The organism is Leifsonia poae (genome assembly GCF_027921845.1).
Lineage (GTDB): Bacteria > Actinomycetota > Actinomycetes > Actinomycetales > Microbacteriaceae > Leifsonia > Leifsonia poae.
Genome location: NZ_BSEN01000005.1, coordinates 1 through 198,979 on the forward strand (window position 1 = coordinate 1; position 198,979 = coordinate 198,979).

192 protein-coding genes, 1 other RNA gene and 1 pseudogene are annotated in these 198,979 nt (G+C 69.1%); 59 read left to right on the top strand and 135 right to left on the bottom strand.

The genetic code is table 11. The features are described 5' to 3' along the window. Nucleotides 1-316: 316 nt before the first annotated feature. Both PKE84_RS05970 and glnA read right to left on the bottom strand, forming a co-directional pair. Nucleotides 317-3,343, bottom strand: a complete 3,027-nt coding sequence (locus PKE84_RS05970; protein WP_271176312.1) for a bifunctional [glutamine synthetase] adenylyltransferase/[glutamine synthetase]-adenylyl-L-tyrosine phosphorylase — start codon at nucleotides 3,341-3,343, stop codon at nucleotides 317-319. A gap of 5 nt (nucleotides 3,344-3,348) precedes the next feature. Continuing rightward, complete coding sequence (gene glnA / locus PKE84_RS05975; RefSeq protein ID WP_271176313.1) at nucleotides 3,349-4,686, bottom strand: type I glutamate--ammonia ligase; 1,338 nt, start codon at nucleotides 4,684-4,686, stop codon at nucleotides 3,349-3,351. A gap of 90 nt (nucleotides 4,687-4,776) precedes the next feature. On the opposite strand from glnA, the gene panB reads away from it, so the two are divergent. Then, nucleotides 4,777-5,628, top strand: coding sequence for a 3-methyl-2-oxobutanoate hydroxymethyltransferase (gene panB / locus PKE84_RS05980; protein ID WP_271176314.1), 852 nt, complete (start codon nucleotides 4,777-4,779; stop codon nucleotides 5,626-5,628). Here the strand turns inward: panB and PKE84_RS05985 are convergent. Beyond that, nucleotides 5,625-5,837: an SPOR domain-containing protein gene (locus PKE84_RS05985; RefSeq protein WP_271176315.1), complete on the bottom strand. Its 213-nt coding sequence runs from the start codon at nucleotides 5,835-5,837 to the stop codon at nucleotides 5,625-5,627. The genes panB and PKE84_RS05985 overlap by 4 nt on opposite strands. Nucleotides 5,838-5,849: 12 nt before the next feature. On the opposite strand from PKE84_RS05985, the gene map reads away from it, so the two are divergent. The 4 genes from map (at nucleotide 5,850) to PKE84_RS06005 (ending at nucleotide 10,816) form a co-directional block, all read left to right on the top strand. Then, nucleotides 5,850-6,716, top strand: a complete 867-nt coding sequence (gene map / locus PKE84_RS05990; RefSeq protein WP_271176316.1) for a type I methionyl aminopeptidase — start codon at nucleotides 5,850-5,852, stop codon at nucleotides 6,714-6,716. Nucleotides 6,717-6,745: 29 nt separating this feature from the next. Next, entirely contained in the window at nucleotides 6,746-7,507 is a 762-nt protein-coding gene (gene ppgK, locus PKE84_RS05995; protein ID WP_271176317.1) for a polyphosphate--glucose phosphotransferase, read from the top strand. Nucleotides 7,508-7,625: 118 nt separating this feature from the next. Then, nucleotides 7,626-10,130, top strand: coding sequence for a DUF4118 domain-containing protein (locus PKE84_RS06000; RefSeq protein ID WP_271176318.1), 2,505 nt, complete (start codon nucleotides 7,626-7,628; stop codon nucleotides 10,128-10,130). Beyond that, nucleotides 10,127-10,816, top strand: coding sequence for a response regulator (locus PKE84_RS06005; RefSeq protein WP_271176319.1), 690 nt, complete (start codon nucleotides 10,127-10,129; stop codon nucleotides 10,814-10,816). The genes PKE84_RS06000 and PKE84_RS06005 overlap by 4 nt, the downstream gene beginning before the upstream one ends. Before the next feature lie 6 nt (nucleotides 10,817-10,822). On the opposite strand, the gene PKE84_RS06010 is transcribed toward PKE84_RS06005, so the two are convergent. The 5 genes from PKE84_RS06010 to PKE84_RS06030 all read right to left on the bottom strand — a co-directional run bounded on the left by PKE84_RS06010 (nucleotide 10,823) and on the right by PKE84_RS06030 (nucleotide 15,882). Beyond that, nucleotides 10,823-11,200: a hypothetical protein gene (locus PKE84_RS06010; RefSeq protein ID WP_271176320.1), complete on the bottom strand. Its 378-nt coding sequence runs from the start codon at nucleotides 11,198-11,200 to the stop codon at nucleotides 10,823-10,825. An 18-nt stretch (nucleotides 11,201-11,218) separates the two neighbouring features. After that, an RNA gene (rnpB, locus tag PKE84_RS06015) (RNase P RNA component class A) lies at nucleotides 11,219-11,602 on the bottom strand. Between the two features lie 56 nt (nucleotides 11,603-11,658). After that, nucleotides 11,659-12,393, bottom strand: a complete 735-nt coding sequence (locus PKE84_RS06020; RefSeq protein WP_271176321.1) for a zinc ribbon domain-containing protein — start codon at nucleotides 12,391-12,393, stop codon at nucleotides 11,659-11,661. A 53-nt stretch (nucleotides 12,394-12,446) separates the two neighbouring features. Continuing rightward, nucleotides 12,447-13,265 carry a Nif3-like dinuclear metal center hexameric protein gene (locus tag PKE84_RS06025; protein WP_271176322.1) on the bottom strand — a complete coding sequence of 273 codons (819 nt, stop codon included), beginning with the start codon at nucleotides 13,263-13,265 and terminating at the stop codon, nucleotides 12,447-12,449. Between the two features lie 40 nt (nucleotides 13,266-13,305). Then, the gene (locus PKE84_RS06030; RefSeq protein WP_271176323.1) at nucleotides 13,306-15,882 is read right to left on the bottom strand and encodes a cytosine permease; all 2,577 of its coding nucleotides are present in this window, start codon (nucleotides 15,880-15,882) and stop codon (nucleotides 13,306-13,308) included. Nucleotides 15,883-15,994: 112 nt separating this feature from the next. Here PKE84_RS06030 and PKE84_RS06035 point away from each other — a divergent pair, with 112 nt between their 5' ends. Together PKE84_RS06035 and PKE84_RS06040 are read left to right on the top strand one after the other, a co-directional pair. Then, the gene (locus tag PKE84_RS06035) at nucleotides 15,995-16,804 is read left to right on the top strand and encodes a thymidylate synthase (RefSeq protein ID WP_271176324.1); all 810 of its coding nucleotides are present in this window, start codon (nucleotides 15,995-15,997) and stop codon (nucleotides 16,802-16,804) included. Further along, the gene (locus PKE84_RS06040; RefSeq protein ID WP_271176325.1) at nucleotides 16,801-17,301 is read left to right on the top strand and encodes a dihydrofolate reductase; all 501 of its coding nucleotides are present in this window, start codon (nucleotides 16,801-16,803) and stop codon (nucleotides 17,299-17,301) included. The genes PKE84_RS06035 and PKE84_RS06040 overlap by 4 nt, the downstream gene beginning before the upstream one ends. 12 nt (nucleotides 17,302-17,313) lie before the next feature. On the opposite strand, the gene PKE84_RS06045 is transcribed toward PKE84_RS06040, so the two are convergent. After that, a complete protein-coding gene (locus PKE84_RS06045; RefSeq protein WP_271176326.1) occupies nucleotides 17,314-17,961 on the bottom strand; it encodes a DUF1345 domain-containing protein in 648 nt (215 codons plus the stop codon). A 67-nt stretch (nucleotides 17,962-18,028) separates the two neighbouring features. Here PKE84_RS06045 and PKE84_RS06050 point away from each other — a divergent pair, with 67 nt between their 5' ends. Further along, entirely contained in the window at nucleotides 18,029-19,342 is a 1,314-nt protein-coding gene (locus tag PKE84_RS06050) for an aspartate aminotransferase type Ic (RefSeq protein ID WP_271176327.1), read from the top strand. Further along, a complete protein-coding gene (locus PKE84_RS06055; protein WP_271176328.1) occupies nucleotides 19,339-19,842 on the top strand; it encodes a GNAT family N-acetyltransferase in 504 nt (167 codons plus the stop codon). Before PKE84_RS06050 ends, PKE84_RS06055 begins: the two co-directional genes overlap by 4 nt. A 107-nt stretch (nucleotides 19,843-19,949) precedes the next feature. Here PKE84_RS06055 and PKE84_RS06060 read toward each other — a convergent pair whose 3' ends face one another. The 7 genes from PKE84_RS06060 to trpD all read right to left on the bottom strand — a co-directional run bounded on the left by PKE84_RS06060 (nucleotide 19,950) and on the right by trpD (nucleotide 27,264). Further along, nucleotides 19,950-21,464: a leucyl aminopeptidase gene (locus PKE84_RS06060; RefSeq protein WP_271176329.1), complete on the bottom strand. Its 1,515-nt coding sequence runs from the start codon at nucleotides 21,462-21,464 to the stop codon at nucleotides 19,950-19,952. A gap of 3 nt (nucleotides 21,465-21,467) precedes the next feature. After that, nucleotides 21,468-23,186, bottom strand: coding sequence for an MFS transporter (locus PKE84_RS06065; RefSeq protein ID WP_271176330.1), 1,719 nt, complete (start codon nucleotides 23,184-23,186; stop codon nucleotides 21,468-21,470). Nucleotides 23,187-23,314: 128 nt separating this feature from the next. Next, nucleotides 23,315-23,749, bottom strand: a complete 435-nt coding sequence (locus PKE84_RS06070; protein WP_271176331.1) for a YdeI/OmpD-associated family protein — start codon at nucleotides 23,747-23,749, stop codon at nucleotides 23,315-23,317. Nucleotides 23,750-23,751: 2 nt separating this feature from the next. Next, complete coding sequence (gene dhaM, locus PKE84_RS06075; RefSeq protein ID WP_271176332.1) at nucleotides 23,752-24,501, bottom strand: dihydroxyacetone kinase phosphoryl donor subunit DhaM; 750 nt, start codon at nucleotides 24,499-24,501, stop codon at nucleotides 23,752-23,754. Then, complete coding sequence (dhaL, locus tag PKE84_RS06080; RefSeq protein WP_271176333.1) at nucleotides 24,494-25,138, bottom strand: dihydroxyacetone kinase subunit DhaL; 645 nt, start codon at nucleotides 25,136-25,138, stop codon at nucleotides 24,494-24,496. Before dhaL ends, dhaM begins: the two co-directional genes overlap by 8 nt. Nucleotides 25,139-25,189: 51 nt before the next feature. Further along, complete coding sequence (gene dhaK / locus PKE84_RS06085) at nucleotides 25,190-26,191, bottom strand: dihydroxyacetone kinase subunit DhaK (protein ID WP_271176334.1); 1,002 nt, start codon at nucleotides 26,189-26,191, stop codon at nucleotides 25,190-25,192. A gap of 23 nt (nucleotides 26,192-26,214) precedes the next feature. Continuing rightward, nucleotides 26,215-27,264, bottom strand: coding sequence for an anthranilate phosphoribosyltransferase (gene trpD / locus PKE84_RS06090; protein ID WP_271176335.1), 1,050 nt, complete (start codon nucleotides 27,262-27,264; stop codon nucleotides 26,215-26,217). 131 nt (nucleotides 27,265-27,395) lie between these two features. Between trpD and ctaE the strand changes: the two genes are divergently transcribed. The 5 genes from ctaE to PKE84_RS06115 all read left to right on the top strand — a co-directional run bounded on the left by ctaE (nucleotide 27,396) and on the right by PKE84_RS06115 (nucleotide 32,516). After that, a complete protein-coding gene (gene ctaE / locus PKE84_RS06095; protein ID WP_271176336.1) occupies nucleotides 27,396-28,034 on the top strand; it encodes an aa3-type cytochrome oxidase subunit III in 639 nt (212 codons plus the stop codon). A gap of 24 nt (nucleotides 28,035-28,058) precedes the next feature. Further along, on the top strand, nucleotides 28,059-28,877 hold the full coding sequence (gene qcrC, locus PKE84_RS06100) for a cytochrome bc1 complex diheme cytochrome c subunit (RefSeq protein ID WP_271176337.1): 819 nt from the start codon (nucleotides 28,059-28,061) through the stop codon (nucleotides 28,875-28,877). Between the two features lie 37 nt (nucleotides 28,878-28,914). Further along, nucleotides 28,915-29,988: a cytochrome bc1 complex Rieske iron-sulfur subunit gene (gene qcrA / locus PKE84_RS06105; RefSeq protein WP_271176338.1), complete on the top strand. Its 1,074-nt coding sequence runs from the start codon at nucleotides 28,915-28,917 to the stop codon at nucleotides 29,986-29,988. Next, nucleotides 29,985-31,604: a cytochrome bc1 complex cytochrome b subunit gene (gene qcrB, locus PKE84_RS06110; protein ID WP_271176339.1), complete on the top strand. Its 1,620-nt coding sequence runs from the start codon at nucleotides 29,985-29,987 to the stop codon at nucleotides 31,602-31,604. Before qcrA ends, qcrB begins: the two co-directional genes overlap by 4 nt. A 99-nt stretch (nucleotides 31,605-31,703) precedes the next feature. After that, a complete protein-coding gene (locus PKE84_RS06115; protein WP_271176340.1) occupies nucleotides 31,704-32,516 on the top strand; it encodes a methyltransferase domain-containing protein in 813 nt (270 codons plus the stop codon). Between the two features lie 158 nt (nucleotides 32,517-32,674). Here PKE84_RS06115 and PKE84_RS06120 read toward each other — a convergent pair whose 3' ends face one another. From PKE84_RS06120 to PKE84_RS06140, 5 genes are all read right to left on the bottom strand, one after another. Further along, nucleotides 32,675-33,097, bottom strand: a complete 423-nt coding sequence (locus tag PKE84_RS06120; RefSeq protein WP_271176341.1) for a cytochrome c oxidase subunit 4 — start codon at nucleotides 33,095-33,097, stop codon at nucleotides 32,675-32,677. A gap of 3 nt (nucleotides 33,098-33,100) precedes the next feature. Beyond that, nucleotides 33,101-34,852 (bottom strand): aa3-type cytochrome oxidase subunit I, encoded by a 1,752-nt coding sequence (gene ctaD, locus PKE84_RS06125; RefSeq protein ID WP_271176342.1) that lies wholly within the window; start codon nucleotides 34,850-34,852, stop codon nucleotides 33,101-33,103. A gap of 11 nt (nucleotides 34,853-34,863) precedes the next feature. Continuing rightward, on the bottom strand, nucleotides 34,864-35,751 hold the full coding sequence (gene ctaC / locus PKE84_RS06130; RefSeq protein ID WP_271176343.1) for an aa3-type cytochrome oxidase subunit II: 888 nt from the start codon (nucleotides 35,749-35,751) through the stop codon (nucleotides 34,864-34,866). A 155-nt stretch (nucleotides 35,752-35,906) separates the two neighbouring features. Next, complete coding sequence (gene erpA, locus PKE84_RS06135; protein ID WP_271176344.1) at nucleotides 35,907-36,263, bottom strand: iron-sulfur cluster insertion protein ErpA; 357 nt, start codon at nucleotides 36,261-36,263, stop codon at nucleotides 35,907-35,909. A gap of 82 nt (nucleotides 36,264-36,345) precedes the next feature. Then, on the bottom strand, nucleotides 36,346-37,770 hold the full coding sequence (locus PKE84_RS06140; RefSeq protein WP_271176345.1) for a dipeptidase: 1,425 nt from the start codon (nucleotides 37,768-37,770) through the stop codon (nucleotides 36,346-36,348). 41 nt (nucleotides 37,771-37,811) lie between these two features. Between PKE84_RS06140 and PKE84_RS06145 the strand changes: the two genes are divergently transcribed. Continuing rightward, nucleotides 37,812-38,408: a DUF3043 domain-containing protein gene (locus PKE84_RS06145; protein ID WP_271176346.1), complete on the top strand. Its 597-nt coding sequence runs from the start codon at nucleotides 37,812-37,814 to the stop codon at nucleotides 38,406-38,408. A gap of 2 nt (nucleotides 38,409-38,410) precedes the next feature. Further along, nucleotides 38,411-39,358, top strand: a complete 948-nt coding sequence (locus PKE84_RS06150) for a ribonuclease HI family protein (RefSeq protein ID WP_271176347.1) — start codon at nucleotides 38,411-38,413, stop codon at nucleotides 39,356-39,358. Nucleotides 39,359-39,417: 59 nt separating this feature from the next. Here PKE84_RS06150 and PKE84_RS06155 read toward each other — a convergent pair whose 3' ends face one another. Genes PKE84_RS06155 through hisD form a run of 3 tightly spaced genes read right to left on the bottom strand, consistent with a single transcriptional unit; the run spans nucleotide 39,418 to nucleotide 42,325 of the window. Next, on the bottom strand, nucleotides 39,418-40,443 hold the full coding sequence (locus tag PKE84_RS06155) for a quinone-dependent dihydroorotate dehydrogenase (RefSeq protein WP_271176348.1): 1,026 nt from the start codon (nucleotides 40,441-40,443) through the stop codon (nucleotides 39,418-39,420). Nucleotides 40,444-40,495: 52 nt separating this feature from the next. Continuing rightward, a complete protein-coding gene (gene nrdR, locus PKE84_RS06160) occupies nucleotides 40,496-40,969 on the bottom strand; it encodes a transcriptional regulator NrdR (protein ID WP_271176349.1) in 474 nt (157 codons plus the stop codon). A gap of 48 nt (nucleotides 40,970-41,017) precedes the next feature. Further along, nucleotides 41,018-42,325 (bottom strand): histidinol dehydrogenase, encoded by a 1,308-nt coding sequence (hisD, locus tag PKE84_RS06165; RefSeq protein WP_271176350.1) that lies wholly within the window; start codon nucleotides 42,323-42,325, stop codon nucleotides 41,018-41,020. 63 nt (nucleotides 42,326-42,388) lie between these two features. Between hisD and PKE84_RS06170 the strand changes: the two genes are divergently transcribed. Further along, nucleotides 42,389-42,931 carry a flavin reductase family protein gene (locus PKE84_RS06170; RefSeq protein ID WP_271176351.1) on the top strand — a complete coding sequence of 181 codons (543 nt, stop codon included), beginning with the start codon at nucleotides 42,389-42,391 and terminating at the stop codon, nucleotides 42,929-42,931. A 36-nt stretch (nucleotides 42,932-42,967) separates the two neighbouring features. Here the strand turns inward: PKE84_RS06170 and dnaE are convergent, their stop codons facing one another. From dnaE to PKE84_RS06275, 21 genes are all read right to left on the bottom strand, one after another. Beyond that, a complete protein-coding gene (gene dnaE / locus PKE84_RS06175; protein ID WP_373877121.1) occupies nucleotides 42,968-46,438 on the bottom strand; it encodes a DNA polymerase III subunit alpha in 3,471 nt (1,156 codons plus the stop codon). Between the two features lie 99 nt (nucleotides 46,439-46,537). Next, nucleotides 46,538-47,458, bottom strand: coding sequence for an RluA family pseudouridine synthase (locus tag PKE84_RS06180; RefSeq protein WP_271176353.1), 921 nt, complete (start codon nucleotides 47,456-47,458; stop codon nucleotides 46,538-46,540). A 2-nt stretch (nucleotides 47,459-47,460) separates the two neighbouring features. Further along, nucleotides 47,461-48,147: a signal peptidase II gene (lspA, locus tag PKE84_RS06185; protein WP_271176354.1), complete on the bottom strand. Its 687-nt coding sequence runs from the start codon at nucleotides 48,145-48,147 to the stop codon at nucleotides 47,461-47,463. Continuing rightward, nucleotides 48,137-48,937 (bottom strand): DivIVA domain-containing protein, encoded by an 801-nt coding sequence (locus tag PKE84_RS06190; RefSeq protein WP_271176355.1) that lies wholly within the window; start codon nucleotides 48,935-48,937, stop codon nucleotides 48,137-48,139. Before PKE84_RS06190 ends, lspA begins: the two co-directional genes overlap by 11 nt. Nucleotides 48,938-49,089: 152 nt before the next feature. Continuing rightward, on the bottom strand, nucleotides 49,090-49,383 hold the full coding sequence (locus PKE84_RS06195) for a YggT family protein (RefSeq protein WP_271176356.1): 294 nt from the start codon (nucleotides 49,381-49,383) through the stop codon (nucleotides 49,090-49,092). A 69-nt stretch (nucleotides 49,384-49,452) separates the two neighbouring features. Then, nucleotides 49,453-49,965, bottom strand: a complete 513-nt coding sequence (locus tag PKE84_RS06200) for a cell division protein SepF (RefSeq protein ID WP_271176357.1) — start codon at nucleotides 49,963-49,965, stop codon at nucleotides 49,453-49,455. A 64-nt stretch (nucleotides 49,966-50,029) separates the two neighbouring features. Continuing rightward, a complete protein-coding gene (locus tag PKE84_RS06205) occupies nucleotides 50,030-50,731 on the bottom strand; it encodes a YggS family pyridoxal phosphate-dependent enzyme (protein ID WP_271176358.1) in 702 nt (233 codons plus the stop codon). After that, nucleotides 50,697-51,872: a cell division protein FtsZ gene (ftsZ, locus tag PKE84_RS06210; protein WP_271176359.1), complete on the bottom strand. Its 1,176-nt coding sequence runs from the start codon at nucleotides 51,870-51,872 to the stop codon at nucleotides 50,697-50,699. Before ftsZ ends, PKE84_RS06205 begins: the two co-directional genes overlap by 35 nt. Nucleotides 51,873-52,026: 154 nt before the next feature. Beyond that, a complete protein-coding gene (locus PKE84_RS06215; protein WP_271176360.1) occupies nucleotides 52,027-53,043 on the bottom strand; it encodes an FtsQ-type POTRA domain-containing protein in 1,017 nt (338 codons plus the stop codon). 13 nt (nucleotides 53,044-53,056) lie between these two features. Next, a complete protein-coding gene (gene murC, locus PKE84_RS06220; protein ID WP_271176361.1) occupies nucleotides 53,057-54,466 on the bottom strand; it encodes a UDP-N-acetylmuramate--L-alanine ligase in 1,410 nt (469 codons plus the stop codon). 55 nt (nucleotides 54,467-54,521) lie between these two features. Further along, nucleotides 54,522-55,589: a UDP-N-acetylglucosamine--N-acetylmuramyl-(pentapeptide) pyrophosphoryl-undecaprenol N-acetylglucosamine transferase gene (locus PKE84_RS06225; RefSeq protein ID WP_271176362.1), complete on the bottom strand. Its 1,068-nt coding sequence runs from the start codon at nucleotides 55,587-55,589 to the stop codon at nucleotides 54,522-54,524. Beyond that, a complete protein-coding gene (gene ftsW, locus PKE84_RS06230) occupies nucleotides 55,586-56,848 on the bottom strand; it encodes a putative lipid II flippase FtsW (RefSeq protein WP_271176363.1) in 1,263 nt (420 codons plus the stop codon). The genes PKE84_RS06225 and ftsW overlap by 4 nt, the downstream gene beginning before the upstream one ends. After that, on the bottom strand, nucleotides 56,814-58,343 hold the full coding sequence (gene murD / locus PKE84_RS06235) for a UDP-N-acetylmuramoyl-L-alanine--D-glutamate ligase (protein WP_271176364.1): 1,530 nt from the start codon (nucleotides 58,341-58,343) through the stop codon (nucleotides 56,814-56,816). The genes ftsW and murD overlap by 35 nt, the downstream gene beginning before the upstream one ends. Next, on the bottom strand, nucleotides 58,340-59,452 hold the full coding sequence (gene mraY, locus PKE84_RS06240; RefSeq protein ID WP_271176365.1) for a phospho-N-acetylmuramoyl-pentapeptide-transferase: 1,113 nt from the start codon (nucleotides 59,450-59,452) through the stop codon (nucleotides 58,340-58,342). The genes murD and mraY overlap by 4 nt, the downstream gene beginning before the upstream one ends. Then, nucleotides 59,449-60,861: a UDP-N-acetylmuramoyl-tripeptide--D-alanyl-D-alanine ligase gene (locus PKE84_RS06245; protein WP_271176494.1), complete on the bottom strand. Its 1,413-nt coding sequence runs from the start codon at nucleotides 60,859-60,861 to the stop codon at nucleotides 59,449-59,451. The genes mraY and PKE84_RS06245 overlap by 4 nt, the downstream gene beginning before the upstream one ends. Next, nucleotides 60,861-62,405, bottom strand: a complete 1,545-nt coding sequence (locus PKE84_RS06250; protein WP_271176366.1) for a Mur ligase family protein — start codon at nucleotides 62,403-62,405, stop codon at nucleotides 60,861-60,863. The genes PKE84_RS06245 and PKE84_RS06250 overlap by 1 nt, the downstream gene beginning before the upstream one ends. Before the next feature lie 11 nt (nucleotides 62,406-62,416). Next, nucleotides 62,417-64,159 carry a peptidoglycan D,D-transpeptidase FtsI family protein gene (locus PKE84_RS06255; protein WP_271176367.1) on the bottom strand — a complete coding sequence of 581 codons (1,743 nt, stop codon included), beginning with the start codon at nucleotides 64,157-64,159 and terminating at the stop codon, nucleotides 62,417-62,419. 19 nt (nucleotides 64,160-64,178) lie between these two features. Beyond that, nucleotides 64,179-64,850: a cell division protein FtsL gene (gene ftsL / locus PKE84_RS06260; RefSeq protein ID WP_271176368.1), complete on the bottom strand. Its 672-nt coding sequence runs from the start codon at nucleotides 64,848-64,850 to the stop codon at nucleotides 64,179-64,181. After that, entirely contained in the window at nucleotides 64,847-65,800 is a 954-nt protein-coding gene (gene rsmH, locus PKE84_RS06265; protein WP_271176495.1) for a 16S rRNA (cytosine(1402)-N(4))-methyltransferase RsmH, read from the bottom strand. Before rsmH ends, ftsL begins: the two co-directional genes overlap by 4 nt. A 102-nt stretch (nucleotides 65,801-65,902) precedes the next feature. Then, nucleotides 65,903-66,334: a division/cell wall cluster transcriptional repressor MraZ gene (gene mraZ / locus PKE84_RS06270; protein WP_271176369.1), complete on the bottom strand. Its 432-nt coding sequence runs from the start codon at nucleotides 66,332-66,334 to the stop codon at nucleotides 65,903-65,905. Between the two features lie 240 nt (nucleotides 66,335-66,574). Then, nucleotides 66,575-66,961 (bottom strand): SCO2097 family morphological protein, encoded by a 387-nt coding sequence (locus PKE84_RS06275; RefSeq protein ID WP_271176370.1) that lies wholly within the window; start codon nucleotides 66,959-66,961, stop codon nucleotides 66,575-66,577. A 76-nt stretch (nucleotides 66,962-67,037) separates the two neighbouring features. On the opposite strand from PKE84_RS06275, the gene PKE84_RS06280 reads away from it, so the two are divergent. Then, nucleotides 67,038-68,156, top strand: a complete 1,119-nt coding sequence (locus PKE84_RS06280) for a polyprenyl synthetase family protein (protein ID WP_271176371.1) — start codon at nucleotides 67,038-67,040, stop codon at nucleotides 68,154-68,156. 41 nt (nucleotides 68,157-68,197) lie between these two features. On the opposite strand, the gene PKE84_RS06285 is transcribed toward PKE84_RS06280, so the two are convergent. After that, nucleotides 68,198-68,539: an Rv2175c family DNA-binding protein gene (locus PKE84_RS06285; protein ID WP_271176372.1), complete on the bottom strand. Its 342-nt coding sequence runs from the start codon at nucleotides 68,537-68,539 to the stop codon at nucleotides 68,198-68,200. A gap of 233 nt (nucleotides 68,540-68,772) precedes the next feature. Between PKE84_RS06285 and PKE84_RS06290 the strand changes: the two genes are divergently transcribed. Both PKE84_RS06290 and pknB read left to right on the top strand, forming a co-directional pair. Continuing rightward, a complete protein-coding gene (locus PKE84_RS06290) occupies nucleotides 68,773-69,801 on the top strand; it encodes a LysM peptidoglycan-binding domain-containing protein (RefSeq protein WP_425559995.1) in 1,029 nt (342 codons plus the stop codon). Between the two features lie 93 nt (nucleotides 69,802-69,894). After that, a complete protein-coding gene (pknB, locus tag PKE84_RS06295) occupies nucleotides 69,895-71,805 on the top strand; it encodes a Stk1 family PASTA domain-containing Ser/Thr kinase (RefSeq protein ID WP_271176374.1) in 1,911 nt (636 codons plus the stop codon). A 96-nt stretch (nucleotides 71,806-71,901) separates the two neighbouring features. Here the strand turns inward: pknB and PKE84_RS06300 are convergent, their stop codons facing one another. The 3 genes from PKE84_RS06300 to PKE84_RS06310 form a co-directional block, all read right to left on the bottom strand. Next, the gene (locus PKE84_RS06300) at nucleotides 71,902-73,233 is read right to left on the bottom strand and encodes a class II 3-deoxy-7-phosphoheptulonate synthase (RefSeq protein WP_271176375.1); all 1,332 of its coding nucleotides are present in this window, start codon (nucleotides 73,231-73,233) and stop codon (nucleotides 71,902-71,904) included. A gap of 129 nt (nucleotides 73,234-73,362) precedes the next feature. Further along, nucleotides 73,363-74,052, bottom strand: coding sequence for a lysophospholipid acyltransferase family protein (locus tag PKE84_RS06305; RefSeq protein WP_271176376.1), 690 nt, complete (start codon nucleotides 74,050-74,052; stop codon nucleotides 73,363-73,365). Between the two features lie 9 nt (nucleotides 74,053-74,061). Then, nucleotides 74,062-75,012, bottom strand: a complete 951-nt coding sequence (locus PKE84_RS06310; RefSeq protein ID WP_271176377.1) for an ROK family glucokinase — start codon at nucleotides 75,010-75,012, stop codon at nucleotides 74,062-74,064. Nucleotides 75,013-75,165: 153 nt separating this feature from the next. Between PKE84_RS06310 and PKE84_RS06315 the strand changes: the two genes are divergently transcribed. Then, nucleotides 75,166-76,995, top strand: coding sequence for an AMP-dependent synthetase/ligase (locus PKE84_RS06315; protein WP_271176378.1), 1,830 nt, complete (start codon nucleotides 75,166-75,168; stop codon nucleotides 76,993-76,995). Between the two features lie 7 nt (nucleotides 76,996-77,002). Here PKE84_RS06315 and PKE84_RS06320 read toward each other — a convergent pair whose 3' ends face one another. The 5 genes from PKE84_RS06320 to PKE84_RS06340 all read right to left on the bottom strand — a co-directional run bounded on the left by PKE84_RS06320 (nucleotide 77,003) and on the right by PKE84_RS06340 (nucleotide 84,360). Then, nucleotides 77,003-77,869 carry an endonuclease domain-containing protein gene (locus tag PKE84_RS06320; RefSeq protein ID WP_271176379.1) on the bottom strand — a complete coding sequence of 289 codons (867 nt, stop codon included), beginning with the start codon at nucleotides 77,867-77,869 and terminating at the stop codon, nucleotides 77,003-77,005. A 250-nt stretch (nucleotides 77,870-78,119) separates the two neighbouring features. Next, complete coding sequence (locus PKE84_RS06325; protein WP_271176380.1) at nucleotides 78,120-78,965, bottom strand: NAD-dependent epimerase/dehydratase family protein; 846 nt, start codon at nucleotides 78,963-78,965, stop codon at nucleotides 78,120-78,122. Nucleotides 78,966-78,994: 29 nt separating this feature from the next. Beyond that, nucleotides 78,995-79,486 (bottom strand): peptide deformylase, encoded by a 492-nt coding sequence (gene def / locus PKE84_RS06330; protein ID WP_271176381.1) that lies wholly within the window; start codon nucleotides 79,484-79,486, stop codon nucleotides 78,995-78,997. A 37-nt stretch (nucleotides 79,487-79,523) separates the two neighbouring features. Beyond that, entirely contained in the window at nucleotides 79,524-80,879 is a 1,356-nt protein-coding gene (locus PKE84_RS06335) for a MinD/ParA family ATP-binding protein (RefSeq protein ID WP_373877117.1), read from the bottom strand. Nucleotides 80,880-80,952: 73 nt separating this feature from the next. Beyond that, complete coding sequence (locus PKE84_RS06340) at nucleotides 80,953-84,360, bottom strand: pyruvate carboxylase (RefSeq protein ID WP_271176382.1); 3,408 nt, start codon at nucleotides 84,358-84,360, stop codon at nucleotides 80,953-80,955. An 80-nt stretch (nucleotides 84,361-84,440) separates the two neighbouring features. On the opposite strand from PKE84_RS06340, the gene PKE84_RS06345 reads away from it, so the two are divergent. Then, complete coding sequence (locus PKE84_RS06345; RefSeq protein ID WP_271176497.1) at nucleotides 84,441-85,247, top strand: ParA family protein; 807 nt, start codon at nucleotides 84,441-84,443, stop codon at nucleotides 85,245-85,247. Nucleotides 85,248-85,295: 48 nt separating this feature from the next. Here the strand turns inward: PKE84_RS06345 and PKE84_RS06350 are convergent, their stop codons facing one another. The 4 genes from PKE84_RS06350 to PKE84_RS06365 all read right to left on the bottom strand — a co-directional run bounded on the left by PKE84_RS06350 (nucleotide 85,296) and on the right by PKE84_RS06365 (nucleotide 87,806). Next, nucleotides 85,296-85,844 carry a MerR family transcriptional regulator gene (locus PKE84_RS06350; RefSeq protein WP_271176383.1) on the bottom strand — a complete coding sequence of 183 codons (549 nt, stop codon included), beginning with the start codon at nucleotides 85,842-85,844 and terminating at the stop codon, nucleotides 85,296-85,298. A 129-nt stretch (nucleotides 85,845-85,973) separates the two neighbouring features. After that, a complete protein-coding gene (gene ftsR / locus PKE84_RS06355; protein WP_271176384.1) occupies nucleotides 85,974-86,672 on the bottom strand; it encodes a transcriptional regulator FtsR in 699 nt (232 codons plus the stop codon). Next, nucleotides 86,672-87,178 carry an FHA domain-containing protein gene (locus PKE84_RS06360; RefSeq protein ID WP_271176385.1) on the bottom strand — a complete coding sequence of 169 codons (507 nt, stop codon included), beginning with the start codon at nucleotides 87,176-87,178 and terminating at the stop codon, nucleotides 86,672-86,674. Before PKE84_RS06360 ends, ftsR begins: the two co-directional genes overlap by 1 nt. After that, on the bottom strand, nucleotides 87,171-87,806 hold the full coding sequence (locus PKE84_RS06365; RefSeq protein ID WP_271176386.1) for a CDP-alcohol phosphatidyltransferase family protein: 636 nt from the start codon (nucleotides 87,804-87,806) through the stop codon (nucleotides 87,171-87,173). Before PKE84_RS06365 ends, PKE84_RS06360 begins: the two co-directional genes overlap by 8 nt. 44 nt (nucleotides 87,807-87,850) lie before the next feature. On the opposite strand from PKE84_RS06365, the gene PKE84_RS06370 reads away from it, so the two are divergent. Then, a complete protein-coding gene (locus tag PKE84_RS06370) occupies nucleotides 87,851-88,675 on the top strand; it encodes a DUF1295 domain-containing protein (RefSeq protein WP_271176387.1) in 825 nt (274 codons plus the stop codon). Here PKE84_RS06370 and PKE84_RS06375 read toward each other — a convergent pair. After that, complete coding sequence (locus PKE84_RS06375) at nucleotides 88,662-89,177, bottom strand: hypothetical protein (RefSeq protein WP_271176388.1); 516 nt, start codon at nucleotides 89,175-89,177, stop codon at nucleotides 88,662-88,664. The genes PKE84_RS06370 and PKE84_RS06375 overlap by 14 nt on opposite strands. Nucleotides 89,178-89,250: 73 nt before the next feature. On the opposite strand from PKE84_RS06375, the gene PKE84_RS06380 reads away from it, so the two are divergent. The 3 genes from PKE84_RS06380 to PKE84_RS06390 are packed head-to-tail and all read left to right on the top strand — an operon-like array spanning nucleotide 89,251 to nucleotide 90,894. Then, nucleotides 89,251-89,697 carry a hypothetical protein gene (locus PKE84_RS06380; RefSeq protein WP_271176389.1) on the top strand — a complete coding sequence of 149 codons (447 nt, stop codon included), beginning with the start codon at nucleotides 89,251-89,253 and terminating at the stop codon, nucleotides 89,695-89,697. Nucleotide 89,698: 1 nt separating this feature from the next. Then, nucleotides 89,699-90,070, top strand: a complete 372-nt coding sequence (locus tag PKE84_RS06385) for an RNA-binding S4 domain-containing protein (RefSeq protein ID WP_271176390.1) — start codon at nucleotides 89,699-89,701, stop codon at nucleotides 90,068-90,070. Continuing rightward, nucleotides 90,070-90,894, top strand: coding sequence for a DUF72 domain-containing protein (locus tag PKE84_RS06390; RefSeq protein WP_271176391.1), 825 nt, complete (start codon nucleotides 90,070-90,072; stop codon nucleotides 90,892-90,894). The genes PKE84_RS06385 and PKE84_RS06390 overlap by 1 nt, the downstream gene beginning before the upstream one ends. On the opposite strand, the gene PKE84_RS06395 is transcribed toward PKE84_RS06390, so the two are convergent. Continuing rightward, nucleotides 90,891-91,280: a VOC family protein gene (locus tag PKE84_RS06395; RefSeq protein WP_271176392.1), complete on the bottom strand. Its 390-nt coding sequence runs from the start codon at nucleotides 91,278-91,280 to the stop codon at nucleotides 90,891-90,893. The genes PKE84_RS06390 and PKE84_RS06395 overlap by 4 nt on opposite strands. Nucleotides 91,281-91,334: 54 nt before the next feature. Next, complete coding sequence (locus tag PKE84_RS06400) at nucleotides 91,335-92,285, bottom strand: J domain-containing protein (protein ID WP_271176393.1); 951 nt, start codon at nucleotides 92,283-92,285, stop codon at nucleotides 91,335-91,337. A 216-nt stretch (nucleotides 92,286-92,501) separates the two neighbouring features. Here PKE84_RS06400 and PKE84_RS06405 point away from each other — a divergent pair, with 216 nt between their 5' ends. From PKE84_RS06405 to PKE84_RS06420, 4 genes are all read left to right on the top strand, one after another. Next, the gene (locus tag PKE84_RS06405) at nucleotides 92,502-92,882 is read left to right on the top strand and encodes a glyoxalase superfamily protein (protein WP_271176394.1); all 381 of its coding nucleotides are present in this window, start codon (nucleotides 92,502-92,504) and stop codon (nucleotides 92,880-92,882) included. Between the two features lie 96 nt (nucleotides 92,883-92,978). After that, entirely contained in the window at nucleotides 92,979-93,347 is a 369-nt protein-coding gene (locus PKE84_RS06410) for an ArsR/SmtB family transcription factor (RefSeq protein WP_271176395.1), read from the top strand. Next, nucleotides 93,344-93,829: an SRPBCC family protein gene (locus tag PKE84_RS06415; protein WP_271176396.1), complete on the top strand. Its 486-nt coding sequence runs from the start codon at nucleotides 93,344-93,346 to the stop codon at nucleotides 93,827-93,829. Before PKE84_RS06410 ends, PKE84_RS06415 begins: the two co-directional genes overlap by 4 nt. A gap of 1 nt (nucleotide 93,830) precedes the next feature. After that, complete coding sequence (locus PKE84_RS06420; protein WP_271176397.1) at nucleotides 93,831-94,676, top strand: alpha/beta fold hydrolase; 846 nt, start codon at nucleotides 93,831-93,833, stop codon at nucleotides 94,674-94,676. Here the strand turns inward: PKE84_RS06420 and PKE84_RS06425 are convergent. From PKE84_RS06425 to PKE84_RS06450, 6 genes are read right to left on the bottom strand one after another with little or no spacing between them, the layout of a single operon-like run. Continuing rightward, nucleotides 94,666-95,550, bottom strand: coding sequence for a prenyltransferase (locus tag PKE84_RS06425; RefSeq protein ID WP_271176398.1), 885 nt, complete (start codon nucleotides 95,548-95,550; stop codon nucleotides 94,666-94,668). The two genes, PKE84_RS06420 and PKE84_RS06425, sit on opposite strands and share 11 nt — an antisense overlap. Further along, the gene (locus tag PKE84_RS06430; protein ID WP_271176399.1) at nucleotides 95,547-95,864 is read right to left on the bottom strand and encodes a lycopene cyclase domain-containing protein; all 318 of its coding nucleotides are present in this window, start codon (nucleotides 95,862-95,864) and stop codon (nucleotides 95,547-95,549) included. The genes PKE84_RS06425 and PKE84_RS06430 overlap by 4 nt, the downstream gene beginning before the upstream one ends. Continuing rightward, nucleotides 95,861-96,199 carry a lycopene cyclase domain-containing protein gene (locus PKE84_RS06435; RefSeq protein WP_271176400.1) on the bottom strand — a complete coding sequence of 113 codons (339 nt, stop codon included), beginning with the start codon at nucleotides 96,197-96,199 and terminating at the stop codon, nucleotides 95,861-95,863. Before PKE84_RS06435 ends, PKE84_RS06430 begins: the two co-directional genes overlap by 4 nt. Next, the gene (crtI, locus tag PKE84_RS06440; RefSeq protein WP_271176401.1) at nucleotides 96,196-97,797 is read right to left on the bottom strand and encodes a phytoene desaturase family protein; all 1,602 of its coding nucleotides are present in this window, start codon (nucleotides 97,795-97,797) and stop codon (nucleotides 96,196-96,198) included. The genes PKE84_RS06435 and crtI overlap by 4 nt, the downstream gene beginning before the upstream one ends. Next, entirely contained in the window at nucleotides 97,794-98,711 is a 918-nt protein-coding gene (locus tag PKE84_RS06445; RefSeq protein WP_271176402.1) for a phytoene/squalene synthase family protein, read from the bottom strand. Before PKE84_RS06445 ends, crtI begins: the two co-directional genes overlap by 4 nt. After that, complete coding sequence (locus PKE84_RS06450) at nucleotides 98,708-99,784, bottom strand: polyprenyl synthetase family protein (RefSeq protein WP_271176403.1); 1,077 nt, start codon at nucleotides 99,782-99,784, stop codon at nucleotides 98,708-98,710. Before PKE84_RS06450 ends, PKE84_RS06445 begins: the two co-directional genes overlap by 4 nt. A gap of 73 nt (nucleotides 99,785-99,857) precedes the next feature. Here PKE84_RS06450 and PKE84_RS06455 point away from each other — a divergent pair, with 73 nt between their 5' ends. Continuing rightward, on the top strand, nucleotides 99,858-100,412 hold the full coding sequence (locus PKE84_RS06455) for a MarR family winged helix-turn-helix transcriptional regulator (protein WP_271176404.1): 555 nt from the start codon (nucleotides 99,858-99,860) through the stop codon (nucleotides 100,410-100,412). A gap of 21 nt (nucleotides 100,413-100,433) precedes the next feature. Here PKE84_RS06455 and PKE84_RS06460 read toward each other — a convergent pair whose 3' ends face one another. Continuing rightward, entirely contained in the window at nucleotides 100,434-101,915 is a 1,482-nt protein-coding gene (locus PKE84_RS06460) for an SDR family oxidoreductase (RefSeq protein WP_271176405.1), read from the bottom strand. A 72-nt stretch (nucleotides 101,916-101,987) separates the two neighbouring features. Continuing rightward, nucleotides 101,988-102,236 (bottom strand): hypothetical protein, encoded by a 249-nt coding sequence (locus PKE84_RS06465; protein WP_271176406.1) that lies wholly within the window; start codon nucleotides 102,234-102,236, stop codon nucleotides 101,988-101,990. 132 nt (nucleotides 102,237-102,368) lie between these two features. On the opposite strand from PKE84_RS06465, the gene PKE84_RS06470 reads away from it, so the two are divergent. Together PKE84_RS06470 and PKE84_RS06475 are read left to right on the top strand one after the other, a co-directional pair. Next, a complete protein-coding gene (locus tag PKE84_RS06470) occupies nucleotides 102,369-102,710 on the top strand; it encodes a DUF7882 family protein (protein WP_271176407.1) in 342 nt (113 codons plus the stop codon). 116 nt (nucleotides 102,711-102,826) lie between these two features. Beyond that, on the top strand, nucleotides 102,827-103,012 hold the full coding sequence (locus PKE84_RS06475; RefSeq protein WP_271176408.1) for a hypothetical protein: 186 nt from the start codon (nucleotides 102,827-102,829) through the stop codon (nucleotides 103,010-103,012). A 29-nt stretch (nucleotides 103,013-103,041) separates the two neighbouring features. Here the strand turns inward: PKE84_RS06475 and PKE84_RS06480 are convergent, their stop codons facing one another. Then, entirely contained in the window at nucleotides 103,042-103,953 is a 912-nt protein-coding gene (locus PKE84_RS06480; protein ID WP_271176409.1) for a sigma-70 family RNA polymerase sigma factor, read from the bottom strand. 286 nt (nucleotides 103,954-104,239) lie between these two features. On the opposite strand from PKE84_RS06480, the gene PKE84_RS06485 reads away from it, so the two are divergent. The 3 genes from PKE84_RS06485 (at nucleotide 104,240) to PKE84_RS06495 (ending at nucleotide 108,170) form a co-directional block, all read left to right on the top strand. Next, nucleotides 104,240-105,646: an MFS transporter gene (locus tag PKE84_RS06485; protein WP_271176498.1), complete on the top strand. Its 1,407-nt coding sequence runs from the start codon at nucleotides 104,240-104,242 to the stop codon at nucleotides 105,644-105,646. A 200-nt stretch (nucleotides 105,647-105,846) separates the two neighbouring features. Further along, nucleotides 105,847-107,649, top strand: a complete 1,803-nt coding sequence (locus tag PKE84_RS06490; RefSeq protein ID WP_271176410.1) for an alpha/beta hydrolase — start codon at nucleotides 105,847-105,849, stop codon at nucleotides 107,647-107,649. A gap of 155 nt (nucleotides 107,650-107,804) precedes the next feature. Next, nucleotides 107,805-108,170 (top strand): hypothetical protein, encoded by a 366-nt coding sequence (locus tag PKE84_RS06495; RefSeq protein ID WP_271176411.1) that lies wholly within the window; start codon nucleotides 107,805-107,807, stop codon nucleotides 108,168-108,170. A gap of 11 nt (nucleotides 108,171-108,181) precedes the next feature. On the opposite strand, the gene PKE84_RS06500 is transcribed toward PKE84_RS06495, so the two are convergent. Continuing rightward, nucleotides 108,182-109,147, bottom strand: coding sequence for a DNA topoisomerase IB (locus PKE84_RS06500; RefSeq protein ID WP_271176412.1), 966 nt, complete (start codon nucleotides 109,145-109,147; stop codon nucleotides 108,182-108,184). Beyond that, entirely contained in the window at nucleotides 109,144-110,085 is a 942-nt protein-coding gene (gene ku / locus PKE84_RS06505) for a non-homologous end joining protein Ku (protein WP_271176413.1), read from the bottom strand. The genes PKE84_RS06500 and ku overlap by 4 nt, the downstream gene beginning before the upstream one ends. Nucleotides 110,086-110,161: 76 nt before the next feature. On the opposite strand from ku, the gene PKE84_RS06510 reads away from it, so the two are divergent. Continuing rightward, on the top strand, nucleotides 110,162-112,681 hold the full coding sequence (locus PKE84_RS06510) for an ATP-dependent DNA ligase (protein ID WP_271176414.1): 2,520 nt from the start codon (nucleotides 110,162-110,164) through the stop codon (nucleotides 112,679-112,681). Here PKE84_RS06510 and PKE84_RS06515 read toward each other — a convergent pair. Together PKE84_RS06515 and PKE84_RS06520 are read right to left on the bottom strand one after the other, a co-directional pair. Next, the gene (locus PKE84_RS06515) at nucleotides 112,668-113,051 is read right to left on the bottom strand and encodes a nuclear transport factor 2 family protein (RefSeq protein WP_271176415.1); all 384 of its coding nucleotides are present in this window, start codon (nucleotides 113,049-113,051) and stop codon (nucleotides 112,668-112,670) included. The genes PKE84_RS06510 and PKE84_RS06515 overlap by 14 nt on opposite strands. Further along, nucleotides 113,048-114,634, bottom strand: a complete 1,587-nt coding sequence (locus PKE84_RS06520) for a bifunctional phosphatase PAP2/diacylglycerol kinase family protein (RefSeq protein ID WP_271176416.1) — start codon at nucleotides 114,632-114,634, stop codon at nucleotides 113,048-113,050. The genes PKE84_RS06515 and PKE84_RS06520 overlap by 4 nt, the downstream gene beginning before the upstream one ends. 62 nt (nucleotides 114,635-114,696) lie before the next feature. Between PKE84_RS06520 and PKE84_RS06525 the strand changes: the two genes are divergently transcribed. Both PKE84_RS06525 and PKE84_RS06530 read left to right on the top strand, forming a co-directional pair. Then, nucleotides 114,697-115,128, top strand: a complete 432-nt coding sequence (locus PKE84_RS06525; protein WP_271176417.1) for a hypothetical protein — start codon at nucleotides 114,697-114,699, stop codon at nucleotides 115,126-115,128. Continuing rightward, entirely contained in the window at nucleotides 115,125-116,468 is a 1,344-nt protein-coding gene (locus PKE84_RS06530) for an MFS transporter (RefSeq protein WP_373877122.1), read from the top strand. Before PKE84_RS06525 ends, PKE84_RS06530 begins: the two co-directional genes overlap by 4 nt. Before the next feature lie 29 nt (nucleotides 116,469-116,497). Here the strand turns inward: PKE84_RS06530 and PKE84_RS06535 are convergent, their stop codons facing one another. The 3 genes from PKE84_RS06535 to PKE84_RS06545 form a co-directional block, all read right to left on the bottom strand. Continuing rightward, the gene (locus PKE84_RS06535; RefSeq protein WP_271176418.1) at nucleotides 116,498-117,127 is read right to left on the bottom strand and encodes a putative glycolipid-binding domain-containing protein; all 630 of its coding nucleotides are present in this window, start codon (nucleotides 117,125-117,127) and stop codon (nucleotides 116,498-116,500) included. Between the two features lie 17 nt (nucleotides 117,128-117,144). After that, nucleotides 117,145-117,657 (bottom strand): mycothiol transferase, encoded by a 513-nt coding sequence (locus PKE84_RS06540; protein WP_271176419.1) that lies wholly within the window; start codon nucleotides 117,655-117,657, stop codon nucleotides 117,145-117,147. A 142-nt stretch (nucleotides 117,658-117,799) separates the two neighbouring features. Then, the gene (locus tag PKE84_RS06545; RefSeq protein ID WP_271176420.1) at nucleotides 117,800-118,975 is read right to left on the bottom strand and encodes a citrate synthase; all 1,176 of its coding nucleotides are present in this window, start codon (nucleotides 118,973-118,975) and stop codon (nucleotides 117,800-117,802) included. A 61-nt stretch (nucleotides 118,976-119,036) separates the two neighbouring features. On the opposite strand from PKE84_RS06545, the gene PKE84_RS06550 reads away from it, so the two are divergent. Continuing rightward, nucleotides 119,037-120,293: a citrate/2-methylcitrate synthase gene (locus PKE84_RS06550; RefSeq protein ID WP_271176421.1), complete on the top strand. Its 1,257-nt coding sequence runs from the start codon at nucleotides 119,037-119,039 to the stop codon at nucleotides 120,291-120,293. Between the two features lie 10 nt (nucleotides 120,294-120,303). On the opposite strand, the gene PKE84_RS06555 is transcribed toward PKE84_RS06550, so the two are convergent. The 4 genes from PKE84_RS06555 to PKE84_RS06570 are packed head-to-tail and all read right to left on the bottom strand — an operon-like array spanning nucleotide 120,304 to nucleotide 123,456. Then, nucleotides 120,304-120,795 (bottom strand): MarR family winged helix-turn-helix transcriptional regulator, encoded by a 492-nt coding sequence (locus PKE84_RS06555; protein ID WP_271176422.1) that lies wholly within the window; start codon nucleotides 120,793-120,795, stop codon nucleotides 120,304-120,306. Nucleotides 120,796-120,824: 29 nt separating this feature from the next. Continuing rightward, entirely contained in the window at nucleotides 120,825-121,484 is a 660-nt protein-coding gene (locus PKE84_RS06560; protein WP_271176423.1) for a methionine ABC transporter permease, read from the bottom strand. Next, the gene (locus PKE84_RS06565; protein WP_271176424.1) at nucleotides 121,481-122,503 is read right to left on the bottom strand and encodes a methionine ABC transporter ATP-binding protein; all 1,023 of its coding nucleotides are present in this window, start codon (nucleotides 122,501-122,503) and stop codon (nucleotides 121,481-121,483) included. Before PKE84_RS06565 ends, PKE84_RS06560 begins: the two co-directional genes overlap by 4 nt. 5 nt (nucleotides 122,504-122,508) lie before the next feature. Continuing rightward, nucleotides 122,509-123,456 (bottom strand): MetQ/NlpA family ABC transporter substrate-binding protein, encoded by a 948-nt coding sequence (locus tag PKE84_RS06570; protein ID WP_271176425.1) that lies wholly within the window; start codon nucleotides 123,454-123,456, stop codon nucleotides 122,509-122,511. A 111-nt stretch (nucleotides 123,457-123,567) separates the two neighbouring features. Between PKE84_RS06570 and PKE84_RS06575 the strand changes: the two genes are divergently transcribed. The 3 genes from PKE84_RS06575 to PKE84_RS06585 are packed head-to-tail and all read left to right on the top strand — an operon-like array spanning nucleotide 123,568 to nucleotide 126,057. Further along, nucleotides 123,568-123,900: a BatC protein gene (locus PKE84_RS06575; protein WP_271176426.1), complete on the top strand. Its 333-nt coding sequence runs from the start codon at nucleotides 123,568-123,570 to the stop codon at nucleotides 123,898-123,900. Further along, entirely contained in the window at nucleotides 123,900-125,162 is a 1,263-nt protein-coding gene (locus PKE84_RS06580) for a cupin domain-containing protein (RefSeq protein WP_271176427.1), read from the top strand. The genes PKE84_RS06575 and PKE84_RS06580 overlap by 1 nt, the downstream gene beginning before the upstream one ends. Then, entirely contained in the window at nucleotides 125,155-126,057 is a 903-nt protein-coding gene (locus PKE84_RS06585) for a ferredoxin family protein (protein WP_271176428.1), read from the top strand. Before PKE84_RS06580 ends, PKE84_RS06585 begins: the two co-directional genes overlap by 8 nt. A gap of 36 nt (nucleotides 126,058-126,093) precedes the next feature. Here PKE84_RS06585 and PKE84_RS06590 read toward each other — a convergent pair whose 3' ends face one another. The 5 genes from PKE84_RS06590 to PKE84_RS06610 all read right to left on the bottom strand — a co-directional run bounded on the left by PKE84_RS06590 (nucleotide 126,094) and on the right by PKE84_RS06610 (nucleotide 132,052). Then, on the bottom strand, nucleotides 126,094-127,044 hold the full coding sequence (locus PKE84_RS06590; protein ID WP_271176429.1) for an endonuclease/exonuclease/phosphatase family protein: 951 nt from the start codon (nucleotides 127,042-127,044) through the stop codon (nucleotides 126,094-126,096). 154 nt (nucleotides 127,045-127,198) lie between these two features. Beyond that, nucleotides 127,199-127,621, bottom strand: a complete 423-nt coding sequence (locus PKE84_RS06595; RefSeq protein WP_271176430.1) for a VOC family protein — start codon at nucleotides 127,619-127,621, stop codon at nucleotides 127,199-127,201. A gap of 9 nt (nucleotides 127,622-127,630) precedes the next feature. Further along, the gene (locus tag PKE84_RS06600; protein WP_271176431.1) at nucleotides 127,631-128,101 is read right to left on the bottom strand and encodes a helix-turn-helix transcriptional regulator; all 471 of its coding nucleotides are present in this window, start codon (nucleotides 128,099-128,101) and stop codon (nucleotides 127,631-127,633) included. A 37-nt stretch (nucleotides 128,102-128,138) separates the two neighbouring features. Next, nucleotides 128,139-131,582: a TM0106 family RecB-like putative nuclease gene (locus PKE84_RS06605; protein WP_271176500.1), complete on the bottom strand. Its 3,444-nt coding sequence runs from the start codon at nucleotides 131,580-131,582 to the stop codon at nucleotides 128,139-128,141. A 137-nt stretch (nucleotides 131,583-131,719) separates the two neighbouring features. Continuing rightward, complete coding sequence (locus PKE84_RS06610) at nucleotides 131,720-132,052, bottom strand: nuclear transport factor 2 family protein (protein WP_271176432.1); 333 nt, start codon at nucleotides 132,050-132,052, stop codon at nucleotides 131,720-131,722. An 86-nt stretch (nucleotides 132,053-132,138) separates the two neighbouring features. Between PKE84_RS06610 and PKE84_RS06615 the strand changes: the two genes are divergently transcribed. After that, nucleotides 132,139-132,789, top strand: coding sequence for a hypothetical protein (locus PKE84_RS06615; RefSeq protein WP_271176433.1), 651 nt, complete (start codon nucleotides 132,139-132,141; stop codon nucleotides 132,787-132,789). A 30-nt stretch (nucleotides 132,790-132,819) separates the two neighbouring features. Here PKE84_RS06615 and PKE84_RS06620 read toward each other — a convergent pair whose 3' ends face one another. Genes PKE84_RS06620 through PKE84_RS06630 form a run of 3 tightly spaced genes read right to left on the bottom strand, consistent with a single transcriptional unit; the run spans nucleotide 132,820 to nucleotide 134,568 of the window. Then, a complete protein-coding gene (locus PKE84_RS06620) occupies nucleotides 132,820-133,389 on the bottom strand; it encodes an HhH-GPD-type base excision DNA repair protein (protein WP_271176434.1) in 570 nt (189 codons plus the stop codon). Between the two features lie 21 nt (nucleotides 133,390-133,410). Beyond that, the gene (locus tag PKE84_RS06625; RefSeq protein WP_271176435.1) at nucleotides 133,411-133,626 is read right to left on the bottom strand and encodes an SCO4848 family membrane protein; all 216 of its coding nucleotides are present in this window, start codon (nucleotides 133,624-133,626) and stop codon (nucleotides 133,411-133,413) included. Nucleotides 133,627-133,680: 54 nt separating this feature from the next. Then, nucleotides 133,681-134,568 (bottom strand): LysR family transcriptional regulator, encoded by an 888-nt coding sequence (locus PKE84_RS06630; protein WP_271176436.1) that lies wholly within the window; start codon nucleotides 134,566-134,568, stop codon nucleotides 133,681-133,683. A gap of 78 nt (nucleotides 134,569-134,646) precedes the next feature. On the opposite strand from PKE84_RS06630, the gene PKE84_RS06635 reads away from it, so the two are divergent. Further along, on the top strand, nucleotides 134,647-135,936 hold the full coding sequence (locus PKE84_RS06635; protein WP_271176437.1) for an MFS transporter: 1,290 nt from the start codon (nucleotides 134,647-134,649) through the stop codon (nucleotides 135,934-135,936). Between the two features lie 17 nt (nucleotides 135,937-135,953). Here PKE84_RS06635 and PKE84_RS06640 read toward each other — a convergent pair whose 3' ends face one another. The 6 genes from PKE84_RS06640 to PKE84_RS06665 all read right to left on the bottom strand — a co-directional run bounded on the left by PKE84_RS06640 (nucleotide 135,954) and on the right by PKE84_RS06665 (nucleotide 140,481). After that, the gene (locus PKE84_RS06640; protein ID WP_271176438.1) at nucleotides 135,954-136,841 is read right to left on the bottom strand and encodes an SseB family protein; all 888 of its coding nucleotides are present in this window, start codon (nucleotides 136,839-136,841) and stop codon (nucleotides 135,954-135,956) included. Beyond that, a complete protein-coding gene (gene priA, locus PKE84_RS06645) occupies nucleotides 136,825-137,571 on the bottom strand; it encodes a bifunctional 1-(5-phosphoribosyl)-5-((5-phosphoribosylamino)methylideneamino)imidazole-4-carboxamide isomerase/phosphoribosylanthranilate isomerase PriA (protein ID WP_271176439.1) in 747 nt (248 codons plus the stop codon). The genes PKE84_RS06640 and priA overlap by 17 nt, the downstream gene beginning before the upstream one ends. A gap of 69 nt (nucleotides 137,572-137,640) precedes the next feature. Next, nucleotides 137,641-138,273 carry an imidazole glycerol phosphate synthase subunit HisH gene (hisH, locus tag PKE84_RS06650; protein ID WP_271176440.1) on the bottom strand — a complete coding sequence of 211 codons (633 nt, stop codon included), beginning with the start codon at nucleotides 138,271-138,273 and terminating at the stop codon, nucleotides 137,641-137,643. Then, complete coding sequence (gene hisB / locus PKE84_RS06655) at nucleotides 138,270-138,872, bottom strand: imidazoleglycerol-phosphate dehydratase HisB (protein WP_271176441.1); 603 nt, start codon at nucleotides 138,870-138,872, stop codon at nucleotides 138,270-138,272. Before hisB ends, hisH begins: the two co-directional genes overlap by 4 nt. Further along, nucleotides 138,869-139,993 (bottom strand): histidinol-phosphate transaminase, encoded by a 1,125-nt coding sequence (locus PKE84_RS06660; RefSeq protein WP_271176442.1) that lies wholly within the window; start codon nucleotides 139,991-139,993, stop codon nucleotides 138,869-138,871. Before PKE84_RS06660 ends, hisB begins: the two co-directional genes overlap by 4 nt. Nucleotides 139,994-140,112: 119 nt before the next feature. Further along, nucleotides 140,113-140,481, bottom strand: a complete 369-nt coding sequence (locus PKE84_RS06665; protein ID WP_373877118.1) for a LysM peptidoglycan-binding domain-containing protein — start codon at nucleotides 140,479-140,481, stop codon at nucleotides 140,113-140,115. 239 nt (nucleotides 140,482-140,720) lie between these two features. Here PKE84_RS06665 and lexA point away from each other — a divergent pair, with 239 nt between their 5' ends. Beyond that, on the top strand, nucleotides 140,721-141,434 hold the full coding sequence (gene lexA, locus PKE84_RS06670) for a transcriptional repressor LexA (RefSeq protein WP_373877119.1): 714 nt from the start codon (nucleotides 140,721-140,723) through the stop codon (nucleotides 141,432-141,434). A gap of 94 nt (nucleotides 141,435-141,528) precedes the next feature. On the opposite strand, the gene PKE84_RS06675 is transcribed toward lexA, so the two are convergent. The 4 genes from PKE84_RS06675 to hflX form a co-directional block, all read right to left on the bottom strand. Beyond that, nucleotides 141,529-141,879 carry a metallopeptidase family protein gene (locus PKE84_RS06675; protein WP_271176444.1) on the bottom strand — a complete coding sequence of 117 codons (351 nt, stop codon included), beginning with the start codon at nucleotides 141,877-141,879 and terminating at the stop codon, nucleotides 141,529-141,531. A gap of 204 nt (nucleotides 141,880-142,083) precedes the next feature. Then, the gene (metE, locus tag PKE84_RS06680) at nucleotides 142,084-144,435 is read right to left on the bottom strand and encodes a 5-methyltetrahydropteroyltriglutamate--homocysteine S-methyltransferase (protein WP_271176445.1); all 2,352 of its coding nucleotides are present in this window, start codon (nucleotides 144,433-144,435) and stop codon (nucleotides 142,084-142,086) included. 13 nt (nucleotides 144,436-144,448) lie between these two features. After that, a complete protein-coding gene (locus PKE84_RS06685) occupies nucleotides 144,449-145,414 on the bottom strand; it encodes a methylenetetrahydrofolate reductase (RefSeq protein ID WP_271176446.1) in 966 nt (321 codons plus the stop codon). 263 nt (nucleotides 145,415-145,677) lie between these two features. Next, nucleotides 145,678-147,207 (bottom strand): GTPase HflX, encoded by a 1,530-nt coding sequence (hflX, locus tag PKE84_RS06690; protein ID WP_271176447.1) that lies wholly within the window; start codon nucleotides 147,205-147,207, stop codon nucleotides 145,678-145,680. A gap of 57 nt (nucleotides 147,208-147,264) precedes the next feature. Between hflX and PKE84_RS06695 the strand changes: the two genes are divergently transcribed. Continuing rightward, a complete protein-coding gene (locus PKE84_RS06695; RefSeq protein WP_271176448.1) occupies nucleotides 147,265-147,939 on the top strand; it encodes a class I SAM-dependent methyltransferase in 675 nt (224 codons plus the stop codon). Here PKE84_RS06695 and dapF read toward each other — a convergent pair. From dapF to dapA, 13 genes are all read right to left on the bottom strand, one after another. Further along, on the bottom strand, nucleotides 147,936-148,817 hold the full coding sequence (gene dapF, locus PKE84_RS06700; protein WP_271176449.1) for a diaminopimelate epimerase: 882 nt from the start codon (nucleotides 148,815-148,817) through the stop codon (nucleotides 147,936-147,938). The genes PKE84_RS06695 and dapF overlap by 4 nt on opposite strands. A gap of 2 nt (nucleotides 148,818-148,819) precedes the next feature. Further along, a complete protein-coding gene (gene miaA, locus PKE84_RS06705) occupies nucleotides 148,820-149,812 on the bottom strand; it encodes a tRNA (adenosine(37)-N6)-dimethylallyltransferase MiaA (RefSeq protein ID WP_271176502.1) in 993 nt (330 codons plus the stop codon). Continuing rightward, nucleotides 149,809-151,413 carry a tRNA (N6-isopentenyl adenosine(37)-C2)-methylthiotransferase MiaB gene (gene miaB / locus PKE84_RS06710; protein ID WP_271176450.1) on the bottom strand — a complete coding sequence of 535 codons (1,605 nt, stop codon included), beginning with the start codon at nucleotides 151,411-151,413 and terminating at the stop codon, nucleotides 149,809-149,811. The genes miaA and miaB overlap by 4 nt, the downstream gene beginning before the upstream one ends. 58 nt (nucleotides 151,414-151,471) lie before the next feature. Continuing rightward, the gene (locus PKE84_RS06715; protein WP_271176451.1) at nucleotides 151,472-152,329 is read right to left on the bottom strand and encodes a regulatory protein RecX; all 858 of its coding nucleotides are present in this window, start codon (nucleotides 152,327-152,329) and stop codon (nucleotides 151,472-151,474) included. A 40-nt stretch (nucleotides 152,330-152,369) separates the two neighbouring features. After that, on the bottom strand, nucleotides 152,370-153,455 hold the full coding sequence (recA, locus tag PKE84_RS06720) for a recombinase RecA (protein ID WP_271176452.1): 1,086 nt from the start codon (nucleotides 153,453-153,455) through the stop codon (nucleotides 152,370-152,372). A gap of 205 nt (nucleotides 153,456-153,660) precedes the next feature. Then, nucleotides 153,661-153,885: a DUF3046 domain-containing protein gene (locus tag PKE84_RS06725; RefSeq protein ID WP_271176453.1), complete on the bottom strand. Its 225-nt coding sequence runs from the start codon at nucleotides 153,883-153,885 to the stop codon at nucleotides 153,661-153,663. A 234-nt stretch (nucleotides 153,886-154,119) separates the two neighbouring features. Further along, nucleotides 154,120-154,431: a helix-turn-helix domain-containing protein gene (locus tag PKE84_RS06730; protein WP_271176454.1), complete on the bottom strand. Its 312-nt coding sequence runs from the start codon at nucleotides 154,429-154,431 to the stop codon at nucleotides 154,120-154,122. Between the two features lie 156 nt (nucleotides 154,432-154,587). Next, complete coding sequence (locus tag PKE84_RS06735; protein WP_271176455.1) at nucleotides 154,588-155,088, bottom strand: CinA family protein; 501 nt, start codon at nucleotides 155,086-155,088, stop codon at nucleotides 154,588-154,590. Next, on the bottom strand, nucleotides 155,075-155,701 hold the full coding sequence (gene pgsA / locus PKE84_RS06740) for a CDP-diacylglycerol--glycerol-3-phosphate 3-phosphatidyltransferase (protein WP_271176456.1): 627 nt from the start codon (nucleotides 155,699-155,701) through the stop codon (nucleotides 155,075-155,077). The genes PKE84_RS06735 and pgsA overlap by 14 nt, the downstream gene beginning before the upstream one ends. A 4-nt stretch (nucleotides 155,702-155,705) precedes the next feature. Beyond that, nucleotides 155,706-158,510: an FtsK/SpoIIIE family DNA translocase gene (locus tag PKE84_RS06745; RefSeq protein WP_271176457.1), complete on the bottom strand. Its 2,805-nt coding sequence runs from the start codon at nucleotides 158,508-158,510 to the stop codon at nucleotides 155,706-155,708. A 103-nt stretch (nucleotides 158,511-158,613) separates the two neighbouring features. After that, nucleotides 158,614-159,105, bottom strand: a complete 492-nt coding sequence (locus PKE84_RS06750; RefSeq protein WP_271176458.1) for a GNAT family N-acetyltransferase — start codon at nucleotides 159,103-159,105, stop codon at nucleotides 158,614-158,616. Between the two features lie 46 nt (nucleotides 159,106-159,151). Beyond that, nucleotides 159,152-160,828, bottom strand: a complete 1,677-nt coding sequence (locus tag PKE84_RS06755) for a ribonuclease J (RefSeq protein ID WP_271176459.1) — start codon at nucleotides 160,826-160,828, stop codon at nucleotides 159,152-159,154. A 69-nt stretch (nucleotides 160,829-160,897) separates the two neighbouring features. After that, a complete protein-coding gene (gene dapA, locus PKE84_RS06760; protein ID WP_271176460.1) occupies nucleotides 160,898-161,875 on the bottom strand; it encodes a 4-hydroxy-tetrahydrodipicolinate synthase in 978 nt (325 codons plus the stop codon). A gap of 93 nt (nucleotides 161,876-161,968) precedes the next feature. Between dapA and PKE84_RS06765 the strand changes: the two genes are divergently transcribed. The 4 genes from PKE84_RS06765 (at nucleotide 161,969) to PKE84_RS06780 (ending at nucleotide 164,344) form a co-directional block, all read left to right on the top strand. After that, nucleotides 161,969-162,412: a TlpA family protein disulfide reductase gene (locus PKE84_RS06765; RefSeq protein ID WP_271176461.1), complete on the top strand. Its 444-nt coding sequence runs from the start codon at nucleotides 161,969-161,971 to the stop codon at nucleotides 162,410-162,412. Continuing rightward, nucleotides 162,396-162,872: a DUF4395 domain-containing protein gene (locus tag PKE84_RS06770; protein ID WP_271176462.1), complete on the top strand. Its 477-nt coding sequence runs from the start codon at nucleotides 162,396-162,398 to the stop codon at nucleotides 162,870-162,872. Before PKE84_RS06765 ends, PKE84_RS06770 begins: the two co-directional genes overlap by 17 nt. Nucleotides 162,873-163,011: 139 nt before the next feature. Continuing rightward, on the top strand, nucleotides 163,012-163,437 hold the full coding sequence (locus tag PKE84_RS06775; protein ID WP_271176463.1) for an OsmC family peroxiredoxin: 426 nt from the start codon (nucleotides 163,012-163,014) through the stop codon (nucleotides 163,435-163,437). Nucleotides 163,438-163,441: 4 nt separating this feature from the next. Further along, a complete protein-coding gene (locus PKE84_RS06780; protein ID WP_271176464.1) occupies nucleotides 163,442-164,344 on the top strand; it encodes a TIGR01777 family oxidoreductase in 903 nt (300 codons plus the stop codon). Nucleotides 164,345-164,356: 12 nt separating this feature from the next. Here PKE84_RS06780 and PKE84_RS06785 read toward each other — a convergent pair whose 3' ends face one another. Together PKE84_RS06785 and dapB are read right to left on the bottom strand one after the other, a co-directional pair. After that, nucleotides 164,357-164,812: a hypothetical protein gene (locus tag PKE84_RS06785; protein WP_373877120.1), complete on the bottom strand. Its 456-nt coding sequence runs from the start codon at nucleotides 164,810-164,812 to the stop codon at nucleotides 164,357-164,359. After that, complete coding sequence (dapB, locus tag PKE84_RS06790) at nucleotides 164,809-165,591, bottom strand: 4-hydroxy-tetrahydrodipicolinate reductase (protein ID WP_271176465.1); 783 nt, start codon at nucleotides 165,589-165,591, stop codon at nucleotides 164,809-164,811. The genes PKE84_RS06785 and dapB overlap by 4 nt, the downstream gene beginning before the upstream one ends. A gap of 67 nt (nucleotides 165,592-165,658) precedes the next feature. Between dapB and PKE84_RS06795 the strand changes: the two genes are divergently transcribed. After that, nucleotides 165,659-166,156, top strand: coding sequence for a GNAT family N-acetyltransferase (locus PKE84_RS06795; protein ID WP_271176466.1), 498 nt, complete (start codon nucleotides 165,659-165,661; stop codon nucleotides 166,154-166,156). 12 nt (nucleotides 166,157-166,168) lie between these two features. Here the strand turns inward: PKE84_RS06795 and PKE84_RS06800 are convergent, their stop codons facing one another. Together PKE84_RS06800 and PKE84_RS06805 are read right to left on the bottom strand one after the other, a co-directional pair. Beyond that, nucleotides 166,169-166,771 (bottom strand): histidine phosphatase family protein, encoded by a 603-nt coding sequence (locus tag PKE84_RS06800; protein ID WP_271176467.1) that lies wholly within the window; start codon nucleotides 166,769-166,771, stop codon nucleotides 166,169-166,171. 38 nt (nucleotides 166,772-166,809) lie between these two features. Continuing rightward, the gene (locus PKE84_RS06805; protein WP_271176468.1) at nucleotides 166,810-168,186 is read right to left on the bottom strand and encodes a M16 family metallopeptidase; all 1,377 of its coding nucleotides are present in this window, start codon (nucleotides 168,184-168,186) and stop codon (nucleotides 166,810-166,812) included. A gap of 122 nt (nucleotides 168,187-168,308) precedes the next feature. Between PKE84_RS06805 and PKE84_RS06810 the strand changes: the two genes are divergently transcribed. Beyond that, nucleotides 168,309-168,950, top strand: coding sequence for a TetR/AcrR family transcriptional regulator (locus PKE84_RS06810; protein WP_271176469.1), 642 nt, complete (start codon nucleotides 168,309-168,311; stop codon nucleotides 168,948-168,950). A gap of 636 nt (nucleotides 168,951-169,586) precedes the next feature. Here the strand turns inward: PKE84_RS06810 and PKE84_RS06815 are convergent. From PKE84_RS06815 to PKE84_RS06850, 8 genes are all read right to left on the bottom strand, one after another. Next, complete coding sequence (locus PKE84_RS06815; protein WP_271176470.1) at nucleotides 169,587-170,768, bottom strand: aldo/keto reductase; 1,182 nt, start codon at nucleotides 170,766-170,768, stop codon at nucleotides 169,587-169,589. Between the two features lie 167 nt (nucleotides 170,769-170,935). After that, nucleotides 170,936-171,763 carry an HpcH/HpaI aldolase/citrate lyase family protein gene (locus PKE84_RS06820; protein WP_271176471.1) on the bottom strand — a complete coding sequence of 276 codons (828 nt, stop codon included), beginning with the start codon at nucleotides 171,761-171,763 and terminating at the stop codon, nucleotides 170,936-170,938. Next, a complete protein-coding gene (locus tag PKE84_RS06825; protein WP_271176472.1) occupies nucleotides 171,760-172,248 on the bottom strand; it encodes a MaoC family dehydratase in 489 nt (162 codons plus the stop codon). Before PKE84_RS06825 ends, PKE84_RS06820 begins: the two co-directional genes overlap by 4 nt. After that, nucleotides 172,245-172,913, bottom strand: coding sequence for a 3-oxoacid CoA-transferase subunit B (locus tag PKE84_RS06830; protein WP_271176473.1), 669 nt, complete (start codon nucleotides 172,911-172,913; stop codon nucleotides 172,245-172,247). Before PKE84_RS06830 ends, PKE84_RS06825 begins: the two co-directional genes overlap by 4 nt. Then, nucleotides 172,910-173,677, bottom strand: a complete 768-nt coding sequence (locus PKE84_RS06835; protein ID WP_271176474.1) for a CoA transferase subunit A — start codon at nucleotides 173,675-173,677, stop codon at nucleotides 172,910-172,912. The genes PKE84_RS06830 and PKE84_RS06835 overlap by 4 nt, the downstream gene beginning before the upstream one ends. 22 nt (nucleotides 173,678-173,699) lie before the next feature. Continuing rightward, nucleotides 173,700-174,911, bottom strand: coding sequence for an acyl-CoA dehydrogenase family protein (locus PKE84_RS06840; RefSeq protein WP_271176475.1), 1,212 nt, complete (start codon nucleotides 174,909-174,911; stop codon nucleotides 173,700-173,702). Continuing rightward, on the bottom strand, nucleotides 174,908-177,028 hold the full coding sequence (locus PKE84_RS06845) for an ATP-binding protein (RefSeq protein ID WP_271176476.1): 2,121 nt from the start codon (nucleotides 177,026-177,028) through the stop codon (nucleotides 174,908-174,910). Before PKE84_RS06845 ends, PKE84_RS06840 begins: the two co-directional genes overlap by 4 nt. 5 nt (nucleotides 177,029-177,033) lie before the next feature. Next, complete coding sequence (locus PKE84_RS06850) at nucleotides 177,034-178,641, bottom strand: carboxyl transferase domain-containing protein (RefSeq protein WP_271176477.1); 1,608 nt, start codon at nucleotides 178,639-178,641, stop codon at nucleotides 177,034-177,036. An 89-nt stretch (nucleotides 178,642-178,730) separates the two neighbouring features. On the opposite strand from PKE84_RS06850, the gene PKE84_RS06855 reads away from it, so the two are divergent. Both PKE84_RS06855 and PKE84_RS06860 read left to right on the top strand, forming a co-directional pair. Further along, nucleotides 178,731-179,357 (top strand): SACE_7040 family transcriptional regulator, encoded by a 627-nt coding sequence (locus PKE84_RS06855; RefSeq protein WP_271176478.1) that lies wholly within the window; start codon nucleotides 178,731-178,733, stop codon nucleotides 179,355-179,357. Nucleotides 179,358-179,435: 78 nt separating this feature from the next. Next, nucleotides 179,436-182,042, top strand: a complete 2,607-nt coding sequence (locus PKE84_RS06860; RefSeq protein WP_271176479.1) for a penicillin acylase family protein — start codon at nucleotides 179,436-179,438, stop codon at nucleotides 182,040-182,042. A 30-nt stretch (nucleotides 182,043-182,072) separates the two neighbouring features. Here the strand turns inward: PKE84_RS06860 and PKE84_RS06865 are convergent, their stop codons facing one another. From PKE84_RS06865 to PKE84_RS06885, 5 genes are all read right to left on the bottom strand, one after another. Continuing rightward, nucleotides 182,073-182,363, bottom strand: a complete 291-nt coding sequence (locus tag PKE84_RS06865) for a hypothetical protein (RefSeq protein WP_271176480.1) — start codon at nucleotides 182,361-182,363, stop codon at nucleotides 182,073-182,075. Between the two features lie 17 nt (nucleotides 182,364-182,380). Next, on the bottom strand, nucleotides 182,381-183,760 hold the full coding sequence (locus PKE84_RS06870; protein WP_271176481.1) for a citrate synthase: 1,380 nt from the start codon (nucleotides 183,758-183,760) through the stop codon (nucleotides 182,381-182,383). A gap of 125 nt (nucleotides 183,761-183,885) precedes the next feature. Further along, a complete protein-coding gene (gene dapC / locus PKE84_RS06875; RefSeq protein WP_271176482.1) occupies nucleotides 183,886-185,004 on the bottom strand; it encodes a succinyldiaminopimelate transaminase in 1,119 nt (372 codons plus the stop codon). A gap of 4 nt (nucleotides 185,005-185,008) precedes the next feature. After that, a complete protein-coding gene (fdxA, locus tag PKE84_RS06880; protein ID WP_271176483.1) occupies nucleotides 185,009-185,329 on the bottom strand; it encodes a ferredoxin in 321 nt (106 codons plus the stop codon). Between the two features lie 38 nt (nucleotides 185,330-185,367). Next, on the bottom strand, nucleotides 185,368-185,751 hold the full coding sequence (locus PKE84_RS06885) for a DUF6113 family protein (RefSeq protein WP_271176484.1): 384 nt from the start codon (nucleotides 185,749-185,751) through the stop codon (nucleotides 185,368-185,370). A gap of 107 nt (nucleotides 185,752-185,858) precedes the next feature. Here PKE84_RS06885 and efeU point away from each other — a divergent pair, with 107 nt between their 5' ends. The 3 genes from efeU to efeB are packed head-to-tail and all read left to right on the top strand — an operon-like array spanning nucleotide 185,859 to nucleotide 189,263. Beyond that, nucleotides 185,859-186,722, top strand: a complete 864-nt coding sequence (gene efeU / locus PKE84_RS06890; RefSeq protein ID WP_271176485.1) for an iron uptake transporter permease EfeU — start codon at nucleotides 185,859-185,861, stop codon at nucleotides 186,720-186,722. A gap of 59 nt (nucleotides 186,723-186,781) precedes the next feature. Next, on the top strand, nucleotides 186,782-187,963 hold the full coding sequence (gene efeO, locus PKE84_RS06895; RefSeq protein WP_271176486.1) for an iron uptake system protein EfeO: 1,182 nt from the start codon (nucleotides 186,782-186,784) through the stop codon (nucleotides 187,961-187,963). 4 nt (nucleotides 187,964-187,967) lie between these two features. Continuing rightward, a complete protein-coding gene (gene efeB, locus PKE84_RS06900) occupies nucleotides 187,968-189,263 on the top strand; it encodes an iron uptake transporter deferrochelatase/peroxidase subunit (RefSeq protein WP_373877123.1) in 1,296 nt (431 codons plus the stop codon). A 151-nt stretch (nucleotides 189,264-189,414) separates the two neighbouring features. Here efeB and typA read toward each other — a convergent pair whose 3' ends face one another. The 3 genes from typA to PKE84_RS06915 form a co-directional block, all read right to left on the bottom strand. Next, on the bottom strand, nucleotides 189,415-191,337 hold the full coding sequence (gene typA / locus PKE84_RS06905) for a translational GTPase TypA (protein WP_271176488.1): 1,923 nt from the start codon (nucleotides 191,335-191,337) through the stop codon (nucleotides 189,415-189,417). A gap of 196 nt (nucleotides 191,338-191,533) precedes the next feature. Continuing rightward, on the bottom strand, nucleotides 191,534-192,919 hold the full coding sequence (locus PKE84_RS06910) for an HNH endonuclease signature motif containing protein (protein ID WP_271176489.1): 1,386 nt from the start codon (nucleotides 192,917-192,919) through the stop codon (nucleotides 191,534-191,536). 278 nt (nucleotides 192,920-193,197) lie between these two features. Continuing rightward, on the bottom strand, nucleotides 193,198-195,057 hold the full coding sequence (locus tag PKE84_RS06915) for a dipeptide ABC transporter ATP-binding protein (RefSeq protein ID WP_271176490.1): 1,860 nt from the start codon (nucleotides 195,055-195,057) through the stop codon (nucleotides 193,198-193,200). Between the two features lie 86 nt (nucleotides 195,058-195,143). Between PKE84_RS06915 and PKE84_RS06920 the strand changes: the two genes are divergently transcribed. After that, entirely contained in the window at nucleotides 195,144-195,770 is a 627-nt protein-coding gene (locus PKE84_RS06920; RefSeq protein ID WP_271176491.1) for a PH domain-containing protein, read from the top strand. Nucleotides 195,771-195,799: 29 nt separating this feature from the next. On the opposite strand, the gene PKE84_RS06925 is transcribed toward PKE84_RS06920, so the two are convergent. The 3 genes and pseudogenes from PKE84_RS06925 to PKE84_RS06935 all read right to left on the bottom strand — a co-directional run. Continuing rightward, nucleotides 195,800-196,813 carry an ABC transporter permease gene (locus PKE84_RS06925; protein ID WP_271176492.1) on the bottom strand — a complete coding sequence of 338 codons (1,014 nt, stop codon included), beginning with the start codon at nucleotides 196,811-196,813 and terminating at the stop codon, nucleotides 195,800-195,802. Continuing rightward, entirely contained in the window at nucleotides 196,813-198,345 is a 1,533-nt protein-coding gene (locus tag PKE84_RS06930; RefSeq protein WP_271176493.1) for an ABC transporter permease, read from the bottom strand. The genes PKE84_RS06925 and PKE84_RS06930 overlap by 1 nt, the downstream gene beginning before the upstream one ends. A gap of 194 nt (nucleotides 198,346-198,539) precedes the next feature. Then, a pseudogene (locus PKE84_RS06935) lies at nucleotides 198,540-198,979 on the bottom strand (ABC transporter family substrate-binding protein); the annotation flags it as partial.

Here is a 198,979-nt window from a genome sequence, read left to right on the forward strand (position 1 = left end):
AATCACCCAGATCAACGCCGAATACACCGCAAACAGATAAAACTCCGGATGGCCGGCCGCCATATGGCGCAGCTGAAGAATGAAGATGAACACGGCCGGACCTGCTTCCGCAGAGGGGTGTTGGCATCCACGACGTTGAGGACCTGAGAGGGTGGGATTCCCCGGTGAACGGGGACCGGAAACGCCTGTGAGGTTGTGGTGCCCCATTCTGGGGGTGTTCTCAGAGGTCGATCAAGCCATGTGGGCAGTGATCACGCAGTGTTTACAAACCCGACACATGCTCAGGACCTCAGGCCCTATTGCGGGCGGCCACCGCTCAGGCGGTGCTGGGAGCCGGCCGCTCGGGCTGGCCGTAGAACGACCGCTCGAACACGGCGCGCGCACGACGGGTGACGGCGAGATAGTCCTGCTCGAGCTGGCTGGCCGATCCCGGCGGGTACTCGAGCAGGCGCGCGACGCCGTCCAGCTGCACGCGGTCGGACGGCAGCACGTCCGCGGTCTTGTTGCTCCAGAGCGTCATCGCCGAACGCGCGCGCGAGGCGAAGACCCACGCATCCCGCAGTTTGCCGGCATCGTCGTCGCTCACCAGGCCGTTCTCGGCGGCCACCGACAGCGCCCCCAGCGTCGACGTCGTGCGTAGCGCCGGAAGCTCGGCGGCGTGCTGCAGTTGGATGAGCTGCACGAACCATTCGACGTCGCTCAGCGATCCGCGGCCGAGCTTCAGGTGCCGAGTGGGGTCGGCTCCCTGCGGCAGCCGCTCGTTCTCCACCCTCGCCTTGATGCGCTTGACCTCGCGCACCGCCTGGTCGGTGATCGCAGGGGGGTAGCGCACCTCGTCGGCGACCAGCTCGAAGTCGGAGAGCAGTGCGGCGTCACCGGCGACCCCCCGGGCCCGCAGCAGGGCCTGTGCCTCCCAGGTGAGCGACCAGCGCTGGTAGTACGCACGATACGACTCGAGGGAGCGCACCGGTGTGCCGTTCTTGCCCTCGGGACGCAGGCCGATGTCGAGGTCGAGAGGCAGTTGGTTGTCCTCGGTCAGCCGGTTCAGGTCCGACACGATGCCGAGCGCGGCGGTATGCGCCGCTCCTTGATCGTCCCCCAGCGCGCGGAAGACGTACATCACGTCGGCGTCCGACCCGAAGCCGAGCTCTCGCCCGCCGAACCGTCCCATGCCGATGACGGCGAACTCCAGGAGGTCGCGATCGCCGCGAGCGGCACGTACCGCCTCGAGGACGCCGGCGATCACATTCTCGGTGACGGCCGACAGTCCTTCGGCGAGCTCCTCGACGGTGCAGAATCCGAGGATCGCCGAGAAGGCGAGCCGCAGCACCTCGCGCCGCCGGGCCGCGCGGAGCGCCGCCGCCGCCGTCACGGCCGAATCGTGCCGCGCGAGGATGGCGCGGGTCTCCTCCTGCAGCTGCTCCGCCGACCGCGGACGCAGCTCGTCCTCCGACTCGAGCCACGCGACCGATTCCGGGATGCGGCCGAGCAGCTCACCGGCGTAACGCGACCCCGACAGCACCCGGGTGAGACGTTCGGCCGCGCCGCTCGAATCGCGCAGCATCCGGAGATACCAGTGCGTCGAGCCGAGGTCCTCGCTCAGCCGCCGGAAGGTGAGGAGTCCGTAATCCGGGTCGGCGCCGTCGGCGAACCACTGCAGCATGACCGGCAGCAGGTGCCGCTGGATGGTCGCGCGCCGCGAGACCCCGCCGGTGAGGGCGGCGATGTGGGCGAGCGCACCGCGCGGGTCGCGGAAGCCGATCGCCGCGAGCCGCGCCTCGGCCTGGGCGCTGGTCAGTCCCGGCCCGTCGGTCAGCCGGGCGTCCTCCGTCGCCGTCGCCGCCACTGCGCTCAGCAGCGGCCGGTAGAAGAGCCGCTCGTGCAGGCCGCGCACCGCGTGCTTGATGCCGGTCCACACCTCGAGCAGCTGCGTCGCGCCCGGCGCCAGCCCGGATGCCCGTGCCAGCACCCGCACGTCGCCTTCGTCGCGCGGCATGAGGTGCGTACGCCGGAGGTGCCGCAGCTGCAGCCGGTGCTCGAGGAGGCGCAGGGTGCGGTAATCCCGCGAGAACTCCGCCGACTCCTCTCGCCCGATGTAGCCCTGGGCGGCGAGAGCCGCGAGCGCGGGCAGCGTCGCCCGCTGATGCACCTGGTCGTCGGTCTGGCCGTGGACGAGCTGCAGCAGCTGCACCGTGAACTCGACGTCGCGGAGCCCGCCCGGTCCGAGCTTGAGCTGGTATTCGACCTCGTCGTCGGGGATGTGGTCGGTGACGCGCTCGCGCATCCGCTGCACCGACTCGACGAAGTTCTCGCGGGAGGCGCTGCTCCACACCTTGGGCGAGAGGGCGGTGACGTACCGCTCCCCCAGCTCCAGGTCGCCGGCCAGTGGGCGCGCCTTGAGCAGCGCCTGGAACTCCCAGCCCTTCGCCCAGCGGTCGTAGTAGGCGAGGTGCGACTCCAGCGTGCGCACGAGCGCGCCATCCTTGCCCTCAGGTCGCAGGTTGGGGTCGACCTCCCACAGGCCGGGCTCGATGGCGGGCGCATCGATGCCGCGCATCATCAGCACCGCGAGGCGTGTGGCGATGTCGACGGCGCGGCCGGACGACAGCCCGGCCTCCTCGTCGCCCTCCGCCACGAAGATCACGTCGACGTCGCTCACATAGTTGAGCTCGCGGGCGCCGGCCTTGCCCATCCCGATCACCGAGAACCGCGTGGCCCGCACCTCGTCTTCGGGGAAGCGCCCAGGGCCGGTTCCGCTCGCCTGGCGCCGGGCGACGGCGAGCGACGCCTCGAGTGCCGCAGCGGCGACATCCGCGAGGGCGGCTGCCACGGCGTCCAGCCCGTCGACCGGGTCGGACTGCTCGAGATCGAAGCTCGCGATCTGCGCGAGCCGCCGCCGGTACCGGATGCGCAGGGCCGTCCACGCCTCTTCCTCGATGACCGCCGCGAAGCCGTCGACGGCCCCGACCGACGCGAGCAGGTCGTCGCGCAGTTCGGCGGCGGTCGGCAGGCGCGTGATCGGCTCGGCGAGCGCATCGAGCTGGGCCGGCTGACGGAGGAAGAATTCGGCGAGCCCCTCGGATGCGCCGATCACCCGCAGCGCGCGCTCGGCCGGCTGACGCCTGATCAGGTACCGTGCGGCCTCATCGGGCGCACGACGCAGCAGGGTGATCGCGCATGCGAGAGCCGTGTCCGGATCCGCGGCGACTCGGAAGACCGGCAGCGACTCCTCGACCGGGAGCCCCGTGAGCGCGGCCAGCTCGTCGAGCTGCGCGCGCACGGAGCTGAGCCCCACGAAACCGGCTCGCGCCAGAGTGGTCAGGGAGAGCTGGTCGCGCGCCACGGCGCCTAGAGGATCTCGAGGTTGGTCTGCAGCTCGTACGGGGTGACCTGCGCGCGGTACGCATGCCATTCCTGCCGCTTGTTCAGCAGCACGTAGTTGAACACCTGCTCGCCGAGCGTCTCGGCGACCAGCTCCGAATCCTCCATCAGCGAGATGGCGTGGTCGAGGCTGGCCGGAAGCTGGCTGTAGCCGAGCGCGCGACGCTCGGCGTCGCTGAGCGCCCACACGTTGTTCTCCGCCTCGGGCGGCAGCTCGTACTGCTCCTCGATGCCCTTGAGGCCGGCGGCCAGCATGAGCGAGAAGGCGAGGTACGGGTTGGCCGCCGAGTCGATCGCGCGGTACTCGACGCGCGAGCTCTGGCCCTTGTTGGGCTTGTAGAGCGGAACGCGCACGAGCGCCGAGCGGTTGTTGTGACCCCAGCAGACGAAGCTGGGCGCCTCGTCGCCGCCCCACAGCCGCTTGTACGAGTTGACGAACTGGTTGGTCACCGCGGTGATCTCGGGCGCATGGCGCAGGAGGCCGGCGATGAAGTGGCGGCCGATCTTGGAGAGCTGGTACTCGGCGCCCGGCTCGAAGAACGCGTTCGTGTCGCCCTCGAAGAGCGACATGTGGGTGTGCATCCCGGACCCCGGATGCCCGGAGAGCGGCTTGGGCATGAAGGTGGCGTAGACGCCCTGCTCGATGGCCACCTCCTTGATCACCGTGCGGAACGTCATGATGTTGTCGGCCGTCGTGAGCGCGTCGGCGTAGCGCAGATCGATCTCGTTCTGGCCGGGGCCCGCCTCGTGGTGGCTGAACTCGACCGAGATGCCGAGGTCTTCGAGCATCCGGACCGATCGGCGGCGGAAGTCGTGGGCGGTGCCGCCCGGCACGTTGTCGAAGTAGCCGGCGGAGTCGACGGGCTCGGGGCCCTCCGGACCGTACTGCGACGACTTGAGCAGGTAGAACTCGATCTCCGGATGCGTGTAGAAGGTGAAGCCGCGGTCGGCCGCCTTCTCGAGCGTGCGCTTGAGCACATTGCGCGGGTCGGACACCGACGGCTGGCCGTCGGGCGTCGTGATGTCGCAGAACATGCGGGCGGTCGGGTCGATCTCGCCGCGCCACGGCAGGATCTGGAACGTCGTGGGGTCCGGATGCGCGAGCAGGTCGGACTCGTAGGCGCGGGTCAGGCCCTCGATCGCCGAACCGTCGAAGCCGAGGCCCTCCGCGAACGCGCCCTCGACCTCGGCCGGGGCGATCGCGACGGACTTGAGGGTGCCGACGACATCGGTGAACCACAGCCTCACGAACTTGATGCCACGTTCCTCGATCGTGCGAAGAACGAAGTCGCGCTGCTTGTCCATCCTGCCCCTTTCGTCAGCCTTCTTAGGCTACTGGTTCCACAGGCCCGGCGCGGCCATCTAGGCCTGTCTGCCGCTCACTAGACTGAGCCCATGTCTGAGCAGTCTCCGATGCCGTCCGTCTCCTCCTCGATCCCGACGATGCAGTCGCTCAAGCGGGTGCGAACCCGGCACTTCCAGACCGCGAAGGAGCAGGGCTCCAAGTTCACCGGGCTCACCAGCTACGACCAGCTCACCGCGCAGATCTTCGACGCGGCCGGCATCGACTTCCTGCTCGTCGGCGATTCGGCGGGCAACAACGTGCTCGGCTACGAGACGACGCTGCCGGTGACGGTGGACGAGCTCATCCCGTTGACCCGCGCGGTCGCCGGGGCCGTCAAGCGCGCCTTCGTCGTCGCCGACATGCCGTTCGGCTCGTATGAGACCGGAGCGCTCGAGGCCCTCCACACCGCCGTGCGCTTCATGAAGGAGACCGGCGCCCACGCCGTCAAGCTCGAGGGCGGTGTGCGCAGCGCCGATCAGATCCGCCGCATCGTCGACGCCGGAATCCCGGTCATGGCCCACATCGGCTTCACGCCGCAGAGCGAGCACGGCCTGGGTGGGCACATCATCCAGGGTCGCGGTGAAGGGGCCGAGCAGCTGCTCGCCGACGCGCACGCGGTCGAAGACGCCGGAGCGTTCGCCGTCGTGATGGAGATGGTGCCGGCCGACATCGCCAAGCGCGTGACGGCCGAGCTGCGCATCCCGACCATCGGTGTCGGCGCCGGCCCCGATGTGGACGGCCAGCTGCTGGTCTGGACCGACTGGGCAGGACTCACCACCGGGCGCATCCCGCGCTTCGTCAAGCAGTACGCGGACCTGCGCGGCATCCTGACCGATGCGGCCACGGCCTTCAAGGCCGACGTGCAGGGCGGCGCCTTCCCGACCGAGGAGCAGAGCTTCTAGCGATCGTCGCGCGCGTCTTCCTCAGCCCACTTGGCGCTGTTCTCGCGGAGCTTCTCGAGCGCGTGCTCGGCCTCTTCGTGCGTCTCGAACGGTCCGACCCGGTCGGGCGCAGGAGACAGGAAGCCCTGCTCGACCTGGCCGGTCTTCATGTTGTACCAGAAGCGGTGCTCCGCGTCCTGCGTGATCCCATAGTCGTTCTCGCCGGTCATAAGCTTGATCCTATGCCCAAGGATTCCGCCGGTCACCTGGTTCCCGGACGCGTCTCGCCGATGCGCCCCGTCCCCTCCAGCATCCCCCGCCCGGAATACGTCGGCAAGAAAGGCCCGTCCCCCTACAGCGGCGGCGACGTCTACACGCCCGACGAGATCGCTCTCATCCGCGAGTCCGGCCGCATCGCGGCGCAGGCGATCGAGCTGGTCGGCGAGGCCGTCCGTCCCGGCATCACCACGGAAGAGCTCGACACCATCGGGCACGAGTTCCTGCTGGCCAATGACGCCTATCCGTCCACCCTCGGGTACCGCGGCTACCCCAAGTCGATCTGCAGCTCGGTGAACGAGGTGATCTGCCACGGCATCCCCGACGACACCGTGCTCGACGACGGCGACATCGTCAACATCGACATCACTGCGTACAAGAACGGCTTCCACGGCGACAGCAACCAGACCTTCATCGCCGGCACGGCGAGCGAGGAGGTCACGCTGCTCGTCGACCGCACTCGCGAGGCCCTCAACCGCGGCATCAAGGCCGTCGCACCCGGCCGCCAGGTGAACGTGATCGGCCGCGCGGTCGAGTCGTACGCCAAGCGGTTCGGCTACGGAGTCGTGCGCGACTTCACCGGCCACGGCGTCGGAGCGGCGTTCCACTCCGGCCTGATCATCCCGCACTACGACTCCGCGCCGCTGTACGACGACGTGATGGAGGTCGGCATGGTGTTCACCATCGAGCCGATGCTCACGCTGGGCACGCACGAGTGGGACATGTGGGCCGACGACTGGACCGTCGTGACGCGCGACAAGAGCATCACTGCGCAGTTCGAGCACACACTCGTCGTCACCGAACGCGGAGCCGAGGTCCTGACGCTTCCATGATCCGTGGCGCGGCGGGGTAGATTCGTGCCATGAGTTCGAAGAACACCGCAATCGGGATCGACGTCGGGGGTACGGGTATCAAAGGGGGTCTCGTCGATCTCGACTCCGGCGAACTCGTCAGCGACCGCGTGAAGCTGCCGACTCCGGAGGGCGGCAAGCCCGACGACATCGTCCAGACCACGAAGAAGATCGTCGACCAGCTGGCCGCGGAAGACCCGGACGCCCCGGTCGGCGTGTGCTTCCCCGCCATCGTCAGCCACGGGGTCACCCTCTCGGCGGCGAACGTGTCGAAGAAGTGGATCGATCTGCACGCGGAGGACCTCTTCGAGAAGGCCCTCGGTCGCGACATCCACTTCGTGAACGACGCGGATGCGGCGGGCTACGCCGAGTCCCGCTTCGGAGCCGCGAAGGACAAGAGCGGCCTCGTCATCATGACCACCCTCGGCACGGGCATCGGCTCCGCGCTGATCTACGACGGCGTGCTCATCCCGAACGCCGAGCTCGGCCACCTCGAGATCGACGGCGCCGACGCCGAGTCGAAGGCCGCGTACTCGGCCAAAGAACGCGAGGACCTCTCGTGGGAGAAGTGGGCGAAGCGACTGCAGAAGTACTACTCGACCCTCGAGTTCCTGTTCACCCCCGACCTGTTCATCGTCGGGGGCGGCGTCTCCAAGAACTACAAGGACTTCCTCCCCCTCCTCGACCTGAAGACCGAGATCGTGCCCGCGGTGCACCGCAACAATGCGGGCATCCTGGGTGCGGCCGCGCTGGCGGTGCGCGGGGACCGCTAGGGTTCGGCCCGGGCTCGTCGAGTCTAAGATTCAGGGACGGGACCTCGGCTCTCCCGGGGACCCGACGGTGAATGCACTCCAGCTGAACATCGCGCTGGCGGAGATGGACGAGTAGACGATGCCACGAGGCCACCTGCGGGTGATGCTCGGCGCTGCGCCTGGCGTCGGCAAGACGTACGCCATGCTCGAAGAGGGCAGGCGCCTGCAGGCCCTCGGCAGAGACGTGGTCGTCGCGGTCGTGGACACCCACGGCCGCGCCGCCACGGCGTCGATGCTCGACGGGCTCGAGGTGATCCCCCGGCGCACGATCGAGCACCGCGGCATCGAGCTCACCGAACTCGATCTGGATGCGGTGCTGGCGCGCGCGCCGCAGCTCGCCCTGGTCGACGAGCTCGCCCATACGAACGCCCCCGGCTCCGAGCACGCCAAGCGCTGGGAGGACGTGGAGGACATGCTCGCCGCCGGCATCGACGTGATGTCGACGGTGAACATCCAGCACATCGAGTCGCTGAACGACGTGGTCGAGCAGATCACCGGGGCGCATCAGCGCGAGACCATCCCCGACTCCGTGCTGCGCAGCGCCGACCAGATCGAGGTGGTCGACCTCGCACCGCAGGCCCTGCGCGATCGCCTGACCGACGGCGACGTGTATCCCGCCGCCCGCATCGACGCTGCGCTCGCCAACTACTTCCGTCTCGGCAACCTCACCGCCCTGCGCGAGCTCGCGCTGCTCTGGCTGGCGGACGAGGTCGACAGCTCCCTGCTGCGGTACCGCGCCGAGCACGGCATCGCCGGCACGTGGGAGGCGCGGGAGCGCGTCGTCGTGGCCCTCACGGGCGGCCAGGAGGGAGAGACCCTGCTGCGCCGCGGAGCGCGGATCGCTGCGCGGTCGGCCGGCGGCGAACTCCTCGCCGTGCATGTCACCAGCCAGGACGGCCTGCGCGAGGCCAACCCCCGCGCGCTCGCCGCCCAGCGGGCCCTCGTCGAACAGCTCGGCGGAACGTATCACCAGGTCGTCGGCAGCGACATCCCGCGCGCCCTGGTCGACTTCGCCCGCGGCTCCAACGCGACGCAGCTCGTCATCGGCGTCAGCCGCCGCAGCCGGCTCGCAGCCCTGCTCACCGGCCCCGGCATCGGATCCACCGTCATCCGCGAATCCGGTGACATCGACGTGCACATCGTCTCGCACTCGCGGGCGGGGGGACGGTTCTCGCTCCCCCGGCGCACCGGCGGGCTGACGGCGCGCCGCAGGGTTCTCGGATTCCTGCTGGCCCTGGTCGGCGGCCCCCTGCTCACCTGGCTGCTCGTGTCGATGCGCACCGCGGACTCGATGACCAGTGACGTGCTGAGCTATCAGTTGCTCGTGGTGCTGGTCGCCCTGGTCGGCGGCATCTGGCCGGCGCTGTTCGCAGCACTGCTGTCCGGGATCACGCTCGACTTCTTCTTCGTCGAGCCGCTCTACACGATCACGATCAGCGAGCCATTGCACTTGCTGGCGCTCGTGCTCTTCCTGGTGATCGCCACGCTCGTGAGCCTCGTGGTCGATCAGGCCGCGCGCCGAAGCCGCGCGGCGATCCGCGCCGCGGCGGAAGCCGAGCTCCTCGCGACCGTCGCCGGCGGCATCATCCGCGGCGAGAACGCCCTGCAGGCGCTCGTCACCCGCACCCGCGAGGCGTTCGGCCTCACGGGCGTGCGACTGCTCGACGGCACCGAGGTCGTCGCCACCGACGGCGAGCCGTCGGATGCGGAGCACACCCGCACGACGCCGGTCGGCACCCGCGGCACGCTCGAACTCTCCGGCCGTGACCTGGAGGCCGCCGACCGCCGACTCCTCGCCGTCATCGTCACGCAGCTCGACGCGGCCCTGGAACATCGCGAGCTCACCGCGACCGCGAGCGAGCTCGCGCCGCTGGCCGAGACTGACCGCGTGCGCAGCGCCCTCCTCGCGGCCGTCGGACACGATCTGCGACGACCGCTCGCCGCCGCGACCGCCGCCGTCACGACACTCCGGCAGTCCGATCTGCGTCTCAGCACGGACGACCGCGAGACCCTCCTCGAGACGGCGGAGGAGAGCCTCGACAACCTCGCCCGCCTTGTCACCAACCTCCTCGACGTCAGCCGCGTGCAGGCCGGCGTGCTCGCCGTGTCCCTGGCGCCCACCGACCTCGACGATGTCGTGCCCTCCGTGCTCGACGAGCTGTCGCTCGGGCCGGCCGAGGTCGAACTCGACCTTCCCGCCTCCCTTCCCGCCGTGCTGACCGACGGGATTCTCCTGCAGCGCGTGCTGGTCAACCTGCTGAGCAATGCGCTGCGGTTCTCCCCCGTCGACTCCCGCCCGGTCATCGCCGCCAGCGAGTTCGCCGGCACGGTGCAGGTGCGCGTGATCGACCACGGCCCCGGCATCCCCGGCGAGCGCCGGGAGAGCGTGTTCGTGCCGTTCCAGCGGCTCGGCGACACGGACAACACCACCGGTGTCGGTCTCGGCCTCGCGCTCTCCAAGGGGTTCGTCGAGGGCATGGGCGGCACCCTCGAGGCCGAGGACACCCCCGGAGGCGGGCTCACCATGGTCGTCTCCCTTCCGGTCGCGCCGTCGGCCGCACACCGCGAGGAGGCACAGTCGTGAAGATCCTGATCGCCGACGACGACCAGCAGATCCTTCGGGCGCTGCGCATCCTGCTCACTGCCCGCGGCTACGACGTGTCGGTGGCCAGAACGGGGGCGGAGGCGCTCAGCCTCGCGGTGGACCAGCATCCGGACCTGGTGGTGCTCGATCTCGGCATGCCCGAACTGAACGGGATCGAGGTCATCGAGGGACTGCGCGGCTGGAGCCAGGTGCCGATCCTCGTCGTGTCGGGTCGCACCGACTCCGGCGACAAGGTCGACGCGCTCGACGCCGGCGCGGACGACTACGTGACCAAGCCATTCGCGGCGGACGAACTGCTCGCGCGCATCCGGGCGCTCACCCGCCGCCAGCCGGCCGCCACCGACGAGCCCGTGGTGCGGTTCGGCGACATCGCGGTCGACCTGGCCGCGCGCCAGGTGACGCGCACGACGCCCGACGGCACGCAGGCGGTGCGTCTGACGCCGACCGAATGGGCGATCCTCGACGTGCTCGTGCGCAACCCGCGTCGCCTCGTGACGCGGCAGTCGCTGCTCACCCAGGTCTGGGGACCGCAGTACACCAGCGACACCGGCTACCTCCGCCTGTACCTCGCACAGCTGCGCAAGAAGCTCGAACCGGTGCCGTCGCGCCCGCGCTACCTGCTGACCGAGCCGGGGATGGGCTACCGGTTCACACCCGACGACTGAGGCGTCTCACGGGCCCGCCCGGCCCGCGATGCGAGCGATCGTCACCGCCGGATCCGCCTCATCGACCCGCGGAACGATCAGCGACGCCGACGAGCACTCCCAGAGCCGCTCCAGCGTGCGGACGCCCAGCACCGTGATGGCCACGACCACGCCGAGCGCGACCGTGAACGCGCCCACCCAGTAGACGAGCGCGACGACGCCGACGCGGAACACCTCGTCGTAGTGGCCGGGAGTCACGGCGTCGCCCGGCGCCGGCACGAACGACGGGGCCGCGGCGAACAACCAGACGGCGAACCAGTAACCGAGCACGACCAGGGCGATCACCACACCGGACAGCACGCCGGCGATCACGGAGATCCTCCGCGCCCGCTCGTCGCCCACCATGACTCCCCCGTCGATCGAGGAATGGGCCGGCTGTTACGCCGGGTTCTGTCCGGGTGCCGAAGCACCGTGGACGGCCATCTATCTCGGGACGACGTTGCCGCCGCCCTCCAGCGGTCTACCCGGGAACTCGGCGAGCAGCCTCAACGTTCCCTGTCTGACCTTGCTCCGGGCGAGGTTTACCGAGCCGGCCGGGTCACCCCGGTCGCTGGTGGTCTCTTACACCACCGTTTCACCCTTACCGCCCGCCGCGACCTCTCGGCCGCGCCGGGAGGCGGTCTGTTCTCTGTGGCACTGTCTCGCGGGTTACCCCGGGTGGGTGTTACCCACCGCCCTGCTCTGTGGAGCCCGGACGTTCCTCGGCGGCTCACCGAGGTGAGCCGACGCGACCGTCTTGCCGGCCCATTCGTGAATCAGCCTACAGGCCGAAACTGGGCGTTCAGCCGAGTCTCGGCAGAGGTTCAGAGACCGGATTCCTCGTTGCGGATCAGGATGGCGCCGCTGTCGGGGCAGAGCACCACGTCGTCGGCCGCCGCCCGGCGGATGACGGCCAGGTCGGACTCGGTCAGCTTCACATTGCTGCCCAGCGAGACCCCGTGCAGGAGGGCGGCGGCGCCGATCCCGTAGCGGGCGCGCTGCTTCTCGTAGAGCTCGATCAGGTCGGTGGGGATCGTCGCGGCGATGGTCTCGCGATCCTTCGCCAGGGAGGCGCGCTGGGCGTCGATCTTCGCCAGTTCCTCCCCGCGCGCGGCCTCCAGGGCGTGCACGCGGGCGCCCAGTTCGGCCCGCTCACCCTCGACGGCGGCGAGCGATGCTTCGAACTCCTCGACCCGCTCCATGACCGTGAGTTCGATCTCCTCGAGATCGTCCCGCCGCTTCCGGAGTGCGGCCAGCTCGTTCTCGAGAGCCTGCACGTCCTTCATCGACGAGGTCTGCTGCGCGCGAGCCGTGTCGCGCGCCATCCGTGCTTCGACGACCTCCACGTCGGATTCGACCCGCTTGAGCTCGGTGCGGGCGTCTTCGAGCTCACCGGTGCGGGCGATCCAGCGGGCGCGCAGCGCGTCCACCTCCGGCTGCAGGCTCTGCAGCTCCTTGGTCTGGGGCAGGTTCTTGGCCGTGTGCTCGAGCTGGGTGAGACGCGTGTCGGCGCTCTGCAGTCGCAGCAGCTCGTTCTGATCAGTGGGGCTGGCTTTCACGGTTCACGTCTCTCTTCGGTTCAGGATGGTCGTCACGGGTGTCGCCTCCGCGGTCACTGCAGGATGGCGAAGTCCCAGGGGTCGGTGCGCAGCTCGCTCACCTCGACGGAGACACCGGGCAGCGCGGCGCGCAGCTGGGCGGCGGCGGTGTCGAGCCAGAGCCACTCGCTCGCCCAGTGCGACACGTCGAGCAGGGCCGGTCCGCCGGACAGCAGTGCCTGCTCCCGGGCCTCCGACGCCGGGTGGTGGCGGAGATCGGCCGTGATGTAGACGTCGGCCGAGCGCACGGCCTCGGCGGAGAGCAGCGAGTCGCCCGCTCCCCCGCAGACGGCGACGCGCGAGACGGGCTGGTGGTAGTCGCCCGACGCGCGCACGCCGCCGGCGGTGGGCGGAAGCAGGTCGGCGACCCGGCGGGCGAGCGCACCGAGCGTCGTCGGCTCGGAGAGCGTTCCGACCCGGCCGATGCCGGTCTCGCCGTCGCCGGACGGGTCGATCGGGGTCGGGTCGACGAGACCGAGGCGGGCGGCCAGCACGGCCGAGGTCCCATCGGCGACCACGTCGGCGTTGGTGTGCGCGGCGATCAGCGCGCAGTCCGCCCGGATGAGTCGAGCCAGCAACGCGCCTTTGTAGCGGTCCTCCGCGACGCTCGTCACGCCGCGCATCAGCAGCGGGTGGTGCACCAGCAGCAGATCCGCTTCGCGTTCGATCGCCTCGTCGACCGTGTCCGCCACGGCGTCGACGGCGAGCAGGATGCGTTCGACCCCGGCGGCAGGATCCCCAGACAGCAGGCCGGGCGCATCCCAGCTCTCCGCGCCCGCCAGCGGCCAGAGCGCCTCGACGGCGGCGTGGACGGAAGACAGTGTGTGTGGCACGGCAACGAGCCTACGGGATTCGCCCATCAGCATCAGCAGGTCAGCCGATCGCCCGCTCCTGCCGGCGCACGGCCGGTATCCCCGCCACGAGCGGCGTGAGCGCGCCGATGGCCAGTGCCACGATGACCCCGAGCTCGCTCAGCGCCAGCGGGCTCGCCGGGTCGACGCCGAACGCGCGCCACAGGTACCCCTCCCACTCCAGCCACGGCACATTCGACCGGATGAGCCCGAGGCCGACGATCGTGGCGACGACGAGCATCGCCAGGTTGCCCCAGCGCCAATCCGGATAGATGCCGCCGCGCGTCACCAGCGACGGCTGGTGGAGACGGCGGACGCGCACCATCATCTCCGCCGCGAAGAGCCCGGCCCACGCCGCGACGGGGACCGCGAGGGTGATGGGCACGCTCTGCACGATGCTCGACAGGTCGAGGGCCGTGAGGGTGAGCAGCACCCCGGCGACGGTGATGCCGGCCGTGATCACGATGGTGTTCGTCGCGCGGGGAAGCCGCAGGCCGATCGCCAGCAGGGTGAACCCGCCCGAGTAGATGTTCAGTACGAGAGCCGACAGCAGGCTGAGGGTGACCGACAGCAGCAGCGGGATCGGGTACCACCACGGCAGCCCGAGCTCGGAGAACGCCACGATCGGGTTGACGGCGAGCTGCTGCGCGAAGGCGCTGTCCGACGCCGCGAGCATGCCGCCGTAGGAGATGAGGACCAGCGGAGGGAGCGCCGCACCGAAGGTCGCCCACAGCATGCCGCCACCACCGGACGATCCCGGCCGCTGATAGCGGGCCACTTCCGCGCTGCTGTTCGCCCAGGCGAGACCGATGAAGCTGAACACGATCACCGCGCCCGTCACGACGCGCAGCCAGGCCGCATCCGGAACCGCGAGCGTCGCCGTGAGGTCCACCGAGCGGGCGGTGATCGCGATCATCGTGACGATCAGCACGGCCGAGGCGATCGTGAGCACCAGTTGCACCCGCGCGACGAGCGAATAGCCGAAGTACGCGACGGCGAGCGCGATCAGGACGGCCACGACGAGAGCGATGGTCGTCGGGACGACGGCGTTCGACGACCAGCCCTGGGCGACGGCCAGCGAGCCGGCCGCGTCTCCGATCAGCCACAGCAGCACCGCGCCCCAGAACAGCCGAGTGAGCACGGCGAGCGCGGCCGGCACGACGTTGCCGCGGAGACCGAAGGTCGCACGGGAGACCACCATCGTAGGCTGGCCGCTCCACTTGCCGGCGAGCGTGCCGAGGCCGAGCGGCAGGAACGACAGCGCGACGCCCACCAGGGTCGCGACGAGGATCTGACGCAGGCTCAGGCCCAGCTCGAACAATGTCGCGCCGACGCCGACGCTGATCAGCGACGACGTGGCGGCGAACCAGAGCCAGAACAAACGAGAGGCGTGCCCGACCCGGCGATCGACGGGGGTCGGCTCCACGCCGGACTCCTCCACGACGAACAGGGGTGCCGCCTCGGGCTCCGCATCGAACAGCAGGCGCTCATCCGTTGACACCCGCGGGCTGGCCAGGGGCGCCGACAGCGATCCCGTCGGAAGCCGCACGTCGTCGGCGTCGTCCTCGAGATCGTCGTCGATCTCGTCGCGCGCCAACCCGGCGGCGACCGCGTGCCCGGCCAGTTGGTCGGCCTCGACGATGGGGAGCGGCACGGAGTCGACGCTGGGAGCATCCGGATGATCGACGGGCAGCGGCTCGAGGGGCACGAAGGGCACGGGCTGCGAGTCGGCGGGCGCGGTCTCCGGTGGCACGTAGCCCAGCGGCTCGACGCGCTGCCGGGGTTCCGGTGTCGAGGTGTCGACGGCAGGGATGTCGGCGGGGGTCGGGATGTCGGCGGCCGGGGGCGGTGGCGGCTCCGGCGGTGACTCCGCGGCGGCCGCGGGAGCGATCCAGGCGCTGAACGTCGGCTCCGGTCCGTCGTCGCGGCGCCGGAGGTCGAGGTCGTCGAAGCTGATCAGCTCGGTCGGTGTTCCGTCGGCCCAGGCGGCGTCATCGTCCTCCTCGCCGTGGGGCGCGGCGTCGGGCTCCGGCTCGGGCTCGGGCTCCGGCTCGGACTCGGGCTCGGGCTCCGGCTCGGGTGCAGCGTCGGCTACCGCCTCGGGAGCGGCGGCGACCTCGGCGGGCGGCGGCGCCGGGCTCTGAATAGGGATCGCCGTCGTCGCGCGTGCGGCCAGCACGTTCTCGAGGTGGGTGATCGCCGCGAGTGTGTCGTGCGCGTTGAGGTCTTCGTCGACGAGCGCCGCCACCTGGTCGTCGGTGAGGAGGGCGGCATCCGCGATGCCGTCGGTGCCGACGACGGTCGGGCCGGCGATGATCGGCACGGCCGAGGTCATGCGCGAGACCTGCTCCTCCAGGGCACGCGCCAGCTCGTCGTCGTCGTGGATCGCCTGGGGCGCTGACGCGGCGACGGGCTCGAGCTCAGTAGCCGACTCAGCGACGGATTCCGGCTCGGCGGCAGATTCTGCGTCTTCGCTCACGGGCTCGGGGTCGGGATCGCTCCCGGGCGCGCGGCGACGCACGGGCGGCGTATACGTCGCCCTCCGTCGCCCCGGGACAGACACGACGGACGGGTCGTTCGCGACCTCATCGCTGTCCATGACGAAAGCCTACCGACGCAGCCGGTGGCGGAACCGGTGCGCGGCCTGCGATTTCACCCCCGCTCCGAGGGTCGGTCGCGCGCGGTTCCCGCGGCGACGTACCATCGACTCGATGACCACGACCATTGCGACTCCGTACGAAGACCTGCTGCGCGACGTCCTCGCGAACGGCAGCCGAAAATCCGACCGCACGGGCACCGGGACACGCAGCGTGTTCGGCCGCCAGCTGCGATTCGACCTCGCCGAGGGATTCCCCCTCATCACGACCAAGCGCGTGCACTTCAAGTCGATCGCGTACGAGCTGCTCTGGTTCCTCCGCGGCGACAGCAACGTCGGCTGGCTGCGTGAGAACGGTGTGACCATCTGGGACGAGTGGGCGGACGCCGATGGCGAGCTCGGTCCGGTCTACGGCGTGCAGTGGCGCTCCTGGCCCGCGCCCGACGGCTCGCACATCGACCAGATCAGCCAGGTCATCGACCAGCTGCGCACGAACCCGGATTCCCGTCGCATCATCGTCTCCGCGTGGAACGTCGCCGACATCCCGCAGATGGCGCTCGCGCCGTGCCACGCGTTCTTCCAGTTCTACGTCGCCGACGGTCGGCTCTCCTGCCAGCTCTACCAGCGCAGCGCCGACATGTTCCTCGGCGTCCCGTTCAACATCGCCAGCTACGCGCTGCTCACCATGATGGTCGCGCAGCAGGTGGGTCTGGAGCCCGGAGAATTCGTCTGGACCGGCGGTGACACCCACATCTACGACAACCACCTCGACCAGGTCGCCGAGCAGCTGAGCCGCGACCCGTATCCTGGTCCGAAGCTGCGGTTCGCGCGCACGCCCGCGAGCATCTTCGACTACACGTTCGAGGACTTCATCGTGGAGGACTACCAGCACCACCCGGCCATCCGCGCAGTGGTGGCGGTGTGAGCCTCGCCCTGATCTGGGCGCAGGCGAACGACCGGGTCATCGGCGCCGGCGGCCGGATGCCCTGGCACCTTCCCGAGGACCTCGCGCATTTCCGCGCCCTCACCGGCTCCGGCGCGGTCATCATGGGACGCAAGACCTGGGACTCGCTGCCTGCACGCTTCCGGCCGCTCCCCGGTCGGGCGAACATCGTGGTCACCCGGCAGTCCGGGTACGAGGCCACCGGGGCAACCGTGGTCGACTCGATCGAAGCCGCCGTCGCCGCGGCTGGACCCAGCACGTCGTCGACCACCTGGGTGATCGGGGGCGCCGAGCTCTACGGCCTCTCGCTGCCTGCGGCCGACCGCGTCGAGGTGACCGAGATCGACCTCGACGTCGACGGAGACACCTGGGCTCCGCCGCTCGGCGACGAGTGGAGCGTCTCGGCGATCGATCCCGCCGACGGCTGGCACACCGCCGAGGGCGGCCTGCGGTACCGCTTCCTCACCTACGTGCGCTGAGCGCCGACGCGGTCAGGTGAGGCCGGCGATGAGGTTCACGGTCGTCGCCAGGATCACGGAGCCGAACAGGTACGACAGCAGGGTGTGCCGCAGCACCGTGTTCCGGATGGCCGTGTTGCCGATGTTCGTGTCGGAGACCTGGTACGTCATCCCGAGGGTGAACGACAGGTAGGCGAAGTCGCTGTACTGCGGCGCTTCCTTCTGGTTGAAGTCGATGCCGCCCTCGGTGCCGCGGTAGTAGAGCCGCGCGTAGCGCAGGGTGAACAGTGTGTGCACGAGGGCCCAGGAGAGGGCGACGCTGGCCACCGCGAGCACGGCGAGCCCGAGCTTCTCGATGCCGGCCGAGTGCCGGGCGGCGACCAGGATGATCACGATGGCCACGACGCTGGCGATGCTGGCGATCAGCAGCAGCAGCTCCGAGATGCGGTGCCCCGGGTCCTCCTTGATGGCGTGCGCCTTCGTCTGGGTGGGGCCGAACCGCCAGATGACCGCCCAGACCCAGACCACGTACACGACGCAGGCCGCCGCCCACCCGGTCGCCCCGGCGTACGCCCAGCCTCCCGGCAGTCCCGTCACGATCGCGACGACGACTCCGACCGCGAACGCGACGATCATCCGCAGCCTCGAACGGCCGTGCCGCACCTTCAATTCATTGCTCACAGGGGGATGTTCGCACAGCCCGTGTCATCCGTCCCTGCGCCACAGCGGTCGCGGCTACGATCGTCTCGTGACCACCGCTCCCGTTTCGCCCGCCGTCCCGCTCACCGACCTCGACACGGACTCCCTGCGCGCCGCCAACGCCCGGTTCCAGGCCGCGTACGACGCCCTCGCGGCGCAGGGGCTGAAGCTCGATCTGACCCGCGGCAAGCCGTCGGCCGACCAGCTCGACCTGTCGAACGAGCTGCTGCGTCTCCCGGGCGACGAGTACCGGGATGCGGCGGGCACCGACCTGCGCAACTACGGCGGCGCCCTCGGCCTGCCCGAACTGCGCGCGATCTTCGCCGACGCTCTGCTCGTGCCGCCGGCCCAGCTGTTGGCGCTCGGCAACGCCAGTCTCACGGTGATGCACGACGTGATCGTGCAGGCCATCCTCCACGGCGTCCCCGGCGGCGAGCGCCCGTGGGGCGCGCGCACCGTGAGCTTCCTCGCGCCGGTCCCCGGGTACGACCGCCACTTCTCGATCTGCGAGCGGTACGGCATCCGGCTGATCCCCGTCCCGCTGAACGACGACGGACCCGACATCCCGACGGTGCGCGCCCTGCTCGAGGCTGACGACAGCATCGTCGGCATGTGGTGCGTGCCCGTCTACTCGAACCCCAGCGGCGCGGTGTACAGCAAAGAGGTCGTCCGCGAGCTGGTCTCGCTGCCGGCGGCGCCGGACTTCCGCCTGTTCTGGGACAACGCCTACGTGGTGCACCACCTCACCGACGAGCGGCCGACCCCGATCGACGTGCTGGGACTCGCCGCCGAGGCAGGCAACCCCGACCGTCCCCTGGTCTTCGCCTCGACCTCGAAGGTCACGTTCCCGGGCGCCGGCGTCGCGTTCGTCGGCGGCTCGCAGGCGAACATCGACTGGCTGGTGCGCAACATGGCCGTGCAGAGCATCGGACCCGACAAGATCAACCAGCTGCGTCACGTGAGGCTGCTGCAGGATGCCGACGGCCTCGCCGCGCACATGGAGAAGCACCGGGCCATCCTCGAGCCCAAGTTCCAGGCGGTCTCCGAGATCTTCGAGAACCGGCTCGCCCCGCACGGAGGCGGCCGCTGGACAGCACCCCTCGGCGGCTATTTCGTGAGTCTCGACGTGCTCGACGGAGCGGCCGAGCGTGCCGTCCAGCTCGCCGCCGCGGCCGGCATCGCGGTCACACCCGCCGGCGCGACCTTCCCGTACGGCGACGACCCGCGCGACGCGAACATCCGGATCGCGCCCACCTTCCCGCGGCTCGATGAGCTGCGCACGGCGCTGGATGGGCTGTGCACGGCGATCCTGCTCGCCGAGAGCGAGACACTGCTGGCCCAGCGGGGCGACAGCGAGGGATGAGCGGCTGGCGGGTCCGTCCGAGCACCGAGGAGGATTGGCGCGCGTACCGCGCCATCCGGCTCGAGATGCTCGCGGACACCCCGATCGCATTCCTGGAGACCCTGGAGCGCGCGCAGCGGCATCCGGATGAGCACTGGCAGAACCGTGCGGCCAACAGCTCGACGTCGAGCCGGCTCTTCGCCGCGGTCGACGATGACGGCACGTGGCTCGGCACCATGGGCGGCTTCCTCGCCACCGGGGCGCGCGACCCGCACCTGGTGGGTGTCTACATCACGCCGCGGTTCCGCGGTCGCGCCCACGGCGTGGCCGACGCCCTGCTCGACGCCGTGATCGCCTGGGCGGCCGAGCGCAGCGGCCGCCTGCTGCTGCAGGTGCACGAGCGCAACGAGACGGCCATCCGGTTCTATCGACGGCGCGGGTTCGAGCTGACCGGGGCCACCGAGCCGTACCCGCTCGATCGCACCGCACTCGAGCTCGAGATGGCCCTCCCGCTCACCTGACCGCGGCCCGCCCGGCCGGCCGGCTGGCCGGCCGGCCTTTTTCGTTGAGGGGCGGCAAACGCAGCCAAAACCGCGGTTTTGGCTGCGTTTGCCGCCCCTCAACGAGATCAGGGCACGGGCTCGAAGCCGAGCGCGAGCTCGATGAGGAGGCGGGCGCCGAAGCCCGTCGCGCCCTTCGAACGCCACGCGTCGTCCGCATCCGACTGCATCGTGCCCGCGATGTCGAAGTGAGCCCACGGCAGACCGCCGACGAACTCGTTCAGGAACAGGGCGGCCGTCGTCGCCCCGGCGTACGGACCGCCCAGGTTCGAGATGTCCGCGATGTCGGAGTCGAGCGCCTTGCGGTACTTCTTCTCGAGCGGCAGCTGCCACACCTGCTCGTCGGTGACCTGCGAGGCCCGCTTGGCCTGATCGACGAGCGCCTGATCGTTGCCGAACAGGGCCGCCGTCGCCGGGCCGAGCGCCATGAGGGCCGCCCCGGTGAGGGTCGCGATGTCGACGATCGCGTCAGGCTGCTCCTCGGTGGCGAGCACCAGGCCGTCCGCCATCACGAGCCGGCCTTCCGCATCCGTGTTCTTCACCTCGACGGTCGTACCACCGCGGATCGTCAGCACGTCGCCGAGTTTGTACGCCGAGCCGCTCGGCATGTTGTCCGTGCACATCAGGAACGCCGTGACCGTCGTACTGCTGTTCAGGTCCCGCAGCGCGGTGAGGGCCCCGAAGACCGCCGCCGCTCCCCCCATGTCCATCTTCATCAGCAGGTGCATCGGATCGGACGGCTTGAGGCTGATGCCGCCCGAGTCGTACATGACGCCCTTGCCGATCATCGCGAGATGACCGGTCGAGTCGCCGTTCGGCGTGTAGGTCACCTTGATCAGCCGGGGCTCCTCCGCGCTGCCGGCGTTGACCCCCAGCAGTCCCCCGCAGCCCAGCTCGATGAGCCGCTGCTTGTCGAACACCTCGACCTGGAGGCCGAAGGTGTCTGCGACGGAGACGGCGAAATCGGCGAAGTCGGTTGCGGTGAGATATCCGGGAGGCGTGTTCGTCAGATCGCGGGCGAGGTTCGCCGACCGGGCCGTGATCACGCCGCGCGGGATGCCGGCCGTCACGCCGGACACGGACGACGCGTCGACGAGCACCTCCACCGCCGCCAGCGCCGTGGTCTTCGGATCCGACTTCAACTCGGTGAAGCGGTAGCGGCCGAGCAGCACGCCCTCGGCGACGACCTGCCCGATGGTCTCGGGGTCGATGCCGTCGACATCCGGCAGTTGCAGGCCGATCCGCGCGGCCGAGGCGGCCGCGCGTGCAGCCGTCGCGGCCGCGTCGCGCAGAGCGTCGGCGGTGAGCTCGGCCGCGGCCCCGGCGCCGACAGCGATTCGCAGTCCCGCCCCGGGCAGCAGGAGCGTCTGACCCGGCTTGCCGTCGAAACCGGCGGCCGCGAGCGCATCCCGATCGGCTCCGAGGTCGACGGGCAGCTCTCCGTCGCTGGTCACGACGACGCCGATCGCACCGAGGTCGCTGGAGAACTCCGTGACCGCGTCGAAGTCGACGACGCGCTCCGGGAGCAGGGACGGCGCCGGCGTGAAGTCGCCGGCGATCAATTTATACGCGCTGGGTGCCATTATTCAGTCCTTGGTTGTGGTGGCGACGGTGTACACGGTGTCGCCCTCTTCCGGTTGCGGATCGTCGGGGTCGAGCACGTCCTCCGGATCGGACGGCTCGAGCCGCTCGGGCAGGTCGCCCTTCTGACGTCCTGGCATGCGACCCGCCGGCACGATCGCCAGCAGCGAGATGCCGGCGAGTGCGAGCAGCGAGATCTTCAGGGCGGTGAGCCGCGCATCCGAGTTCACGATGACCGCGGCGTCGATCTGCGCGTCCGTCGCGTCGGTCTTCGCGGCGAGCGTGTCCTTCAGTTGCGAGTTGGTGATGAAGTTGGTGTTGTCGAGGTTCACCTGCGACACGAGCGACGGCGGGATGTCCGGGTGATCGGCGACGGCCGAAGCGACCAGGCCGCCGAGCACACCCACCGCGAAGACGCTCGCCACCGCGATCCCGACGCTGCCGGAGAGGTTGTGCACGAGCCCACGCCACGCTCCCACATCTCCGGCGAGCTTCTTCGGCGCCGCCGACAGCAGCGTATTGAACACCAGGGCGACGATCGAGCCCTGGCCGAGGCCGAGCACGATGAGCCCGATGATCACCACGATCTGCTCCCACTCGTTGTGAACGGCGAACGCGAGGATGGTCAGCCCGAGTGCGACGACGACGAAACCGGACCGCGCCAGCACGCGCGGTGGGAACCGCTGGTACAGGCTCGCCACGAACGTGCTCGCCACGAAGATCGACAACGTGTACGGGATGACCGCGATCGAGGTCTCGAAGCTCGTGCGCCCCTGCACCACCTGGATGTAGAGCGGGATCAGGAAGTTCGCCGCCGTTCCGACGAAGAGCATCGTGCCCATGCAGATGGTCACCGCGCGTTCCGACCCGGTCGCGAGCACGCGCAGGTCGAAGATCCGCGGCTTGCGTCCGGCCTGGCGCCTCCGCAGCCAGACGAAGAAGATCTGGCCGGCGATCAACCCGAGGATGACCAGCACGGGTGCCGGGGACAACCCCAGGATGTTGAACGGGGCCCCGTCGGTCGCCAGCACCAGGCCCCAGGGCTCCAGACCGCTGAACCCGAAGCTCAACAGAATGATCGCGACGGCGGCGATCACCGCTCCCGTCCAGTCGATGACGAGATCACGCTGTGCGGCGATCGGCGCGAAGCGGAAGCTGAGGAGCAGGTTGACCACGGCCAGGGCGACGATCAGCCAGAACGACCAGCGCCAGCCGATGGTCGAGGCGAAGGTGCCGGCGATGAGCAGAGCGAGCACACCGGCAGCCGGGATCGCCGCGGCGAGCAGGCCGATCGCCTGCGCCTGCTGCCGGCCGTGGTAGTTGGTCGCGATGAAGACGGTGAGCGCCGGCGCGATCAAGGCGATTACGGCACCGGAGGCGGCCTGGGCCACGAAGAGCATCACCGGTGAGACGCTGAGCGCCACAGCGGCCATCGCGATGCCGTGGATCACGATCGCGATCTGGAACACGCGCCTGGTGCCGAACCGGGCGCCGAGCTTGGCGCCGAGCAGGATGAAGGCCGCCATCGCGAAGGTGCTGGCGGTGATGGCGGTGCCCACCGACGTCGCCGGCGTATCGAGATCGGAGGTGATCCCGGCCATCGACACCGTGAGCGAGTTCACGGCGAACGAGGTCTGGATCTGGCTGAGCACCACGACGATGAGCGGGAGCCAGGATGTTCGTGCGATCGTCTGCTGAGGAACGGATGCTGCTGGGGAACTCATGGGCCGGCCTCCCTCTTCCGGTGACCGCTTCGCGTCCCCCGGACTGTTCTGTTGTCCCCCGCGCGGAGGTGATTCTCATTGTGGCGTGGAGGGGCCGGTCTTGTCACGGCAACATCCGGATGCCAGCGCTAATGCAAGTCGGCGACCGTCTTCGCGACCCGGCGCTGCCGCGTCTCGTCCGTCTTCGCGGCGTCGATCGCCATCACCAGCCGGCGCTTGTTGCTGTAGGAGAGGGCGTCGAACGCGGAGCGGGCATCCGGGGCCGCGTTCAGCGCCTCGGCGAGATCCGCCGGCACCTCCACCTCGCGGGGAGCGTCATCGAGCTCGAGGTCCACGTCGAGCTCGTCGCCCGCGGCCACGCCGGCTCCCGCCCGCACCTCGGCGCTCAATCCGAGGAGGTACCGCCCGCCCATCCAGGCGATGCTGCTGCGGTACTGGTAGCCGTTGACCGTCACCAGCACTGGGGGTCGCCGACCCGCGCCCAGTTCGTCGACCACCGTTCCGGGGATCTCGATCCCCGTCGCGGTCTTGCCGTGCTGCTCGAGGGTCGCGTGCACGCGCATCGTCACTCCTCCCCGAAACCGCTCTCGACCAGGGTCGCGAGCGCATCCACCGCTGCGACTCCCTGGGCGTCATCCGTCGCGATCTCCGCGGTCTTGCCCGCGGTCAGCCCCAGCGACATGATGCCCAGCAGGCTCTTCGCGTCCTTGCCGTTGACGGTGACCTTGGTGTCGAAGGTGTTCGCCAGCTTGACGAACTCGGCGGCGGGCCGGGCGTGGAGGCCGTCGCGGTTGCGGAGGACGACCTCGCGCACGTACCGGCCGGATGCCGCGGATCCGTCGGCGGGAGTCGCCGGATCCGACGGAGCTGTCGGAGCCTCTGGGGCCTCCGCCGCCGGTTCGGGGGCGGCGCTGCCGGCCTGCTCCCATGACGTGCGAGCGTCCTCCGCGGCGCGGACCACCGTGCCGAGGTCTCCCCCGCTCTCGGCGGCCACGGCTGCCGCGATGCCGCCCTCGATGAAGGGGACGTCGACCACCGCGACCAGCGCCTTGCGCTCGTCCGGGAGCATGTCGAGTGCCGTCTCGGCGGTCAGCAGGGCCGATCCGAGGTCGCTGATCACGACCACGCCGGCACCCTGGTCAGCGGACTCGATGCCGTCGTTCACCTTGACGAAGCTCGTGCCGATCCCGTCGTCGTCGGTGCCGCCCGCAGCGACCAGCCGCACCGACGGCGCCATCTGCCCGGCGAGGGAGACGACACCGTCGGCGATCCGGCTGCTGTGGGAGACGAAGACGATCCCGACCCGCTCACTCACCGGCGGCCTCCGCGGTGTCCGCTGCTGCTCGCAGGAGCAGCGCGGTCGACTGAGCGCCGGGATCGCGATGACCGATCGCGCGGTCACCGAGATAGCTCGCCCGGCCCTTGTGCGCGACGAGCGGCTCCGTGGCGACGGCGCCCGCCTCGGCCGCGTCGGCCGCCTCGCGCAGGATGTCGGCGGGTGAAGCGCCGTCCTCCTGCGCGGCAGCGGCCGCATCGACCGCCGGCGTCCACGCGTCGATCATGGTCTTGTCGCCGGTCGCAGCCTTGCCGCGCGAGACGATCCCGTCACGCGCGGCGGTGAGCATCGCGACGAGAGCCGTCGCGTCGATCTCCGACGCATCGCCGAGGGGTTCGGCCGCCTTCAGGAACGCCGTCCCGTACAACGGGCCCGACGCTCCCCCGACCGTCGAGATCAGCGTCATCGCGATCGACCGGAGCGCCGCGTTCGGCGTCGCCCCATCGGGCAGAGACCCGAGAGCAGTGACGACGGCGCGCAGGCCGCGGTCCATGTTCTCGCCGTGATCGCCGTCGCCGATCTCGCGGTCGAGGGTGTTGAGGTCGTGCTTGTTCTCATCGATGACGGCGGCTGCCGCCGTCATCCAAGCCGTGACCCACGTCGTGTCCAGCGTCATCCGCCGTCCTTTCTTCCGATCTTCTCGATCTGTTCGGTTCGAACCGAGCGCTCAGACGCCCCAGCGGAGCGCCGCGGTGTTGACGGGCGCATCCCAGAGGTCCGTCAGTTCGTCGTCGAGCTTGAGCACCGAGATGGATGCCCCCTGCATCTCGAGCGACGTCACCAGGCTCCCCACCAGCGAGCGGCTGAGGGTGATCCCCCGGTCGTCGAGGATCTGGGCGGCGCGGCGGAACACGATGTAGAGCTCCGAAAGCGGAGTGCCGCCCATGCCGTTGACGAAGAGCAGCACCGAATCGCCGGAGGAGAACGGCAGGTCGTCGAGCACGGCGGCCATCATCCGGTCGGTCAGGGCATCGGCCGGTTCCAGCTTGATGCGCTCGCGCCCGGGCTCGCCGTGGATGCCGACACCGAACTCGACCTCGTCATCGGCCAGGTCGAAGCCGGGCTCCCCGGCGTGCGGAACGGTGCCCGCTGCAAGGGCGACTCCGATCGAGCGCACGTTCGCGTTCACCTTCTCGGCGATGGCGGTGACGCCGTCGAGGTCGTCTCCGCGTTCAGCGGCCGCCCCGGCGATCTTCTCGACGAGCACGGTGCCCGCGACGCCGCGACGGCCGGCGGTGTAGAGCGAGTCCTGCACGGCGACATCGTCGTTCGTCACGACGGCCCTCACCGTGATCCCCTCCGCACCGACCAGGTCGGCCGCCGTCTCGAAGTTGAGCACGTCGCCGGTGTAGTTCTTCACGATGTGCAGAACGCCGGCTCCGCCGTCGACGGCCTTGGTGGCCTCGACGATCGGCATCGGCGTCGGTGAGGTGAACACCTCGCCGGGGACCGCTGCATCGAGCATCCCCCTGCCGACGAATCCGGCGTGGAGCGGCTCGTGGCCGCTGCCGCCGCCGCTGACCAGACCGACCTTGCCCTGCACGGGGGCATCAGCCCTCGCGACGAAGCGCGGGTCGTGGGACACCGTGATGATGTCACCGTGAGCTCGGGCGAATCCGTCGAGGGACTCGTCCACGACGTCGGGTACGCCGTTGATGAGCTTCTTCATCGAAACCCTTCCTTCCACTGCTGTCAGTGCGTCGCCGCAATCCAGTGGTCGAGCTTCGCGGCCGCAGCCCCGGAGTCGATCGCTTCGGCTGCGATCGCCATTTGCGAACGGAACCGGTCCAGGATGCTCTCCTGAACCCTCGACGGGTCGGACGCGAGCTCGTATGCTACGAGCCCTGCCGCCGCGTTGAGCAACACGATGTCGCGCACGGGGCCCTCTTCGCCCGCGAGCACGGCACGTACGACGCTCGCATTGTATGCGGCGTCCTTTCCGAGCAGGTCCGCCATCTTCGCGCGCGGGATCCCCAGATCGCGCGGGTCGATGTCGTGCTCGGTCACCAGGCCGCGCGACACCTCCCAGACATGGCTGTGACCGGTGGTCGAGAGTTCGTCGAGCCCGTCGTCGCCGCGGAAGACCAGCGCCGTCGCACCGCGCGTCTGGAACACGCCGACGAACAGGGGGACGCGGTCGAGTGTCGCGACGCCGACCGCCGACGCCTCGGGGCGTGCGGGGTTGCAGAGCGGGCCGAGGTAGTTGAAGACCGTCGGCACGCCGAGCTGGGCGCGTACCGGCCCGGCGTTGGCGAATCCGGGATGGAAAGCGGACGCGAACGCGAAGGTGATCCCCGCCGTGGTCAGCACTTCGGCGACCTTCTCCGGGGGAAGCGTGAGATCGATGCCGAGAGCGGCCAGCACATCCGAGGAACCGGATGACGAGCTCGCCGCCCGGTTGCCGTGCTTGATGACCGGGACGCCGGCCGCCGCCGCGACGATGGCGGCCGTGGTCGAGACGTTCACCGTGCCGAAGCGGTCGCCGCCCGTGCCGACGATGTCGAGCGCCATCGGGTCGACCGGCAGAGGCACGGCGTGGTCGAGGATCGCGTCACGGAAGCCGACGATCTCGTCGACGGTCTCGCCTTTGGCGCGCAGTGCGATGAGGAATGCGGCGAGCTGCGCCTCCGTGGCGTCACCCGACATCACCTGGTCCATGGCCCACGCAGCGTCGGCGACGCTCAGATCTTCGCCGGCGAGCAACGCGGTGAGCACGGACGACCAGGACTGCAATTCCGTCATAAGGCGATCCTAGTGACCGCGCGACCAGCTGTGGCGAGCGGAGTGTACCGCCGAACTTAGGTGACCCTTACCAGAAAACGGGCACATTCCGGCCTGTCGGATGAGAAAACCACGGCTTCTTTTCAGCCATAATGGAAAGCGTGACGAGCACCTCAATATCTCCTACGGCGAGTGCGCCCTCAATCAACCGGCCCAACGTGGTGGCCGTCGGCACCATTGTCTGGCTGGGCAGTGAGGTCATGTTCTTCGCGGGTCTCTTCGCGATCTACTTCACCCTCCGCTCCACCTCGCCCGATCTCTGGGCCGCCGAGACAGCGCACCTCAACGTCCCCTACTCCCTGACGAACACGATCATCCTGGTGTCGAGTTCGTTCACCTGCCAGTTCGGCGTCTTCGCCGCCGAACGGCTGCAGCCGCGTGCGACCGGCTGGAGCCCTGCCAAATGGGGAATGGTCGAGTGGTTCACGCTCACCTACGCGCTGGGCGCCATCTTCGTCGCCGGCCAGATCCTCGAGTACGCGACGCTCGTCTCCGAGGGGATCGCCCTGGACTCGAACGCCTACGGTTCGGCGTTCTACCTCACCACCGGGTTCCACGGCCTCCACGTCACCGGCGGCCTCATCGCCTTTCTTCTCGTCATCGGCCGCGCCTTCGCGGTCAAGACCTTCGGCCACAAAGAGGCGACGAGCGCGATCGTCGTCTCGTACTACTGGCACTTCGTCGACGTCGTCTGGATCGGGCTCTTCCTGGTCATCTACGTTCTCAAATAGGAATCAGGAGCAGACCTCTACACCATGCGCGCGAATAACCGCACCTCGACGAAGACCGCCCGGAAGGGCGGCCGGCGTCACCCCCTCGCCACGGTCGCCCTGATCGCGATCGGCCTCGGCCTCACCGGCGGAGCCTACGCGGCGTTCAACACCTCGACGGCATCCGCCGAGCCGCAGGCGGCCGCCGCCTCGCAGCAGTCGGTCGACGAGGGCAAGAAGCTGTTCCAGTCGAACTGCGCCACCTGCCACGGGCTCAACGCCCAGGGGACGACCAACGCTCCGAGCCTCATCGGCGTCGGCGCGGCTGCTGTCGACTTCCAGGTCGGCACCGGCCGCATGCCCATGCAGATGCAGGGACCGCAAGCCCCCGAGAAGCCGGTGCAGTTCACCGACGAGCAGGTCAAGGCGCTGTCCGCCTATGTGGCGTCGCTCGCCCCCGGGCCGTCGGTCCCTGAGCAGAAGTACCTCGACGGAAAGGGCGACGCCGCCAACGGCGCCGAGCTCTTCCGCGTCAACTGCGCGATGTGCCACAACGTGGCCGGCGCCGGTGGTGCTCTGACCGAGGGCAAGTACGCTCCGCCGCTGACCAATGTCACCGCCGCGCACATCTACGAGGCCATGGTCACCGGCCCGCAGAACATGCCGGTCTTCAACGACCTGAACATCACGCCTCAGGGCAAGGCCGACATCATCACGTACCTCAAGTACATCCAGAACAACCCGTCCCCCGGCGGATTCGAGCTCGGCTCGCTCGGCCCGGTGGCCGAGGGTCTCTTCCTCTGGATCTTCGGTCTCGGTGCCATCGTCGCGCTGACCGTGTGGATCACGGCGAAGTCGAACTAGGTGCTTGCGGAAATGTCACAGCGTATGAAGGAGAACAATGGCACAGGACGATAACAGCGGTCACGAGCTGACCACTGCCAGCTCGTCAGCCGTCGACGTCCACCGGACGGGCGATCCCGGAACGGCGGTGATCATCCGCGACGAGGTCGAGAACCCCGGGTTCCCGCCGCACCGTCCGCGCGTCACCGATCTCGACCCGAAGAAGGAACGCCGGGCCGAGCGCACGGTCTACACGCTGTTCTACCTCTCGATCGTCGGCAGCGTCTGGGCGGTCGCCGCCTACATGGCCTTCCCGATCAACGACAACGACCCCGGCTCCGTGCGTCTGAACAACCTGTTCATCGGCATCGGGATCGCGCTCGCGCTGCTGGCCATCGGCATCGGCGCCGTGCACTGGGGCAAGTCCCTCATGCACGAGAAGGAAGGCGTCGACCTCCGCCACCCCGTCCGCGGCCGCGAAGCGACCACGGAACGTGCGGTGGAGATCTTCCGCCAGGCCGACGAGGAGTCCGGCTTCAACCGCCGCACCCTGGTGCGCAACAGCCTGATCGGCGCGCTCATCGCGTTCCCGCTCCCCGCCGTCGTGCTGTTCCGCGGACTCGCGCCGCAGAACCAGGACCCGGTCGAGCTGCTCTCCCAGACCATGTGGGCCAAGGGCGTCCGTCTCACGAAGGACCCGTCCGGAGTCCCCATCAAAGCGTCCGATGTGACGCTCGGTTCCGCCTTCCACGTGATCCCCGAGGGGCTCAACGAGAAGGAGGACCGACTCGAGCAGAAGGCCAAGGCGGCCGTCCTGCTCATGCGCCTCAAGCCCGAAGATCTCCATATCTCCAAGGGCCGTGAGAGCTGGAGTTACGACGGCATCGTCGCGTACTCCAAGATCTGCACGCACGTCGGCTGCCCCGTGGCGCTGTACGAGCAGCAGACTCACCACCTGCTGTGCCCCTGCCACCAGTCGCAGTTCGACATCACGCACGAGGCCGAGGTCATCTTCGGCCCGGCCAAGCGCCCGTTGCCGCAGCTGCCCATCATGGTGGATGCCGATGGTTACCTGGTCGCACGCAGCGACTTCACCGAGCCTGTCGGCCCGAGCTTCTGGGAGCGTCATTGAGTACCACCACCGCCGCACCTGCCGCGGCAACGACCGAGGTCGCGAAGGGCGGATTCACCGCCGCCGCCGCGAACTACCTCGAAGACCGCACCAGCATCTCGGGCGCCGTCAAGGAGTTCGGGCGCAAGATCTTCCCCGACCACTGGTCGTTCCTGCTCGGTGAGGTCGCCCTCTACAGCTTCGTCGTCATCCTGCTGTCGGGAACGTTCCTGACGTTCTTCTTCCAGGCCTCGATGGCCGAAGTCGTCTACCACGGCTCGTACGTGCCCCTGAAGGGCGTCGAGATGTCGGCCGCGATGTCGAGCACGCTCAACATCTCGTTCGAGATCCGCGGCGGCCTCCTGATGCGCCAGATCCACCACTGGGCGGCTCTGCTGTTCGTGGCCGCGATCGGCCTGCACATGCTCCGCATCTTCTTCACGGGTGCGTTCCGCAAGCCGCGTGAGCTCAACTGGGTGATCGGCTTCGTGCTGTTCATCCTGGCGATGGCCGAGGGCTTCACGGGATACTCGCTTCCCGACGACCTGCTCTCGGGCAACGGCCTGCGCATCATCGACGGTCTGATCAAGGGTCTTCCCGTGGTCGGCACCTGGATCTCGTTCCTGCTCTTCGGCGGCGAGTTCCCCGGTACGGCGATCGTCGGACGCCTCTACACGTTGCACATCCTGCTCCTGCCGGCGTTGGTGGTCGCATTCATCGCGCTGCACCTGATGTTCGTGGTCATCCACAAGCACACCCAGTACGCGGCCCCGGGCCGGACGCAGGGCAACGTCGTCGGCTACCCGGTCCTCCCCGTGTATGCGGCGAAGGCCGGCGGGTTCTTCTTCATCGTGTTCGGTGTCATCGCGCTCATGGCGTCGTTCTTCACCATCAACCCGATCTGGAACTACGGTCCGTACGACCCATCACCGGTCTCGGCAGGAACGCAGCCGGACTGGTACATCGGCTTCGCCGACGGCGCGTTGCGTCTCGTGCCACCGGGCTGGGAGTTCGTCTGGCTGGACCGCACCTGGTCGTTCAACATCATCGTCCCGGTCGTGATCCTCGGACTGTTCATCGTCACCGTGATGATCTATCCGTTCGTCGAAGCCTGGGTCACCGGTGACAAGCGCGAGCACCACATCCTGGACCGTCCCCGCAACGCGTCGACGCGGACCGCGATCGGTGCAGCCGGTGTCACGTTCTACGCGGTCTTCTGGGCCGCTGCGAGCTCCGACATCATCGCGACGCACTTCAAGCTGACGATGGAAGGCGTGATCCACGCGCTCCAGGCTCTGCTGTTCGTCGGCCCGATCATCGCCTACGTCGTCACGAAGCGCGTATGCCTGGCGCTGCAGAAGAAGGACCGCAGCATCGCGCTCCACGGCTACGAGTCCGGTCGTATCGTCAAGCTGCCCGGTGGCGAGTTCATCGAGGTGCACGAGCCGCTCGACGAGTACGAGCGCTGGCGCCTGATCAGCTTCGAGACCTACCAGCCGCTCATGATCCGCCCGAACAGCCGCGGCAAGATCACGGCGGGCAACCGTTTCCGAGCCGGGATGTCGCGCTGGTTCTTCGAGGACCGCATCATCCCCCCGAGCAAGGGCGAACTCGAGTCCGGCCACGGCCACCACTGATCGAGTCCACCACGGTGAAAGCGCCGGCTGCGAGTTCTCGCGCCGGCGCTTTCGCGTATCCGCCGACTCGTCGGCGCTCCCCCGCCTGAAGGGCCCTGGATGAACATCGAATCGCTCGCGTCCTGGCTCCGCTGCCCCGCCTGTCTCAGACTCCTCGAGCCGATCGACGCGCTCACCCTCGGCTGCGACACCGGCCATCGGTACGACGTCAACAAGCGTGGCTTCGTGAACCTCGTCTCCGGCGGCACGAAGTTGATCGGCGACAGCGCCGCCATGCTGGATGCCCGCGACCGTGTGCTCGAGAGCGGCCTCTACTCCCCCATCACCGACGCTGTGCGCTCCGCCACTGCGGAGATCGGGGGCACGAGCATCCTCGACGCCGGCGCGGGCACCGGTCACTATCTCCGCGCCGCGCTGGAATCGTCCGCGGACGCGCGCGGGCTCGCCATGGACCTCTCCGCCCAGGCGGTGTCACGCGCCGTCCGCTCGTCGCCCCGCATCGACGGGCTGGTCGCCGACACCTGGCGCCCTCTGCCCGTCCGAGACGCCGTCTGCGAGGTCATCCTGGACGTCTTCGCCCCACGCAACCTGCCCGAGTTCCACCGCGCTCTCGCGCCCGGTGGGAGCCTCCTGGTGGTCGTTCCGCTGCCGGAGCATCTGGCCGAGCTTCAGGGCGACGCAGGGATGCTCGCGGTGCCCGCCGACAAGAGCGCGGAGATCGCCGACGCGGCGCGGCCGCTGTTCGAGCTGCGCAGCCGGCGCGCCATCCACGCGACGATCGCTCTCACGCAGGCCGTGGCGGAGTCACTCGTCGGAATGGGCCCGTCGGCGCACCACACGCGTTCCCACGGCGTGACTCTCCCGTCGGAGGCGACCCTGGCCGTCGAGCTGCTCCACTTCTCACGCGCCTGACGCTCCCCCGCAATCGAGTCCGAACTCGTTTCGTCGACACGCCGAGCGAAGAACGCAAGAACCTCGGACTCGATTGCGGGCGGGGTACGGCGAGCACACGAGAAAGCGCCGCATCCCGGAGGATGCGGCGCTTTCGTCGAGAGTCGTGCGTGGTGGGCCTAGCGGGCGAAGTACCCGCGGTAGTACTCGTAGGTCCAGCCGACGAGGCAGATCAGCGTGAAGGCCACGCCGATGTAGCAGATCCAGAAGCCGACGGCGAGGCCGAGCATCACCAGGCCGGCGCCGAACGCCAGCGCGACCGGCCACCAGCTCCACGGGCTGAAGTGCCCGAGCTCCGGGTCGCCGTCGTCGACGTTGGCGTCGAGGCGGTCCTCCGGCAGCTCACCGCCCTGCGATGCGTGGGAACGACCGACGTAGAAGGCGATGAACGCCGCCAGGATGAAGCTGAGCAGCAGCCCGACGGTGCCGACCCACTCGACCTTCTGGTGCATCGGGTCGAGGAGGCTCCACAGCGTGTAGACGATCGCCGACAGCAGGAAGAAGATCGAGAGGATCCAGAAGAGGATTGCATTGGCTCTCATGGGTTACTTGACCTCGCTCGTCTCGGCGTCGACTGTGGGCGCATCCGGGGCGTCTTTGGCCGGGCCGATCCCGATCGGGATGCCCGCCTCGGGGTGGTTCAGGTCGAAGGCCGGGGACTCGCTGCGGATACGCGGGATCGACGTGAAGTTGTGGCGCGGCGGCGGGCAGCTCGTGGCCCACTCGAGCGAGCGGCCGTAGCCCCACGGGTCGTTGACCGTGACCTTGGGCGCATTGCGCGCCGTGAGGTACACGTTCACGAAGAACGGGATCATCGAGATCGCCAGGATGCCGGCACCGATCGACGACAGCTGGTTCATCCAGGTGAAGCCGTCAGTCGGCAGATAGGTCGCGTACCGTCGCGGCATGCCGATGACGCCGAGCCAGTGCTGCACCAGGAAGGTGGTGTGGAAGCCGATGAACAGCAGCCAGAAGTGCCACTTGCCGAGGCGGTCGTTCAGCATCTTGCCCGTCCACTTGGGCCACCAGAAGTAGAAGCCGGCGAACATCGCGAACACGACGGTGCCGAACACGACGTAGTGGAAGTGGGCGACGACGAAGTACGTGTCGGACACGTGGAAGTCGAGCGGCGGCGACGCCAGGATGACACCGGTCAGACCACCGAAGGTGAAGGTGATCAGGAAGCCGATCGACCAGAGCATCGGGGACTCGAACGAGAGCGAGCCTCGCCACATCGTTCCGATCCAGTTGAAGATCTTCACACCGGTCGGTACCGCGATGAGCATCGTCATGAGCGAGAACCAGGGCAGCAGCACCGAGCCGGTGACGTACATGTGGTGAGCCCACACGGTCACGGACAGGGCGGCGATCGCGATCGTCGCGTAGATCAGCGTCTTGTATCCGAAGATCGGCTTGCGGCTGAACACCGGGAAGATCTCGGACACGATGCCGAAGAACGGCAGCGCGATGATGTACACCTCCGGATGCCCGAAGAACCAGAACAGGTGCTGCCAGAGCAGCGCTCCACCGTTCGCGGGATCGTAGATGTGGGCGTCGAACACGCGGTCGGCGGCGAGGGCGAACAGCGCGGCGGCGAGCACCGGGAAGGCCATCAGCACGAGGATCGAGGTGACGAGAGCGTTCCAGGTGAAGATCGGCATCCGGAACATGGTCATGCCGGGAGCGCGCATCGTGATGATGGTCGTGATGAAGTTGACGGCACCGAGGATCGTTCCGAAACCGGAGAGGCCGAGGCCGACGACCCAGAGGTTGCCTCCGATCCCTGGCGAGAACGTCGTACTCGAGAGCGGCGCGTACGCGAACCAGCCGAACGAGGCGGCACCCTGCGGGGTGAGGAAGCCGGCGACCGCGATCAGCGAGCCGAAGGAGTAGAACCAGTAGGCCAGCGCGTTCAGTCGCGGGAACGCGACGTCAGGCGCACCGATCTGCAACGGCATGAGCACGTTCACGAACCCGGCGAACAGCGGCGTCGCGAACATCAGCAGCATGATCGTGCCGTGCATCGTGAACAGCTGGTTGTACTGCTCCTTGGTCTGCACCACCTGCAGTCCCGGCTCGAAGAGCTGGGCGCGGATGATGAGTGCCATCACACCGCCGATGAGGAAGTAGATGAACGACGAGATCAGGTACATGTACCCGATGGTCTTGTGGTCCGTCGACGTGATGTAGTTGACGAGGATGTTGCCCTTGCGCTCGATCGAGCTACCGCCGAGAGGCGCTGGCGCCTTCGGAGCGGAAGCGGTCGTCGACGTCGGGGCCGGTGCTGTAGTCGTCATTCGTGGCTGCCCTACTCGTTACCCTTGGGTGCGCCCGTACCGGGCAGATTCTGATTGCGGTCGTACTCGGAACCGAGTTGACCCTCGAATCCCTGGTCGCGCAGGCTCTGGATGTGGTCGTCGTACGCCGACTGGGACACGATCTTCACGTTGAAGAGCATCGCAGAGTGGTACTCGCCGCAGAGCTCGGCGCACTTTCCGACGAACGTGCCGGTGCGGCCCGTCGTGGAGAAGTACATGTAGTTGGTCTTGCCCGGGATGATGTCTTTCTTGTAGAGCATCGCGGGGACCCAGAAGGAGTGGATCACGTCGCGCGAGTCGAGCTGGATCGTGATCGTCTTGTTCTCCGGCAGGTACAGGGTGGGGATCTCGCCCTCCTGCACGGATCCGGGGGTGGCGCTCGCGTCGTCGGGCTGCGCCTGGATTCCCGGGTCGTAGACGTTGTCGGTGACGTAGTTGAAGTCCCACGCCCACTGCTTGGCGTAGACCTGGATCTTGAGGTCGGGGTCGGCGTACGGCTTCTCGATGGCGTTCTGGTCACGCGCCGTGAAGGCGAAGAAACCGAGCACCAGGATGAGCGGCACGATCGTGTAGAAGATCTCGATCGGCATGTTGTAGCGCAGCTGCACCGGGAGGCCGGTCTGGCCCGTGCGGCGGCGGTAGACGATGACCGCCCAGATGATGAGGCCCCAGACGATGACACCGACGACCAGCAGAACGATCCAGCTGGTGACCCACAGGCCGGAGATGCGCTCGGTGTGGTTCGTGACGGGCTGCTCGCCCGCGACGAAGCCGGGCAGGAATCCGTTCAGCTGCGCCTGCGTGCACCCCGCAAGGACGATTGCGAGTGTCGCTGCGATCGGAATAGCAGCCCATCGGAGACGGCGATTGTGACGCACCGGTGACCTTTCGAATGACTCATGGACAGTTCACATTCAACTGTATTTGACCGTTACCACCCTACTCCGCCACACGCGCCGGAATGAACAGAAAGGACCGCCCGAGTGGGCGGTCCTTTCTGGTTTTTTGTGCTATATGACGCGGCGGAACCGGCTCAGTGGAAGGAGTCTCCGCAGGCGCAGCTGCCCGTCGCGTTGGGGTTGTCGATGGTGAAACCCTGCTTCTGGATCGTGTCCTCGAAGTCGATGGTGGCGCCGTCGAGGTACGGCACGCTCATCTTGTCGACGATGACCTCGACGCCCTCGAAGTCGACCGTCGCGTCGCCGTCGAGCATGCGCTCGTCGAAGTACAGCTGGTAGATCAGGCCGGAGCAGCCACCGGGCTGGACGGCGACGCGCAGACGCAGGTCGTCACGGCCCTCCTGCTCGAGCAGGCTCCTGACTTTGCCGGCTGCGGTGTCGGTCAGTCCGACCCCGTGGGCCTTGGTCGCGGTCAGCGTTGTGTCGGTCATGGCACTCCTCACACGGATGCGGTAGGGACTTCGGTGGAAATCTGGGACGATTCTACGTCGGAAAACTTCGAACGCAGTGTGATCATTCCGATCGTGCGTCGAGTCGCGCGAGCAGGAGGGCCTCAGCGAGGATCGCCCGCTTGAACACTCCGAGGTGCAGCGACTCGTTCGGGCTGTGCGCACGCGTGTCCGGGTCCTCGACGCCGGTCACCAGGATCTGCGCCTCCGGGAACTCCCGCACGAGGTCGGCGATGAACGGGATCGAGCCGCCGATGCCGGTCTCGACCGCCTGCTTGCCCCAGGCATCCGTCATGGCCCTCTTCGCCTCGGTGGCGGCCCACCCGGTGGTGTCGACGAGGAAGGGGTCGCCGGTGTCGACGTCGTCGATCGCGATGTGCGCGCCGAAGGGCGCGTTCGCCCGCAGGTGGCGCTCGAGCGCGGCGTACGCGTCGGTCGCGCGCTGGCCAGGGGCGATCCGCGCGCTGATGCGCACCGCGACGCTGGGCAGCAGGGTGTTCGACGCATTGGCGACGCTCGGGGCGTCGATGCCGGTGACGGTGATGGTCGGCTTCGACCACATCCGCGCCAGGATGGGGCCCGTGCCGATCGGCGTCACCCCGTCGAGCAGGGCGGCCTCCTCGCGGAACTGCTCCTCCGACAGAGCGGGCGGCTCGGTCGCGTCGTCGCGCTCGGTCAGACCGTCGACGGCCACCGACCCGTTCTCGTCGTGCAGGGTGGCGAGCAGCCGGACCATGGCGAGCATCGCATCCGGAGCCGCTCCTCCGTACATACCGGAGTGCGAAGCATGGGCGAGCGTGGAGACGGTCAGCCGGAAGGTCACGTTTCCGCGCAGCGAGACGGTGAGGGCCGGCGTCTCGGTGTCGACGTTGTCGGAGTCGGCCACGATGATGACGTCGGCCGCGAGCGCCTCCTTGTTCTGCTTGAGGAAGTTCGCGAAGGAGCGGGAGCCGAACTCCTCCTCCCCCTCGATGAAGACGGCGAGACCGAGATCGAAGTCCTCGCCGAGCCCGTCGACGAGGGCGCGAACGCTCGCCACGTGCGCCATCACGCCCGCCTTGTCGTCTGCGGCGCCGCGGCCGTACAGGCGGTCTCCGCGCACGGTCGGCTCGAACGGAGGCGTGTCCCAGTTCGCGTCGTCACCCTGAGGCTGCACGTCGTGGTGCGCGTAGAGGAGGACCGTCGGGCGGCCGTTCTTCGCGGCGCGGGTGGCGAGCACGGCCGGCTGGCCCAGCTCGCCCCCATCGGCGATCGGCGCCTGCCGGATCGCGACGCTGTCGAACGCCCCTGTCGCCTCCAGGAGACCGGCGACGGCGGTGGCGCTGGCGGCGACATGCTTCGGATCGAAGGCCGACCACGAGACCGACGGGATGCGCACCAGCGTGGCGAGGTCGGCGATGGTCGACGGCATCCCCTGCTCGACGACGGAGCGCACGCGCTCCTCTGCTGCTGTGGGTTCGGTGGAGGGCGTCTGCTGATCGTTCGTCATGACGGTAATCTTAAGTGGACCCCACAATCGAAGGCTGACCGTTGGCAAAACGACAGAACGACCACGTGACCGAGGCTGCACAGCCCATCGCGGAGACCCCAGAAGAGACGGCAGAGCGCCTGCGCCAGGGCAAGGGCGCCCCGACGCCGACCCGCCGCGAGCAGGAGGCGGCCCGCAAGCGCCCCCTCGTGCCGGAGGACCGCAAGGAAGCGGCCAGGATGGCCCGCGCCAAGACCTCCGAGGCCCGCGAGAAGGCCCGCGTCGGCATGGCCGCCGGTGACGACCGCTACCTCACGGCGCGCGACCGCGGACCGCAGCGGCGTTTCGTGCGCGACTACGTCGACGCGCGCTTCAACATCGGCGAGTTCCTCATCCCCGTGATGCTGCTCGTGATCGTGCTCTCGTTCCTGCCCGGATACTTCCAGGTCTACGGCCTGCTCGCGCTCTGGGCGTTCTTCGCCATCGCGGTGATCGACTGCATCGTGCTCGGCTTCGTCGTGCGCCGTCGCCTCACCGCCAAGTTCGGCGAGTCCAAGGTCGAGAAGGGTGTGCGGTGGTACGCCGCCATGCGCGCCCTGCAGCTCCGCGTCATCCGCCTGCCCAAGCCGCAGGTCAAGCGCGGCCAGTTCCCCAGCTGACCGTGACGATCGTCGCAGCGGCCGACGGCTCCGCTCTGGGCAATCCCGGCCCCGCCGGATGGGCGTGGTACGTCGACGATGAGCGCTGGGCGGCCGGAGGCTGGCCGCACGGCACCAACAACCAGGGCGAGCTGATGGCTGTCGTCGACCTGCTCGAGTCGACGGCGCACCTCGACGAAGACCTCCGCATCCTCTGCGACAGCCAGTACGTGATCAACGCGGTCACCAAGTGGATGCCCGGCTGGAAGCGCAAGGGCTGGCGCAAGGCCGACGGTGCCCCCGTGCTCAACCGGGAGCTCCTCGAGCGCCTCGATCGCGCGACTCAGGGGCGTCGCTACACCTTCGAATGGGTCAAGGGCCACGCCGGTCACGAGCTCAACGAGGCCGCCGACGTGCGTGCGCGGGGCGTCGCCACTGCCTATCAGAACGGCGACCCCATCCCGATCGGACCGGGGTGGCCCGACGGCCGCACCCGTGCCGACGGACTGACCGGCGAGGTCCTCGAGCCTGCCGTGGTCCCGGCATCCGGATCGGACGCCGGCACGGCAGCGGTCGCACAGACCGTCGAACTCGATCTCTTCGGCGACGATCTCGTCACCGACGAGTCCGATACCGACGTGGTCGCGCGGCTCGAGCGCGAACTGCTCGACCCGGCCGTGCGCGCCGACTCGTCGCGGGTCGCCGCCCTGTTGCATCCGGACTTCGAGGAGATCGGCCGCTCCGGGCGCCTCTGGGGACGCGATGCGACGGTGCAGGCTCTGGCGGCCGAGGACTCGGAGGCCGTCGACTTCTTCGAGCTCCTCGGCACCGAACGCCTCACCTCCGAGACGATCCTGCTGACCGCGCGCACCGCCGACTCGCGGGGAAGCACGCTGCGCAGCTCGCTCTGGATGCGTGCCAACAGCCGGTGGCGCCTGCGCTTCCACCAGGGGACGCCGGAAGCCGAATAGCGAGCCGCCGCGGCAGCGCCGCGACAGCGCCCAGGGTCGTGGCAGCGCCCAGCGTCGCGTCAGCGCGCCGAGACGAGCCCGCGGTTGATCTGGCGCGCCCAGAGCGGGCCGCGGTAGAGGAACGCCGTGTAGCCCTGCACCAGGGTGGCTCCCGCATCCAGCCGCGCCTGCACGTCGGCGGCGGTCTCGACCCCGCCGACGGAGATCACGCAGAGGTCGGCCGGCACCTGCGACCGGATGAGCCGCAGAACCTCCAGCGACCGGGCCGCGAGCGGGGCGCCGGAGAGACCGCCGGCGCCGGCCGCAGCGACGACGGCCTGATCGGTGCTCAATCCCTCGCGCGAGATCGTCGTGTTGGTCGCGATGATGCCGGCGAGGTCGAGTTCGACGACGAGCTCGGCGATCTTCTGCACCTGGTCGTCGGTGAGATCGGGCGCGATCTTCACCAGCAGCGGAACCGGCCCGGCGACCCCCTTCACCGCGGTGAGCAGCGGGGCGAGCAGGTCGAGCTCCTGAAGGCCGCGGAGACCCGGCGTGTTCGGCGAGCTCACGTTGACGACCAGGTAGTCGGCGAACGGCGCGAGCACGCGCGCGCTCGCCAGGTAGTCGTCGGTCGCGTCGTCGACGGCCACCACGCGGCTCTTGCCGATGTTGACGCCGAGCACGGGGCGATGGGTCTTCGCCGACACGCGAGCGAGCCGGCCGGCCGCCAGACGCGCGCCGTGGTTGTTGAAGCCCATCCGGTTGATGACGGCACGATCCGGGATCAGGCGGAACAGTCGCGGCTTGTCGTTGCCCGGCTGAGCGATCGCGGTGAGGGTTCCGACCTCCACATGGCCGAATCCGAGCTGGCCGAGGCCGATCACCGCTTCGCCGTCTTTGTCGAAACCGGCCGCGACGCCGAACGGCGAATCGAAGCGCAGGCCGAGCGCGTCGACCGCGAGCGACGGGTCAGGACGCGTGAAACGTCGGACGAGCCGCCCCAATCCGAGGATCGGGAGCGCCTTGATCACGACGAACGCGAGATGGTGCGCGCGCTCCGGGTCGAGCTTCGACAGGACGAGGGTGAAGAGTGTGCGATACATGCCGGTGCAACATTACCGGCACGGCCGGGCCGATGACGGCCTCAGGCAGGTCTCATGCCTGCGCGTCGACCGGTTCTCCGTGGTGCTCGACCCGCAACTGCTGGATGGCCTCTTCGAAGTCATCGAGCGAGTCGAAGCCCTGGTAGACGCTCGCGAAGCGGAGGAAGGCCACTTCGTCGAGGTCGCGCAACGGAGGCAGGATCGCCAGGCCGATGTCGTTCGCCTCGATCTGCGATGCACCCGTCGACCGGATGGTCTCCTCCACCTTCTGCGCCAGCACGGCGAGGTCGGAGTCCGTCACCGGACGGCCCTGGCAGGCCTTGCGCACGCCCAGCACGATCTTCTCGCGGCTGAACGGCTCCGCCACGCCGCTGCGCTTGATCACGCTGAGGCTGGCGGTCTCGGTGGTGCTGAAGCGGCGACCGCACTCGGGGCACTGGCGCCGACGCCGGATCGAGAGTCCGTCGTCGCTCGTGCGCGAGTCGATGACACGGGAATCCGGGTGGCGGCAGAAGGGGCAGAACATGGTGCGTTCATTCTATCGGGTTCGCGCGCCCCGTCCGGGGGAGGCGGTTCAGTGCGGGAAGCGCGCCGTCACGGCCTCACCGTGCGCCGGCAGGTCTTCCGCCGTCGACAGGGCGACGATCCGCTCAGCGACCTCGCCGAGCGCCGCCCGGTCGTAGCGGATGACCTGCTGGGGGCGCAGGAATGAGTACGCGCCGAGGCCGGGCGAGAAACGCGCCTGACCGCCCGTCGGCAGCACGTGGTTCGAGCCCGCGAGATAGTCGCCGAGACTCACGGGAGAGTGCGGGCCGATAAAGATGGCGCCGGCGTTCTGGATGTGCGCCAGCACGGCATCCGGATCGGCGGTCTGCAGTTCGAGGTGCTCGGGACCGTAGGCGTTGCTGAACGCGGCGGCCGCAGGGAGGTCGTCGACCAGCACGATCGCGGACTGCTGGCCCGCCAGCGCCGTGCGCACCCGCTCGGCGTGCTTGGTGGCTCCGGCGAGCCGATCCAGCTCTGCGGTGACGCGCGCCGCGAGCTCGGGGCTGTCGGTGACGAGCAGGGAGGCGGCGGCCTCATCGTGTTCCGCCTGGCTCACCAGGTCGGCGGCGACGTATCCCGCGTCCGCCGCGGCGTCGGCGATGACCAGGATCTCCGTGGTACCGGCCTCCGAGTCGATCCCGGCCTGACCACGCACGACGCGCTTCGCGGCGGCGACGTAGATGTTGCCCGGCCCGGTGATCACCTGCACCGGCTCGAGGCCGATGTCATCGACGCCCCAGGCGAGCGCGCCGATCGCGCCGGCACCGCCCATGGCGTAGACCTCGTCGATCCCGAGCAGCCCTGCGGCGCCCAGGATGACGGGGTGCACCGCTCCCCCGAACGCGCGCTGCGGCGGGCTCGCGAGGGCGACGGATGCGACCCCTGCCACCTGCGCCGGCACCGCGTTCATCACGACGCTCGAGGGGTACACGGCCTTGCCGCCCGGCACGTACAGGCCGGCCCGCTCGACCGGCTGCCAGCGCTGCACGATCGTCGCTCCGGGACCGATGCGGGTCTCGGCGGCGGGAGGCACCTGCGCAGCGGTCGCCTCACGGACGCGGACGATGGCTTCTTCTAGGGCCGCGCGCACCTCGGCGGGAAGGTTCTCGACGGCGGCCGCGATCTCGGCCGCCGGCACCCGCACGCTCGCCGGAGCGCCGCCGTCGAATTGTTCGGCCTGCTCGGCCAGCGCCTGCGCGCCCCGTTCCCGCACATCGTCGATCAGCCGACGGGCGACGGTCACGGCCGCCTCGACGTCCACGACGGGTCGCGGCACCAGACGGGCGAAGGCGGCGCGGGTAGGCTGGATTCCGCGGAGATCAATGGTCTGCATCATGGCCCGACCAGCCTAACCGCAACCAGGAATACCCAGGAGCCAGCATTTGCTTGATGCATACGTATGAATAGCGCACCTCTCCCCCAGAGACCTCGCCCGTCCGACCGCGTCGAACCCGACGTGACGGCCGACCTGGCGGCCTTCCGCCAATCGTTCCGGCGGCACGCGGCGGGAGTCGCGATCATCACGGCTCAACTGCCCGACGGCACGCCCGTCGGCTTCACCGCGACCTCGCTGGCCTCCCTCGCCGCCGTCCCGCCGCTGGCGACCTTCAACATCGCCCGGTCGGCGTCGAGCTGGCCGGCGATCGCCGAGACGGACCGCGTGGTCATCCACATGCTGGGAGTGCGCAATCGCGAGGTGGCCGAGAAGCTCGCCGGCGACAACGCGAGCCGGTTCGACGGAGACCACTGGTACCGCGGACCGCACGGGCTGCCGGTGATCAAGGACGTGACGAGCTGGATGGTCGGACGCATCGTCGAGCGCGTGCACGTGCACAACAACGCAGTGGTCGTGGTGCAGATCGAGGAGGGCGGACTCGGCGACGACGACGAGGCCCTGCTCTACCACGAGCGCCGGTACCTGACCCCGGGCGAGACCGCCTAACCGTCCCGGCCCGCCGGGGCCCCCGCGGCCGCCGGCCTACGCCAGGCAGTTCGGGCCGAGAAGGCCCTTGAGCTCGCCGAACAGGTCCGCGCTAACCGTGACCGGCTTCGGCACCTCGAACACACGGGCGACCTGGCCCTTCACCAACCGCAGGCGCACCTCGTTCTCGCCGGTGTGCCGCGCCAGCACCTCGCTCAGCGCGGTCACCGTGTCGGTGGTCGCGCGCTGATCGGGCATCGTGATCACGAGCGGGCCGGTTCCGAAGCTCTGCCCGAGATCGGGCGCCATGAGGCTGAACGCATGGATGTTCATCCCGTCGTCGCGCATGCTCACGCGGCCGCGCACGACGACGATGGCGTCGCCCTGGAGCATCGACGAGAACTCCTGGTACGCCTTGCCCATGAACATCACAGTGATCTCGCCGCCGAAGTCCTCGACCGTGATCATGCCGTACTGGTTGCCGGACGCCTTGGCGACCCGGTGCTGCACGCTCGTCACGAGGCCCGCGATCGTCACGGTCTCGCCGTCCTGGATGCTCTCCGACACGACGAGATCGGCGATCGACGTGCTCGCGAGTTTGGCCAGCTGGAGCTCCAGACCGGCCAGCGGATGATCGGAGACGTAGAGGCCGAGCATCTCCCGCTCGAACGCGAGCTTGTCGCGCTTCGCCCACTCGGGACGCTCGGGTACGTGATGCTGGGAGGCGTTGGGCTCGTCGTCGCCCCAGAGGCTGTCGAAGTCGAAGCCGACATCGCCGTTCGCCTCGTTGCGCTTGATCTTGACGGCCGACTCCACCGCGTCCTCGTGCACCTCGACCAGCGAGCGGCGCGTGGCGCCGAGCGAGTCGAAAGCGCCGGCCTTGATCATCGACTCGACCGTGCGCTTGTTCGCGGCGTGGATCGGCACCTTCGTGAGGTAGTCGTGGAACGACTCGAAGCGCCCCTTGCTCTCGCGGGCCGCCCGGATGCCGTCGACGACGTTGCTCCCGACGTTGCGCACGGCTCCCAGGCCGAAGCGGATGTCGGTGCCGACGGCGGCGAAGAAGCCGATCGACTCGTTCACGTCGGGCGGCAGCACCTTGATGCCCATGCGGCGGCACTCGTTGAGATAGAGCGCCATCTTGTCTTTGGAGTCGCCGACACTAGTGAGGAGGGCGGCCATGTACTCGGCGGGATAGTGCGCCTTGAGGTAGGCGGTCCAGTAGGAGATGACTCCGTACGCCGCCGAGTGGGCTTTGTTGAAGGCGTAGTCCGAGAACGGGAGGAGGATCTCCCAGAGCTTGTTGACGGCCTCCATCGAGAACCCGTTCGCCTGCATACCGCCGGCGAAGCCCTCGAACTGCTTGTCCAGCTCCGACTTCTTCTTCTTGCCCATCGCGCGACGCAGGATGTCTGCCTGGCCGAGCGAGAAGCCGGCCACCTTCTGCGCGATCGCCATCACCTGCTCCTGATAGATGATCAGGCCGTAGCTGGTGGAGAGGATCTCGGCGAGCGGCTCGGCGAGCTCGGGGTGGATCGGCGTGATCTCCTGGAGCCCGTTCTTGCGCAGCGCGTAGTTGGTGTGCGAGTTGGCGCCCATGGGGCCGGGGCGGTACAGCGCGATGAGGGCCGAGATGTCCTCGAAGTTGTCCGGCTTCATCAGACGCAGCAGCGAACGCATCGGGCCGCCGTCGAGCTGGAACACGCCCAGCGTGTCGCCCCGCGAGAGCAGGTCGTACGCCCCGCGGTCGTCCAGCTCGAGGTCTTCGAGCACGAGCTTCTCGCCGCGGTTGGCCTCGATGTTGTCGAGGGCGTCGTTGATGATCGTGAGGTTGCGGAGCCCCAGGAAGTCCATCTTGATCAGGCCGAGCGACTCGCACGCGGGGTAGTCGAACTGCGTGACGATCTGGCCGTCCTGCTCGCGCTTCATGATCGGGATGATGTCGATCAGCGGATCCGACGACATGATCACGCCGGCCGCGTGCACACCCCACTGGCGCTTGAGGTTCTCGAGACCGAGCGCCGTGTCGAAGACGGTCTTGGCCTCCGGGTCGCTCTCGACGACGGCCCGGATGTCGACGGCCTCTTTGTAGCGCGGGTGCGCCTTGTCGAAGATGCCGGTGAGCGGGATGTCCTTGCCCATCACGGGCGGCGGCATCGCCTTCGTGAGCTTGTCGCCCATGCCGAACGGGAAACCGAGCACGCGCGAGGAGTCCTTGAGCGCCTGCTTCGCCTTGATGGTGCCGTACGTGACGATCTGCGCCACGCGCTCCTCGCCGTACTTCTCCGTGACGTACTTGATGACCTCACCACGGCGGCGGTCGTCGAAGTCGACGTCGAAGTCGGGCATCGAGACGCGGTCGGGGTTGAGGAATCGCTCGAAGATGAGGCCGTGGCGCAGCGGGTCGAGGTCGGTGATGCGCATCGCGTAGGCCGCCATCGACCCCGCACCCGACCCGCGGCCGGGACCGACCCTGATGCCGTTGCGCTTCGACCAGTTGATGAAGTCGGCGACGACGAGGAAGTACCCGGGGAAGCCCATCTGCGAGATCACGCCGATCTCGTAGTCGGCCTGCTTGCGCACCTCGTCGGTGATGCCGCCGGGGTAGCGCTCGTGCAGCCCCTTCTCGACCTCCTTGACGAACCAGGTCTGCTCGTTCTCCCCCTCGGGCACCGGGAAGCGCGGCATGTAGTTGGCCTGCGTGTTGAACTGCACGTCGCACCGCTCGGCGATGGCGAGCGTGTTGTCGCAGGCCTCCGGATGATCGCGGAACAGCTGGCGCATCTCGGCCGCCGACTTGAGGTAGAACTCGTCGGCGTCGAACTTGAACCTGTTGGGATCGTCGAGCGTCGACCCGGACTGCACGCAGAGCAGCGCGGCATGGCTCTTGGCGTCGGCGGCGTGCGTGTAGTGGAGGTCGTTGGTGGCGACGAGCGGGAGATCGAGCTCCTTCGCCAGCCGGAGGAGGTCGCCCATGATGCGGCGCTCGATACCGAGGCCGTGGTCCATGATCTCGGCGAAGAAGTTCTCTTTGCCGAAGATGTCGCGGAACTCGGCGGCGGCCTTCTTGGCCTCGTCGTACTGGCCGAGTCGCAGTCGCGTCTGCACCTCGCCGGACGGGCATCCGGTGGTCGCGATGATGCCCGACGAGTATGTGTTCAGCAGTTCGCGGTCCATGCGGGGCTTGAAGTAGTAGCCCTCAGTCGAGGCCTTCGACGACATGCGGAACAGGTTGTGCATGCCCTCCGTGCTCGCCGCGAACATCGTCATGTGCGTGTACGCGCCCGAACCGGAGACATCGTCTCCCCCGCCGTCGCCCCAGCGCACCCGCGTGCGGTCCGTGCGGTGCGTGCGCGGCGTGAGGTAGGCCTCGGTGCCGATGATCGGCTTGATGCCCGCGTCGGTGGCGGTGCGCCAGAAGTCGAAGGCGCCGAACATGTTGCCGTGGTCGGTGACAGCGACCGCCGGCATGCCCTGCTCGACGGCCGCCTCGACGAGCGGCTTGATGCGCGCTGCGCCGTCCAGCATCGAGTACTCGCTGTGGACGTGGAGGTGGACGAACGAGTCGCTAGAGGACAAGCTACTTCTCCTGTGGGGCCGTGGTGAGGGTTAAAGACTACGTCGGGCCTACGACGCTCGGAGCACATCCAATGCGTGTTGCAGGTCGGCCGGATACCCGGTCGTGAAGGTCACCCATTCGCCGGTGCCCGGATGCTCGAAGGCGAGCTGCACGGCGTGCAGCCACTGCCGCTCGAGGCCGAGCCGGGCGGAGAGCGTCGGGTCGGCGCCGTACATCGAGTCGCCGACGCACGGGTGGCGCTGGGCTGCCATGTGCACCCGGATCTGGTGCGTGCGACCGGTCTCGAGGTGGATCTCCAGCAGGCTCGCCGACGGGAACGCCTCGATCGTCTCGTAGTGGGTCACCGATGGCTTGCCGCCGGCCACGACGGCGAACTTCCAGTCGGAGCGCGGATGGCGGCCGATGGGGGCGTCGATCGTCCCGACGAGCGGATCGGGATGGCCCTGAACGACGGCGTGGTAGATCTTCTCGACCGTGCGGTCGTGGAAGGCGCGCTTGAGCGCGGTGTAGGCGCGTTCGGACTTGGCGACCACCATCAGGCCGCTCGTCCCGGCGTCGAGGCGGTGCACGATGCCGGCACGTTCGGCGGCTCCGGAGGTCGAGATGCGGAAGCCGGCGGCCGACAGGGCGCCGAGCACGGTCGGGCCCTCCCAGCTCACGGCCGGATGCGCGGCGACCCCGACCGGCTTGTCGATGACGACGATGTCGTCGTCATCGTGGACGATCGTGAGGTCGGGCACGGCGATCGGGACGATCTGCACCTCGGCCTTGGGCTGCCAGCTCACCTCGAGCCAGCCGCCGGCCTGCAGCCGGTCGGACTTGCCGGCCTCGCGGCCGTCCACCGTGACCCCACCGGCCTCGACGATCTCTGCGGCGAAGCTGCGCGAGAAACCGAGGAGTTTGGCCAGACCGGCGTCGACCCGGACGCCCTCGAGGCCGTCCGGAATCGGAAAGCTGCGGGACTCCATCCCTAGTCGGTCGGCTTCTCGCGCGGCGCCGGCTCGATGGTCTCGGGCACGGCCGGCCCGGCGGCCGAGCCGGTGTCCTCCGATGCGGGGATGGGCGCCTGCTGCGAGCCGTCTGCGACGACGTCGTCTCCGCCGGCCTCAGCGGCGATCGCCTCGGACGCCGCCTCCTCCTCGTCGTCGGTGCGCTTGCCGTCGAGCCCGATGCCGCGGATGGTGAGGATCAGGAAGAGCACCATGCTCGACACGATTGCCACGTCGGCGAGGTTGAAGATGGCCGGCAGCAGTGGGATCTGCAGGAAGTCGACCACGTGGCCGACCCCGAAGCCCGGCTCCCGGAAGAGCCTGTCTGTCAGGTTGCCCAGCAGGCCGCCGAGGAGGAGGCCGAAGAGCACGGCCCAGGCCATCGAGCGGATGCGGGGGGCGTACCAGATGACGAAGCCGAGAACACCGACGCCCACGATCGAGAAGATCCAGGTGGACCCGCTGCCGATCGAGAACGCGGCGCCGGGGTTCTTGACGAAGTGGAACTGCAGGAGCTGTCCGAGGACCTGGACCTGCTGACCCTCGAAGAGGTTCTGCACCACCAGGAGTTTGGCGATCTGGTCGACCAGGTACACGCAGAGCGCGACGATGGCGAGAACGACCAGGGCCCGGACGCTGACCTTGGCCCTGGAGGGGCTAGCCTCCAAAGCCCTGGAACGTCGGAGGCTGCTCCTGGCCCGACGCGGAGTCGCCGCCCGAGGCGGAGACCGGGGCGGGAACGGGTGCGTTCTGCGAGCCGGTGTCGGTCGACGACGCGGCCGGGGCAGCGTAGCTCCCGGTGCCGGCTGCCGACGAGCTGTCCAGGTCGCGGAGCTGGCCCTCGATGTAGCTCTTGAGCTTCTGGCGGTAGTCCCGCTCGAAGCTGCGCAGCTCGTCGATGCGGTGCTCGAGGAGCGCGCGCTCCTGGTCGAGCGAGCTGATCTGCGCGCGCTGCTTCGACTCGGCCTCGGCGACGATGCGGGCGGCGGTGGCGTGGCCTTCCGCGATCAGCGCGTCGCGCTTCTCGACACCTTCGCGCACGTGCTCCTCGTGCAGGCGGCGCGCCAGCTGGAGGAGGTTGTTCGTGCTGTTCGGGTCGACGGCGCTCGTGTCGACCGGCGCCGCGTACGCGGCTGCTGCCGGAGCTGCAGCTGCTGCCGGAGCCGCGGCGAGGCGCTGCTTGAGCTCCTCGTTCTCGGCGCGCAGGGCCTCGAGCTCGGCGGAGTTGTCGGGGGCGGCGGCGGCCGCGGGGGCCTGGCCTCCGCTGCGCTGCAGCTCGGCGATGCGGGACTCGCTCGCGACGAGGCGCTGCTTGAGCTCCTCGTTCTCCTGGTTGAGTCGACGCAGTTCGACGACGACCTCGTCGAGGAAGTCGTCGACCTCGTCCTGGTCGTAGCCCTCACGGAACTTCGTCGGTTGGAACCGCTTGTTGACTACATCTTCCGGAGTCAGCGCCATGGCAAGCCACCTTAGATCTTGAGATACGAACAAAGAGTGCGTTCAGCCAACGCTAGCAAAGTGCGCGGGGGAAGCGCACGCTGCCGCACTCACGTGCGTCGGCTCGTCAACCATACATCCCGAGCGCGTCTGCGAATGCGCGCGACTCTCGGCTACAACGCGGCCGTGACGTACAGAAGGATGATCACCAGGAGCATGGTGAGGCTCCAGCCGAAGTCGATGGCGATCGGGCCCATCGACAGCGGAGGGATGAGCCGGCGGAAGAACTTGATCGGCGGGTCGGTCACCACGTACGCGCTCTCCGCGAGGACCAGGCCGACCCCGCGCGGGCGCCACTGCCGGCTGAACGTGCGCACCAGATCGAGGATGAACCGTGCCCAGAGCACGAAGAAGTAGATGAGCAGCACGTAGTAGAGGATGCTGGCGACGAGGGAGACGACGAACACGAGGTTAAGTATGCGTGAAAGCGCACCGTCCCCGGACAGGGGCGGTGCGCGATCCGGTAGCTGGCGGCGTCAGGCCTGCGCGAAGAACGACGCGTCGACCTCGGCGTCCTGCCCGCCGTGCTCGCCTGAGACGACCACATGCGACGGGGAGAGCAGGAAGACCTTGGGCGTGACGCGCTCGATCTTGCCGTAGAGACCCTGCGAGAGCCCGCTGGCGAAGTCGATCAGGCGACGGGCGTCGCCTTCGCTCATCTGCGAGAGGTTGATGATGACGGGGATTCCCTCACGGAACGACTCGGCGATCGCCTGGGCGTCGCGGTACTGGCGAGGGTGGACCGTGAGAATCTCGTTCATTTCCTGGACCGAAACATTCCGTGCGGTGGATGACTTGCGCAGCGGGGTCACCGGGGCGCGGCCGGTCACGGGTGCGACCGGGGTGGGGTGAGGAACCGGGGCGACGGGAGCCTGGTGCTGCTGCTGCGGCTGACGCTGCTGCGGCTGCTCCTGGGGCTGCTCGTCGTACTCGAGTTCTTCGTCGGCGAGGCCGAGGTAGACCATCGTCTTCTTCAGCGGGTTGGACATTCGATCCTCCGTGTAGACCTGTGCGCCGACGCTTTCGCACGCACTACGAACCTTCTCTTCGAGATTAACCGGCGACCGGCCGATTCCCGGTAATGGCGGTGCCAATGCGAAGGTGTGTCGCTCCTTCGGCGATGGCGGCCGGGTAATCCTGACTCATCCCTGCTGAGATCCGATCGGCGTCGGGAGAGAGTGCCCGGACACGTTCGCTCGCGGCACGCACACGGGCGAACGCCCGCTGCGGCTCTTCGCCGAGCGGCGCGACGGCCATGACTCCGAGCAGTCGCAGGCCCGGGGTTTCGAGCACGCGGTCGACGAGTGGTTCGAGATCGCGATCGGCGACCCCGCCGCGAGCCGGATCGTCCGTCAGGTTGAGCTGCACGAAGCAGTCGATGTCGCGTTCGTCCGAGCGGAGCGCATCGACGAGCGATGCCCTGTCGATTGAGTGGATCACATCCGCGTAGGCGCGCACCTGGCGCGCCTTCTTGCTCTGCAGCTGACCGACGAAGTGCCACCGCAGCGGCAGGTCGGCGAGGTCCGCCGCCTTGGCCTGCGCCTCCTGGTGGCGGTTCTCCCCCACATCGGTGACGCCGAGCTCCGCGAGCTCGCGCACCAGCGCCGCAGGGTGGAACTTCGTCACCACGATGGTGGTGAGCTCGTCCGGCGAGCGTCCCGCCGTCCGGGCGGCATCGGCGATGCCGGCCCGGACGAGCTGGAGACGCTCGGCGAGCGGGCTACTTGAGGAAGTCGGGGATGTCGAGGTCGTCATTCTCGTCGTCGAACGCCGGGTCCTTGGGTGCGGTCTCCGTGACGGGGCTCTCGGCCGCCGCCCAGGTGTCGGTCGACGGAGCCGGGATGTCCTCGGCGTCGAGGGCGGCCGTGCTCGCGAGAGCCGCGCCATCGTCGGCGCCCGCCTCGACGAAGCTCGCACGCCGGTTGTCGACGGCCTGGGCACTGTTCGGCTCGCCACCGTCGAAGCCGGCGGCGATGACCGTCACCCGCACCTCGTCGCCGAGCGTGTCGTCGATCACGGCACCGAAGATGATGTTCGCCTCCGGGTGCACAGCCTCCTGCACCAGTCGCGCGGCGTCGTTGATCTCGAAGATGCCGAGGTTCGAACCGCCCTGGATCGACAGGAGCACGCCGTGCGCGCCGTCGATGCTCGCCTCGAGCAGCGGAGATGCCACCGCGAGCTCGGCCGCCTTGATCGCGCGGTCCGCCCCCCGGGAGGAGCCGATGCCCATCAGCGCGCTTCCCGCGCCCTGCATGACCGACTTGACGTCGGCGAAGTCGAGGTTGATGAGGCCCGGCGTGGTGATGAGGTCGGTGATGCCCTGCACACCGGCGAGGAGCACCTGGTCGGCGGTCGAGAACGCCTCGAGCATGCTGATGCCGCGGTCGCTGATCTCGAGCAGGCGGTCGTTGGGCACGACGATGAGGGTGTCGACCTCTTCCTTCAGGCGCTGCACACCCGCCTCCGCCTGCTCCGAGCGGCGCTTGCCCTCGAATCCGAACGGCTTGGTGACGACACCGATGGTCAGCGCGCCGATCGACTTGGCGATGCGAGCCACGACAGGCGCGCCGCCCGTGCCGGTTCCACCGCCTTCACCGGCGGTGACGAAGACCATGTCGGCGCCCGCGAGGGCCTCCTCGATCTCCTCCGCGTGGTCCTCTGCAGCACGGCGGCCGACCTCGGGGTCCGCTCCGGCGCCGAGGCCGCGGGTGATCTCACGACCGACATCGAGCTTGACGTCGGCGTCGCTCATGAGGAGCGCCTGGGCGTCGGTGTTGATGGCGATGAACTCGACGCCGCGAAGGCCGAGTTCGATCATCCGGTTGACGGCATTGACGCCGCCACCGCCGATGCCGACGACCTTGATCACGGCGAGGTAGTTCTGGTTTGATGTCACGTCCGGCCTCCGCTGGGAACCTTCAACCTCAAGTCGAGGCTTAAAGTTATGCTCAGTATGCAATTCCTGATTCGACGTTAGGTGCGCATGGCCCGCGGCCCCGTAGCGCGCCAGGCGTGTCGGAAAAGATCGCCATCAGCGACCCCTTCGGGCCTCACCCCGTCGTCACGCTGTGCGGCGACGACACGTTGTACAGGCGCGCGCCGCCGGCGCTCTTGAGGAGAGCGGTGAGGGCGGCGGCCTTCAGGTCGGAGTCGTCTGCGCTCCCCCACACAACCTTCGCACCACTCGAGCGCAGTGTGAAGCTCACGTCATCTGCGGTCGTGGCCGACACCGTGTCGACGCGCGCGAGCAGGGCGGCGGGGAGCGATGCGAGCACGTCGGAGGCCGCGGCGAATCCGGATTTGGCGTCCGACTCGGCCGGCTCCCCCGTCGCGGTGATCAGCGGGTAGCCGCCCGGGCGCCCCGCACTCGTCGCGATGGTGACCTTGGCGGCGTCGACGAGGGCGAACGAGCGGCCGACGGCGACGACCCCGATCGGCTGCCGTTCGACGATGCGCACGACGATCGAGTTGGGCGGGTGACTCTCGACGCTGTAGCTGCGGATGAGCGGGAAGGCGGCGAGGTCGCCACGGATGGCGGCCTGGTCGACCAGCGGAAGCGGACGGCCGATCTGATCGGCGAGCGCCTTGGTGACCGTCGCGGCGGCGATGCGGGAGGTGCCGGTGACCGTGATCGTCTTCAGCGCCATGAGCGGAGAGAAGGCAGTGAGCCCGACGCCGATGATCAGCGCGGCGAGCGTGCCGAGGCTCGCCAGCCACACCATCCGGCGGCGGCGCGAGCGCTTGGTGAAGCGCCGCACCTCGCCGCGTTCGAGGCGTGCCCGCTCCTTGCGGGCCTCACGCAGCGACCGGCTGATCTCGCGGTTCGAGGGGATGCGTTCGATCGGCTCCCGCGCGGGCTCCTGCCGTGCCTTCTCCCGAGCCCTGTCCCGGGACTTGTCCCGGGCACCGTCCTGAGCCCTCTCCTGTTGACCGTCCACCGGCATCGACCGCTCCGGCAGCAGCCGCTGCACCGGGATCGGGTCCGTCGCCGGCTCGGCCTCCGACTGCGGCGCCGACGGAGGAGCCTGCGGCTCCGGCGGCCGGTCGAACCCCTGGGGACGCTTCATACCGACGGTTCCGCTAGCCGCGGGCGCGCTGGAGCGACTCGAGGAGCTGCGGGACGATGCGATACACATCGCCGCAGCCGAGCGTGATCACGAAGTCGCCGTCGCGCGCGATCTCGGCGGTGTGATCGGCCGCCGCCTGCCAGTCGGCGATGAAGGCGACGTGCTCTGGGTGCTCGAACCGGTCGGCCACCAGAGCGCCGGTCACACCGGGTTCCGGATCTTCGCGCGCGCCGTACACGTCGAGCACGACTGTCTCGTCGGCGTAGGTCTCGAGCGTGTCGGCGAACTCCTGGGCGAACAGGCGCGTGCGGCTGTAGAGGTGCGGCTGGTGCACCGCGATGATGCGACCGGAGCCGACGACGGTGCGGGCGGCCGACAGCGCAGCCGCGACCTCCGTCGGGTGGTGCGCGTAGTCGTCGTAGACGCTCACGCCGCCGACGGTGCCGTGCAGCTCGAACCGGCGCTCGGTGCCGCCGAACTGCGCGATCGCCGCGAGCGAGGCCGCGGGTTCGAAGCCGAGCCCGGTGAGTACCGCGAACGCGCCCGCGGCGTTGATGGCGTTGTGGCGCCCCGGGATGCGCAGCTGCGCGGAGTAGTCGGCGCCCGCGTGGCGCACGGAGAACGCGACGGGGCCGTCGGTGACGATCGAGTGCACGCGCACGTCGGCGTCCTCGGCCTCGCCGAACGTGATGACCTTCTTGCCGGCATCCTGGGCTCGGAGCTTCTCGGTGACGGCCACGGCGCCGGCATCGTCGGAGGAGACGACGACGAACTCCCCGGCCTCGCGGGCGAACGTCACGAAGGCGTCCTGGAAGGCCTCGAGCGACCCGTAGTGGTCGAGGTGGTCGGGGTCGACGTTGGTGATCAGGGCGACCGCGGTGTCGTAGAGCAGGAACGATCCGTCCGATTCGTCCGCCTCGACCACGAACAGCTCGCCGGTGCCGGTCTGCGAGCTCTTGCCCAGCGACTCGATCACACCGCCGTTGACGAAGCTCGGGTCCTCCCCGAGGCCGAGCAGGCCGGTGATGATCATTCCGGTCGAGGTGGTCTTGCCGTGCGCGCCTGCGACGGAGACGAGGCGCTTCTTGCTGATCAGCCAGGCGAGCGCCTGCGAGCGGTGCAGCACGGGCAGACCCTTCTGCAGGGCCAGCTGGTACTCGGGGTTGTCCTGCCAGAGAGCGCCCGTGACGACGAGCGTGTCGGCGTCGCCGACGTTGGCGGCGTCGTGCCCGATCGCGATGGTGGCGCCCAGGTCCCGGAGTGCGAGCACATTCGACGACTCGCGCACGTCGGAACCGGTCACCGTGTACCCCGCCTCGAGGAACAGGCGCGCGATCCCGCTCATCCCCGAGCCTCCGATGCCCACGAAGTGCAGGGCGCCGAGGTCGTCGGGGAGGGTCATGGTGAGGTCGGGCTTGATCACGAGTACTGCTTTCCTTTGCGGGTGAAGGGCACCATCAAGTATGACGGTACGCGCTCTAGAGCGAGCTTCGGATGAGCGACACCATGCGGTCCGAACCGTCGCGCACACCGGCGGTCGCGGCGCGCTCGCCCATGCGGGTGACGCGCTCGCGGTCGGCGAGCAGCGGGAGGAGCTCGGTGTCGACCCACCCGGGGAGGAACGCTGCGTCGTCCACCAGGATTCCCCCGCCGGCGGCGACGACACCGGCGGCGTTGAAGCGCTGCTCGCCGTTGCCGACCGGGTAGGGGACGTAGACGGCAGGGATGCCGAGAGCTGCGAACTCGCTCACCGTGGCCGCGCCGGAACGGGCGACGGCCAGGTCGGTGATGGCGAACGCCAGGTCCATCCGGTCGCAGTAGTCGACGAGGCGGTAGCCGTCGATGCCGGGGTCGGTGAGCTCGCCGCGGCCGCCCTGGATGTGCAGCACCTGGTAGCCGGCGCCGGTGAGCGCCGCGGCGCGGTCGGCGATCGTGGAGTTCAGCCGGCGCGCGCCGAGCGACCCTCCGGTCACGAGGATGGTGGGGCGGCCGGCGTCGAGCCCGAAGAAGGCGGCTGCCTCCGGACGGGTCGCCGCGCGGTCGAGCTCCTCGACCTCGACCCGGAGCGGCATCCCGACGAAGGTCGCATGGGGAAGCGCGGTGCCCTCGAAGGCGACGCCGACGAACGGCGTGTACCGGGCGCCGAGACGATTCGCGAGGCCCGGCTTGGCGTTCGCCTCGTGCAGCACCAGCGGGATGCCCGCCTTGCGCGCGGCGGAGTAGGCCGGGGCGGCCGCGTAGCCGCCGAAGCCAACCACGGCGTCGATGGCGCGCTGCTCGATGAGAGAGCGCACCGTGCCGATGGTGCGCCGGTACTCCGCGGGGAACCGCAGGGCCGCTGCGTTCGGGCGCCGCGGGAACGGCAGCTTCGGGATGGTCGCCAGTTCGTAGCCGCGCTCCGGGACCAGCCGCGCCTCGAGCCCCTCAGCGGTGCCGAGCACCAGGATCTCCGCGGCGGGGTCGTCACGGCGCAGCCGGTCGGCGACGGCGAGCAACGGGTTCACATGGCCGGCGGTTCCACCGCCGGCGAGGAGGTACCGCGTCACGCGTCGGCGCCGATCGAGGAGCGGGCGCCCTGGCGCCGGTCGGCGGCGGGCCGGCCGTCCTGCCGACGGGCCGCCTTCCCGGTCTCACGGGCGAAGGACAGGACGATGCCGATTGCGATCATGGAACTGATCATCGCAGTTCCTCCTGCAGAGATCAGTGGGAGCGGAACTCCGAGCACCGGTATGACGCCGAGCACCACCGCGATGTTCACGAACGCCTGGCCGATCAGCCACACCATGATCGCCGCCGTCGTGACGCGTGCGAACGGGTCGTTCGACGCGTGGATGATGCGCAGGAACACGACGGTGAGGAGCACGAACAGGATCAGCACCACGATCGCGCCGATGAGGCCGAGCTCCTCGCCGATGATGGCGAAGATGAAGTCGGTGTCGGCCGCCGGGAGCCACGACCACTTCGAGTGCGAATTGCCCAGCCCGACACCGAAGACGCCGCCGGACGCGAGCGCGTAGAAGCCGTTGTCGATCTGCCAGTTGACGTCGGGGTTGGCGGTGCTCGCACCACCGAAGAGCGCGGCGATCCGGCCGAGCCGGCTCTTGCTCGACACGGCGACGAGCACCGCGACGATCGCGACCGCCACCGTTCCGAAGGCGAGATGGCGCAGCTTGACCCCGGCGAAGAACAGCGCGCCCAGCACGATCGCGGCCATGATGACCGTCGTTCCGAGGTCACCGCCGAGGATCACGAGCAGGATCGCGCCGCCGCCGATCGGCACGACCGGCACGACGACGTGCTTCCACTGCCCGAGCAGGTCCTTCTTGCGGGCCAGCACCACGCCGAGCCAGACGACGAGCGCCACCTTGATGGCCTCCGACGGCTGCAGTGTCTGGGAGCCGATCCGGAGCCAGTTGCGGTTGCCGCCGATCTCCACGCCGAGCGGGGTGACCAGCACGAGGAGCTGCAGGAAGCACGCGGCGCCGAGAAGGATCCAGATGGACTTCTTCCAGAACCGGCTCGGCAGCCGGGAGACCAGGAACATCAGCGGCAAGCCGATGAGCGTGTACGCCCCCTGCGACCAGAAGCGTGAGAAGAAGTTGTCGGTGTCGTTGTGCGACTCCACCGATGACGACGAGAGCACCATCACCAGCCCGAACACCACCATGAACAGCGTGATGCCGAGCAGCAGGAAGTAGTTGGCGGACTCGGCCTGCATCGCCCGGCCCAGGGAGATCCTGGCCGTGAGGGCTCCGATGCGGGAGGAGGTCCTACTCTCCTCCTGGGTGCGAGGCGGAGTGCTCATCCGCCTCACCTCCAAAGAACTCGTTGACGGCCGCCTGGAAACGGCGACCGCGCTCTGCGTAGTCGGCGAACTGGTCCATCGAGGCCGCAGCCGGCGCCAGGAGAACGGTGTCTCCGGACTGTGCGACCCCGCCGGCCAACTTCACCGCCGTCGGCATGACCTCATCAGTTTCGTCGGCGTCGACCTCGTACACGGGCAGGCCGGGCGCGTGTCGTGCGAATGCGGAGCGGAGGGCCTCACGGTCGACTCCGATGATCACGGCGGCACGCAGCCGGGCGGCGTGGCGCTTCACCAGATCGTCGATGTCGACACCCTTGAGCAGGCCGCCCGCGACCCAGACGACCGACTCGTACGCCCGCAGGGAGGCATCCGCCGCGTGCGGGTTCGTCGCCTTGGAGTCGTCCACCCAGCTCACGCCGCTCTCGATGCGCACGAGTTCGATGCGGTGGGCGTCCAGGCGGAACGCCGTCAGCACATCCCGGATGACCCCCGGGGCGATCCCGTAGGAGCGTGCCAGCGCACTTGCTGCCAGGATGTTCGCCACCACGTGCGGCGCGGCGAGACCGGCGTCCCGCAGTTCGTCGATGGTGGTGAGCTCGATCGCGCTGGTGAAGCGGTCGTCGAGGAACGCGCGGTCGCAGAGGATGCCGTCGACGATGCCGAAGTCGCTCGGTCCGGGAACGTCCAGGCCGAAGCTGATGGCGCGTGCGCCCTCGATCACTTCGGCATCGCGGACCATCTGCTCGGTGGCGGGGTCGGCGCGGTTGTACACGCACGCCACCTGGGTGTTGTCGTAGACCTTGGCCTTCGCCGCGCGGTAGGCGTCCGCCGAGCCGTGCCAGTCGAGGTGGTCGTCGGCGATGTTCAGGCAGGCCGACGAATACGGCGACAGCTCGCCGCCGCGATTGCGGTTGACCCAGTGCAGCTGGTAGCTGGAGAGTTCGACGACGAGCACATCGAACCCCTGCGGGTCGCGAATGGCGTCGAGCACCGGGATGCCGATGTTGCCGCAGGGAGCCGCGCGGTAGCCGCCGGCGACGAGCATGGTCGCGGTGAGCTGCACCGTGGTGGTCTTGCCGTTGGTGCCGGTGACCGCGATCCAGTCGGCCGGGCTGCCGACCTTGTCGCGCAGGCGCCAGGCGAGCTCGATGTCGCCCCAGACGGCCGTTCCGCGCTGGTCCGCCCAATCGAGCAGCGGATGGTCGTGGTGGAAGCCGGGCGACACCACGATGAGCTCGGGATCGAACGCCGTCAGCCGTGCCGGCGGAGCGGCGAGGTCGGCCTCTTCGAGGAGTTCGGCGCCGATCACCTCGAGGAGCATCGCGCGCTCGGGATCGGCCTTCGCGGTGACGACGAGCACCTCGGCGCCGAGCTCGACGAGGGTGTCGGCGACCGAGAATCCGGTGACGCCGAGACCGTAGACGGCCACCCGGAGCCCCCGCCAGTCCGACCGCCAGCTGGTCAGACCGGCCAGCCGTTCGTCGATTTCGGTCACGTTGCGAGCCATTCGAGATAGAAGCTGCCGACGCCGGCGGCGACGAGCAGTCCGCCGATGATCCAGAACCGCACGACCACGGTGACCTCCGCCCATCCCTTCAGTTCGAAGTGATGGTGGATCGGGCTCATCAGGAAGATACGTTTACCTCTGGTGAGCTTGAAGTACGCGCGCTGCACGATGACCGAGCCGGCCTCGATGACGAACAGTCCGCCGATGAGCACCAGGAGGAGCTCGGTGCGGCTGAGGATCGCCAGGGCGGCGACCGCCCCGCCGAGGGCCAGCGAACCGGTGTCACCGAGGAAGATCTGCGCGGGCGACGTGTTCCACCAGAGGAAGCCGACGACGGCTCCGACGATCGCCGTGGCGACGATCGCGAGGTCGAACGGATCGCGCACGTCGTAGCATTTCTCGACGTTCGCCGGATCGAGCTTGAGGTTGGAGCACGACTGGATCGACTGCCAGAACCCGATGATGATGTAGGCGCCGATGGCGAGGATGGACGCGCCGGAGGCGAGACCGTCGAGGCCGTCCGTCACGTTCACGCCGTTCGACGTCGCGGCGACGATGAAGTTGATCCAGATCAGGTAGAGCCCGTAGCCGACGATGACGCCGATCGCACCGAACTTCGTGATCGACATGAAGTCGATCGGCAGATCGCGGATCAGCGAGACGCTCATCGTCGCCGGCGTGTAGCCGTTGCCGTTCGGGAACATGATCGCCAGGAACGCCCAGACCGTGGCGACGATCACCTGGCCGGCGACCTTGGCCCAGCCGGTGAGACCGAGGCTGCGTTCACGGCGGGTCTTGAGGAAGTCGTCGATGAATCCGACGATCCCGAGCCCCACCATGAGGAAGAGGACGAGCAGCGCAGAGACCGAGGTCTCGTCGCCGGTCAGCAGCAACGCCACGAAGTAGCCGAACAGCGTACCGAGGATGACGACGATGCCGCCCATCGTGGCGGTGCCGCGCTTGGCGTGGTGGCTCTGGGGTCCGTCGTCGCGGATGAACTGCCCCCACTGCAGCCTGCGGAAGAGCCGGATGAAGACCGGGGTGAGGAACAGCGTGAACGCCATCGACAGTGCACCGGACGTCAGCAGAGCTCTCACGAGAACAATTCTCCCAGTCGATCACCCAGAAACCGCAGGCCGGCCGAGTTCGAAGATTTCACGAGCACCGTATCCCCCGCGACCAGGGCGGTCTCAAGGTGTTCGAAGGCGTCGTCCGGCGTGTCGAAGTAGAGCGACTCGCCGTCCCACGACCCCTCGTTGATGGTCGAGATGTGCATCCGGCGGGCGGCGGGGCCCACCACGATGAGCTGGTCGATGCCGAGACGGACGGCGAGCAGGCCGATCCGGTCGTGCTCCTTCCCCGAGAACTCGCCGAGCTCGCTCATCTCGCCCAGCACGGCCACCGTGCGACCGCCCGGCTCGGCGATCTGCGCGAGCGTCTTCAACGCCGCGGCCATCGAGTCGGGGCTGGCGTTGTAGGCGTCGTTGATGACGGTGACGCCACGGGCTCCGCCCAGCACCTCCATGCGCCAGCGCTCGGCGCGCTGCACGGTCTGCAGGGCCGCCACGATGTCGTCGATGCCGACGTCGAGTGTGTGGGCGGCCGCCGCGGCCGCGAGGGCGTTCATGACGTGATGCTCGCCCAGAACACGGAAGCGCACGGCGCGCTTCTCGCCGTTCGGGAGGTGGAGGGTGAAGCTCGTGCCCGCCGCGCTCGAGACCACGTCGGTGGCACGCACCTCGGCCCGCTCGTCGAGGCCGAACCAGAGCACCCGGGCGACCGTCTTGTCGGCCATCGAGGCGACCCGGGGATCGTCGAGGTTGAGCACGGCCACGTCGGTGTCGAGCAGGTCGCTGACCATCTCGGTCTTCGCTGCAAGCGTCGCCTCGATGCCGCCGAACTCGCCGGCGTGGGCGAGGCCCACCTTGAGCACCACACCGATGTCGGGCCGGGCCATGCGCACAAGGCGCGCGATCTCGCCGATGCCGCTCGCGCCCATCTCGGCGACGAGGAACTGGGTGTCGTCGGTCACCTCGAGCATCGTCACAGGGGCGCCGACCTCATTGTTGAACGAGGCGCGCGCGGCGATGGTCGGACCGACCTGCTCCAGGATGGCGCGCAGCAGGTTCTTGGTCGTCGTCTTGCCGTTCGATCCGGTCACGCCGACGATGCGCAGGGTGCCGGCCGCGCGCACGCGCGCGATCACCTCGGTCGCAAGATCGCCCAAGGCAGCGACGGTGTCGTCGACGAGCAACTGCGGAGCCGCGACGTCCAGCACATGGTCGACGACGATGAGGGCGGCGCCGGCCTCCACGGCCTGGGGCACGAACAGGTGGCCGTCGGTGACCTCACCCGGCTTGGCGAAGAAGAGCGTGCCCGGCACGACCTCGCGTGAATCCGTGGTCGAGAGCCCGTCGACGATGGTCTCGGGGGTGACGCCGGTGCCGTCGAGCACCAGACGACCCCGCGTGGCCGCGGCGATGTCGGCCAGGGTCATCGCGATCATCAGAGCCACCCGGCCTCTCGCAGAGCGAGCTTGGCGTCGTCGCGTGCCGAATACGGGATGCGCTGACCGGCAACTTCTTGGTAATCCTCGTGGCCGGGACCGGCGTAGAGCACGATGTCGCCCTCGTCGGCCAGAGACAGCGCCTTGCGGAACGCCGCGCGGGGGTCGGCGACCTCGTAGAGCTCGAGCTCGGGCACGGCCCCGCGGGCGCCGGCGAGCAGCGTCGCACGGATGGCCGCCGGGTCCTCCCAGCGCGGGTGGAAGTCGGTGATCACCACAGCATCCGAGCCACGCGCGGCGATGGCGCCCATGTCGTTGCGCTTGGTGGTGTCCCGGTCGCCGTCGGCGCCGAAGACCATCACGATCTTGCCGTCGGTGACCTTGCGCAGCGCGCCGAGGGTCGAGAGGAAGGCGTCGGGGCTGTGGCCGTAGTCGATGAACACGACGGGACCGCGGTCGCCCGAGATGCGCTCCGCGCGGCCGGGGATGAAGGCGTCGATGCCGCCGTCGCGTTCCAGAGCCGCGCCGATGGCGTCGAGATCGTAGCCGGACTCCACCAGCATGACGATCGCCAGCGCGGCGTTCGCGGCCATGTACGAGCCGAGCAGCGGGACCTGCGTCTGCAGCATCCGGCCGTCGGGGCCCTCGAGGACGAAGGCCGTGTGGTCGACCGTCTCCTCGGTCACCGACATCGTCCACTCGGCGTCGCCGCCGGCCGAGGTCGAGAGCGTGGTGACCGGGATGCGCGACTGCTCGACGAGCGAGCGCCCCCAGTCGGAGTCGACGGTGACGACGCCGCGCCGGGCACGGTCGGGCTGGAACAGCTCGAGCTTCGCCTCGAAGTAGTCGCTCATCGACTCGTAGTCGTCGAGGTGGTCGTGGCTCAGGTTGGTGAAGCCGACGACGTCGAACACGATGCCGTCGACCCGGTGGCGGCTGAGCGCCTGCGCCGAGACCTCGATGGCGACGGCCCGCACGGCGGCCTCGCGCATCCGGGCGAGCAGGGCGTGCAGCTCGCTGGCCTCGGGGGTGGTGAGCTTGCTGGTGATGGCGGTCTCGCCGATCCGCCGCTCGGCCGTCGAGCTGAGGCCGGAGACCACGCCGAGCTGCCCGAGGATGGCATTGAGCAGGTAGACGACGCTGGTCTTGCCGTTCGTGCCTGTGACGCCGAACAGGGTGGCCGAGTTCTCGTCGGTCCGGAAGATCCAGGCGGCGACCGCGCCGAGGGCCGCGCGGGCGTCCGAGGTCACGATCACCGGGAGTCCCGACGCGGCGGCGAGCTCTGCGCCCTCCTCGTCGGTGAGTACTGCCACCGCTCCGGCCTCGGCGGCCGCGGTCGCGAAGCTCGCGCCGTGCGCGTTGCGGCCGGGCACCCCCACGTAGAGGTCGCCGGGTTCGACGGCCGAGGTCGCGAGCGCGACACCGGTCACCTCCACGGCGTCGAGGTCGCCTCGATAGTCCAGCCCGAACTCCGCCACCAACTGTGCGAGCGGTCGGGCGACGGGATGCTCGGGGCGCAGAGAAGAGGGCGCCGGTCCTGTCACGGGGCTCACTTTCAGTAGTACGGCGGGTAGTCAGCCGGGCTGGTCGTCGAAGGCTTCACCCGGAAGGTCTTCAGCACTTGACTCATGATCGTGTGGAACAGCGGAGCGGCGGCTGCCGACGAAGTAATGGTAGTCGGGTATCCGAGGTTGACCGAAACGACGTACTGCGGATCGTCCACCGGAGCGACACCCATGACGGAGACGTAGTACGACGGCAGGTACCCGCCGTGGCCGTCCGGCTGCTGGGCCGTTCCGGTCTTCGCCGCTACCCGGTAGCCCGGGATCTGCAGCTTGCTCGCGAGCTCGCCGGACGTGACGACGCTCTCCATCATCCCGAGGGTCGTGTTGGCCGCCGTCGGCGAGACGACCTTGACCGGCGTCGGCTTCGGAACGTCGGTGACGGTGCCGTCGGGATGCGTGCATCCCTCGACCATCGTGAGCGGGATGCGCGTGCCGTTGTTGGCGAGCGCCTGGTACGCGCCGACCATCTGCATCTGGGTCGCCGAGACGCCCTGGCCGAACATGGTCGCGTACTTGGTCTGGTCGTCCCAGTCGCTGGCCGGGTGCAGGATGCCGGACGACTGTCCCGGATACGGCATGCCCGTGTCGCTGCCGATGCCGAACTTCTTGAGGTAGTCGTACCGGGTCTGATCGGTGAGCCTGCTGCCGAGGATCGACATGCCCGTGTTCGACGAGTTCATCAGCACGCCCGTGAGCGTCAGACGCTCGTCGTCGTGGTAGCCGGAGTCGTGCAGGTCCGCGCCCTGGCCCGACTGGAACCGGTACGGCGCGAGCACCTCGCTCGTGGGATTGGCCTTGCCCTGGTCGAGCAGCATGCTGGCGGTGAGGGCCTTGAACGTCGAGCCCGGCTCGTACGGGGTGCTGAACGGCAGCAGACCCCAGTACCCCGGGGATGTCGCGTCGATGTTGTTGGGGTCGAGTGCGGGCCACTGCGCGACCGCCTTCACCTTGCCGGTCTTCGCCTCGACCACGGTGACGAAGCCGAACTTAGCGCCGACCGCGCCGACCTGCTGGGCCAGCGTCTGCTCGGCGAACCACTGCAGGTCGCTGTCGACGGTCAGCTTCAGGGTGCCGCCGTCCTTGGCGGCCTTCTGCACGACCGTGCTGCCCGGGATGGCGACGCCGTCGGCGCCGCGTTGATAGGTCTCCGTGCCGTTCTCGCCGGCGAGACAGGAGTTCTCGCTGTACTCGAGGCCGCCGTTGCCATTGCTCGAGACGTAGCCGAGCAGGTTGCCGGCGACCGCGCCGTTCGGGTACGTGCGGGAGGCGACCTTCGTGAAGGTGAGCCAGGGGTATGGGAGCTTGTCCAGCTTGTCGAAGGTGGCGACATCCATGCCCGTCTTCACGAGCGCGTACTTCGACTTGGGGTCGTCTTTGAGCGCCTTGTCGATCAGGGCGACGACCTTCGCTCCGCCCTGCCCGGTGATGGTGCCGATCTTCCCGGCCGCCGTGACCATCTGGGCGCGTCCGCCGGCGATCGCGTCGGACGGCGACAGCTGGGCGGTGTAGCGGTAGACCGTCGTGGCCATCACGGTGCCGCTCGCGTCGAGGATGCTCCCCCGCGCGCCCGTCAACGTCTGCTCGACCTCTTTGGCCGTCACCGACTTCTTCTGCAGTGCGTCGGCCTGCACGACCTGGATGTCCACCAGCTTCGCGCCGAGGATCCCGACGGTCGCGGCCACGGCCAGCATCGTGAACGCCGTGCGCCTGCGCATCGTCTTTCGCGTGATCACGATCGAGCTCGTCCCGTCGTCAATGCGTCACCGGTGTCGGCAGCGCTCCGTCCAACGGTACGGTCGGCGCCGCCGGGGTCTTCTTCGGCACGCTCGGGCTTGTCGAACTCCCAGCTTTTCCGTTCGCAGCGGCGGCCGCCTTCGCCGCGGCCGCGGCTTTGGCTGCGTTCACGGCCTTGGCGGCTTTGGTCTGGACCGCGAGCGGCACACCGTTGAGCAGAGAGTTCGGCACCAGGTTGCCCGTGCTGCCGGTGACCGTCCCCGCGACGCTGCTGGCCGCGATCGGCGCACCCAGCACCGCGCCGTCGGAGAGCCGCAGGTAGGCCGGGTTGCTGTTGCTGACCATGCCGAGCGCGTTCGCGTTCGCCGCCAGGTTCTGCGGCGAGGCGACACGGTTCAGATCTTCGGAGGCGGCCTGGTACGAGCGCTGCAGCCGGGTCTGCGTGTCCTGCAGCGAGCTGAGCTGGTACGCACCCTGCGAGATGCCGATGCTGAGCAGCAGCTGAGCCACGACGATCCCGAACAGGGTCGCGATGGCGACGATCGCGTAGGCGGCCCGTGGACGCGCCCGTCGCTGCGAGCGGGTCGACACGACCTCGAGATGGTTCGGGCGCTCCTCGACGTGCGGCCGGGGCTCTGTGCGACCGATCCAGCCGACCGACGGCCGCCTTTCGGCCAGGTTCGTGCTCATGAGCCCCTCCTCACGCGTTCCGCGGCGCGCAAGCGCACCGGCGTCGCCCGCGGATTCGCGGCCTTCTCGTCGTCGTCCGCGAGCTCGGCGCCGCGGATGAGCAGTTTCAGTTCCGGGCGGTGCTCGGGGAGCTCGACCGGCAGTCCGGCGGGGGCACTCGACGTCGACCGCGTCTGCAGCTCCCGCTTGACGATGCGATCCTCGAGCGACTGGTAGGCCTCGACGACGATCCTGCCGCCGACGGCGAGCGCGTCGATCGCCGCGGGGATCGCCCGCTCCAGTACAGCGAGCTCCTGGTTCACCTCGATACGCAGTGCCTGGAAGACCCTCTTGGCCGGATGCCCCTGACGCTGCACGGCGACGGGCGTCGCCTTGGTGATGACGTCGACCAGCTCGGCGGACCGCACGAACGGCTTGTCCGCCCGCGCCTCGACGATCTTCTGCGCGTAGCGGGCGGCGAGCTTCTCTTCCCCATAGTCGCGGAAGATGCGGCGCAGGTCCGCCTCGCTGTATTCGGCGAGGATCACGGCGGCCGTGAGTTCGCTCGTGCCGTCCATGCGCATGTCGAGCGGGGCATCCTTCGAGTACGAGAATCCACGTTCCACGCGGTCGAGCTGCAGCGACGAGACGCCGAGATCGAAGAGCACGCCCTGGATCTCGTCGATGCCCAGGTCGTCCAGGGCGTCGAGGATGCCGTCGTAGACCGTGTGCACGAGGTGGACGCGGTCGCCGAACCGCGCGAGCCGCTCACCGGCGATCGCGAGCGCATCCGGATCGCGGTCGAGGCCCACCAGGGTGACCTCGGGGAAGCGCTCCAGGATGCCGGCCGAGTGGCCGCCCATGCCGAGCGTGGCATCCACGAGCACGGCGCCGGGCTCGCGCAAGGAGGGCTCGAGCAGCTCGATGACGCGCTCGAGGAGCACCGGGGTGTGGATCTGGTCGTCGGTCATGATGACGGGGTCGAGCTCCTGGATCCTGATCCCCATCCATTCCGACCTGGCACCGGGGAAGTGTGTCAGGGCGGCGAATGGCTGGGAGTCGGGCGCCAGGTGCTAGAAGAGTCCCGGGATCACCTCCTCGGTGGTGTTGGCGAATGTTGCTTCCTGCTCGGCCAGGTAGGTCTCCCAGGCCTGGGCGTCCCAGATCTCTGCTCGGCTGCCGGCGCCGATCACGACGAGGTCGCGATCGAGTCCTGCGTACGAGCGCAGCGTGGTCGGCACCGTCACGCGGTGCTGCTTGTCGGGGACCTCCGCGCTCGCTCCGGAGAGGAACACGCGCAGGTAGTCCCTCGCCTGCTTGCTGGTCACCGGCGCCTGGCGGATCTTCTCGTGCAGCGACTCGAACTCACGCTGGCTGAAGACGTACACGCAGTGCTCCTGGCCGCGGGTGAGGACGATGCCGGACGCGAGCTCATCCCGGAATTTGGCCGGCAGGATGATGCGCCCTTTTTCGTCGAGTTTGGGGGCGTAGGTACCGAGGAACATCGGGTACTCCCCCCACTCTTCCGGCCAAGGTTGCGGTGTGGCTCCACTTTACTCCACAACCATCCACAAAGTCAGCACCCGGCGCTGAATCGACCCGAAATGGGGGCACAAAGACCCGGAATATCAAGGATGTACGGGGTGGAGGAAAATGGATGGCCCGGGAGCGTCGAGGACGCAAAAAAAGGGCCGATCCGAAGATCGACCCTGGTGGTACCGCTCGCGTGGAGCGGAAGGGAGGGGCTAGCTCTGCCCGTCCTGCCGCTTGTCCCACCGATCGTTGAGCTTGTTCATGAACCCGGCCTGCGCCGGCTTGCCCTGCTTGCCCGCGGCGTTGGGGCCATCGATGCCCTCCGGTGCGGCTGCGGGCCGCTTGCCCGGTGCGATCGCCAGCAGCACGCCGGCGAACATCACGATGAAACCGACGATGCCGACGATGGGCACCTGGATGAAGACTCCGGTGATGAGGACGCCGATGCCGACGACGGCGACGAGGATGCCGAGGACGATCGAGCGGTAAGCGGGTCTCCCGCGTCGCGCTCCGACTGTGGCGACGAAATCTGCGTCGTTCTGATAGAGGCTGCGCTCCATCTCTTCGAGGAGGCGCTGCTCGTGTTCCGAAAGCGGCATCCGTTTCCCCCTCTTTCCCGGGTTCGAGGCGTTGTGAAGCTGATTCTAGCTCTGGCGTGGTCGCTAGGCTAGGCGTGTGTCAGAAAGCATTCGGTTCGTCGACCTGATCCAGTCCAGAATCGATGGGTTCCTCGATGCGCGCGCCTCTATTCTCGTCTCCATCGCAGACGAACTCTCCCCGGTCGAGGCGTTCTCCCGGGATTTTCTCAGCGGCGGCAAGCGGTTCCGCGCGCTGTTCTGCTTCTGGGGATGGCAGGCCGTCCGGTCCTCCGATCCCGGAGCCGATGATCGTGCCGTTCAGGCGGGTGGCGCGCTCGAGGGCGTCGTGTCCGTCGCGAGCGCACTGGAGATGTTCCACGCAGCCGCCCTGGTGCACGACGACATCATCGACAACTCCGACACCCGACGCGGGGCGGCGTCAGCCCATCGTCGATTCGAACAACTCCACGCCGAGAACGGCTGGGAGGGATCGGCCACCGCTTTCGGCACGGGAGCAGCCACGCTGCTCGGCGACCTGCTGCTGATCCTCAGCGACGAGCTGTTCGACGAGGGCCTCTCCGAGGTGGCCAGCACGGCTGCCCGGCGAGCCGCGCGCGCCGAGTTCAACCGGATGCGCGTCGAAGTGACCGCCGGCCAGTACCTCGACATCTTCGAGGAGATCGGCTGGAACACCCAGACAGAGGACGACCAGCTCTCCCGCGCCGAGCGCGTGATCGTCTACAAGTCCGCCAAGTACAGCATCGAGGCGCCGCTGGTGATCGGCGCGTCACTCGCGGGAGCGACCATCGGCCAGCTCGAGGCGCTGCGGTCGTTCGGGCTGCCCCTCGGGATCGCGTACCAGTTGCGCGACGATATGCTCGGGGTGTTCGGCGACGCGAGCGTCACCGGCAAGCCGAGCGGCGACGACCTGCGCGAGGGCAAGCGCACCGTGCTGATCGCGCTGGCCAGGGAGGCGCTGCCCGCCGGCGCGCGGGCCACCCTCGACGAACTCCTCGGCGACCGCAGCCTCACCGCGCAGCAGATCGAGACCCTGCAGATGACGCTCCGGGCATCCGGTGCCGTCGACAAGGTCGAGGAGCTCATCGCCGCCAACGTCGCGCGCGCCATCGCTGCGATCGAGGCGGCTCCGTTGGGAGATCAGGCGAAGCAGCAGCTCCGCGAACTCGCCGTGACGGTCACCCGCCGCGCGTATTAGGCCCGGCGATCCCGCTAAACCCGGCGATCCCGGGCGCCGGACTAGCCGAGGGCCTGGGCGACCCTGCGCACCTCGGCCTTGCGACCGGATCGCAGCGCGTCGATCGGGGCGGTACCGAGGATCTCGTCGTCCTCGATCAGCCAGTCGACGGCCTCGTCGTTGTCGAATCCGGCGTCCCCCAGCACGATCAGGGTGCCGCGCAGCTCGGTGAGCGGCTCACCGTCTCTCAGGAAGTCCGCCGGCACCTTCAGCACGCCGTCGATGCGCTTGGCGGCGAGGTGCTTGTCCTCGATGAGGCGGCGCACACGGCTCACCCCGAGTCCGAGGGCATCGACGAGGTCGGGGATGGTCAGCCACTCGCGGGCTGGGGCTTGCTCAGTCACCCCTTAACACTGCCATGACGCGGGCGATCGCGGGAGCGATCCCGATTGTTACGATCGTGTTAACTCAATTCACACGCGTCACGCTAATTGACTCCTTATTCATTGTGTGTCAGCGTGGGAGTTCGCAACGAGAACGAAGGTGAGTTCGCATGCGCCTGCTCGAAACCGATGTCACGCCGGATGGACCCTCGGCGCGCCCCTCGCGGCGCGCGGCCCGTTCCGTCTTCGCCACGATGCCCATTGCGATCGCGAGCTCGGTGGCGGTGACCCTCAACCTGATCACGCCCGCGAACGCGGCTGTACCCGAGACCGGTGAGTCGGAACGCGCGAAGGAGAAGGCTCCGGACACGAACGGCACGACGACCGTCGATCTCCGCGACTCGGCGGGGACATCCGCCGCCGAGACCTCGATCGCCGCCGCCCCGGCACGATACCGGGTGCAGAACGGCGACACCGTCTCCGGCATCGCCGGCCGTTTCGGGCTCTCGACGGCCAGCGTCCTCGCCCTCAACGGCCTCAGCTGGAAGAGCCTGATCTTTCCCGGCCAGGTACTCGCACTCACCGGAGCGACGGGCGTGTCGCACCATCGCCCGGCACCGACCGCGCCCGTGCCGTCGACGACGAAGTACCGCGTGGTCTCCGGCGACACGATCAGCGGCATCGCCGGTCGCTTCGGCGTCTCCACCGCCGCCGTGCTCAGCGCGAACGGACTCGGCCGTGGCAGCCTGATCTTCCCCGGGCAGCTGGTGACGATCCCCGGGCTCGCGACCGCGGCGGTCGAGAAGCCCCACGCGGTCTCCGCCCCCGTGGCACCTGCTGCGCGGGCCGTCGTTCCGCACGGCACCGCGATCGTCCCCCTCACGGAGGAGATGCGCGCGAACGCCCGCATCATCATCGAGGTCGGACGACAGAAGGGCGTCGACGACTACGGGCTGGTGATCGCGCTTGCGGCCGCCGCTCAGGAATCGGGCCTGCGCAATGTGCGCTACGGCGACCGCGACTCGCTCGGGCTGTTCCAGCAGCGGCCGAGCACCGGCTGGGGAACGCCCGCCCAGGTGCTCGACGCGCACTACGCCGCTCGCGCGTTCTTCGGCGGACCGGGCAACCCGACGGCCGGACGCACCCGTGGCCTGCTCGACATCCGGGGCTGGCATTCGATGAGTGTCACCGCCGCCGCGCAGGCCGTGCAGATCTCCGCCTACCCCACCGCCTACGCCAAATGGGAGCGGTCCGCCCGCGCCTGGCTGACCCAGCTCGGCTGACGAGCCGGCCGAGATGATCACAAGGCGGTCACAGCCAGCGGCTCCACGGTGTTTTGCAGGGTTCGAGCAGGTCCCGTTCTCTAAACTCGACACGTGACCACGAGCCAAACCGACCCCATGATCGGCCGTCTCATCGACGGCCGTTATCAGGTGCGCTCGCGGATCGCCCGTGGCGGCATGGCGACGGTCTACCTCGCCACCGACCTGCGGCTCGAACGCCGTGTCGCCATCAAGGTGATGCACGGCCATCTCGCCGACGACAGCACCTTCAAGAGCCGCTTCGTGCAGGAGGCCCGCTCGGCCGCCCGGCTCGCGCACCCGAACGTCGTCAACGTGTTCGACCAGGGCCAGGACTCCGATATGGCCTACCTCGTCATGGAGTACCTGCCGGGCATCACGCTGCGCGACCTGCTCAAGGACTACGGCAAGCTCACCCCCGAGCAGACCATCGACATCATGGAGGCCGTTCTCAGCGGTCTCGCCGCGGCGCACAAGGCCGGCATCGTCCACCGGGACCTCAAGCCGGAGAACGTGCTGCTCGCCGACGACGGCCGCATCAAGATCGGCGACTTCGGCCTCGCGCGCGCCGCAAGCGCGAACACCGCGACCGGCCAGGCGCTGCTCGGAACCATCGCCTACCTCTCCCCCGAGCTGGTCACCCGAGGCGTGGCCGACGCCCGCAGCGACATCTACGCGCTCGGCATCATGATGTACGAGATGCTCACCGGCGAGCAGCCGTTCAAGGGCGAGCAGCCGATGCAGATCGCCTACCAGCACGCGAACGACGCCGTACCGACTCCGAGCAGCAAGAACCCCGCCGTCCCGCCGGAGCTCGACGACCTCGTGCTCTGGGCCACGGCGAAAAACCCGGACCAGCGCCCGCGTGACGCCAAGGAGATGCTCGAGCGCCTCATGGAGGCCGAGAAGGCGATCCGTGGCGAATCCGGCGGTCTCCAGCCCACGATGGTGCTGCCGCCCGCGTTCGGGCTCGGCGCCGACAACGGCGACACCCAGATCATCAACCCGGCCATCCGGCAGCAGGTCGCCGCCAGCACCCCCGACAGCGCCGCCGTCCTCACCACGGCCGCCAAGCGCCGCCGGGGCAAGGGCTGGTGGCTGTTCGCCCTCGTCATCGTCCTGGCCGGGCTGGCCGGCGGCACCGGCTGGTACTTCGGCGCCGGTCCGGGTTCGACGGTGCCCATCCCGAACCTCGCCGGCAAGACGCCGGCCGCCGCCGCGACCGCCCTCAAGGAGCTCGGTCTCGAGTCGACCCAGGGCACCGAGTACAGCACGACGGTCGGCAAGGGACTGGTGTCGAGCACCGATCCGAAGTCCGGGGCCTCCGCCCATCGCGGCAGCGTCGTGACGCTCAAGGTCTCCCAGGGGCCGAAGCCCATCACGCTCCCACCGCTCGCCGGAAAGACCGTGGATCAGGCGAAGGCCGCGATCACGGGCGCCGGTGCGGTCGTCGGAACGATCGCGCAGCAGTTCGATCCGAAGGTGCCCGCCAACGTCGTCATCTCCGCCTCGAAGCCCGACGGCAACAACATCTCGGCCGGCGGCGCCTATTTCGAGGGCGCCACGGTCAACCTGCTCGCGTCGGTCGGCGCGGTGCCGGATGTCGCCGGGATGTCGGTCGACGACGCGACGTCGGCCCTCAAGAACGTGCACCTCCTCGTCACCGGCGGCCCGCAGTCGTACAGCGACACGGTCGAGAAGGGCGACGTGATCACCGCCCAGACCCAGAAGGACGGACCGGTCAAGCCCGGCGACACCCTCGCGCTCGAGACCTCCAAGGGGCCGGAACCCGTACCCGTCCCCGACGTCGTCGGCAAGACGTGGGATGTCGCCAAGAAGACGCTGAAGGACGCCGGCTTCGACCTCAAGTACAGCGCCATCGCTGATGTGGCACCTGCGGCGTTCGTCGTCTCGAAGATCAGCCCCGGTGCGAACACCGAGGTCGCCAAGGGGTCGACCGTCACCATCAACTTCGCCGGCTTCTGACCCGGTCAGCCGCCCGCGGCACCACCTATATGGAGAAGGCCCGCCGGATGATCCGGCGGGCCTTCTTCGTATGACAGGTTCGTATCACGGGCGGACTCAGCGCACCGCGGCCAGCTCCTCCGCCACCAGGAACGCGAGCTCCAGCGACTGCATGTGGTTGAGGCGCGGGTCGCAGAGGGACTCGTAGCGCGTCGCCAGCGTCTCCTCGTCGATCTGCTCGGAGCCGCCGAGGCACTCGGTGACATCGTCGCCGGTGAGCTCGACGTGGATGCCGCCCGGGTGCGTTCCGGCAGCCCGGTGCGCCTCGAAGAAGCCCTTGACCTCATCGACGACGTCGTCGAACCGACGGGTCTTGTAGCCGGTGGGCGTGGTGAGGCCGTTGCCGTGCATCGGGTCGGTGACCCACAGCGGCTTGGCGTCGCTCGCCTTGATCGCCTCGAGGAGCGGAGGCAGGGCATCCCGGATCTTGCCGGCGCCCATGCGGGTGATGAAGGTCAGCCGGCCGGGCTCGCGCTCGGGGTCGAGCTTGTCGATCAGCTTGAGCATGGTGTCCGGCGTCGTGCTCGGGCCGAGCTTGACGCCGATCGGGTTGCGCACGCGCGACAGGAAATCGACGTGCGCGCCGTCGAGGTCGCGGGTGCGCTCGCCGATCCAGACGAAGTGCGCCGAGGTGTTGTACGGCGTTCCGGTGCGCGAGTCGATACGCGTCATCGGGCGCTCGTAGTCCATCAGCAGGCCCTCGTGGCTCGAGTAGAACTCCACTCGCGTCAGCTCATCGAAGTCGGCTCCCGCCGCCTCCATGAACTTGATCGCACGGTCGATCTCCTTGGCCAGGCCCTCGTACCGCTGATTGGCCGGGTTCGCCGCGAAGCCGCGGTTCCAGCTGTGCACCTGACGGAGGTCTGCGAATCCACCCTGGGTGAAGGCGCGGATGAGGTTCAGCGTCGAGGCGGCCGTGTGGTAGCCCTTGACGAGACGGCGGGGGTCGGCTGCGCGCGACTCGGGCGTGAAGTCGTAGCCGTTGACGATGTCGCCGCGGTAGGCGGGAAGCGTGACGCCGCCGCGCGTCTCGGTGTCGCTCGAGCGCGGCTTGGCGAACTGGCCCGCCATGCGCCCCATCTTGATGACGGGCATCGAGGCGCCGTAGGTGAGCACGACGGCCATCTGCAGCACCGTCTTGACGCGGTTGCGGATCTGGTCGGCGGTGGCACCCGCGAACGTCTCGGCGCAGTCGCCTCCCTGCAGCAGGAACGCTTTGCCGTCGGCGGCGCGCGCCAGCCGGTTGCGCAGCTGGTCCACCTCACCGGCGAACACCAGCGGGGGAAGCGTGGCGATCTCGGCCGATGCCTCGGCGGCGGCCTCCGGGTCGGGCCACGCCGGCTGCTGCTTGATCTCGAGCGTGCGCCAATAGTCCAGGCCCGCAATCACAGACTCGTCAGCCAACACGACGGGATCAGTGGTGTCTTGCACAGGACTTCCGCTCAGATCAGGGCGTGCCCGGACTCGCGCACGCACCGGTGGGTAGGTGACGCGCGGACGCGCGCCGGATATCTGAGCCTACCGTGAAAGGGCGGCGCGCTTTTCTTTGACGCTGCTCGCGTACATGTCGACGTATTCCTGCTCGCCGAGGGCGTGCAGAGCATACATGATCTCGTCGGTGACGGACCGCAGGATGAAGCGGTCGCCCTCCATGCCCTCGAAGCGCGAGAAGTCGATCGCCGGCCCGATGACGATGCCGATCCGGCCGATCTTGGGGAGCCTGGTGCCGATCGGCATGATCTTTTCGGTGTCGACCATGGCGACCGGGACGACGGGCACGTCACCCTCGAGGATCATGCGGGCCACACCGGTGCGACCGCGGTAGAGCTTGCCGTCGGGGCTGCGGGTGCCTTCGGGATAGATGCCGAGGATCTCTCCGCGTGCGAGCACCGCGAGGCCCGTGTTGAGGGAGTCCTCCGAGGCCTTGCCCCCCGAGCGGTCGATCGGGATCTGACCCGTCGCCGTCATGAAGGTCTTCGTCATCCAGCCCTTGAAGCCCTTGCGCGTGAAGTAGTCGCTCTTGGCCAGGAACGAGACGTGCCGGTCGACGACGAGCGGCAGGAAGATCGAGTCGATGAACGACAGGTGGTTGCTGGCGAGGATGACGGCGCCGTCGGCCGGCACGTTCTCGAGCCCGATGACCCACGGACGGAAGATGCCCTTGAGCAGAGGACCTGCGACCAGGTGCTTCATCAGCCAGTAGAACATCGGCTCAGCCTAACGCCCCGTGGCGTGCAACCGGGCGAGATCCGCGGCGCCGACAACGCCCGCGTCGTTGACGAGTTCGGCGATCCTGAACTCGGGTTCCGGGTGGTAGCCCCGTGCAGGCAGGTTCTCGAGGTAGGCCTGACGGATCGGGTCGAGCAGCAGCTCCCCCGCCTGGGCGACGCCGCCGCCGAAGACGAAGAGCTGCGGATCGAGCACCGCGCCGAGACTGGCACAGGCCTGGCCGAGCCAGTCGCCGAGCTCGCGGAGGGCGACGAGCGCGCCCGGATCCCCCGCGACGATCAGGTCGCTGATGTCGTGGCCGCTGAGTGTGCCCTTGCGTGCGCGCACGTCGGCGAGCGCCTGGCCGATGCCGCCCGCGTCGGCGAGCACGTTGGCCATCCGCTGCAGCGCACGGCCGGAGCCGTACTGCTCGATGCAGCCGTGGGCGCCGCAGCCGCAGGGCAGACCTCCGGGGACGACGCGCATGTGGCCGATCTCGGCGCCGGCTCCGAAGCCACCGCGGAAAAGGCGGTCGTTGCTGACGATCGCGCCGCCGACGCCGGTTCCGATGGTCAGGATGACCATGTCGCTGACCAGCCGGCCGGCCCCGTAGCGGAACTCCGCCCATCCTGCGGCGTTCGCGTCGTTCTCGATGAGGATCGGCAGATCGAGGCGGCGCTCGAGCTTCTCGCGGAACGGCTCGTGCCGCCAGTTGATGTTCGGGGCGTAATAGACGGTCGACTGCGCGGCGTCGATGAATCCGGCCGCGGCGACGCCGGCGCCGGCGATCTGCTCCTGGCCGTCCGAGAGGCGTTCGATCATCTCGACGACGGCGTTCTCGATCTCGTCGGGCGACGCTGCATCGGTCGGCACCCGGTCTTCGCGAACGATCACCCCGAGCTCGTCGACGACGGCGCCCGCGATCTTCGTTCCGCCGATGTCGATCCCGATCGCGTGCACAGGCAGCAGCCTTTCTCAAAGACGGTGATGGTGGTGCGGCGGATCGGCTACGGCCGGAAGACTCACATCCGCACCATCTAGAGTGTAGTTAACCAGCATGGCCGAGGCCATTCCGGCCGCTACCCGCCCCTACCCGGTACCAAGGGAGTTACCGTGAAACAGTTCGATACCCCAGCACTCGTCCCCGCCGACCCGGAGGCCAACGCCACCGATCTCCTGGTGGCCCGTGTGGCCGCGACGCCGGATGCTCCCCTCTTCTCGATCCCCGAGGGCGACGGCTGGCGCGACGTGACCAGTGCCGAGTTCCTCCGTCAGGTCGTCGCCCTCGCCAAGGGCCTCGTGGCCGCCGGCATCGAGCCGGGCGACAAGATCGGCCTGATGTGCAAGACCCGCTACGAGTGGACGCTCATCGACTTCGCCACCTGGTTCGCGGGTGCCGTGCTCGTTCCCATCTACGAGACGTCGTCTCCGCACCAGGTGCAGTGGAACATGAGCGACTCCGGCGCGATCGCGGTGATCCTCGAGACGGCGGAGATGTTCGCACGCTTCGACGAGGTGCACCCGGAGCTTCCCGACGTCGAGAAGGTGTGGCAGCTTCACCTGGGCGACCTCGACAAGCTCGTCGCCGCGGGCACCGACGTCTCCGACGAGGAGATCGAGCGTCGTCGCAACCTGGCCAAGGGCGACGACATCGGCACCCTGATCTACACGTCCGGATCGACCGGACGCCCCAAGGGCTGTGTCCTCACCCACTCCAACTTCGTCGAGCTCTCCCGCAACTCGGCCGAGGCGCTCAAGGAGGTCGTGATGCAGCCGGGCGGCGCGTCCACCCTCCTCTTCATCACCACCGCTCACGTGTTCGCCCGTTTCATCGCGGTGCTCTGCGTGCACTCCGGCGTGAAGGTCGGTCACCAGGCCGACACCAAGCAGCTGCTTCCTGCCCTGGCCAGCTTCAAGCCCACCTTCCTGCTCGCGGTCCCCCGCGTGTTCGAGAAGGTCTACAACTCGGCGGAGCAGAAGGCCGAGGCCGGTGGCAAGGGCAAGATCTTCCGCAAGGCGGCAGAGACGGCCGTCGAGTACTCGAAGGCCGTCGAGAAGGGTTCGGTGCCGTTCGGGCTGCGTGTCCGCTTCGCGATGTTCGACCGCCTCGTGTTCTCCAAGCTGCGAGCGGCGATGGGCGGTCGCATCAAGTACGCCGTCTCCGGATCCGCTCCGCTCGGCTCGCACCTCGGTCACTTCTTCCACAGCCTCGGCATCAAGATCCTCGAGGGCTACGGCCTCACGGAGACGACGGCGCCCGCGACGGTGAACCGGCCCGACACGTTCAAGATCGGCACCGTCGGCCCCGTTCTCCCCGGCGTCTCGATCCGGCTGGCCGACGACGGCGAGATCCAGGTCAAGGGCGTCGACGTCTTCAAGGAGTACTGGAAGAACCCGGAGGCGACTGCCGCGGCATTCGACGACGGCTGGTTCCGCACGGGAGACCTCGGCTCGTTCGACGACGACGGCTTCCTCACGATCACCGGTCGCAAGAAGGAGATCATCGTCACCGCCGGCGGCAAGAACGTGTCGCCCGCGGCCCTCGAAGATCCCATCCGCGCCAATCCGCTGGTGAGCCAGGTCATCGTGGTCGGCGACCAGAAGCCGTTCATCGCAGCCCTGGTGACGCTCGACACCGAGATGCTCCCGACCTGGCTGGCGAACAACGGCGAGGACAAGGAGATGACGCTGGCGGAGGCTTCGCTGAACCCTGCGGTCAACGCCGAGATCCAGCGTGCCGTCGACGTGGCCAACGGGCATGTCTCGCGCGCGGAGTCCATCCGCAAGTTCGTCGTGCTCTCGACGGAGCTCACCGAGGCCAGCGGCCACTTGACGCCGAAGCTCAGCATCAAGCGCAACGTGATCCTCGAGGACTTCGCCGACGTGATCGACGGCATCTATAGCGGCGCCCCGGCAACGCAGGGCATCTCGCTCGCGCACTGAGTCCACGTCAATCGTGCGGTAAGGCACCACAGGCTCCGGCGGGGTCGCCGAACCGCACGATTCGGCGCGCGGCAGACGCGACCCGATCGAGAAGCACGGTGGGATTCTCGAACAAGTCGGCCGACGTCACCCGCACCACGCGCCATCCCGCGGACTCGAGGAGGTCGACTCGCGCGATGTCGCTCTGCCATTGACGGCGGCCCGTGCGATGCCCGTCCCCCTCGTATTCGAGGAGGACGCGTTGGTCGGGGAGCATCAGGTCGGGATGCAGCACGAGACGATCGTTCCCCACTTCGACGGGCTGGTTGACGAGCACGTTCGTGTATCCCCGCTTCTGCAGGAGAAGGCGCAGCAGTGATTCCGGCCGGGAATCGGCGCCGAACCGGATGCGCGGGAGCGCCCAGGCGCGCTTCGGCGCCCCCGCCCGCCCACGCAGCGCCATGCTCGCCGCCGACAGCTCCTCGACGCTGCTGAGCGCTGCCCGGCTTCGAGCACCGACGAGGAAGTCTCCGGCGACGACGAGCTCGTCGCGATCGAGGATCGTGCTGAGCTGGCACCACACCTGGGCGGGCCCGCACACGGGCATCCCGTCGATGATCTCTGCCTGGAGGTCGCGCACGCTGTGACCGATGACCTGCCGCGTTCTCGGTGGCGTGCGCGGATACGCGACAACGACATGGAGCGCTTTTGCCCTCGCGGACGGAGGGAGCGGTATGCCGTACAGAGCGGCGGCGGTCAGATGGCTGAACCACTGATCCGGGATGCCGCGCGCGACATATGCCTCACAGAGCGCGCGCACGTCGTCAAGTGGAGCAGTGGCGTTGACCCCGTGGAACGGATGGTCGATGTCACTCGCGCGGAGTCGCGCCGGCATCACGCCATGGTCGCGCGCCGTACGCGTGGAGAAAACGGCGGTGTGCAGGAGCGTCGGCAGGGAGCAGGAAGCAGGCATGCCCCCAGCGTCCCAGCCGACAGCCGAGGACATCCCTGCCCCGAGCAAAAGTGTGCACGCCCGCCCCGCGACGCCTCCTGTGGAGTCCCGTCACCGCGGGGCAGTCAGTCGTGCGATAGCGCGACGCCAGCTACGCCGATCGTGCGAAAGCGCACGATCGGCGGCTCCCGCGCTAGACCTCGTCGCGCCAGGAGTGCTGCGGCGCGTAGCCGAGCACGCGGCGCGCCTTCGCGATCGAGAGCAGCGTGTCGTTCACCCCGAGCTCGCCCTTCAGCGGAACGCCGGGGAAGACCTCCTCGACCAGCTCGGCGTTCGGCCGCGTCATCACGGTGTCCGCCGCCGCGATGATGAACCGGTCGAACCCGGTCGTGTCCCATTCGAGAGCGCGCTGGATCGCCTGGGCGCCGTCGCGAGCGTCGATGTAGCCCCAGAGGTTCCACTTGCGCCCTCGGGCGTCCGCGTCGAACGACGGGAACTCGGCGTAGTCCGCCGGCACCATCACGTTCGAGAAACGCAGCGCGACGATCTTCAGCGACGGATCCCACCGCACCAGCTCGATGGCCATCTGCTCCTCGAGGTGCTTCACCAGCGAGTACGTGCTCTCGGGACGGGCCGGATAGTCCTCGTCGACCGGGATGTAGGGCGGCGGCACGTCGAAGGGCAGGCCGAGCACCGTCTCGCTCGACGCGTACACGATGTTCCGGATGCCCGCCCGCTGCGCCGCGTGGAACACGTTGTACGTGACGCGGATGTTGTTGTGGAACGTGGCGACATCGCTCAGGATGCCCGGAGCCGGGATGGCGGCGAGATGCACGATCGCGTCGAAGCCGTCGTGCTTGTCCTGGACGCCGAGGATCGCATCGAGCGTCTCGCCGAAGTCGGTGAGATCCACCTTGACGAATCCGGGGCCCCGCTCCCCCACGGCATCCAGATTGATGACCTCGTTGCCCGCCGAAGCGAGTTCGCGCACGACCGTGCGCCCGAGCTTTCCTGATCCTCCAGTGACTGCGATACGCATGTCGCCAGTCTAGGAGCCGTCAGCCGATGCTAGAACCAGTCGCTCTCTCTGACCTGCTTCATCGCCTCGCGTCGGCTCTCCTTGTCGAGCCGGTCGAGGTAGAGCTTGCCGTCGAGGTGGTCGGTCTCGTGCTGCAGCGCCTGGGCGAGCACGCCCGTTCCCGAGATCTCGATCTCGTTGCCGTCGAGGTCGGTCCCCGTCACCCGGGCGAACGGGTACCGCGCGGTCTTGAACCACAGGCCGGGAACCGACAGACAGCCCTCGTCGACGAGCTCCGGCTCACCGGACACCTCCGCCAGCACCGGGTTCAGGATGTAGCCGATATCGCCGTCGACGTTGTAGCTGAAGGCCCGCAGGTTCACACCGATCTGTGGTGCGGCCACGCCGGCGCGGCCGGGGGGAATCACGCTGTCGATCAGGTCCTCGACCAGCCCTCGCACACCGGCGTCGACCTCCGCGATCGGTTCGGACACCGTCTTCAGCACGGGGTCGCCGAACAGGCGGATCTGGCGTTCGGTCACAACTATCTCCTTGAAACGGTGCGAGAGGATTCGCGGCTCAGCCGCGGTTCGTCGGCAGGCCCTCGACCACGAGAGCGGCGAGGGTGCGAGCCGACTGCTTGGTCAGCGGCTTGAGGTCTTTGTACGACACGACCGACCCGGCAGCGAGCTGCGGGTCGTACGGGATGCGCACGACCTCGCGGACGCGCGAGCGGAAGTGCGACTCGATCTCGTCGAGCTTCACCAGATTCGTGCCCTGCGTCGCCATGTTGAGCGCGACGATGGCGTTGCGCACGAGGTCGCCGTAGCCGTTCGCCTCGAGCCAGGTCAGCGTCTCCGAGGCAAGTCGAGCCTCGTCGACGCTTCCCCCCGACACGATGACGACGGAATCCGCTCGCTGCAGCGTCGCCCGCATCACGGAGTGCACGATGCCGGTTCCGCAGTCGGTGAGCACGATCGAGTAGAACCGGGCGGTGAGGTCGGCGACCACGTTGTAGTCGTTCTCGTCGAACGCCTCCGACAGCAGCGGGTCCGTGTCGGACGCCAGGATGTCGAGGCGGGTCTCGTCACGCGACACGAGCGCCGAGAAATCGGTGAAGCCGCCGATGCTGGCCGCCTTCTGCACGACGTCGCGCACGGTGGCCCTGGTCTGCTTGGTCACACGTTCGGAGAGCGTTCCGCGGTCGGGGTTGGCGTCGATGGCGACGATGCGGTCTTCGCGCGCATCGGCCAGCGCCATGCCGAGGAGCGTCGTGACGGTCGTCTTGCCGACGCCGCCCTTGCGGGTGAGCACGGGCACGAACCGGGTGCCGCCCTCGAACTGCTTCTGGATGCGGTGGTCGAGCTCCTTGCGCGCACGCACCTTGGCCGAGTCGCCGAGGTTGACCGTGTGGAACGTGATGGCGTACAGGAAGCGGTGCCAGCCGCCCTCGGGCCCTGGCCGGGTCTTGCGGTTCACCTCGAGCAGCCGGTCGGCGGTCAGCATCGCGGCCGGTTCCGGCTGCTGCGAGTGCTCGCCGCGCAACCGGTCGCGCCGCGACTGGCTGAACGCATCCGTGCCGGGGAGCGGCGGGATGTCGCGCTGGTCGTCGTCGTGCGCCGCGGTCGGCGTCGGCCCGGTGGCCAGGCGCGACGCGACGATCGCGACCGACGTGGTGGTCGGCTCGGTCGGCGACGCCACGAATCCCGGGTTGACCGGGACCTCGTCGATCGCCACGGCGACCTCGTCCTCCGGCGCCTCAGGCGCAGGAGCGGGCGGCAGGTCGACGACGATGCTGAGGTTCTCGGGGACCGAGATCGTCAGATCGTCGGTCGAGGACGAACGCGATGCGACCGCGTCCGACGTGGACTCGCTCGATGCGAGTTCGCCGTCGGCCAGTTCGCCCGTTCGGCCCTGATCCGGCTTGTCTGCCACGGATACCGTCTCTTTCTGTCACTGGTGAGAGCGACTGGGACAGTTTACCGGTCGCCGACGACCGACCACCTGCTCAGCCGGCGGGTGCGACCACCACGAGGAGGTCCCCCGCGTCGACCTGCTGCGTCTTCGGGATGGCGAGCCGCTCGATCGTGCCCGCGATGGGAGCGGTGATCGCCGCCTCCATCTTCATCGCCTCGATGGACGCGACCGACTGCCCGGCTGCCACCGTGTCGCCGACGGCGACCTGCAGCGTGACGACGCCCGAGAAGGGAGCGGCCACCTGACCCGGCTTGGCGGAGTCGGCCTTCTCGGCCGCCTTGCTCTCCACGACGATGCCGCGATCGCGCACGAACACCGGACGGAGCTGCCCGTTGAGCGTGGTCATGACGGTACGCATGCCCTTGTCGTCCGCCTCGCCGATCGCCTCGAGCCCGATGTACAGGCGCACACCGCGGTCGATCTCGATCACGTGCTCCGTGCCCTGCTTGAGGCCGTAGAGGTAGTCGAGCGAGTCGACGACGGAGAGGTCGCCGAACAGTTCCCGGATCTGCTCGAAGATGCGCGTCGAAGCCGGGAAGAGCAGCCGGTTGAGCGTCGAACGCCGCTCGGCGCTCGAGCCGTCCAGCGCGGCCGCGTCATCGGCGGAGAGGTCCTCGACCCCGACCTTGACGGTCTTTCCGGCCAGCACCTTGGTGCGGAACGGCTCGGGCCAGCCGCCGGGCAGCTCGCCGAGCTCGCCCGCCATGAAGCCGACAACCGAGTCCGGGATGTCGTAGTTCTGCGGGTTCTCGGCGAAGTCCGCCGGGTCGGCGTGCACGGCGGCCAGGTGCAGAGCGAGGTCGCCCACCACCTTGGACGACGGGGTCACCTTGGGGATGCGGCCCAGGATCTGGTTGGCCGCGGCGTACATGTCCTCGACCAGCTCGAAGTCCTCGGCGAGGCCGAGCGCCTTGGCCTGCTGACGCAGGTTGGAGAGCTGACCGCCCGGGATCTCGTGCTTGTAGACCCGGCCGGTGGGGCCGGGCAGCCCCGACTCGAAGGGACGGTAGACCTGGCGCACGGCCTCCCAGTAGGGCTCGAGGGCGTTCACGGCCGACAGCGAGATGCCGGTGTCGCGCTCGGTGTGGGCGAGGGCGGCGACGAGCGCCGAGGCCGACGGCTGGCTTGTGGTGCCCGCCATCGGTGCGCTCGCGACGTCGACGGCGTCTGCTCCGGCGCGGCTCGCGGCCAGGAGCGTCGCGAGCTGACCGCCGGGGGTGTCGTGCGTGTGCACGTGCACCGGCAGGTCGAACCGCTCGCGGAACGCGGCGACGAGCTTCTCCGCGGCGCTCGGCCGCAGGAGGCCGGCCATGTCCTTGATGGCCAGGATGTGCGCGCCGGACTCCACGATCTGCTCCGCGAGGCGCAGGTAGTAGTCGAGCGTGTACAGGTCCTCCGCCGGGTCGAGCAGGTCTCCCGTGTAGCAGACGGCGACCTCGGCGACGGCGGAACCCGTGGCCAGCACGGATTCGATCGCCGGGCGCATCTGCGAGACGTCGTTGAGGGCGTCGAAGATGCGGAAGATGTCGACACCGGTGGACGCGGCTTCGCGCACGAAGGCGTCGGTCACCTTGGTCGGGTACGGCGTGTAGCCGACGGTGTTGCGGCCGCGCAGCAGCATCTGGATGTTGATGTTCGGCAGGGCCTCGCGCAGCGCGGCCAGGCGGTCCCACGGGTCTTCGCCGAGGAAGCGGAGCGCCACATCGTAGGTGGCGCCTCCCCAGGCCTCGACCGACAGCAGCTCCGGGGTCATCCGGGCGACGTACGGAGCGACGGCCAGCAGGTCGCGGGTGCGCACCCGGGTGGCGAGCAGCGACTGGTGGGCATCGCGGAAGGTGGTCTCGGTGACGGCGAGCGCGGTCTGGGCGCGCAGGGCCTCGGCGAAACCGGCCGGGCCGAGCTCGAGGAGCTTCTGGCGCGATCCGGCGGGCGCCGGAGCAGAGAGGTCGATCGCCGGCAGCTTGTCGACGGGAGCGTGTGTCTCGGGGCGCGCGCCGTTCGGCTGGTTGACCGTGACGTCGGCGAGCCAGTTGAGCACCTTGGTGCCGCGGTCCTTCGAGGCGCGGCCCTTGAACAGGCCGGGACGCTCCTCGATGAAGGAGGTGCTGACGTTTCCGGCGATGAAGTCGGGGTCGTCGAGCACGGCCTGCAGGAAGGGGATGTTCGTGGACACACCGCGGATGCGGAACTCCGCCAGCGCGCGCCGGGCACGGCTCACGGCCGCCGGGAAGTCGCGGCCGCGGCAGGTGAGCTTGGCCAGCATCGAGTCGAAGTGCGGACTGATCTGCGCACCCGGGTTGATCGTTCCGCCGTCGAGGCGGATGCCGCCGCCGCCGGGCGAGCGGTAGGTCGTGATCTTGCCGGTGTCGGGACGGAAGCCGGCGGTCGGGTCCTCCGTGGTGATGCGGCACTGCAGAGCGGCTCCACGGATGTGCACCGAGTCCTGGCTGAGGCCGAGGTCGGCGAGGGTCTCCCCCGCCGCGATGCGCATCTGGGACTGCACCAGGTCGACGTCGGTGATCTCCTCGGTGACCGTGTGCTCCACCTGGATGCGCGGGTTCATCTCGATGAACACGTGCTTGCCCGCACGGTCGCCGGCGGTGTCGAGCAGGAACTCGACCGTTCCGGCGTTCTCGTAGCCGATCGACTTCGCGAAGGCCACGGCGTCGCGGTAGAGCGCCTGGCGGGTCTCCTCGTCGAGGTTCGGCGCCGGAGCGATCTCGATGACCTTCTGGTGGCGGCGTTGCACCGAGCAGTCGCGCTCGAACAGGTGCATCGTGTTGCCCGCGGCGTCGGCGAGGATCTGCACCTCGATGTGACGGGGGCGCAGCACGGCCTGCTCGAGGAACATCGTGGGGTCGCCGAACGCGCTGTCGGCCTCGCGCATGGCCTCTTCGAGGGCGCCGCGCAGGTCGGCCTTGGTGTTGACCCGGCGCATGCCGCGTCCGCCGCCGCCCGCGACGGCCTTCGCGAAGATCGGGAAGCCGACCTCGTCGGCCTGCGAGATGAGCAGGTCGATGTCTTTCGACGGCGGCGTCGACTTGAGCACGGGGACGCCCGCGGCGATCGCGTGCTCCTTCGCGGTCACCTTGTTGCCCGCCATCTCGAGCACGCGCGGGGGCGGACCGATGAACGTGATGCCGGCCTCGCGGGCCGCTTCGGCCAGCTCCGGGTTCTCCGAGAGGAAGCCGTAGCCGGGGTAGATGGCGTCGGCGCCGCACTCCTTGGCGACGCGGATGATCTCCGCGACGTCGAGGTATGCACGCACCGGATGCCCCGGCTCGCCGATCTGGTAGGCCTCGTCCGCCTTCAGGCGGTGCATCGAGTTGCGGTCTTCGTAGGGGAAGACGGCGACCGTCTGCGCACCCAATTCGTAGGCGGCCCGGAAGGCACGAATGGCGATTTCACCGCGATTGGCAACGAGGATCTTACGGAACATTGGGACCTTTCGAGCAGGGGGGCAGCCCACACAGCAAACGGTTAGGTTCTCTAAGACTAGTGAAGGTAACGTAGTTGCTTGTGCACGTACTCAGCGTTAGTTCCCTCAAAGGTGGTGTCGGTAAGACCACGGTGACGCTGGGGCTGGCTTCCGCAGCGTTCGCCAAAGGCCTCCGCACCCTCGTCGTCGACCTGGACCCGCAGTCCGATGTCTCGACGGGCATGGACATCCAGGTCGCAGGCCACCTCAACGTCGCCGATGTGCTCGCGTCGCCGAAGGAGAAGATCGTCCGCGCGGCGATCGCCCCGAGCGGCTGGACCAAGGGCCGCCAGGGCAAGATCGACGTCATGATCGGCAGCCCGTCGGCCATCAACTTCGACGGACCGCACCCGAGCATCCGTGACATCTGGAAGCTCGAAGAGGCCCTCGCCAACGTCGAGCACGACTACGAGCTGGTGCTCATCGACTGCGCGCCGTCGCTCAACGCGCTCACGCGCACCGCCTGGGCCGCCAGCGACCGCGTCGCCGTCGTGACCGAGCCCGGCCTGTTCTCCGTCGCCGCGGCCGACCGCGCGCTGCGCGCCATCGAGGAGATCCGTCGCGGACTCTCCCCGCGCCTCCAGCCGCTCGGCATCATCGTCAACCGTGCACGAGTGCAGTCGCTGGAGCACCAGTTCCGCATCAAAGAGCTGCGCGACATGTTCGGGCCGCTGGTGCTCAGCCCGCAACTGCCGGAGCGCACCTCGCTTCAGCAGGCGCAGGGCGCTGCCAAGCCGCTGCACGTCTGGCCGGGCGAGAGCGCCCAGGAGATGGCGCACAATTTCGACATGCTGCTCGAGCGCGTCCTGCGCACGGCCCGCATCGGCGAATACGCCGTCGCGCCGTAGGGCGCGACACAGCGCCGGCTTCCGCCGGGAACAGCAGACCGGTAGAGGCTAGGAGGCCCTGACCGCGCGACGAGCAGCGAGCTCGTCCATCGGGTCGATCGTCTGCGTGTCGAGCTCGACCAGGCTGGACTCCACTTCGCGGAGCACCTTGCCGACGGCGATGCCGAATACGCCCTGACCGCGGCTGACCAGGTCGATGACCTCGTCGTTCGACGTGCAGAGGTAGACACTGGCGCCATCGCTCATCAGCGTGGTCTGCGCCAGGTCGTTCACCCCGGCTTCGCGCAGCTGGTTCACCGCGGTGCGGATCTGCTGCAGCGAGATGCCGGTGTCGAGCAGGCGCTTGACGAGCTTCAGAACCAGGATGTCGCGGAAGCCGTAGAGGCGCTGCGAACCGGAGCCGGCCGCACCGCGAACCGTGGGCTCGACCAGACCCGTGCGGGCCCAGTAGTCGAGCTGACGGTAGCTGATGCCCGCCGCGCGGGCCGCGACGGCGCCGCGGTAACCGCTGGCGTCGTCCATCTCGGGCAGGCCGTCGGTGAACAGCAGGCCCAGATCGTATCGGGGGGCGTCGTTGCCACGACTCAGTTCACTCATGCGTTTGCCTCTCGCCCCGATAGTGGATCGCGCCGTACAACGGCGCTTCATCAACGGTACCCATGCGGGAGGCCCCGGGCAACGACATTCGACGTTTCCTGTTCGGCGTGTCGAGCGTGCGGCGACCGATCACGACTGCAGCCGGGAGAGCGACGACCGGATGATGCTGCCGCGCACCACATCGAGCTGTCCCGCGATCTCCCGCGCCAGCTCGGCGGACTTGGCCCGGCTCGACACCTCGTTGCGGCGGGCGATGGGCACCAGGGCGGTCTCGATGAGGCCGATCTCGCGTTCTGCCGCCGCCCGGAAACCGCGCAGATGTCGCGGCTCGATGCCGTTGCGGCCGAGTTCGACGAGCGCCTTGAGAACGGTCAGCGATTCTTCGCCGTAGACGTCGGCCGGCGTGATGATGGAGGCGGCCACGGCGTCGTCGAGGAGCTCGGCGGTCGCCCCTGCCTCGCGCAGCAGGTCGGCGCGCTTGAAGCGGCGTCCGGTCGGCAGCATGGAGGGACCGCCGGCGCCACTGCCGGGCATCGGCGGGTTGAGACCGGCATCGAGGTCGGCGAGGTACGCCTTGATGACCTTGAGAGGCAGATAGTGGTCCCGCTGCATGCCGAGCACGACCCGGAGCCGCTCGAGGTCGTCCGGTGAGAACTTGCGATAACCGGACTGGGTGCGCGCGGGCGCGATCAGCCCGCGCTCTTCGAGGAATCGCAGCTTGGACGACGAGAGATCGGGGAACTCAGGCGTGAGCCGGGCCAGCACCTGACCGATGCTGAGCAGAGAGGGCGATGCCGCGGACGGTGCCCTCGCCGCTTGCCGCGCCACTAGCCCTGCGCCGGAGCGGCGAGGTCGTACCGGGAGGCGTAGAAGGTGAGGCGGAACTTGCCGATCTGGACTTCGGCGCTGTCGGCGAGCAGGGCGCTCTCGATGCGGACGCCGTCGTAGTACGTTCCGTTGAGCGACCCGAGGTCGCGCACCTCGAACGCGGTGCCACGGCGAGTGAACTCGGCATGGCGACGCGAGACCGTGACGTCGTCGAGGAAGATGTCGGCGTTCGGATGCCGGCCGGCGCTTGTCACGTCGGCATCGAGCAGGAATCGTGCCCCTGTATTGGGGCCACGCCGCACGATCAGCAGGGCGGATCCGGAGGGCAGGGCGGCGATGGCCTCCTGCTCCTCGGCTGAGATCTCGCCGTCGACCGGGTACATCTTCGACACGAACTCCTCGCCGAAGCGAGCGGTCGTGTCCTCATTCCCCGCCGCGGAATTACGCAGGGGGTTGCTCGCGGCGTCGTCGTCCGCAGGACCCTTGGGGTTCGTCTCGTCAGGCACCGTCAACCTCCTTCTGATCCAGCGTATCGGATCGACCGGGTCCGTCGTCCCCCTCCCGGCGTATTACCCGGGAGGTCTCACCGATATAGACGAACCCCGCCCACCAGTAGAGGAAGGCTCCCCAGAGCGCGAACGCCCAGCCGAGCGGCAGTGAGACGGGCGCGAGCGCCGTGAATGCCTCGCCGAGCATCAGCAGGGGCAGAGCCCAGAACAGGCAGAAGGTGGCCACCTTCCCGAGGTGGTGCACGGGCAGCGGGCCGTACCCGTGGTTCGCGAGGATGACGCCGAGGATCGCGAGCATGATGTCGCGGGCGACGATCACGGCGACCAGCCACCACGGGATGACCTCGCGCCAGGCCAGTCCGATCAGCGCCGCGAAGATGTACAGGCGGTCCGCAGCCGGATCGAGGAGCTGGCCGAGCCGGGACACCTGGTCGAGCCGTCTGGCCAGATAGCCGTCGAGGAAGTCGGTGATGCTGGAGACGACGAGCACGAGCAGCGCGAGCGCATCCTGGGCCAGAATGACGAAGACCAGGAAGACCGGCACGAGGGCGAGCCGGAAGAAGCTGAGGAGGTTCGGGATCGTCAGGACCCGCGAACTGACCTCGCGCCCACCGGTTCCATCCACGGGAATCGAGTCTAGTGACCCGCCCGTGTCCCTAGGATGAGCACGTGGAGCCTTTCATCGTCTGTCTCTGGATCCTTGCCGCGGTCTGCGTGGTCACCTGGGTCCTGTCCCTGATCACCGGCGAGCACTCGTGGGTCGACCGCATCTGGTCGATCGTGCCGGTCGCGTACGTGTGGGTCTTCGCGGGCTCCGCCGGCTTGCAGGATGCGCGCCTGAACCTGATCGCGGCGCTGGTCACCCTGTGGGGCATCCGGCTGACGTTCAATTTCGCGCGCAAGGGCGGGTACGAACCGGGCGGCGAAGACTACCGCTGGTCGGTGCTGCGTGCCCGGATGCCGGGGTGGCAGTTCCAGCTCTTCAACCTGTTCTTCATCGTGATCTACCAGAACGTGCTCCTCCTGCTGATCACGCTCCCCGCCTGGACGGCCCTTCAGCACCCGACGCCGCTCAACGGGCTCGACATCCTCTGCGCCGTCGTCTTCCTCGCGTTCCTCGTCGGAGAGACCGTGGCCGACCAGCAGCAATGGAACTTCCACCAGTGGAAGAAGGCCGAGACGGCGGCCGGCCGCGCGCCGCGCCCGCGTTTCCTTCAGGCCGGGCTCTTCCGGTTCTCCCGACACCCGAACTTCTTCTTCGAGCAGGCGCAGTGGTGGGTCGTCTTCCTCTTCGGCGCGGTCGCCGCCGGCTCCATCCTGCAGTGGACCGTGATCGGCCCGCTCCTGCTCACCGGCCTCTTCATCGGGTCGACCGTCTTCACCGAGAGCATCACGCTCTCCCGCTACCCCGAATACGCCGACTACCAGCGGCGAACGTCGCCCATCGTCCCGTGGTTCCCGCGTGGCGAGAAGGGCACCGTCACCGCGCCGTGAGCGGGTGCTGCTCCCCCGAGGGCGGGTCGACGGGCTTCGGGAACGCCGCGCGCATGTGGTCGGAGTCGAGGTAGTCCGCGACGCCGATCAGGATGAGGCTGAACAGGATCTGCTCGGTCACCATCCACAGGGGGTACAGCCCGGGGATCGCGGCGATCACCAGCGTGACGACCGGGAAGATCTTGGAGAACAGGCGCAGCCTCGAGTACGCCCAGTAGAAGCCCTTCTGGGCGCGCCAGGCGAAGTAGAACAGCGTGAGCGTCATCCCGAGCACGATGACCGAGCGCATCCAGACCGCCCACGGGATACTCTGTCCGTTCGCCTGCAGGACCGCGGCGACGACCACGGCGCCCACCCCCAGCACGAGCTCCGCGACCAGCAGCCAGGTGATCACCACGAACGCGCGCCGGGTGCGGGGATGACGCAGGTTGTCCTCGGGGATCGTGTAGCCGGCGTGCCGTCCGCCGGCGACCCGGTCGAGCATCCGCAGCAGTGACTCCATGCATTTACGGTAACCCGGCCCGACGCGCGACGTGTTCCTCCTCTCGGTCGGCGGGAGCGCGTACCGTTGGAGCATGTCGTGCATCCGGTTCAACACCCCCGCCCAGCGTCAGGCGATGCGAGAGCACCGCCCGGCCATGCTGACCGCCGAGGAAGCCGCCGCCCTGCATCCGTCGCCGCCGGTGACCGAGAGCAAGATCGCGCGGCTCCGCCTGCTCGCCGAGCATGAGAATCCCAAGATCCGCGAGAGCGTGGCGAGCAGCTACAACACCCCCGACGACCTCTTCCTCACCCTCGCGCACGACCCGGATGCCGGCGTGCGCGGCTGCGTCGCCAAGAACGAGGCGACCCCGTGCGACATCCTGCGGATGCTCGCCGACGACCGGTCGGAGACCGTGCGCGGCTGGGTGGCGGTGAACTACTTCGTGCCGGCCGACGTGATGGAGAAGCTCGCCGGCGACTCGAGCAAGACCGTGCGCAGCCTCGTGAAGTGGAAGTCGCAACTGGTCGAGACAGCCTGACGTGGCCGAGCCATCGACCGTGCGGGTCGACTCGTGGTCGTGGGCCGTGCGGCTCTACAAGACGCGCTCGGCCGCGTCGGCCGCGTGCAAGGCCGGCCACATCCGCGTCAACGGGGACCGCGCGAAGCCCGCGCAGCCGGTGCACATCGGCGATGAGGTGCGGGCGCGCGTCGGCGACGTGGACCGCATCCTGATCGCACGGCGGCTCATCGTGAAGCGCGTCGGTGCCTCCGTCGCCGCCGAGTGCTTCGAGGACCTGACTCCCCCGCCGCCGCCGAAGACCGAGGCGCCGTCGGCCGTCGTACGCGAGCGCGGCGCCGGCCGCCCGACCAAGCGCGACCGCCGCATCCTGGATCAGCTCCGCGGCCGCTGATGGCGTCGACCTGGGTCGGGATCTCCGGATGGACGTACGCGCCCTGGCGCGGCACGTTCTACCCGAAGGGAGTGCCGCACCGCTCCGAACTCGCCTACGCGGCGGAACGTCTCGACTCGATCGAGATCAACGGCTCCTTCTATTCGCTGCAGCGGCCGTCGAGCTACGCGCGCTGGGCGGAGGAGACCGCCGACGACTTCGTGTTCGCGGTGAAGGGCGGCCGGTACATCACCCACATCCTGCGCCTGAAGAACGCACGCGGCGCTCTGGCGAACTTCTTCGCATCCGGCGTGCTCGCTCTCGGGCCCAAGCTCGGTCCGATCCTCTGGCAGCTCCCCCCGACCCTGCAGTACGACGAGCCCGCGGTGCGCGAGTTCCTCCGGATGCTCCCCCGCAGCACCCGGGCCGCGGCCGCGCTCGCGACGGAGGCGACGCTGGACGAGGACAGGATGTTCCTGCGCACCGACGCCGACCGACCGCTCCGTCACGCCGTCGAGGTGCGCCACACGAGCTTCGACGTGCCGTCGTTCACCGAGCTCGCCCGCGCAGAGCACGTCGCGATCGTCGTCGCCGACACCGCAGGCAGGTACCCCGTCATCCGAGCCGCCACGAGCGACTTCATGTATGTGCGGCTGCACGGCGACGAGGAGTTGTACACGAGCGGCTACACCCCCGAATCGCTCGATCGCTGGGCGGCCGAGATCCGGGGATGGGTCGGCGCCGGCCTCGACGTCTTCGCCTACTTCGACAACGACGTCAAGGTCCGCTCCCCCTACGACGCGATGGCACTCCGGGAACGACTCGCCTCGTCCTCCCGTCCCTAGTCCTGGAGGACGGAGAGAACGTTGCCGGCGGGATCGCGGAACCACGCGATGTCCGGCCCCATGTTCGCCTGCTTGCCGCGCAGCACACCCTTGTCGTCGGTGGGGAGATCGGGCGAGTCGTAGATGTTCGTCTCGACGCCCGCGGCGTTGAGGTCCGCCACGGCGGCGTCGATGTCGTCGACGACCAGGTTCAGGATGGTGAAGGTGGCCGGCTCGTGATCGGGCTTCGGGTAGATGAACACGTGGCTTCCGCCGGGGAGCGCGAGGTCGAGGTTGCCCATCGGGCCCTCCGTGACGGCGAGACCGAGGGTGTCGCCGTAGAACGCCTTGGCCGCCGCGATGTCGGTGACACTGAAACCGCTGAAGATGTCGAGTGGTGTGAACATGGCTCCACTGTGCTCTCCGCAGCGCCGCGCGTCTAGGCGAGCCGGCACGTGCGCCTAGACGAAGCGGATGCTCTCCTGCAGCCGGCTGCGCAGCTCGAACGCGCGATCGACGCTCTCCCGCCCGGCCGCGTTGGCGCCGTTGCGCAGCACCAGCGGCAGCAGCGATCGCCGAACGAGGAGCGAGCCCGCCAGCCTGCCCCGCTCGATCCGGTCGTACGGGACGGCCAGCGCATCGTCGGGCACCACGATGATCAGCCCGGTGAACTTCACTCCGACCTGGCGCGAGAATGTCTTCGCGTCCCGCAGCAGCGCGTGGAACGGCTCCTCCTCGCGGTCGATCCCCGCGCCGACCACGTCGCCTTTGGCGAGCTTGACCTCGCCGCCCCAATCGGCCGAGCGGATTGCGAACAGACCGGCCGGTCCGAGGACCACGTGGTCGAGCTTGGCCTCCGAACGCGGATGCACGGCGACGTCGCTCCAGATCGTGAAGCCCATGCCGAGCGACGTGACGGCGCGCGCCGTCGCCTCCTCGGCCAGGGCCTCTGCGAGCAACTGCCGGATCTCCCGCGGGGCCGACCGCACGAGCGACGGCTCGTACGGGTCGTCGAGCTCGGTGCCGCGTCCGACCCATTCGCGCATCAGCGCCAGGTAGCGCTCCCGCGCCCGACCGCCCGGATGCCCGTAGCTGCGTGCCCGCACCGACGAGCCCCGCGCCTGCGAGCGCGTCGGGTGGAAGGTCGCGCTGAATCCGGTCGAGCCGTCTCCGCCGTCGGCGACATCGGCGTCGTAGCCCGACTCTCCGCGGTCGTACCGCGCGCGGTCCTCCGGGTCTCCGATGAGCTCCCAGGCGCGCTGCACCTCTTGGAAGCGGGCGGCCGAGCCGCCGGTGTCCGGGTGAGTCGCCCGGAGCAGCCGCCGATAGGCGCGACGCAACTCCTCGTGGGGAACGGTCGCACTCACGCCGAGCACCTCGTACGGGCTCGGCGAAAGGGGGCTGTCGCTCATCGGCGTCTGTCGTCTCTTCCGGTCTGCTGGCGCGTCCACAGGGACCGCCTTTCGACGATACCGTGACGCGGCTGTAAGCCCGCTCGCCGCGGGCCGAGAGCTGGATGAATGTTCTGGCGTCGATTCTCCTATTGCGGCCTGAAACTGACCGCAATCGCGCTTAGCGTGGAGACATAACCAACGACAAACGACCAGGACACAAGAAAGGGACCGATCATGGCGATCACCGACTGGAGAATCGAACTCATCACCATCCCCGTCACCGACGTCGACCGCGCGAAGGCGTTCTACGTGGACCAGGTCGGCTTCGTGGCCGACTACGACCAGCGCGTCTCGGACACGCTGCGTTTCATCCAGCTCACCCCTCCCGGCTCGGCCTGCTCGATCGCCTTCGGCGAGGGGCTCACCGACATGGAGCCCGGCACCCAGCGCGGGCTCCAGATCGTCGTGCCGAACGCCGACGACGCGCTCGCCCACCTGCGCGAGCACGGCGTCGAGGCCGAGGGCGTCGCCGAACTCGACTGGGGCCGCTTCGTCACCTTCTCCGATCCGGACGGCAACGTCTGGGCGCTGCAGGAGCTGCCCAAGCGCGACTGACGACTCGCCCGATGCAGCCGGATGCGCGGCGCCTCTTGACAGGCGCCGCGCATCCGCTATATTTGCATCAAGTTATAGAACCGATTGGTTATGTATATGTCGACAGACCAGCTGAGCGCGGTGTTCGCCGCCCTCGCCGACCCCACCCGGCGCGAGATCCTGCGCCGCCTGACGGACGGCGACGCGAACGTCTCCGAGCTCGCGGCTCCGTTCGACCTCAGCCAACCGGCGATCTCCAAACACCTCAAGGTGCTCGAATCCGCAGGGCTCGTTTCGCGGTCGCGCGTGGCGACCTCGCGGCTGAGCCATCTCGAAGCCGAGCCGCTGCGGGAGGCCACGATGTGGATGGAGCGCTACAAGCACTTCTGGAACAGCAGCTTCGACAAGCTCGACGTCGCCCTCGCCGCCTATCAGGCGGCGGACGACGGCGGCAGCACCGACGACGACAAGGGAAACCGGCCATGACCGATACCAGGCCTGATGACATCGCGGACACCGACGTCTACATCACCCGTGCGTTCGACGCACCGCGGCCCGTGGTCTGGCGGTTCTTCATCGAGCCGGAGCACCTGGCCGTCTGGTTCGCCCCGAACGGCATCACAACCCCGGCCGGGTCGATCGCGATCGACCCGCGCGTCGGAGGGCGCTGGGAGCTGATCATGGTCGACGACACCAGCGGGGACCAGTTCCCGATGCGCGGCACCATCGTCGAACTCGTCGAACCCGAACTCCTCGTCCTCCGTCTCGACGCGAGCACGGGCGGCAGCCCGGAAGCAATGATGCTGCGCATCCAGTTCCACGATCACGGCGAGAGAACCCGCATCACTCTGCACCAGGGACCCTTCACCCCCGACCGCCGGCACGACACCGAGACCGGCTGGCTCGAATCGTTCGTCAAACTCGACAGGCGGCTGTCGGCCGACCGATCGTCCACGAAGGAGAACTGAGATGGCTGCGAAGACGGAGACCGCGCCGGCGACGATGGGAACCGTCGCTTCGGCAGACGGCACGACGATCGCCTACGAGAAGGTCGGTTCAGGGCCGGCACTGGTGCTGGTCGACGGCGCGCTCTGCGACCGCGGGTTCGGCCCCTGCCGGCCGCTCGCCGCGGAGCTGGCGGACCGCTTCACCGTTTACCTGTACGACCGGCGCGGCCGTGGCGACAGCGGCGACACCGCAGCGAGCGCGCCGACGACCACACCCGAACGCGAAGTCGAAGACCTTCGAGCGGTGCTCGATCGGGCGAGCGAGGAGAACGGAGGAGGTCCGGTCGCGGTCTACGGTTCGTCGTCGGGGGCCGGCCTCGCCCTCGAGGCCGCGGCGGCGGGTGTTCCCATGCGTGCCCTCGTGACCTACGAGGCGCCGTACGTCGCCGCCGGATGGAAGAACCCGGACGTCGACCACCTCGCCGTCGTCGACGGGCTGCTCACCGAGGGCAAGAACGGCTCCGCGGTCGGATACTTCCTGGTGACGATGGTCGGCGCCCCTGCTTTCGTGCCGTTCATGATGCGTCTCATGCCCTCGGTCTGGAAGCACATGAGGGCCGTGGCGCCGACGCTGCCCAACGACATCCGGATCATGTCGGGCTTCCGGGTACCGGCCGACCGGCTCTCCCGGATCGCCGTGAAGACGCTGGTGCTCGTCGGGGGCAAGGCCGCAGAGCCGATGCGCGACGCCCAGACTGCCGTCGCCGCCGCCGTGCCCGGGGCGCGCTCCGGCGTGCTGGACGGCCAGACCCATCAGGTCTCCGCGAAGGCCATCGCTCCGCAGATCGCCGCCTTCGTCAGCGCGTGAGCGCGGCGAACCAGATCAGCAGCATGGTGACCACGAAGCCGCACGCGTAGTTGATCCAGAGGAACCGCCGCCAGCCGCGGTTGGCACGCGCCGAATCGTCGTCGGGGATGGACCAGTACGGAGCAGCCACCGCGATGTACGGGAGCGCGAGCACCGCCGCGAGCGGTCCGGGCCACGGAGTGAGGAGCATCGCGATCCCGGCGAGCGCCCACGCGGCGATGGCGATGCGGGTGGTCCAGCGGGCACCGAGCACCGTCGCGATCGACGCGATTCCCCCGGCGCGGTCGGGCACGACATCCTGCACCGCCCCGAAGGCGTGGCTGCCGATCCCCCAGAGGAAGAACGCCAGCAGCACCGCCCAGAGAGCGGGCGTGAAGGTCGCGCCGGCGAGCACCAGGCCGTAGACCGCCGGGCTCACGAAGTGCGTGCTCGAGGTGATCGAGTCGAGGAACGGCACCTCTTTGAACCGCAGACCGGGCACCGAGTACGCCAGGACCGCGAACACGCTGATCGCGAGCACCAGCCACGACAGCGGCGGACCCACCACCACGAGGAAGATCAGGAACGGCACGTTCACGGCCGCGGCGGCGAGCAGCGTGCGCCGGTGCATCGTGCGGTCGAGCAGCGCGCCCTCCGCACCCCCCTTGCGCGGATTCCGCAGATCGGACTCGTAGTCGAAGACGTCGTTGATGCCGTACATCGCGAGGTTGTACGGGATGAGGAAGTACACCGTGCCGATGATCAGCGTCAGGTCCACGTGCCGAGTGGTCAGCAGCACGGCCGCCGCGAAGGGGAACGCGGTGTTGATCCAGCTGAGCGGGCGCGACGCGAGCAGGAGCTGCCGCAGTGGAGCCGGCGCCGTCGTCGCCGTCATCGGGCGCGCCTCCTGGTCAGCAGCCACACCGCGGGAAGCAGGAGGATGCCGGCGATCGGGTACGCGAAGTCCTCGACGGGCACGAGACCGAGGTGCACCCCGGCGAGCTGCCCCTCACCGTACGTCATCAGCCCGGCCCCGATCATCACGTTGTCGAACACAGCCGTCAGCACGAGCACGATCACGCCGCCGATCAGCACCGGCCCCCACCACCGTCGCACGACGACGGCGCGATCCGGCGTCACCGCCAGGGCGATCGCGAGCACCACGACCGCGACGGCGAGGAACGCCAGGCTGAGCAGCACGTAGGTCATGCCCGCTCCCCGCGTCGTGCCGTCCTGCGGGCGAGCATCCGGCCGGCGCCGGAGATGAGGATCATCGTGACGTAGCAGAGGAAGGCCAAGAAGAAGACCTCCTCGAGCGGAAGCTCGGGAGCCAGCACGATGCCGGTCATGAGGGGGCTTCCGCCTCTGGCGAAGACGTGGAGTGCGATGCCGAACAGATCCCAGGCGAGGAAGAACAGCACGCCGGCGACCAGCACGATCGCAGCGCGACGGGCGTCGCGCCAGAAGAACAGGGCGAAGCGGCGATCGAGCAGCAGCATGCAGCCGATGGCCACCAGCAGCACGGCCAGATACAGGATGCTCACGCCCGGCGCTCCTCCTGCACCGGCACACCGAGCGGCTCGGCCAGAGGCCCCGTCGACGTGTCGCCGCGGAGACGCTTGACCACGAGCTCGGCACTGATCAGGCACATCGGCAGGCCGATGCCCGGGATGGTCGAGCCGCCCGCGTACAGCAGGCCGTCGACTCGGCTCGATACGTTGCGGCCGCGGAAGAAGGCACTCTGCCGCAGGGTGTGCGCCGGGCCGAGGGCGCCTCCGCGCCAGGCGTTGAGATCGGCGGCGAAGTCGCCGGGCCCGACCGTGCGGCGCAGCACGATCCGCTCCGCGAGGTCGGGGATGTCCGCCCACTCCGCGACCTGCGCGATCGCCGCATCGGCGGCGCGCTCGACACGCTCGTCGCCGCCGCCGTCGAGGCCGCCTGCGCCGATGGTCACGTCAGCCGGAACCGGAACGAGCACGAACAGATTCTCGCACCCGGGCGGCGCGACATCCGGATCTGTCGCACTCGGGCGGCAGACGTACAGCGACGCCGGATCCGGAATCGAGGGATGCGCGCCGTAGATCCGGTCGAAGTTGTCGGCCCAGTCCGCGGTGAAGAACAGGGTGTGGTGCGCCAGCTCCGGGAGGTGTCCGCGGACGCCCAGCATCACCAGCACCGCTCCCGGACCGGGATCGCGGCGCTTCCACCAGCGCTCGGGGTACGTCTGCTCCCCCGTCGCGAGCAGCTCGGTCTCGGTGTGGTGCAGGTCGGCCGCCGACACCACGAGGCCGGCGTCGAGCCGCCGCACGGCTCCGTCGGCGTCGATGTAGTCGACGCCGGCGACCTGCGGCTTCGCCTCACCGTCTCGCGTGCGGATGCGCGTCACCCGCGCGCCGGTCTCGATCGTCACACCTTCGCGCTGGGCGAGCGCGGCGATCCGATCGATCACGGCGCTGAAGCCGCCGAGCGGGTACCGCACCCCGTCGTCGAGATCGAGGTGACTCATCAGGTGGTACATGCTGGGCGCCCGCGATGGCGAGGTGCCCAGGAACACGGCCGGGTAGCCGAGGATCTGCCGCAGCCGCTCGTCGCGCACGTACCCGGCGGCGAACCGGTCGAGCGGCTGCAGCAGAAGGCGGCCGAGACGGGCGAGGCGGCGCAGGAGGTCGCGACGGAAGAACGGGCGGAACGACGCGAAGGTGCCGTAGAGGAAGCGGTCGACGGCCATCCGGTAGGTCTCGGCCGCGCTTGCGAGGTAGCGGTCGAGCGCGGCGCCCGAGCCGCGCTCGACCCGCTCGAAGACGCGCCGGTTGGCGGCGGGGTCGGCCTCGATGTCGATGCTCCGGGTGCGTCCCTCGAAGAACACCCGGTAGCCGGGATCCAGCGTGACGAGGGACAGCTGATCGTCGGTGGTGGTGCCCAGCAGTCGGAAGAAGTGGTCGAACACCTCGGGCATCAGGTACCAGCTCGGCCCGGTGTCGAAGCGGAACCCGTCCGCCTCCCACGATCCGGCGCGGCCGCCGACGGTCGTGTGCTGCTCAAGCACCGTCACGGCGTGTCCGTCGCGAGCGAGGAGCGCCGCCGTGGCGAGACCGGCGATGCCTCCGCCGATCACGACGATGTCCCTGGGTGCCGCACTCATCGGTGCACCCCGGCGCCGCTGCGCGCGGTCGCCCGCAACAGGATCGCCAGCTTGGTGCGGGCGGGCACACTCACGCGGGTGCTGAGCAGTTCGCGCGCCGGCGTGGCCCGGATGCGGTCGCTCAGCTCGGCGAACAGCCCGTGCGCGGCCAGGATGGCGCGCCGGCAGTTGTCGGGGAGTTCGGGGATCGCGTCCGCGGCCGCTCCGAGGTCGCAGTCGATGTCGACCACGAGGGCGAGCTTCTGCCGATCGGTGAGCCGGGACGGATCGATGCCGGGGAAATAGCTGCGGCCGAGCTCCGTCCAGTCGACCGCGAGGTCGCGGAGGAAGTTGATCTTCTGAAACGCCGAGCCCAGCCGGCGCGCACCGGTCTCGAGACGCCGGCGCCGCTCCTCCGTCACCGGTTCGCTCGCCAGGAAGACCTTCAGGCACATCAGCCCGATCACCTCGGCCGATCCGTAGATGTAGGCGCTCAGCTCGTCGGCGGCGAAGTCGACGGGGCTGAGGTCGCGACGCATCGAGGCGAAGAACGGGGCGGTCAGGTCGGGTCCGATCCCGACCGAACGGGCGGTGGTGGCGAAGGCGTGCACGACGAGGTTGGCGCTGTAGCCCGTGCGCATCGCACGTTCAGTGTCCGCCTCGAGGGCGTCGAGCATCGCCCGCTGGTCGTCCAGACTCAGCCCGGCCTCTTCGGCGGCGCCGTCGACGATCTCGTCGGCGATCCGCACCAGGGCGTACACGTCCTCGACCCGCGGCCGCACGGCCGGTGCAAGGAGGCGGGTCGCCATGCCGAACGAGGTGGAGTACTCGTGGATGACCGTCGCGGAGCTGATGTGAGCAGCACGGGTGTACAGCGCGAGATCGGTGGGGTGCTCGAGCTCGGACGGTGGGCCGACTGCGGCTTCGCGGGTCATGAGATCCTCCCGACGCACGAGCGCGCGACCCGTGCGAGTTCGTCGCCGAGGGCGGCAGGGAGTCCGGAGGTCTCGACGAGCGCGATCGCCCGGCCGGCGTAGTCGTCGACGAGGTTCTCGACGAACGACCGGGCTCCGCACACCTCGAGCGCGTCGGCGAGCGAGCGGCCCTCCGTGTCCGTCAGGTCGCGCCGGCCGAACAATGCACCGATCTCCGGCCACCAGGCGGTCGCCCGCGCGTAGGCGATCAGCGACGTCTCCTTGCCCTCGCGGAGGTCGCTCACCACGCTCTTGCCGGTGACATCCTCCGCGCCGAAGACGCCGAGCAGGTCGTCGCCGAGCTGGAACGCGACGCCGAGCAGGCGCCCGTACTCGGCCAGCACCGCGAGCGCGTCGCCGTCGGCACCGGCGAGGATGGCGCCCGCGGACAGCGGACCGGCGAACGAGTACGTCGCCGTCTTCCGCTCGGTCATGGCGAGGATGTCGGGGAGCCGTGCTTCGGTCATCCCGATGCTGAACGACACATCGGCGAGCTCGCCCGCCGCCGTCACCAGGATGCTGTGGTCGAGGACGTCGAGCAGGGCGCCGCGCACGTCGGCGGCGAGATCGAGCCGCGCCACGAACGATTGAGACGAGTGGATGAGGAGGTCACCCGCGAGGATGGCGGCCGCTTCGCCCCACAGACGTGCCCGGTCGCCGGAGACGCCGGCCGCGACCGCATCGGAGGCGAAGGACCCGCTGAGGTTGAGTCGGCCCCGGCGCACGGTGTCACGGTCGATCACGTCGTCGTGCAGCAGGAAGGCGGTGTGCAGCAGCTCGAACGCGACCGCGACATCGACGGCCGCTGCGGCGTCGGCGTCGGATCCGCCGAACGCCTCGAAGGCGCTGAGCACGAAACGGGGCCGGATGCGCTTGCCTCCGTCACTCGCGGCCGCAGCCTGAGCCCACAGCCGTTCGTAGTCGCTGCCGTACTGGGCCGAGACGGCGATGCGCTCGGCGAAGAAGGTATTCAGGCGGGCGTCGATCTCGGCCGATAGTCCGACATTGCGCTCTCCGACGGGGACGGTAGTCATCCTGCGCTCCCTTAGCTAGCCAAGTTAGTAAATAACTTAGCACGCATCTTGCCCGCTGGAATAGGATGAACTCATGACCTCGGACAAGGACGACGCGCGGCGCATCTCCAGCTCGCTGCTCGATCCCCGCGTCATCGATCCTCGTCAGGAACTCGTGCGCCACGACGACGTCAGCGAAGAGGAGCTCCTCCAGATCATCCGCGTCCTCACGGCCATCCGGACCTGGCGCGAGGCGGAGCAGAAGCTCAGCTTCGAGTCGCGCAGCCACATGAAGCTCAACGACACCGACATGAAGGCGCTGCGGTACATCATCGCGTCGATGAACGCCGATGTGGCCGTCACGGCCGGCGCACTGTCGGAGCACCTGCACATCTCGACGGCGTCGACCACCAAGCTGCTCGACCGGCTCGAGCGCGCTGGACACGTCGAGCGCCACGCGCACCCCAGCGACCGCCGGGCCGTCGTCATCTCGATCACCGAGGAGACGCACCGGGAGGTGCGCCGAACCATGGGTGTGCAACACGCCCGCCGCTTCGAAGTGGCGCGGAACCTCCCGCCGGAGGAGCGCGAGGTCGTCATCCGGTTCCTCAACGGCCTGGCGGAGTCGATCGCCGCGCCGATCGACTGACGGTCCCGGCCCTCCGGCGACTCAGGCGGGCGTGGCGACGCCCGTTCCGCTCTCGGCCTCGAAGACGATGCGGTTGGCCATCCCGTTGAAGATCACGCCGTGGAACGGCAGGATCGCGAACCAGTACAGGCGCCCGGCGAGCCCGGCAGGGAAGAAGACCGCACGCTGCCGGTAGACCGAGCCGCGCTCCCCCGGCTCCACCGACATCTCGAGCCAGGCGCGCCCCGGCACGCGCATCTCGGCACGCAGTCGCAGTTCGTGTCCCCGCTGGATCCGCTCGACCCTCCACCAGTCGAGTGCATCGCCCGTCTGCAGCCGGTCGGCGTCGCGCCGTCCCCGCCTGAGGCCGACGCCGCCCACCAGCTTGTCCGCCCAGCCGCGCACCGCCCAGGCCAGCGGGAAGGAGTACCAGCCGCGCTCCCCTCCGATCCCCTCGATGACCCGCCACACGCTGTCGCGTGACGCCTCGGTCGACCGCTCGCGCACATCCGTGTAGACCGTGTGCCCGGACCAGTCGGGGTCGCTGGGCAGGGGGTCGCTGGGAGCGCCATCGACCGACGAGTTGCGCCAGCTCGTCTCGACGTCTCCCGCGCGCACCTTGGCGAGCGCGAGCCGCACCGCCGTGCGGTATCCGGTGAGGCCGCCCTCTGGCCGTGGGATGACGTCGTCGATGTCGCGCTCCTGCACCACGCAGTCGTACTGCAGCGATTCGATGATCGGCACCGCGAGGCTCCGCGGGATCGGCGTGACGAGGTTCACCCACTGCGAGGCGAGCCAGGGCGTGAACACCGGGAGCGCAGCGATCGGGCGCTGCCGCAGACCGGCCTCGACCGCGAACCCGTTCATCATCTGGCCGTAGCGCAGGATGTCGGGACCTCCGATGTCGAAGGCGCGATCGACGTCCGGCGGCAGATCGGCGGCGGCGCGGAGGTAGAAGAGCACATCGCGGATCGCGATCGGCTGGATGCGGTTGCGCACCCAGCGCGGCGCGGGCATGTACGGCAGCACCTCCGTCAGGTGCCTGATCATCTCGAACGAGGCCGAGCCCGATCCGATCACCACGCCCGCCTGCAGCACGACGGTCGGCACGGCCGAGTCGAGCAGGATGCGGCCGACGGCGACGCGCGAGCGCAGGTGCCGCGACAGCTCGACGCCGGTGGGATGCAGGGCGCCGAGGTAGACGATGCGCGACACCCCTGCCCGCTCCGCAGCATCGGCGACCGTGCGGGCGGCGCCCGCCTCCTCCTCGTCGAAATCACCGGATGCCCGCATCGAGTGCACGAGGTAGTACACGACGTCCACGTCGGCCATGGCGGCGGCGACGGACCCGGCGTCGTGCAGGTCGCCCGTGGCCACCTCGACATCGCCGGCCCACGGCACATCCGTCAGCTTCTGCGGCGAGCGCACGAGCACCCGCACGTCGAATCCGTCAGCGAGGAGGCGGGGCACCAGCCGCCCGCCGATATAGCCGGTCGCTCCGGTCACCAGGGCTCGTCGTGTCATGACGAGACCATACGCTCGACCCCGGAGAGGACTCTCAGCCGACCGTGGAGGTCGCTCCGGCGCGGCCGTATGTCAGTGCAGCACGTGGCGTGCGTGCCCGATTTCATCGACCGCCGCTGCGTGCCGGCGGGCGACCGTGAACGATGACTCGTCGGTCACGAGCACCAGCTCGACGCCCTTGCTGTGCCGAAGCACCACGAGGGTCGGCTCGCCTGTGCGAACGGCCTGCTCGGCCTGCGACAGGAAGATCCGCGCCATTTCATCCGAGGTGATGTACTCGCGTCCCCCGTGACGCACGATCCACGCTTCCCCGCGCTCCATCGCTGTCTCCCGTCGTTCCCCATCCAACGCTAGATCGCAGGGCCTGAGCGGCCAAGGGATTGACAACGCGCCGCCTCGATGCGTGCCGGGCGGTGCGCGCGCAGGCGCGTTTCGTCATGTACGGTTCATCGCATGGGCAAGCTCATCTACGCCGGCACGACCGAGATCGGATTCGACGACCGCGTCCTCGCGCACCTCCAGATCGTCGTCGGCTTGAAGCTGCGCCGCAAGGAAGGTTTCTTCTTCTCCTGGCGCGATGAGCAGAGCGTGGGAGACGGGCGCAGCGCGATTTGGATCGACCCGGCCATCCCGTTGCTGTTCCGCTACAGCGGGGGTCGCCAGCCCAAGATCAACAAGACCTGGCTCGAAGCACTCACCCTGTCGTCGAACAGCGCTCAGGGGCTGCAGCTCACCGAGGAGATCGGCGCGCTCGGAGCCGACGAGGTCAACGCGGACACGCCCCCAGGACGCTGATCACGGGGTCGACGCTCGGTTGCGACGGCGTGCCGAGGGCGGACACCTGCCCTTGCCTCACGACGGGCGTGCGCCTACCGTTGATCGGAGAATCATGGCAGGAAGGCAGGCACGCCATGACAGACACGACCTCATCCGGCACGACGTCCGACGGCACAGCGCCCGACGCGCAGCCCGGCGACGCCAGTGCGGGGCAGCAGGACACGACCGAGCCCGAGACCGGGTCGGAGTCGACCGACCGTCCGGGCGACATCCCGTTCGAGCAGGCGGCGGCAGAACACGAGAACCCCGCGCTCGAATGAGCACGGGGTCCCGGTCGCGCTAGGTGCGGCTAGCGCAGGTATTCGAGCAACTCGGGGCTGCGCAGGCGCTTGAGGCTGCGCGTCTCGAGCTGGCGCACCCGCTCGCGCGTGATGCCGTAGATCTCGCCGACCTCGTCCAGGGTCATCGGCTTCTGACCGTCGAGCCCGAAGCGCATCCTGACGACCTTGGCGTCGCGCGGAGGGAGCTCGCGAAGGCGGTCCTCGAGGTCACGGTGGCGGAAGCCGACCTCGACCGCCTCGGGCGGTCCGGGGAAGTCGTCGTCCTCGATCAGGTCGCCGAGCTCGGCGCCCTCGTTCTCGCCGACCGGCACCGCGAGCGACACCGTCTCTGAGTCGCTCATCTGCAGCTTCCGCACCTCGGCGGGCTCGAGGTTCGAGGCCTCTGCCATCTCCTCCAGTGTGGGGGTGCGCCCCAACTCGCCGCCGAGATCGCGCCGGATGCGGTCCAGCTTGTCGATCTTCTCCACCGTGTGCACGGGGATCCGGATGAGGCGGGCGGTGTCGGCGATGCCGCGCAGGATGGACTGGCGGATCCACCAGGTGGCGTAGGTCGAGAACTTGTTGCCGGTGCGGTAGTCGAACTTCTCGACCGCGCGCACGAGTCCGAGGTTGCCCTCCTGGATGAGATCCATCACGGGCAGGCCGCGGCCGGCGTAGCGCTTGGCGATACTCACCACCAACCGGAGGTTCGCTTCGATGAACCGTTCGAACGCGCGCTTGCCGTCGTCGGCGAGCCACTGCAGTTCACGGCGTTCGCGCGGGGTCAACGCTGGTCGCGTGGCGATCCGCTCCCCTGCGAGAACTCCGACTTCGATGCGCTTCGCGAGGGCTACCTCTTCTTCGGCGGTCAGCAGTCGCGTGCGGCCGATCGAGTTGAGGTAGTCGCGCACCGGATCATTGGTCACTTCGAGCACTGTCATTTGTTCATCCCGTCGGCTCGTATGGTCTGCTTGCTTCTGGTGCGTGGGGCGTCCACCGGAGCGAACGCCACGAGCAAGGGTAAACATGTGCGAGAGACCCCCAACAAGGGGTTGACACTGTGAGCTGACCTACGCTAGGCGGCGGTTGCTTTTACCAGCGCATCCGATTGTGTCAAGCCCCTGCTGGGAACGGGCGGATGCTCGTAGGGTGCCGTCTGTGAGCGCGCATACATCGAATTCTCAGGCAACGACGCTGAAGACGATCGAGACCACCATTCCCGCGCGGATGGACCGGCTCCCCTGGTCCCATTGGCACTGGCTGGTCGTCGTGGGACTCGGCACGGTGTGGATCCTCGACGGCCTCGAGGTCACCATCGTCGGAGCCATCGGCAGCCGGCTAACCGAGCCCGAGAGCGGCCTCGGACTGACCACCGCGCAGGTCGGCCTCGCCGCCGCCATCTACGTAGCGGGTGCCTGCTGCGGCTCTCTGGTCTTCGGCTATCTGACCGATCGTTTCGGCCGCAAGAAGCTGTTCATCATCACCCTGGGCCTCTATCTGCTGGCGACCGTTCTCACGGCGTTCTCCTTCACGCCGCTGATGTTCTTCGTGTTCCGGTTCTTCACCGGGGCGGGCATCGGGGGCGAGTACGCGGCGATCAACTCGGCCATCGACGAGCTCATTCCGGCGCGACGCCGCGGGCTGGTCGACCTGGCCATCAACGGCTCGTACTGGCTGGGCACAGCGTTCGGCGCCGTGCTCACGGTCTTCCTGCTCAACACCGACATCTTCGCCGCCGATCTCGGCTGGCGCCTCGCCTTCGGTCTCGGCGCGGTGCTGGGCCTGGTCATCCTGCTCGTGCGTCGCAACGTCCCCGAATCCCCGCGCTGGATGTTCATCCACGGCTACGACGAAGGGGCGGAGAAGCTCGTCGCCGAGATCGAGGCCGACGTCGCGAAAGACACCGGAACCGAGCTGGAAGCCGTCCCCGACGACAAGGCGATCCGCATCAAGCAGCGCAGGACGACGGGCTTCGGCGAGATCGTGCAGGTCGCCCTCTCGAAGTACCCCAAGCGCTTCGTGCTGGGCCTGTCGCTGTTCATCGGCCAGGCGTTCCTGTACAACGCGGTGTTCTTCACCTACTCGCTGGTGCTGACCAAGCTCTTGCATGTGCCGGATGACGTGGCGCCCTGGGCGTTGGTGCCGATCGCGATCGGCAACTTCCTCGGCCCGCTGCTGCTCGGGCACCTGTTCGACTCCGTCGGTCGCCGCTTCATGATCACTCTCTCCTACGTGGGAAGCGGTGTGCTCCTCGTCGGCACCGCCATCCTGTTCGACATGGGGGTGCTCGACGCGTTCTGGCTCACCGCCTGCTGGATGGTCGTCTTCTTCTTCGCGTCGGCGGGCGCCAGCAGCGCCTACCTCACGGTGAGCGAGGTGTTCCCGATGGAGACACGAGCCATGGCCATCGCGTTCTTCTACGCGGTCGGCACCGCCATCGGTGGCATCACGGGACCGATCCTGTTCGGACAGCTCATCGAAGCCGGATCGCACGCCGTCGCCATCGGGTACTTCATCGGCGCGGGACTCATGATCGCTGCCGGCCTGGTCGAACTCTTCCTCGGCGTCGACGCGGAAGGGAAGTCCCTGGAGGACATCGCTGAGCCGCTCTCGGCACAGAAGTCGCAGGACTGAGCATCCGCCGCGACCCTCTCCGGCGGGCGCCGAGGCATGCCCGCATATCACTGATCCAAGCATTCTCACGGGCGCCCTGACTTCCTAGGCTCTGATCGGCACCTCGACATCGCCGGTGCCGATCAGGTCGACTTGGGGAGGAAGCCGCCGGTGAACGACGTTCGTGCTGCGCTGAACAGACACTCGAAGGGCCAGCGCTCATGGGGGTGACGGTCGAGGACCCCGGCGCCGGCGAACCGGCCGGGATCCTGGCTCTCGCCCGCGGACGGTCCGCGAAGGCCGACGAGATCGCCGACGCGCGAAGCGAGGCCATCCGCGCACGCAACACCGTCTGCGGGTCCACCTGGACGGGGAAGGCCCGCGACGCCTTCGTGGCGGCGATCGATGCCGTCACGCCCGAACTCGCCCTGCTGGAGCGGGGGCTTCGCGGCCAATCCGACGCCTTGCGAACCTACGCCGGCCGACTCGGTCCGCTCAAAGACGCCCAGGCCGCCCTCGAGGCGCAGCGCCGGTCCGCTCGGGAGGCGCTGACCGCCGCCCAGTGGCAGGTTTCTTTGATTCCTTCAATCGGCGCGGATGCAGGGCTCTCGCTCGACGACGACGCCCGCCGCCGGGCGGTCCTCACCGAGACGGTCGAGACGGAGTCGTCGCGCCTACGCCGGCTCGACGCCGAATGGGAGCAGCTGGTCACCCGGCGGCGGCAGATCGACGCCGCCTGCGTCGCCGCGCTCAGCGGCGACGGCGTGCTGGGCCGGATGACGCGCTTCACCGCCGCCGCGGTCGTCAGCACCGACACCACGGCCCTGCTGGCGATGCTCCGCGGGCTGTCGGCGACCGACCTCGCGGTGCTCCTGGAGCAGCGACCGGTCATCGCGCGTCGGATCGCCGAGCTCTCGCCGGAGGCGGCGGCGACCTGGTGGAAGAGTATGAACGGCGACGAGCAGGGCGTGCCATCGGCGAGCCAGCTCCTGATCATCACGTCCATCCCCGGCGCCATCGGCAACCTCGACGGGGTCGCGTTCTGGGCGCGCGACCAGGCCAACCGGCGCGAACTCGAGAGCATCCTGGAACGTTCGCGACGCGACACTCGGGTGTCTCGCGAGACGGTCCGTGTGCTGAAGGCGGTGCTCACGGCTCTAGGCGACGACGGTGGCTCGCCGCCGCGCCAGCTCATCTCGCTTGTGCTGGACCGGTTCCCGAAGGCGTCCGTTTCGGTCGGCGATCTCGACACTGCGACCACTGCGACGTTCCTGGTCCCCGGCATGAACACGACGGTGGAGGGAGACATCGAAAAACTGACGAAGGCGAGCACCGAGTTCAGGTCGACCCAGGGAAAGATTGACCCCAAGATGGCCGCATCATCTGCCGTGGTCGCATGGATCGGCTACGAGCCGCCACTGGGCATCGACGTTCCCGCCGTGCTCGCGAACGATAGGGCTCACGCAGGAGGTGCGCGCCTTGCTCAGCTGATCAATGGGCACGCATTCGTGAAGCCTTCTGACGCCGAGGTATCGCTGGTGGCCCATTCGTACGGCACGGCCGTTGCATGCGCTGCGCTGAGCTCCGCGCACGCCGACCACGTCGTGCTCCTTGGATCGGCCGGCATTCCCGGCGAGATACACACGGCAAGGGACCTCAACGTTCCACCCGGTGAGGTCTACGCCTCGCAGGGCAGCCACGATGGTTGGGCGGCGGCTGGTCAGCTCGGGAGCCGTCGGGTCGACCCCACAGATCCGTCCTTCGGCGCGACAGCGTTCAGTTCGGAAGCGGCAACCGACGACAACGGCCATCGCCTGTGCCCCGTGACGAATCACGGCCCGATCGGCGGCGGCGGGCCCGCCACCTACAGCTATCTCGATCGGGGAACGGCCTCGATGTACGATTCGGCGAAAGTCACCTTGGGCAGGGGCGACGAGGTCCACTACGGCGGACTACCAGTGGAGAGAATTCTTCAGCAGCTACACGAGAAGAGCGACGATATCGCTCGATTGAGCCTTCGTTGATGAGCCGATGGATTCGCACCGTCGCAGCAACGGCTGTGGTCCAGTTCGTGCTGCTTTCGACGGCATCTTGCTCTGGTCCGGCATGGCCCTTCGAGGGAGACCGGAAGATGACGCCGGATCAAGCACGAAATGAGGTCATGAGCTTGTATGAGTCGATGAGCAAGCTCGTCGGAGGCGAGTGGACAGTGGACACGCGCTCCTGGTTCTGGTGCGCACTCCCAAATGGATCCGATGGCGCGCAATTCATGTTCTTGGCCACACGTTCAGGCGTCCCATTGCAGGACAGCCCGCAGCACCTAGCCGAGCAAGCCCAGAAGCTTTGGGCGCAACGCGGCATCGAGGCTGGCATCGATCTCGACGAGCAACTTGACCCGTCGCGCCGCATTCTGTCTTCACCGGCCTGGCTGACCGGCACCGATCGGGACGGGCGTTTGCTGCACTTCATCGTCGGTGACAATTACGCCATCTTCGGCGGCGATAGCCGCTGTGTCGAGGGCGAGCCGAACGATCAGATGCTGTAGGCCAGCGCCACTCAGCTCAGGAGTTCGAGCAGCGCGGGCTCCGGGGCACGGCCGTTCGAGAGGTCGATGACGGTGCCGGCGCGGTAGCGGTCGAAGATGCGGGGGTCGATGTAGCTGTTGCGGGCGATCGTCGGGGTGTTGCCGAGGGCGTCGGCCGCCTCGACGACGGCGGCGGTCATCCGCTTCGCCTTCTCGCGGTCGGTGCCGCCCGTGCCCAGGTGCGCGAGCGCGGCAGCGGCGGTGATCGTGCCGTGCAGCGTGCGGAAATCCTTCGCCGTGAACTCGCCTCGGGTCTGCCGCCGGATGTACTCGTTCAACGACGCGGGACGGATCGTGTGCCACGTGCCGTCCTTCCACGACAGCACCCGCGACCGCTCGCCCCTGGCATCCAGGACCTCGCCGAGCAGGGTGGCCACGTCCTCGTCGACGATCGTGCTCGTCCACTTCTGCGCGCTCTTCGCCGGAAAGGTGAGCGTCACCGCGTCGCCGTCGACCTTCACGTGGCGGCAGAGCAGCGTCGTGAGACCGCGGCTGCCGTTGGCGTGCAGGTACTCCTCACTCCCGATCCGCAACGACCCCAGGTCGATGATGCGCAAGGCCGCAGCCAGGATGCGGTCGCGGCCGAACCCCGGCTCACGCAGGTCGAGCGTGACCCGCCGCCGCGCTGACGGCAGCGTCTCCGCCAGCTGCAGCGCCCTGTCGAACTTCACCCGATCCTGATGCAGGCGCCACGACTCGTGGTACAGATACTGGCGACGGCCCGCCTGGTCGATGCCGACCGCCTGGATGTGGCCGCGGGCATCCGGTGAGATCCAGACGTCCTGCCAGGCCGGCGGGATCACCAGCGACTGGATGCGCTCCAGTTCGCGCTCGTCCACGATGGTGTTGCCGGCCTCATCCTGATACGACGGCCCCTTCTTCGAGGAGACACGCCGATATCCCGGACCCGACGGGTCGCTGCGGCGCAGCCGCGTCACGCGGGCTTCTTCTTCGCTGCCGTCTTCTTCTCAGCGGGCTTCGCCGCCGGCTTTCGGGCGGTTCCGCTCTTCGAGGCCGAGGCCTTCGTGCCCGTGCTCTTCGACGCCGAGCCCTTCGACGACTTCCCGGAGCCACCGGAGCCGGACCCCGAGCGGCTGCGCTCGACGCTGCGCTGCAGCGCCTCCATCAGGTCGATGACCTCGCCGCCGCCCGCGCGCTTCTCCTCCTCCTCGCCGAACGTCTCGGCCGTGTCGATCGCATCGCCCTGCTCGAGCTTGGCGTCGATCAGCTTGCGCAGCTCGTCCTGATACTCGTCGGTGAACTTCTCCGGCTCGAAGTCGCCGGCGAAGCTCTCCATGAGCGCGTTCGACAGGTCGAGCTCGCGCTGCGTCACCCGTGGCGTCTCGTCCAGTCCCGAGAAGCTGGCCTCGCGAATCTCGTCGTTCCAGAGCAGGGTCTGCAGCGTGAGCACGTTCCCGCGCACGCGCAGGGCGCCCAGCCGCGTCTTCTGCCGCAGTGCGAAGTTCACGATCGCGGTGCGCTCGGAATCCTCCAGTGTCCGGCGCAGCAGCGTGTAGGCCTTGAGCGACTTGGAGTCGGGCTCGAGGTAGTAGCTGCGGTCGAACATGATCGGGTCGAGCTGCTCGTTCGGCACGAACTCGACCACGTCGATCTCCCGGCTGCGCTCGGCCGGCAACGACGCGAGATCCTCCGGCGTCAGCACCACGGTGCGTTCCCCGTCGTCGTACGCCTTGGCGATGTGCTCGTACGGGATGATCTTCCCGTCGATCTCGCACCGTCGCTGATAGCGGATCCTGCCGCCGTCGGCGTCGTGCACCTGATGCAGTGCGACATCATGGTCCTCGGTGGCGCTGTACACCTTCACCGGCACGTTGACCAACCCGAAAGTGATCGCACCCGTCCAAATGGCCCTCATTGCACCATCGTCACCGTAGACCGGGGCTTTTTCAACCAGTGATTGAACTTCGGACCTCCGGGCGTAGCGTTCTGTCATGCCGACATCCGACAGTGAGATGGTCGAAATCGACGGACACCGTCTCAAGCTGACCAATCTCGACAAGGTCCTGTACCCCGAGACCGGAACCACCAAAGCCGACGTGATCGGCTACTACAACGCGATCGCCGACGTGATGATCCCCCACGTGCGCGATCGGGCGGCCACCCGCAAGCGCTGGGTTCACGGCGTCGGCACCGCCGACCATCCGGGTGAGGTCTTCTTCCAGAAGAACCTCGACGAGGGCACACCGAGCTGGGTGAAGCGCCGCACGATCAAGCACAAGACCAGCAGCAACGACTATCCGCTGGTCAACGACCGATCCACCCTCATCTGGCTGGCGCAGATCGCGTCGCTCGAGGTGCACGTTCCGCAATGGCGGATCTCGCGCAACGGCACGCCGAAGAACCCGGACCGCCTCGTGCTCGACCTGGATCCCGGGGAGGGCGTGACCCTCGTCGACTGCGCCGAGGTGGCGCAGCTCGCGCGCGACATCCTCGTCGACATGGGGCTCGATCCGATGCCCGTCACGAGCGGCTCGAAAGGAATCCATCTGTACGCCGCGCTCGACGGCAGTCAGACCAGCGACCAGATCTCGGCGGTCGCTCACGAGCTCGCGCGGGCGCTCGAGGCCGACCATCCCGATCTGGTGGTCAGCGACATGAAGCGCGCGATCCGTGCCGGCAAGGTGTTCGTCGACTGGAGCCAGAACAGCGCGGCAAAGACCACGATCGCACCGTACTCGCTGCGCGGCCGCCTGCACCCCACGGTCGCCGCCCCGCGCACCTGGCGCGAACTGGCCTCCAAGAAGCTCGCCCACCTCGACTACACCGAGGTGCTGGCCCGCGTGAAGCGACGCGGCGACCCGCTGGCCGACCTCTCGGCCGGTCACCTCGACGAGGAGGTGCACGGCGCCGCCGAAGACCGCCTGACGACGTACCGCAGCAAGCGCGATGCCGCGAAGACGCCCGAGCCCGTCCCCGAGGACACGCCGCACTCCACGAGCGGTCGCACGTTCGTCATCCAGGAGCATCACGCGCGTCGGCTGCACTGGGACTTCCGGCTGGAGCACGACGGCGTGCTCGTCAGCTGGGCACTGCCGAAGGGACCGCCGACCGACCCCGGGCAGAACCATCTCGCGGTCCACGTCGAGGACCACCCGCTCGAGTACGGCGCCTTCGAGGGCGACATACCGCATGGGGAATACGGCGCCGGGCACGTGACGATCTGGGATGCCGGTGACTACGACGTCGAGAAGTGGCGCGACGACAAGGAGGTCATCGTCACGCTGCACGGAACGCCCGGTGGCGGCCTCGGCGGCGACCGGAAGTTCGCGCTGATCCACACCGGCGGCGAGGGCAAGGCCGCGCAGAACTGGCTGATCCACCTGATGAAGCAGGATGACGCCACGGGCACAACGAAGAGCACGGCGAAGAGCGCCAAGGGCACCACGAAGAGCACCGCGAAAAGCACCGCCAATAGCACGAAGAGCACCACGAAGAAGGCGCCCACGACCGCGTCGGCCCGCACCACCGCGTCCGACACGACGATCACCGGCGCGCCGATCTCCCCCATGCTGGCCACCCTCGGCTCCGTCGCGGACGTGCACGACGAGGAGGACTGGGCCTTCGAGATGAAATGGGACGGCATCCGGGCGATCGCTGAGGTGCGCGGCGGCGCGCTCCGCCTCAGCACCCGCAACGGCAACGACGTCACGCGCAGTTACCCCGAGCTGAGCACGCTGGTCGATGTGGTCGGCGACCACGATGCGGTGCTCGACGGCGAGATCGTGACGCTCGACCCGCGCGGCCGACCCGACTTCGGCATCCTGCAGACCCGGATGGGCCTCACCAAGGCGGCCGAGGTCGAGGCCGCCATGAAGCGCGCTCCCGTGCACTACATGGTGTTCGATCTGCTCGAACTCGACGGCGAATCCCTGCGCTCACGCACCTACGACGAACGCCGTGCAGCGCTCGCGAAGAACGTGACGCCGCCCCGCGGGCACGCGGTGCAGGTTCCGCCGGCATTCGACGGCGACCTCGAGCACGCCGTCGACAGCAGCCGGGAGCTCGGGCTCGAGGGCGTGATGGCCAAGCGCCGCGACGGCACCTACGCCACCGGGCGCCGGTCGCGCACCTGGATCAAGATCAAGCACCACCGGATGGCCGAAGTCGTGATCGCCGGCTGGCGACCCGGCAACGGCCGTCGGGCGAATGCGGTCGGGGCGCTTCTGCTGGGCATCCCGGACGGCGACGAGCTGCGCTACGTGGGAAAGGTGGGCACCGGCTTCACCGATGCGATGCTCGACGATCTCAAGACCAGGCTCTCCGCGCATCCGAGGAAGACGAGCCCGCTCACCGACGTGCCGTCGCTCGACGCCCGCGACGCGCACTGGGTGCGTCCCGAGCTGGTCGGCGAGGTGGAGTTCGCCGAGTGGACGCCGACGAACCGGCTCCGTCAGCCGAGCTGGCGGGGGCTCCGCCTCGACAAGTCGATCGCGGACATCAATCCCGAGTAGCGCCGGCGAGGTTGTCGCCGGACTCACGGTACGTTCCGTGACCGGCGACGACCAGGTCGCCGTCGAACTGCAGCACCTCGCAGACCAGGCCGCCGCGCTGGTTGCGGTAGTTGATCACGACCGTGTCGAGTCCCGCGTAGACATCGACGATCTCGAAACGGAGGTCGGGGATGCGTCGCAGCCCCTCCTCCCAGTACTCCCGGATCGCGGCCTTTCCGCGCAGCACTCCATCGCTCCCGTCCAGCAGCTGGCGGGCGACAGGGGACGTGAACACCGCGTCGTCGCTGAAGTGTGCCAAGACGGCGTCGAGGTCGTGCGCGTTCCAGCCGGCGAGCCAGTCGTCGGCGAATGCCCGGGCGTCACTGATCATCCGTGGTTCTCCTTCTTGACAGGGGCGTACAGGCGCAGACCTGCGGGGACGACGCGGATCGACAGGGGATGCGAACCGTCGGCGGCACGCGGAGTCTCCTTCGATGCCTCGCCGTCGTGCGCGTAGCCGGGGTCACCACTCGCGTTGTCGTACGTCACGACGCGGAGCTCGACGTCGGTGGACGCGTCGACCGCCGGCGGCCCCTGCAGGAACGGCATGCGGGCGGCGATCGTGTCGCCCCTGCCACCGAGGGCGAGCGCGAGCGCGCCCCGCGTCCGCGGCCTGCGATCGGCGCGCAGGATGCGGATGTCGAGCAGCCGGTCGTCGAGACGGCGTCGTTCGATCGGCGCGACCGTCACCGGGTAGTACCGGTCGACGCCGACGAAGATCGACCAGACCTTCTGTCGGCGACCGTCGAGCTCGACGTCGATCGGGTCGGCCATCCGCAGGATGCGCACCGCGGCGAGCGCCGCCGCGAGCGGCTTGCCGAGTCGCCTCTCGTGCTTCTCCCGCTCGGCCACGAACGCCGGGTAGATGCCGACGGATGCCGTGTTGAGCACCGTGATCGGCTCGCCGTCGGCGACGGTCAGCTCGGCCACGTCGACCGGACGGCCCGATCCGGCGATCAGCGCATCGATGGCGCTGTCGACCGATTCGAGCAGCGCCGCCTTGGCGAAGTGATTGAACGTTCCACCGGGCATCACCATGAGCGGCAGGTCGACCCGCCGGGCGGTGCCGGCCATCGCTGCGACCGATCCGTCGCCGCCGTAGATGCCGAGCACACGCGGCGGTGTCGGCGACGCGAGTGCGGCATCCACCAGCTCGGCGATGTCGTCGCCCTTCTTCAACTCGTGGACGACGGCTCGGGGCAGCCGGTGGCGCAGCCGCGGGATCGGGCTGGGTCGGCCCGCATCGTGTCCGGAGTTCGGGTTGACGACGATGAACGCCCCCTCGCCGTCGGGCAGGCTCGGCAGGTCCAGCGTGGCGGCCGTCGGCGCCTCGCGCAGCCGGGCTAGCGGGACGGGCTTCGAGGGGACGATGGCCTTGCCGATCAGCGCGGCCGTCATCCCGATGATCGCTCCACCCGCGACATCAGACGCCCAGTGCGCGCCGGTGTGCAACCGGGAGTATCCGACGGCGGCGGCCAGGGGCGCGAGCGCAGCGCCCGTCTGGGGAGACTCGAGCGCCGCGCCCGTGGCGAACGCGACGGCACTGGCCGTGTGGCCGGACGGGAACGACGGCGACGTGGGCGTGCGGTCGAGACGGCGGGAGATCGGGATGGAGGTGAGGGCCGGCCGCTCGCCGCCGACCAGCTGCTTGCCGATCAGGTTGGCGAGCGCGCTCGCGATGCCGAGCGATGCCAGTCCGCGCGCCGCGGCGCGCGGCTTGCCCAGCGCCATGAGCACACCGGCTGCCGCGAACCAGAGCACACCGTGGTTCGCCGCGGTCGAGAGATCACGCCAGAACGCGTCGGCGCCACGGATCGTGCGACGCGCGTTGATCCGGCGGGCGATGCGCTCGTCGGCGCGTTCGATGCGCTTCGGCAGGTCGAAGGATGTGCGGCGACGGCGGTGCGGGGACATGCCCCCACCATACCCAGCGGCGTTTTCGTTGCCAGGGCGCGCTCGGCGCTAGGATTTCCTTCGTGAGCACAACACACGTACACGAGAGCACGACCGCCGACATCGACGACGAGCACGGCACGCTCGTCCGCAGCCTGAGCGCCGTTCTGCCCGGCCCCCTCGGCTCGATCATCGCCACGGTCGTCGTGCTGGTCTCGCTCGTGTTCCTGGTGATCAGCGTCGTCACGACCTGGACCGGCAATGCCGACAACTTCCTGCCGCTGTTCCAGGTGTTCGTGGCCGGCACGGTCGTCTCGCTCAACGCGATCTACGCTCGCAAGACCTTCAGCTACGTGATCACGCTCATCGGCGCCATCCTGTGGCTCTGGGTCTCCGTCACGCCGTTCCTGCCGTTCTGGCAGGTCGTCCTCCAGGCCGTCACGGTGACGATCATGGCGGCCGGCCTCGTCTTCTCGCTCGCGGCCGTCGCGCAGAGCAAGAAGCCCCGCTTCTGACCCGCGAGCCCGTCACGAAGGAGCCCGACGATACGACGCTGACGCGTCGTCGTCATTTCGTCGACCTCTCCCCGCTGCGCGAGAGCCCGGCGTTCGCACGCCTCTGGTTCGGCGGCGCGATCTCCGGCATCGGCAGCCAGATGACCATCGTCGCTGTCGGGCTGCACATCTACGATCTCACGGGCTCGACCCTCGCGGTCGCGCTCGTCGCCCTGTTCGCCCTCGTGCCGATGATCGTCTTCGGGCTCTACGGCGGCGTGCTCGCCGACGCCTTCGACCGCCGGATCGTGGCCCTGGTCACGGCGATCGTCGCCTGGACGTCGACGGCCGGCATCGCCGTCTTCGCCTGGCTCGACGTGCAGGTCGTCTGGCCGCTCTACGTGCTGACCACGATCAACGCGGTCGCGTCCGTCGTCATCGGAGCCACCCGGCAGGCGATCACGCCGCGACTGCTCCCCACCCGGCTGCTCCCCGCGGCGAGCGCGCTCGGCGGCATCAGCATGGGCGTGATGGTCACCGTCGGCCCCGCGCTCGCCGGCCTGCTGGTCGCCACCGTCGGCATCAGCTGGACGTACACGATCGACGTGGTCCTGTTCACCGCGGCCTTCCTCGGTATCTTCACGCTGCCGCGCATCGTGCCGGAGGGAGAGCGGCAGAGCGCCGGGCTGGAGTCGGTGCTCTTCGGACTCCGCTTCCTGAAGACGGCGCCGAATCTGCGCATGACGTTCGTGCTCGACATCATCGCGATGACCTTCGGACAGCCGCGCGCCCTGTTCCCCGCTGTCGGCGCGCTGCTGATCGGCGGCGGCCCCGTCACAGTCGGCATCCTCACCGCGGCCGGCGCAGTCGGCACGCTGCTCTCCAGCGTCTTCTCGGGACGCCTCGGCCACGTGCGCTGGCAGGGCCGCGCGGTCGGGCGAGCGATCATGGTCTACGGTGCGTGCATCCTGGGCTTCGGCATCGTGCTCGCCGTCGTCGCCTTCGGAGGCTTCACCGGCACCGGGCAGAACATCGCCGACGCCAATCTGCCGGCATTGATCGCCGCCGCGGTGCTGCTGGCGGGTTCCGGCGCGGCCGACAACGTCAGCTCGATCTTCCGGGTGACCATCCTGCAGGCCTCGGCGCCGGACGTGATGCGCGGTCGACTGCAGGGGATCTTCACGGTGGTCGTCACCGGCGGACCGCGCCTCGGCGACCTCTACATCGGAGTGCTCGCCCTGACCGGCGCGCTCTGGTTCCCTCCGCTCCTCGGTGGGCTGATCATCATCGTGCTCGTGGCCACGATCGTGCGGGTGCAGGGATCGTTCCGCCGATACGACGCCCTCGCCCCGACCCCGTAAACCCTCGACCCGAACCCGTAACGGCGGCGCTACGGGCGGGCGCGGATGCGCCGGGCCAGCTGCGGGTAGTCGATGACCAGCCCGTCGGCATCCACCGTGAGGTCTGCGGTGAAGTCGCGCGTCGCGCTCTGATATCGCACGACTCCGTGCCCCGCGGCGGGATCGTACGGGGCGGCCGAGGAATACACCTGATCGCTGCGCACGACCTCCAGCGACGGGAGCGCGACCCAGGCCATCACGAGGTGCCGCTCCTCGGTCGGGGCGGCGAGCAGACCGAGCCGCAGGATCGGCATCGTGTTCGTCACCGGGCACAGGGCCAGGTCGCAGTCGAGCGCCCCGGCGAGCGAGAGCGGATCCGCGATGCCGGGCTCGCCGAGCGGGACACCCTGATGGACCGCGTGCCCACTCGTCCCGGTGTCGCTGGTCCAGCGGCCGTGGGCATCCCGCGCGAGCACGAGGCGGCGTCTCCAGCCACGGCCGGACACCGCGACGTCGAGACGCGACGTCACCCACCCCTCGCCGGTCTCGAGCGACCAGTTCGTCACGTAGTCGGTCGTGCGGGAGACCCCGAGGGCGTCGAGCCGGTCGGCCGCCAGGGTGACGGTGGCCGCCTCCAGCCGCTCCGGATCGTCGTCGCCGATCCACTCGACGTGTCGCACGGAGCCGCGCATCCCGTTCATCGCCTCTCGAGCACCCCGCGCGCGAAAGCGGCCTGCCCGGCGTGCTGCAGGTCGTCGGAGATCACGCTCACCAGGCGGACGCCCAGGGTGACGGGCGGGTCCCAGGCCTCGTCGACGACGCGGCCGAGGTCGCGGTCGGTCACGGTGCGCAGATAGGCGACGGTGCGGTGGTGCACGTCGTCGTGATAGCCGAACAGCTCCACGGCACCGACGCCCTCGAGCGCGCCGACCTCGTCGGGCGTGTGGCCGTAGCCGGTGTCGTAGCGGTCGAACGGCAGCCCGAAGCGGTCGGACCAGCCGTCGTCGATCCACGCCTGGGTCTGGCCCGCGACGTCGGAGACGTGGTCGTCCTGGATCCGCGTCAGGTGCCACACCAGCCACGCGATCGAGTTGCTGCCGGGGTCGATCCGCTCGCCGAGCAGGGCGGGCTCGAGGCCGCCCACCGTACTGCGCACCACCTGCGCGATGCGGTCGAAGGCGTCGATGAGCAGGTCGGTGGATGCGGTCACGCTGTCCTCCAGGGTCTCGGGTTGCCGTCTCCTACGCAGGGTACGCTCACATCCCTGACAGCCCTGAGCGGAGTCGTCGTCGGACCCGCAGCCCTCACCACGGCCGCCGCGGGCGGCGTCCAGTCCCGAGCGCGCGACGTCCCTAGCGCGCGACCGGGGATGCCGGCAGTGCCACCGGCGCAGCAGGCCCCACATAGCGCGACGACGGCCGCACGATCTTGCCGTCCGCCGCCTGCTCGAGGACGTGCGCCGTCCAGCCGACGACGCGCGCGGCGGCGAACGTCGGAGTGAACATGGCCCGCGGAATCCCGCACAGCTCCATCACCACGGCCGCATAGAACTCGACGTTGGTGTGCAGCTCGCGCCCCGGCTTCATCCGCTCCAGCAACTCCTGCACCCGGCGCTCCACAGCGACCGCGAACGCCACCCTGGCACCTCCGATGCCCTCGGCGATCCCGCGGAGCATCCGTGAACGCGGATCCTCGGTTCGGTAGACGGCATGACCGAAGCCCATGATGCGACCCCCGGAATCGATCGTGCGGGTGACCCACTCGTCGATCCGGTCCCCCGTGCCGATCTCGTCGAGCGTGTCGAGGGCACGGCTCGGGGCGCCTCCGTGGAGCGGACCTCCGAGGGCACCGAGGGCGCCGCCGACCGCAGCGGCGAGGTCGGCGCCGGTGGAGGCGATGACGCGCGCCGCGAAGGTCGAGGCGTTGAATCCGTGATCGATCGCGGCGGTCATGTAGGCGCTCAGAGCGTGCTCGTGCCGCGCATCCGGTACCCGGCCGGTGACCATGCGGAGGTAGTCGGCGACGTAGCCCAGATCGTCGCGCGGTGCGAGCGGCTCCCTGCCCTCGGCCAGGGCGTGCAGCGATGCGAGCAGCACCGGCGTGATCGCGCTCACCCGGATCGCGTCGGCGATGCGCTCGTCCTCGCTCTCGTCGTAGAGCGGCCGGATGCGGTCGTGCGCGGCGACCGCGGCCAGCGCCATCCGGAGCCCCGCCAGCGGGTCGCGGTCGCCGGTGAGGCCGGCGATGGCGGGAAGCAGCTCGGCGACCCCGGGTGGCACCGACCGCGCCTGCGCGATCCGCGACCGGAAGGCCGCCAGCTGCTCCGCGTCGGGCAGCGAGCCGACGAGCAGCAGGTGCCAGGCCTCCTCGAACGTGCGGGTGCTCGCCAGGTCGATCGCCGAGTACTGGCGGTAGTGGTAGAAGCCCTCGTGCCCGCGCACGTCGCCCAGCGTCGTCTCGGCGGCGACCACGTTGGTCAGGCCGCGGGGCACATCGATGAGGGTGTCGTCCATCCGGTCCGTCTGCATGGTATTAGTGTGAGCATGGACGCACGCAGCGTCAATGTTGATTCGATCAACCTGGAGCACCATGACCGATGAGCTCCCCCGCCTCACCGCGGAGCAGACCGCCGAGCGGCTGGGCGTCAAGCTCGAGACCCTCTACGCGTACGTCGCGCGCGGTCGTTTGGCGCGTCACAAGACCGCACGCGGCTCGGAGTTCGACGCGCTGGAGGTCGAACGGTTCGCGGCGTCCAGGCGGCAGCGCTCCGCCGCCGCCCCGGCCGAGCTGCGCGGTCATTCGGACGGCCGCCCGCTGATGGTGATCGACACCGGCTTCGCGTTCATCGCGGACGGCGAGCTGTACTATCGCGGCCGCGAAGCGACCGCCCTGGCCGCCTCTGCGTCGTTCGAGACGGTCGCCCACTGGGCGCTCACCGGCGTGTGGGATGCGGGGGCGGCATTCGTCGTCGGCGGTGACGCGGTCAACGCCGCGCGCCGGGTCGCCGACGGGCTGCCGCCGGCCGGCACCGACCGCGATCGTCAGCAGGTGGCCGTGACGGCGTTCGCGGCGCTGGATCCACTCCGGTACTCGCTGGACCCCGCGTCGGTCGTGCCTGCCGCGGAAGCGCTGGTGGCCGGTATGGCCGAAGTGCTCCGCACGCGTGCTCCCGCAGCTGCGGCGGGCGTGTACCGCGACGACGCGAAAGCGGGAACCGCTTCGATCGCCGAACGCCTGTGGGTGCGGCTCAGCGACCGGCCGCCGGCACCGCAGGACCTGCGCCTGCTCAACGCCGCGCTCGTGCTGCTGATCGACCACGACATCGCCGTCTCGACGCTGGCCGCTCGGGCCGCAGCCTCGGCGAGGGCGAACCCGTACGCGGTGGTCACCGCGGGGCTCGGCGCGCTCGACTCGCCTCTGCACGGCAACGCCAGTCGCGCGGCCTACCGGATGCTCGAGCGCGTCGTCTCGGGCGAGCATCCCGAACGCGTCATCGCGGACACGATGGTCGCCGGCCGCGGGCCGGTCCCCGGCTTCGGCCAGCCGCTCTACCGCGGAATCGACCCGCGGGCACGCCTGCTGCTCGGGATGCTCGGCGACGATCCGGCGGCGTCGTCCGTCGCCGAGGCGGTCGAACGCCTCGCGGCACCGATCGTCGCTCGCACCGGCGCGCATCCGAATGTCGATCTCGCTCTCGCAGGGCTGGCACTCGCCTCCGTGATGCCCGACGACGCCGGCGAGGTGATCTTCGCCACGGCGCGCGCGGTCGGCTGGATCGTGCACGCCCTCGACGAGTACGCCCAGACTCCCCTGCGTTTGCGGCCGGTCGGACGCTACCGCGGCTGAACGGCGTCCGTCATCCCTCGGCGAGCGCCGCCGTCTCGACCAGTCCCGCGGCCGACGCGCGCTGCAGGAAGTCCGCGAGGGTGGCGAGCTGCTCCTCCGAATAGTCGTCGAAGAGATCGTCCATCGCGGCGTTCATGCCGCCGTAGAGCGTGAAGAGCTCCCTGGCACGATCCGGAAGTGCGCGCACCAGCACGGCACGCCGGTCCGCACCCTCGCGTTCGCGCACGACCCAGTTGTTCTTCTCCAGGCGGTCGAGGATGCCGGTGACCGTCGCAGGGTGCACTCCGGCCCTGTGCGCGAGTTCGCTGGGGCTCAGGGGGCCGTGCAAGGCGATGACATCGAGGCAGTCGAGGTCGACCGGGCGCAGGTCGACGCGGGAGCCCACCTGGTTGTTGAGCAGCGCCACCTGGTTGTTGAGCTCCCGCAGCGCGCGCTTGATGTCCGCGCCGGCGCGTCGCCGGCGGCGCTGCTCTGCGGTCTCGTCATTCGATACGGAAGTCATATGATGCCCTTTCCGTATTGTACGGCGGGTCAGCGGCGCAGCGCCTTGCGCGCCAGCCAGTTCCCGAGGAACTGCGCGGCCTGTACGAGCACCACGATCGTGATCACGGCGACCCACGTCACCGTCCAGTCGTACCGCTGGTAGCCGTAGGCGATCGAGAAGTAGCCCAGTCCCCCGCCGCCGAGACCGCCGGCGACCGCCGACAGGTCGACGATGGCGACGAACACGAAGGTGTAGCCCAGGATGAGCGGCCCGAGCGCCTCCGGGATGAGCAGGGTCATGATGATGCGCAGCGGGCTCGCGCCCATCGCGCGGGCCGCCTCGATGACACCGGGATCGATGGTCACGAGGTTCTGCTCGACGATGCGCGAGATGCCGAAGGTCGCGGCGATCGTCATCGGGAAGATCGCGGCAGCCGTTCCGATGAAGGTGCCGAACAGACTCAGCGTGAGGGGCGCGACCACCGTCATGAAGATGATGAACGGGATCGGGCGGATGAAGTTCACCAGCACATTGAGCACCGCTGCGAGCGGGCGGTTCTCCAGAATGCCGCCGCGACGCGTGGTGTAGAGCAGCACGCCGAGCGCCAGACCGAGGATGCCGCCGAGCACGAGGGTCGCGCTGACCATCCAGAGCGTCTGCCCGATGGACTCCAGGTAGACGGGCAACAGCTGCGACCAGTCGCTCATGCCGCCACCTCCTCGACCTCGGTGACCGCGCGGAGGTCGGCGATCAGCGCGTCTACGCCGGCGTCCTCGCCGATGAGCTCGAGGGTGAGGCTGCCGAAGGAGCGGCCCTGCAGCGCACTGATGCCGCCGAAGACGATCTCGAATCGGACGTTGTGCCGGCCGACCGCATCCGAGAGCACCGCTCCCAGCCGCCCGTCGTCGTGGATGCGCGCGGACACGATGCGTCCGGAGTGCTTGCCGCGCAGCCGCTCCAGATCGTCGGCCTCGGGCTGGTTGCGCAGCACGGTTCCGACGAACCGCTGCGCCGTGACGGTCTGAGGGTCGCTGAACAGTTCGAAGACGCTGCCGCTCTCGATCACGCGACCGGCGTCGAGCACGGCGACGCGATCGGCGATGGAGCGCACGACCTCCATCTCGTGCGTGATCACCACGATGGTGACGCCCAGCTCGCGGTTGACCCGCTTGAGGAGGGCGAGCACGTCGGCCGTCGTCTCGGGGTCGAGCGCGCTCGTCGACTCGTCGGCGAGCAGAATGGCCGGATTCGTGGCCAGTGCGCGCGCGATTCCGACGCGCTGCTTCTGACCGCCGGACAGCTGGTCGGGGTAGACCCACGCCTTCTCGGTCAGGCCGACGAACGCGAGCAGCTCGGCGACCCGCTCCTTCCGCTTCTCCTTCGGCCAGCCGGCCACCTTGAGCGGGTATGCGATGTTGCCGAACACCGTGCGCGAGCGGAACAGGTTGAACTGCTGGAAGATCATGCCGATGCCGGCGCGGACACCCCGCAGCTTCGGTTCGGGAAGCTGCGTGATGTCCACGCCGTCGATGAGGATCGCACCGCTCGTCACCTTCTCGAGCGCGTTGACCAGCCGCACGAGCGTGCTCTTGCCCGCGCCCGAGTATCCGATGATCCCGAAGATCTCGCCGCGTTCGATCGACAGGCTCACGCCGTCGATCGCGGTGATCGTCGCGTCGCCGGAGCGGAAGGACTTCGTGACCTCGCGGAACTCGATGAGAGGCATCGGTACTAGTTCGCCGCCTTCACGGTCTTCTTCAGCTCGTCGAGGATCGAGATCAGTTCGGACTGCGGGCGCTGCACGATGACCGCGGTGTTCTTGGACTCGGCGAGCACCGCATCCTGCACCGGCTTGGTGTGGTAGAGCTCGGTGATCTTCTTGTAGGTGGCATTGTCCTTGTCCGCGCTGCGGGCCACGAACGCGTTGATGTACGGCTCGGCGGCGGACTTCTTCGGGTCGTCCTGGAAGATCGCGGACTTGGGGTCGAGGCCGGCCGTGAGCGCGAAGTTGTTGTTCACGATCGCGCCGTCGGCGGAGTTGAGCGCGGGAGCGGTCTGCGCGGCGTCCACGGGGAGCACGGTCACCTTCGACGCCGACGCGTCGATGTCGGCCGGAGTCGAGAGGACGGTGCCGCCGTTCTTGAGCTTCAGCAGACCGGCCTCCTGCAGAACGAGGAGAGCGCGCGCCTGGTTGGTCGCGTCATTGGGGATCGCGATCTTCGCGCCCGTGGGGATGTCGGCGACGGCCTTGTACTTGTCGGAGTAGAGGGGCAGCGGGACAACGATGGTCGAGGCGATCGGCACCAGATCGGCGTTGTCGGACACGTCGTAGTTCGCCAGGAACAGGAGGTGCTGGAACAGGTTCAGGTCGATCTGCTTGCTCTTCAGCGCCGGATTCGCCTGGGTGTAGTCGCTGAACCCGACGACCTGGATGTCGATGTTCTCCTTGGCGGCCGCCTTCTTCAGCACGGTCCAGTACGGCGCCGCCTGCTCGGTGGTGCCGATCTTGACGGTGACGCGCTTGGCCTCGGCCGACGAACCGGGGGACGCCAGGTTGACGACGATGAGCACGACCGCGACGATGACCGCGATGGCGGCGATGCCGATCCCGACGATCCAGCCCGTTCTCGATTTCGGCTTCTCCGGAAGGGAGGGGGTGGGAGGGGTGGAATCGGACATGGCTGTGCCTCTCTTGTGAAGGGGTGTGAGGGTACCGGCGCACGGTTGACGGCTCCTCGAGCCTCCCCGATCGCGGCGGGAGTCTCAAAACGTGTTCCGAAATGTGACGGCATGAGCACATCGACGCACGTGCGCCCCGCGCGTAGTGTGAGCGTCGACGGCGACCGCCGCCGAACCGCGAAGTGGAGGCTGTACATGAGCTCGATCAACGACGACGACATCACCACCGATCCGGCGTCCGGCGGCGAAGGACCCGCCGACGGCGGAGCCAACCCGAACGGGCACGACGGCGGAGCCGACGGTGGGGCCGGAGAGGGCACGGCCGACGGCGGAGCCAACCCGGGCGGACACGACGGCGGAGCCGACGGATCGGCCGGCGAAGGTCCGGCCGACGGCGGAGCGAACGCCGGTGGCCACGACGGCGGCGCCGACGGATCCGCTTGATGACGGATGACGAGCGCGGACCGGGCGACCGGTCCGCGCTTTCGCGCTGCATCGCCGTCGATCGGGACGCGTTCGCGTCCGACTACTGGTCACGGCGCCCGCTCCTCACCACGGCAGCGGAATCCGATCACGACTTCTCGGATCTCTTCAGCCGCGACGATGTCGACGAACTGATCTCCTCGCGCGCTCTGCGCACACCGTTCATCCGGATGGCGAAGGAGGGGACCGTGCTCCCGCCCGCGCGCTACACGGCGTCCGGCGGTTTCGGCGCGGAGATCGGCGACCAGGTGAGCTCGGAGAAGGTGCTGGCCGAGTTCGCGGACGGCGCCACCCTGGTGCTCCAGGGGCTGCACCGCACCTGGCCGCCCATCGCGGAGTTCACGCGCAGGCTGTCCGCCGAACTCGGGCATCCATGCCAGGTGAACGCGTACATCACGCCGGCCTCCTCGCGCGGATTCGATCCGCACTACGACGTGCACGATGTGTTCGTGCTGCAGATCTCGGGCGAGAAGCACTGGGTGATCCACGAGCCCGTCCACCCCGATCCGCTGCGCGACCAGCCGTGGAGCGATCACCGCGAGGCGGTGGCCACGCGTGCTGCGGGGACGCCGGCGATCGACGCCACGTTCCGTCCCGGCGACGCGCTGTACCTGCCGCGCGGCTGGATCCACTCGGCCACCGCTCTCGGCGGGATCTCCATCCACCTGACGATCGGGGTCGCGGCCTACACCCGTCACGAGATCGTGCAGGAGGCGATCGCCCGGGCTGCCGATACAGCGGCCCTGCGCGCATCGCTTCCGCTCGGCTTCGACCCGGCCGACACCGACGCCCTGCGACCGATCGTCGAGGAAACGATCGCCGACCTGATCGCCGCTCTGGAAGCCGGCGCACCGGCGGCGGCCAGTGCCGTCTCACGGAGCCTGTCGGAGCGGTGGGCGAAGGACACCCCTGCTGCGCCCGTGCGACCGCTCGCCACTACGGAGTTGATCGCTGCGCTCGACGGCACCGATCCGGCGGACATCGTGGTGACGATGCGACCGGGGTCGCATCCACAGGTCGCCACGACCGAGGGCACGGTGGCGATCCGCCTGCCGCAGAAGACGGTGACGCTGCCCGCCGAGGCGTCCGCCGCCGTCCGGCGCCTGCTCAGCGACGCGCCGGTGTCGGCACAGGACCTCCCCGGGCTCGACGCAGGATCCGCCCTCGTCGTCGTGCGTCGGCTGCTGCGCGAAGGCATCGTGGTGCCGGCCGCCCGTGACTGAGCCCGGATGGCTGCCCTGCAGCGACCGTTCGCTCGAGCGCGGCGATCCGCTGCCGGGCACGGCCGGGTTCGGCGAGCGCTGGCTGCTCGTGGAGGTCGAGAGCGCGTGGGGAGCTCACGCGTTCTTCGCGTCCGCGCTCGACACGTCGGTGAGCAGGGCGCTCGTCACGCGGGCGGAGGCGGCGGGCATCCGGCCTCTGGCGATCCGGCGCACCCGGCTGCGCGCAGAGGAGCGCCGGTCGCAGTCCTCCTGGCGCTGGGCCCTCGTCGACTGCCGGCCGGAGCGGGCGAGCATCCGGTGGGGCCGGGTCGACCGGGTGGAGGAGCTGCTCGAGATCCCGCTCGACGGCTCGGCCGGCGTACTGTCCGACCGCCCGATCTACGCTGTCTGCACCCACGCACGCCATGACCAGTGCTGCGCGGTGCGGGGGCGCCCGGTCGTCGAGGCGCTGGCGGCCGCGCATCCCGACGAGACTTGGGAGTGCTCGCATCTCGGCGGCGACCGGTTCGCGGCGACAATGATCGTCTTCCCGCACGGGCTCCTGTACGGGCGCGTTCCGGCGGCCGAGGCCGAGGCCGTCGTCGCTGCGTACGCCGACGGACGCGTCGCGCGCGAGTATCTGCGCGGCCGCACCGCCCTCAGCACGGTCGCCCAGGCCGCCGAGGAGTTCGCCCGCGAGCACACGGGGGACGACGCCATCGAGGCCTTCCGGGTGGTGTCCGAGCACGCCCATCCGCACGGCTGGACGGTCGAGCTCGACCACGGTGGCGAGCGGCTTGTGGTCGAGGTGGGTGAGACGCTCTCCGAGCCGCTGCTCAGCACGTGCGGCGCGACGATCCCTCGCCGGGTGCGCGAGTTCGAGCTGCGCTCGCTCGAGGAGTCCGTGGCCTCCTGAGCGGCGACGCGACGTCCCGACGACGCGACGTCGGGATCAGAGGTCGAGCTGCGACACCACCATGGCGTGGTCGGAGATGGGCGCGTCCTTGCGGGCCGTCGCCCGGTCGTCGATCGACGGCAGAGCCACGGCGCCGGTGATCGTCGTCACGCTCTGGATGCTCGAGCGGAGGGCTCTCGAGACGAACTGATGGTCGATCAGTTCGCGGTTCCCTCGATAGATGCGGCTGAAGCGACGGTCGGGCGGGATCAACGGAGCGAGGTTGAGCAGACGCCAGCCGTCGCCGGCGTCCGGTTGGTCCTCGCCGCCGGTCCCGATCTCGCTCCCTGGAGGGCCGTTCACGATCTGCGTGGTCGCGGCGTCGACCCCATCGTTGAAGTCCCCCATCACCATCAGCCGCCGCGTCGTCCCGTGGCCATCGAGCAGATCGTTGGCGAAGTAGCGCACGGCTGCCGCCTCGGCCGCGCGGCGCAGCAGCGCGTAGGAGGCGTAACGGGCGCGCTCCCCCTCGTCGTGCGGCTGGAACCGTCCGCCGGGAAAACTGAGCAGCTTGGACTTGAGGTGCACGCTGACCAGGTCGAGGTCGTTCCCGTTCACGGCGACCCGCACCCGCAGCGCGCCGCGGCCCATCCGGGTGAGCGCCGCTCCCGCATCGTCGGTCGGAACGCCTTGCAGTTGGAGCGGGATGTCGGCGTATTCGCTCGTCGCCGTCACCGGGATGCGCGTGGCGAACCCGACCCGGATGGCGTGCGACGGTTCGAAGAAGGTCGAGAGCTGCCCGGTCCACCCGGCGCCGAGCGCGGCGAGGAGGGCGTCGAACGCCCCGAGGTCGCCGACCTCCTGCAGGGCGACGACGTCGACGCCGGCGCTCGTGATCGTGGAGGCGAGCAGCGCGACCTTGCGGTCGAAGATCGCCTGCGTCGCCGGACCGAATTCGGTGCCCGGGGAGAAGAAGTTCTCGATGTTCCAGGTCGCGACGGTGACCATCGCACACCTCCTGACGAAAGAACTGCGCCGGCTGTCTGCCGGTGCCTCCCAGTGTGCTCGGCGTCACCCTCGGCCTGCATCCGTGTCGGCACGTAGTTCACGGATCGTTCACCGGAACGCGCGTGGCCCCACCACTACCGTGCGGGAACCCGTGTCACGCGTCCTGAGGCTGCGGCTGCGACTGAAGGAAGCGGACCATGTTGCCGCTCGGGTCGCGGAACGCGCAGTCCCTCGGCCCCCACGGCTGGTCGATCGGCTCCTGGAGCACCTCGGCGCCGGATGCGCGCACCTGTTCGAACGTGGCATCCACGTCTTCTGTCTTGAACACGATCGGCGAGAGCACGCCCTTGACGAGCAGTTCCTGCAGGCTGTCGCCGTCGGCCTGCGACCGTCCCGCGTGGGGGTCGGAGAGCACGATCTCGGTGCCCGGGTGCGACGTCGAACCGAGCGTGATCCAGCGGTGGCCGCCCGACTCGACGTCCTGGACGACGTCGAGTCCGAGTGCGTCGCGGTAGAACGCGAGCGATTCCTGCGGGTCGTTGACGGTGATGTTGGAGTACTGAAGTGAGATGGTCATGACACCACCCTACGAATGGGCGGCGACGGCGACTTCTTCGAAACTGCTCGATGTGCGTTCGCGTGCGACGGCGTCCGCTGGCCTGTCCTTGCGCGGGCGGGTGCGCTGCTTCGCTTCGCACGACGGCATGGCCAGCACCGCGGCGTGCTCCCGTGCGCGATAGGCGCTCGGCGTCTCGCCGTTGAGCTCGGTGAAGCGCGAGCTGAACGATCCGAGCGAGGTACAGCCGACGGCCATGCATGCGTCGGTCACGCTCATCCCGCCGCGCAGCAACGCCATGGCCCGTTCGACGCGCCTGGTCATCAGGTAGCTGTACGGCGTCTCCCCGTAGGCGGCGCGGAACTGGCGCGAGAAGTGGGCCGGTGACATCAGGGCGTGGCTCGCGATCGTCGGGACGTCGAGCGGGCTCGCGTAGTCCCGATCGATGAGGTCGCGGGCTCGGCGCAGGTGCACGAGCGTCTCCAGCTCTTCCGGTGACACGCCATGAGCGTAACACCAGGCCGTCGGCGCGCGCCGGTCACTCGGTCTCGATCAGCCGGATGAAGGCGCTCAGCTCGGCCACCGCAGCCGGTGTGATCGGAAGGTACTCCGTGAGCTCGGGCGAATGCACCAGGAACGCCGCCCATTTGGCGCGCGAGATCGCGACGTTCAGACGGTTCTTCATGATCAGGAACGGCATGCCGCGGGGCACGTCGGCCGCCGACGAGGCCGCGAGGCTCACGATGGCGATCGCCGCCTCCTGACCCTGGAATTTGTCGACCGTCCCCACGCGCACCCCCGTGAGGCCCGCCTCGTCGAGCGCCGCCCGAACCAGGGCGAGCTGGGCGTTGTACGGCGTGACGACGATCAGGTCGCCCTCGGTGAGCGGATCGTCCGTACGACCCGTGCTCGGATCGGTCCAGAGCGCACCGAGCGTGTCCTGCACCAGGGCGACCACGACAGCCGCCTCTTCGGGCGATTCCGTCGCGTTGCCGGTGTGCGTCACCGGCACCGGATGCAGCCCCGGCTCGATACCGGCGAGCGAGCGCAGCGACGACTCGGGATGTGCGCGGAGCTTGCCCTCGTACGAGAGCTCGGAGACCGGTGCAGCGAGCGCCGGATGCATCCGCCTGCTCTCGGCCAGGAAGTAGCCCAGCTCCGGCGGGAGCACGTCGTGGCCCTCGCTCACCCAGCCGAGGGCCGACTCGTCGATCGGTTCCGGATGCGTACCCTGGCTCACCTGCGGAAGCTGCTGCGGGTCGCCGAGCAGCAGGAGATTGCGCGCGGAGACCCCGGCCGCAATGGTCGCGGCGAGCGAGAACTGACCCGCCTCGTCGACGACGAGCAGGTCGAGGCCGCGGCGCGGGATGCGGGCTGCATTCGAGAAGTCCCACGCCGTTCCGCCCACGACGTATCCCGTCTGGGCATGGTCGAGCGCGAAGAGCAGCTGGCCGTCTTTCTCGAGCGGCGTGAACAGATGGCCGCCCTCGTCGCCGCCCGACTTGGGAACCTTGCCGACCAGCGCGGCGTCGAGCCCGGCGCCGACGACGGCGTCGAGCAGGTGCTCGACCACCGTGTGCGATTGGGCCACCACGCCGATCTTCCAGCCGTGGTCGCGCACGAGCGCCATGATGACGCGGGCGCCGAGGTAGGTCTTGCCGGTGCCGGGCGGGCCCTGTACCGCCAGGTACGAGCCGTCGAGATCGAGCACGCCGGCCACGACGGCGGCGATGGGTTCCCCGGTGTCGCGTGCGAGCGCGCCCGACCGCGTGCGCGGAGGGACGCGGCGCAGCACATCCGTCATCGGCTCGGCCGGCCAGCCCGGCTGGGCGGCGAGGAGCTCTTCCGCCCACGAGTCGATGGCCGCTTTCTGGCGGCCGACCGGCAACGGCTTCGGCGGTGCGAGTGCGCTCGGCAGCGTGGCGTAGTGCGCAGCCTCCGGCGGCAGCGTCTCCTCGATGAGCACGGATCCGTCGTCGTAGACCTCCGCGACGCGGACGGTGCGAGCGGACCGCGCCCCCGGCACGCTCGAGCCGGAGGGGAACGGCCCCGGGTACTCGTAGAGCAGGAACGGACCCGCCTGATCACCGGGCCGGATCGAGCTGCCCGGTGCGAGACGGCCGCGGAGCAGGAGCTCCCGCCGGTCGGTGCGCTGCGCGGCCTCGCGGTACCAGTCGCGCACGACACGGGACTCCTCGATCACGAGCACGTCCCTCGTGTCCTCCCACTCCTCGATGGGCTGCACGAGTCGAGCGAAGTGCGCCTGCCAGAAGCTCTTCTGCTCCCGCCGGTGGTAGTCGATCGCGGCGGCGGCGAAGGCGGCCGCCGTCTCGTCGGCGGTGCGCTCGGGGTCGAGCGGGTCGCCGGCGAGTGCGAGCAGCGCGTCGCGCAGCGTCGATGGCTCGAGTTCAACGGCGGTGTCGTCCGGTGGATTCTCGCCGATGCGGATGCCGCTCTCGAGTGCTCGGGCCAGCAGCCAGTCGCGGAGGCGGAGCGTTGAGACGCAGTCGTACCGGTTGTAGTCCCCGATCGCGTCGAGCATCCGTTGCGCCTCCGCCTCATGGCCGAGCTGGAGGAGATCACGTGCGTTCGCGTACTCCGTGATCGAGTCGGCCGCGTTGGTCACATCGCTCTCGCGGAGTTCGGTCCCCATGTAGAGCGGTTCGAGCTTCTTGATCGAGTACGACCGCGATCCGACCCGCAGCGCCTTGCGCACCAGCGGATACAGGTCGACGAGGACATTGTCGCGCAGCAGCTGGTCCACATCGTCTTCGCCGACGCCGTGCCGGGCCGCGATGGAGAGCAGGTGCGTGCGCTCGTACGACGCGTAGTGATAGATGTGCATGCGCGGATACCTGCGCCTGCGCTCCTTCACGAACGCCAGGAACGCTTCGAGCGCCATCCGCTCGGCCGCGAAGTCGTGCGCCCAGAATGCGGTGAACTCCGCCCGGTCGTCGACGAGCCCGAAGAGGTAGTCGAGGTTCCAGCGCGTGCCGTCGCCCTCGGTGTAGAGCGGATCGCCTTCGAAGTCGAAGAAGATGTCGCCCTCGTCGGGCTCCGGCAGCACGGCGAGCGCCGGCGCGTTGTAGACGGTCACGGGCGGCGGCGAGCCCTCGACGGCGTCCAGCTGAAGCCGCGCCTGCTGGCGCAGCCCCGCCAGCGTGTTCTCGGCGATCCCCGCCACCGCGCCGCTCGACTCGGCGAGCGCCTCGATGGTCCGGATGCCCGCCTCGAACAGGTGCGCCCGCTGCGTCACCCGCACGCCCGCCACGAGCAGCACATCCCGCGACGCCTGGATCTCGGCGTCGCAGGCGTCGCAGCGCCCGCACACCGTGAAGCGCGGATCCCCCCACTGCACGGGGCCCTCGTCGGCGAGATGGGACTCGATGATCGACAGAAGGCGGGCCCGCCGTTTGCGGTACACCGGCACGATGTCGTGCAGGCGGTGCTCGCTCACCGAACCGTCGCCGAGCAACAGCTCGACCGTCTCATCGGTGGCGATGCCGAGCCGCTCGAGCTGTTGGGCATAGGCGGCCAGCTGCAGCAGGGCCGTCACGCGCGCGCTTCGGGCGAGCTTGGAGTCCTGCACCCGGTAGCGTCCGTCGGGGAGGCGCACGATGAAGTCCGCGAAGCCCACGAAGGCGCCGTCGAAGAAGGTGGCCTGGAACACCACGTCGGGCGCGTCCGCGAACGCCGAGCGCGTCTCCTCCACCGCCGCCGCGAGTGTGTCGGCCGTCAGGGACTCCGGCCGCTCGATCTCGGCCACGCCGGCTCCGAAACGATCGCGGTAGCGCTCGAGGATGCGGTGCTCGTGCTCGTCGCCGAGGCGCGACGAGCGCACGTACATCGGGTCCTCGATCTCCTCGGCGGCCTCGATGCGGCCGAGCTTGACGTCGAGCGTGCGCAGGAACGCGAACTCGCACTTGGAGGCCGCGGTCAGGTCGCTCGCGCTGGTGACCACCACGCCGTCGAGCAGGAACATGCCCATCCCTTCCACCGGCCGGCCGGGCGGGTCGATGCCGCCCGGGGTTGGCCTTCCCATCGAGCGTATCGGCACCGTGCGACAACGTCCGCGTCGCGGGCCACGAGCGTGACTGCTCGCCTCCCTCGGGGGTGCAGCTACGCGGTGATCGTCATCCGCTCGATGCCTGCGTCGCCGACGAGGAAGGTGAACGTCGACGGGCCGTTGAAGCCGCGTCCCCCGACCTGAGCGGTCACCGCCACCCCTCCGTCGACGGGATCGCCGCGCAGGTCGCCGAGCGTGACGTCCACCCCGATGAACTCCCGGTCGCTCCAGCCCCGGATCGCTTCGGGTCCGGTGAACACGCGACCCCAGTCGTCGACGGCGCCACCGGGCGCGAACGCGTCGAGGAACGCATCGGTGTCGTGGGCGTTCGCGGCGGCGATCGCTGCGGCGACGATCGGCGGCACTGCGTCGGGGCTCTGGTCCATCCCCTCAGTCTGGCCCCCGTCGTCGGCTCTCGCCAGACGGCATCGCCTCTTTCGCCGGCACCTCAGGATGGCGTTGAATGTCGGCTATGTTCGATTGGGTTCTCGCCGCCGATCTCGGCACGGCCGTCGGCACCACCGCCCTGGCCGCCGCGACCTTCGCGTCCACCCGCTCCGCGAACCGGTCGGCACGGCTCGCCGAGCGCGCCCTGCTCGAGGGGCTGCGTCCGATCCTGCTGCCGTCCAACTGGTCGGACCCGCCGCAGAAGGTGCGGTTCATGGAGGGCAAATGGATGATCGCGCGCGGCGGTCGCGCGGCCCTCGAGATCACCGACGACACCGTCTACCTCGTGATGTCCGTGCGGAACGCCGGGGCGGGCGTCGCGATCCTGCACGGCTGGCACCTGCCCCCGGATCCCCGTGCCCCGCTGGCGGACGTCGAGCAGTTCCACCGCCTGACCCGCGACATCTATGTGCCGACGAACGATCCGGGGTTCTGCCAGGTCGCCATCCGGGATCCGCAGTCAGACGACTTCCAGGCTGCGCGCGCGGGGGCCATGGGCGACGGCTTCGCGGTGGATGTGCTGTACGGCGACGCAGAAGGATCGCAGCGCGTGGTCTCCCGCTTCTACCTCACCCACGGCCCGCCAGGACACGAGACGGACGCCGACGCTGCGGACTCGTGGCTGCTCCTGGTCTCCCGGCACTGGAACCTCGACCTGCCGTCGCCGCGCGCCTGACGACGACGATGTGAAGTCGGACGGCGGCGGTCAGGACGCTTTGGCCGCCGCCTTGATCGCGCGCTTCGTCTCGCGCACCTTCGTGAGCGACGCCGGATCGACGATGTCGGCGACCGACCGGTAGCAGCCGTGCTCGCCGTAGGCACCGGCGGCCTCCCGCCAGCCCGCGGCATCCAGACCGCGCTGCTTCCCGAGCAGCGCCAGGAAGATCTTCGCCTTCTGCTCTCCGAAACCGGGCAGCGCCTTGAGCCGCCGCAGGATCTCCGCGCCGTCCGGGTCGCCCGACGTCCAGATCGCCGCCGTGTCCCCGCCCCACTCGTCGACGATCGCCGCGGCGAGCGCCTGCACGCGGCCTCCCATCGAGCCGGGGAACCGGTGGACCGCCGGCGGCTGCTTCATGACCGCGGCCAGAGCATCCGGATCGTAGGCGGCGATGGTGGCGGGGTCGAGCGCGCCGATGCGGTCGAGCAGCTTGGCGGGCCCGGCGAAGGCCGTCTCCATCGGAACCTGCTGGTCGAGCAGCATCCCGACGAGCAGGGCGAACGCGGAGGAGTCGAGCACGGCGTCCGCTTCAGCGTCGCCGGTGATGTTCAGAGCCATGGGTTCATGCTGCCACCGGCGTCACACCAGCAGCAACAGCACCCCGGCGACCAGCGATACCAGGGCGAGCACGAGCGCGACGGCGAGCAGCACGCCGTGCACGATCAGGAACGGAGTCGCCTTGCCGGCCGCATCGCGTGCCCGTGTGTCCTTCGCCACGCGTGAGAAGAACCGCGGCCACGCGAAGATGTTGAAGACGGCGTTGAGGAACAGGACGATGGCGGCGAAGACGGTCATGGTTCCTCCAGCCTACGAGACCGCCGGACGGAGTCGCGCGTCGCGCCCGGGCGCTCAGCCGACGACGGACGGCTGTGCGAACCGCTCGGCGAGCAACCGGAGCAGGGCAGCAGAGGCGGCGCTCGGCCGCGGGCGCGAGACGGCGCTGAGCATCCACTCGATGTGTTCCGTCAGCGGCCTGGTCACGGCGCCGTCGGCCGGAATCACCGTGAGCGCCGGGAGCACCGCCACGCCGAGGCGGGCCGCGACGAACCGTGGGATCTCCCCCAGGTCGGACACCTCGGTCGAGATGCGGCGGGTGAGGCCGCGCTCATCGAGCGCGCGGTCGAGCGTGACGCGATTGCCGAAGCCCGCCCGCGCGTCGATGAACGGCTCGTCGGCGAGTGCGGCGAGCGAGACGGCCTGCCTCCCGGCGAGCGGGTGGTCCTCGGCGAGCACGGCCACGAAGGGCGACACAGCGAGCTCCTGATGCAGCAGCCCGGGGGCGCGCCCAGGTAGGCCCATGAACGCGACGTCGACGTTGCCGAGGCGCACGTCCTTCGCCAGCCCTGTCGAGCCGCTCGGAGACGGCCCGAGCAGGAGGTCGACCAGTGGATGCCGGGCGTGGAACTCGCCCATGATGCCTGGCAGGTCGATGGTCGTCAGGTTGGTGAAGATGCCGACCCGCACCTGCCCCCGCAACCCGCCCGTGGTGTCGGCGAGCTCGTGCAGGCGCTCCCCCGCACGCAGCGTCTCCCGGGCGGCGTCGATCACACGCCGGCCGAGCACGGTCAGTCGCACGCCGTGCGGGTCGCGGTCGAAGAGCGCGCCGCCGAGCTCCCGCTCCAGCGACCGGATACCCGCCGACACCGTCGACTGCGCAGCGAACACGCGCGAGGCCGCGCGTGTGAAGTTGAGTTCGTCGGCGACGGCGAGGAAGTACTCGAGCTGGCGGAGTTCCATGTGGCAATCGTAAACGCCGATTGTCAGCATCGCTGATATCCGTTGGACACGATCATCGGTCGAGCGCATCATCAAAGCATGACGACCACGGCCCCCACTCGCACCACCCGCGCTTCCAGCACCGCCAGCGCCACCGCATCCCGTTCCCGTCGATCCGCGTGGCGCCTGCGCCACGGCACCGGCTTCTGGGTGATCGCCGCGGCGTTCCTCGCGGTGATGGCGTTCTCGACCCTGCCCACTCCGCTCTACGCGCTCTACCAGCAGCGCGACGGCTTCCCGACCTGGGTCGTGACCGTCATCTTCGCCGCCTACGCCGTCGGCGTGATCGCCAGCCTGTTCCTCATCGGGCACATCAGCGACTGGGCAGGGCGGCGTCGCATGGTGCTGGTCGCCATCGTGCTCGAGATCGTCGCCGCGGTGCTGTTCGTGTTCTGGAACGACGTCAGCGGGCTGCTCGTCGCCCGGGTGATCTCCGGAGTCGGCGTCGGTGCGCTCACGGCCAGCGCCACGGCCCACCTCAGCGAACTGCGGTCCGTCGCCCGGCCGGACGAGGGCCCGCGCCTGTCCGGCACCGTGTCGACCGCCGTCAACACCGGCGGTCTCGCGCTCGGCCCGCTGATCGCGGGCGCCCTCGCCCAGTTCCTGCCGCAGCCGCTGCTGCTGCCGTACGTGGTGTTCCTGGTCATCCTGGCGATCGCCGCCGTCGCTGTCGCGCTCGTTCCGGAGACGGTCGAGCGGGCCGAGGAGCGACCCGCCTACCGCCCGCAGCGCGTCTCGCTTCCGGCCGGCTCACGCAGTGCGTTCTCGGCCGCAGCGATCGCCGCCTTCGCCGGCTTCGCGGTGTTCGGGCTGTTCACGTCGCTCGCGCCCAGCGTGCTCGCCGGGACGCTGCATGAGACGTCGCGGCTGATGGCCGGGGTCGTTCCGTTCTCGGTGTTCGCGGCGTCGGCCGTCTCGCAGATCGTGCTGGCGCGTGCGACGGCGCGCACCCAGCTCGTCCTGGCGCTCGCGTTCCTCGTCGCCGGACTCGCCGGACTGGCGATCGGTGTGCTCACGGCGGGCCTGGTCGTGTTCGTGATCAGCGGCGTGCTCGCGGGTGCGGGCGTCGGACTGCTCTTCCGGTCGGCGATCGGCGTCGCGGCGTCGCTCGCTGCACCCGATCGCCGCGGCGAGGTGCTGGCCGCGATCTTCCTGATCGCCTACATCGGCCTCGCCGTGCCGGTGCTGCTCGTCGGCGTCGCGCTGATCTTCTGGCCGCTGGTGCCCGTGCTCGTCGTGTTCGTGATCGTGGTGGGCGCACTCAGCCTGTTCGCCGGTCTCCGGATGCTCGGCCGCACCGGCCGCATCGTCCGCACCGTCCGCGCCTGACGACGCGTCACCAGCCGTCAGTCCGCGGCCACCAGCTGCACGCGCAGCGAGTCGACGCGCGTGGCGATGACGTCGTCGGCCGCCCACCGCTGCGCCAGCCGGCTCAGCACGGCGTCGAGCTCCTCGCGGGTCAGCCCAGCGCCGAGTTCGAGCCGGACGACCAGTTCTTCGCCGCGCAGGCGGGACGACGGGTCGCCCGCGAGCAGGGCGATGTCGTGCACCCCGAGCTCCGAGCCGATCGAATCGACGAACGCCGAGAACACCTCGGGGTCGCGAAAGCTCGGGACCCACGGAAGGCTCTGCGCGATCGCCCACAGCGCCGGGCGCCGGATCACGAACTCGGTCTCCGAGGTCGGGTCGAGCACCACGAGCTCGGTGTCCTCGCCGGCCGCGGCGAGGGCGACTCGTGCGCCGTCGGCGGGCACGGGGCGTGCGAGCGGATTCCAGGCCTGCATCGCGGTCACCGACGAGAAGACCGGAAGCACCGTGCGACCATCCGGCCCGGCGACGGTGACGATCGACAGCTCCTGCGACTTGTCGACGAGGTGACCGGCGTCGGTGGTGCCGCTCTCACCGAGTTCGGCGACCAGCGGGATGAGCAGACGCGACGTCCGCACCGCGTCGACGACGGCCTCCGGGCCGGCCTCGCCCGCCCGGAACGCCGCGAGCGCCCCGAGCAGCGCCGGCGGTGCGCTGCCGTCGTCGTCTCCGAAGGCGTTGTCGTCGAATCTGCGACCGTCCCACGGCTGACCCGCAGAATCCGCGTCGTTCGCCGCCGCGGCGGCGAGCTGGGCGGCGAAACCGCTCAGGCGCGCTGCGCCCGTCTCGCTCGGCGACGGCCCGGACGTGCCGTCATGCTGTGCACGACGGTCCGCCTGGTCTCCGTCGTCAGTCGCCCGCGACATCCAGCGCCTCGGGCAGGGTGAACGCACCCGCATACAGGGCCTTGCCCACGATCGCGCCCTCGAGACCGAGGGGCACGAGCTCACGCAGGGCGGCGATGTCGTCGAGGCTGGAGATACCGCCCGACGCGACGACCGGACGCTCGGTGCGCTCCATCACGTCGCGCAGCAGGTCGAGGTTCGGGCCGCGCAGGGTGCCGTCCTTGGTGACGTCGGTCACCACGTAGCGCGCACATCCGGCCTCTTCGAGGCGCTCGAGCACGCTCCAGAGGTCGCCGCCGTCCTGGGTCCAGCCGCGCGCGGCGAGGGTGGTGCCGCGCACATCCAGCCCGACCGCGATGGCCTCGCCGTATTGTCCGATCACGTTGGCGGCCCACTCCGGGTTCTCCAGAGCCGCGGTGCCGAGGTTGATGCGCTTGGCGCCGATCTCCAGCGCCGACTCCAGCGAGGCGTCGTCGCGGATGCCGCCGGAGAGCTCGACGTTGACGCCGCGCACCTGACGGATGACCTTCTTGAGCAGCGCGTGGTTGTCGCCACGGCCGAATGCGGCGTCGAGGTCGACCAGGTGGATCCATTCGGCACCCTGATCCGCCCAGTCGGCGGCGGCGTCGATCGGGTCGCCGTAGCTGGTCTCGGAGCCGGCCTCGCCTTGCGTCAGGCGCACGGCCTTGCCGTCGGCGACGTCGACCGCCGGCAGCAGGACGAGCCGCGGCGTGCTGGTGAATTCACTCATGATCTTCCTCGGGGTTACGACTGCGCGCCGTCGGCGGCAGAGACAGGCGATGGGTGCGACCGCACTCGGTCAGAGCGAGCCGATCCAGTTGCGGAGGAGCTGGATGCCGGCCTGGCCGGACTTCTCCGGGTGGAACTGGGTGGCGCTCAGCGGACCGTTCTCGACGGCGGCGATGAACCGGCCCCCGTGCTGCGACCAGGTGACGTGCGGCTGCGGGAACGGCGCTGTGACATCCAGCGTCCAGTGCTGAGCGGCGTAGGAGTGCACGAAGTAGAAGCGCTCGTCGCGGATGCCGTCGAACAGCACCGAGTCGGCGGGCGCGTCGACGGTGTTCCAGCCCATGTGCGGGAGCACCTCGGCATCGAGCCGGTCGATCTCGCCCGGCCATTCGCCGAGCCCCTCGGCATCGCTGCCGCGCTCGAGTCCGCGGTCGAACAGCACCTGCATCCCGACGCAGATGCCGAGCACGGGGCGACCGCCGGCGAGCCGACGGTCGATGACCTCGTCGCCGTGGGAGGCGCGCAGGGCGTCGATGACGGCACGGAACGCGCCGACGCCGGGGACCACGAGGCCGTCGGCGTCACGTGCGCGGGAGCGGTCGCCGGTCAGCTCGACGTTCGCCCCTGCCGCCTCGAGTGCTTTGGCGGCGGAGTGGACGTTGCCCGACCCGTAGTCGAAGACGACGACATCAGGACGGCTCACAGGGCTCCCTTGGTCGAGGGGATGCCCGTGATGAGCGGATCCAGTGCCTTGGCCTGGCGGAACGCGCGCGCGAACGCCTTGAACTCCGCCTCAGCGATGTGGTGCGGGTCGCGCCCGCCGACGACCGTGATGTGCGTGGTGATTGCGGCGTTGAAGGTGATCGCCTCGAACACGTGACGCAGCATGGAGCCGGTGAAGTGACCGCCGATCAGGTGGAACTCGAAGCCGGCCGGCTCTCCCGAGTGCACCAGGTACGGACGCCCCGAGATGTCCACCACGGCCTGCACCAGCGCCTCGTCGAGCGGCACCAGGGCGTCGCCGTAGCGTGAGATGCCGCGCTTGTCGCCGAGTGCCGCCTTGATCGCCTGACCGAGCACGATGCCGATGTCTTCGACGGTGTGGTGCACGTCGATCTCGGTGTCGCCGTTCGCCCGCACCCGCAGGTCGGTCAGCGAGTGCTTCGCGAACGCCGTGAGCAGGTGGTCGAAGAACGGGACGGAGGTCTCGATGTCCGATGCGCCGCTGCCGTCGAGGTCGAGGCTCAGCTCGATGCTCGACTCGCTGGTCTCGCGCTGCAGGGTGGCCGTGCGATTGGTCATGACTCCGAGCCTACCGGGGCGGCCGCAGAGGACTGGGCTCCGTCTGGACGCCCCAGCGACGCGAGCGCGGTGAGGAACGCCGTGGTCTCCGCCTCGGTCCCCGCGGTGACCCGGAGGTGCCCCGGAATGCCGACATCCCGGATCAGCACGCCCTGCGCGAGGAGCGCCTCGAAGGTGGCGTGCGGGTCGGCCACTCCCCCGAACAGCACGAAGTTGCTGCCGCTGCGGTGCGGACGGTAGCCGAGCCCCGCGAGCTCGCGCACGAGGCGGTCCCGCTGCACGCGGATCTCGCCCACCATCCCGAGCATCTCGTCCGAGTGCGCCAGCGCACCCACGGCCGCCGCCTGGGTGAGCGCGGAGAGGTGGTACGGCAGTCGCACGAGGCGAAGAGCGTCGACGGCGGCAGGGTCCGCCGCCAGGTAGCCGACGCGGGCGCCGGCGAACGCGAACGCCTTGCTCATCGTGCGGGAGACGAGGAGGCGGGGGCGTCCGGGCAGCAGCGTGAGCGCGGACGGCTCGCCCTCTGGCATGAACTCGGCGTACGCCTCGTCGACGACCACCATGCCGCGGGCGGCGTCGTAGGCCGCCGCGATCGTCTCCAGCGAGAGTGGAGTGCCGGTCGGGTTGTTCGGCGCGCAGAGGATCACGATGTCGGGGTCGAGTCGGGTGATCTCGGCGACGGCGGTCTCGGGAGACAGCTCGAATTCGGCGTCGCGCGCGCCGGCGAGCCACACCGTGCCGGTCCCCGAGGCGAGCAGCGGGTACATCGAGTAGGTCGGCGTGAAGCCGAGCAGGCTGCGGCCCGGGCCACCGAAGGCCTGCAGGATCTGCTGGATCACCTCGTTCGATCCGTTCGCCGCCCAGATGTTCTCCGGCGTCAGACCGTGACCGAGGTAGTGGGCCAGGCTCTCGCGCAGCTCGGTGAACTCGCGATCCGGGTAGCGGTTGACGCCGCCGATCGCGGTCGCGACGCGAGCCACGATGTCCGCCGCCACGTCATCCGGAACCGGATGCGTGTTCTCGTTCACGTTCAGCGCCACAGGAACGACTTTCTGTGGAGCGCCATACGGGGTCTTGCCCCGCAAATCATCGCGAATCGGCAGATCAGAGAGGGAAGTCACCCCTCAATGGTAGTTCCGCCTACAGGATGGTTACGTCGTCTTGCTGCCCACCTGAGCTCGCCACTTCGACCCGAAGGTCACGACGAGCCACTCGGAGTTCAGTGCGCGGCACCCGAAGGTCAGTGCGAGTACTGCGTCGGGATGGCGATGCGCTGGCCGGGCGAGACCACAGCCGAGTCGAGCTGGTTGAGCGAGACGATGTCGGCGATGACGTCGCGCGGGTCGGCACCCGGCGCCACCTTCTCGGCGATGCTCCAGAGGGACTGACCTGACTGCACGGTGACCTGCTGGAACGTCACGTGCGTCTGATCGCCTGTGGCCACCGCGCCGCCGCTGTTGAGCGCGAAGAGCAGGGCTCCGATGACGAGCGGGACGGACGCGAGGGTCGTGAGGACCGCGCGCCCGCGTCGGGTGAGGCGGAGGCGGGTGCGGGCTCCCGCCGGCATGTCGAAACTCGACGGCGTCATGGTGACTGCTGCTGTGCTCACGGTCGTGACCTCCTAAGATTCCGCACCCGGCGCTTGGCCGGCAGACCGGATGCGAAGCTGTGTTCCGAATATATCTTCGAATGTTCGAAACCTCAAGCGCGATATCGCGGCTGTTTTTCACACGAATATCGAGACACACTCGAACACATGTTTGTTTTGCCGCTGCATCGTGGATACAGTTTCGATTGTCTGGAGTTCACTCAACCAGGCACCACCGACATTCGGGCGGGCCGGATGCGATGGCGGGTCACGAAGGGACGACTGTGTCGAACGACAACCAGGCAGGACGCGAGCGCGGCGGCACGCGCCGGCGCAAGAATCTGAGCGAGAAACAGCTCGCCATCCTCGACGTCATCGGCCGTTCCGTGAGCCAGCGGGGCTATCCGCCGAGCATGCGCGAGATCGGCGACGCGGTCGGCCTCTCCTCCCTCTCCAGCGTGACCCACCAGCTCAACCAGCTCGAGCTGAGCGGCTACCTGCGCCGCGACCCGAACCGCCCCCGCGCCCTCGAGATCCTCATCGACCTCCCGTCTTCATCATCCGAGTCCGTCGACTTCGAGAACCAGACGCCCGTCGGCGACGCCGCCATGGTCCCTCTCGTCGGCCGCATCGCCGCCGGCGTGCCGATCACCGCCGAGCAGCAGGTCGAAGAGGTGTTCCCCCTCCCCCGCCAGCTCGTGGGCAACGGCGAGCTCTTCATGCTGAAGGTCGTCGGAGAATCGATGATCGACGCGGCGATCTGCGACGGCGACTGGGTCGTGGTCCGCACCCAGAAGACGGCGGAGAACGGCGACATCGTCGCGGCCATGCTCGACGAAGAGGCGACGGTCAAGGTCTTCCGTCAGCGCGACGGCCACACGTGGCTTCTCCCGCGCAACTCGAACTTCGAGCCGATCCTCGGCGACTACGCCGAGGTGCTCGGCAAGGTCGTGGCGGTGCTGCGCGCGGTCTGACGTCACCGCGCGCCGCCTGACGCCCGCGTCGGTCGTGCGCTAACGCACGACCGACGCGGGCGGTGCCGCGGTTCCGCACGACCGGCGCGCCCGGTCACGCCCAGCCGAGCTCCCGCAGCCGGGCGTCGTCCAGCCCGAAGTAGTGTCCGATCTCGTGCACGAGCGTGACCCGCACGCGTGCGCGCAGCTCGGTCAGGTCCGCGCTGTTCGCAGCGAGGTTGTTCTTGTAGAGCGTGATCCGATCCGGCAGCTCCCCGAACCCGTAGACCCCGCGACGGGTGAGCGGATGACCGCTGTACAGGCCGTACAGGCGCGGCCGCGCATCCGGGGGCTGGTTCTCGATCAGCACGGCGACGTTCTCGAGCGGTCCGACCATGTCCTCCGGCAGCGCGTCGAAGACATCGCCGACCATCGCTTCGAAGTCCGCGTCCGAGATCTCGACCATGCCGCCATTCTCCTCGGCCACGAGGCTACGCGGCCGCCGTCCCGCCGTTCCGCCGTTCCGCAATTCCGGATGCCGGAGTCGACACGCCGCCCGAACGCGCACAACTCCGGAACTCCGACCCGATGGCGGGCCGAGGTTCCGGAGTTGTGTAGCGAGCTGAGCAGCAGCGAGCAGAGCTCTACCGAGCTGAGACCGGCGACCCGCCTAGGCGGGCACGCCCGCCTTCTCGCGCACGGCCCGCGTCGCCGTCAGGATGTTCGTGAGCGACGCCACGGTCTCGTCGTAGCCGCGGGTCTTGAGGCCGCAGTCCGGGTTCACCCAGAGCTGGCGTCCCGGGATCGCGCTCAGCGCGGTCTCGAGCAGCTCGGTGACCTCGGCGACGCTCGGAACGCGCGGCGAGTGGATGTCGTAGACGCCCGGGCCGATCCCGTGCTCGAAGCCCGAGGTCTGGATGTCGTGCACGACCTCCATCCGGGACCGCGCAGCCTCGATGCTCGTCACGTCGGCGTCGAGGTTGCGGATGGCGTCGATGACGACCCCGAACTCCGAATAGCAGAGGTGGGTGTGGATCTGCGTCTCGTCGCGCACCCCGGCGGTCGCGAGCCGGAACGACCCGACCGACCAGTCGAGGTAGTCCGCGTGGTCCTTCTTCTTCAGCGGGAGCAGCTCGCGCAGTGCCGGCTCGTCGACCTGCACGATCCGGATGCCCGCCGACTCCAGGTCCGCGATCTCGTCGCGCAGGGCGAGCGCGACCTGGCGTGCGGTGTCGCCCAGCGGCTGGTCGTCGCGCACGAACGACCAGGCGAGGATCGTGACCGGTCCGGTCAGCATCCCCTTGACCGGCTTGGCCGTGAGGGTCTGCGTGTAGGTCGACCACTCGACCGTGATCGGCTTCGGCCGCGACACGTCGCCCCACAGGATCGACGGACGCGTGCAGCGGCTGCCGTACGACTGCACCCAGCCGTTCTGCGTCACCGCGAAGCCGTCGAGGTTCTCGGCGAAGTACTGCACCATGTCGTTGCGCTCGGGCTCGCCGTGCACGATGACGTCGATGCCGATCTCCTCCTGCAGGTCGACGACGCGCTTGATCTCGGCCTGCATCTGGCCGAGGTACTCGGCCTCCGAGATGAGACCCTTCGCGAGCTGCGCACGGGCACGGCGGATGTCGCCGGTCTGCGGGAACGAGCCGATGGTGGTGGTGGGAAGGAACGGGAGGCCGAGCGCAGCATCCTGCGCTGCGAGCCGGTCGGCGTAGTCGCCGCGCGAGAAGTCGCCCTCGGTCAGGGCCGCCGTACGCGCACGCACCGCGGTATCGCGCACACCGGGCGCGGCTGCGCGGTCGGCCAGAGCGGCGGACGCGGCGTTCAGCTCGTCCTGGATCGACTCATGCCCGTCGAGCAGCCCGGTGGCCAGCGTCGCCACCTGAGCCACCTTCTGGTCGGCGAATGCGAGCCAGCTCTTCAGCTGCGCCGGGAGCGCCTGCTCGTCCTCGACGTCGTGCGGCACGTGCAGCAGCGACGTTGACGTCGACACCGCGACCTCAGGGGTGAGCGAGAGCAGCTCGGTCAGGCGGCCGAACGCCGCCTCGAGGTCGCCGCGCCAGATGTTGTGGCCGTCGATCACGCCGCCGACCAGCGTCTTGCCCGCGAGACCGGATGCCGTGGCCGCGTCGAGTCCGGAGGGAATCTCTCCACGAACCAGGTCGAGCGACAGCGCCTCGACCGGCGAGGCGGCGAGCACGGGCAGCGCGTCGCCGAGGCTGCCGTACGGCGCCGCGACGAAGAGCCCGGGGCGTCCCGCGACCGCGCCGAGTGCGCGGTACGCCTCGGCCACGGCGGTGAGCACGGCGGCGCGATCGTCCTCGATGCTTTCGCTCACGAGCGCCGGCTCGTCGAGCTGCACCCACGGCGCCCCCGCCGCGGCCAGACGCTCGAGCAGCTCGGCGTAGACCGGAAGCAGCTCGCTCAGGCGGGAGAGCGGACGGAAGCCCTCCGGCGCCGCGTCGCTCGCCTTGCTGAGCAGGAGGAAGGTTACCGGGCCGACGATGACGGGACGCGTCACGAAGCCGGCAGCGGCGGCCTCCTCGAACTCACGTACGAGACGGTCGGATGCCAGGCGGAAGTCGGTCTCCGGCCCGATCTCCGGCACGAGGTAGTGGTAGTTGGAGTCGAACCACTTGGTCATCTCCAGGGGGGCGTTCTCGCCCTCGCCGCGGGCGATGGTGAAGTATCCCGTGAGGTCGACGGCACCGGAGGCGTCGGCGAGCGTAGCGAAACGCTCGGGCAGCGCTCCCACGGTGACGGCGGCGTCGAGCACCTGGTCGTAGTAGCTGAAGCTCTCCGGGATCGACGCATCGGTGCGGCCGAGGCCGAGGTCGGCCAGGCGCTCTCGGGTCGCGGCACGCAGCTCGGCCGCGGTCGCCTCGAGCTCGGCGGCAGTCGTGCTGCCCGCCCAGAAGCTCTCGACGGCCTTCTTGAGCTCGCGTCGGCGCCCGATGCGCGGGTAGCCGATGATCGTGCCCGTCGGGAAGGCGGGACGCGTGGTGAAGTCGGTCATGCGTTGATCCTTTTCAGTGGGTGGTGCGAGAGGTCGTGCCGGCGACGCCGGTGCCGGCGCCCGGCAGCAGGCCGATGCGCTCGAGCACGGCGAGGACGGCCTGGTGCTGGTTGAAGGTGTACAGGTGGATGCCCGGCGCTCCGCCGTCGAGCAGGCGTTGCGCGAAGTCGGTCGCCCAGGCGATGCCGATCTCCCGCTGGCCCTCCTCGGTGGGCTCGATCTCGAGCTGGATGGCCAGCTCGCTCGGGAGGTCCTCGCCGCTGAGCTCGAGCATCCGGCGCAGTCGTGCGGCACTCGTGACCGGCATGATTCCGGGGAGGATGGGGAAGGCGACCCCGGCGTCTTTGGCCTTCTGGGCGAAGCTGAGGTAGTCCTCGGGGTGGAAGAAGAGCTGCGTGATGCCGAGGTTCGCCCCGGCGGCCTGCTTGGCGAGCAGGGTGTCGATGTCCTGGCTCACCGAGTGTGAGCTGGGATGACCGTTCGGAAACGCGGCGACCGCGATCTGCACGTGCTCCCGGCTGCCGAGCACCGCGCGGGCGTCGATTCCGGGCACCGGCAGCTCCCCGTAGGGAACGCGTTCCGCCTGCACCCGGTGGATCAGCTGCACGAGCTCCGCGGAGCTGCGCAGGTCGCCGAGCCCGGTCTCGCCGGCGGGGACGTCGGCGGGCGGGTCTCCGCGCACCGCGAGGAAGCGCCGGATGCCCGCATCGAGGAACTCCCGGATCAGCCGGTTCGCCTCGGCGTGCGACGAGCCGACGCAGGTGAGGTGCGCCATCGGGCTGACATCGGTGTGCTGCAGGATGTAGCGGAGCACGTCGAGCGACGTGGTGCGCGACGAGCCGTTCGCGCCGTACGTGACGGAGATGAAGTCCGGATGCGCGGCCGCGAGCCGATCGATCGTCGCCGGCAGCGCGGCCGCGGCGGCGGCGCTGCGAGGTGGATACAGCTCGAAGGAGAACCGCGCGGTGGTACAGCTCATGGCGTCCTCTTGGATGGAGTCGACGCGCGCCGCCCATTTCGGCCGCGCCCGTCCCGGTCAGGGTCAGGACCCCGTTCTCACGGGGGGTGTTCGCGGGCGGGTGCCGGGCTCGGCTGTCGCACCACCGAGCGGGTCGCCCGCTTCGGTTGAATGGAAATCTAGCAACGACGAAGGCCGGACGGAACCTGTGTGTCACCGTGTGACGCACAGCGCCGTCCAGCCTCGTGTCGTTCGTGCTGTTGTCGGCTGTGCCTGCGCCGGTGTCAGTTCACCGGAGCCACCGCGAACGCCTCGAACACCGACTCGAACTCGGGCTGGATGCGAGCACGCACCCTGGTCCCGTCCTCCGCGTACTCGGTCGAGAGCACCCGGCCGCGTTCGTGGAGCGCCGAGATCAGGTCGCCCCGGTCGTACGGCACGACCAGTTCCACCTCGATCGACGTGTCCGGGAGCAGCCGGGCGATGGCGGCGAGCACCTCGTCGATGCCCTCACCCGTGCGGGCGGACGCGAAGATCGCGCCCGGCTCGAGTCCGCGCAGCACCAGCCGGTCATCCGGACTGATCAGATCGGACTTGTTGAAGACGACGATCTCGGGCAGGTCGCGCGCGCCGACCTCGCCGATCACATCGCGCACCGTGGCGAGCTGGCTCGCGGGGTCCGGATGCGATCCGTCGACGACGTGCACGATGACATCGGAGTCGGCGACCTCTTCGAGCGTCGAGCGGAACGCCTCCACCAGCTGGTGGGGAAGGTTGCGCACGAACCCGACGGTGTCGGCCAGCGTGTACAGGCGGCCATCGGCGGTGATCGACTTGCGGACGGTCGCATCGAGCGTCGCGAACAGCGCGTTCTCGACGAGCACGCCCGCCTTGGTGATGCGGTTGAGCAGGCTCGACTTGCCGGCGTTCGTGTAGCCGGCGATCGCGACCGACGGCACCGAGTTGCGCTGCCGGTTGGCCCGCTTCGCCTCTCGCGCCGGCTTGAAGCCGATGATCTGCTTGCGCAGCTTCGCCATCCGCGTGTGGATGCGGCGGCGATCGAGCTCGATCTTCGTCTCACCCGGTCCACGCGAACCCATGCCTGCACCGGTGCCGCCGACCTGTCCACCGGCCTGACGCGACATCGACTCGCCCCAGCCGCGCAGGCGCGGGAGCAGGTACTCGAGCTGCGCGAGCTCGACCTGCGCCTTGCCCTCGCGGCTCTTCGCGTGCTGGCTGAAGATGTCGAGGATGACGGCCGTGCGGTCGATGACCTTCACGCGCACCACGTCTTCGAGCGCACGACGCTGGCTCGGGGCCAGCTCGGTGTCCGCGATGACGGTGTCCGCGCCGAGGGCGGCGACCACGCCGGCCAGCTCCTGCGCCTTGCCCTTGCCGAGATAGGTGCTCGGGTCGGGATGGGGCCGGCGCTGCAGCAGACCGTCGAGCACCACAGCGCCCGCGGTCTCGGCCAGCGCCGCGAGTTCGCGGAGCGAGTTCTCGGCGTCGTGCAGGGAGCCCTGCGAGTAGACGCCGATCAGCACCACGTTCTCGAGTCGCAGCTGCCGGTACTCGACCTCGGTGACGTCTTCGAGCTCGGTCGAGAGTCCGGCGACACGGCGGAGCGCTGCACGCTCCTCGCGGTCGAACTGATCGCCGTCGTGCCCGGTGTCGTCGAGCGCCGACGTCTGCAGCGCCTGGGCGCCACGGCCGAACAGCGCCACTCCGGCATGGGAGTCGGCGTTCGCGAGCACGCGCGCCACGACGTCGATGTCGGTGGCCGGTGTTTCCTGGTTGGTTGAACGTTCGTTCATCTGTGTGTCCTGCATCCGGGTTAACCCTAGTTTGTTCGTGTCCTGTACGGTCCTCTTATGGCCAGCGGAGATCACTACTTTTCGTCAGCGCCCGAGAGCGAGCTGAAGCTCCGGCCGTTCACCGTCCGCCTCGCTGGACAGACCTACGAACTGACGACCGCGAACGGGATATTCAGCCCCGAGCGCATCGATACCGGTACGCGAGTGCTCCTCGACCATGTCCCCGCGGCATCGCCCGGCGGTCAGCTTCTCGACCTCGGTTGCGGCTGGGGGCCCCTGGCTCTCACACTTGCTCTCGAATCCCCTCACGCGACCGTCTGGGCGGTCGACGTCAATACCCGAGCACTGGATGTGGTGCGCAGGAATGCGCAGAAGCTCGGCCTCACCAATGTAAACACATCTCTGCCCGAAGATGTTCCCGATGACGTGCTGTTTACGACGATCTGGTCGAACCCCCCGATCCGGGTCGGCAAGAACGAGCTGCACAATCTCCTGCAGAAATGGCTCCCCCGCCTCGAGCCCGGCTCCGACGCGTGGCTCGTCGTGCAGCGCAACCTCGGCTCGGACTCCTTGCACCGCTGGATCCAGACGACGTTCCCCGACCTGCACACCACCCGCGCGGCGACCTCGAAGGGATACCGCGTGCTCCGTGCGCGCTCGTCGGCCGGTGGCGATCCCGCTGCCGACCTGAACGCTGCCGACGACGTGAACGGCGCAGCCGTCGGCGACTAGGCCAGGTCGAGGGTGCCGGTGTAGACCAGCTCCGCCGGCCCCGAGAGAGCGACGTGCTCGCCGTCCTCGGTGGCGAACATCCGCACCCCCACCGTGCCGCCGGGGACGTCGACGCGCCACTGGTTCGGTGCTCCCGATCCCGCCCAGTACCGCACGGCGAGAGCAGCGGCTGCCGCACCCGTACCGCACGACAGCGTCTCTCCGCTGCCGCGCTCGTGCACGCGCATCCGGATGCGCCCGACGCCGTCTTTCACCAGCGGGTCGTGGGGCACGACGAACTCGACGTTCGCGCCGTGCTCCGGCGTCGGCTCGAGATGCGGGATGTACGTCAGGTCGGCCGCGTCCAGCTCCGACTCATCGGCGACGGCGACCACGACGTGCGGGTTGCCCATGTCGATGCCGAGCCCAGGACGCGCGACGGGCAGCTCCTTGGCCCGCACCAGCGGCTCGCCGCCGTCGAGCGCCCAGCGGCCGAGGTCGACCTGGAATCCGGTGAGATTGCGCTGCACGTCGCGCACTCCGCTGCGCGTGCCGATGGCGAGCGTGTCTCCGTCGGCCAGGTCGACGAGCCCTGACTCGATCAGATACCGCACGTACACCCGGATGCCGTTGCCGCACATCTCGGCTTGGGAACCGTCGGCGTTGTAGTAGTCCATGAACCACTCCGCGCCGTCGTCTTCGGCGAGAGCCTCCACGCCCTCGGGCAGGTGCTTGGAGCGCACGGCGCGGATCACACCGTCGGCGCCCACACCGAAGTGCCGATCGCAGATGTCGGCGATCTGGCTCGCGCTCAGCTCGACGAGACCGTCGGGGTCGGAGTACAGCACGAAGTCGTTGCCGGTGCCGTGACCCTTGGTGAAGTGGAGCGTTGTCGCCATGATCACAGCCTATCGAGGGCGGCGGCCGCGATCGCCGCGTCGGTCAGGCTCTCGCCGTCGGCGAGCCCGTCGCCGTCGTACGGGAGCCACCGGATGCCCGGGTAGCGCTTGAACCAGCTGACCTGACGCCGCGCGTACCGCCGCGTCAGCTGCTGGGTCTGGGCGATCGCCTCGGCGCGCGTGAGGTCGCCGCGCAGCTCCGCGAGAGCCTGGGCGTAGCCGATGGCGCGGCTCGCGGTCACGCCGCGTTCCAGTCCGAGCGGGATGAGCGCGGCCGCTTCGTCGACGAGGCCGGCGCTCCACATCCGCTCGACGCGCGCATCGAGCCTGGCGGTCAGCTCCTCGCGAGGCGCCGACAGGCCGATGATCGCCGACGGGCGCCACAGCACCGGCTCCTCCGGAAGGGATGCGCTCACCGGCTCCCCGGTCAGGGCGACGACCTCGAGCGCACGCACGAGCCGGCGGCCGTTGCTGGCGCCGATGTTCTTCGCCGCTGCCGGATCGACCTCGAGCAGTCTCCGGTAGAGCATCCCCGGGCCCTGAGCCGCGAGCTCGGCCTCGAGCCGCTCCCGCAGCACGGGATCTGTGCCGGGGAACCGGAAGTCGTAGATCACGCTCGACACGTAGAGCCCCGAGCCGCCGACCAGGATCGGAACAGCGCCCCGCGAGAGGATGCCGTCGACGGCCGCGCGAGCCTCCGGCTGATACCGGGCGACCGTGGCCTCCTCGGTCACGTCGAGCACGTCGAACAGGTGGTGCGGGATGCCGCGCCATTCCTCGCGCGGGAGCTTGGCGGTGCCGATGTCCATGCCGCGGTAGAACTGCATCGCGTCGGCGTTGACGACCTCGGCGACGACGCCGCGTGCTGCCAGACGCTCGGCGACGGCGAGGGAGAGGTCGGTCTTGCCGGTTCCGGTCGGACCGACGATCGCGAGGATGTCGGGCGCGGGAGTCCGGTTCGTCGCGCCTTCCGTGGCGCGTGCGTGATCGCTCAGCGCTGGCCGTCCGTCGGGTCGTAGATCGGCATGGTCCCCACGCCCGGGGTGGTGAGCGGCTCGCGTACGCGCAGCGTCGGCAGGCCCAGCGACACCCGGGCCGGCGCACCGGATGCGTCGCCGGACGACGGCACGGCGCACGATGCGGCCTCCGCGCGATCCCATGCGTCGCCCGCGCGCGTGCGGCGGATGTTCAGGGGCGCCCCGTCGGTCGCGTCGGCGATCAGGTGGAACGGCGCCGCCTGCGTGACCGTGACCGTGACGACGTCGCCGGGACGAGGAAGTTCAGAGCCGGCCGGGACCTCGAAGTGCACGAGCCGACTGTCGTGGGCCCGTCCGCTGAGGCGATGCGTGTCGGCGTCTTTGCGTCCCTCGCCGTTGGCGACGAGGAGCTCGACCGTGCGCCCGATCACCTTCTGGTTCTCTTCGAGCGAGATGCGCTCCTGGAGCGCCGTCAGGCGCTCGTACCGCTCCTGCACGACCTTTTTGGGGACTTGATCGTCCATGGTGGCCGCCGGGGTGCCCGGGCGGATGGAGTACTGGAAGGTGAACGCCGTGGCGAACCGCGCGGCTTCCACCACCCGCAGCGTGTCCTGGAAGTCCTCCTCGGTCTCGCCGGGGAAGCCGACGATGATGTCGGTGCTGATCGCGGCATCCGGCAGCTTGGCGCGGACCCGGTCGAGGATGCCGAGGAACTTCTCGGAGCGGTACGAACGGCGCATCGCCTTGAGCACACGGTCCGAGCCCGACTGCAACGGCATGTGGAGCTGCGGCATCACCGACGGCGTCTCTGCCATCGCGTCGATCACGTCATCGGTGAAGGCGGCGGGGTGCGGGCTCGTGAACCGGATGCGCTCCAGCCCCTCGATCTGCCCGGCCGCGCGCAGCAGCTTGCTGAACGCCTGGCGGTCCCCGAACTCGACTCCGTAGGAGTTGACGTTCTGCCCCAGCAGCGTGACCTCGATGGCGCCGTCGTCGACGAGAGCCTGGATCTCGGCCAGCACCTCTCCCGGTCGGCGGTCCTTCTCTTTGCCTCGCAGAGATGGCACGATGCAGAAGGTGCAGGTGTTGTTGCAGCCGACGGAGATGGACACCCAGCCGCTGTAGCTGGAGTCGCGCTTGGTCGGGAGCGTGGACGGGAAGGTCTCGAGCGCCTCGAGGATCTCGATCTCCGCCGCGTCGTTGTGGCGAGCCCGCTCGAGCAGACTCGGCAGCGCACCCATGTTGTGGGTGCCGAACACCACGTCGACCCACGGGGCCTTCTCGAGGATGACGTTCTTGTCTTTCTGCGCGAGGCAGCCGCCGACGGCGATCTGCATGCCGGCGTGACGTTTCTTGATGGACGCGAGGTGCCCCAGGTTGCCGTACAGCTTGTTGTCGGCGTTCTCGCGGACCGCGCAGGTGTTGATGACGACGATGTCGGCTTCGGCGCCTTCGGCGGGAACGTAGCCGGCCGCTTCGAGCGAGCCGCTGAGGCGCTCGGAGTCGTGCACGTTCATCTGGCACCCGAAGGTGCGGACCTCATAGGTGCGAGCCCGCCCGTCAGCATCGACCGCCGCGGTGGACGGCAGGATGACGGTCCGCTCTTCCGTGATGCTCATAATGCGACTAGTTTACGTTCGGCCGTGGGCTGCCTCGAACCGCGATCGTGTCCGCGGTCTACTGGAACCGCACGCCGCGCGAACGCCTGCTCGCGAAGGCGACATCCATCGCCTGCCGGACGATGGACGAGCTGTAACCCTTGCGTGCCAGGAACCCGTTCAGTCGCCGTTTGGCCGTCTCGTCGTCGTACGACGAGAGTTGCCCGATGCGTTTGACGGCCAGCTCGGTGGCCCGCTCCAACTCGTCTTCGTCTTCGATCTCGGCGAGGGCGTCGTCGATGATGTCGGGCGCGATGTGGCGTCGCTTGAGCTCCTGCGCGATCGCGGTACGGCCGAGGCCCTTGCGGTTGTGCTGCGTGTAGACGAGCGTGACCGCCAGTGCGGCGTCATCGAGCAGCCCGACGCTCTCGAGACGATTCAGTTCCGCCTCGGCGATCTCCGGTTCGATCTCGCGCTTTGCGAGCACCTGCGACAGCTCCCAGCGCGACATCCCGCGCCGGGCGAGCTGGTGCATCGACACGTTCGAGGCGCGCGAACCCGACCGGGAGTCACCCGCGCGTGCGCCGGGCTGGACCCCGTCGTCCCCAGCCGCCTCATCAGGCGACTCGTCGAGGAACGATCGCGACCAGACCCCGGACGTCCGCTTGCCGGAACGCTCCCCCGCGGCCGGCGCCTCAGAGTCTCCCGACTCTGCGGACGGACCCGACTCCTCGTCAGCGCGCGGGAACGCCACCGGCGGACGCGAGGTGCGGCGCGCGGACGGGTGCCCGCTGGCACTCGCCGCCGCCTCCGCACCACCATGGGACGCGCCCGAACGACGCGCATCGCGCAGGTTGGTCACGGGCGCCAGACGTTCACCGCTCGCGGTGCCGTCGGCTCCGCCCTCGTGCTTGTCGTCGCTCGGTGGAAAGCTCACCACGAGACATCCCGCCCTTCGCCCGCGTCGGAGGAGCGCATTACGCGCCCTTGCGTGCCTTCAGCTTCTCTTCGATCGAGCCGACGTTGTCGTCCGCCTGAACCACCGGCACAGCCGGAGCGTTCGGGTCGGCCATGATGCCGAGCTTGATCTTGATCTTGTCTTCGATCTCCTGGGCGATGTCGGGGTTCGCGATCAGGAAGTTGCGCGAGTTCTCCTTGCCCTGGCCGAGCTGGTCGCCCTCGTACGTGTACCAGGCACCCGACTTCTTGACGATCGCGTGCTCGACACCGAAGTCGAGAAGGCTGCCCTCGCGCGAGATGCCGACACCGTAGAGGATGTCGAACTCCGCCTGCTTGAACGGCGGAGCCATCTTGTTCTTGACGACCTTGACGCGCGTGCGGTTACCGACCGCCTCCGCGCCGTCTTTCAGCGTCTCGATGCGACGGATGTCGAGGCGAACCGAGGCGTAGAACTTGAGCGCCTTACCACCGGCGGTGGTCTCGGGGCTTCCGAAGAAGACACCGATCTTCTCGCGCAGCTGGTTGATGAAGATCATCGTGGTGTTGGTCTGGCTCAGGCCACCGGTGAGCTTACGGAGAGCCTGCGACATGAGGCGGGCCTGAAGGCCGACGTGCGAGTCGCCCATCTCGCCCTCGATCTCGGCGCGCGGCACGAGCGCCGCCACGGAGTCGATGACGATGAGGTCGATGGAGCCGCTTCGCACCAGCATGTCGGCGATCTCGAGCGCCTGCTCACCCGTGTCGGGCTGCGAGACGAGGAGGGCATCGATGTCGACGCCGAGCTTGCGGGCGTACTCCGGGTCGAGCGCGTGCTCGGCGTCGATGAACGCGGCGATGCCGCCGGCGCGCTGCGCGTTGGCGATCGCGTGCAGCGTCAGCGTGGTCTTACCGGACGACTCAGGCCCGTAGATCTCGACGATGCGGCCACGCGGGAGTCCGCCGATGCCGAGCGCGACATCCAGCGCGATCGATCCGGTGGGAACGACCTCGACGGGAGCCCGCTCGTCGCTGCCCAGTCGCATGACCGAGCCTTTGCCGAACTGGCGGTCGATCTGCGCGAGCGCGGTCTCGAGTGCCTTTTCACGGTCTGCGGGTGATGGCATTGCGGTTCTCCTTCTTCGGCTTCGCTAACGAGTTCGACTGTATGGGGGACGTCCGACACTCGACGTTGCGAACGCACGAACTGTGGACAACCCGTTTTCGATTGCCGTTGTGAAGGAGCCTAGCAACATCCGAACATATCTTCGACTGGCCGAACGCGGCGTGTCGCGCATCAGGATGGCCCGCTCGCGTCGCGCGACGGTGGCCTCAGCGCTTGGGTGTCGGCTTCCCCGCACCGTACCAGTGCGACTGCGGGACCCCGGTCTCGCGGCACAGGGCGAGCCAGACCTCGCGCGGCGGGATGCCGGCGTCGATCGCCTGGTCGGGCGTGCGGCCGCCGAGCTCGCCGAGCACCAGATCGGCGGTGAGTGTGCGGCCGTACTGCATGCCGAATTCGTCGGCGACGGCGCGCTGGAACTCACTCAATTTCATGGAACAACCCTAATTCTCGCTGGCGGACTGTGTTGATCATCCGGCTCGTTTGTCCGGCTCGTGTGTCCGGCTCATTCATCCGGAAGTCCGAGCCGATCGGCACCGAGCTTCCGGAGTTATACGTCCGGCGGCGGCGTGTCGGCTCGGCGTTCCGGAGTTGTGCACCGAGCCGAACGACGACCCCAGAAACGAACGACGCCCCGGTCTCCCGGGGCGTCGTTCCTGGTATGTGGATCAGCGTGCGACGAGATCCGCGTCCATCGCGGCGACGAACTCGTCGGGGATGGTGTCGGGGATCATGGGCTCGATGCCCTCGAGCACCGCGAGCCGGTCTCCCACCTCGCGCATGATGACCGAGATCGGGGTCTCCAGAGCGTCCGCCACCGAGGCGAGGATCTCTGAGGACGCTTCCTTCTGGCCGCGCTCGACTTCGCTCAGGTAGCCGAGGGCGACACTCGCCTTGCTCGCGACCTGCCGAAGCGTACGGCCTTTCTGCAGGCGGAAGTCCCTGAGCACGTCGCCGATTTCCTGACGTACAAGAATCATTGGAGCCTCCTTCTTCAACCCTGCCGACCTATCGGACCATCGATCGGGGATGCCAACACTAGCGCATCCGTGATGCATACGATATCGACGACGACTGGGCTTTTCTTGTGAATGCATGATCTGTAACAGACCCGAAACAGGCTGTATTCCCACGCTTCACATGGGCCCCGTTTCGAGCGTCGTCGCGACCTCCTCGACGACCCGCTCGACCACCTGCCGGCGGATGCCGGCCCGGTCGCCCGACAGGGCGAGCTCGACCACGCGGGTCCCCGCTGCGGTGGCGATGCCGACGAACACCGTGCCCACGGCACGACCGCCCTGCGGATCGGGGCCGGCGACTCCCGTTGTCGAGAGGCCGAGATCGGCGGGGCGTCCGTCGACGGCGAGCTTCAGCCGCACTCCCTCGGCGAGCTGCCGGGCCACCTCGGGGTGCACCGGCCCCTCCGCCGCGAGCAGTTCGGCGTCGACGCCGAGGAGCGAGTGCTTGAGCCCGGTGGCGTAGACGACGGCGCCGCCGAGCACGACCGCCGACGCACCGGGAACGCTCGTCAGCTCGGCCGTCAGCTCACCGCCCGTCAGCGACTCGGCCGCCGCCACCGTGAGCCCGCGCTGGGCGAGCATCCGGATGACGCCCTCGGTGCGCTCAGACGTCGGCACGCTTCGCCTTGTGGCCCTTCCAGGCCTGCCAGAGGTAATCGAAGCCCGTCACCACCGTGAGGACGACCGCGAGCGTCATCGCGATGCCGTTGAGCCAGTAGATCCAGTCACCGAACACCGTCCACAGCGGGAAGAGCGCGAGCGAGATGGCAACCGACTGCACGATCGTCTTGAGCTTGCCGCCTCGCGAGGCGGCGATGACGCCCTGCCGGATGACGACGAAGCGGTACACGGTGATCCCGACCTCGCGCACCAGGATGACGATGGTCACCCACCAGGGAAGCTCGCCCAGGATGGACAGCGCGATGAGTGCACCGCCGGTGAGCACCTTGTCGGCGATCGGGTCGAGCAGCTTGCCGAGCTCGGTCACCAGGTTGTTGCGGCGCGCGATGGCCCCGTCCACGCCGTCCGTGGCGATCGCCAGCACGAAGAGCACGGCGGCTGCCCAGCGGAGCCAGCCGTCGTCGCCGTCGTCGGCGAGCAGCATCCAGACGAACAGCGGAGCGAGGAGGATGCGCACCACGGTGATGACGTTGGGCACGTTCCAGTTGCTCGCGGGGTGAGAGGCTCCGCCTCCCGCTATCACCGGCGGAGGCGTTTCGGGCACCGACATCGGTCTACTCCCTGTCGGTCAGCTGCCAGGCGTCCTCGTCCGAGGTGCCCTCCACTTCAGGATAACCCTCGGTCATGCGCGCCACCGGGTCCCCTGCGTACTGGTCGACGTCGTCACGGCCGCCCTGGCCGCCCTGACCGGATGCGGGCGCGGCAGCACCGGGCGGCGGCTCCTGTCCACGGAGCGTGGCCAGGACCGCCGGGAGCTGTTCGACGGTGACGAGCACATCGCGCGCCTTCGAGCCTTCCGACGGCCCGACGATCTCGCGGGACTCCAGCAGGTCCATCAGGCGCCCGGCTTTGGCGAATCCGACCCGCAGCTTGCGCTGCAGCATCGAGGTCGATCCGAACTGCGTCGAGACGACCAGTTCGGCCGCCGCGAGCAGCAGCTCGAGGTCGTCGCCGATGTCGGAGTCGATCTGCTTCTTCTCGGCCGGCGCCGCCACATCCTGGCGGTACTCGGGCCTGGCCTGCCGGGTGACGTGGTCGACGACCTTCTGGATCTCGGTCTCGTTCACCCACGCGCCCTGCACGCGGATCGCCTTCGACGCGCCCATCGGCAGGAACAGCGCGTCGCCCTGGCCGATCAGCTTGTCGGCGCCGGGCTGGTCGAGGATGACGCGCGAGTCGGTGACGCTCGTCACGGCGAACGCGAGGCGAGACGGCACGTTCGCCTTGATGAGTCCGGTGACCACGTCGACCGACGGCCGCTGCGTCGCCAGCACCAGGTGGATGCCGGAGGCACGAGCGAGCTGGGTGATGCGCACGATCGAGTCCTCGACGTCGCGCGGGGCGACCATCATCAGGTCGGCGAGCTCGTCGACGACCACGAGGAGGTACGGGTACGGCTTGAGCTTGCGCTCGCTGCCCGCCGGGAGCACGATCTCGTCGTTGACGACCGCCTTGTTGAAATCGTCGATGTGGCGGAAGCCGAAGCTCGCCAGATCGTCGTACCGCATGTCCATCTCCTTCACGACCCACTGCAGCGCTTCCGCCGCCTTCTTGGGGTTCGTGATGATGGGCGTGATCAGATGCGGAACGCCGGCGTAGATCGTGAGTTCGACGCGCTTGGGGTCGATCAGCACCATGCGCACGTCGGCGGGCTTGGCACGCATCAGCAGGCTGGTGATCATCGAGTTCACGAAGCTCGACTTGCCGGAGCCGGTCGAGCCGGCGACCAGGAGGTGGGGCATCTTGGCGAGGTTGGCCACGACGTACCCGCCGCCGACGTCTTTGCCGACGCCGATCGTCATGGGATGCGTGCTCTTGGCCGCGGCGCCCGAGCGAAGCACGTCGCCGAGCGACACGATCTCGCGGTCGGAGTTGGGGATCTCGATGCCGATCGCGCTCTTGCCGGGGATCGGCGAGAGGATGCGCACCTCGTTGCTGGCGACCGCGTAGGAGAGGTTCTTGCTGAGGGCGGTGACGCGTTCGACCTTGACGCCCGGGCCGAGCTCGATCTCGTACTGGGTGACCGTCGGTCCCCGCGAGTATCCCGTGACCTTGGCGTCGACGCTGAACTGCTCGAGCACCTCGGTGATCGACGCGACGATGTCGTCGTTGGCGCTCGACCGGGCCTTGGGCGGCGTGCCGGGCGAGAGCATCGAGGCGGCGGGGAGCCGGTACGGCGCCGTCGGCTCCTCGGGTGCGGCAGGCACCACCTGGGTCTCGTCGTAATCGTCCACTCCGGGCGTGAAGCCGGGGAGCACCCCTGGTGCTGTCGGGACTCCTCCGTCGGGCTGAAGCCCCGTCGGGTGGGCGCCGCCGAGTGCGACCTCGCCGGTGAACCGCTTGACCGCCTCCTCGGCGAGCGCGAGCTCGCCGAGCACCTCGGTGTTGTAGCGGTCGCTGGCCGGATCCGGCTCGAGGGCCGTGGCGAACTCGCCCGTGCCCGCGGCCTTCTTGCCGAAGATCTCGGTCACGCCATCCGCGATCACCGGGGTGTCGTACGCGGGGTCCTCCTCGCGCTGCGACTTGTTGCGGCGCCACCAAGGGAGGTTGCCCTCGTCGGGGGCCTCATCGTCGATGCCGTCGAGCTCGACCAGCTGGGTCTTCGCCTCCTTGGCGGCCTGCCGCTCCTCCTCCGTCGGCAGCTGCGCGCCGAAGAGATAGGCGTAGAGCTCGCGCACCCGGGAGCCGACCTTGTTCGGCGGCGTCTTCGTGATGATGAACAGGCTCAGGATGAGCAGCACCACGATGACCGCGCCGGCGCCGTACGGCGTGATGACCAGTGAGAGCGGCGCCGCCAGCAGCCAGCCGAGCACTCCGCCGGCCTCCGCAAGCTTCGCCATGCCGTCGCTGGGCGACGGGTGCGAGCTGAACAGGTGGCAGAGCCCGGAGATGGTCAGCAGCAGGATGCTCAGCCCGATGCCGATGCGCGTGTTGTCGTGCACCGAGCTCGGATGCCGGAAGAGCCAGGCCGCGAACAGCACCATGATGACCGGCAGCGCGAACGCGACGCGGCCGAACAGGCCCCCGAAGGTCCAGGCGTCGAGGGTGCGAGCGATGTCGTTGTCGATGAGGAACCACTCGACCACCGCGCCGGCGATGGCGAGCAGTACCAGGAAGAAGGGGAAGCCGTCGCGGCGCTCCTCTTTGGCGAGCTTCTCGGGCCCCAGGGCGCGGAAGGCGCCCCCGGTGAGGTGCGCCAGGCCCATCCAGGCGCGGGCGAGGGGATTCGGCGCCGCATCGGCCACCGGATAGGCGACCGTCTTCTGAGCCGCGGTCTTCGCCGCCGGCTTGCGCGCGGCCGAACCGCCGCGACCGGAGGAGTTCCGGGCGCGCGATGTCGACTTGGTGCTCGTAGCCATAGGGTCAACGGTACTTCGCACCCCCGCCATCCGGCCGTCACCGCGCTGAGTTGCACGAAATCGCCGCGCCGTGCGGGCTGCGGGCATCCGGGCTCGCCGCGGGTCAGTGGACGGAGCGCACCATGGTGTCGGAGTTCTCGCCCGAATCGACCGTCACATAGCCCTCGCTGATGTAGAGCCGCTGCGCGAAGTTCGCCCGCTCGACGCTCAGGCTCAGGCGGGAGTGCCCGGATGCGCCCGCTTGGCGCGCGACCGCCTGCAGCAGGGAGCGGCCGACGCCCTGCGCACGCCACTGCGAGTTCACCCCGAGGGTGAGCTCGGGCACCCCCGGTGCGACGAAGCCGTAGCCGGGCTCGTTCGCGGGGAACAGCCGCCCCCAGCACGCGCCGACCGCGACGCCGTGGGCGTCCACTGCGATCGATCCGAAGTCGCCCGGGCGCATCCAGCCGGAGATGTACCGGGAGACGGTCGGGTCTTCGAGCACCGTCACCCGCGGGCGCACCCGCACGGGGTTCCAGTTGGACGCCTCGATGAGCATGTCGGCGAGAAACCGTGCATCCTCGCTCACGGCCGGCCTGATCTGGAACGGACTCATAGCGGAACGCTACTCGGGTGCGCGTTTCGTGCGGGTAACAACCAGCTCACGCCTCGATCACGAGGGGGACGATCATCGGGCGACGGCGGTAGCTCGTGTTCACCCAGCGGCCGACCGTGCGCCGCACGACCTGCGACAGGGCGTGCGAGTCGCGGACGCCGTTGTGGGCCGCGTCGGCGAGCGCCGCAGCGATCTTCGGCTTGACCGCGTCGAACACGGCGTCGTCCTCGGCGAAGCCGCGGGCGTGGATCTCCGGGCCCGTGACGATGCGGCCGGTCGCGGCCTCCACGACGACGATGATCGAGATGAAGCCCTCCTCGCCGAGGATCCGGCGGTCTTTGAGGTCGGCGTCGGTGATCTCGCCGACGCTGGAGCCGTCGACGTACACGAAGCCGAGGTCGAGCTGGCCGACGATCCTGGCGACGCCGTCGCGCAGGTCGATCACGGTGCCGTCCTCGGCCAGGATCGTGTTCTGCTCGGGCACACCGGTGTCCATCGCCAGGCGCGCGTTGGCGACCAGGTGGCGGTACTCGCCGTGCACCGGCATCACGTTCTTGGGCTTCAGGATGTTGTAGCAGTAGAGCAGCTCGCCGGCGGCCGCGTGGCCGGAGACGTGCACCTTGGCGTTGCCCTTGTGCACGACGTTGGCGCCGAGCTTGGTGAGGCCGTCGATCACCCGGTACACCGCGTTCTCGTTGCCCGGGATCAGGCTGGAGGCCAGGATGACCGTGTCGCCGGGCCCGACCTCGATCTGGTGATCGAGGTTGGCCATGCGCGCGAGCACCGCCATCGGCTCGCCTTGCGATCCGGTCGACATGTAGACGATCTCATCCTCGGGGAGGTCGGACGCCTTCTTGTAGTCGATCAGCACGCCCTCCGGAACCTTGAGGTACCCGAGGTCCGCGGCGATGGTCATGTTGCGCACCATCGAGCGGCCGAGCAGCGCGACCCGTCGGCCGTTCGCCGCCGCGGCGTCGAGCACCTGCTGCACACGGTGCACGTGGCTCGAGAAGCTCGCGACGATGACACGGCGCGGGGCGCGCGCGATGACGTTGTCGAGCACCGGGCCGATCGAGCGCTCGAGCGGCGTGAAGCCGGGGACGTCGGCGTTCGTGGAGTCGGCGAGGAACAGGTCGACACCCTTCTCGCCGAGCCGGGCGAACGCGCGCAGGTCGGTGAGGCGGTCGTCGAGCGGCAGCTGGTCCATCTTGAAGTCGCCGGTGTGCAGCACGACGCCGGCCGGCGTGGTGATGGCGACGGCGAGGGCATCCGGGATCGAGTGGTTGACCGCGACGAACTCGAGGTCGAACGGGCCGAGCTGCTCGGTCTGCCCCTCCTTGACGGTGAGGCTGTACGGCTGGATGCGGTGCTCCTTGAGCTTGGCCTCCACCAGGGCGAGCGTCAGGCCCGAACCGATCAGCGGGATGTCGGCGCGCAGCTTGAGCAGGTACGGCACGGCGCCGATGTGGTCTTCGTGACCATGGGTGAGGACGACGCCGACGATGTCGTCGAGGCGGTCGCGCACGGGCGCGAAGTCCGGGAGGATCAGGTCGACGCCGGGCTGATTCTCCTCAGGGAAGAGGACGCCGCAGTCGACGATCAGGATCTTGCCTTCGTATTCGAAGACGGTCATGTTGCGGCCGATCTCTCCGAGACCGCCGGTGGGGATGATCCGCAGTGTGCCCGGTTCGAGGGTGGGCGGATCGGAGACGAGGTTGGGCATGTGCCCTCCTATACGTGTTGCGGGCGCTTGGGCGCCTCTGGGTGGTGCGGGCCTCGCAGTGGCGGGCCCCTAGCGTGTGGTTCCGGCGATCTTGGGCAGTGCGCCGCCGGCGGCGGCGTTGCGATCGGGACGGAAGTTGGAGAAGTCGACGCCCGGGATGTTCTTGACCAGATCGAGTTCGTCTTCGATCTGAGCAGCTTCCCACTCTTCCGGGCCGACGAGCGGCAGGCGCACGCGCGGGCTCGAGATCCGGCCGAGCCCGTGCAGGATGTACTTGGCCGCCACGGTGCCGGGAACGTGCGTCATCACGGCGCGCACCAGCGGTTCGAGCTGCTGGTGCGCTGCGGTCGCCGTCGCCAGGTCGCCCGCGTTCACCGCGTCGACGATCTGCCGGTACGGCCGCGCCGCGACGTTGGCAGTGACACCGATCAGGCCGGTCGCGCCGATCGCCAGGTGTGGGAGCACGTTCGCGTCGTCGCCGGAGAAGTACATCAGGTCGGTCTGGTTGAGCACCCGGCTGACCTCGCTGAAGTCGCCCTTGGCGTCTTTGATGGCGAGCACGTTGGGGTGCTTGGCGATCCGGAGGATCGTCTCGTACTTGATCGGGACGCCGGTGCGTCCCGGGATGTCGTAGAGGATGACGGGCAGGTCGGTGGAGTCCGCGATCATGCGGAAATGCGTCAGGATGCCCGCCTGGGTCGGCTTGTTGTAATACGGAGTGACGATCATCACGCCGTCGGCGCCGGCCTTCTCGCTCTGCTGATAGAGCTGGATGGCGTGCGCCGTCTCGTTCGAGCCACCGCCGGTGATGATCTTCGCGCGGCCGGCGGCGACCTCTTTGCCGACCTCGACCAGCCGGAGCTTCTCCTGGTCAGTGAGGGTCGAGGTCTCCCCCGTCGTGCCGGTGACGACGATGCCGTCGGCCCCCGCCTGGATGACGTCGTCGATGTGCTTCTCCACGCCGGCCCAGTCGACTTCGCCGTCGGCGGTGAACGGGGTGACCAGGGCGACCAGCACCTGGCCGAACGGGTTCGCGGAGTTCGACATGCCTTTAGGCTAGCGGTTCGCGCTGAACGGCCGACGCGTAATCTGCTGTCACAGTCGGCTCCGCCCCCTCGTTCGCGCGTAGTGTCACCGGACATGAACGGGTTGGCCGCCGCCGCTGTGCTGCTCGGGCTGGTCGTCGTCGCGACCGCCGCGGGCCTGGTGTGGCGCGCCCGCACCGGACGCGCCCGACGGATGACCGGCGGGCGCACGATCGCGGCCTCGGATGTCGGCGCCGACGCATTCGGAACCGGCGCGACCCTGCTCCAGTTCTCCACCGAGTTCTGCGCACCCTGCCGGTCGACCGCGCGGGTGCTCGGCGAGATCGGCAGCACGACGGACGGGGTGGAGCACGTCGAGATCGACCTCACCGATCGGCCCGACCTCGCCGGCCGGTTCGGCATCCTGCAGACACCGACCACCTTCGTGCTCGACGCCGCCGGCGCCGTGCACGCGCGCATCGGAGGCGCCGTGCGCGCCGACGAGGTGCGCTCCGCCCTCGACGACCTCCTCGGGAGAGACCGTGTCCGCACCGACTGATCAGAACGGCATCGATCCGCGTTCCCCGCGCTTCGGCGCCGGCATCACCGCCGTGCTCCTCCTCATCGACGTGTTCCTCGGGCTGGTCGGTGCGACCGCGGCGGCCGCCATCCTGCTCCTGGCGATCGCCTTGCTGTTCGCCTGGGGTGCGTTCGCGGGCATCCGGCGCCATCCGTACGGCGTGCTGTTCCGCACCGTCGTGCGGCCACGGCTCTCGCCGCCGACGGAACGCGAGGACCCGGCGCCGCCCACCTTCGCGCAGGGCGTCGGCCTCGTGGTGACCGGTCTCGGCCTCGTGCTCTTCCTGCTCGGCGTCCCCTACGCGCTCCCGATCGCGGCGTCGCTCGCGTTCGTCGCGGCGTTCCTCAATGCGGTCTTCGGCTACTGCCTGGGCTGCCAGATCTACCTGCTGCTCGTGCGCGCCGGTCTCATCCGCCGACGCAGCGCCACGGTCGCCTGACGGCTCCCGGTCCTCCTGGCATCACCGTGACGGGCCCGTTTCCGGGAATCGCCCGTGCACCGGCTGCACGGTCGGAGGCCGTCGATAGGCTTGTGCAGCCGCCGATGAGGGATCGGCGCCCCGACAACAGGAGGTCTCCATGGCAGTCACGAGCGAAGCAACAACGGTCTGGAACGGCGATCTGAAGTCGGGCTCCGGCACCGTCTCCCTCGATTCCTCGAAGGCGGCGCAGTTCCCGGTCACCTGGGCGGCGCGCTCGCAGGGCGGCACCGACATCACCACCCCGGAGGAGCTGCTCGGCGCCGCGCACTCGGCCTGCTTCTCGATGGCGTTCTCGAACATCCTCACCTCGTTCGGCAACGCGCCGGAGAGCATCCGGGTCACCGCCGCGGTCGGTTTCGATCCCGCTCAGGGCGTCACCGGCAGCCACCTCACCGTGGAGGCGACCGTTCCCGGCCTGTCCGGGGAGGATTTCCAGCGCCTGGCCGACGAGGCCAAGGCGACCTGCCCGGTGTCGCGCGCCCTGGTCGGCATCCCGATCACGCTCGACGCACGCCTGGTCTAGCGTCGTGAAGGTGCTCATCGCCGGCGCCTCCGGCATGATCGGCACCGAGGTTTCGGCGCAGCTGCACGCCGCCGGCCACGATGTCCTGCGACTCGTTCGCCGCGAGCCCCGCGGCAGCGACGAGTTCAACTGGGCGCCGGCCTCCCGCATGATCGACTTCACGCTCATGGACCGGGTCGACGCCGTGATCAACCTGTCGGGGGCGTCGCTCAGCAGGCTGCCGTGGACCGCCGGTTACAAGCGGCAGATCCTGTCGTCCCGCCTCGACGCCACGCACACCCTCACCGACGCCATGCGGATGGCCGCGCATCCGCCCGCCGTGTTCGTGAGCGGCTCGGCCGTCGGCTACTACGGCGACCGGCCCGGGCAGAAGCTCACCGAGACGGCGATCAAGGGCACCGGCTACCTGTCGGACGTCGTGGAGGCCTGGGAGTCGGCGGCTCATCTCGCCCCGGAGAAGACCCGGGTGGTCACCATCCGGAGCGGGGTCGTCGTCGGGCGCGGTGGGGCCATGAAGCCGCTGCTGCCGATGGCGAAGCTCGGCCTCGCGGGACCGATCGGCGGCGGGGGCCAGCACTGGCCGTGGATCAGCCTGCACGACGAGGGCGCCGCGATCGTGCACCTGCTCTCGTCGTCCATCACAGGCCCCGTCAACCTCGCCGGTCCGACGCCGGCGACGGCAGATGCGGTGCTCCGCGCCCTCGCGCGTGCGACCCACCGCCCGTACGGGCTTCCGCTGCCGGAGAAGGTCGTCGAACTCGCGCTTCAGGATGCCGGGCACGAACTGCTGCTCTCGAGCCAGAAGGTGATCCCCGCGAAACTCCTCGCCGACGGTTTCGAGTTCCGGGATCGCACCGTGCAGGACGCGATGGACCGGCTCGTCGCCGCGAAGGCCGCCGCGAACTAGGGCGGCGCCGCGTCAGGCCTTGGCGTGCGCCTCGGCGCGATACAGCCGGATCGACTCGCGCAGCGCGGATCGCGCACGGCGGCGGTCGCCGGACGCGTCGTAGGCGAGCCCGAGCCGGAACCAGGCGCGCCAGCTCTCCGGCTGCGCCTCGACCTCGGCCTTGTAGCGCGGGAACTCCTCGTCGGCCGCGTCGCGGAGCGGCCGGCCGCTCGCGCGGTGCGGCAGGTCCTCTACCGGCAGTCCGCCCTCGGCGTCGAGCAGTTTGACGAGCTTCTCCGTGCGAGCGCCGAACAGGAGTTCGCGCCCGATCGCCCACGCGGCGATGAGCGGCAGCACCAGCAGCGCGATGCCCATGGCGATCAGGATGCCCTCGCCGGTCGCCATGAGCATGATCGCGCGCTGCAGCACGAGTACGAGGTAGAGCGCGAGGATGACCGCCATCACGATGGCGGCGATGCGGTTCCTCACGCGGTCTCGCGAACCGTCGGACGGGGCGGCTCCCCGTCCGGCTCGGCGATGCCGAGGTCGATGAGCTTGTCGAGACCGACGGTGACGCCGGTCGCCGTCGCGGCTGCGCGCAGGCCGAGCAGGATGCCCGCCTCGTACGACTCCGAGCCGATCGTGTCGTGCCGGATGGTCAGCGTCTCCCCCGTGCCGCCGAAGATCACCTGCTGCTGAGCCACGACGCCGCGCATCCGGAGGCTGTGGATGGGCACGCTCGCCACCTGCTGACCGCGCGCACGCTGATCGGTGTGGGGTGCGTCGACCGGTCCGCGTTCGGCGCGCGCGGCGCCGATGAGCTCCACCGTGCGCACCGCGGTGCCCGAAGGCGAGTCGACCTTGCCGGCGCCGTGCGCCTCGATGATCTCGATCGAGTCGAAGAATCGCGCAGCCACCGTCGCGAACGCCGTGCCGAGGGCGGAGCCGAGAGAGAAGTTGGGGATCACGACGGCGCCGGTGCCCTCGTGAGCTGCTACCCGGCGCTCGAGGTCGAGGATGCGGTCGGCCGACCATCCGGAGGTGCCGATCAACACGCGCAGGCCGTGGTCGACCGCGAACGCGACGATCCCCGGGCTCACGGCCGGCAGCGTCATGTCGACGAGCACGTCCGCGCCCAGCATGTCCTCGAGGGGAGCCTGCGAGCCCAGCCGGGCGACGACCTCGAAATCCTCGGATTCCTCGATCAGGCGCACAGCGACGGAGCCCAGCTTCCCGGTCGCACCAGCGACGGCAACGCGAATAGTCACCCGACCAATCTACCCGGCGCGCACCGTGCGGAGCTCCGCGCCCGATCGGCGGAACTACGCTGGGGTGATGGTGTCATTTGCCGATGTCGCCGTCACCGACGCGACCGCCCACCGGATGCTCTCCGACTACTTCGCCGAGCGCGCCGCCAGCTTCCCCGCGACACAGGGCGCGTACCGCAGGACCTTCCCGGATCCGTCGCAGTTCGTGCCGCCGTCCGGGGTGTTCCTGCTCGCCTACGACGATGACGACATCGAGGCCGGTTGCGGGGGCATCCGGGAGCTCCCCGTTCCGTTGGCGGACGCCGATCCCGCCGATCCCGTCGTCCGCTACGAGATCAAGCACCTGTGGGTCGCGCCGTCGCACCGCGGGCGCGGACTGGGCCGCAGCATCCTGAGCGAGCTGGAGCATCGGGCACGCGGGTTCGGGGCGACCGAGGTCGTGCTCGACACGAACGCGAGCCTCGAGGCGGCCGGTGGGCTGTACCGCAGCCACGGCTACGAGGACATCCAGCCGTACAACGACAACCCGAACGCGACGGACTGGTTCCGCAAGCAGCTCGCGTAGGCCGCGTCGAGGTCAGACCGGTTGCAGCTCGGGCAGACCCGTGCGCAGCTCCACCGGCAGATGCCCGAGATCGTTGTGCACGACGAGCACGGGCGGCTTCGCCGATCGCACCCGGATGATCGTCAGTCCGCAGTTCGCCTGGTTGAGTCCCAGCCAGCGCCAGTCGGGGGCGTCGAACACATGGCGCACGAACCAGCCGATCACGAAGTTGTGCGTCACGAGCAGGTCGTGGCGGTCACCGCGGGCCGGCGTGAGGAACTCGCTCACGGCGTCTTCCATCTGCGCGTGGCCGGCCTCGATCTCCGCGTCGGTGACCGCGCCGAAGAACGACTCGAACGCCCGCGGCATATCGGGCGTCGGACCGGACGGGATGCAGTCGAAGAGCAGGTTCGACGGCTCCGGCGTCAGCGCCGGCATCCGCTCGGCCATGATCGCGGCGGTCTCGGCCGCGCGGTTCAGTGGCGAGTGGTACATGCCGGTGAACGGGATGCCGCCCAGACGCTCCGCGATCAGCTGCGCCTGACGCTTGCCGCGGGGCGACAACGGTCCGTCGGGGAGTCCGTGTTCGGCGTCCTGTTGCTCGCCGTGGCGAACGAGGTAGAGGTAGTGGGGCACCGGTCTTGCCTTTCGGATGGTTCGTGTGGGGACTGAAGTCAGGAGACGAGACCGGCGAACATGTCGTCGGTGACGCTCCCGACCGCGGAGATGGAGACCTGTCGACCGGCCAGGTCGGCGGCCAGGTCTCGCACATCCTCGGCGGTGACGAGGTGCAGCCTGCGGAGGCTTTCATCGAGGTCCGAGAACTCGCCGACGCTGATCTCGGCGCGCCCGAGGCGCGACATCCGGGTGTCGGAGTCCTCGAGGGCGAGCGCGGCGCCGCCGGAGAGCTGGCCGACAGCACGGCGCAGCTCGTCGGGGGTGACGCCGCCGTCGGCCAGGCGGCGCAGTTCGCCGAGCATGAGCTCGGTGACCTGCGTGGCCTTGGCCGGAGCGCATCCGGCGTACAGCCCGAAGACGCCGGCGTCGGAGTACGCGCCGGAGAACGAGTAGACGGCGTAGGCGAGCCCGCGCTTCTCCCTGACCTCCTGGAAGAGGCGGCTCGACATCCCGCCGCCCAGCACGGAGTTGAGCACGCTCATCGCGGTGCGCCGGTCATCCGTGGCCACGATCCCGGGCACACCGATCAGAATGTTCGCCTGTTCGATGGGGCGCTGGACCGTGACGACCGCCGCGCCGCGGTCGATGGCGGCGGGAGCGGTGGCCCGGCGGTCGACGGGGGCCGCCTCGACGCCGAGATCCCAGCCTGCGGCCTCGAGGGCGTGCACGACGCCGGAGACGAGGAGGTCGTGGTCGACGGCACCGGCGGCCGTGATCACGAGGTCTTGCGGGCGGTAGTTCGCCCGGTAGTGCTCGAAGACAGCGTCGCGGGTGGCGTCGCGGATGGTCTGCGGGCTGCCGCCGATCGGCCGGCCGAGCGGGTGGTCTCCCAGCACGGCCGAGAAGAACCGCTCATTGGCGACGTCGGCCGGGTCGTCCTCCGCCATCGAGAGCTCTTCGAGGATGACACCGCGCTCGTTCTCGAACTCGCTGCGGTCGAGCACCGACGACGTCAGCATGTCCGCGATGACCTCCACCGCGATCGGCAGGTCGCGATCCTGCACCTTGGCGTAGTAGCAGGTGTACTCCTTCGCCGTCATGGCGTTGTGCTCGCCGCCGACCGAGTCGAACGAGATCGCGATGTCGAGGGCCGTGCGCGTCGGGGTCCCCTTGAAGAGGAGGTGCTCGAGGAAGTGGGTCGAGCCGAAGCTCGCGGGGATCAGCGGGTGCGCCTCGGTCGCGGGCACGGCGTCGGTCTCATCGCGCGAGCCGACGGCCACCCAGTAGCCGAGCGTCGCGCTACGGGCACCCGGAACCTGCTCGCTCAGGATGCGGACACCGCTCGGCAGAACGGTGCGGCGGACCAGCGCGTCACCGGAGGCGGCGAAAGAAAGGTCGGCCAGGCCAAGGGGGAGGTCGACTGCGCTGTTCATCCCCTCCACCCTACGCCAGCGGCTATGGAATCCCTGAGAGCAAAATGAGGACAAACAGACTGGTCTGTCTACCTATATACTGTCTCTACGAGACGCATCCGGTTGCCCCTAAGCTACGCCGGATGCCTGACCGCGAGGAGACGGACCCGACCGTCTCCCCAGAATTGGAGTTGTGCCGGATGGTCGTTAGTGCCCGGGCGACCATCCGGCCGCCCGCCCCGTCGAAGCTGAAGATCCTCGCGACGGCGGACGAACTCTTCTATCAAGAGGGCATCCACACCGTCGGTGTCGACCGCATCATCGCGGGCGCCCGTGTGACGAAGGCAACCTTCTACAAGCACTACCGCTCGAAGGATCTGCTGATCATCGCGTACGTCGAAGGCCGCGACAAGCAGATCCGCGACTGGTTCGACGAACAGGAACGCGAGAACGACGACCCGCGCGCGGTCGCCAGGGCCCTGGTCGACGAGATCAACCGCGAGGCGATCCGTCCCGGATTCCGCGGCGACCCGTTCATCAACGCCGCGGCCCAGTTCGCCGACGAGAACCACCCCGTGCGCGTCGCCGTCACCCAGCACCGCGACTGGTACGCGCACCGGATCGAGGCGCTGTTCCGCGACATCGGTCACCCGCATCCCGGTGACGCTGCTGACGACCTCATCCTCGCGCGCGACGGCGCCCTCGCCGGCGGCTACGTGGGCGACCCTGTCGCGGCCGGCGCTGCGCTGCACCGCTCGCTGGAGCGCATCCTCGGCGAGGCCTGAGCCGCGGCTGTGCATGCGTCGCGCGCGCGGCTTCGCCTGCGTCGGCGCTCGTAACTCCGGAACTCTCGGCGGCCACGCCGAACACCTTCGCATGCGCTCATAACTCCGGAACGCTCGGCCGACACGCCGCTCGCGCACGCGTAACTCCGGAGCACTTGGCAGGATGCGCGCAGAGTCCCGGAGTTACGCCCGCGGGAATCGCCGCCGACTGTTGCCAGGGCACTCCCTGCCGATCAGTCCGTTGCGCTAGTTTCCGCCGCGCGCCCGCTCCCCCGCGCATAACTCCGGAACTCTCGGCCGACACGCCGCCTGCACCCGCGTAACTCCGGAACTCTCGGCCGGATACGCACAGAATTCCGGAGTTACGCCCACGGAAATCGCCGCCGACTGTCGCCAGGGCACTCCCCTGCCGATCAGTCCGTTGCGCTAGTTCCCGCGGCGGGCCCGCTCCGCCGCGCCCAACTCCGGAACGTCCGGCCGACACACCGCTCCCACCCGCATAACTCCGGAACACTCGGCCGGATGCGCGCAGAGTTCCGGAGTTAGAACCGCGTCGCGGCGTCCAGCCGGGCGAGCATTCAGCGTCCAGCAGCGAGACCCGCGAGCGCACAGCAGCCCGCGCGCGCAGCGCCGGCGTTACTCCGAGACGCGGTCGAGCTCGAGCATCTGGGCGCGCGTGAGGCGGATGCCGGCGGCCAGCATCAGGGCGTCGACCTGCTCCGGGCGGCTCGCGCTCGCGACCGGGGCGACGACGTTGCGCTTGGCGAGCAGCCAGGCGAGGGCGACGCTGGCGGGCGACGACTCGTGTTCGGCGGCGACCCGGTCGAGCGCGGCGAGCACCCGCTGGCCGCGCCGGTTGACGTAGGCGGCCGCACGGATGCTGCGCGCGTCGGCGTTGAGGTCGTCTTTGCTGCGGTACTTGCCCGTGAGGAAGCCGTTCGCCAGCGCGTAATACGGCATGACGGCCAGGCCCTGTGCGGAGGCGACGATGCGCAGCGCGCTCTCGAACTCCGTGCGGTGCATGAGGTTGTACTGCGTCTGCACGGCCACGAACTTGGGGAGGCCGGTGGCCGACAGGATGCGCGCCTCGATGAGCCGGTCGGCGCTGAAGTTCGACGCGGCCAGGTACCGGACCTTGCCGCTCTCGATCAGCCACTCCACCGTGGCCAGGCTGTCTTCGATCGGCACGTCGGGGTCGTCGTCGTGGAAGTAGAGCAGGTCGATGTGGTCGGTCTGCAACCGCTCGAGCGAGGCCTCGACGGCACGCACGATGCTGACCGAGCCGAGCCCAGGGTTCTCGTGGTGGCGACCGACCTTGGTGGCGACGACCATCGCGTCGCGGTTCTTCCGCTCCCGCATCCAGGTGCCGATGAGCACCTCGCTGCGACCGCCGACGTAGCTGTCCGCGGTGTCGATGAAGTTGCCGCCGAGGGAGGCGAAGCGGTCGAGGATGCGCAACGACGTCCCGCCGTCGGCCGTCCAGCCGAAGACGCTCGCGCCGAGCGACAGCGGGTACACCGCGAGGTCGCTCTCGCCGATGCGCCGCGGGGCGATGATCGAAAGGGGGCCGGTGCGCTCCAGGGCCGGGTCGAGCTGCGGCAGTGCCGCCGTCTCGATGCCGACGGTCTCGGCACCCACCGGCTCGAGGCCGATCGTCTGGGTGCCGATGCTGTCGGACTGCTCGAGCGCGGAGGCACGCGAAGCGGATTCGGCGAGTGCGGCGGACTCGGCTGCAGATGCCTGATTCGTCGACGCTGCAGCGGCGGCGGCCCGACGGCCGACGACCTCGCGCAGCCGGAGCGGAAGCAATTGCGGCATCTGCCTCACCCCCTCACTCCACTGCTACTCGAATCGATTCGAGGACCCCAGTTCCCCAGTACCTACTTGCAGAGTACGGCATGCCACCGACCGCCCCCGGCTGATCCGGGTGAACTGTTACAGAATGCTAGGTCACAGTTTCATCACGGTCTGCGAGGGTGGAAAGTTCACCCGTCGAGGCCAGCCCGCCGCAGCACGATTCGGGCGTGTGCGAGCACCGGGCCGTCCACCATCCGGCCCTCGAACGCGAACACTCCCCCGGCACCGGCCGCCGCGTCGAGGAGGGCGCGCGCGTTCGCGATCTCGTCACCAGACGGGCGGTACGCCGCACGGATCGTCTCGACCTGCGACGGATGGATGCACGCGGTGGCGGCGAAACCGACGGCCGCGGCATCCACCGCTTCGGCGCCGAGACCGGCGAGGTCCGCGATGTCGAGGTGCACCGTGTCCACCGCGCCGATGCCGGCGGCGGAGGCCGCGAGCAGCACCGACGAGCGGGCGTGCACGGCGACGTCGCGGTAACGGCCGTCGTCGTGACGGCTCGACGTGCCGCCCATCGACGCCACCAGGTCCTCCGCTCCCCACATCAGCGCCACCACACCCGCCGCGCCGGCGAGCTGCGGTGCGCCCATCACACCGCGCGCCGTCTCGCAGAGCGCGATCACGTCCAGCCCCGTGAGATCGCGCAGATCATCGACGCTCTCGGCCTTGGGGAGCATCACCGTCGTCAGATCCGTGACGGCGAGCGCCGCCAGATCGGCACCGTGGTCGTCCGTTCCCGCGGGGTTGACGCGCACGATCACGCGTTCCGGGTCGAGCCTCCCCTCCGCGTCCGCCGCGACCAGTGCCTCCCGTGCGAGCACCCGCCGGGCGGGGTCGACCGCGTCCTCCAGGTCGAGGATGACCGCATCCGCACTCGACACAGCCCGCGCATAGCGGTCGGGACGGTCGGCCGGGCAGAACAGCAGGGCGGGACCGAACGGGAAGCCCGTCACAGTCCGGCCGCCTCGGAGTGGGCGCTCCGGCACCACACCATCACCTGCCTGGTCGCCGTGGCGACGACGACTCCGTCCTGATTCCGGCCCGTGTGCTCCAGCGTGACGATGCCCTGGCCCGGGCGCGAAGCGGAGAGCCGTTTGCTGAGCACCACTGTCTCCGAGTAGAGGGTGTCGCCGTGGTGCAGCGGGTGCGGGAAGCCGACCTCGCTGAATCCGAGGTTGGCGACGATCGTCCCCTGTGTGAGCTGGGCGACGGATGCCCCGACGATCGTGGCGAGGGTGAACATCGAATTGACGAGGCGCTCGCCGTACGGCTGCCGGGCCGACCAGGCCGCGTCGAGGTGCAGGGCCTGGGTGTTCATGGTGAGCGTCGTGAAGAAGACGTTGTCCGCCTCCGTGACCGTGCGTCCCGGCCGGTGCAGGTAGCGCGTGTCCGGCTCGAACTCCTCGTAGTACAGCCCGCGCTGCTCGATCTCCTTCATCGCGTCCCCTCCTGCAGTCCGATCGTCAGCGGAGCGCCCGTCGCGGCGATGACCTCGTCGACGGTGACGCCCGGCGCGGTCTCGCGCAGGACGAGCGAATCAGCGCCCGACTCCGTTCCGCGCACGACGTCGATCACCGCGAGGTCCGTGATGATGCGGTCGACGCATCCGGTGCCGGTGAGCGGCAGCGAGCACTCCCGCACGATCTTCGGCCGGCCCTCGCGGTCGACGTGCTCCATCATCACGATGAGCCGCTTCGCGCCGAACACGAGGTCCATCGCGCCGCCCATGCCTTTGACCATCTTGCCGGGGATCATCCAGTTGGCGAGGTCGCCGCGTTCGGACACCTCCATCGCACCGAGCACGGCGACGTCGACGTGCCCGCCGCGGACCATCCCGAACGACAGCGCGGAGTCGAAGAAGGCAGCGCCGCTGTTCACGGTCACGGTCTCCTTGCCGGCGTTGATCAGGTCAGGATCGACGGCGTCGTCGTCGGGGTACGGCCCGACGCCGAGCACGCCGTTCTCCGAGTGCAGCACCACCTCGACGTCGTCGGGGATGTAGTTCGGGATCAGCGTCGGCATGCCGATGCCGAGGTTGACGTACTGTCCGTTCTCCAGCTCCAGCGCCACGCGGGCCGCGAGTTCGTTGCGGGTCAGGCTCATGATGCGCTCCCCTCGGTCAGCTTCACGGTTCTCCGTTCGATCCGCTTCTCGACGTCGGGGGCGAGGACGACGCGCTGCACGAAGATTCCCGGCGTGTGCACCTGGCCCGGATCCAGCTCACCGGGCTCCACCAGCTCTTCGACCTCCGCGATCGTCACGCGTCCCGCCATCGCGGCGAGCGGGTTGAAGTTCATCGCCGCGGCGTGGAAGACGAGGTTGCCGTACCGGTCGCCCTTCGCCGCGTGCACGAGCGCGAAGTCGGGCGTCACCGATCGCTCGAGAACGTAGTCGGCGCCGTCGAAGGTGCGCACCTCCTTGGGTTCAGAGGCGACGGCGATCGATCCGTCCGGCGCGTACAGGCGCGGCAGCCCGCCCTCGGCGATCTGCGTTCCGACGCCGGCCGGGGTGTAGAACGCCGGGATGCCGGCGCCGCCGGCGCGCAGCTTCTCGGCGAGCGTGCCCTGCGGCGTGAGCTCGACCTCCAGCTCCCCGGAGAGGAACTGCCGCGCGAACTCCTTGTTCTCACCGACGTACGAGCTGACCATCTTGCGGATGCGCCGGTCGCCGAGAAGGATGCCCAGCCCCCAGTCGTCGATGCCGCAGTTGTTGCTGACCACCTCGAGCGCGGTCGTCCCGCGCTCGTGCAACGCCAGGATGAGCGCGCTCGGGATCCCGCACAGCCCGAAGCCGCCCACGGCGAGCGACGCCCCGTCGGGGATGTCGGCGATCGCCTCCTCGGCGCTCGCGACCACTTTGTCGATCATCGGCTGCTCCCCTTCCGCTGCGTCAGGCCTCGAAACCGAGGGCCCGCGAGATGATCATCAGCTGCACTTCCGACGTGCCCTCGCCGATCTCGAGGATCTTCGAGTCACGGTAGTGCCGGGCGACCGGGTTCTCGTTGAGGAAGCCGTAGCCGCCGAAGATCTGGGTCGCGTCGCGGGCGTTGTCCATGGCCGCCTCGCTGCCGACGAGCTTGGCGATCGACGCCTCCAGCTTGAAAGGCTTGCCGGCCATCAGCTTGAAGCAGGCGTCGTAGTAGGCGAGGCGCGCGGTGTGCACACGGGCCTGCATCCGGGACAGCTTGAACGCGATGTGCTGGTTCGAGCCGATCGCACGACCGAACACGTTGCGGCTGGCCGCGTAGCGCAGCGCCTCCTCGAGGCAGCCCTGGGCAGCACCGACGCAGAGCGCGGCGAAGGCCACACGCCCCTCGTCGAGCGTCTGCAGGAAGTTCGCGTAGCCGCGGCCGCGCTCACCCAGCAGATTGGCCTCCGGCACGCGCACGTCGGTGAGCGTGAGCGGGTGGGTGTCCGAGGTGTGCCAGCCGACCTTGTCATAGGCGGGCAACGCCACGAAGCCGGGGGTGGGCACGGGCACCAGGATGGCGGACAGCTCCTTCTTCACGGAGCCGTCGGCGCGGGTCTGCTCGCCCGTGACCGCGGTGATCGTGACGAGCCGGGTGATCTCGCTGCCGGAGTTGGTGATGAACTGCTTGGTGCCGTTGATGACCCATTCGCCATCCCGCAGCTCTGCGGTGGTCTTGGTGCCCGCCGCGTCCGAGCCGGCCTCGGCCTCGGTCAGCCCGAACCCGGCGAGCGCCGAGCCACTGGTGAGCATCGGCATCCACTCGCGACGCTGCGCCTCGGTGCCGTTGCGGAAGACGGGCATGATGCCCAGGCCGACGCCCGCCTCGAGCGTGACGCCGATCGACTGGTCGACCCGGCCGAGCTGTTCGACGGCGAGGCAGAGCGAGAGGTAGTCCTTGCCCTGGCCGCCGTACTCCTTCGGGAACGGCAGGCCGAACAGGCCCATGCTGCCCATCTCGGCGATGATCTCGTACGGGAGGCTGCGGCGGGTGTCGTAGTCGTAGGCGGCGGGCGCGACCACCCGGTCGGCGAAGTCGCGCACCTCGTCGCGCAGGCGGCGGTGCTCGTCGGTCAGCTCGAAGCCGGCGACGTCGGTGTCGTCGGCACTGGAGCGTGTCATCTGCATGGTCATGGGGTTCCTTCTCTCTGTGCTGCGGCCGATCGTGTCGGCGCGTCCGCTACGGGTTCCGCGCTGGTGGGCGGGACGTTCTGGGGGTCGCCATGCTCGTCGGGCACGACCGTGGCGACCGATTGGTCGAGTCGCACCAGGTCTCCGCTCGCCACGTGAACATGCACGCGGCCCGCGAGCGGGGCGACCAGGCGGTGCTCCATCTTCATGGCCTCGACCGTGACGACGGTGTCGCCGACCTCCACCAGATCGCCGCTCGCCACGGCGACCGACACCACGGTGCCGGGCATCGGTGTGCGGAGCTCCGGGTCGGCGGCGCCGGCCGCGCGGGTGACGGCGGCGAGGTCGCGCGCGACGCGGTCGGCACGGTCGACGACGACGAATTCACGCGCCGCCCCGCCGTCGCCGATCCAGACCGACGCCGCATCGCGGGCCACCGCGAGCCGTCTGGTGATCCCGTCGACGGTCAGCAGTGCCGTCGCGGGCTCCCCCGGCGACGACGGCGGCAGGAGCCGGATGCCCGCGGTGAACGTGCGGTCGTCGTCGAGCGCGACGCGCGCCGTCGACGTATCCAGCGCATCCGGGCCGCCCCACACGCGCACGGTCGCGTCGCCGATGTCGTAGGCGACGGGGCGGTGCGCCCCGAGGCGCCAGCCGCTCGGCTGCGCCCAGAGCGCGCCTGCGCCGGCGGCCGGCTGCTCCCAGCGCTCGCGGTGCACGATCAGCGCTGCGGCGACGAGCTGGTGGGCATCCGGGGCGGTGGGCGCGAGGTCGGAGAAGCGGCGGTCGATGAGCGTGGTGTCGAGGCGGGCCGCCCGCACGTCTTCGTCAGCGAGCAGATCGCGCAGCCAGCGCACGTTGGTCACGGCTCCCAGGATGTGTGTGTCGGCCAGGGCGGCATCGAGACGACGGAGGGCCGTTGCGCGATCGTCGGCCCAGGCGATCACCTTGGACAGCATCGGGTCGTAATCGGTCACGATCGGTGCTCCGGCGACGAGACCGCTGTCGACCCGGATGCCGGGTCCCGTCGGTTCGTGCAGGGCGATGACCGTTCCATCCGTCGGCAGGAAACCGCGCTCGGGGTTCTCGGCGTACACCCGCACTTCGACCGCGTGACCGGTGAGCGTCACGTCGTCCTGGGTGAAGTCGAGCGGCTCCCCCGCCGCGATGCGCACCTGCCACTCGACCAGGTCGAGGCCGGTCACCAGTTCGGTGACGGGATGCTCCACCTGCAGCCGGGTGTTCATCTCCATGAAGAAGAACGCGCCCGGGTCCGCATCGGAGACCAGGAACTCGACCGTTCCGGCTCCGACATAGTCGACGCTCGCAGCGACGGCGCAGGCGGCCCGGCCGATCCGCTCCCTGGTCTCGGCGTCGAGCAGCGCCGAGGGCGCCTCCTCGACCACCTTCTGGTGACGACGCTGCAGCGAGCACTCGCGCTCGCCGAGGTGCACGATGGAGCCGTGGCGGTCGGCGAGCACCTGCACCTCGATGTGCCGGGGCGTGTCGACGAGCCGCTCGAGGAAGAGGGTGTCGTCACCGAACGCGGAGGCTGCGACGCGTCGTGCGGCACGGAGCGCATCCGGCAGATCGGCCGCGTCGTGCACGGCCTGCATGCCCTTGCCTCCCCCGCCGGCCGACGGCTTGACCAGCAGCGGGTACCCGATGGCCGCCGCCGCCTCGATCAGAGCATCGTCGGTGAGGCCGGGCTCGGCGATGCCCCGGATGGTCGGCACCCCGTGCGCCTCGACCTCGCGCTTCGCGGCGATCTTGTCGCCCATCACGTCGAGTGCCCGCACGCCCGGTCCGATGAAGACGATGCCGGCGTCGGCGCATGCGGAGGCGAACGCGGCGTTCTCGGACAGGAAGCCGTAGCCGGGATGCACGGCCTCCGCACCCGTCGCGCGCGCGGCCTCGAGGATCGCCTCCACGTCGAGATAGCTCTGACGCGCCGGGGCGGGGCCGAGGCGGACGGCGACGTCGGCGAGGCGCACGTGCGGCGCATCCCGGTCGGCGTCGCTGTAGACGGCCACCGCGCGGATGCCCAAGCGCTGCAGCGTGCGGATCACGCGGCAGGCGATCTCTCCGCGGTTGGCGACGATGACGGTCGAGAATCCCATGCCGATCACATCCGGAAGAGGCCGAAGGCCGTGTCGGGGAGCGGGGTGCGGGAGCAGACGTCGAGGGCGAGCCCCAGCACGGTGCGGGTGTCCGCCGGGTCGATCACGCCGTCGTCCCACAGGCGCGCCGTGGAGAAGTACGGGCTGCCCTGCTCTTCGTACTGCTCGGCGATCGGCGCCTTGAACGCGGCCTCCTCGTCGGCCGACCACTCCTCGCCGCGGCCTTCCAGCTGCTCGCGCTTCACCGTCGCCAGCACCGACGAGGCCTGCGGGCCGCCCATCACCGAGATGCGGGCCGCCGGCCACATCCAGAGGAAGCGGGGCGAGTACGCCCGGCCGCACATCGAGTAGTTGCCCGCGCCGAACGAACCGCCGATGACCACGGTCAGCTTCGGCACCCGCGTGGTGGCGACGGCGGTCACCATCTTGGCGCCGTGCTTGGCGATGCCGCCGGCCTCGTAATCGCGGCCGACCATGAACCCGGAGATGTTCTGGAGGAACAGCAGCGGGATGCCGCGCTGATCGCAGAGTTCGATGAAGTGCGCGCCCTTGAGCGCCGACTCGCTGAAGAGCACGCCGTTGTTGGCTACGATCCCCACCGGATGCCCGTGGATGTGGGCGAAGCCGGTGACCAGCGTCGTTCCGTACTCGGCTTTGAACTCCGCGAACGCGCTGGCGTCGACCAGCCGGGCGATCACCTCGCGCACGTCGTACGGCGCCTGCACGTCGGTGGGCACGACCCCGTAGAGCTCGTCGGGGTCCGCTGCCGGTGGGACCGATTCGAGCACCTCCCAGGCCGGTGCGGCCGGGGCGGGCAGGGTGGCGACGATGTCGCGGACGATCTGCAGCGCGTGACGGTCGTCTTCGGCGAGGTGGTCGACCACGCCGGAGGTGCGGGCATGCAGTTCGCCGCCGCCGAGCTCCTCTGCCGTCACGATCTCGCCGATCGCCGCCTTCACCAGCGGAGGGCCGCCGAGGAAGATCGTTCCCTGTCCGCGCACGATCACGGTCTGGTCGCTCATCGCCGGAACGTAGGCGCCGCCGGCGGTGCACGAGCCGAGCACGGCCGCGATCTGCGGCACCTTGGCCGCCGACATCCTGGCCTGGTTGTAGAAGATGCGGCCGAAGTGGTCGCGGTCGGGGAAGACCTCGTCCTGCATCGGCAGGTACGCGCCGCCGGAGTCCACAAGGTAGATGCAGGGAAGCCGGTTCTCCAGGGCGATCTCCTGGGCGCGCAGGTGCTTCTTGACGGTCATCGGGTAGTACGTTCCGCCCTTGACCGTCGCGTCGTTCGAGATGACCAGCACGTGCCGCCCGTGCACGAGGCCGATGCCCGCGATCACGCCGGCCGCCGGCGTCTCGTCGCCGTACAGGCCGGTCGCCGCGAGGGGCGCGATCTCGAGGAACGGGCTGCCTTCGTCGAGCAGCACGTCGATGCGTTCCCGGGGCAGCAGCTTGCCGCGGGCCACGTGGCGTTCGCGGGAGCGGAGCGGACCACCCTCTGCCGCGACCGCGAGCCGTTCGCGCAGGTCGGCCACGAGGGCGCGCTGGGCAGCTTCGTTCTGCTCGAACCGGGCATCCGTCGCACTCGTGGTGCTGGTGAGCGTTGGCATCGCGTCTCCATCGACAGTCAGTTAGTGGTCACTAACTCGAATTTAGGTTAGTGTTCATTAACCGAAATGTCCAGCGTGCGGAGCGAACGATGACGGAAGTCGCAGAGAGCGGGCAGGCCACCTCGCGGCCGACCCAGCGGAGCCAGGCCAAGGCCGACCGCCGCGCCGCTCTGCTGGCCGCCGCCGCCGGGCTCTTCGCCGAGCGGGGCTTCAACGGCGTCTCCATCGAAGACCTGGGTGCTGCGGCCGGTGTCAGCGGCCCCGCCGTCTACCGCCACTTCGCCGGCAAGCAGGCCGTGCTCGGCGCGCTGCTGGTCGGCGTCAGCCAGCACCTGCTCGACGGCGGCACGGAGGTCGCCACCGCCGCGCCGGAGCCGTCCACCGCGCTCCGGTCGCTCATCGCGTTCCACGTGGACTTCGCACTGAGCGAGCCCGACACCATCCGGGTGCAGGACCGCGACCTCGACGCCCTGCCCGACTCCGAGCGCCGGGCCGTGCGCCGCCTGCAGCGCCGCTACATCGAGCTCTGGATGGACGTGCTCTCGTCGCTGCACCCCTCCGTGCCGTCCGGCGAGCTCCGGATGCGCGTGCAGGCGACCTTCGGCCTCATCAACTCGACCCCGCACAGCGTGCGCGCCGGTGGCACGAGCACCGATGCGGCCATGGCGCGGCCGGTGCTGGAGCGCATGGCCTGGGCCGGTCTCAACGCCCACTGAGCGCAGCCCGCGCGCGTCACCCGGATGCGTTACAGTCGCAGGACGGCTGGCTAGCACTTCCGCGACCGAAGGAGTGATGTGGGGGACGACTCACCGCGCCTCAGGCGGCATCACCGGGTGCTGCGGGTCATCGCCGTCATCGTCGGCGTTCTGCTCGTCTTTCTGGTGATCGCCGGCGGCCTCGGCGTCTGGACCGTGATGCGCTCCTTCCCCCAGACCTCCGGCAGCATCGATGTACCCGGTCTCGACAGTTCCGTCACCGTCACGCGCGACAGCGCCGGCATCCCGCAGATCACCGCCTCGACCCCCGACGACCTCTTCCGCGCTCAGGGCTTCGTGCACGCTCAGGACCGCTTCTGGGAGATGGACTTCCGGCGGCACGTCACCGCCGGGCGGCTCGCCGAGCTGTTCGGTGCCAGCCAGGTGCCGACCGACACCTTCATCCGCACCCTCGGCTGGCGCGACGTCGCCGAGCAGGAGGTGAAGAAGCTCGACAAGACCGCGCTCCGCTACTACCAGGACTATGCGGACGGCGTGAACGCCTACCTGAAGACCCACTCGGGCGCGGAGCTGAGCCTCGAGTACGCCGTGCTGGGCATCCAGAACCCCGGATACTCCCCCGAGCCGTGGACACCGGCCGACTCCGTCTCGTGGCTCAAGGCGATGGCCTGGGACCTCCGCTCGAACCTCGAAGACGAGATCGACCGCGCGCTGCTCTCCACGAAACTCTCGGCCGCGCAGATCGCGCAGCTCCATCCCGCGTATCCGTACAGCCAGCACCCGACCATCACCGCGGAGGGGCAGGGATCGCCCGCGACGACGACCCCGGATGCGAAGCCGTCGGGAGCCGCCGCCGATTCCGGTTCCGGGTCGGCGGCTCCTGCACCGGCGACGCCTCCCGAGTACGCGGCGGCGCTCACGCGGCTCTCCGCCTCCCTCGAGTCGATCCCGAATCTCCTCGGGCCGGCCGGGAACGACATCGGCTCGAACTCGTGGGTGGTCTCCGGCGCCCACACGGCGAGCGGTAAACCGTTGCTGGCGAACGACCCGCACCTCGGCGCTGCGATGCCGTCGGTCTGGTACCAGGTCGGGCTGCACTGCCGCACCGTGAACGCCGCGTGCCCGTACGATGTCGCCGGCTTCAGCTTCTCCGGACTCCCCGGCGTCGTCATCGGCCACAACGATCGCATCGCCTGGGGGTTCACCAACCTCGGTCCCGATGTCGCCGACCTCTACGAGGAGAAGGTGACGGGCACCACCTACGAATACGACGGCAAACAGGTCCCCCTGACCATCAGGAAGGAGACGATCGAGGTCGCCGGCGGCGAGCCTGTGCACCTCACCGTGCGCTCGACGAGGCACGGGCCGATCGTCACCGACCTGAGCGACGGCTTCGGCGCGATCGCCAAAGACCAGGCGGGCAAGCTCCAGGTTCCCGCGCAGAAGTTCCAGTTGTCGCTCGAGTGGACGGCGCTCACGCCGGGGCCGACACCGGGGGCGATCTTCGCCTTCGACCGCGCGACGAACTGGGCGAGCTTCCGCGCCGCGGCCGCATCGTTCCAGGTGCCGTCGCAGAACCTCGTGTACGCCGACGTCGACGGCAACATCGGCTATCAAGCGCCGGGAGCGATCCCCGTTCGCGCGCGCGGAGACGGGACCGTTCCGGTGCCCGGCTGGACGAGCGCGTACGGCTGGAAGGGCTATATCCCGTACGATGCGCTGCCGTCGGTGTACAACCCGCCGAGCGGATACATCGTCACCGCCAACAATGCGGCCGTCGGCTCGGGATTCCCGTACCTGATCACCCGCGACTGGGAGTACGGCTACCGCGCCAACCAGATCCTGCTGCGACTCAAGGACCTGCTCGCCTCCGGCAAGAAGGTCACCGCCGCCGAATTCAGCGCCGTGCAGGCCGACACGTACGACGCCATCGCCGCCGACCTCGCTCCCATTCTGCGTGCCGTCGCCGCCGATCAGGATCCCTCTTCCGGCACCGCGCGCGGCGCGCGGCTGCTCGCCGGGTGGGACTACCACGACGACGCCGACAGCGCCGCTGCCGCGTACTTCAACATCTTCTGGCGCACCCTGCTCGCGGATGCCTTCGGGCGCAAGCTCCCGGCATCCGCTCCCCCGGCCGGTGGCGACCGCTGGTTCGCCGTCGTGCAGAACCTCGCCGCGCAGCCGGACTCCCCGTGGTGGACCGACGCCAAGCTCGGCGTGACGCGCCGCGACGAGATGTTCGCCCACGTCGCCGATCAGGCCTGGGCGGAAGCCACGCGGCTGATGGGCGGGGACTCGTCGAACTGGCGGTGGGATCGCATCCACACCATCGAGCTGACGAATGCGAGCTTCGGCACCTCCGGCATCGCGCCGATCGAGTGGCTGTTCAACCGGGGGCCGTATCCGGTCGGCGGCAGCTCGAGCGTGGTGGATGCCGTCGGCTGGGACGCGTCGGTGGGCTATCAGGTGGACTGGGTGCCGTCGATGCGGCAGGTCATCGACCTCTCGGACTTCGACAAGAGCACGTGGGTCAACCTCACGGGAGCCTCAGGCCACGCCTTCAATCCGAACTACACCGACCAGACCCCGCTCTGGCAGACCAACAAGACGCGTGCGTGGCCGTTCAGCGCCGCAGCCGTCGCGAAAACGGTCGACAAGACGCTCACGCTCCGTCCCACCGGCTGACGCGCGGCGCTTGTTGCAGCGTCCGGTGGACTACTGAGGCGCGTCGCGGACGTTCTTGCGCGCGGCGGCCAGCAGCTCGGCGTACTCCGGGCTGAGCGCGTCTTCGAGAGCGATCTCGAGCCCGGCGTGGATGTCGGAGAGCACGCGCTGCTCGGCCGCGTCCTCGAGCGGCAGATCGCCGGCCTCGTCGCGGTGGGCGAGCCACTCGAACAGCACGAGCGCCTCGTCGTTCGAGAGCTCGATGCTCACACCGTCGATCTCGTCGGTGCCGTGCGTCTCGTCGGCGTCCGCGTCGGGTCCGCCCGTGATGTCATCGCTCATGATCGCTGTCCCGTCGCTCAGCGGCTCGTCGGCCAGGACCGCTCGTCGCTGCCGATGTACAGCTGCTGGGGACGGCCGATCTTGGTGGCCGGGTCGGTGTTCATCTCGCGCCAGTGGGCGATCCAGCCCGGCAGCCGGCCGATCGCGAACAGCACGGTGAACATGCGCGTCGGGAAGCCCATCGCCTTGTAGATCACGCCGGTGTAGAAGTCGACGTTGGGGTACAGCTTGCGGTCGATGAAGTACTGATCCGCCAGCGCGACTTCTTCGAGCTCCTTGGCGATGTCGAGCAGCGGGTCGTGCACGCCGAGCGCGGCGAGCACCTCGTCGGCGCTCTGCTTGACGAGCCGGGCGCGCGGGTCGAAGTTCTTGTAGACGCGGTGACCGAAGCCCATGAGCTTCACGCCTTCTTCTTTGTTCTTGACGCGCTCGACGAACTTCTGCACGCTCTCGCCCGAATCGCGGATGCCGGCGAGCATGTCGAGGACCGCCTCGTTGGCCCCGCCGTGGAGCGGGCCGTAGAGCGCGTTGATACCGGCCGAGACCGAGGCGAACAGGTTGGCCTGCGTGGAGCCGACGAGACGCACCGTGGACGTCGACGCGTTCTGCTCGTGGTCCTCGTGCAGGATGAGCAGACGCTCCAGCGCCTTCGACAGCACCGGGTTCACCTCGTACGGCTCGGCCATCGTGCCGAAGTTCAGGCGCAGGAAGTTGTCGACGAAGCTCAGGGAGTTGTCGGGGTACAGGAACGCCTGCCCCAGGCTCTTCTTGTGGGCGTACGCCGCGATCACCGGGAGCTTGGCCAGCAACCGGATGGTCGACAGCTCGATCTGCTCGGGATCGTGCACGCTCAGCGAGTCCTGGTAGAACGTGGACAGCGCGGAGACGGCGCTCGAGAGCACCGACATGGGGTGCGCGTCGTGGGGCAGCGCGCTGAAGAAGCGGCGCAGATCCTCGTGCAGCAGCGTGTGGCGACGGATGCGCTCGTCGAACTCCGCCAGCTCGGCCGGAGTCGGCAGCTCGCCGTGGATGAGCAGCCAGGCGACCTCGAGGAACGTCGAGTTCTCGGCGACCTGTTCGATCGGGTAACCGCGGTAGCGCAGGATGCCGGCGTCGCCGTCGATGTAGGTGATCGCTGAACGCGTGGCCGACGTGTTCACGAAGCCGTAGTCCAGACCGGTGAGGCCGGTCTGCTTGGTCAGCGAGGAGAAGTCGATGCTCGACGCACCCGTGGTGCTCGACAGGATCGGGAACTCCGCGGATCCACCGGGGAAGGTCAGCGTCGCCTTCTGCTCGCCGGCCTGCGCCGGCTGCTCCGCCTGCGCCGGCGGGGTCTGCTGCGGCTGCGCGGGCTGGGTCTGCTCCGCCGATGCCTTCTCGGTGCCGAGTCCGCTCACAACGCCTCCTGGGTAGTTGGTGTGATTCGCGCGCCGATCGTGGCAGCGCTGCAAAAAGTCGTGCGGATACAGCCTAACGAACGACTCGGACAACTGTCGCATCGTGCAAACGGCGGCCGCTGTGGTTAGAGAGAGTCTCCAAGCGACCGCAGCCGCTCTGCCGCGGTGGTAATGCGTTCGTCCGTCGCGGTCAGCGAGAGACGCACGTGCTGCGGGTAGGCGTCGCCGTAGAAGACACCGGGCCCCGCCAGGATCCCGAGATCGGCCAGGCGGGCGATCGTCTCCCAGGAATCCCGGCCTTCGGTCGCCCAGAGGTACAGCCCCGCCTCGCTGTCGTCGATGCGGAAGCCGGCCGCCTCGAGCGCCGGCTTGAGCTGTGCGCGGCGCGCCCGGTAGCGCTCCCGTTGCTCGTCCACGTGCTGGTCATCGCCGAGGGCGACGACCATCGCGGCCTGCAACGGCGCCGGCAGCATCAGCCCGGCGTGCTTGCGGACGTTGAGGAGGCGCGCGAGCACCGTTCGGCATCCCGCGACGAACGCCGCGCGGTAGCCGGCCAGGTTCGACTGCTTGCTGAGCGAGTAGACGGCGAGCACATTGCGGCGGTTGTCGCCGATGACCCGGGGGTCCAGGATGCTCGGGATCCGTTCCGCGTCCCACGGCGCGTCCCAGCCGAGCTCGGCGTAGCACTCGTCGCTGGCGATGACCGCCCCGAGCTCACGGGCGCGCTCCACAGCGGCCCGCAGCTCGTCGACCGTCAGTACGCGCCCATCCGGATTGCCCGGGCTGTTGAGCCAGATCAGCCGCGTGTTCTCCGGCCACTCCGCAGGATCGTCGGAGGCGACCGCATCCGCTCCGGCGAGCGCTGCGCCGATCGCGTACGTCGGGTACGCCGCGCGTGGATGCACCACCGCGTCGCCCTCGCCGAGGCCGAGCATGAACGGGAGGAAGGCGACGAACTCCTTGGAGCCGACCGTCGGGAGGACGTTGTCGACGCCGAGCCCGGTCACGCCCCGTCGTCGCGCGAACCACTCCACGATCGCCTCGCGCAGCGCGGGCGTGCCGACGGTCTGGGGGTAGGCGTGCGCGTCGGTCGCCGCCGCGAGGGCCTCGCGGATCAGGTCGGGCGTCGCGTCGACCGGCGAACCGATGGACAGGTCGACCAGTCCGCCCGCGTGCTCCCTGGCGCGCGCCGCGAACGGCGCCATCTGGTCCCAGGGGTAGTCGGGAAGCTCTCCCAGCGCCACGGTGCTAGTGCGCCTGGGGCGGAAGTGCGGCGATGATCGGGTGGTCCTTGGCGATCACACCGACCTTGGCCGCGCCGCCGGGCGAGCCCACGTCGTCGAAGAACTCCACGTTGGCCTTGTAGTAGTCGGCCCACTGCTCCGGGAGGTCGTCTTCGTAATAGATCGCCTCCACCGGGCACACCGGCTCGCAGGCACCGCAGTCGACGCACTCGTCGGGGTGGATGTAGAGCGACCGTTCGCCCTCGTAGATGCAATCGACCGGGCATTCGTCGATACAGGCCCGGTCTTTCACGTCGACGCAGGGGAGGGCGATGACGTAGGTCACTGTGCAGGGTTTCCCTTCGCGAGAGGTACTCGTCTAGCTTATGCCGTTTCGACGGCCGGGGCTCCGCGTCGCCGGCGGCTCAGGTCGGGCCAGGCGAGCACGATGGCCGCCAGCACGATCGGCGCCGCAAGCCACACCTGGCCGAGCACGTTGTTCGGGATGAGCACCGAACCACCGGCGCTCTTCTGCGTGAAGAGCAGCACCGTCAGGATCGTGCCGAGTGCGGCGATGAGCGCCGGGATGCGACTGCCGAGCATCCGGAGGCCGACCAGCAGCGATGTGTACGCCACGAGCGAGAGCACCAGGGCCCACGGCCAGGCGATTCCGGCGGTGAACGTGGTCTGGTGCACGATCGTGCCGACGCCGCCGATGACGACGCCGAACAGGAACAGGAGCACGTACGTCACGACCCGGCTGAGCATTCTCGAATACTACCGACTGGCCCTGGACAGACCGCGGAGAGTTGCCTAGAGTCGATGGGTAAGGTTAGCCTTACCAACATCCCCCGAACCTCTTCCGGAAGTCCTCTGTGCTCGCCAACTACCTGATCGGCCTCCGCGAAGGCCTCGAAGCAGCCCTCGTCGTCGGCATCCTCGTCGCCTACATCGTCAAGGTGAAACGTCAGGATGTGCTCCGCAAGTTCTGGTTCGGTGTCGGCATCGCGATCGTCGTCCCGCTCGGTCTCGGCGCGCTGCTCACCTGGGGCCCGTACGGACTCAGCTTCGAGGCCCAGGAGATCATCGGCGGCGGCCTCTCGATCGTCGCGGTCGGCTTCGTCACCTGGATGATCTTCTGGATGGGCAAGACCGCCCGTTCGATGAAGAGCACCCTTCAGACCCGCCTCGACGCCGCCCTCCTCGGAGCCGGCTGGGGCGTGGTCATCCTCGCCATGCTGAGCGTCGGGCGCGAGGGAATCGAGACCGCACTCTTCGTCTGGGCCACCGTCGCCTCCGTCGGGGGCAGCTGGGAGCCGGCGGTCGGCGCTCTGCTCGGCATCCTGACCGCCACTGTGCTCGGATACCTGCTGTACCGCGGTTTCGTGAAGATCAACCTCGGCACCTTCTTCACCTGGACGGGCGCGTTTCTCATCCTGGTAGCGGGCGGCGTCTTCGCCTATGGTATCGGCGACCTGCAGGAGGCGGGCGTGCTCCCCGGCGCCGGCGTGCACGCCTACGACATCAGCACGGTCATCCCGGCCTCCAGTTGGTACGGCACCGTGATGCAGGGCATCGTCAACTTCAATCCCTCCCCCACCTGGCTGCAGGTGGGCGGCTGGGTGGCGTACATCGCCGTCGTCACCTTCTTCTACGTGCGCCAGCACCACTCGACGGCGCGACCGACGCGAGCGACTGCGAAACCGTCAGCGCGGGTCGGCGAATCCGTCGCCTCCTGATCCTCTCCCCCATCCCCAGACACCACACAGCCCGAATCACTGAGGAAGAAACCACAGCCATGCCCAGAAGACGTTCCCTCGCCGTGCTCACCGGCACGCTCGCCGGTGCGGCGACCATCGCCCTCGCCCTCAGCGGATGCGTCCCCAACCGTGCCTCCGCCGACGCCGAGGCCCTGGCCGTCTCCCTCACCGACACCGCCTGCACGGTCTCGGAGAAGACCGCCCCGAGCGGCGCGATCACCTTCCAGGTGACCAATAAGGGCACCGACGTCAACGAGTTCGAGATCCTGGCGAGCGACAAGCTCCGGATCGCGGGCGAGAAGGAGAACATCGGCCCGGGGACGACCGTCAACTACGTCGTGCAGCTGACCGAGGGCGACTACTTCACCGCCTGCCGCAAGGGCATGACGGGCTCCCCCGCTCACCTCGCCGCCTTCACGGTGACGAAGGGGAAGAGCACCACCACCGATGCGAGCGAGTCCAAGCAGGTCGCCACCGCCGTCACCAACTACAAGGGCTACCTGAAAGACCAGACCAGCCAGTTGCTCGACGCCACGACGTCGTTCGCCGCTGCCTACGAGGCCGGCGACGACACCGCCGCCCGCAACCAGTACGCCTCCGCCCGCGCCTTCTACGAGCGCATCGAGCCGACCGCCGAGCAGTTCGGCGACATCGACCCCGCCATCGACCTGCGCGAGGCCGACGTCGAGAGCGGCCAGACCTGGACCGGCTGGCACCGCATCGAGAAGGACCTCTGGGCTCCGGCCGGCTTCACGCCGTCGAACCCCGCGGAGCGCGCCACCCTCGGCAAGCAGCTCGTCGCCGACACCCAGCGGCTCTCCGACCTCGTCGCCGCCAAGAACTTCACCCTCACGATCGACCAGATCTCCAACGGTGCCATCGGCCTGATGGAGGAGGTCTCGCGCAGCAAGATCACCGGCGAAGAAGAGACCTTCTCGCACACCGATCTCTGGGACTTCCAGGCCAACGTCGAGGGCGCCAACGTGGCCTACGGCATCGTGCGCGACATCGCCGAGGCCAAGGGTCAGTCCGGCAAGCAGGTCGTGAGCAAGCTCGACACCGAGTTCGCCGCCATCCAGAAGCTCCTCGCCCAGTACAAGAAGGGCGACGGCTTCGTCAGTTACACCGAGCTGAGCACCACCCAGGTCAAGCAGCTCTCCGACGAGGTCAACGCTCTCAGCGAGCCGCTGAGCCAGCTCACGTCCATCATCGTCAAATAGCATCATCCGCGTGACCGACGAGAACACCGCCACCGGCAAGCCCGGGCTCTCCCGAAGGGGAATGCTCGGGCTCGCCGGCGCGACGGTCGGGGCCGGCCTGGTCGGCGTCGGCGCCGGGGTCGTGCTCGACCGCACCGTCCTCGGTGCCTCGACCCACCCCACCGACACCTACCCGTTCTACGGACAGCACCAGTCCGGCATCACCACCGCCGCTCAGGATCGCCTGCACTTCGCCGCGTTCGACGTCGCGGCGGACCTCGACCGCGACGGGCTCGTCGAGCTCCTGCGCGACTGGACCGTCGCCGCCGCCCGCATGACTCAGGGCAGGCCGGCCGGCAAGTACGGGCCCGCCAGCGGCCCGGCGGATGCGCCGCCGGATGACACCGGAGAAGCCCTGGACCTGCCGCCCGGCGGTCTCACCCTCACCATCGGTTTCGGGCCCACCCTGTTCACCGACACGGATGGACGCGACCGCTTCGGGATCGCCTCCCGGCGCCCGTCCGCCCTCGTCGACCTCCCGCACTTCGCCGGAGACGCCCTCCTCGACGCCTACGTCGGCGGCGACCTCTGCGTGCAGGCGTGCAGCGACGACCCGCAGGTGGCCGTGCACGCCATCCGGAACCTGTCGCGCATCGCCTTCGGCCGTGCCTCCATCCGCTGGTCGCAGCTCGGCTTCGGGCGCACCTCCTCGACCACGCGGAGTCAGACCACCCCGCGCAACCTGTTCGGGTTCAAAGACGGCACCGCCAACATCAAGGCAGAGGACTCCTCCGTCGTCGCCGACCAGGTGTGGGCCGACTCCGGCGACGGCGCCGGCTGGATGCACGGCGGTTCGTACCTCGTCGCCCGCAAGATCCGGATGGTCATCGAGACCTGGGACCGGCAGCAGCTCGGGGAGCAGGAGCGCATCATCGGGCGGGACAAGGGCGAAGGCGCTCCCCTCTCCGGCGGCACCGAGTTCACCGAGCCCAACTTCCTCGCCCTCGCCCCGTCGGGCGGAACCAAGATCGACCCCGATTCGCACGTGCGGCTCGCGCATCCGACCACCAACAACGGCGCGCAACTGCTGCGGCGCGGGTACAACTTCGTCGACGGCAACGACGAGCTCGGCCGGCTGAACGCCGGGCTGTTCTTCATCGCCTTCCAGCGGGATCCGCGCAAGCAGTTCATCCCGATCCAGCAGCAGCTCGCACGCAGCGACGCCATGAACGAGTACCTCAAGCACGTCGGCTCGGCGATCTTCGCGGTGCCTCCCGGTGCGCGCGAGGGCTCGTACGTTGGCGCCGGGCTGTTCGACTAGCCCGGCTGTTCGCCTAGCTGGGCTGTTCGCCTAACCGGCTGTTCGCCTACCGCCAGGCTCACCCCCGAACGGCGAAGAACCCGGTGGCTTCCTCTCGGAACGCCACCGGGTTCTCACATCTCCTCAGTCGGCCTCGCGGCCCGACCGCGGATCAGGCGTTCTGATCCTGCTTCTTCAGCCGCGACGTCGCGCGTGCACGCGCGTTCGAGTCGAGCTCCACCTTGCGGATGCGCACCATCTCGGGCGTCACCTCGACGCACTCGTCTTCGCGCGCGAACTCGAGGCTCTCCTCCAGGGTCAGCTGGCGCGACGGAGTCATCGACTCGAAGTTGTCGGCCGTCGACTGACGCATGTTGGTCAGCTTCTTCTCCTTGGTGATGTTCACGTCCATGTCGTCGGCGCGCGAGTTCTCGCCGATCACCATGCCCTCGTAGACCTCCTCCGTCGGCTGGACGAAGAACGTCATGCGCTCCTGAAGGGCGATGATCGCGAAGGGCGTCACCACGCCCGAGCGGTCGGCCACGATCGAGCCGTTGCTGCGGGTGATGATCTGACCGGCCCAGTCGTCGTAGCCGTGCGAGATCGCGTTCGCGATGCCCGTGCCGCGCGTGGTCGTCAGGAACTCCGTACGGAAGCCGATGAGGCCGCGCGACGGGACGATGAACTCCATGCGCACCCAGCCCGTGCCGTGGTTCGACATGTTCTCCATGCGGCCCTTGCGGGCGGCGAGCAGCTGCGTGATCGCTCCGAGGTACTCCTCCGGTGCGTCGATCGTCAGGTGCTCGTACGGCTCCTGCAGCTTGCCGTCGACGCGCTTCGTGACCACCTGCGGCTTGCCGACGGTGAGCTCGTAGCCTTCGCGGCGCATCTGCTCGACGAGGATCGCCAGCGCCAGCTCACCGCGGCCCTGCACCTCCCACGCGTCGGGACGGCCGATGTCGAGCACGCGGAGCGAAACGTTGCCGACCAGCTCGCGGTCGAGGCGGTCCTTCACCATGCGGGCGGTGAGCTTGTGGCCCTTCACCTTGCCGACCAGCGGCGAGGTGTTCGTGCCGATCGTCATCGAGATCGCCGGCTCGTCCACGTGGATCGCCGGCAGCGGGCGGATGTCCTCGGGGTCGGCGAGCGTGTCGCCGATCATGATGTCCGCGAATCCGGCGACGGCGACGATGGCGCCGGGGCCGGCGCTCTCAGCGGGGTAGCGGTCGAGCGCCTTGGTGATCATCAGCTCGGTCACGCGCACGTTGTGCACGTCGCCGTCGTGACGCACCCAGGCGACCGTCTGGCCCTTCTTCAGCGTGCCGTTGAAGATGCGCAGCAGCGCGAGGCGGCCGAGGAACGGCGACGCGTCGAGGTTCGTGACGTGCGCCTGCAGCGGCGCCTCCGGGTCGTACGACGGCGCCGGGATGTGCTCCAGGATCGCCTCGAACAGCGGCTCGAGATCGTCGTTGTCGGGAAGCTCGCCGTTCGCGGGCTGGTTGTGGCTCGCGGCGCCGGCACGGCCGGACGCGTAGACCACCGGCACGTCGAGGATCTTGTCGAGGTCGAGGTCGGGCACATCGTCGGCCAGGTCGCTCGCCAGGCCGAGGAGCAGGTCCTGGCTCTCGCTCACGACCTCCTGGATGCGCGCGTCGCTGCGGTCGGTCTTGTTGACGGCCAGGATCACCGGCAGGTTCGCCTCGAGCGCCTTGCGCAGCACGAAGCGCGTCTGCGGCAGCGGGCCCTCGCTCGCGTCGACGAGGAGCACAACGCCGTCCACCATGGACAGACCGCGCTCCACCTCGCCACCGAAGTCGGCGTGGCCGGGGGTGTCGATCACGTTGATCGTGATCGGACCGTTGTCCGCGTGCTTGCCGTTGTACGAGATCGCCGTGTTCTTGGCGAGGATCGTGATGCCCTTCTCACGCTCGAGCTCGTTCGAGTCCATCGCGCGGTCTTCGACATGCTCGTGCGCCGAGAACGAATTGGTCTGGCGGAGCATGGCGTCGACCAGCGTGGTCTTGCCGTGGTCGACGTGGGCGACGATTGCGACATTGCGCAGATCATCGCGGTGGGCGACGGCGTTCTCGGACATGCGTGAAGACTCGACTCTCGTCAGAAGTGGTGGGGGAAACGATCCATTCTATCCCGAATCGCCTGGGAACCCGGCGAAAGCCCTCCCGGAGCTCGCGCTTTCGGTCGGTTTCACCCAGAATTCACCGGCATCTCACCTCATCGCCCGCCAGTCCCCCACGCTGCCAGCACCTCCTCCCCGCCACCGACACCCGGCATCACGCGACCAGGGGCACGCGGACGCGGCCGCCTGCCCGGGGACGACGATCGGGATCGACGTGGGCGGGCGGTATGAACTGCGGAGCACTATCGCTCACCACGATCTCCCACCCGTCGTCATGCACGCGATGGTGGTGGCTGCTGCAAAGCAGAACTCCGTTGCCGAGATCGGTGCCGCCGCCGTGAGCGTTCCACCAGCGGATGTGGTGGGCCTCGGTGTACGACGGCGGATGCGGGCATCCAGCCCAGGCGCATCCGCCGTCGCGTTCGGCCAGGGCCAGCTTCTGCGCTGTGCTGAACAGCCGGCGCGCCCGACCGAAGTCGAGCACCTGGGACCCGCCGCCCAGGATGACCGGGATCACTCCCGCATCGGCAGCCATCCGCCTGACAGTGCCTGCGCTGACGGGGGTGGCCACGCCGTCGATCGCGCCGGTGCCGATGCCGGAACGCAGCGCGTCCCAGTCGATTCGCACGATGACGGTCACGGGTGGCTTCTCCGCAGGCCCCGGCGTCACGCACGTCGCGACGTGCCGGAAGACGTCGGTGGCCGCGTCGGACCGGAGCTGTGCAACGCTGCGCGTCTCCGGGAGCTCGTCCGCTTCGCCAGGAGCGGCAGAAGCGCCCGTGTCGCGGAATCGGACGGCACGCAGCTCGCGCCCGACGTGGGCGTCGATGGCGGCGACGACATAGCCCGCCGACTCCGGATCCAGGTACCAGTCGACATGGGTGAGGCCGTCGCTGGTCGTGCTGATCGTCAGCGAACGACGCTGTCGCTGCCGCTGCTCGCGTGGCACCACGCCATCCTGGTCGAGTCGATCGCGCACGTGGCTGGCGAGCGTGCGGAGCTCGGCAACGGTCAGGCTCGGCGCATGATCCACCAGAACGCGCTCTCCGACACGGAGATCGCTCAGGCTGCATCCGGGAGCGGTCTTCGCCAGCTCACGCACGATGACGCTCGCGTGGTCGATGCCGACTCCTGCACCGACTCCCTCGAGCGGAGCGCCGGCCTCGTGGAGCGGCGCATCGACTGCCTCGGCGAGGATCGGAAGCTGCGGCGGCAGGGTCTCCCCCGTCAGGCTCAGGCGGCGGGTGACGCTCTCGGCCACGACGCAGTATCTGCGCGCCTGCGCTTTCGGCACACGCCAGCGTTCCTCCACGAGAGCCGCCGGGCTGGAGTGCCCGGCCCGGGACACCGGGTTCTGCGATCCGGGGAGGTTCGAACGCGCCACGAGTTCACCGACGACGCGCACCTTCACGGCGTCCAGCACCGCCTGCACGTGCCCGAGAGTCGTCAGTGAATTCAGCAGCGCATCCCCACCGAGCGCCTCGGGCGTCGCGAGACCGGCGAGCGCCTCCCGGAGCGCCGCGGCCGGTGTGCTGGTCATGGAACAAGTCCATCACGAACCACCGACACTGCAGGGCACAGAAAGTGCCTTTGATCGGCTTTTTTCCTGTGGATAACCCTCGCGCGGCCGTGCTTGTGGAGGCCGGTCTGCGATGAGAGACGCCCACGAACAAGAAGAGCCCGGACGCACACGGCGTCGAGGCCCTCCACAACTCCGGAACTCCGACTCGACGCGCCGTCATTGGGGGCTTAACTCCGGAACTCCGGCGCGAAATCGCACCGGAGTTCCGGAGGTGTGCGTCGGTCGGACGCGGGGCGCTACAGCCCCTGCGCCACCGGCGGCTCGGGCTCGTGCGACAGGTCGACCGCGGGAACGGTCTCGGCCTCGTCCGAGCCTGCAGCGAGCAGCTCCAGGCGCAGGGTGCGGCGCGCGCGCTGCTGGTCGGGGTCCGGCAGCGGCACCGCAGCGAGCAGACGCTGCGTGTACGCCTCCTTCGGGTACCGCAGGATCTCGTTGCGCGTCCCGACCTCGACCAGGTTGCCGTGGTGCATCACCGCGATGCGGTCGGCGAGCACGTCGATGACCGCGAGGTCGTGGGTGATGAACAGGCAGGCGAAGTTCATCTCCTTCTGCAGCTGCTGCATGAGCTCGAGCACACGAGCCTGCACCGACACGTCGAGGGCGCTGGTCGGCTCGTCGGCGATCAGCACCTGCGGCTTCAGCGACAGGGCGCGGGCGATGCCCACGCGCTGCTTCTGACCGCCGGAGAGCTCGTGCGGGAACCGGCTGCGGTAGGCGCGAGGGAGTTCGACGCTGTCGAGCAGACGGTCGACCTCCTTGGCGAGGGCGTTGCCCTTGAGCCCCTTGGCGAGCAGCAGCGGCTCGCCGATGCTGTCGGCGATCTGGAGGCGCGGGTTCAGCGACGACGACGGGTCCTGGAAGACGATGCCGACGTTGCGGTGCAGCTTGCGGATCTCGTCGCGGCCGGCGTTGCTGATGTCCTGACCCGCTACGACGAGCTTGCCCGAGTGGATCGGCAGGAGGCCGATCGCGGAGCGGCCCAGCGTGGTCTTGCCCGAACCGGACTCGCCCACGAGGCCGACGACCTCGCCCTCGTGGATCTGCAGGTCGATGTTGCTGGCGGCGCGGAACGCCGGGACGCGGCCGTGCTTGGGGTACTCGATCGCCACATCCTGGAAGTCGACGACGACGGTGCGCGGGTCGGCGATGGCGGCCTCGTGCTCGGCGCGGGCGATGCGCTCGTTGACGGCGATGCGCTCGGCGTACGCGGGGTCGGCGTTCTCGGTGCCGGCAGCCAGGGCAGCCGTAGTGTCGATCTCCTCGTCACCGCGCTGGCCGAGGTGGGGAACGGCGTCGAGCAGGGCGATCGTGTACGGGTGCTTCGGGTTCGCGAAGACCTCTTTGACGGTTCCGCCCTCGACGATGTCGCCCTTGCGCATGACGACGATGTTGTCGGCGAGGTCGGCCACGACGCCCATGTCGTGGGTGATCAGCAGGATGGCGCTGTCGAGCCGGTCGCGCAGGCTGCGGAGCAGCTCGAGGATCTCGGCCTGCACCGTCACGTCGAGCGCGGTGGTCGGCTCATCGGCGATGAGCAGCTTGGGGTCGCAGGAGATCGACTGCGCGATCATCGCGCGCTGCCGCTGACCCCCCGAGAGCTGGTGGGGGTACGAGTTGTACGCCTTCACCGGGTCGGGCAGCTCGACCATGGCGAGCAGCTCGAGGGCGCGCTCCTTGGCCTCGTGCGGCGACATGCCGAAGTGGATGCGCAGGGTCTCCACGATCTGCGAACCGACCGTGTAGACGGGGTTCAGCGCCGTCATCGGCTCCTGGAAGATCACGGCGACCTGGCGTCCGCGCACGCGGCGCATCTGCGGCTGGGTCAGCCCGGTGAGCTCGCGGCCCTCGAGCTTGATCGAACCGCGCACACGCGAGTTCTTCGGCAGGAGGTCGAGGATCGCCATCGAGCTCGCACTCTTGCCGGAGCCGGACTCGCCGACGATCGCCAGCACCTCGCCGGCCTTGATCGAGTAGTTCAGCTTCTTGGCGGCCGGGATCCAGGTGTTGTCGACGCCGAAGTCGACCGAGAGGTCGTGGACGGCGAGCACCGGCGCATCGGTCACGACGTCGGCCTGACCGTTGGTTGTGTCGGTCATGAGTTGGTGTTCCTTTCGCGGGCGCCGGGGATCGCCCGACGGCTCCTGTCGCGTTTCGGTGAGACGGGAGATGAGAGCATGGAGTCATGCCGTACACCTCCACCGACGAACGCGAGGTGTTCGTCTCCCGGTTCAACCGGGTCATCGCCGTTCTGATCTGGGCGGGCGCTGCCGCGATCGCGGTCGCCCTCGTCGTGAGCGTGCACGATCAGCGCCTGCTCTACCTGGTTCCGTGCGCCCTCTTCGCCTTCGTGGCGTGGGCCGCGCTCTGGCAGCCCCGTCTCGTCGTGGCTCCCGAGGGCATCACCGTGCACAACGTCGAGCGCACGATCGAGATCCCGTGGCCGGCTCTCGTGCACGTCGACACGAAATACGCGCTCACGCTCTACACGCCCGGCCACCGCTACTCCGTATGGAGCGCGCCCGCCCCGGGGACCGCCAGCACTCTGCGCGCCACCCGCAACGAGGTGAAGGGTCGCGCCGGCAGGCCGTCCGTCGACAGCGAAGCGCGCCGCCCGGGTGATCTGCTCTCCACGGAGTCCGGTCAGGCCGCCGAGGTCGTGCGCCGGCGCTGGACGCACCTGCGCGACACCGGCGCGCTCGAGGTGGGCGTCGCCGACGAGGCGAAGGTCGTCGTGACCTGGAACGTGGCGACCATCGCCGGCGTGGTTGTGCTCCTGGGCGGAACGGTCGCCGCCCTGCTGCTCACCTGAGGCGAGCAGCAGGCCGGTGACGAGGCTGGTCACAGCACGTCCTCCGCGATGGCCGCACCGGTGCGCGGGCCGCGGGTGTCGTCTTCGCCGGGCTCCGGCTCCTCCTCGCGCATCTTGCGCAGGTTGAACCGGCGGTGCCGCGGGTCGAACGCGTCGCGCAGGCCGTCGCCGACGAAGTTGACGAGCAGCGCCAGCGCCACGATGAACGAACCGGGCCACCAGAACAGCCACGGACGGGTCTGGAACGCCGACTCGTTCTGGCTGATCAGCAGACCGAGCGAGACGTCCGGCGGCCGGATGCCGTAGCCGAGGAACGACAGCGCGGTCTCGAGCAGGATGGCCGAGGCCATGATCAGCGTCGAGGCCACGATGACGACGCCGATGGCGTTCGGCAGGATGTGCTTGAAGATGATGCGCATGTCGGACGCGCCGGCGACCCTGGCCGCTTCGACGAACTCGCGTTCGCGGAGCGACAGGAACTCGCCGCGCACCAGACGCGCGATGCCCATCCACGAGAAGAACCCGAGCATGACGGCGAGCACCGGGGCGCCGAGGCCGCCCGAGATGTGACCGACGACCGAGCCGATCACGAGGGCCGGGATGACGATGAACACGTCGGTGATGCGCATCAGGATGGCGTCGGTGACGCCGCGGAAGTATCCGGCGATGGCGCCGACGACGACGCCGACGACACTGGCGATCACACCGATCACGACCATGACCAGCACGGAGTTCTGGATGCCGCGCATGGTGAGGGCGAAGTAGTCCTTGCCGATCCGGTCCTGGCCGAACGGGTGCTCCCACGTGGGGGCGCCCTGCTTGACCTGGTCGTTCAGCTCCTTGAAGTCGTACTTCCACCAGCCGTGGATCGGGCCGATGCCGATCGCGCTGATCGAGAACAGCAGGATCAGGATGAACAGGATGGCGCTGCCGACGGCAAGCTTGTTCGAGAGGAAGCGCTTCCAGATGAGACGGCCCTGGCTGACCGGCGGCGCGGTCGGCGCCTGCAGCTCATCGGCGATCATCGGTTCTGTGCTGGACATTATCGGACCCTCACTCTCGGGTCGAGTGCGGCGTAGGCGAGGTCCGCGAGGAAGTTGAACAGGATCGCCATCGCGGCGATGACCACGAAGTAGGCCATGACGGGGTTGAGGTCGCCTCGGCTGAGGCCCGCGTTGAACAACGCGCCCATGCCCGGGATGGCGAACACCTGCTCCGTGATGATGGCACCACCGAGGAGCGCGCCGACGTCGAACGCGACGAGGGTGGTGATCGGGATCAGCATGTTGCGGAACGCGTGCCGCACGACGACGGTGCGCTCCGGCAGGCCCTTGGCGCGCGCGGTGCGGATGAAGTCCTGGTTGAGTACCTCGAGCATCCCGGCCCGCGAGTAGCGGGTGTACGAGGCGAACGAGATCAGGAGCAGCGCGATGGTCGGCAGCATGAGGTGGGTGAACGTGTCGAGTCCGGTCACCCAGATGTCACCCTCGAGCCCCGGCGTCGACGAGCCGACGGTGGCGATCGGCCGGCCGTTGGTGTCGTCGAAGTAGGTGGGCCACGCCTGCATGAAGCGGTCGAGCAGCACCAGGGCGCCGGAGACGATCGTGACGATCACGCCGACGCGCATGTTCTGCCCGCGGTCGTAGCCGCCGACGAAGTACCCGATCGCCAGGCTGACCACGATCGCGACGATCGCCAGGATGACGATGGTCGCCACCGAAGACACGTTGAACAGCGGCTGCAGCGCGAAGTAGCAGACGATCGTGATCGCGCCGTTGATGATCGCGGTGAGCAGCGCCTTGCGGTTCTGCAGGCCGGAGACCAGCGCGGTCGTCCCGATCACAACGGCCGCGACCAGGATGATCATGACCACCGGGCCGAGGCCGGGGTGCAGGAACCAGTCGGTCGCGCTCATCAGCAGGAGCACGCCGGCGGTGGCGACTCCCGAGATCAGGAACGTGGTGAGACGGCGACGCGCGTCTCCGCCGATCAACGATTGCCAGATCAGGCCCGCGACGAGGCCTATCAACCCTGCGACCCACCATTGGATCACCGGATCGACCAGGAAGTCGTTGAAGTCGATCGCGACGAACTCCTTGAGGAGCACGGCGACGAGGAACGCCGGGAGCGAGTACAGGAAGAAGCTGAGGAACGTGACGACGTTGTCGAGTCCGCTGTACTGGCGAAGGGCGGTGACGATACCGATGGTGACACCGAGCAGGATGGCGAGGACGAGCGCGAGCGTGACGAGCTGCACGGTCGATCCCAGCGCCTGCGGGAGGATGTCGACCACCTGCGCGCGCGAGATGGTGGAGCCGAGGTCGCAGGCGTTGGCGAAGGGGATGAGGCACTTGGCCGCTCCACCGAGCCAGAAGAGCCAGCGCAACGGCGGCGGGACGTCGAGCTGAAGCAACTCCACGCGGGCGTTGATCAGGTTCGCTTTGTTGGGAGAACTACTGTCGCGCAGGTCCTTGAGCGGGTCTGCGCTGTACGCGACCAGCATGTACATCAGGAACGATGCGGCGATGATGATGAGCACCGAGACCAGAAGGCGTCTCAGGATGAAACTCGCCATAGGTTGAAAACCTCACTGACACAACGCGCCCGGTTGGGGGGTCGGCCGAGCGGATGACCCGGCGGGGGCGCGTTTCGGGAATGGCTGGACGGGTCTCGTCCACCGTTACATGATACGGGGCGCCGACCAGGCCGGCGCCCCGCCCGCAGAATGGGTGCCCGGGGTTCACCCGGGCACCCATCACTGTGGTGTTGTTACTTCTTGCTGGACTTGACCGACCACTCCCAGAAGTTCCAGAAGGGTCCGGTCTGGTTGCCCATGTACTTCGCACCGTCGATACGGGCGTTGACACCGAACACACCGGGCAGCTGGAACAGCGGCAGGCCGTAGCCGTCGGAGAACGTGGCCTTGTCGATCTGCTGCTCGAGCTTGACCAGCTCGCTCTTGTCGACCGTGGTCTGCGTCTGGACAGCGACGTCGTTCATGGCGTTGTAACGGTTGTAGTTACCGCCACCACCGGTCGTGAACAGCTGCGGGATCTGCGACGTACCGGCACCCGGGCTGATCCAGCCGAAGAGCGATGCGTCGTAGTTGCCACCGGGGAGCAGGGTGCTCCAGTCAGGCGATCCGGCGTCCACGATCTTGAAGCCGGCCTTCGACGCCGAGGCCTGGATGGCCTGGAACTCGTCGACAC

Excerpts from the sequence above, each read along its gene's own strand:
- PKE84_RS06815 (WP_271176470.1), bottom strand. The coding sequence starts at position 170,768 with ATGCCGCAATTGCTTCCGCTCCGGCTGCGCGAGGTCGTCGGCCGTCGG.
- PKE84_RS06455 (WP_271176404.1), top strand. The coding sequence starts at position 99,858 with ATGACCTCGGACAAGGACGACGCGCGGCGCATCTCCAGCTCGCTGCTC.
- PKE84_RS06795 (WP_271176466.1), top strand. The coding sequence starts at position 165,659 with ATGGTGTCATTTGCCGATGTCGCCGTCACCGACGCGACCGCCCACCGG.
- PKE84_RS06415 (WP_271176396.1), top strand. The coding sequence starts at position 93,344 with ATGACCGATACCAGGCCTGATGACATCGCGGACACCGACGTCTACATC.
- PKE84_RS06765 (WP_271176461.1), top strand. The coding sequence starts at position 161,969 with ATGAACGGGTTGGCCGCCGCCGCTGTGCTGCTCGGGCTGGTCGTCGTC.
- priA (WP_271176439.1), bottom strand. The coding sequence starts at position 137,571 with ATGAGTGAATTCACCAGCACGCCGCGGCTCGTCCTGCTGCCGGCGGTC.
- PKE84_RS06180 (WP_271176353.1), bottom strand. The coding sequence starts at position 47,458 with ATGGAGTCCCGCAGCTTTCCGATTCCGGACGGCCTCGAGGGCGTCCGG.
- PKE84_RS06590 (WP_271176429.1), bottom strand. The coding sequence starts at position 127,044 with ATGGTCACCGTCGCGACCTGGAACATCGAGAACTTCTTCTCCCCGGGC.
- PKE84_RS06380 (WP_271176389.1), top strand. The coding sequence starts at position 89,251 with ATGTCGTGCATCCGGTTCAACACCCCCGCCCAGCGTCAGGCGATGCGA.
- rsmH (WP_271176495.1), bottom strand. The coding sequence starts at position 65,800 with ATGACCGACGACCAGATCCACACCCCGGTGCTCCTCGAGCGCGTCATC.
- PKE84_RS06190 (WP_271176355.1), bottom strand. The coding sequence starts at position 48,937 with ATGGCGCTGACTCCGGAAGATGTAGTCAACAAGCGGTTCCAACCGACG.
- PKE84_RS06465 (WP_271176406.1), bottom strand. The coding sequence starts at position 102,236 with ATGGAGCGCGGGGAAGCGTGGATCGTGCGTCACGGGGGACGCGAGTAC.
- PKE84_RS06060 (WP_271176329.1), bottom strand. The coding sequence starts at position 21,464 with ATGGCACCCAGCGCGTATAAATTGATCGCCGGCGACTTCACGCCGGCG.
- PKE84_RS06925 (WP_271176492.1), bottom strand. The coding sequence starts at position 196,813 with ATGTCCAGCACAGAACCGATGATCGCCGATGAGCTGCAGGCGCCGACC.
- PKE84_RS06545 (WP_271176420.1), bottom strand. The coding sequence starts at position 118,975 with ATGCAGACGGACCGGATGGACGACACCCTCATCGATGTGCCCCGCGGC.
- PKE84_RS06560 (WP_271176423.1), bottom strand. The coding sequence starts at position 121,484 with ATGAGCGACTGGTCGCAGCTGTTGCCCGTCTACCTGGAGTCCATCGGG.
- PKE84_RS06725 (WP_271176453.1), bottom strand. The coding sequence starts at position 153,885 with ATGAAATTGAGTGAGTTCCAGCGCGCCGTCGCCGACGAATTCGGCATG.
- PKE84_RS06035 (WP_271176324.1), top strand. The coding sequence starts at position 15,995 with ATGACCACGACCATTGCGACTCCGTACGAAGACCTGCTGCGCGACGTC.
- PKE84_RS06855 (WP_271176478.1), top strand. The coding sequence starts at position 178,731 with ATGACGGAAGTCGCAGAGAGCGGGCAGGCCACCTCGCGGCCGACCCAG.
- PKE84_RS06470 (WP_271176407.1), top strand. The coding sequence starts at position 102,369 with ATGGGCAAGCTCATCTACGCCGGCACGACCGAGATCGGATTCGACGAC.
- dhaL (WP_271176333.1), bottom strand. The coding sequence starts at position 25,138 with ATGACGCTGGACACGACGTGGGTCACGGCTTGGATGACGGCGGCAGCC.
- PKE84_RS06825 (WP_271176472.1), bottom strand. The coding sequence starts at position 172,248 with ATGAAGGAGATCGAGCAGCGCGGGCTGTACTACGAGGAGTTCGAGCCG.
- PKE84_RS06480 (WP_271176409.1), bottom strand. The coding sequence starts at position 103,953 with ATGACAGTGCTCGAAGTGACCAATGATCCGGTGCGCGACTACCTCAAC.
- PKE84_RS06400 (WP_271176393.1), bottom strand. The coding sequence starts at position 92,285 with ATGAGCGACAGCCCCCTTTCGCCGAGCCCGTACGAGGTGCTCGGCGTG.
- dhaK (WP_271176334.1), bottom strand. The coding sequence starts at position 26,191 with ATGAAGAAGCTCATCAACGGCGTACCCGACGTCGTGGACGAGTCCCTC.
- ctaE (WP_271176336.1), top strand. The coding sequence starts at position 27,396 with ATGGAAAGCGTGACGAGCACCTCAATATCTCCTACGGCGAGTGCGCCC.
- PKE84_RS06420 (WP_271176397.1), top strand. The coding sequence starts at position 93,831 with ATGGCTGCGAAGACGGAGACCGCGCCGGCGACGATGGGAACCGTCGCT.
- PKE84_RS06915 (WP_271176490.1), bottom strand. The coding sequence starts at position 195,057 with ATGACCGACACAACCAACGGTCAGGCCGACGTCGTGACCGATGCGCCG.
- PKE84_RS06030 (WP_271176323.1), bottom strand. The coding sequence starts at position 15,882 with ATGGACAGCGATGAGGTCGCGAACGACCCGTCCGTCGTGTCTGTCCCG.
- PKE84_RS06840 (WP_271176475.1), bottom strand. The coding sequence starts at position 174,911 with ATGACCATGCAGATGACACGCTCCAGTGCCGACGACACCGACGTCGCC.
- ctaD (WP_271176342.1), bottom strand. The coding sequence starts at position 34,852 with ATGACGACTACAGCACCGGCCCCGACGTCGACGACCGCTTCCGCTCCG.
- PKE84_RS06490 (WP_271176410.1), top strand. The coding sequence starts at position 105,847 with ATGGGGGTGACGGTCGAGGACCCCGGCGCCGGCGAACCGGCCGGGATC.
- PKE84_RS06835 (WP_271176474.1), bottom strand. The coding sequence starts at position 173,677 with ATGATCGACAAAGTGGTCGCGAGCGCCGAGGAGGCGATCGCCGACATC.
- PKE84_RS06115 (WP_271176340.1), top strand. The coding sequence starts at position 31,704 with ATGAACATCGAATCGCTCGCGTCCTGGCTCCGCTGCCCCGCCTGTCTC.
- PKE84_RS06320 (WP_271176379.1), bottom strand. The coding sequence starts at position 77,869 with ATGCCGGCGCGACTCCGCGCGAGTGACATCGACCATCCGTTCCACGGG.
- PKE84_RS06065 (WP_271176330.1), bottom strand. The coding sequence starts at position 23,186 with ATGAGTTCCCCAGCAGCATCCGTTCCTCAGCAGACGATCGCACGAACA.
- PKE84_RS06245 (WP_271176494.1), bottom strand. The coding sequence starts at position 60,861 with ATGATCGCGATGACCCTGGCCGACATCGCCGCGGCCACGCGGGGTCGT.
- PKE84_RS06340 (WP_271176382.1), bottom strand. The coding sequence starts at position 84,360 with ATGTTCCGTAAGATCCTCGTTGCCAATCGCGGTGAAATCGCCATTCGT.
- PKE84_RS06395 (WP_271176392.1), bottom strand. The coding sequence starts at position 91,280 with ATGTTCACACCACTCGACATCTTCAGCGGTTTCAGTGTCACCGACATC.
- PKE84_RS06635 (WP_271176437.1), top strand. The coding sequence starts at position 134,647 with ATGACGACCACGGCCCCCACTCGCACCACCCGCGCTTCCAGCACCGCC.
- PKE84_RS06570 (WP_271176425.1), bottom strand. The coding sequence starts at position 123,456 with ATGTCCGATTCCACCCCTCCCACCCCCTCCCTTCCGGAGAAGCCGAAA.
- PKE84_RS06695 (WP_271176448.1), top strand. The coding sequence starts at position 147,265 with ATGGCCAGCGGAGATCACTACTTTTCGTCAGCGCCCGAGAGCGAGCTG.
- PKE84_RS06495 (WP_271176411.1), top strand. The coding sequence starts at position 107,805 with ATGAGCAAGCTCGTCGGAGGCGAGTGGACAGTGGACACGCGCTCCTGG.
- PKE84_RS06810 (WP_271176469.1), top strand. The coding sequence starts at position 168,309 with ATGCCTGACCGCGAGGAGACGGACCCGACCGTCTCCCCAGAATTGGAG.
- PKE84_RS06845 (WP_271176476.1), bottom strand. The coding sequence starts at position 177,028 with ATGGGATTCTCGACCGTCATCGTCGCCAACCGCGGAGAGATCGCCTGC.
- PKE84_RS06275 (WP_271176370.1), bottom strand. The coding sequence starts at position 66,961 with ATGCCGCTTTCGGAACACGAGCAGCGCCTCCTCGAAGAGATGGAGCGC.
- PKE84_RS06595 (WP_271176430.1), bottom strand. The coding sequence starts at position 127,621 with ATGACCATCTCACTTCAGTACTCCAACATCACCGTCAACGACCCGCAG.
- PKE84_RS06605 (WP_271176500.1), bottom strand. The coding sequence starts at position 131,582 with ATGTTCCTGCTCGACGGCGTGGTGGTCACCAGCGCGAGCGACCTGACC.
- PKE84_RS06430 (WP_271176399.1), bottom strand. The coding sequence starts at position 95,864 with ATGACCTACGTGCTGCTCAGCCTGGCGTTCCTCGCCGTCGCGGTCGTG.
- ftsW (WP_271176363.1), bottom strand. The coding sequence starts at position 56,848 with ATGAGCACTCCGCCTCGCACCCAGGAGGAGAGTAGGACCTCCTCCCGC.
- hflX (WP_271176447.1), bottom strand. The coding sequence starts at position 147,207 with ATGAACGAACGTTCAACCAACCAGGAAACACCGGCCACCGACATCGAC.
- PKE84_RS06205 (WP_271176358.1), bottom strand. The coding sequence starts at position 50,731 with ATGACGACCTCGACATCCCCGACTTCCTCAAGTAGCCCGCTCGCCGAG.
- PKE84_RS06510 (WP_271176414.1), top strand. The coding sequence starts at position 110,162 with ATGCCGACATCCGACAGTGAGATGGTCGAAATCGACGGACACCGTCTC.
- PKE84_RS06375 (WP_271176388.1), bottom strand. The coding sequence starts at position 89,177 with ATGGAGTCACTGCTGCGGATGCTCGACCGGGTCGCCGGCGGACGGCAC.
- PKE84_RS06450 (WP_271176403.1), bottom strand. The coding sequence starts at position 99,784 with ATGACTACCGTCCCCGTCGGAGAGCGCAATGTCGGACTATCGGCCGAG.
- hisB (WP_271176441.1), bottom strand. The coding sequence starts at position 138,872 with ATGACCAATCGCACGGCCACCCTGCAGCGCGAGACCAGCGAGTCGAGC.
- PKE84_RS06010 (WP_271176320.1), bottom strand. The coding sequence starts at position 11,200 with ATGGTGGGCGACGAGCGGGCGCGGAGGATCTCCGTGATCGCCGGCGTG.
- PKE84_RS06550 (WP_271176421.1), top strand. The coding sequence starts at position 119,037 with ATGACCGATGAGCTCCCCCGCCTCACCGCGGAGCAGACCGCCGAGCGG.
- efeO (WP_271176486.1), top strand. The coding sequence starts at position 186,782 with ATGCCCAGAAGACGTTCCCTCGCCGTGCTCACCGGCACGCTCGCCGGT.
- PKE84_RS06730 (WP_271176454.1), bottom strand. The coding sequence starts at position 154,431 with ATGATTCTTGTACGTCAGGAAATCGGCGACGTGCTCAGGGACTTCCGC.
- PKE84_RS06850 (WP_271176477.1), bottom strand. The coding sequence starts at position 178,641 with ATGCCAACGCTCACCAGCACCACGAGTGCGACGGATGCCCGGTTCGAG.
- trpD (WP_271176335.1), bottom strand. The coding sequence starts at position 27,264 with ATGACGGAATTGCAGTCCTGGTCGTCCGTGCTCACCGCGTTGCTCGCC.
- dnaE (WP_373877121.1), bottom strand. The coding sequence starts at position 46,438 with ATGCTGGACGGCGCAGCGCGCATCAAGCCGCTCGTCGAGGCGGCCGTC.
- PKE84_RS06565 (WP_271176424.1), bottom strand. The coding sequence starts at position 122,503 with ATGCCTCTCATCGAGTTCCGCGAGGTCACGAAGTCCTTCCGCTCCGGC.
- dapF (WP_271176449.1), bottom strand. The coding sequence starts at position 148,817 with ATGGCGACAACGCTCCACTTCACCAAGGGTCACGGCACCGGCAACGAC.
- PKE84_RS06750 (WP_271176458.1), bottom strand. The coding sequence starts at position 159,105 with ATGAGTCCGTTCCAGATCAGGCCGGCCGTGAGCGAGGATGCACGGTTT.
- PKE84_RS06625 (WP_271176435.1), bottom strand. The coding sequence starts at position 133,626 with ATGACCGTCTTCGCCGCCATCGTCCTGTTCCTCAACGCCGTCTTCAAC.
- PKE84_RS06830 (WP_271176473.1), bottom strand. The coding sequence starts at position 172,913 with ATGAGCCTGACCCGCAACGAACTCGCGGCCCGCGTGGCGCTGGAGCTG.
- hisD (WP_271176350.1), bottom strand. The coding sequence starts at position 42,325 with ATGATGCAGACCATTGATCTCCGCGGAATCCAGCCTACCCGCGCCGCC.
- crtI (WP_271176401.1), bottom strand. The coding sequence starts at position 97,797 with ATGAGTGCGGCACCCAGGGACATCGTCGTGATCGGCGGAGGCATCGCC.
- PKE84_RS06930 (WP_271176493.1), bottom strand. The coding sequence starts at position 198,345 with ATGGCGAGTTTCATCCTGAGACGCCTTCTGGTCTCGGTGCTCATCATC.
- PKE84_RS06515 (WP_271176415.1), bottom strand. The coding sequence starts at position 113,051 with ATGATCAGTGACGCCCGGGCATTCGCCGACGACTGGCTCGCCGGCTGG.
- panB (WP_271176314.1), top strand. The coding sequence starts at position 4,777 with ATGTCTGAGCAGTCTCCGATGCCGTCCGTCTCCTCCTCGATCCCGACG.
- PKE84_RS05985 (WP_271176315.1), bottom strand. The coding sequence starts at position 5,837 with ATGACCGGCGAGAACGACTATGGGATCACGCAGGACGCGGAGCACCGC.
- PKE84_RS06575 (WP_271176426.1), top strand. The coding sequence starts at position 123,568 with ATGAGCACATCGACGCACGTGCGCCCCGCGCGTAGTGTGAGCGTCGAC.
- erpA (WP_271176344.1), bottom strand. The coding sequence starts at position 36,263 with ATGACCGACACAACGCTGACCGCGACCAAGGCCCACGGGGTCGGACTG.
- PKE84_RS06640 (WP_271176438.1), bottom strand. The coding sequence starts at position 136,841 with ATGTCGCGGGCGACTGACGACGGAGACCAGGCGGACCGTCGTGCACAG.
- ku (WP_271176413.1), bottom strand. The coding sequence starts at position 110,085 with ATGAGGGCCATTTGGACGGGTGCGATCACTTTCGGGTTGGTCAACGTG.
- PKE84_RS06555 (WP_271176422.1), bottom strand. The coding sequence starts at position 120,795 with ATGACTTCCGTATCGAATGACGAGACCGCAGAGCAGCGCCGCCGGCGA.
- PKE84_RS06405 (WP_271176394.1), top strand. The coding sequence starts at position 92,502 with ATGGCGATCACCGACTGGAGAATCGAACTCATCACCATCCCCGTCACC.
- PKE84_RS06865 (WP_271176480.1), bottom strand. The coding sequence starts at position 182,363 with ATGAGCGATGACATCACGGGCGGACCCGACGCGGACGCCGACGAGACG.
- nrdR (WP_271176349.1), bottom strand. The coding sequence starts at position 40,969 with ATGTTCTGCCCCTTCTGCCGCCACCCGGATTCCCGTGTCATCGACTCG.
- PKE84_RS06620 (WP_271176434.1), bottom strand. The coding sequence starts at position 133,389 with ATGGCTCTGAACATCACCGGCGACGCTGAAGCGGACGCCGTGCTCGAC.
- PKE84_RS06215 (WP_271176360.1), bottom strand. The coding sequence starts at position 53,043 with ATGAAGCGTCCCCAGGGGTTCGACCGGCCGCCGGAGCCGCAGGCTCCT.
- dapA (WP_271176460.1), bottom strand. The coding sequence starts at position 161,875 with ATGTCGAACTCCGCGAACCCGTTCGGCCAGGTGCTGGTCGCCCTGGTC.
- PKE84_RS06520 (WP_271176416.1), bottom strand. The coding sequence starts at position 114,634 with ATGTCCCCGCACCGCCGTCGCCGCACATCCTTCGACCTGCCGAAGCGC.
- qcrA (WP_271176338.1), top strand. The coding sequence starts at position 28,915 with ATGGCACAGGACGATAACAGCGGTCACGAGCTGACCACTGCCAGCTCG.
- PKE84_RS06000 (WP_271176318.1), top strand. The coding sequence starts at position 7,626 with ATGCCACGAGGCCACCTGCGGGTGATGCTCGGCGCTGCGCCTGGCGTC.
- PKE84_RS06775 (WP_271176463.1), top strand. The coding sequence starts at position 163,012 with ATGGCAGTCACGAGCGAAGCAACAACGGTCTGGAACGGCGATCTGAAG.
- PKE84_RS06350 (WP_271176383.1), bottom strand. The coding sequence starts at position 85,844 with ATGAGTGAACTGAGTCGTGGCAACGACGCCCCCCGATACGATCTGGGC.
- PKE84_RS06630 (WP_271176436.1), bottom strand. The coding sequence starts at position 134,568 with ATGGAACTCCGCCAGCTCGAGTACTTCCTCGCCGTCGCCGACGAACTC.
- PKE84_RS06675 (WP_271176444.1), bottom strand. The coding sequence starts at position 141,879 with ATGGTCGAGATCTCGGACGCGGACTTCGAAGCGATGGTCGGCGATGTC.
- PKE84_RS06120 (WP_271176341.1), bottom strand. The coding sequence starts at position 33,097 with ATGAGAGCCAATGCAATCCTCTTCTGGATCCTCTCGATCTTCTTCCTG.
- PKE84_RS06055 (WP_271176328.1), top strand. The coding sequence starts at position 19,339 with ATGAGCGGCTGGCGGGTCCGTCCGAGCACCGAGGAGGATTGGCGCGCG.
- PKE84_RS06920 (WP_271176491.1), top strand. The coding sequence starts at position 195,144 with ATGCCGTACACCTCCACCGACGAACGCGAGGTGTTCGTCTCCCGGTTC.
- typA (WP_271176488.1), bottom strand. The coding sequence starts at position 191,337 with ATGTCCGAGAACGCCGTCGCCCACCGCGATGATCTGCGCAATGTCGCA.
- PKE84_RS06805 (WP_271176468.1), bottom strand. The coding sequence starts at position 168,186 with ATGAACAGCGCAGTCGACCTCCCCCTTGGCCTGGCCGACCTTTCTTTC.
- recA (WP_271176452.1), bottom strand. The coding sequence starts at position 153,455 with ATGCCATCACCCGCAGACCGTGAAAAGGCACTCGAGACCGCGCTCGCG.
- PKE84_RS06155 (WP_271176348.1), bottom strand. The coding sequence starts at position 40,443 with ATGTATCGCACACTCTTCACCCTCGTCCTGTCGAAGCTCGACCCGGAG.
- PKE84_RS06070 (WP_271176331.1), bottom strand. The coding sequence starts at position 23,749 with ATGCGCGTGCACGCGACCCTCGAGCAGCACGGCAAGACCGCGACGGGG.
- PKE84_RS06425 (WP_271176398.1), bottom strand. The coding sequence starts at position 95,550 with ATGACGGCGACGACGGCGCCGGCTCCACTGCGGCAGCTCCTGCTCGCG.
- PKE84_RS06445 (WP_271176402.1), bottom strand. The coding sequence starts at position 98,711 with ATGACCCGCGAAGCCGCAGTCGGCCCACCGTCCGAGCTCGAGCACCCC.
- PKE84_RS06410 (WP_271176395.1), top strand. The coding sequence starts at position 92,979 with ATGTCGACAGACCAGCTGAGCGCGGTGTTCGCCGCCCTCGCCGACCCC.
- miaB (WP_271176450.1), bottom strand. The coding sequence starts at position 151,413 with ATGAGCATCACGGAAGAGCGGACCGTCATCCTGCCGTCCACCGCGGCG.
- PKE84_RS06290 (WP_425559995.1), top strand. The coding sequence starts at position 68,773 with ATGCCCATTGCGATCGCGAGCTCGGTGGCGGTGACCCTCAACCTGATC.
- PKE84_RS06305 (WP_271176376.1), bottom strand. The coding sequence starts at position 74,052 with ATGTTCTACTGGCTGATGAAGCACCTGGTCGCAGGTCCTCTGCTCAAG.
- mraZ (WP_271176369.1), bottom strand. The coding sequence starts at position 66,334 with ATGTTCCTCGGTACCTACGCCCCCAAACTCGACGAAAAAGGGCGCATC.
- ftsL (WP_271176368.1), bottom strand. The coding sequence starts at position 64,850 with ATGAGCACGAACCTGGCCGAAAGGCGGCCGTCGGTCGGCTGGATCGGT.
- map (WP_271176316.1), top strand. The coding sequence starts at position 5,850 with ATGCCCAAGGATTCCGCCGGTCACCTGGTTCCCGGACGCGTCTCGCCG.
- PKE84_RS06200 (WP_271176357.1), bottom strand. The coding sequence starts at position 49,965 with ATGTCCAACCCGCTGAAGAAGACGATGGTCTACCTCGGCCTCGCCGAC.
- PKE84_RS06610 (WP_271176432.1), bottom strand. The coding sequence starts at position 132,052 with ATGGACCAGAGCCCCGACGCAGTGCCGCCGATCGTCGCCGCAGCGATC.
- PKE84_RS06390 (WP_271176391.1), top strand. The coding sequence starts at position 90,070 with ATGGCGTCGACCTGGGTCGGGATCTCCGGATGGACGTACGCGCCCTGG.
- metE (WP_271176445.1), bottom strand. The coding sequence starts at position 144,435 with ATGACCGACTTCACCACGCGTCCCGCCTTCCCGACGGGCACGATCATC.
- PKE84_RS06910 (WP_271176489.1), bottom strand. The coding sequence starts at position 192,919 with ATGACCAGCACACCGGCCGCGGCGCTCCGGGAGGCGCTCGCCGGTCTC.
- PKE84_RS06140 (WP_271176345.1), bottom strand. The coding sequence starts at position 37,770 with ATGACGAACGATCAGCAGACGCCCTCCACCGAACCCACAGCAGCAGAG.
- glnA (WP_271176313.1), bottom strand. The coding sequence starts at position 4,686 with ATGGACAAGCAGCGCGACTTCGTTCTTCGCACGATCGAGGAACGTGGC.
- PKE84_RS06325 (WP_271176380.1), bottom strand. The coding sequence starts at position 78,965 with ATGCGTATCGCAGTCACTGGAGGATCAGGAAAGCTCGGGCGCACGGTC.
- PKE84_RS06885 (WP_271176484.1), bottom strand. The coding sequence starts at position 185,751 with ATGCTCAGCCGGGTCGTGACGTACGTGCTCCTGTTCCTGTTCGGCGTC.
- PKE84_RS06580 (WP_271176427.1), top strand. The coding sequence starts at position 123,900 with ATGACGGATGACGAGCGCGGACCGGGCGACCGGTCCGCGCTTTCGCGC.
- PKE84_RS06745 (WP_271176457.1), bottom strand. The coding sequence starts at position 158,510 with ATGGCTACGAGCACCAAGTCGACATCGCGCGCCCGGAACTCCTCCGGT.
- qcrC (WP_271176337.1), top strand. The coding sequence starts at position 28,059 with ATGCGCGCGAATAACCGCACCTCGACGAAGACCGCCCGGAAGGGCGGC.
- PKE84_RS06170 (WP_271176351.1), top strand. The coding sequence starts at position 42,389 with ATGAATAGCGCACCTCTCCCCCAGAGACCTCGCCCGTCCGACCGCGTC.
- PKE84_RS06485 (WP_271176498.1), top strand. The coding sequence starts at position 104,240 with ATGGACCGGCTCCCCTGGTCCCATTGGCACTGGCTGGTCGTCGTGGGA.
- PKE84_RS06475 (WP_271176408.1), top strand. The coding sequence starts at position 102,827 with ATGACAGACACGACCTCATCCGGCACGACGTCCGACGGCACAGCGCCC.
- ppgK (WP_271176317.1), top strand. The coding sequence starts at position 6,746 with ATGAGTTCGAAGAACACCGCAATCGGGATCGACGTCGGGGGTACGGGT.
- PKE84_RS06755 (WP_271176459.1), bottom strand. The coding sequence starts at position 160,828 with ATGCCCAACCTCGTCTCCGATCCGCCCACCCTCGAACCGGGCACACTG.
- PKE84_RS06685 (WP_271176446.1), bottom strand. The coding sequence starts at position 145,414 with ATGAGCTGTACCACCGCGCGGTTCTCCTTCGAGCTGTATCCACCTCGC.
- PKE84_RS06615 (WP_271176433.1), top strand. The coding sequence starts at position 132,139 with ATGTTCGATTGGGTTCTCGCCGCCGATCTCGGCACGGCCGTCGGCACC.
- pgsA (WP_271176456.1), bottom strand. The coding sequence starts at position 155,701 with ATGTCGGTGCCCGAAACGCCTCCGCCGGTGATAGCGGGAGGCGGAGCC.
- lexA (WP_373877119.1), top strand. The coding sequence starts at position 140,721 with ATGGCGGGTCACGAAGGGACGACTGTGTCGAACGACAACCAGGCAGGA.
- PKE84_RS06460 (WP_271176405.1), bottom strand. The coding sequence starts at position 101,915 with ATGACACGACGAGCCCTGGTGACCGGAGCGACCGGCTATATCGGCGGG.